Here is a 173,712-nt window from a genome sequence, read left to right on the forward strand (position 1 = left end):
AACCGCGAACGCATCGCCACCACCGTCCTCGAACGCGGCAGCGTCGACCTGCTGAACGAGGAGAACACCGCGGAGAACCTGCTCGCCCCCGGCACCGACCCCGAACTCACCGACGCCGTCCGGCAGATGATCGCCGAGGCCGACCCGGCCGCGATCGCCTGGGCGCAGCGCGCGATGGCCGCCCGCCCCGACTCGCTGGAGGTGCTGGCCGCGCTGGAGGTGCCCGCCGCCGTCATCGTCGGCGAACTCGACACCGTCACCCCGCTCGCCGAGGCCCGGATGATGGCGGACGCCCTGCACGACGCCGAACTGACGGTCATTCCGGCGGTCGGCCACCTGTCCTCGCTGGAGGCCCCCGAGACCTTCAACGCCGCCGTCCGCTCCTTCCTCAAGCGCCTCAAGCTGCACGGCTCCTGACACGCCGAAAGGGCCCGGAGGAGGCAAGCTCCTCCGGGCCCTTTGCGACTGTTCTCAGCGGGCTGCCCCTCGCGGGGCCGCCGTCAGCGCGACTGCTGCGCCGGAACGCCCAGCGAGTCGTCGTTCGGCATCGTGGCCGCGGCGACCGCCGCACCGGTCAGGGTGGCCAGCATCTCGCGGACGTTGGTCAGCTGCGCGTTGATCGAGTCGCGGCGGTTGGTGAGCGCCGCCAGCTCGCGCTCCGACTCGCTGCGGACCCGGTCGGCCTTCGCGTTGGCGTCGGCCACGATGTCCTCGGCCTGGCGCTGCGCCGTCTCGATGGTCTGACGGGAGCGGCGCTCGGCGTCGGTGCGCAGCTTCTCCGCCTCCAGGCGGAGCTGCTCGGCGCGGTGCTCGATCTCGGCGAGGCGCTTCTCCGCCTTGGCCTGACGGGCCGCCAGGTCGCGCTCGGACTGCTCCCGGCGCTTGGCCAGGTTGGTCTCGAACTCCAGGGCGGCCTGCGCGGCCTTGGTGCGGGTCTCCTCGAAGAGGGCGTCCGCCTCCTCGCGCTTGTTCTGCGCGTCCTTGTTGGCCTCGGCGCGCAGCTGCGCCGCGTCCGACTTCGCCTTGTCGACGATGCGCAGGCCCTCGTCCTCCGCCTTGGCCTTGCGGTCCTTGGCGTAGTTCTCGGCCTCGGTGCGGACCTGCTGCGCCGCGGCCTCGGCCAGCTCGCGGTGCTGCTCGGCGGCGCGGTGCGCCTCGTCGCGCAGGTCCTTCGCCTCCTCCTCGGCGAGACGGAGGATCTTCTCGACGCGGGCGCCGAGACCGGCGTAGGAGGGCTCCGCCTCGGTGACCGCGGCCTGCGCGGTCTGGGTCTCCAGGTGGAGTTCCTCGATGCGCTTCTCCAGCGCGCTGATCCGGGAAAGCGCGCTGTCTCGGTCGGCCACCAGCTTGGCGATCCGCTCGTCGACCTGGGCGCGCTCGTACCCACGGCGTACCAGGTCGAAGCCGTGCGGGGAGTGACTGTCGCTCATGGGATTTCTGGGCTTCCTGTCGTCAAACCGCTGAGATGGTTGAGGGAATCCTGACACGGTACCGGAGTGTCAACGACGAAACGCCGTTGGTTCGCGGACAATGTCCGCTCAATCGGGTGGCGCGCCCCCGGAGCGATTGCCTCCCGATCGCGGAGAGCCCACCCCGGCACCGGCCTTGGGTCCTCCGTCCTTCTTGTTGCCCCCGTTGCTGTGGACCACCGGCGCGGGCGCCTCGAACGCCTCCAACGCCGACAGCACGTCCTGGACCCGAGAGATCTCGGTGTTGATGTCCTTCCGGCGGCGCACCAACTCGTCCAACTCCCGCTGGCCCTCGTCGGTCACGCGCTTCGCCTCGGCCTTTGCCTCGGCGAGCAGCCGCTCCGCCTCCTCGGCGGCCAGCCGCAGCTGCTCCTCGGCATCCGAGCCGGCCCGCCGGAGCCGCTTCTCCGACTCGTCGTCGGCGCGCTTGAGCCGGGACGCTGCCGCGTCGGCAGCCGCCTCCAGCTTCTCCTCGGACTCCATCTCGGCGGCCTTCAGCTTGGCCTCGGCCTTGATGATCAGCGCCTCGGCCCGGGTGGTGGAGTCGGCGAGCTTGTTCTCCGCCTCCTTCAGCAGACCCTCGGCCTTGCGCACCGCCGAGATCCGCACCCGGCCGGCCTCCGCCGACGCCTCCGACGTCAGGTCGGACGCCCGCGTCTCGGCCGCGGCGATCAGCTCCGCCGCCCGCTCCTCGGCCTCCGCGACCTGGGCCTGCGCCTGCTCCTCGGCCTCGGTCAGCTGCTCCTGGGCCGCCGTCACCAGCGCGTCCACCCGCTCGCCGGCGGACTTCATCGCCTGCGCGTTCTCCTTGCGGGCCCGCTCGTGCAGTGCCTCGATCTCGGAATCGGTGCGCTCGCGCAGCTCCTCCGCCCGGTTCCGGATCGCGGTGGAGTCCCGGCGGGCCTCCTTCAGCATCGCGTCCGCGTCCGAACGGGCCTTCTCGACCTCGGCCCGGCCCTGCGCCTCGGCGGTCGCGACCAGCCGCTCGGCCTCCTTGCGGGCCGCCGTGACCAGCGCGTCGGCCTGCTCCTCGGCCGCCGCGGCCGCCGCCAGCGCCTCCGCCTGGGCCTGCTCGGCGAGCTGCTCGGCGTCCGTGAACGCCTTCTTCAGCACCGACCTGGCCTGATCGCGGGTCGACTTGTCGTACGACTCCGCGGACTTGCGCAGCTCCGCGTCGAAGGCCTCCGCGCGGGCCCGGGTGTCCGCGTCGAACTCCTCCGCCAGGGTGCGGGTCGCCAGCGCGTACTCCTCGGCCTCCGTGCGCGTCGCCGTCGCCCGCTCCTCGGCGTCCATCAGGGCCGCGGCCGCCAGCTCGTCCGCCTCGGCGAGGGTGCGCTGGGCCGCGGCCTCCGCGGCGGCCCGCTGCTGCTCGGCGAACTCGGCCGCCGAGGTGCTCAGTTCGGCGATCTCGCGGTCGGTGGTGGCTCGCAGCTCGGCGATCTTCTGCGCGGTGGCCTCGCGGAGCTCGGTGGTCTCGAGGTCGGTGAGGGCGCGCAGCTCGGCGGTCTCGCGCTCGGCGACGGCACGGAGTTCGGCCACCTCCTGCTCGGCGGCGGCGCGGAGTTCGGCGACGTCCCGCTCGGCGGCGGCGCGCAGTTCGCGGTCGTAGGTGGCGGCGCTCTCGCGCAGCTCCTGGTCGAACGCGGTTGCGGCTTCGCGGAGTTCGGTGGTCTCGCGTTCGGCGACGGCGCGGAGTTCGGCCACCTCGCGGTCGGCGACGGCGCGCAGCTCGGACGTCTCCTGCTCCGCGACGGCCCGGAGCTCGGCCGCGTCGCGCGCGGCGGTCTCGCGGAGCTCGGTGGTCTCGAGGTCGGTGAGGGCACGCAGCTCGGTGGTCTCGCGTTCGGCGACGGCGCGGAGTTCGGCGACCTCCTGCTCGGCGGCGGCCCGCTTCTCGGTGATCTGCTTGGTCGCGGCCTCGTGCATGCCCGCCACCGACTGCCGGACCTCGGCGGCCTCCTGCTCGGCCTGCGCGACCAGCTCGGCGGCCTGTGCCTCGGCCTGCGCCCGCAGCTCCTCGGCGGCGCGTTCGGCGCTCGCCCGGAGTTCGGCGGTCTCGCGTTCGGCGACGGCGCGGAGCTGGGCGGCGTCCTGTTCGGCGTCGGCGCGGAGTTCGGCGGTCTCGCGGTCGGTGGTGGCGCGCAGCTCGCGGTCGTAGGTGGCGGCGCTCTCGCGCAGCTCCTGGTCGAACGCGGTTGCGGCTTCGCGGAGTTCGGTGGTCTCGCGTTCGGCGACGGCGCGGAGTTCGGCCACCTCGCGCTCGGCGACGGCGCGCAGCTCGGCGGCGTCCTGTTCGGCGTCGGCGCGGAGTTCGGCGGTCTCGCGTTCGGCGACGGCGCGGAGCTGGGCGGCGTCCTGTTCGGCGTCGGCGCGGAGTTCGGCGGTCTCGCGGTCGGTGGTGGCGCGCAGCTCGCGGTCGTAGGTGGCGGCGCTCTCGCGCAGCTCCTGGTCGAACGCGGTTGCGGCTTCGCGGAGTTCGGTGGTCTCGCGGTCCGCCACGGCCCGGAGCTCCGCCACCTCGCGCTCGGCGACGGCGCGCAGCTCGGCGGTCTCCCGGTCGGCGACGGCGCGGAGTTCGGCCGTCTCCTGCTCGGCCGTGGCGCGCAGCTCGCTGTCGTAGGTCTCGGCGTCGGCGCGCAACTGCGCGGCCTCGGACCGGTCGGCGGCGGCTTCGGCGGCCAGCGTCTCGGCCTCGCCGCGGGCGGCGGCGAGCTGCTGGTCGGCTTCGGCACGGACCCGCTGGGCGTCCTGGGCGGCGGCCTTGCGGACGGCGGCGGCCTCACCGTCGGCGGCCTCGCGGATCGCGGTGGCCTCGGCCAGCTTCTCGGCGGTCTGCGCCTGCTCGCTCTCCAGGTCGGCGCGAGCTGCCTCGCGGGCGGCGGTGGCCTCGTCGCGGAGCGCCTGGGCGGCGGCCTCGGCCTGTTCGGCGAGGGTGCGGGCGGCGTCCTCGGCGGCGGCGCGGACGGCCCGGCCGGCCTCCTCGGCCTGCTCGCGGTGCTGCTCGGCCCACTGGGCGGCGTCGGCGCGGGTGGCTTCGGCGATGGCGTCGGCCTCGGCGCGGACGGTCTGGGCGGCGGCCTCGGCCTGCTCGCGGGTCCGGGCGGCGTCGCGTTCGGCGGTGGCCCGCTGCTCCTCGGCGGCGGTGTTCGCGGCGGCGAGCAGTTCGTCGCGGGCCTGCGCGGCGGTGGTGGTGAGCTTCTCGGCCTCGGCGCGGGCCCGGGTGAGGGTCTGCTCGGCGCGGCCCTGGATGGCGGCGGCCTGTTCGCGGGTCTCGGTGCGCAGCCGTTCGACCTCGGCGGCGGCGCCGGCGCGCAGCGCGTCCGCGTCGGTCTTGGCGCCGGTCAGCAGTTCCTCGGCCTGCTTGGCGGACTCCTCGATCTGGACGGCGGCCTGCCGGCGGGCCTCGGCGCGGACCCGGCCGGCCTCGGCCTCGGAGGCGGAGCGGTGTTCCTCGGCCTGCTCGCGGGCCTTGGCCGCGTCGGCCTGCATCCGTTCCAGCTGCTCGCGGATGGAGGCGGCGTCCTCCATGGCGGCGTTCTGCGCCTGCTCGACGGCCTCGCGGGCCTGCTCCAGCAGTGTCGTGGCCTCGGACTTGGCGTGCTGGACCAGCCGTTCGGCCTCGGTGGCGGCCTCGCTGCGGGTGTCCTCGGCGGCGGTGTTCGCGCGGGCGAGCACCTCCTCGGCCTGCTCGGCGGCCTGGGCCAGGCGCAGCGCGGCGTCCTTGGCGCCCTCGGCGCGGCCGGACTCGGCGGCTTCGGCGTGCAGGCGTTCGGCTTCGGCGGCGGCCTGTTCGCGCAGTTCGGAGGCGTTGCGCTCGGCGGTGGCCCAGTGCTCGGCGATCTCCTTCTCGGCGTCGGCGCGCAGCTCGTTGGCGACGGACTCGGCGGCGCCGCGCAGGCGTTCGCTCTCCTCGGAGGCGGCGGCCTTGGCGGCGTCGGCCTCGGCCTGGGCGGTGGAGGCGGCGGCCTTGATCAGTACGGCTTCGCGGGTGGCGGCGGCCACCATCTTGGCGATCTCGGCCTTGGCGGTCTGCGAGCGCTGTTCGCTGGCGGCGTCGCCGTCGGCGACCTTGCGTTCGGCTTCGGCGGCGGCTTCGGCCTGCAGGCGTTCGGCGGCGGCGAGGGCCTCCTCGCGCATCCGGGCGGCCTCGGTGCGGGCCCGTTCGGCCTCGGCGAGGGCCTCGGCGCGCAGCCGCTCTATCTCGGTCTGGGCGCCGACCAGGGCGGCTTCGGCGCGCTCCTGGTCGGCGAGGGCCTGCCGCTTGAGGGCGGTGATCTCGGCTTCGGCGGCGGCGAGCTTCTGTTTGGCGGCGGCGTGCGCCTCGGCCAGCTGCTGCTGGGCGGCGGTGGCGGCGGCGACGCGTTGTTCTTCGGCCTGGGCGCCGGTCTGCTGGGCCTGCTCGGAGGCGGCGCGCAGCAGGCGTTCGGCGTCGGACTGGGCGCGCATCAGGGCGGCTTCGGCGCGGGCCTGGGCCTCGCCGCGGGCGGCGTCGACGTCGGCGGCGGTCTGCGCGCGGGCCTGGTCGGCGAGGGCGGCGGCCTCGGCGCGGACGGCGGCCATCATCCGGTCGGCCTCGGCGCGGGCCTCCTGGAGCAGGCGCTGGGCCTCCTGCTCGGTACCGGCGCGGGTCTGCTCCGCCCAGTTGACGTTTTCGTTGACGTGGCGTTCGGCGGCGGCCCGGAACTCGGCGAGTTCCTCCTCCAGCCGGCGGCGCCGGGCGTTGAACTCGGCCTCCAGCTGGGAGGTGCGTTCGGCGGCCTCGGCCATCATCCGCTGGGTCGCGGCCTGGGATTCGCGGAGCTGGCGTTCGGCGTCCGCGCGCAGCGCCTCGGCCTGCATCTCGGCGTTGCGCAGGAGTTGTTCGGCCTGGCCGGAGACGGAGTCGAAGGCACGCGGCTGGGCGAGCTGCCGGCGGGCCTCGTGGAGCTTGGCCCGGAGCACTTCGACCTGGTAGGCGAGGTCGTCGGCGTGCTCGATCGTCTTGTCCCGCTCCTTGCGGGCCTTCTCCAGCTCGGCCTCGAACTTGGAGAGGTGATCTTCAACGCGGTCGTAGCCCCGCACTCCGCGGTCCCGCCCATCTCCTGGTCGCGTCCTCGACCGCTCCGTTCCGCCCCCTGGCCTTGCCGGGGCCGGACCGGCTCGGTCCTTGCCATCGCTCCGCCGTCCGGGTGGACTCCTGAGCGATCTGTTGCCTCTGGAGAATGGTGACAGATCCGAACGGCGACCGTTCGGCCGTGCCCGCGTCGTGGACTCCCCTGCGGTGCGCGGACCGGAGGTACCTGCGCACCTGGGCATTGTAGTGGGAGCGGTGGCGGGGGGAATGGGGGCGAGGTCCTTTTCGGAAGTTACCGCCCAGTTCGTTACCGCCCCGTCAGGTTCCGTACGGGCGTCGGCCGGGCCCTGTGCCGGCCCCGTTCGGGGTCGTACGGCTCAGAGCCCGTCTGCCCGTTCAGTGCTCGCCCGGCTCCGCACTGGTGACCAGCTCGGTCAGCACGCCGCCGCAGTCCTTGGGGTGCAGGAAGGTGATCCGCGAGCCCATCGAACCGCGCCGGGGCTCGTCGTACAGCACCCGCACGCCCTTGGACTTGATGTCGGCGGCATCCCCGTCGACATCCGCCGTCCCGAAGGCGATGTGGTGCACGCCCTCACCGTTCTTGGCCAGCCACTTGGCGACCGTGGAGTCGTCCCGGGTGGGTTCCAGCAGCTGCAGGTAGGAGGCGCCGCCGTCCCCGGTGTCGTTGATCTTCAGCATGGCCTCGCGGACGCCCTGCTCCTCGTTGACCTCGGAGTGGAACACCTCGAAGCCGTAGGTGTTGCGGTAGAACTCGACGGTCCGGTCCAGGTCGAAGCAGGCGATGCCGATGTGGTCGATGCGGGTCAGCACGGGGGCCTCCGAAGGCGTTGAGGGGTGGCACTCAGTGCAGCGCATGGCGGCGACCGCACGCCAGCAGCACGCCTTGCGAGTCTGCTCACATCGGAGTTTCCCGTGGTGGAACTTCCCGGGCCTGGCACGGTGTTCACTGGAAGGTGCCAGTAGCGCTGATCACATCCTCGCGGCGGTGACGCGGCGGTAACGGATCAGTACATTGACCGCATCCCCATACCCTCTGGTCCGACGCGCGAAGGGGCTCGTCCATGACTACTTCTGTGATCGTCGCAGGTGCGCGCACTCCAATGGGCCGCCTGCTCGGCTCGCTCAAGGGTTTCTCCGGCGCCGAACTGGGCGCCTTCGCGATCAAGGCGGCGCTGGAGCGGGCCGGTGTCTCCGGCGAGCAGGTCCAGTACGTGATCATGGGCCAGGTGCTGCAGGCCGGCGTCGGCCAGATGCCCGCCCGCCAGGCCGCCGTGAAGGCCGGCATTCCGATGAGCGTGCCCGCGCTCAGCATCAACAAGGTCTGTCTGTCCGGCCTGGACGCCATCGCACTGGCCGACCAGCTGATCCGGGCCGGCGAGTTCGACATCGTGGTGGCCGGCGGCCAGGAGTCGATGACCAACGCCCCGCACCTGCTGCCGAAGTCCCGCGAGGGCTTCAAGTACGGCGCCATCGAGATGCTCGACGCGATGGCCCACGACGGCCTGACCGACGCCTACGAGAACATCCCGATGGGCGAGTCCACCGAGAAGCACAACACCCGTCTGGGCATCGGCCGCGAGGTGCAGGACGCCATCGCCGCCGCCTCCCACCAGCGCGCCGCCAAGGCGCAGGCCGACGGCGTGTTCGAGGCCGAGATCGTCCCCGTCGCGATCCCACAGCGCAAGGGCGACCCGGTGCTGTTCAGCCAGGACGAGGGCATCCGCGCCGACACCACCGTCGAGGGCCTGGCCAAGCTGCGCCCGGCGTTCACCAAAGACGGCACGATCACGGCCGGCACCTCCTCGCAGATCTCCGACGGCGCCGCCGCCGTCGTGGTGATGAGCAAGGCCAAGGCCGAGGAGCTGGGCCTGACCTGGATCGCCGAGATCGGCGCGCACGGCAACGTCGCGGGCCCGGACAACTCGCTGCAGTCGCAGCCGTCCAACGCGATCAAGCACGCCCTCGCCAAGGAGGGCCTGGAGGTCGCCGACCTCGACCTGATCGAGATCAACGAGGCGTTCGCCGCCGTCGCCCACCAGTCGATGAAGGACCTGGGCGTCAGCGACGAGATCGTCAACGTCAACGGCGGCGCGATCGCGCTCGGCCACCCGATCGGCATGTCCGGCGCCCGCGTGGTGCTGCACCTGGCGCTGGAGCTGCAGCGCCGCGGCGGCGGCGTCGGCGCGGCCGCGCTGTGCGGCGGCGGCGGCCAGGGCGACGCCCTGATCGTCAAGGTCCCCGCGCAGGGCTGACCGATCCTCAAGTCCCCGTGAGGCGGCGCCTGCCGCTTCACGGGGCTCCCGTCTTTTGTGCTGCGAGGAGCAACCCGATGGCCGATGTGGCGACGCTGGTCGAGCAGGCCCGGCAGGGCCGCCCCCGGGCGGTGGCCCGGCTGATCACCCTGGTGGAGAACGCCGCCCCCGAGCTGCGCGAGGTGATGGCCGCGCTGGCCCCGTACAGCGGGCGGGCGTACACGGTGGGCCTGACCGGCTCGCCCGGCGTGGGCAAGTCCACCTCGACGTCCGCGCTGGTGACCGCCTACCGCAAGCTCGGCAAGCGGGTCGGGGTGCTCGCCGTCGACCCGTCCTCGCCGTTCTCCGGCGGTGCGCTGCTCGGCGACCGGGTGCGGATGCAGGAGCACGCCACCGACCCGGAGGTGTTCATCCGCTCGATGGCCACCCGCGGCCACCTCGGCGGCCTGTCCTGGGCCGCCCCGCAGGCGCTGCGGGTGCTGGACGGGGCGGGCTGCGACGTGATCCTGGTGGAGACCGTCGGCGTCGGCCAGTCCGAGGTGGAGATCGCCGCGCAGGCCGACACCTCGGTGGTGCTGCTGGCGCCCGGGATGGGCGACGGGATCCAGGCCGCCAAGGCGGGCATCCTGGAGATCGGCGACGTGTTCGTGGTCAACAAGGCCGACCGGGACGGCGCGGACGCCACCGCCCGGGAGCTCAACCACATGCTGGGCCTGGGCGAGTCCCGGCAGGCCGGGGACTGGCGGCCGCCGATCGTGAAGACCGTGGCCGCCCGCGGCGAGGGCGTGGACGAGCTGGTCGAGGCGCTGGAGAAGCACCACGGCTGGCTGGCCGAGACCGGTGAGCTGGCGGCCCGTCGCCGGCGCCGGGCCGCCCAGGAGGTCGAGGCGATCACGCTGGCCGCGCTGCGGGCCCGGATCGGCGACCTGCGCGGCGACCGCCACCTGGACGCGCTGGCCGGTCAGGTCGCCGACGGCACGCTCGACCCGTACACCGCCGCCGACCGGCTGGTCGCCGAACTGACCGGCTGAGCGAGGCTGTTCAGCTCCGGCCGCGCAGCGCCCGCAGGTGCTCGGCGATCGGGGCGAGGGCGGCGTACATCGTGTCCAGCTGCTCGTCGGTGAGCCGGTCGACGAAGTGCTCGCGGACGCTGCGCACATGGTCGGGGGCGACCTTGCGCAGCGTCTCCCAGCCGTGCTCGGTCAGGTGTGCGTAAAGACCGCGGCGGTCGCCGGGGCATTCCTGGCGCAGTACCAGGCCGGCCGTCTCCATCCTGGTGATCTGGTGGGAGAGGCGGCTCTTGGACTGCATGGTGGAGGTGGCCAGGTCGGTCATCCGCATCCGGCGCTCGGGGGACTCGGAGAGGACGACGAGGATCTCGTAGTCGTTGATGGCGAGGTTGTGGGCCTGCAGTTCCCGGCTCAGCTGGTGTTCCAGCAGCTTGCCGACCTCCAGGTGGGCGCGCCAGAACCGCTGCTCACGCGCGTCCAGCCAGGGCGCGTCCTCCTCCGTGGGGGAGGCGGGGACCGCCGGCGCTTCGGTCACAGGAGTATTCATGTGATCGAGTATAGCCGACATTGTTCAATGTTGTACAAATTCACCCGTGGCGGAAGCGTGTAAGGACGGTGTGCTGCGGGCGGACTGATACGTACCCGCACCACCGCCCTGCCGCCTGGCCAGGGTTGAAACGAACATGCTCAATTACCGGGGTGCACTCGGCCGGTGACGGCATGTTAGGCATAATCGCGCCCATGACGACGCGGAGCGCGAACTTCCATTCGATAGCCGACGGCGTGTACGCCTGGCAGCCCGAGCAGCGTGGATGGGGCCTGGCCAACTGCGGCCTGGTCGCCTCCGGCCGCACCGCGCTGTGGATCGACACCCCGTACGACCGCAAGCTCGCCGGCCAGTTCCTGGACCGCACCCGCGGCGTCCTGCCCAAGGGTGTCACCGTCGACCGGATCGTCGTCACCCACGCCAACGGCGACCACATGTGGGGCGCCGGCGTCCTGCCCGACGCCGAACTCATCACCACCCACGAGGCGCTGCACCACATCGCCTACGAGCCGAGCCCCGAGCAGCAGCACGCCCTGCTGCAGAGCCTCGACCCGGCCACCGACACCGGCTCCTACCTGCACGAGCACTTCGGGTGCTTCGACTGGGCCGACACCCCGCCGATCCAGCCCGACACCGTCTTCACCGGCGAACTCGAACTGCGCGTCGGCGACATCCCGGTGCAGATCAGCAGCCTCCCGCCGGCCCACACCAGCGGCGACCTGATCGTCCACCTGCCCACCCGCTCCACCGTGTTCACCGGCGACATCGTGTTCGGCTCAACCGCCGACCGCCCCGGCGACCACCCCGTGCACTGGGCCGGCCCGCTCGGCAACGTCATCGACGCCGTCGAACGCGTCCTCGCCACCGGCGCCGAGACCATCGTCCCCGGCCACGGCCCGCTGCTCACCCGCTACGACCTGCGCGCGCACGCCGAATACCTCGGCCACGTCCGCGACCGCGCACACGCCCTGCACGCCGCCGGCATCCCGGCCGGCGAGGCCGCGCGCACCGTCATCGACGAACGCCGCTACCCCGAACTCGGCCTGCCCGAACGGCTGCTGATCACCATCGCCACCGAATACCGGCACCTCGACGGCAGCGAACCGCCCGCCATGATGGAGGTCTTCGGCCGGATGGCCGGCTTCGCCCGGCAGCGCGGCGCCGAAACCGCCGCCAGCACCGCCTGACCCCCGACCCGCGCCGACGACACCCCCCGAGGACCCGATGGTCGTGATCCTGTACGTCCTGGCCGGCGCCGCCCTGGCCGCAGGACCCCTGCTCTGGCTCCTCCGCCGCGCCGCCCAGGACACCCAGGCCGCCGAACGGCGCGCCACCGAAGCCGACACCTCGGCCCGCGCGGCCACCGCCCGCACCGAGACCGCCGAACAGCGCGCCCGCGCCGCGGACAGCACCGCCCGCGCCGCCGACGCCGCCGCCTCGGCCGCCGAGGCCCGCGCCGAGGCGGCCGAGGAACGCGCCCGCGCCGCCGACACCTCGGCCCGCACCGCGGAGGCCCAGCGCACCGTCGCCGAGACCCGGTACGCCGCCGCTCTGCGCGAACTCGGCCACCTCGCGCACGAGCGGCTGCCCGCCGCCACCACCGCGCTCACCCACCCCCGGACGCCCGTCCCCGGGCCGCTCGACACCACCGGCGGCACCGAGGAACTCCACCACGCCCTGGACACCGCGCTCACCGCCGCCGTCCGGGCCGTGCTCGCCGAACGCGACCGCACCGACGCCGCCGCCCGGGCCGCGCTGCGCGGCGCCGCGTCCAAGATCCAGGCCCTGCTGATCCAGGTCCGCTCGCTGCTGGAGGAGATCCAGCTCAGCGTCGACGACCCGCGACTGCTGGCGCTCGACTTCCGCAACGAACTGACGCTGCGCCGGGTCCAGTCCCTCGCGGTGCTCTCCGGCGCCTGGCCCGGCATGACCCGGGAGGCCTCGCCGCTCGCCGAACTCTGCGTCGGCGCGCAGTCCCGGGTGGCCGGCTACGCCCGCATCGAGATCACCAACCACCTGCGCGAACCCCGCCTCGCGGTGGCCGCGCGGGCCGCCGAACCCGTCGCGATCGCGCTCGCCGAGATCCTCGGCAACGCCACCGCCTACTCCCACCCCGAGACCCGGGTGGTGGTCTCCATCGAACAGGGCAGCTCCGGCGCCCTGGTGGTGGTCGACGACATGGGCGTCGGCATGGAACCCGACCAACTGGAGCGGTCCGGCGACCTGCTGGACGGCCAGGCCGAGGTCCTGCTCACCGAACTCGGCGACCCGCCGCAGGCCGGCTTCGCCGTGATCGGCCTGCTCTGCCGACAGTTCGGCTTCGGCTGCCGGGTCGAACCGTCCCCGTACGGCGGCGTGCGCGCCATCCTGCGACTGCCCGCCGACCTGCTCACCCTGACCGACCCGGCCGCCCCGCTCTCCGCGCTCGCCCCCCGCCCGATCACCCAGACCACACCGGTGTTCGACGCGGGCGACGCGCTGCCCACCCGCAAGCGCCGCAGCCCGCGCGTCCCGCAGCAGGACGCGCCGTCCCCCCTCCCGTCCCCGGCGGGCAGCACCCCAGACCGGGCCCGATCCGCGTGGTCGGCCCTGCAGTCCGGCACCCTCGCCGGCCGCAGCGCCGTCCACCACAACCCGGGCCCCGACGGACCCGCCGCACCCGAAGGAGTCGAAGCCCCGTGACCACCCAGCTCCGCCGCCACACCGAGGACCTCTCCTGGGTCCTCACCCCGCTGCTCGACCTGCCCGGCGTGCAGAACGCCGTCATCGCCACCGGGGACGGCCTGGTCACCGGCCACTCCGCCGACCTCGGCCGGGACAGCGCCGACCGGGTCGCCGCGATGACCGCCTCGCTGCACGCCGCCGCCCGCGCCTTCACCGTCGCCTTCACCGAGGCCGACCAGGTCCGGCTCACCCAGACCGTGGTCGAGTCCGACCTCGGCTACGCCGTCGTCACCCCGGCCGGCGCCAACTCCTCGCTCGCGGTGTTCGCCGTCCCCGGCGCCGACCTCGGCACCATCGCCTACCAGATGCAGGTCCAGGTCGCCGCGCTCGCCAGAGCCCTCGCCAGCCCCGCCCGGGAGGCGAGCGGGACATGACCACACCCAGCGGACCGCACCGCCGACTCGTCCCCGCCTACCTCGCCACCCAGGGCCGCGACCTCGCGCCCGGCAAGCACAGCCTGGACCGGCTCAGCATCCTGCACGCCGCCGCCGACCTCCCCGCCGGACTCGGCGGCGAACACCGCCAGTTATGGGAACTGGTCCGCCCCGGCGCGCTGACCGTCGCCGAGGCGGCCGCCCACCTCCGGCTCCCGGTCAGCGCGACCGTCTTCATCGTCGCCGACCTGGCCGAGCGCGGCGCCCTCAAGGTGCGCGCGCCGATTCCCTCCGCCCAGCCGGTCAACCGGGACCTCGCCGAAAGGCTCCTCAGTGGACTTCGCGCCCTCAAGTAGCACGGGCAGCAGCCCCGTGTACCTCCCCGCCACCGACCCGATCCTGATGAAACTCATGGTCACCGGGCCGTTCGGGGTCGGGAAGACCACCTTCGTGCGCTCGCTGTCGGAGATCCCGACGCTGCACACCGAGGAGACCATGACAGCCCAGGGCATCCCGGTCGACGACACCGCCCGGATCCCCGGCAAGACCGCCACCACCGTCGCCGTCGACTTCGGACGGCTCACCCTGCCCGGCGGCGACCTCGTCCTCTACCTGTTCGGCACCCCCGGCCAGCGCCGCTTCCTGCCGCTCTGGGAAGACCTCGCCCGCGGCGCCCTCGGCGCACTGATCCTCGCCGACACCCGCCGCCTCGCCGACGCCTTCGACGCCATGGACCTCATCGAGGAGGCCGGCCTGCCCTACGCGGTCGCCGTCAACCGCTTCCCCGACACCCCACCGATCGAACTCGACAAGATCCGCGCCGCGCTCGACCTCGACCCGGCCACCCCGCTGATCGAATGCGACGCCCGGGAACGCGCAGGCTGCCTGGACGCCCTGATCGCCCTCACCGAGCACGTCCTGGACCGCCTCCCGCAGGAGACCGCCCCATGACCCGCACCGCCCTCTACGGGCCACAGTTCGCCGCCCAGCCGCACGCCCACTACGCCCGGCTGCGCGACCGCGGCCCGCTCGCGCCCGTCGAACTCGCCCCCGGCATCGACGCCTGGCTGGTCACCGACTACCACGTCGCCCTGGAAGTCCTCCGCGACACCGACACCTGGACCCGCGACTCCCGCGTCTGGCAGGCCACCCAGCCCGCCGACTCCCCGATCATGCCGATGCTCGGCTGGCGCCCCACCGCACTGTTCAACGACGGCGCCACCCACGCCCGCTACCGGCAGGTCATCACCGACAGCGTCGGCATCATCGAACCCCACCTGCTGCAACGCGACACCACCGCCGTCGCCGAACAGCTCATCTCCGAATTCGCGCACACCGGCAAGGCCGACATCCTCGCCCAGTACGCCTACCGCCTCCCGCTGCTCATCCTCTGCTCCTGGTACGGCATCCCCGACCAGGACCTCGACCGGATCAGCGCCGCGATGAACGGCTCCTTCGAATCCTCCACCGGCGCCGCCGCCGCGTACGCGGACCTGGTCGCCGTCATCACCGGCCTGGTCGCCGAACGCCGCACCGCACCCCGGCACGACCTGATCTCCGCCTTCATCAACCACCCCGCGCGGCTCGGCGACGACGAGGTCGTCCGGCACATCACCCTCACCCTGATGGCCGGCCACGAACCCACCGCCAACCTCACCGCCAACGCGCTGCTCCGCATGCTCTCCGACGACCGCTACGCCGGTTCCCTGCACAGCGGCGCGCTCAGCGCGCACGACGCGGTCAACGAAGTCCTCTGGACCGACCCCCCGCTCTCGAACTTCGCCCCGCACTACACCCGGCGCAACATCGTCTTCCACGGCACGCCGATCGCCCCCGACCAGCCCGTGCTGATCTCCTACGCCTCCGCGAACGCGCAGGCCGCGCTCCCTCCCTCGGAGAGCGAGTCCCTCGGCGGCTCCTACGCCCACCTCGCCTGGGGCGCCGGCCCGCACCGCTGCCCCGCCCGCCAGCCCGCGGTCCTGATGGCCGTCACCGCGATCGAACACCTCATCAGCCGCCTCACCGACCTCCGGCTCGCCGTCCCCGCCGACCAGATCCTCTGGCGCCAGGGCCCGGTCCACCGCGCACTGGTCTCTTTGCCAGTCGAGTTCACAGCCCTGTAAGAACGCAGACGGGCGCGAAGACAGGGGCGCGGGGAACTGCGCGACAAGCGCACACCACGTCCGCAAGGTCGCGATCAAGTGCAAGTCATTGCCCTGCGTCGCGATCTTGCGGTCGGGTGCCTTCCGCTGCGCGCAGTTCCCCGCGCCCCTGGTGTTGCATCCCTCACAGCCCGAATCGCCGGCCGAGCTCCCCGAGCCCCGGAATCGCCTGCGTCGGTTGCTGGTGCGGGACCGCCGACTGTTCGCCGACGACGCCGACCGGCTTCTCGGCCATCACCGTCTCCGACGATTGCATCAGCACCTGCCCGGCCCCGATGAACTCGAACTGGTGCTCCTCGCCGCTCGCGCCGCCGATCCCGGTCAGGTGCCGGATGCCGCCGAGGACGCCGTGCAGGTAGCTGTGGTCGTAGTGGTGGCAGGGGGCGGGGCAGTCGGCCCAGCCGACCAGGGCCTCGGGGTCGACCCGTAGCGGGGGTTCGACGAAGTGCACGGGGCCGTTGGACGCGGCGACGAACTTGCCGGTGCCGATCAGGGTGAGGAACCCGGGGATGATCGACTGCTTGAGTCGCAACGTCGGCTCGAAAGCCAGCAGGTTGCCGGAGCGGACGGTCAGGTTGCCGTCCTCCAGGTCGTAGGAGTTGAGGTCGTACGCGCGGTCGGCGAGCAGCAGCTTGCCGCGTCCCTCGGCGACGACCCAGTCCGACGCGTGCAGTGGGGAGTTGAAGTTCTGTTCGAGGACCCGGTCGAGGACTCCGCGGCCGATCCCGGAGAAGCGCATCTCGCCGTAGTAGGCGATCATCTTGCCCTTCTGCAGGTAGTACGCGCCGTTCAGGTCCACCGAGAAGCAGTACGGGTTGACGTTGTCGTTGACAGGCAGGGAGTGCGGGTCCCAGACCTGCGGGCCGTCGGCGCCGGGGGGCTGCATCAGCGGGGCGTGGGACGGGGGAGGGGGGTAGGACATCAGAGCTTCACCTCGCTGGCCTGCACGTACACCATGCCGTGTCCGGAGAGTTCGAGCTGGAAGGCCTCGCCGGAGCCGCGGCCGATCATGTCGCGCCAACCGAGCGCGCTGGAGAGCTTGTTGGTGACCTGGCCGCGGTGTGCGACGTAGGCCTGCGGGTCGACGTGGACGGGTGCTCCGGGGGAGATGGGGAGTTCGACGACGCCGCCGTGGGCGAGCATGGCGACCGCGCCCTTGCCGCTGAGCTGGGTGGTGAACAGCCCTTGCCCGGTGACCTGGCCGCGGACCACGCCCATCAGGCCGCCCTGCTGTCCCATGAACATGGTGGACTGCTGGAGGCTGCCCTCGAAGGCGAGCAGCCGGTCGGCCTCGACGTACATGGTGTCGCCGGCCAGGTCGACGACGTGCACGTGGTGGCCGCCGTGGCCGAACATCACGGTGCCGTGGCCCTCGACGGTCATCAGTGGGGTGTCCTCGTTGGCCACCCGGCGTCCGATCATCGACATGACGCCGCCCTGGCCGCCCATCAGGTTGGGCTTGAAGGTGACTTCTCCGGTGTAGCCGAGCATCGCGCCGCGCTGGGAGAGGATCCGCTGGCCCGGGAAGACCTGGGCAGAGACCATCTTGTGGTTGATCAGGGTGAAGGCCATCAGGCGTCGCCTCCGAAGGTCAGGCGCTCGGAGGGCTGGACGTAGACCAGCCCGTCGCCGGTGAACTCGACCTGCATGGCCTCGCCGCCGCCCTCGCCGATCAGCGTGGTCCAGCCGGCGCCGGACTTGAGGGCGCGGTTCAGGTTGCCGGTGTGCGCGACGTACGCGCCGGGGTCGACCCGCAGCGGCAGGCCCTGGGCGACCCGGAGTATCACTGCGGGGCCGTGCGAGGTGACGGCGGCCCAGCCGTGGCCCTCGACCTTGGTGGTGAACAGGCCGTTGCCGCTCGCCATCCCGTTCAGGCCGGTGAAGGAGGTGCCGGTGCGCAGTGACGCCTCGGTGCAGAGCAGGTTGTCGGACTCGACGAACAGCGTCTCGCCGTTCAGCCGGACCAGATTGATCTCGGTGGCCTTGTCGGCGAAGTAGCAGGTGCCCTGCCCCTTCACCTCCATGACCTCCATGCGCTCGCCGGTGAGCCGGCGGGTGACCATGCCGCGCAGGCCGTCGCCGCCGCCGGTGAGCTTCTTGAAGCCCATCTGCCCGGTGTAGGCGACCATCGAGCCGTTGCGTGCCTTGACGGTGTCCCCGGCGAGATCGACGGCGAGGACCTTTGACCCCTGGAGTCGGAACTGTGCCACGTTGGGGAATGTAGCGGCCCCCGCCCCGGTGTGGGGAGAGGGCCGGGCGAGCCGGTACGGAACCGGCACATCGGACGCGCCGTCAGGCGGCCTGCGGCAGCGCCCCGGCGGAGGTCTCGACCTCCAGCAGCGAGGCGGAGTGCCGCTCGGCCTCGAACGCGACGACGCCGCCGCGCAGGCCGAACAGCCGCTTGGAGAGCATGATCCAGAGCACCGCGGCGATGTTCAGCAGCAGCGTGCAGATCTTCAGCACGCTGACGTGCTCGGTGAGTTCGTAGACCTCCAGCGGCAGGAACGCGGCGGTGGCGACCACGGTCAGGTACTCGGCCCAGCGCTGCCCCCACCACAGGCCGAACGCCTCGACGATCTCGACCAGCGCGTAGACCACGAGCGCGGCGGCGACGTAGATCAGGGTGTTGTGCTGGTAGTCGAAGGTCTTGCGGATGGTGTCGACGATCGGCGAGTGGTCGAGGTCGTAGTGGAAGTGGTCGGTGACCGGCTTGAAGACGGTGAGGTTCTCGTCGAAGATCCGGCGCACCGCGTCCTGGCTGTTGGAGAACTTCCACACCGCCCAGGCGGCGACCACGATCAGCACGCCGCGCAGCAGCCGTTCGACGGCCAGGAAGCGCAGGATGAACAGGTCGCGCAGGGCCTTGCCGCGGGGCACCAGCGGCGCCTCGTCGGCGGGGCCGGAGCCGTGCGGCTCGCCGAGCGCGAAGTCACCGCAGCGCAGGCAGCGCCAGGCGGTGCCGAGGGCGGTGGTGGCGTGCAGCCGCTCGCGCAGGTCGGTCTCGTCGGGCGCGTAGGTGATGTGGCCGCGCCGGGCACAGGTGTGCCGGTCCCAGTCTCGTCTCAGCATGGTGTGTGCTTCCCCCGTTGCTCTGCGGGCCTGCTGTTCAGGCCGCGCGCAGCACAGCAGGATAGGGGGTCCGGGGTCGGCCGCGACGGCGGGTCGGTGATAATAGGTCTGGTTTGTGCATCCGTTCACAAACCCAGCCGCCCGACGTGCCTGTGAGGAATCCCCGTGAAGAGCATCGCCGCCGTCCACCGCCTGCGCCTGGTCTCCGGCCCCGAGGGGCTGTCCTTCATCCTGCTGCTGATCTGCTCGGTGCTGAAGCGCACCACCAGCTTCAACGCGGTGCCGGTGATGGGCATGGTGCACGGCGTGCTGTTCGTGCTGTACGTGGTCTTCCTGGTGCAGGCGTACCAGGCCCGCCGCTGGGAGCCGAAGCGCGCGCTGCTGATGTTCGTGCTGTCGGTGCTGCCCACCGGCGGCTTCTTCGCCGAGCGGATGCTCGCCAAGGAGGAGCGCGGCGAGCTGGACGCGGCGAAGCCGGCCACTGCCTGACTCCACAACGTGGTGCGCGGCGGGGGGGGGGGGGGGGGGGGGGGGCCCCCCCCCCCCCCCGGGGGGGGCCGCCGGGGGGGGGGGGGCCCCCCGAGGGCGGGGCGGGGCCCCGCGGCCCCCCCCCCCCTGGGCGCGCCCGGGGGGGCGCGGCGTGGCTCCCGGCCCCGGCCCGGGCGGCCCCCGCCCCCCCCCCCCCCCCCCCCCCCCCCGCCCCCCGCGGGGGGGGCGGGGGGCGCCCCCCCCCCCCCCCCCCCCCCCCCCCCCCGCCGCGAGCTTTTGTGCTACCCGGTGGGGGTCAGTTCACGTTGACGCCGGTCCAGGCCGCCGCCACCGCGTTGTACTGGGTGGAGGTGGCGCCGTACAGGTCCTTCGCCGCGTTCAGGGTCGCGGTGCGCGCGGCCTTGTAGTTGGTGGTGGAGGTCATGTAGACGGTCAGCGCCCGGTACCAGATCTGCGAGGCCTGGTCCCGGCCGATGCCGGTGACGGTGGCGCCGTTGTAGGTGGGCGAGTTGTAGCTGACGCCGTTGATGGTCTTGGCGCCGCTGCCCTCGGCCAGCAGGTAGAAGAAGTGGTTGGCGACGCCCGAGGAGTAGTGGACGTCCTTGCTGCCGACCGTGGAGGACCAGTAGTCGGCGGACGCGCCGTCCTTGGAGGGCTTGTCCATGTAGCGCAGCGGCGTGCCGTTGCCGTTGATGTTGATCAGCTCGCCGATCAGGTAGTCCGGCACGTCCTTCGACAGGTTGGCGTAGAACTCCACCATGGAGCCGAAGATGTCGGAGGTCGCCTCGTTCAGGCCGCCGGACTCGCCCGAGTAGTTCAGGCCGGCGGTGTTGGAGGTGACGCCGTGGCTCATCTCGTGGCCGGAGACGTCCAGTTCGGTCAGCGGGTGGGTGTTGGACGCGCCGTCGCCGTAGGTCATGCAGAAGCAGCTGTCGTCCCAGAAGGCGTTGACGTAGTTGCTGCCGTAGTGGACCCGGCTGTACGCGCCGACACCGTCGTTGCGGATGCCGTTGCGGCCGAAGGTGTTCTTGTAGAAGTCCCAGGTGACGGCCGCGCCGTACTGGGCGTCCACCGCCGCGGACTCCTTGTTGGAGGCCAGGCCGTTGCCCCAGGAGTTGGTGGTCTTCGAGTACAGGGTGCCGCTGCCGGAGGTCTTGCCGGCCAGCGTGGTCGTGTACTGGTTGCCGCGGGTGGCGTCCTTCAGCGTGTAGGTGCTGCCGGTCAGCGTGGTGGTCAGCGAGACGTTGCCGACGAAGACGCCGTTGCCGGTGCCGGTCGCGTTGGCGGTCTGGATCTCCTCGTGGGTGGAGAGGATCTCGCCGGTGTTCGCGTCGGTGACCAGCTTCTGGCGGCTCGGGGTGCCGTCGGCCCGCATGCCCTCGACGGTGGTGCGGTAGGCCAGGCGCGGGGCGCCGTCGGCGGCCCAGACCACCAGCTCGGAGTTGCCGGTGGCGCCGGAGACCGAGGTCAGGGCGGCCTCGTCGGCGTCCTTGGTGATGCCGACGGTGGACTGCACCGCGCCGGTCGCCTTGCCGGCGGCCTGGGCGGCCGTCAGCTTCGGGCTCAGCGAGGCGGGGGCCAGGCTGCCGGAGACGGCCTTGTCGGAGGAACGGACCTGGCCCTTGGCGTCCTGGTGCACGACCAGGTCGCCGCCGAGCACGGGCAGCCCGTTGAAGGTGCGCTCGTAGCGGAGGTGGCGGGTGCCGTCGGCGTCGACGATGGCGTCCTTGACCACCAGCTTCTCCTGGGCGCCGAGGCCGAGGGCCTTGGCGGCGGAGGGGGCCTGCCCGGCGGCCATCGCCAGCAGTTCGGCGCGCTGCTGGCCCGGGGCGTTCTGCGCGGCCGGGTTGGGGGCGGCCTGGGCGATCCCGGCACTCACCTGGATCGCACCGGCCAGCAGGGCAGAGGCAGAGAGAACGGCTCCGACAGCGAGCTTTCGCTTCACGTACGGGTTCCTTCCGGGATGAACCGCATGTGCGGTCGCACCACGTTCCGGGGCACTGGGGGTAGTGCCTGCTGGGGCGGAGGCGGGTGCTGACGTGCAGCTCCGTGCGGTCTGGCGACGTCGCCGGTGGGGTGGGGCCGGCTTGTCGAACGGGGCTGGCCAGAAGCATGACAATCGTTCAAATCCCGGAACAGGACCCCGGCAACAATTGGCAAACTCTCGCCAGACCCCCGGCAATGGAACGGTCAGGAAATCGGAGGTTTCGCCGCGAACCATGCGGTGCGGGCTGGGACTCGGCCCAACTCCCGTGTTTTCACTGAATAGTGACGGATTATCCGGTGTTAATTGCGGGAGTACGGTGGGGGTTGTCTGTTTGGCGTGATCCCGCCAACTGGTGGCCTTGTTCAGCATCGTGGACACCTGCTACCCGCGCCCCGGACCACAGGTACGGTGGGGTCGTGCCCAAGCCCCTCGCTCTCGACTTCGACCCGATCGCCCGCGCCGACGAACTCTGGACCCGCCGCTGGGGCAAGGTGCCGGCGATGGCGGCGATCACCTCGGTGATGCGCGCCCACCAGATCCTGCTGGCCCGGGTCGACGCGGTGGTCAAGCCCTACGGCCTGACCTTCGCCCGCTACGAGGCCCTGGTGCTGCTCACCTTCAGCCGCTCCGGCGAACTCCCGCTGTCCAAGATCGGCGAGCGGCTGATGGTGCACCCCACCAGCGTCACCAACACCGTCGACCGCCTGGAGCGCGCCGGACTCGTCGCCCGCCGCCCCAACCCGCTCGACGGCCGCGGCGTCCTCGCGGCCATCACCGAGCGCGGCCGCCAGGTCGTCGAACGCGCCACCCGCGACCTGATGGCCGTCGAGTTCGGCCTGGAGGGCTACGACGAGGGCGACTGCCGCGAGGTGTTCGAACTGCTCCGCCCGCTGCGGGTGGCGGCCGGCGACTTCGACCTGCCGCAGCCGCAGGGCCACGACCGGGAGCACCCGTAGGGCCGGTTACCCTCGATGGCATGAAGCAGAGTGTGCTCACCCGCTACCGTGCCATGGCCTACATCACCGGCGTCCTCCTGATCCTGCTCACCATCGGCGTGATCGCCAAGTACGCCCTGGACATGTCGGGCGCCGCCGGCTTCACCACCGCCGTCGGCATCGCGCACGGCTGGCTGTACGTGATCTACCTGGTGCTCGCCTTCGACCTCGGCACCAAGGCCAAGTGGCCGATCGGCAAGCTCGCCTGGGTCCTGCTGGCCGGCACCATCCCCACCGCCGTGTTCTTCGTCGAGCGCAAGGTCAGCCGCGAGGTCGCCCCGCTGATCGCCGCGCCGGAGCCCGCCGCCGCCTGACCGCCACCGCGCGCACCAGCTCTGCCGGGCGCCCCTCCCCACACCGGGAGGGGCGCCCTTTCGTGTTTCGGACTGCCGTTCGGAGGACGGGCATCGACAGGTAGTAGGACGTCCGAGTAAATTAGTAGGACATCCAAGTAGTTGTGCCGCCCACCCACCGGGGCGGCCGCACGGAGCGGAGTCGGAGCCGATGGACGCCGAGCAGATCGAAGCCGGCCGGCAGCGCTGGCAGCAGCGGTACGACAAGGCGCGCAAGCGCGACGCCGACTTCACCACGCTGAGCGGCGAGACCGTCGAACCCGTCTACGGCCCGCCCGCCGGTCAGGAGGTCGAGGGCTTCGAGCGGATCGGCTGGCCCGGCGAATACCCCTACACCCGCGGCCTGCACCCCACCGGCTACCGCGGCCGCGCCTGGACCATCCGCCAGTTCGCCGGCTTCGGCAACGCGCAGCAGACCAACGAGCGCTACCGGATGATCCTCGACGCCGGCGGCGGCGGCCTCTCCGTCGCCTTCGACATGCCGACCCTGATGGGCTACGACTCCGACGACGCCAAGTCGCTCGGCGAGGTCGGCCACTGCGGCGTCGCCATCGACAGCGCCGCCGACATGGAGGTGCTGTTCGCCGGCATCCCGCTCGGCGAGGTCACCACCTCGATGACCATCTCCGGCCCCGCCGTCCCGATCTTCTGCATGTACCTGGTCGCCGCCGAACGCCAGGGCGTCGACCCCGCCGTCCTCAACGGCACCCTGCAGACCGACATCTTCAAGGAGTACATCGCGCAGAAGGAGTGGCTCTTCGCCCCCGAGCCCCACCTGCGCCTGATCGGCGACCTGATGGAGCACTGCGCCAAGGGCATCCCCGCCTACAAGCCGCTCTCCGTCTCCGGCTACCACATCCGCGAAGCCGGAGCCACGGCCGCCCAGGAACTCGCCTACACCCTCGCCGACGGCCTCGCCTACGTCGAACTCGGCCTCTCCCGCGGCCTCGACGTGGACGTCTTCGCCCCCGGCCTGTCGTTCTTCTTCGACGCCCACCTCGACTTCTTCGAGGAGATCGCCAAGTTCCGCGCGGCCCGCCGGATCTGGGCCCGCTGGATGCGCGACCACTTCGGCGCCAAGACCGACAAGGCGCAGTGGCTGCGCTTCCACACCCAGACCGCCGGCGTCTCGCTCACCGCCCAGCAGCCGTACAACAACGTGGTCCGCACCGCGGTCGAGGCCCTCTCCGCCGTCCTCGGCGGCACCAACTCGCTGCACACCAACGCCCTCGACGAGACCCTCGCTCTCCCCAGCGAGCAGGCCGCCGAGATCGCGCTGCGCACCCAGCAGGTGATCATGGAGGAGACCGGCGTCACCAACGTCGCCGACCCGCTCGGCGGCTCCTGGTACGTCGAGGCGCTCACCGACAAGATCGAGGCGCAGGTCGAGGAGATCTTCCAGCGCATCCTGGACAAGGGCAGCGCCGAGCACCCGATCGGCCCGATGACCTCCGGCATCCTGCGCGGCATCGAGGAGGGCTGGTTCACCGGCGAGATCGCCGAGGCCGCCTTCCGCTACCAGCAGGGCGTCGAGAAGGGCGACAAGCGCGTGGTCGGCGTCAACTGCCACCCCCGCAGCGTCACCCCCGAACTCGAAATTCTCCGCGTCAGCCACGAGGTCGAACGCGAGCAGGTCCGCGTCCTCGGCGCCCGCAAGTCGCAGCGCGACGAATCCGCCGTCCGGGCCGGCCTCGACGCGATGCTCGACGCTGCCCGCTCCGGCACCAACATGATCGAACCGATGCTCCAGGCCGTCCGCGCCGAAGCCACCCTCGGCGAGATCTGCCACGCCCTGCGCGACGAGTGGGGCACGTACCGCGAGAACGCCTCGTTCTGAGCGAGAGAGCAGACAGGGGCGCTGGGGGTACCCCCAGCGAAGCGAGGGGGCGGAACTGCGCGCAGCGGAAGGCACCCCACCGCAAGATCGCGACGCAGGACAATGACCTGCACTCGATCGCGACCTTGCGGACGTGACTTGCGCTTGTCGCGCAGTTCTCCCCCAGCCCTAGCGGGCCGGGAGGTACCCCCACGCGCCCCTGTTTTTGCACCCATCCGCGGAAGGGATATGGCAGATGGCCGGCGCAGCACTTCTCGCCGCGCGTTTCGAGTCGCACCGGCCCAGGTTGCGGGCCGTCGCGTACCGGATGCTGGGGTCGCTGGGGGAGGCCGAGGACGCCGTGCAGGAGGCGTGGTTGCGGCTGGACCGCCATGCGGAAGAGGTGGAGAACCTCGGCGGCTGGCTGACCACGGTGGTGTCACGGGTGTGCCTGAACGAGCTGCGCAGCCGCTCGCGGCGGCGGGAGGAGGAGCTGGACACCCAGGTGCCGGATCCGGTGCTGGCCGCGCCGGAGCGGGACGATCCGGAGGCGGCGGCGCTGCTGGGGGACCAGGTCGGGTTGGCGTTGCAGGTGGTGCTGGGGACGCTGGGCCCGTCGGAGCGGCTCGCGTTCGTGCTGCACGACCTGTTCGCGGTGCCGTTCGAGGAGATCGCGGCGCTGTTGGAGAAGTCCCCGGCGGCGGTGCGGCAGCTCGCGAGTCGGGCGCGCAAGAAGGTGAAGGAGCAGGCGCCGGAGCCGGACCGCGACCCGGCGGCCCAGCGCGGCGCCGTGGAGGCGTTCCTGGCGGCGGCCCGGGAGGGTGATTTCGACGGCCTGGTGCGGGTGTTGGCGCCGGACGCGGTGCTGCGTTCGGACGGCGGCGCGCTGGCGGAGCTGACCAGGGTGCTGCGCGGTGGCGCGGCGATCGCCGCCTCCGCGGTGGGGTTCCGGAAGCTGGCGCCGTTCGCGCGGCTGGTGCTGGTGAACGGCGCCTACGGCGTGCTGACGGTCCGGGAGGGGCGTCCGGTGTCGGTGATGGCGTTCACCGTGGTGGGCGGCCGGGTGGCGCGGATCGACGTGCTGAACGACCCGGAGCGGCTGGCGTCCCTGGAGCTGCCGGGCTGAGCGGACGTCAACGCAGCAGCCCCGGGAAGGGGTTGAGCAGCAGGGTGGTGAAGCGGCGGATCCAGTCCTCGGTGACGGGTTCGCCGCTGACCAGCAGCCGGTGTTCGACGGTGCCGGCGATGATGTCGAAGACGATGTCGGTCTCCTCGTCGGCGCTGGCCGGGTCCCGGTCGGGATCCATCTCGCCGCGGGCCTGGGCGTTGGCCCGGCCGAGCTGGACGAGGACCTTCTGCGGCTGGACGATCCGTTCCCGGATGCGGCGGCGCAGTTGGAGGTCGCGGGAGCCCTCGGCGAACAGGGCGAGCAGGGCGGCCTGGGTCTCGGGGCGGTTGAGGAGTTCGGCGAACCGGGCGACCACGGCCTCGATGTCGGCCTGCAGGCTGCCGAGGTCGGCGCATTCGAGCTGGTCGAAGAGGCTGGCGATGGCGTCGACGACGAGTTCGCTCTTGGACGGCCAGCGGCGGTAGAGGGTGGTCTTGGCGACGCCGGCGCGCTGGGCGACGTCGCCCATGGTGAGTCCGCCCCAGCCGAGTTCGGCGAGTGCCTCGCGGGTGGCGTCCAGGATGGCCTGGTCGGCGGCGGCGCTGCGGGGGCGGCCCTTGCCGCGGGTGGGCGGCGGGGTGACGGCCGGTGGGTCCGGCTGCTCGGCGGGCTGCCGGGTGGTGGGGGCCACCGCGCCTCCTCAGCGAATTTACTCAGAAGTAACTTGGTGGCCCCACGGTAGCGACCTGCGGCGCTGCCCGATACCCGCCCCGGGCCGGAAAGTGGGGCAGCTCACGCTCCGGGAGGGCGGTTGGGGCTTGCGGGGGGAGCCCGTCCGGCAGATACGCTACGACCAGTAGCGAAAGAGCGACGACCAACGCGCCCTGCCCTCTGGGATCGGGCCGGCGCGGGGCGCGGATGGGGATCCGCGCCCGAACGGACCGGGCTCCGCGGGGAGAGGCGGGCGTCCCGGTTTCGGCATTTCCGGGCGGATGGCGTCCGGTACCGGCTCCGGCGGGGGAGGATAGAGCCATGCAGTCACGGAATTCGCGTCTCAACAGCTCCGCCCTGCGCGGTGCGGTGGACCTCGCCGCGGTGAAGGCGGCCGGAGAGGCCGCCCAGAAGGCGGAGCAGACCCGGGCCGAGCGGGCCCGGCAGGCGGCGGCGGGCGACGGCCCGGCGCTCGCGGACTACCCCCTGGTGCTGGACGTCACCGAGGACACCTTCGAGTCGGAGGTGGTCCAGCGCTCGGCCGAGGTCCCCGTGGTGGTGGACTTCTGGGCCGAGTGGTGCGGCCCGTGCAAGCAGCTCAGCCCGATCCTGGAGCGCCTCGCCGAGGAGTACGCCGGCCGGATCGTGCTCGCCAAGATCGACGTGGACGCCAACCCGCTGATCGCCCAGCAGTTCGGCATCCAGGGCATTCCGGCCGTGATGGCCGTGGTGGCGGGCCAGCTGGTGCCGCTGTTCCAGGGCGCCGAGAACGAGTCGAACGTCCGCAAGGTGATCGACCAGCTGATCGCGGTCGCCGAGCAGCGCTTCGGCATCGTCGGCGGCTCCGGTGCGGGCGCTTCGGACGCCGAAGCCGCCCCGCGGGTGCCGGCCGACCCGGCGCTGGAGGCCGCGCACGACGCGCTGGACCGGGGCGACCTGGGCGGCGCGGTGCAGGCGTACCGGAACGTGCTGAGCGAGCGGCCCGGCCACGTCGAGGCCAAGCTCGGCCTGGCCCAGGCGCAGCTGCTGCAGCGGGTGGAGAAGCTCGACCCGCAGCAGGTGCGCGCGGACGCGGCAGCCGACCCGAAGGACGTGCAGGCCCAACTGCGGGCGGCCGACCTGGACTTGGTCGGCGGGCACGTCGAGGACGCCTTCGGCCGCCTCGTGTCCACCGTCGCGAAGACCTTCGGCGACGACCGGGACGCCGCGCGGCTGCGCCTGCTGGAGCTGTTCGAGGTGATCGGCCCGGACGACCCGCGCACCGTGGCGGCCCGTCAGGCGCTGGCCCGGGTGCTGTTCTGACAGCCGTTCCGACGGCACTGGGTGACACGTTCGGTGACCTGCGGTGTCGTCGGTGATTTGACGACTTTCACGGGTAATCCGGGCAGGTTTACCAAATCTTGATAACACCCCTCCTTCGTCACGGCGAGTGATGAAGGAGGGGTGTTTTGCCTTCGTTTGCCAGGGTCACGGCTCTGGCGGCCTGTGTCTTCCGTCACTCTTCGCAGTCGCGCCTTCGATCCCCTGAGCGAACGCGTTCACTGTTGGATTACCCGTCAGTAACGCACCCCTTGTGCTCCGCCCGGTATTCGAGCACGATCGGCGACGCCCGGTCCCTTCGTCACGAAGGGTCCCCACCGGGTGAGGGCAGGGGGGTAACCGCAGATCCCACGCGGCGGTTCCTGGCCTCGGCGGTCGCGCAGCCCGCGCGTTCGCACGGTTGTCGCTCGGGGGTGATCGCCGACGCCGTCCCCACGGCATCAGGCGCTCTCCGCTACCGAGGACGTAGCTCTCTCCCATTTCGGGCCGAACCATGTGCGGGACGCACCGGACCGGCCGGAGATGTACGTCCTAGAAGGAGGACTCGCATGTCCACGTCTTACGGCAAGACCCGCTGGAAGCGCTTCGCCCTGGTGATGGTGCCGAGTGTCGCGGCCACCGCCGCGATCGGCATCTCCCTGGCCAACTCCGCGCTGGCGGCCTCGTTCGCGGTCTCCGGCCAGCAGTTCAAGGTCACCGTCGACCAGCTGCACGGCGAGAACTTCTCGCAGTTCGGTGGCGTCGACATGGAGGCCAACCACACGCCGCACCCGGTCGCCATCTCGGCGTTCGACCACGCGACCCTGCAGAACCTGTGCCAGTCGGTCGTCACCGACCTCGGCCCGCTCGGCAAGTGGACCCTGGTCCTCAAGGCCGGCGACCAGAAGCCGGTCGACGCCCAGCAGCTGCTGATCGACATGAACCAGCTGAACGCCGACGCCGAGTTCCACAGCATCAACATCGGCCAGGACGCCAGCACCCTGCAGGGTACGGCCATCGACAAGCTGAAGAAGGACGGCGGCTCCCTGCCGTCCGGCGCGCAGGGCTTCGCCCAGTCCGCCAAGTCCGCTGACCTGTCCAAGGTCCAGCAGACCGCCTGGGCCACCTCGGCGGGCACCTTCACGCTGCCGAACCTGCACCTGAACATCAACCAGGGTGTCAACGAGTGCTACTAGTCCGTGACTGACGGCCCGTCAGCCGGGCCGGACGGCGGACCCCCGGTCCGAGGGAGCGGCACCACGCCGCTCCCTCGGGCCGCACCCCGGCATACCCGGGGCCATCCGTATTTCCCCCCTCGGACCCACCATCGAGGAGTCGCACCATGTCCAGCGCAACCGTCGAGGCCTGGCCCGAGGGCCCGGCCGGCTTGGCCAGCCGAGGCCGGCGAGGGTTCCGCGCCTGGCGGCGCACCCGGCCGTTCTGGGGTGGCCTGCTGGCCGTGTTCGCCGGCGTCCCGATCCTGTACTTCCCGTACGCCCACCTCAGCCTGAACGGCCTGACGGTGGCGATGGCCACCACCGCCGGCGCCGGCTCGCTGCTGATCGGCATCCTGATGATGGTGCTCGGCATCACCGTCTGGTTCCAGCCGGTGGTGCGGATCTTCTGCGGGGTGGCGACCACCATCCTGGCGCTGATCTCCATCCCGGTCTCCAACCTGGGCGGCTTCGGCTTCGGCGTGGTGCCCGGCCTGATCGCCGGTGGCCTGCTGGCCTCCTGGGCGCCGCTGCCGGAGCCGGCCGCCGGGCCGGAGACCGCCGAGATGGCGGCCGAGACGACCGCCGGGGACGCCGCACCGACCGCGCAGCTGCCCGCGCAGGCCGTCGCCGAGCAGCCGATGGAGCACGGCGCCACACCGACAGCGAGTCCGGAGGGGGAGCGGCCGTGACCGACTCGGAGAAGCCGGCGGTTCCCGGCCCGCGGCACGCGGTGCCACGGGAGGGCGTGCGGTCCCGGCTGCGCGGGCGGGCGCTGGCGATCGCCGCCGTGCCGACCGCGCTGCTGGTCGGCGCCGCCTACACGCCGACCCTGGCGGTCGCGGCCGACCCGCAGTCCGGCGCCTGCGCGAGCAGCCCGGACACCGTGCTCAAGGAGACGCCCGTCCCGAAGAGCGAGATCAAGGTGCAGCCGGACTCCTCGGTGAGCGAGGCGGCGGCCGTGCAGTCCGGGCAGGCGCCCGCGGGCAGCGCCGCCGCGGTGCCGGCGGTGTTCACCGGCTCGACCGGCGTGCAGTCCGCCGCCTACGTGACGCCCAGCACCGGTAACGCGACCGGCGGCGGGGTGCAGCAGGCCGGCGTGATCGACGACTGGTGGAACAAGCTGACCCACCCGAGCACCGCCCCGTCGGCCACGCCCGGGGCCGCGACCACCGCGCCCGCCACCCCGAGCCCCAGCGCGAAGCCGTCCGCCGAGCCGAGCCCCTCGGCGACCGGGCAGCCGGCCGCCGAGACGCCCGGCACGCCGGAGGCCCCGGCCACCGAAGGTTCGAAGGCGCCGACCAAGACGCCGTCGACCAATGCGCCGTCCACCAAGGCGCCGAAGCCGTCCAGCTCGGCCTCGGCCTCGGACGACCCGAACTGCCTGGTGAGCACCCGCGGCCTGGCCGCGAAGGCCGCGCCCAAGGGCCACGTGGTGCCGGACCAGAACTGGGTGCTGCACTCGACCCGGCTGGCGCTGCACGGCTCGGTGTTCAACGGCGTCTACGACGTCACCACGGAGAGCGGCACCAAGCGGGTGCTGAAGTTCACCACCGACAGCGTCGACATCGAGAACCTGGACATGTCGACCATCCAGATCCCGGGCCTGACCTTCCATGTGAAGAGCCGTCAGGGATCGACCTCCACCATGCGCAACGGCCCGATCACCATGTACGTGGAGAGCCTGTCCGGCCACCTGGCGGAGATCTACGGCCTGCCGATACCGATCGACCTGGGCCAGATCACGCTGACCCCGGACACCCTGCCGAAGTGGCTGTGGGACCTGCTGGGCGCGGTGCCGATCCCGTTGGACCTGACCCTCACCGGCGCCAAGACGGTGCAGGCCGGCCAGTTCGGCGGCGACCTGAAGATTCCGGGCATGCGGCTCTTCAACGACAAGGAGCCGTACGACGGTTGAGCCGTCGTCACAGTTGTCGCGCGGACGCCCGCAGGGGCGGGACCCGGTCTCCCGGGTCCCGCCCCTGCGGGTTTTCCGCGCTGCGGCTCAGCGGCCGCGGGTGCCCAGGTGGTGGACCTGGACCATGTTGGTGGTGCCGGGGACGCCGACCGGCACGCCGGCGGTGACGATCACGGTGTCACCCTCGGCGAGGCGGCCGAGCTTCACCAGCTCGCGGTCGACCTGCTCGACCATCGCGTCGGTGGTGGCCACCTGCTCGGTGACGTACGCCTCGACGCCCCAGCTCAGCGAGAGCTGGTTGCGGGTGGCGACGTCCGGGGTGAACGCGATCACCGGGATCGGCGAGCGGTAGCGGGACAGCCGGCGGGCGGTGTCACCGGACTTGGTGAAGGCGATCAGCGCCTTGCCGTCGAGGAAGTCGCCCAGCTCGGTCGCGGCGCGGGCGACCGAGCCGCCCTGGGTGCGCGGCTTGCGGCCCGGGTTGAGCGGCTGGAGGCCCTGCGAGAGCATTTCCTCCTCGGCCTTCTCGGCGATCTTGCTCATGGTCTTGACGGTCTCGACCGGGTACTTGCCGACGCTGGACTCGGCGGACAGCATCACCGCGTCCGCGCCGTCCAGGATCGCGTTGGCGACGTCGGAGACCTCGGCGCGGGTCGGGCGCGAGGCGTGGATCATCGACTCCATCATCTGGGTGGCGACGATCACCGGCTTGGCGTTCCGGCGGGCCAGGGTGACCAGCTGCTTCTGGACCAGCGGCACCTTCTCCAGCGGGTACTCGACCGCCAGGTCGCCGCGGGCCACCATGATCGCGTCGAAGGCGAGGACGATCTCCTCCATCGCCTCGACGGCCTGCGGCTTCTCGATCTTGGCGATGACCGGCACACGAATGCCGACCTCGTCCATGACCTTGTGGACGTCCTCGATGTCCGCGGCGTTGCGGACGAAGGACAGCGCGATCATGTCGACGCCCAGTCGCAGGGCGAAGCGCAGGTCGTCCTTGTCCTTCTCGGACAGCGCGGGCACGTTGACCGCCGCGCCGGGCAGGTTGATGCCCTTGTTGTTGGAGAGCACGCCGCCCTCGACGACCACGGTCTTCACCCGCGGGCCGTCGACGCTGACGACCTCCAGGGCGATGACGCCGTCGTTGATCAGGATCGGGTCGCCGGGCTTCACGTCGCCGGGCAGGCCCTTGTAGGTGGTGCCGCAGATGTGCTGGTCACCGGGGACGTCCTCGGTGGTGATGGTGAACGTGTCGCCGTTGTCAACGGTCACCGGGCCGTTGGCGAAAGTCGCCAGACGGATCTTGGGGCCCTGCAGGTCGGCCAGCACGCCGATGGTGCGGCCGGTGTCCTCCGACACCTGGCGGACGCGGCGGTACCGGTCCTCGTGCTCGGCGTGGGAGCCGTGGCTCATGTTCAGTCGGGCGACGTTCATGCCCGCTTCGACGATGGCCTTCAGCTGTTCGTAGGAGTCCGTGGCAGGACCCAGGGTGCAGACAATTTTCGCTCGGCGCATATCCGTCAGTCTATCCGTTCGTGTTATCGGTGTATTCGACTCGAATCGTCAGATATCGCCAACGAACATTCCGAGGGATGGGATACTGACGGGTAGTCATCCCGCGTCGGCCCTATACCTCGTGGACCAGCGCGAACGTCTGCTGGGCGATCTCCAGTTCCTCGTCGGTGGGCACCACGGCGACGGTCACCCGGCCGTAGGACGGCGAGATCGTCCGGGCCCGGCGCGAACGCGTCGCGTTCAGCTCCGGCTCCACCGAAATACCGAGTTCCTCCAGATTGGCACAGACCGCCGCCCGGACCTCCGCGGAGTTCTCCCCGACACCCGCCGTGAATGCCACCGCGTCCACCCGGCCCAGTACCGCGTAGTAGCCGCCCAGGTAGCGGCGGATCCGGTGCACGTACGAGTCGAAGGCCAGCTTGGCATCCTCGTCGCCGCCCTGGGCGCGCCGCACCACCTCGCGCATGTCGTTGTCGCCGCACATGCCGAGCAGGCCGCTGCGGCGGTTCAGCAGGTCGTCGATCTGATCGATGCTCAGACCGCCCACCCGGTGCAGGTGGAACACCAGGCCCGGGTCCACGTCGCCGGAGCGGGTGCCCATCACCAGGCCCTCCAGCGGGGTGAGGCCCATGGAGGTCTCCACGCAGACGCCGCCGGCCACCGCCGACACCGACGCGCCGTTGCCCAGGTGCAGCACGATCACGTTCAGCTCGGCCGGGTCGCGGCCCAGCAGCCGGGCGGTGGCCCGGGAGACGTACTGGTGCGAGGTGCCGTGGAAGCCGTAACGGCGCACCCGGTGCTCGTCGGCGGTCCGCCGGTCGATCGCGTACCGGGCCGCGTACTCCGGCAGAGTGGCGTGGAAGGCGGTGTCGAACACCGCGACCTGCGGCAGGTCCGGGCGGATCGAGCGGGCCACCTCGATGCCGGTGATGTTCGCCGGGTTGTGCAGCGGCGCCACCGGGATCAGCCGGCGGATCTCCGCCACCACCGCGTCGTTGATCAGCGTCGGCCGGGTGAAGCGCAGCCCGCCGTGCACCACCCGGTGGCCGATCGCCGCCAGCTCGGGCGAGTCCAGGCCCATCAGGTCCGCGGCCAGCTCGTCGGCGACCGCCCGCAGCGCCCCGTCGTGGTCGGCGAACCGCCGCACCGACTCGCGCGGCTCCCCGGCCGGCGGCAGGTGCAGCAGCCGCCCCTCGGTCTCGCCGATCCGCTCCACCAGGCCGGACGCCAGCCGGGCGCCGTCCAGCATGTCGATCAGCTGGTACTTCACCGAGGACGACCCGGCGTTCAGCACCAGGACACGGGTACCGGTGCTCACTGCGCGTCTCCCTCGGCGGACTGGGTCTGGGACTGGATCGCGGTGATCGCCACGGTGTTGACGATGTCCTCGATCAGGGCGCCCCGGGACAGGTCGTTGACCGGCTTGTTCAGACCCTGGAGCACCGGGCCGACCGCGATCGCGCCGGCCGAGCGCTGTACCGCCTTGTAGGTGTTGTTACCGGTGTTCAGGTCCGGGAAGACCAGCACGGTCGCCCGGCCCGCCACCGGGGAGCCCGGCAGCTTGGTCGCCGCGACGTGCGCGTCCACCGCCGCGTCGTACTGGATCGGCCCCTCCACCAGCAGGTCCGGACGCAGCGCGCGGACCAGCTCGGTGGCCTTGCGGACCTTGTCGACGTCCGCGCCGGAGCCCGAGGTGCCGGTCGAGTACGACAGCATCGCCACCCGCGGCTCCACCCCGAACTGGGCGGCCGTCTCCGCCGACTGGATCGCGATGTCGGCCAGCTGCTGGGCGTCCGGGTCCGGGTTGACCGCGCAGTCGCCGTACACCAGCACCTTGTCGGCCAGGCACATGAAGAACACCGAGGAGACGATCGACGCCCCCGGCGAGGTCTTGATCACCTCGAACGCCGGGCGGATGGTCGCCGCCGTCGAGTGCACCGCGCCGGACACCATGCCGTCCGCGATGCCCTCCTGCACCATCAGGGTGCCGAAGTACGAGACGTCGGTGACCACGTCGAGCGCCCGCTCCACCGTCATGCCCTTGTGCGCCCGGGCCTTCGCGTACAGCTCGGCGAACTGCTGGCGCAGCGGGCTGGCCGCCGGGTCGACGATCCGCAGCTGCGCGCCGGACTCGCCGGCCTGCGGGAACTCGATGCCCAGCGCGGCGGCCCGGCGGTGCACCGCCTCCGGCTCGCCGAGCAGGGTCAGGTCGCAGATGTTGCGGCGCAGCAGCACCTCGGCGGCGCGCAGCACCCGCTCCTCGGTGCCCTCCGGCAGCACGATGTGCCGGCGGTCGGCGCGGGCCCGCTCCAGCAGCGCGTGCTCGAACATCATCGGGGTCACCCGCTCGGAGCGGGTCAGCTCGATCCGGCTGGTCAACTCGGCGGTGTCGACGTGCAGTTCGAACAGGCCGAGGGCGATCTCCGCCTTCCGCGGGCTGTCCGGGCCGATCCGTCCCTCCAGGTGGGTGAGCGCCGCGGCGGTCAGCCAGGAGCCCTCCGTCACCTCCGCCACCGGCGTGCCGGGCGCGAGCCGGGACGCCAGCGCCATCACGTCCGGGCCCGGGTGCTGACCGAGTGTCAGCAGCACGCCCGCGATCGGCGGGGAGCCCGCGGCGTGCGCGGCCAGCGAGCCGATCAGCAGGTCCGCCCGGTCGCCCGGGGTCACCACCAGCGCGCCCTCGGTCAGTGCGTTCAGGAAGGTCGGCAGCATCGCGCCGCCGAACACGAAGCCCCGCACGTCCCGGGCCAGGCCCGCCGCGTCGCCCAGCAGCACCTGCGCGCCGGTCGCCTCCACCAGCTGTGCCACGGTCGGCGCGGCCAGCGCCGGTTCCTCCGGGACGACGTACACCGGCACCGGCAGCTTCTCGGTCAGCGCCCGCTGCACCTGCTGCTTGGCGCCCGGCGCGACCCGGTTGGCGATCATCGCCAGGATCGAGCAGCCCAGGTCCCGGTACGCCCGGTGCGCGTTGCGGACCTCCGCGATCACCGTCTGCGGGTCGTCGTGCTGGCCGCCGACCACCGGCAGCACGGCCGCCCCGAACTCGTTCGCCAGCCGCGCGTTGAAGGCCAGCTCGTCCGGGATGTTGGTGTCCGCGTAGTCGGTGCCCAGCACCAGCACCGCCTGGCAGCGGCGCGCCAGCTGGTGGAACCGGTCGACCAGGACGGAGACCAGCTCGTCCTGGCCGCGGGCCGCCTGCAGGGCCGCCGCCTCGTCGTACGTCAGCCCGTACAGTTCGGCGGTCGGCAGGTCCAGCCGGTACCGGCTGCGCAGCAGTTCCACCATGTGGTCGGTGGCCGGCGCCGCCCCGTCGGGTGCGTGCACCAGCGGGCGGAACACCCCGACCCGGTCCACCTGACGGGTGAGCAGTTCCATGACCCCGAGTTCCACGGCCTGCCGGCCGTCCCCCCGATCGATCCCGGTCACGTACACGCTGCTCGCCACAGTGGAACTCTCCGTCCGTCTTTCTCAGGCTGCGGTCATCTTGACCATACCTTCGTATGACATTCGGACTGGGCTGCGGCACTGCCGTTCGGGCTGCTCGGGGGGCCGGAGGTCCTCGGTTCGATCAGGTGGTGCGGGCCGGGCGCAGCCAGACGGTGGCCAGCGGCGGCAGCACCAGTTCGGCCGAGCGCGGCTGGCCGTTCCACTGCGTGCCCTCCGCCTTCACCGGCCGGGAGTTGGCGATCCCGCTGCCGCCGTACCGCTCGGCGTCGGTGTTCAGCGCCTCCTCCCAGAGCTGCTCGCGGCCCTCCAGCCGGGGCAGACCGACCCGGAACCCGCGCCGGACCACGGGGGAGAAGTTGCTGACCGCGACCAGCGGGCTGCCGTCGGCGGCGAACCGGACGAAGGAGAACGCGTTGTCGTCGGCCGCGCCGCCGTCCAGCCAGCGGAAGCCCGCCGGGACGGTGTCCTGCTCGTACAGCGCGGGGGTGGCGCGGTAGACCCGGTTCAGGTCGCCGACCAGGCGCTGCACGCCGCGGTGGTCGGCGTGCGCCGCCCACGCCTCGTCGAGCACCCACCACTGCGGGCCGCTCTCGTGCTCCCACTCCGCGCCCTGGGCGAACTCCTGCCCCATGAACAGCAGTTGCTTGCCCGGGTGGGCCCACATGAAGCCCAGGTAGGCGCGGTGGTTGGCGCGCTGCTGCCACCAGTCGCCGGGCATCTTGGAGACCAGCGCCTGCTTGCCGTGCACCACCTCGTCGTGCGAGATCGGCAGGATGTAGTTCTCCGACCAGGCGTACACCATCGAGAAGGTCATCTCGTTGTGGTGGTACCTGCGGTGCACCGGCTCCTTGGACATGTAGACCAGCGAGTCGTGCATCCAGCCCATGTTCCACTTCAGGCCGAAGCCCAGGCCCCCGGAGTCGGTGGGCCGGGTGACGCCGTCCCAGGCGGTGGACTCCTCGGCGACCGTCAGCACGCCCGGGCAACGCCGGTAGACGGTGGCGTTCATCTCCTGGAGGAAGGACGCCGCGTCCAGGTTCTCCCGGCCGCCGAACTGGTTGGGCGACCAGTCGCCGCCCTCGCGGGAGTAGTCGAGGTAGAGCATCGAGGCGACCGCGTCCACCCGTAGGCCGTCCACGTGGAACTCCTCGCACCAGTACACCGCGTTGGCGACCAGGAAGTTGCGCACCTCGGTACGGCCGTAGTCGAACTCCAGCGTCCCCCAGTCCGGGTGCTCGGCGCGCTGCGGGTCGGCCGGCTCGTACAGCGGCTCGCCGTCGAACCGGGCCAGCGCGAAGTCGTCCTTCGGGAAGTGCGCGGGCACCCAGTCGACCAGCACGCCGATGCCGTGCCGGTGCAGCGTGTCCACCAGGTACCGGAAGTCGTCGGGGGTGCCGAGGCGGGCCGTCGGGGCGTAGAAACCGGACACCTGGTAGCCCCAGGAACCGCCGAACGGGTGCTCCATCACCGGCATGAACTCGACGTGGGTGAAGCCGAGTTCGCTCAAGTAGCCGGGCAGCACCCCGGCGATCTGCCGGTAGGACGTCAGGTCGGGCCGCCAGGAGGCCAGGTGCAGCTCGTAGACCGACATCGGGGCGCGGTGGTGGACGGTCCGCGCGCGCGCCGCCATCCACTCGGCGTCCTGCCACTCGTGCCGGGAGACCGTCACCACCGAGGCGGTGTCCGGCGGGCACTGCGCGGCCCGGGCCAGCGGGTCGGCCTTCTCCACCACCCGGCCGGAGCGGGTCAGGATCTGGTACTTGTACTGCGCGCCCTCGCCGAGGCCCGGCACGAACAGCTCCCACACGCCGGACGAGCCCAGCGAGCGCATCGGGTGCGCGGTGCCGTTCCAGTGGTTGAACGAGCCGATCAGCCGCACCCCGACCGCGTTCGGCGCCCACACCGCGAACGACGTGCCGGCCACCCCGTCCACGGTGCGCACGTGCGAGCCGAGCGCGTGCCACAGCTGCTCGTGCCGGCCCTCCGAGATCAGGTGCAGGTCCAGCTCGCCGAGCGTCGGGGCGAACCGGTAGCCGTCGTGCTGCTCCAGCGGTGTCCCGCCCGGGTACGTCACCCTCAGTGTGTAGTCCGGGAACCGCTGGCCGGTCAGCAGGCCGGTGAACAGTCCCGCCTGCTGGTGGGTCAGTTCGGCCGGGCCGAGCGCGGTCTCCACCACCACCCGCTCGGCGAACGGGCGCAGCACCCGGATCGCGGTGCCCGTCGGCAGCGCGTGCGCACCCAGCAGGGCGTGCGGGTCGTGGTGCGCGCCGGAGACCAGGCGCTCCACCTCGGCGGGCGGCAGCGGAGCCTCCGGCAGCCGCAGCGCCGCGCCCGGTGCGGGCCGGACGGGCGCGGGGCGGGACTTCGCCGGGCGCCCGGCCTTCCCGGAAGCGGGGGCGTTCGCCGGCTTGGCCGCCGGGTTCTTGGCCACCGGCTTCTTGGCCACCGGGTTCTTGGTCGCCGCCGGACGGGGCGTCGCGCCGGACGGCCGTGCGGGCTTCGCCGGGGGCTGCCAGCCGGCCCCCCTGCCGCGCTCGCCGTTCCGGAAGGTGGCCGGGACGGCCGGTTGGCGGTCGGCCGGAAGGGGCGGGTCGAGCGGACCGAGCGGGGTCACGGCGGAGGCCTCCAGGATTCCTGCGAACGGGTCGGGGTTAGTGCCGGGAGAACGGACCGCCCGGCCGGGGTGCCCGGCCGGGCGGAGGGTCAGACGGAGTCGGCCAGCCGGTTGATCGCGGCCAGCGGGATCGGCAGCCAGCTGGGCCGGTGCCGGGCCTCGTACACCACCTCGTACACGGCCTTGTCGATCTCCAGGGCGCGCATCAGCTCGGGCGACTCGGACGGGTCGCAGCCGCCGCCCGCCGTGTAGCCGGCGCAGTACGCGGCCCGGTTGCGGGCCGCCCAGGCGGAGGCCAGGTGGGCCAGTTCGGGGTCCTGGGCGGGGGCGCCGGCCAGCAGGTGGGCGGCCGCGTAGTCGAAGGAGCGCAGCATCGCGGCGACGTCCCGCAGCGCGGGCTGCGGCAGGCGGCGTTCGGCCAGCGGTTTGGCGGGCTCGCCCTCGAAGTCCAGCAGCACCCAGCCCTGCGGGGTGCGCATCGCCTGGCCGAGGTGCAGGTCGCCGTGGATGCGCTGGACCAGCAGCCCGTCCAGGTGGGCGGCCGTCAGCTGCTGGAAGGCGGAGCGCAGTGCGGAGCGGTAGCGCAGCAGGCCGGGGACGGCGGTGACGGCGGAGTCCAGCCGGTCGGCCATCGCGCCGGCCAGTTCGGCGATCCGCGGCCGGTCCAGCCGGGTGGTGGGCATCGAGCGGGCCAGCACCCGGTGCACCTCGGCGGTGGCCCGGCCCAGCCGGTGCGCCTCGATCGCGAAGTTGCCGGGCGACGGATCGCCCTTCAGCCGGGCGACCTGGTCGAGTGCCAGTTCCCAGCCGTCCTCGGCGTCCGGCAGGTAGCGCTGCAGCAGGCCCAGGGTGGCGGGCTCGGAGCGTTCCAGGCGACATTCGAACCAGGCGGCGACCCGGGGAATGCGGGTCGAGCCGGCCCGGGACAGCGCCAGCGACAGTTCCAGGTCGGGGTTGGTCCCGGGACTGATCCGGCGGAACAGCTTCAGGATGAACGCGGTGTCGTAGATCACCGAGGAGTTGGACTGCTCGGCGGTGGACGCCCGCCCCGGCAGGTTGCCCGGCAGGCCCGGGCCCGGGGTGCGGCGGAAGCACAGCGAGCCGAACCGGTCGCCGGTGGCCAGGTGTTCCAGCAGGCGGCCCGTCAGCTCGGGGTCGTGCACCGCGTCGTAGAGCACCGCGCCGTCGTAGGTGCCACCCGCCAATCGGCCCAGCACCGCCCGCTGCCCGACCGCCGCGGGCCGGTCCGAGCGGATGCCCAGCAGCAGTTGGTACACGTCACCGGGGCCGGTGGCCGCCCCGCCGTGCTCCACCCGCAGCAGCAGGTGCAGCAGCGCGGGGTCGCCGACCTGGAGCGGCGTGCCGATCACGGGGGTGAGGGCGGCGATCGGCCGGCCCTTGCCGGCGTACCAGCGCTGGGTGGGAAGCCATTCGGCGATCAGCGGCAGGGCCGCATGGACCAGCTCGCTGACTCCCGCGGCGGTTCTCCGGACCCCCGGCGTCCGCGTCCCGACCGGCGCTGGGGCGGCGGACGGATCACGGTGCAGGTGGGCTTGAGAACGGGAGGTTTCGGACATGACTCCCTTTCCCCGGAAGCGGGCGACTGCCCGACGGGATCGTGGCCGGGCCCTTCACTCTTCCGGATTTCGACGGCGCGTCGGCGACGGCACGCGAGCCGGGGCCCGGTGTCACGCCTTCGTGTGGATGGCCGTTGGGCTGTTCTCCGTACGCGGTGGTGCGAAGACCTCCGGGGGCGCGCGGAGCAACTCGCGCGCCCGCGGAAGAGGTGTCCCGGATCGGGGCCCGGTGAATCGCTGGTGCGTGGGCGTGTCGGCCCCCGCGTGCTACTTCGCGGACGCCTTCGCCGGGGACTGGCGCAGCTGGAACCAGTAGAAGCCGTGGCCGGCCAGCGTCAGCAGGTACGGCCATTCGCCGATGGTGGGGAAGCGCACGCCGCCGATCAGCTCGACCGGGTACCGCCCCCCGTACTGCCGCAGGTCCAGTTCGGTCGGCTGCGCGAACCGCGAGAAGTTGTTCACGCACATGACCAGGTCGCCCTCGTACTCGCGCACGAAGGCCAGCACCGCGGGATTGCTGGAGGGCAGCTCGGTGTAACTGCCGAGGCCGAACGCGGGATTGAGCTTGCGGATCTCGATCATGCGACGCGTCCAGTGCAGCAGCGAACTCGAACTGCTTTGCTGCGCTTCGACGTTGGTCACCTGAAAGCCGTACACCGGGTCCATGATGGGCGGCAGACTGAGCCTGCCCGGGTCGGCGGAGGAGAAACCCGCATTGCGGTCCGGCGTCCACTGCATGGGGGTGCGTACGCCGTCCCGGTCGCCGAGCCAGATGTTGTCGCCCATGCCGATCTCGTCGCCGTAGTACAGCACCGGGCTGCCCGGCAGCGAGAGCAGCAGCGCGGTGAACAGCTCGACCTGGTTGCGGTCGTTCTCCAGCAGCGGGGAGAGCCGGCGGCGGATGCCCACGTTGGCCCGCATCCGCGGGTCCTTCGCGTACTCCGCGTACATGTAGTCGCGCTCCTCGTCGGTGACCATCTCCAGGGTCAGCTCGTCGTGGTTGCGCAGGAAGATGCCCCACTGACAGCCCGAGGGGATCTCCGGGGTCTTCGCCAGGATCTCGGAGACCGGGTGGCGGGACTCCCGGCGGACCGCCATGAAGATCCGCGGCATCACCGGGAAGTGGAACGCCATGTGGCACTCGTCGCCGCCGGAGCCGAAGTCGCCGAAGTAGTCGACCACGTCCTCCGGCCACTGGTTGGCCTCCGCCAGCAGCACGGTGTCCGGGTAGTTGGCGTCGATCTCCTTGCGGACCCGGCGCAGGAAGTCGTGGGTCTCCGGCAGGTTCTCGCAGTTGGTGCCCTCGCGGGCGTACAGGTACGGCACCGCGTCCAGCCGGAAGCCGTCGATGCCGAGGTCCAGCCAGAACCGGAGCGCCGCCATCACCTCCTCCTGCACCCGCGGATTGTCGTAGTTGAGATCCGGCTGGTGACTGAAGAAGCGGTGCCAGTAGTACTGCTTGCGGACCGGGTCGTACGTCCAGTTGGAGGTCTCGGTGTCGACGAAGATGATCCGGGCGTCCGGGTACTGCTTGTCGTCGTCGGCCCACATGTAGAAGTCGCCGTACGGGCCCTCCGGGTCGCTCCGGGAGGCCTGGAACCACGCGTGCTGGTCGCTGGTGTGGTTCACCACGAAGTCGATGATCACCCGCATGCCGCGGGCGTGCGCCGCGTCGACGAACTCCACGAAGTCGGCCAGGTTGCCGAACTCCGGGAGCACCGACTGGTAGTCCGAGACGTCGTAACCGCCGTCCCGCAGCGGGGAGTTCATGAACGGGGGGAGCCAGAGGCAGTCCACACCCAGCCACTGGAGGTAGTCGAGCCGCGAGGTGAGCCCCTTGAGGTCTCCGACGCCGTCGCCGTTGCTGTCCTGGAACGAACGCACCAGGACCTCGTAGAAGACCGCGCGTTTGAACCACTCGGGGTCGCGGTCCCGGGCGGGGGTGTCGGCGAAGGTGTCGGGGACGGGCTCGTTGACTGTCACTGCGGGTTCCTCCGAACCGTGAGGAGGTGGGCCGGCCCGGAAGAGGGATCGAGCCGGACGTAGTTGTGACGGCCCCAGGCGTACGTCGCGCCGGTCAGCTCGTCGTGCACCGTCAGCGGCCCCGGCACGTCGAGCGTGACGGTGGCCTCCTGGACGTGGTGCGGGTCCAGGTTGACCACGCAGATCACCTGGTCCTCCAGCCCGTCCTCGGTGACGGCGCACTTGGAGAACGCGATGATCCGCTCGTTGTCGACGGGGTGGAAGCGCAGGTCCCGCAGCTGCTGGAGGGCGGGATGCCGGCGGCGCAGCCGGTTCAGGGCGGTCAGCAGCGGCGCGAGGGAGTCCTGCCGGGTCCAGTCGCGCGGCCGCAGCTCGTACTTCTCCGAGTGCAGGTACTCCTCCGAGCCGGGCTTCGCGGGCTCGTTCTCGAACAGCTCGAAGCCCGCGTAGATCCCGAAGGTCGGCGACAGCGCCGCCGCCAGCACCGCTCTCACCGCGAACGCCGCCGGGCCGCCCTGCTGGAGGTACTCGGGCAGGATGTCCGGAGTGTTGGCGAAGAAGTTCGGGCGCATCCAGGCGGCGGCCTCGCCGGTCAGCTCGGTCAGGTACTCCGTCAGCTCGGCCTTGGAGTCGCGCCAGGTGAAGTACGTGTAGGACTGGTGGAAGCCGACCTTGGCCAGGGTGTGCATCATCGCCGGACGGGTGAACGCCTCCGCCAGGAACAGCACGTCCGGGTCGGTGCGGGCGATGTCCGAGAGCACCTTCTCCCAGAAGTTCACCGGCTTGGTGTGCGGGTTGTCGACGCGGAAGATCCGCACCCCGTGGCCCATCCAGAACCGCAGGATCCGCACCGTCTCGCGGACGATCCCGTCGAAGTCCTGGTCGAAGTTGACGGGGTAGATGTCCTGGTACTTCTTCGGCGGGTTCTCGGCGTACGCGATGGTGCCGTCCGCGCGGTGGCTGAACCACTCCGGGTGCTTGTGCACCCACGGGTGGTCCGGCGAGCACTGGAGCGCGAAGTCCAGCGCCACCTCCAGGCCCAGCGCGCCCGCCTCCGCGACGAAGTGGTCGAAGTCCTCCAGGGTGCCCAGGTCCGGATGGACGGCGTCGTGGCCGCCCTCGGGGGAGCCGATCGCCCACGGCGAGCCGACGTCCTGCGGGCCGGCCTCCAGCGAGTTGTCCGGACCCTTGCGGTGGGCCCGGCCGATCGGGTGGATCGGCGGCAGGTACACCACGTCGAAGCCCATCGCGGCCACCGCGGGAAGCCGCTCGGCGGCCGTCCGGAAGGTGCCGGAGACCGGCGCCTCCACACCGTTCGGGTCCACCACCGCGCCCTCCGAGCGCGGGAAGAACTCGTACCAGGAACCGAACAGCGCCCGCTTGCGGTCCACCTGGAGCGGCTGCGGACGGGTCGCCGAGAGCAGCTCGCGCAGCGGGAAACGGGCCAGCAGCGCCGTCACCTCCGGCACCAGCGCCGCCGCGTAGCGGCTCAACGGCGGCAGGCCGGAGTCGCGCAGCGCGTCCACCGCGGCCAGCACCTGGGCCCGGCCCTCCTTCTTCGGCACCCCGGCCGCCGCCCGCTCCAGCAGCTGGGCGCCCTCCTCCAGCACCAGCGCGGTGTCGATCCCGGCCGGGAGCTTCACCGCCGCGCGCTTGCGCCAGGTCGCCACCGGGTCGCCCCACGCCTCCACCAGGTACGACCAGCGGCCCGGCGCGGTCGGCGTCACGTACGCGCCCCAGCGGTCGCTGCCCTCGGACAGCTCGTGCATCGGCGTCCACGGACCGGAACGGCCGCGCGGGTCGCGCAGCACCACATTGGCCCCCACCGCGTCGTGGCCCTCGCGGAACACCGTGGCGGAGACCAGGAAACGTTCGCCCTCCACGGCCTTGGCCGGACGCCGACCGGCGTCGACGAGCGGGGTGACGTCAAGCACGGGGATGCGGCCGATCACGGTGTCGCTCTCTGTCGTGGTGCGGGTGGGGCGGGTCGGTGATTTACGCGGGGACGAGGTGGTGCCGGGGGCAGGCGCAGTGGGTGCGGTGACGGCGGTGGCCGATGGGGCGCCGGAGGGCGGGGCCGCGGCGGACCTGACGGTGGTGGTCCGTTTCGACGCGGCCTTGCGCGGGGTGCCCGCACGTTTCGTCGCCGGTGCGGCCGCCCGCTTGCGGGCCGCCGCGGTGCGCGGGGCCGGCACCGGGGGTTCCCCGGTCGACGGTCCGTCAGGGGTGTGGTCCGTCGGTACCGTGGACTGGTCCCGCGTGTCGCCGTGCATGCCAAGCTCCTGCCCGAGATCGGCGGCAGCTCTGCCCGGCGGGCGACGCCGGGAGAGTACCGGGAGGACTGCTGGGTGAGGAAGGACGCGCGGCCGGAGCCGGCCCCGCGCCGACGGACCCGGCCACCCCGCCCGCCGACCGCCGCAGCGGGACCCGCCGCGGCGAACGCACGTGTCCCGGCGCGCGTCGCTCGGTGCGCGCCCCCGCGTGACCCAGCCCACCGGAAAACGACCGGTCGGGGAACGAGGACACGCAAAGACACGCCTACTGAGGCCGAATGGGCTAAGGGGAAGTGAGGGCACGTCAAAACCGGACCTGCACCAGCCGGAGGCAGCGGGGGGACGACCGTCCGATCGTGCACCAGCGGCACCCACGACCTTGTTGCATCCTCGCACCACGGGCAAGAGGACCGGGCGGGCAAGCGCGTGGTTTCAGCCGGTATGCAAGGGTGAAACAGGCCCCCGCAACACCTCGGATCCCAGGAGTTCACACCCGACGGCGCATGTTTTACCTGCTTGCGCCCTACGTGCGCCGTGATTTGCCACCACGCGCCCGGAACGATCTCAACGCTGCTCCGAACGGGTGTGGCGCCCGCAAGTTGACGCCCAGTCAGGCGAAAGGTCGGGACTACCCTTCAAGCCGTGAAGGCAATCCGCAGGTTCACCGTCCGCACCGTCCTGCCCGAACAACTGCAGCCACTGCACGAGCTCGCGCTGAACCTCCGCTGGTCCTGGCACCCCGAGACCAGAGAGCTGTTCCGCTCCGTCGACCCGGACGTCTGGGCCGCCGTCGGAGAGGACCCGGTCCGACTGCTCGGCGAAGTCCCCGCGGCCCGGCTCGCCGCCCTCGCGGGCGACCGGCGATTCCTGCGCCGGCTCGGCGACCTCGCCGACGACCTGCGCGACTACCTCACCGGCCCGCGCTGGTACCAGTCGGCGAACGACGCCGAGAGCGAGCTCCCCGCCGGCGTCGCCTACTTCTCGCCCGAATACGGCATCGCCGCCGCTCTCCCGCAGTACTCCGGCGGCCTCGGCATCCTGGCCGGAGACCACCTCAAGGCCGCCTCCGACCTCGGCGTCCCGATCATCGGCGTCGGACTCTTCTACCGGCACGGCTACTTCCGGCAGTCGCTCAGCCGGGACGGCTGGCAGCAGGAGCGCTACCCCCTGCTCGACCCCGACGCGCTCGCCGTCACCCTGCTCCGCGAAACCGACGGCACCCCCTGCCGGATCGACCTCGCCCTGCCCGGCGGCCGCACCCTCGCCGCCCAGGTCTGGCGCGCCCAGGTCGGCCGGGTCCCGCTGCTGCTGCTCGACTCCGACATCGAGGCCAACAGCCCCGCCGAACGCAACGTCACCGACCGCCTCTACGGCGGCGGCAGCGAACACCGGCTGCTGCAGGAAATACTGCTCGGCATCGGCGGCGTCCGCGCCGTCCGCACCTACGCCCGGCTCACCGGCCACCCCGCACCCGAGGTGTTCCACACCAACGAGGGCCACGCCGGCTTCCTCGGCCTGGAACGCATCGCCGAACTCACCACCGAACACCCCGGCCTCGGCTTCGCCGACGCGCTGGAAGCCGTCCGGGCCGGCACCGTGTTCACCACCCACACCCCCGTCCCCGCCGGCATCGACCGCTTCGACCGGGACCTGGTCGCCCGCCACTTCGGCGGCGACGCCGCACTGCCCGGCGTCCCCGTCGACCAGGTGCTCGCGCTCGGTGCCGAGAGCTGGGCCGGCGGCGACCCCAAGCTGTTCAACATGGCCGCCATGGGCCTGCGGCTCGCCCAGCGCGCCAACGGCGTCTCCACCCTGCACGGCGCCGTCAGCCGGGAAATGTTCAGCGGCCTGTGGCCCGGCTTCGACGCCCCCGAAGTCCCCATCACCTCGATCACCAACGGCGTCCACGCCCCCACCTGGATCGACCCCGCCGTGGTCCGGCTCGGCGCCACCGAGATCGGCCAGGAACGCGCCGACGAAGCCATGGCCGTCGGCACCACCGGACAGTGGACCGGCCTGGAACGCATCGGCAACGCCGAAGTCTGGGAACTGCGCCGCACCCTGCGCGCCCAACTCGTCGACGAAGCCCGCCGACGGCTGCGCGCCTCCTGGCAACAGCGCGGCGCCGGCGACGCCGAACTCGGCTGGACCGGCACCGTGCTCGACGCAGACGTCCTCACCATCGGCTTCGCCCGGCGCGTCCCCTCCTACAAGCGGCTCACCCTGATGCTCCGCGACCCCGCCCGGCTGCGCGCCATACTGCTGCACCCCGAACGGCCCGTGCAGATCGTCGTCGCCGGCAAGGCGCACCCCGCCGACGACGGGGGCAAGCGGCTCATCCAGCAACTCGTGGCCTTCGCGGACGACCCCGCGGTGCGGCACCGGATCGTCTTCCTGCCGGACTACGACATGGCGATGGCCAAGGCGCTCTACCCCGGCTGCGACGTCTGGCTGAACAATCCGCTGCGCCCGTTGGAGGCTTGCGGCACCTCCGGGATGAAGGCCGCGCTGAACGGCTGCCTCAACCTGTCCATCCTCGACGGCTGGTGGGACGAGTGGTACGACGGCCAGAACGGCTGGGCCATCCCCACCGCCGACGGCGGCACCGGCGAGGGCGTGCTCGACCCGGAGAGCCGGGAGGCCGAACGGCGCGACGACATCGAGGCCGCCGCGCTCTACGACCTGATCGAGCACCAGGTCGCCGCCCGCTTCTACGACCGCGGCGCGGACGGGCTGCCGCACCGGTGGATCTCGATGGTCCGGCACACGCTGGTCACCCTGGGGCCGAAGGTGCTGGCCGGGCGGATGGTCCGGGAGTACGTCGAACGGCTCTATGTTCCGGCTGCGGGCGCGCGACGGCGGCTGGCGGGTTCGGCTTCGGACTATGCCGGGGCGAAGGCGCTTGCGGGCTGGAAAGCGACGGTCCGTGACGCGTGGCCCTCGGTGCGGGTCGAGCACGTCGAGGCGGACGGGGTTGGCGAGGCGCAGGAGCTCGGGGCGACGTTGGCGCTTCGGGTGCAGGTGGCGCTCGGGCGGCTCGGGCCGGAGGACGTCGAGGTGCAGGTGGTTTCCGGGCGGGTGGACGAGAGTGACCGGATCTCTGAGGCGACGACGCTGGCGCTGAAGCCGGCGGTGGGCGGGCCGGACCTGGACGGGCGGCTGCGGTACGAGGGGCACCTCGAGCTGGCACGGACCGGGCCGTTCGGGTACACGGTGCGAGTGCTTCCCGCGCACGCCAGGCTCGCGTCGATCGCGGAGCTGGGGCTGGTGGCGGTGCCGGTGGAGTTGGGGGGACTGGAGGCGGGGGTGCTCAGGTAAGTGCATTGAGGGGCCCGGGGAACGGCGGGCCGAGTTGCGGGTGGTCGGGGACGGCGAGGGGTCGAGTCTGCGGAGGGTCGGAGAAGGGGACCCGAAACTACGGGACCTTCTCGCGCCCTGTTGATCACCCGAAGACTCGGCCCCGCCGTTCCCCGGGCCCCTGGGTGCGCACCTGCGAGTGCTAGCCCTGCCAGGAGTGCCAGAGGCGGGCGTACGGGCCGTCCGTTGTGACGAGCTTCTCGTGGGGGCCGAGGTCGGTGAGGTGGCCCTGGGTGAGGACGGCTACGCGGTCGGCGTCGTGGGCGGTGTGGAGGCGGTGGGCGATGGCTATGACGGTGCGGCCGGTGAGGGTGGCGGCGAGGGCGCGTTCGGTGTTGCGGGCGGCGGTGGGGTCGAGGAGGGCGGTGGCCTCGTCGAGGATCAGGGTGTGGGGGTCGGCCAGGATGACGCGGGCGAGGGCGAGTTGTTGGGCCTGGGCGCCGTCGAGGCGGTGGGTGGGGCCGAGGTCGGTGTCGAGGCCGTGGGGCAGGTCGTGGTGCCAGCCGACGGCGTCGAGTGCGGCGGTGAGGGCGGGGTCGTCGGCGTCGGGGGCGGCGATCCGCAGGTTGTCGCGGAGGGTGCCGAGGAAGACGTGGTGTTCCTGGGTGACCAGGACGACCTGGCGGCGCAGCCTCTCGGGGGAGAGGTCGGCGATCGGGACGCCGCCGACGGTGATGGCGCCGGTGCGGGGCCGGTCGATGCCGGCGAGCAGGCGGCCGAGGGTGGTCTTGCCGGAGCCGGACGGGCCGACCACGGCGAGGCGTTCGCCGGGGCGCAGGTCGAGGTCGAGGCCGTGCAGCACGTCGGGCCCGTCCGGGTACGCGTAGCGGACGTCGGTGACCCGGATGCGGTCGTCGGTGGGTTCGCGGTCGGCGGTCGGGGTGGGCGTGGGGGCGGCGGCGAGGCCTTCGACGCGGGCGTACGCGGCGGTGCTGCTCTGCACGGATTCGAGCAGGACGACGATGGTGTCGAGGGGTTCTTCGACGCGTCGCAGGTACAGGACGGCGGAGATCGCGGCGCCGAGGGTGACGGTGTGGTGGGCGACCAGCAGGGCGCCGAGGGGGAGGACCAGGACGACGGGGACGGTGTACGAGAGGTTGATGACGGCGAAGAAGCGCAGCCGCAGGTTCAGGGTGCGCAGCCGGGCGAGGTTGGCGGTGTCGACGGCGTGGCGGCCGGCGTCGAGGCGCTGCTGCTGGAGGCCGAGGGCGTCGATGGTGCGGGCGCCGTTCGCGGTGGCGGAGAGGGTCTCGGCGAGGCCGGCGTTGGCGGCCCGGTCGGCGAGGTAGGCGGGACGGGCGCGGCGCAGGTACCAGCGGGCGCCGAGGACGACGCCGACGACCCCGAGCAGGCCGCAACTGCCCAGCAGGGGGCTGACGGTGAGGATCGCGACGAGGATGAACAGGGCCTGGGCGGCGGCCACGAAGAGTTCGGGCGCGACGTCCCGGAGGGTTTCGCCGACGGAGGTGGCGTCGGTGGTGCCGCGTGAGGTGAGGTCGCCGGTTCCCGCCCGTTCGGCGGTGGCGGCGGGCAGTGCGAGGACCCGGTCGAGGAGCTGTTCGCGGATGCGGGCGGCGGCCCGTTCGCCGAACCGGTGGGCCAGGTAGCGGGCCTGGCGGTTCATCAGGACCTGCGCGGTGGCGCAGCCGAGCAGCAGCAGGCCGAGGCGGTCGATGTCGGCGGTGGTGGCGCCGTGGGTGACCCGGTCGATGATCCGGCCGAGCAGCCAGGGCCCGGCCAGGCCGAGCAGGGCGGCGAGGCCGTTGAGGGCGAGGACGGTGGCGAATGCCCGGCCGTCCTCGCGGACCAGCCGGGTGGCGGCCTGCCGGACCTGGCGGGCGGTGGCGATCGGCAGGGTGCTCATTCGGCCACCTCGGCGGGGGAGTCGGAGCCTCGGGTGACCAGGGCGCGGTAGCCGGGCTGGGTGCGGAGCAGTTCGCGGTGGGTGCCGCTGGCGGCGACCTTGCCGTCCACCAGGTAGTGGACGGTGTCGGCCTGGTCGAGCAGCAGCGGGGAGGTGCTGGTGAGGGCGGTGGTGCGGCCGGCGCGGGCGGCGCGCAGTCCGGCGGCCATCGCGGCCTCGGTGTGGGCGTCCACCGCGGAGGTCGGTTCGACGGCCAGCAGGACGTCCGGTGCGGCGGTCAACGCGCGGGCGAGGCGCAGGCGTTGGCGCTGCCCGCCGGACAGGTTGCGGCCGTCGGGGGCGATCGGGGCGTCGAGCCTGCCGCCCAGGGAGCCGAGCACGTCGAGGGCGGCGGCGGCCTCCAGCGCGGCCAGCAGGGTGTCGTCGGGGGCGTCGGTGCGGCCGCGGACGGTTTCGCGGAGGGTGCCGGCGAACAGGGTCGCCTCGTTCTCGGCGAGGGTGATCCGGGCCCGGACGTCGGCCAGCGGCAGGTCGGTGAGCGGGGTGTCGCCCCAGTCGGCGGTGGTGGCCGGGGCGAGCCGGGCGAGGCGTTCAGCGACGGCGGCGGTGTCGGCCGGGCGGGCCGCGGCGAGCACCGTGAGTTCGCCGGGGGCTATTCGGACGCCTGACTCGCGGTCGATCAACTCGGCAGCGGAGGCCGGGAGTTGGGAGGAGCCGTGATCCGGGTCGGGGGCCAGGTTGAGGAAGTCGGTGACCCGGCGGGCGCAGACCAGGGCGCGGCCGATGTCCTGGCTGTTCTCGATCAGGAAGTACACCGGGGCGACCAGCACCGCGGCGTACGCGAACACCGCCGTCAGCTGGCCGGGCGTCAGATCGCCCTCGACGGCGAGCCGGGCGCCGAGCCAGGTGACGGCGGCCAGCAGCAGCGTCGGGAGGCCGCCGCCCAGTGCCTGGATCCAGCTGACGGCCGCGCCGACCCGGTAGCCCTCGGCGCGCAGCGCCTGGGAGTCGGACCGGTAGCGGGCCGCGTACACGTCCTTGCCGCCCAGGCCGTTCAGCACCCGCAGGCCGCCCGCCAGGTCCTCGAACCGGGCGGTCAGGCGGCCCTGGTGGTCGCGGAAGCGGCTCTCGGCAAGCTGCTGACGGGACATCAAGGGCCGCAGTGCCAGGGCGAGGGAGGGCAGTCCGAGCAGCACGATCAGGGCCAGCAGCGGGGAGAGGGTGAACAGGATCGCGGCGGTCGTCAGGTAGCAGATCACCGCGCCCACGCCGGGCCCGATGAAGGTGAGCGCCATGGCGATCTTGGACACGTCGGAGATGCCGATGGTGACCACCTCGCCGGCCGTCACCTGGCGGGGCAGCGCCGCGCCGAGCCGCACGCCGTGCCGCAGCACCACGGTGATGGTGCGGAAGGATGCGTCGTTGCGGACCATCGTCATGGTGCGGTGCCGGCACCAGGCCAGCACCAGGTTCAGCAGGCCGAAGCCGAGCATCGCCGCCGACCAGCCGAGCACCGCCGCCGTCCGGCCCGGGCGCAGGCCGTCGTCGACGGCGCGGGAGAGCAGATAGGGCTGGACGGTCAGGCCGAGCATCCAGGCGGTGCCGTAGCAGGTGCCCGCCAGCGAGCGGCGGCGCTGGCTGCGGACCAGCCACCACAGGAAACGGAGCGGGCTGCGGGCGTCAGGGGGGCCGGCTCGGCCGGCGGTCGGGTCGTCCACGGACCGAGGCTAGTGGCGGTGGCCGGAGCGGGTCGATCGGTTTCCGGTGCACCCGGGGGCCGGGCCCCGGTGGTGTGCCGAGGCCCGGAAGGAGTCAGCTGCTGACGCCGAAGAAGTAGTACGAGTCGGCGAGTTCGAGGCCGTCCTTGGTGGTGGCGTGCACCCGCAGGTAGTACCAGCCGCTGTGCTGCGGCGTCCAGGAGAGGTCCAGCTCGCCCTTCTTGCCGGCGGCGACGGTGGTGGGCTGGTCGCCCCAGCCGAAGCTGTACGTGTAGCTGGCGATCTGCGAGCCCTCGGTCTTCGGGGCGAAGTGGAAGGTGCCGGGGACGCCGGCGCTCGCGGTGCCCGCCGGGTACTGGGCGGAGGTCACGGTGACGGTGGTGTCCGTCTCGTCGCGCCACCAATTGCGCTGGCTGGTCCAGCCGTTGGCGCTGGTGGAGGAGACCAGCAGGGTCTCGCGCGGCTCCAGGGCGAGGGTGACGGTGGCAACGCCGCTCGCCTCGGCCGGGACGGTGATCGGCTCCCAGCTGCCGGACCGCCGGATGCTGTAGCCGACCACCGGACTGGCCGCCTGTACGCCCGCGTCGGGGGTGAGCTTGAGGGTGACCGGCTTGCCGTAGGGGGCGTGCGACAGGACGGTGATCTTCGGGGCGTCCGGCTTGATCCGGATCCGGTAGTGGTACGTCGACGACGGGTTCATCGCGCGGTCGACGCTGCGGACGTAGAGGTCCTGGATCCAGTTGGCGCTGTTCGCCGGGGGAATCAGGTCGACGGAGGCGCCGCCGCCGAGGCCGTTGGCGCGAACCGCATAGCGCGGGTCGGCGAACGGGTCACTGGCGTGCGGGATGCCGTGCTCGCCGATCTCGGCGCCGGAGACCGAGAAGGTGCCGTCCCAGGAGAACTGGTAGCCGAGGATGTCGGGGACGCCGTTCGCCCCGAACTCGAAGTGGATCGGCGCCCCGCCCTGACTGGCCTGGTCCTCCGGGTAGTTGGGGGAGACCACGGTCGGCGGCTGGTCCGGGAAGGTGTCGTCGGCGGTGATGTAGCAGGCGGCCGACCAGTCGGACGCCGCGCTGTTCGACGGGTCCACGGTGCGGGCCTGCCAGGCGTACGTCTGCCCGTCGGTGAGGACGGGCAGACGGGTCGACGCCTCGTAGCCGGGCTGGGCCCAGGTGCGCTCGACGGCGCCCACCTGCGCCGGGTCGGCGACCGGCCAGTAGCGGAACTGCTCGGTCAGGTTGGAGACTTCCGGGTCGGTGTGGCTCGGAATGCCCTCGACCACGACGCCGGTGCGGCCGGCCAGCACCAGCGGCGCGCCCGGGTCGGTGGCGCAGGGCCGGTACGCGTTGTACAGGTCGGTCGGCACGTTCGGCGTGCCCGTGGCGGCACCGGCCGTGCCCGGGACGAGCAGCGCCAGAGTGAGTCCGGCGCCGGCGGCCAGGGCGACGCGGGCGTGCGCTCTCGGTGAAGCCTTCATGCGGTGATTCCCCTCCGTAGGACCGCCCGCGTGCCGTATCGGCAGGGCGGGCGCGGGAATCGTACGGCACACGATCAGTTGTTCGGGAGGGATTTATTCCGGTGCCGGGCCCCGGTGGTGTGCCGGGGCCCGACGGGGCGTCAGTTGACGACGAAGGTGTAGTAGCTGCTGGTCAGTCGGATGCCGTCCTTGGTGGTCGCCCAGACCTCCATGTCGGTCCAGCCGCTGTCGGTGGGGGTGTAGGTGAAGTCGGCCTCGCCGTTCGGGCCGGCCGGGACGGTCTGGTCGGTGTTCCAGCCGAAGGAGTAGGTGTAACTGGCGATCAGCGAGCCGTCCACCTTCGGGGCGAGGTGGAAGGTGCCGGCCACGCCGACGCCGCCCGCGGGCTGGAACTCCGGGTAGTCGGTGGAGGTGATGGTCGGGGTGGTGTCGACCCGGGCGCTCCAGTTCGCCTTCGAGCTGATCCAGCCGTTGGCGCTGGTGGAGGTGATGTCGAGCTGCTCACCGTTCGGGTCCTTCAACAGCAGCGTGGTCTCGGCGGTGCCGTCCGGTCCGGCCGGGACGACCGTGTCCTGGTACGTCCTGGCGTTGTGGACGGTGTAGGAGACGATCGGGCTCTTCGCCAGGGTGCCCGCGTCCGGGGTGAGCTTGAGCGTGACGGGCTGGCCGAACTGCGGCGTGGTCAGCGGGGTGACGGTCGGCGAGGTCGACAGCACGAAGATCAGGTGGTTGGTGATCGGCGAGGCGTTCCCGGCCCGGTCCAGACTGCGCACCATGAGCTGGACCGGGCCGCTGTTGAATCCGGCCGGCGGCGTCAGGTACACGGTGGCCGCGGCGCCGAGGCCGGCGGTCGTGGTCGACTTCGTGAAGCCGCCGTTCCAGCCGTACTGGTACCCGGCGACATCGGTCACGCCGTTCGGATCCATGCGGAGCTCGATCGGCGCGCCGCCCGGGTACCACTGCTGGTCGGGGTAGCCGGGGGTGGTGACGGTGGGAGCGGCCGACGGCGGGGTGCTGTCGACGGCGAGGTAGCAGGAGGCTGTCCAGTCGGAGCCTGCGCCGTTCGCCGGGTCGACCGTTCGCATCTGCCAGGCGTACGCGGTGCCGTCGGCCAGCGAGGAGAGCGAGATGCTCGCCCTGTTGCCGGATATCGCGTAAGGCCGGTCCACGGTGGTGACCTGCGTCGGGTCGGCGACCGGCCAATACCGGAACTGCGCGGTCACGCGGGTGACCGACGGGTCGGTGTGATGGGTGATGCCGTCCAGGTCGATGCCGTTGGGGACGAACATCGGGGCGTTCGGGTCGGTCGAGCAGGCCCGATGGTTGTTGTGGAGATCGGTCGGAACGGTCGGAGCGCCGGTGACGGCTCCTGCGGAACCGGGTACCAGCAGCGCCAATGAGACGGCGGCGGCAGCGGTCAGGGCGAGACGGGCGCGCCTGCCCGGAGTGTGCGACATCGGGATTCCCCTCCTGCGACGACCTGCGGAAACGGGTGACCCCGCAGGTGGGGGGAATTGTATGGTGTGCAATCGATCTGACGGAAAGGAATATTCCGACTCTGTGCACCTTCAGGGGCTCTGGGAACTGCAAGGGTGAGTCTGCGGAGGGTCAATGAGGGGCAAAAGGGTTCCCAAGTTTCTGGTTCCTGTCTTCGGCCCGCCGCAACACGATCATTGGCCGTCCCCGACCATCCGCAGTCCCGGCCTCGCCGTTCTCCCCCAGCCCTTGGGGGCTGGGAGGTACCCCCCACGAGCCCCTGGTTTCGCGCTCCCTACACCAGGCTGTCCTTCCAGGTCTGGTGGAGCGTCGCGAAGCGGCCTTCGCCGGCGATGAGGGTGGCGGGGGTGCCGTCTTCGACGATGCGGCCCTGGTCCATGACGAGGACGCGGTCGGCGATCTCGACGGTGGAGAGGCGGTGGGCGATGATCACGGCGGTGCGGCCAGCCAGGACGGTTTGCATGGCGTGCTGGACGGCCTGTTCGCCGGGGACGTCGAGGGAGGAGGTGGCTTCGTCGAGGATGAGGACGGCGGGGTCGGCGAGCAGGGCGCGGGCGAAGGCGACGAGTTGGCGCTGGCCGGCGGAGATGCGGCCGCCGCGCTTGCGGACGTCGGTGTCGTAGCCGTCGGGGAGGGCGGTGATGAACTCGTGGGCGCCGATGGCCCGGGCCGCGGCTTCGATCTCGGCCCGGGTGGCGTCCGGCTTGCCGACCGCGATGTTCTCGGCGACGGTGCCGGAGAACAGGAAGGACTCCTGGGTGACCATCACGACGGCGGCCCGCAGGTCGGTGGTGGTGAGGTCGCGGAGGTCGACGCCGTCGAGGGTGACGGCGCCGGCGGTGGGGTCGTAGAAGCGGGCGAGCAGTTTGGCGAGGGTGGACTTGCCGGCGCCGGTCGCGCCGACCACGGCGGTGGTCTGTCCGGCGGGGAGGACGAGGTCGAACTCGGGGAGGATCTCCTTGCCGTTGGCGTACGCGAACCGGGTGTCGCGGAAGGCGACTTCGCGGCCCTTGCCGGTGGCGGCGGGCAGCGGGGTGGGCTCGGTGGGCTCGGGGACGGAGGGCTCGTGGGCGAGCAGGCCGGCCATCTTCTCCAGGGCGGCGGCGGCCGACTGGTAGCTGTTCAGGAACATCGCCAGCTGGTCGATCGGGTCGTAGAGCCGGCGCAGGTACAGCACGAAGGCGGTGAGGACGCCGAGCTCGAGGCTGCCGTCGCTGACCAGCAGCGCGCCGAGGACGACCACGCCGGTGATCCAGGTGTTGGCGGTGACCCGGGACAGGAAGACGTACCGGGCCATCTCCAGCAGACCGTCCGCGGTGGCGGTGGCGGACTGCTGGTTGACGGTGTCGAAGGCCTTGTTGTTGGCGGACTCGCGGCGGAAGGCCTGGACCGGGCGGATGCCGTTCATGGTCTCGGTGAAGCGGACGATCAGTCCGGCGGTGACGGTGCGGGAGCGGCGGTAGACCTGCTGGGAGCGGCGCCGGAAGGACCGGATGATCAGGTACATCGGCAGGAAGGACACCAGGGCGGCGAGGCCCAGGCGCCAGTCCATCAGGATCAGCACCACGGTGATGTAGCCGACCGACAGGCAGACCATCAGGAGTTCCTGGAGGCCCTCGGCGAGCAGTTCGCGCAGGGTGTCCACGTCGCTGGTGGCGCGGGAGATGATCCGGCCGGAGGTGTAGCGCTCGTGGAAGTCCAGGCTGAGGCGCTGCGCGTGCTTGAAGATCCGGCCGCGCAGGTCGAGCAGGATGTCCTGGTTGATCCGGGCGGCGACCCGGATGAACGCTCGTTGCAGCAGGGTGGCGACCAGCGCGCAGCCCAGGTACGCGGCGGTGACGGCGATCAGCGGGCCGGAGTCGTGGTCGCGCAGCGCGGGGATGCCGCGGTCGATGGCGTAGGCGACCAGGAGCGGCCCGGCCTGCAGGGCGGCCTGCTGGACCAGGACGGCGAGCACGGCGACGGCGATCCGGCGGCGGTGCGGGGCGAGCAGCGAACCGAGCAGGGCGCGCGGGGCGCCGGGCGGGACGGGGATGTCCTGGTCGTCGGTGGCCGCGGGAACCAGGTCGTCCTCTTCGACGGCGGGTTCGGCGACGGCGGTGGTCATCGGGCCAGCGCCCCTTCCAGGTCGGATTCGCCGGACATCAGGGCCCGGTAGGCGGGACAGGACTGCAGGAGTTCCTGGTGGGTGCCGACGGCGGTGATCCGTCCGTCGGCGAGCAGCGCGACTCGGTCGGCCAGCAGCACGGTGGACGGGCGGTGCGCGACGACCAGCGCGGTGGTGTCGGCGAGGACCTGCCGCAGGGCGCGCTCCACCAGTGCCTCGGTGTGCACGTCGAGCGCGGACAGCGGGTCGTCGAGGACCAGGAAGCGGGGTTCGCCGACCACGGCGCGGGCCAGCGCGAGGCGCTGGCGCTGGCCGCCGGACAGGCTCAGGCCCTGCTCGCCGACCTCGGTGTTCAGGCCCTCGGGGAGCCGGTCGACGAAGCCGGCCTGCGCGGTGTCGAGGGCGCGGGCGAGCCGCTGCTGGTCGGCGTTCGGGGCGCCCATCAGCACGTTCTCCCGGACGGTGGCGGAGAACAGGGTGGGCTCCTCGAAGGCGACGGCGACCTCGCGGCGGAGTTCCTCGCGGGACAGGTCGCGGATGTCGGTGCCGTCCAGCGTGATCGAGCCGGCGGTGGGCTCGTACAGGCGGGGGAGCAGTGCGGTGAGGGTGGTCTTGCCGCTGCCGGTGGCGCCGACCAGGGCGAGGGTCTCGCCGGGGCGGATGTGCAGGTCGATGCCGGACAGCAGGTCGGGGGTGCCGGCCGGGGCGTCGGGGTAGCGGAAGCGGACGCCGGTGAAGCGGATGCCGCGGTCGTCGGTGGGGCTTTCGCCGGAGGGCGGGTCGGTGGGCTCCGGCTCGTCCATCACCTCGAAGTAGCGGTTGGTGGCGCTGGCGGCCTCGGCGGCGAAGCCGAGCAGCCAGCCGATCGACTCGACCGGCCAGCGCAGGGCGAGCGCGGTGGACAGGAAGGCGACCAGGGTGCCGGCCGAGAGTTCGTCGTGGGCGACCAGGTAGACGCCGGTGGCGAGGGCGCCGCCGAGGGCGAGTTCGGGCAGGCCGACGATGACCGCCCACAGGTCGCCGAGCAGGCCGGCCTTGCGGAGTTCGGTGTCGCGCAGGTCGGCGCTGTGCCGGCGGAACTCCTCGGCCATGGTGCGGTGCCGGCCGAAGGCCTTGAGGATGCGGATGCCGAGCACCGACTCCTCGACCACGGTCGCGAGGTCGCCGTTCTGGTCCTGGGCGAGCCGGGAGGCGGCCGAGTACCCGGCCTCGAAGCGGCGGGTGAAGATCATCAGCGGGATGGCCGGGATCAGGGTGATCAGGGCGAGCCGCCAGTCCAGCGCGAACATCAGCGCGGTGCCGGTCAGGAAGACGGTGGAGTTGACCACCAGGAAGACCAGCGGGAAGGCCAGGAACAGCCGCATCACGAACAGGTCCGAGGTGGCCCGGGAGAGCAGCTGCCCGGACGGCCAGCGGTCGTGGAAGGAGATCGGCAGCCGCTGGAGCTTGGCGAACAGGTCGCCGCGGAGCTTGGTCTCCACCTTGGCCAGCGGGCGGGCCACGATGATCCGGCGGATGCCGAACAGGCCGGCCTCGGCGAGGCCGAGCAGCAGCAGGGCGACGGCCAGCGGCCACAGCCCGGCCAGGTCGTGGTGGGCGACCGGCCCGTCCACGATCTTGCGCAGCACGATCGGCACGGCCAGCACGCTGAGCGAGGCGAGCCCGGCGGCGGCCATCGAGCCGAAGATCCGCCAACGGGCCTCCCGGGCGTACGGCCACAGGCGCAGCAGGGATCGCACCGGTGATCGGGGTACCGATTCGGGCGAAATTCCGGTGTCGTCCGTTGACGGAGTGTTCGAATCCGCGGGGGTGGGCGGAGCGGGGTTCTGGTTCTCGGCCATCGCCGAGAGGGTAGGCGCTGCCACCGACATTTCTCATCCGGTTTTTTGCCCCTGTCGGCGAGATCCGGCCAGGCCGGACGGGGCGTCAGGCCGGCCGAAGGCGCTCCCCATTGCGCCGTTCGGGTCGCTCGGAACGGTGTGCGCCGCCTCCGGGCGCAGGGGGCGCGCAACCATCGGAGACCGGCGTGAGGGGGCGTGGACCGGCCAACAACACGCAGCGAGCGCCTCCTTGCAGGCCCCCGGGCACCGGGGTGTGTGATCTGGCCCGAGTGATCGCGGTGGATCACCGGAGCAGCCAGGAGACCCGCATGTCGGTCGAGACCGAGCACGCCCCCGAAGTCCAGGCCCCGGCACAGCAGAGCCTGAGCACCGCGGCGGCGCGCAACCTCGCCACCACGACCAAGTCCAAGCCGCAGATGCAGGAGATCAGCTCGCGCTGGCTGCTGCGCAAGCTGCCCTGGGTCCACGTCTCGGCCGGCACCTACCGGGTCAACCGGCGGCTCTCCTACGCGGTCGGCCGCGGCCGGGTGAGCTTCGTGCAGACCGGCCGGGAGGTGAAGGTGCTGGCGCCCAGCCTGCGCGAGGTCCCGGTGCTGCGCGGCTTCGAGGACCACGCGGTACTGAACGAGCTCGCCGGGCGCTTCGTCCAGCGCGGCTTCAGCGCCGGTGAGGTACTGGTCCAGGAGGGCACCCCGATCACCGAGGTCTTCCTGATCGCGCACGGCAAGGTCGAGCGGATCGGCACCGGCAAGTACGGCGACGACACCGTGCTCGCCGTGCACGCCGACGGCGACCACCTCGGCGACGAGGCGCTCAACGTCCCCGGCGGCCACTGGCCGTACACCGTGAAGGCCGCCACCGCGGGCACCGCCATGTCGCTGGCCTGGCCGGCCTTCCAGGAGGTCGTGGACCGCTCCCCGGGCCTCCAGGCACAGATCGCGCTCTTCCTCGCCGGACAGGCCGCCGGGCAGAACGAGCACGGCGAGGCCGAGATCGGCATGTCGGCCGGCCACGAGGGCGAGTACGCCCTGCCCACCGCCTTCGTCGACTACGAACTCGGCCCCCGCGAGTACGAGTTGAGCGTCGCCCAGACGGTGCTGCGGGTGCACAGCCGGGTCAGCGACCTGTACAGCAAGCCGATGGACCAGACCCAGGAACAGCTCCAGCTCACCATCGAGGCGCTGCGCGAGCGCCAGGAGCACGAGATCGTCAACAACCCCGACTTCGGGCTGCTCTCCAACTGCGCCTTCGACCAGCGGATCCAGACCCACAGCGGCGCACCCACCCCCGACGACCTGGACGAACTGCTCGCGATGCGCCGCGACACCGACTACCTGTTCGCCCACCCGAAGGCGATCGCCGCGTTCGGCCGGGAGGCCAACCGGCGCGGCGTCTACTTCTCCACCGCCGAGGTGCACGGCCACCGGGTGCCCGCCTGGCGCGGCGTCCCGCTGCTGCCCTGCGGCAAGATCCCGGTCCGCGGCGGCACCACCTCGATCCTCGCGATGCGCACCGGCGAGCACAACCAGGGCGTGGTCGGCCTCACCCAGGTCGGCATCCCCGACGAGGTCGAACCCGGCCTGAATGTCCGCTTCATGGGCATCGACGAGAAGGCCGTCGTCAACTACCTGGTCTCGACGTACTACTCCGCCGCGATCCTGGTCCCCGACGCGCTGGGCGTGCTGGAGAACGTCGAGGTCGACCACCCCCGGTCCTGACCGCCCCCACGCCGAAAGACGACCGACATGCCCTCACTGCTCACCCGGACGCTCGCCCCGCACGGCACCCACGAGCTGGCGGCGCTGGTCTCCGCCATCCTCACCCACCCCGAGCGTCCCGCCCCCGGCCGGCTCACCTGGCACGCCCCCGGCCCCACCGGACTCGGCACCAGCGGCCTGCTGACCCACCGCCCGACCGTCCCGAACCAGGCCACCGGGGCGACCGACGACATCGTCCGGGACGCCCCCAGGGCCCGGCCGATCACCAACGGCAAGGCGCCCGCGCTGTACTGCCCGCCCGCGGTGCGCGACGACCCCGCGCTCGGCGACCTGGTCAACGAGCGGCTGATCGAATGGGCCGAGGGGATCGGCATCTACCCCGGCCGCACCGACATGCTGCGCAAGGCCAACTTCGGCCGGCTGATGATGCTCGGCCACCCCGAGACCGACGACCCCGACCGGCTGCTCGCCGCCGCCAAGTGCGGCCTGGCCGAATGGTCGGTGGACGACCACATCGTGGACGCCGAGGTCGAGGAACCCCGGCACGAGGTGATCGGCCAGCGCCTGGCGATCTGCCACTCCGTCATCGACCAGGCCCAACTGCCGCTGCGCTACGCCCCCCAGCTGGAGGAGAACGTCCAGCGCGACCCGGTCGCCATGGCACTCCGCTCCTCCCTCGGAGACCTGGCCGCGTACGCCAGCTGGAACCAGGTCCGGCGGCTGCGGCACGAGCTGGCGATCATGTTCGTCGCGTACGGCCAGGAAGGCATGTGGCACACCACCGGGCACCGCCCGCCGGTGTGGGAGTACCTGATGCACCGCCACGAGAACTCCTTCATCCCGTGCATGGTGCTGGTCGACGCGATCGCCGGCTACGAGGTGCCACAGGCCGAGTTCGCCGACCCCGCCGTGCGCCGCACGTTCAACCTGGCCGGCACCGCCACCGTGCTGATGAACGACCTGTACTCGATGGGCAAGGAAGACCCCGGCGACTTCAGCCTGCCGATGCTGATCGCCACCGAGGAGGGCTGCTCGCTGGACGAGGCCGTCCGGCAGAGCGTGGCGATCCACGACGAACTGATGCACACCTTCGAGGCCGAGGCCTCCGCCCTCGCCCTGACCGGCTCGCCCGAGCTGCGCCGCTTCCTGGCCGGCACCTGGGCCTGGGTCGGCGGCAACCGCGAGTGGCATGCGGGCAGCGCCCGCTACCAGACCGACTGATCCCACCGTCCACCGCCAGTTGAGGAGCACGCCGTACATGACCACCACCGCCGTCCCGAGCGCCACCAACGTGCTGCGCACCGCGTTCCAGAAGTCGGTCGCCAACTACTGGAACCTGGAGAAGGACCCGGTCAACATCAAGCTCGGTGAGGTCGACGGCCTCTACCACCACCACTACGGCCTCGGCCCGGTCGACCCCTCGGTGTTCGAGGGCCCGGACGAGACCCGCGACGAGCGCATGATCAAGGAGATGCACCGGCTGGAGACCGCCCAGGCCGACGTGCTGCTCGACCACCTCGGCGACATCGCGCCCACCGACGCGCTGCTGGACGCCGGCTCCGGCCGCGGCGGCACCAGCATCATGGCCAACCAGCGGTTCGGCTGCGAGGTGGACGGCGTCTCCATCTCCGAGCAGCAGGTGGCGTTCGCCAACGGGCAGGCGCACGAGCGCGGCATCGCCGACCGGGTCCGGTTCCACTTCCGCAACATGCTGGACACCGGCTTCGAGACCGCCTCCCGCCGGGCGATCTGGACCAACGAGACCACCATGTACGTGGACCTGTTCGAGGCGTTCGGCGAGTTCTCCCGGCTGCTCGCCCCCGGCGGCCGCTACGTCTGCATCACCGGCTGCTCCAACGACGTGATGGGCCTGCGCTCGAAGGCCGTCAGCCGGATCGACGAGCACTACATCTGCAACATCCACCCGCGCAGCCAGTACTTCAAGGCGCTGGCCGCCAACAACCTGGTGCCGATCAGCGTGGTCGACCTGACCGCCGACACCATCCCGTACTGGGAGCTGCGCGCGCAGTCCTCGGTGGCCACCGGCATCGAGGACCCGTTCCTGACGGCGTACAAGGAAGGCAGCTTCCACTACCTGATGATCGTCGCCGACCGGGTCTGACGGCCGCCTCGGCGGGAGGCCCGGGCCGGTGCCCGGGCCTTCCGTCATGCCGTCAGCAGCACGGCCGAGCGGGCGGCCAGGGTGACCTCGGCGACCGGCCCGGGCGCCGGCGGGCCGGCCAGCGCGGTGTCGACCAGCGGGCGGTGCGGGCCGGGCAGGGTGAAGTGCCGGGGCTCGGGACCGGCGTTCAGCAGCAGCAGGAAGTCGGCGTCGTGCACCGCGCGGCCGTGCTGGTCGCGTTCGGCCATCGCGGTGCCGGACAGCCGCATCGCCAGCGCGTGGCCCGGGGCGAACCAGTCCGCCTCGGTCATCTCCCGCCCGTCCGGGGTGAGCCAGCTCAAGTCCCGCGGGCCGTCGGGCCCGGCCGGGCGGCCGGAGAAGAACGCCCGCTGCCGCAGCACCGGGTGGGCCCGGCGCAGCCGGATCAGCCGGGCCGTCAGCTCGGCCAGCGAGCGCCACTGCGGGTCGTCCAGCAGCGACCAGTCCAGCCAGCCGGTCTCGTTGTCCTGGCAGTAGGCGTTGTTGTTGCCGCGCTGGGTGCGGCCGAGTTCGTCGCCCGCCGTCAGCATCGGCACGCCGCTGGACAGCAGCAGGGTGGTCAGCAGGTTGCGCAGCTGGCGCACACGCAGTTCGCGGATCGCCGGGTCGTCGGTGTCGCCCTCCGCGCCGTGGTTCCAGGACCGGTTGTCGTCGGTGCCGTCCCGGTTGTCCTCGCCGTTGGCCAGGTTGTGCTTGCGGTCGTAGGAGACCAGGTCGCGCAGGGTGAAACCGTCGTGCGAGGTGATGAAGTTGACGGAGGCGTAGGGGCGCCGCCCGCCGCGCTGGTACAGGTCGGAGGAGCCGGCGATCCGGGTGGCCAGCTCGCGCACGTCCGGCCGGACGCCGCGCCAGAAGTCGCGCACGGTGTCCCGGTAGCGGTCGTTCCACTCGCCCCACAGCGGGGGGAAGCCGCCCAGCTGGTAGCCGCCCGGGCCGACGTCCCACGGCTCGGCGATCAGCTTGACCCGGCTGAGCACCGGGTCCTGCGACACCGCGGCCAGGAACGGGTGCTCCATCTCCACCGCGTCGCTGCCGCGGGCCAGCGCCGCCGCCAGGTCGAAGCGGAAGCCGTCCACGCCCATCTCCTGCACCCAGTAGCGCAGCGAGTCGGTGATCAGCCGGATCACCTGCGGGCGGCGGGTGTCCAGGGTGTTGCCGCAGCCGGTGTAGTCGGCGTAGCCGCGGCGGGAGCGGTCGAGCCGGTAGTAGCCGGCGTTGTCGATGCCGCGGAAGGACAGCGCCGGGCCCATCACGCCCGACTCGGCGGTGTGGTTGTACACCACGTCGAGGATCACCTCGATGCCCGCCGCGTGCAGCGCCCGCACCATCCGCTTGAACTCGCCGACCTGCTGGCCCCGGCTGCCGGAGGACGAGTAGCCCGCGTGCGGGGCGAAGAAGCCGAGCGTGTTGTAGCCCCAGTAGTTGACCAGGCCGCGCTCCTGGAGGTGGTTTTCGCTGACGTGGTGGTGGACCGGCAGCAGCTCCACCGCCGTCACGCCCAGCCCCGTCAGGTGGGCGATCGCCGCCGGGTGCGCCAGGCCCGCGTAGGTGCCGCGCAGCTCGGGCGGGATGTCGGGATGGCGCTTGGTGAAGCCGCGCACGTGCAGTTCGTACAGCACCGTCTCGGCCCACGGCGTCTTCGGGCGGTGGTCGTCGTACCAGTCGTCGGCGTCGTGCACCACCACCGCCCGGGGCACGTACGGCGCCGAGTCCCGGTCGTCCCGGACGGTGTCCGCGACGTCCCGCTCCGGCCAGTTGCGGACGGCCGAGCTCACCGCGTCGTGCGTCACGCAGCCGCCGTCGATGGCGCGGGCGTACGGGTCGAGCAGCAGCTTCGCCGGGTTGTGCCGGGCGCCCGTCCACGGGTCCCACCGGCCGTGCACCCGGAAGCCGTAGCGGGTGCCGGGCAGCACTCCCGGCAGGTAGCCGTGCCAGGTCTGGTAGGTCTGCTCGGTCAGCCAGTGCCGGCTCTCCCTGCCGCGGTCGTCGAACAGGCACAGCTCGACCGCCTCCGCGCCCGGTGACCAGAGCGCGAAGTTGGTGCCCCGGCCGCCCTCGCCGTCGGTGCGGAACCGGGCGCCGAGCGGCTGCCAGCTGCCCGGCCAGGGCGGCGCCGGGGCCGGCCGGGGCGCCGAGCCGTTCGGCCCGGCGGCCGGTCGTGCCTCCCGGGACGTGCTCCTGCCCAGCTCCTGCCACGCCGTCATGGCGACCCTCCCAGCCATCCGGGGGCCTGTCCCCGTTCTTCCGGTTGTTCCCTGTGCGACGGCGCTCGTCACCCCGGGTCGGAATGCGTGACGCACCGTGATCAATCCTGTGCCCAGCGCGGCCGGGTGGGGAAACCATCCGGTCGTGTCCGGGGAGTGCGATCGGTCGTTGTCCCCGGCATCGGGTGGTTCGCGCGACAACTGGAGGACGGCATGCACGCCGCGGTACGGCTCTGGGCTCGGTGGGCGGCCGCGGCCGGACTGGTCCTGCTGACCGGCTGCTCGGGCGTGTTCTCGTCGGGTGACGCCGGGCCGCCGGTCTCCCGCGCCCAGCTCACGATCGGCCCCGCCGACGGCGCGCAGGGCGTCGCGGTGGACGGCGCGGTCAGGGTGAACGTCACCCAGGGCCGCCTGCTGGACGTCGAACTGACCGACGACAAGGGCGCCCGGGTGCCCGGCACGTTCACCGGTGACGCCACCGGCTGGACGCCCGACGACCGGCTGGCCGCCGGCACCGCCTACACCCTGGACGTGACCGCCGAGGACGCCGGCGGCCTGCGCGCCGTCCAGCACGCCCGGTTCGCCACGGTGCCGCCCGACCGCACCTTCGTCGCCTTCTTCACCCCCGAGGACGGCTCCACCGTCGGCGTCGGCATGCCCGTCTCGCTGCGCTTCTCCCGCCCCGTCCCGGCCGAGAACCGGGCCGCCGTCGAACGGGCCGTCTCCGTCACCGCCGACCCGCCGGAGGAGATCGCCGGCCACTGGTTCGGCGACCAGCGGCTCGACTTCCGCCCGCACGCGTTCTGGCCGACCGGCACCAAGGTCACCCTGGGGCTGCGGCTCAAGGACGTGGAGGGCGCGCCCGGCTTCCTCGGCACCCAGAACAAGGACATCCACTTCACCGTCGGCCGCTCACTGATCGCCACCGTGGACCTCGACCGGCACACCATGACGGTCCGCCAGGACGGCCGCCTGCTGCGCACCCTGGAGGTCAGCGGCGGCAGCCCCGAGCACTCCACCTACCTCGGCACCATGGTGGTCTCCGAGCGCTACCAGGTGACCAGGATGAACTCGCAGACCGTCGGCCTCGGCGACGAGTACGACATCAAGGACGTCCCGCACGCGCTGCGGCTCACCACCTCCGGCACCTTCGTGCACGGCAACTACTGGACCGACCGCGAGGTGTTCGGGGCCGCCAATACCAGCCACGGCTGCATCGGCCTGGCCGACACCAACGACGGCAGCCCCAACACCCCGGCCGGCTGGCTCTACCAGCACATCCAGGTCGGCGACGTGATGGAGGTGCGCGGCTCGCACGGCGACAGGGTCTCGCCCGACAACGGCCTGAACGGCTGGAACCTCTCCTGGTCGCAGTGGACGGTCGGGCGGTCGGCGCCGGTTCACTGAACGGGCACTCGGCTACCTCGGAAGATTCACTCAGCTTTGACGGTTATTGTTGCCCGCGCGCCCGACACGGTCGGGAGTGCGGTGGCTGTGCATACCGGAGGGGAGCAGCGCGGTGAAGGCGGTTCAGAAGGCCGAGGGCGGAATAGTCGGGGGCGGACGGCGGGCGCGGCAGGCCGCGACAGCCGTGCTGGTGGGCGGTGTCCTGCTGCTCGGCACGGCCTGCAGCAGCGGCGGCGGCGGCTCGAGCGACGCCAAGGGCGGCGGCGGCGGTTCCTCGTCCGCCTCGGACGCGACGCCGAAGGTGTCGACCGCTCAGCTGACGGTCACTCCGGCCGACGGGGCGAACGACGTGGCGCCCAAGGACGGTCTGCAGGTGACGGTGGCCAGCGGCAAGCTGACCACGGTCGCGGTGACCGACAAGAACGGCAAGGCGGTGGCCGGCGAGATCGCCGCCGACGGCCTGAGCTGGAAGCCCACCGAGCAGCTGACGGTCGGCACCACGTACACGGTGAACGCGCAGGCGACGGACTCGGCCGGCCTGGTGGCCGCCTCCACCACCACGTTCACCACGTTGACGCCGGCCAAGAAGGTCGCCACCAACGACAACATCGCCGACAACGGCCAGTACGGCGTCGGCATGATCGTCTCGGTGAACTTCAGCAAGGCCGTCAAGAACAAGGACGCGGTGCTGGCCGGCATCACCGTGGTGGGCTCGGACGGCACGGTGGCCAAGGGCCACTGGTTCGGCACCTCCCGGCTGGACTTCCGGCCGGAGCAGTACTGGAAGCCGGGCACCAAGGTGACGGTGAAGTACCGGCTGAAGAACGTCGAGATCGCGCCCGACGTGTACGGCGACGTCGACAAGGACGAGCCCTTCACCATCGGCCGCTACCAGGTCTCGACGGTGGACGCCGCGACCCACCAGATGACGGTCTCGCGCGGCGGCGGCGACAACCAGACCATTCCGATCACGGCGGGCGACGACCAGAACCCGTCCTGGAACGGCACCATGGTGATCGCCACCAAGGAGAAGGTCACCCGGATGAACTCCGCCACGGTGTCCAACATCAAGGGCAAGGAGTACGACGTCCCGGACGTGCCGCACGCGATGCGTCTGACCACCTCCGGCACCTACGTGCACGGCAACTACTGGGGCGACGCGTTCGGCAAGTCGAACGCCAGCCACGGGTGTGTCGGCATCGCCGACGTCAAGGGCGGCAGCGACGGTTCGAACGCCGGCAAGTTCTTCAACACGTCGATGGTCGGCGACGTGGTCAAGATCGTGAACTCCAAGAACGGCAAGACCGTCTCCGGGGACAACGGTCTGAGCGGCTGGACCATCCCGTGGAGCCAGTGGTAGCCGATCGGTTCAACCGGCAGTGGGACGGCCCGGCGATCGTGCGATCGCCGGGCCGTCGACCGTTCGTGACCGTACCGGGACACTTGGCGCGCAACGTTTCCCGTTGCCGACCCGTCATATCAACCGAAAGACCTGTCAGCCGACAGGCAGGGTGTTGGGGAGAGCGGAACGTGAAGGCTATACGCGGGGGTTACGCGGTGGGGGCACTCGCAGGAGCCCTGGTGCTGATGGCCACGGCCGGCTGCAGCACGAACCCGGCCAAGGCCGACAGCCCGGCGGCGGCCGCGAGTTCGGCCAAGCCGAGCGTGTCGGCCGCGACCATCGCGATCGAGCCCGCCAGCGGCGCCACCGACGTCAAGACCAACGGCACCGTCAAGGTGTCGGCCACCGGCGGCAAGCTGACCTCCGTCAAGGTCACCGGCCCCGACGGCGTCGAGGTGCCCGGCGCGCTCACCTCCGACGGCGCCGGGTGGGCGCCGTCCGGCAACCTCAAGATATCCACCGCCTACACGGTGGACGCGCTCGCCGAGGACTCCCAGGGCGTGGTCGCCAACGCGCGTTCCACCTTCACCACCCTCACCCCGGAGAAGGACGCCGGCGTCAACGACAACGTCGCCGACAACGAGCAGTACGGCGTCGGCATGATCGTCTCGGTCCGGTTCAACCGGGCGGTGAAGAACAAGGACGCCGTGCTGGCCGGCATCACCTTCGAGGCCTCCGACGGCACCGTGGTCAAGGGCCACTGGTTCAACGACAAGCGGCTGGACTTCCGCCCCGAGAAGTACTGGAACCCCAACACCAAGGTCACCATCCACTACAAGCTCAAGGACGTGGAGACCGCCCCCGGCGTGTACGGCGGCGTCGACAAGGACGAGCCGTTCACCATCGGCCGCTCCCAGATCTCCACCGTCGACGTCAAGACCCACCGCATGGCGGTCGTCCGCGACGGCCAGCAGACCGACTCCATCGCGTTCACCGCGGGCAAGCCCGGCTACGACACCTGGAACGGCACCATGGTGGTCGAGGCCATGGAGGGCACCACCCGGATGACCTCCGCCGGCGTCACCAAGGCGGGTTCCGGGGACGAATACGATCTGGTGGTCCCGCACGCCATCCGGTTGACCGACACCGGCACCTACGTGCACGGAAACTCCTGGAGCGACGGCGTCATCGGCTACTCCAACGGCAGCCACGGCTGCATCGGCCTCACCGACACCAAGGCCGGCAGCGCGAGCAGCCCGGCGGGCAAGTTCTACGCCTCCACGCTGGTCGGAGACGTGATCACGGTGGTCAACTCCAAGGGCGCGGTGGTCGACCCGGTCAACGGACTCGGCGGCTGGAACGTCGACTGGGCGAAGTGGTGATCGTCGGGCGCCTGTTCGGTTGCTGACGGCATATGCCAAATGCGCGGTGATCGTTTGCTCATTGTCCGTACGCGGCTGCCCACGTTCCGCAATGATGGGCGCCATGGCGGGATGGGGCGAAGCGGAACAGGCATCACTTCCATTGGTCGACACCCGCGGTGACGGCCCGCCAGGGGCCGGCACCGCGGTCGTGCTCGCCGAACTGGAACGGATGACCGCGGACGAGATGGAGCACGCCTTCCTGGGCGTGCTCCGCGACACCGAGACCGCGGAAGAGGTGCGACTGCCCTCCCGGCCGGAGTCGGCCGGGGTCGCGCGGCGGCTGGTGCTCTCGGTCCTGGACTCCTGGAAACTCCACCACCTGCTGGAAGTCGGGGAGTTGCTCACCGGCGAGCTGGTCGCCAACGCCGTGCGACATGCCGGCGGGCGGATGATCGGACTCAAACTCGTCCGGCGACCAGGGTGGCTACGGATCGAAGTCCGAGACTCCTCGCGGGCGATGCCCTGCCTGATAGTCGCCCCCGAGATCGGCTACCAGAACGGCCACGGCCTCCAAGTGGTCAACGACCTCGCCGACCGCTGGGGAGCGGACCTGCTGCCACGTGGCAAGGGCGTCTGGTTCGAGATGAGGACCCGGGACCGCATGGCCCCCTAGTTTTTTCACCCTCTGCAAAAACGATGCGGGGCCCCTGTCCGCGGTTGTTCGCGGTCCGGGGCCCCTGCGCGTCATCCGGCAGCCAAGGGGGTGCGTGCCGCCGGATGGAAGTGGCCGGGCCGTAACGCCCGACACCCATAACTATCGCACGCCGTGGTGCCAAAAACAAGTCGAAACCAAGGTCTGCATCCCGTTAAACCTTAGGATCTCAGGCCACTCGTAAATCATCTCATAATCCGGACACGCACTAACAGCCCCGAAGGTCCCGCGAACAGGGACCTTCTAGCTATACCCAAACCCCCGCCGGCAGGAGAAGCCCGCGCGGCGGGGTGCAGGCGCTCGGAAGGCGGTGCGTGCTGCTCGCTAGAGTGGAGCTCTGGCTTGCCAGGGGCCTCAGTCGAGTTACTGGCCACGGCGAGGAGTAGGAGGAGTCGATGAGCGCACAGCCCACCGAGGCGTATGGCGCGCGTCCCCGGACGCAGGACGAGATCGGGGCCGCGCTGCCGCCGCACCAGCGGATGGCCTTCTACCGCGACATGGGTTCGGCCGATGAGGACGAGATCGCGGGTGTGTTGCGTCGTTGGCGGCTGCGACTGGAGGTCTACAACGACCCCGCCACGGCTCGAGTCCACACCGCGGTCCAGCAGGGGACGGTCTCAGGGCGGGCCTTGTCGGCAGTCCTGAGGGAGCTCGGGCGCGGTGAGTGACTGGGACGACCCCTACGACGGCGACGAGGAGCACGACCCGATCACCCTGTCGCCGCAGGTCGAGGCAGTGTTCGACTACGCGGTGACGCCGCCGGACGTGGTCTCTGCGATCGCCGCGCTCCTGGTTGGTCTGCGCGAGACGTTGGACGGTGGGCGGCACCCGGAGCATGCTGAGGAGATCCCGGGTCTGCCGGGTGGCTACTTGGCCCCGCTGGTGAGGGATCTCGGGCTGGTTCAGTACCACGCGACCGAGACCCCGGATGGACCAGGGTTCTACGTTGCCAGGGTCGTGCGCACGGACGATTACCCCGAGGGCTTCTGAGCTGGTTGTGTCCTGGGTGGACCTGTAGGCGCAGTACTGGCTCTTGCTCGCTCGCCTTGCGGACTGACCGGAACCAGTTCGGGCCACTGTCAGTCGAGATTGGTCGGATGGCTCGCCCGCCCCCCGCGTTCGGTCAGGATGCCCGCAGGAGACCGAAGGGGGAGCATCCGGTGGAAGGCGTAGGCACACCGATCGAGCGCATGCGGGCGCTGGATCATCTCAGTCCACGTGAAGCGGCGAAGGCATGGGGAGTCCCCAAGGAGGGGCTGACCAACGCCGCTGAGCAGAAGAGGACTACCGTCTTGCCGCACTGATCCTGCCTTCGCCGGACCCGGCCACTCAGGGGCGTCGTGCGCTGGGTCTCCCTGGCCCCAACGACGGCATCGGCGATGCTGCTCGCCTCCGGGGGCTCGGAGTTCTGCTGGCTGCGGCCGACGCTGCTGCGGTCGGCCTGCCGGTGAGGAACCCCGCGACGAAGCAGGCTGATAAGTCGCCGCTGAAGAAGGGGCCACTGCTCTACTCCATCGCTGAGGCGGCGGAGCGCCTGGGAGTAGCGGCGTCGTGGCTGCGCACCGAGTCCTCCGCCGGAAGGGTCCCGTACCGGCTGATCGGTAGCCACCGGATGTTCAGCGAGGAGGACCTCGAGCAGATTGTGAAGGACGCCTACCGACCGAGCAGCGGGAGAACTCGGTACGGCAGGCGTTGATTCCGACCGCCAGCCGCCACATGGACCGGGAGACCAGGCGGAGATGGCCCTGCTGGGTTGTCTCGCCGCTCCACCGCCAGCCCTGGAGTCCCTGGTCAGTGCTCTGCCGACCAGGGATTCGCCAGGGGCTTTTCGGGGACTTTCAGAGCTGTCCGAGGGGCTTTTCAGGGACTTTCTGCTGTGCAAGCTGGGAGGCCTGCGACGGCTCAGAAAGGATCAAACCCACAGGTCAGGGCCAATTTCTCTAGCACTCGATGACGTTGACCGCGAGGCCGCCGCGGGAGGTTTCCTTGTACTTGATCTTCATGTCGGCGCCGGTCTCCTTCATGGTCTTGATGGCCTTGTCGAGGGAGACGTGGTGGCGGCCGTCGCCGCGGAGGGCCATGCGGGCGGCGGTGACGGCCTTGACGGAGGCCATGCCGTTGCGTTCGATGCAGGGGATCTGGACGAGGCCGCCGACGGGGTCGCAGGTGAGGCCGAGGTTGTGTTCGATGCCGATCTCGGCGGCGTTCTCGACCTGTTCGGGGGTGCCGCCGAGGACCTCGGCGAGGCCGCCGGCGGCCATCGAGCAGGCGGAGCCGACCTCGCCCTGGCAGCCGACCTCGGCGCCGGAGATGGAGGCGTTCTCCTTGAAGAGCATGCCGATCGCGCCGGCGGCGAGGAGGAAGCGGACGATGCCGTCTTCGTCCGCGCCCGGGATGAAGTTCAGGTAGTAGTGCAGGACGGCGGGGATGATGCCGGCGGCGCCGTTGGTGGGGGCGGTGACGACGCGGCGGCCGGAGGCGTTCTCCTCGTTGACGGCCATCGCGTAGAGGGTGACCCATTCCATCGCGTTGCCGGGGCCGATGCCTTCCGCGCGCATGGCGCGGGCCGCGGACGCGGCGCGGCGGCGGACCTTGAGGCCGCCCGGGAGGATGCCCTCGCGGGACATGCCGGCGGCGACGCACTCCTTCATGACCTCCCAGATCTCGAGCAGCCCGGCCCGGATCTCGGCCTCGGTGCGCCAGGCCTTCTCGTTCTCCAGCATCAGGCCGGAGATGGACAGGCCGGTCTCCCGGGTGAGGCGGAGCAGTTCCTCGCCGGTGCGGAAGGGGTGGCGCAGCACGGTGTCGTCGGGCTTGACCCGGGCCTCGCCGATCGCGTCCTCGTCGACCACGAATCCGCCGCCGACGGAGTAGTAGGTCTTCTCGAGGAGGACCTCGCCGGCGGCGTCGTAGGCCCAGAGGGCCATGCCGTTGGCGTGGTAGGGCAGGGCCTTGCGGCGGTGCAGGATCAGCTCGGTGTCGGGGTCGAAGGCGATCTCGTGGCGGCCCAGCAGGTTGAGCCGCTTGGCGGCCCGGATCCGTTCGACGTCCACGTCGGCCTGGTCGACGTCGACGGTGCGGGGGGAGTTGTTCTCGAGGCCGAGCAGGACGGCCTTGGGGGTGCCGTGGCCGTGGCCGGTGGCGCCGAGCGAGCCGTACAGCTCGGCGCGGAGCGAGGCGACCTGGTCGAGGAGTCCTTCGGTGGCGAGCCGACGGGCGAACATCCGGGCGGCCCGCATCGGGCCGACGGTGTGCGAGGAGGACGGTCCGATGCCGATGGAGAAGAGGTCGAAGACGCTGATGGCCACGGGGTGACGTCCTTGTCTGGTCTCGTGGAGTGGTTCGTCCGGTGGGACGGGGGCTGCGCATGGAACGGGGCACCGCGCGCACGTTCCAGTGTGCGCGGTGCCCCGGGGGTTCCGGGCGACCGCCAGGTGTCGGCGGTCACAGGGAGGGGTTACAGCTCGGGGTACAGCGGGTGCTTGGCGGCGAGCGCGGCGACCCGGGCCTTCAGCGACTCGGCCTTGGCGGCGTCGAAGCCCGGCTTGAGGGTCTCGCCGATGATGTCGGCGACCTCGCGGAAGTCCTCGGTGTCGAAGCCGCGGGTGGCGAGCGCCGGGGTGCCGATGCGCAGACCCGAGGTGACCATCGGCGGGCGAGGGTCGTTCGGGACGGCGTTGCGGTTGACGGTGATGCCGACCTCGTGCAGGCGGTCCTCGGCGTCCTGGCCGTTGAGCTCGCTGTTGCGCAGGTCGACGAGCACCAGGTGCACGTCGGTGCCGCCGGACAGGACGGAGACGCCGGAGGCGGTCACGTCGTCCTGGAGCAGGCGCTCGGCGAGGATCTTCGCGCCTTCCAGGGTGCGGCGCTGGCGGTCCTTGAACTCGTCGGTGGCCGCGACCTTGAAGGCCACCGCCTTGCCGGCGATCACGTGCTCCAGCGGGCCGCCCTGCTGGCCGGGGAAGACCGCCGAGTTGATCTTCTTGGCGAACTCGGCCTTGGACAGGATGACACCGCCGCGCGGGCCGCCCAGGGTCTTGTGGGTGGTGGTGGTGACCACGTCCGCGTACGGCACCGGGGAGGGGTGCAGTCCGGCGGCGACCAGGCCGGCGAAGTGCGCCATGTCGACCATCAGCAGGGCGCCGACCTCGTCCGCGATGCGGCGGAACTCGGCGAAGTCCAGCTGGCGGGGGTAGGCGGACCAGCCGGCGATGATCAGCTTGGGCTGGTGCTCCTTGGCGAGGCGCTCGACCTCGGCCATGTCGACCCGGCCGGTCTTCTCGTCGACGTGGTACGCGGCCACGTTGTAGAGCTTGCCGGAGAAGTTGATCTTCATGCCGTGGGTCAGGTGACCGCCGTGGGCCAGGTTCAGGCCCAGGATGGTGTCGCCCGGCTGGATCAGCGCGAACATCGCCGCGGCGTTCGCCTGCGCGCCGGAGTGCGGCTGCACGTTGGCGTGCTCGGCGCCGAACAGCTCCTTGACCCGGTCGATGGCGAGCTGCTCGACCACGTCGACGTGCTCGCAGCCGCCGTAGTAGCGGCGGCCGGGGTAGCCCTCGGCGTACTTGTTGGTGAGCACCGAGCCCTGGGCCTCCATGACCGCCACCGGGGCGAAGTTCTCGGAGGCGATCATTTCCAGGGTGGTCTGCTGGCGGTGCAGCTCGGCGTCGACCGCGGCGGCGATCTCCGGGTCGAGCGCGTGGAGGGACTGGTTGAGAACCGTCATGAGGGGGATCTCCCGGTCAGGCGCCGATGAGGGCGTCGTAGCCGTCGGCGTCGAGCAGCTCGTCGGTGGCCTCGACCCGGACCTTGAACAGCCAACCGCCCTCGAAGGGCTCCGAGTTGACCAGGGCCGGGTCGTCGATGACCTCCTGGTTGACCTCGGTGACCTCGCCGGTGGCGGGGGAGAAGAGGTCGCTGACCGACTTGGTGGACTCGAGCTCGCCACAGGTCTCACCGGCGGTGACGGTGTCACCGACATTGGGGAGCTGGACGTAGACGATGTCGCCGAGGGCGTCGGCCGCGTGCGCGGTGATGCCGATCGTCGACACCCCGTCCACGGCGGCGGTCAGCCACTCGTGCTCCTTGGTGTACTGCAGGTGCGTGGGGTTGCTCATGACGTCATTCTCCAGGATCGCAAGAGGGGCGGGCGCGGCCGTCCGCTGGGCGGACGAACCGGAAACGACTGCTGGGACAGCAGGTGAAGGGCTGAGCGAAGGTCAGCGGGCGCGCTTGTAGAACGGCAGCGCGACGACCTGGACCGGCTCGGCCTTGCCGCGCACGTCCACCGCGACGGTGCTGCCCGGCTCGGCGTGCGCGGCGTCCACGTACGCGATGGCGATCGGCTTGCCCAGGGTCGGGGACGGCGAACCGGAGGTGATCCGGCCGATCACGGCGCCCTCGGCGTCCACCACGGAGTACTCGGCGCGCGGGACGCGGCGGCCCTCGGAGACCAGGCCGACCAGCTTGCGGGGCGCCTTGGCCTCGGCCGCGGCGGCGGCCTCCTCCAGCGCCTTGCGGCCGACGAACTCACCGTTGTTGGTGGTCTTGTCGAAGCGCACCACCCGGCCGAGGCCGGCGTCGAACGGGGTCAGCTCGGTGGACAGCTCGTGCCCGTACAGCGGCATGCCGGCCTCCAGGCGCAGCGTGTCGCGGCAGGACAGGCCGCACGGGACCAGGCCCTCGGCGGTGCCGGCCTCGGTCAGCGCCGTCCACAGGTGCTCGGCGTCGGCGGGGGCGCAGAAGACCTCGAAGCCGTCCTCGCCGGTGTAGCCGGTGCGGGCCAGCCAGACCTGACGGTCCGCCACGGTGGCGGGCAGCAGCGCGTAGTACTTGAGGCCGGGCAGGTCGGCGTCGGTGAGCTTGGCCAGGATGCCGTTGGCCTCCGGGCCCTGGACGGCGAGCAGCGCGTAGGCGTCGCGGTCGTCGCGGACGGTGGCGTCGAAGCCGGCCGCGCGCTCGGTCAGGGCGTCCAGCACCACCTGGGCGTTGGAGGCGTTGGCGACGACCAGGTACTCGTTCTCCGCGGTGCGGTAGACGATCAGGTCGTCCAGGATGCCGCCGTCCTCGCGGCAGATCATGGTGTAGCGGGCGCGCAGCACGCCGAGCGCGGAGATGAAGCCGACCAGCGCGTGGTCGAGCAGCTCGCCGGCCTGCGGGCCGGAGACGGTGATCTCGCCCATGTGCGACAGGTCGAACAGGCCGGCCTTGGTGCGGACCGCGAGGTGCTCCTCGCGCTCGCTGCCGTAGCGCAGCGGCATGTCCCAGCCCGCGAAGTCGGTCATGGTGGCGCCGAGCGAGCGGTGCAGCGCGTCGAGTGCGGTGAGGCGGAGGGACACGGCAGGACTCCCGGGATCTGGAAACGGGCAGGCTGGGGCGAACCTCCCCGTCTGTCGTCGAACCTGAGAGCTTCACCGCCATCCGAAAGGATGGCGGTTTGCACCGTGGGTGGGCGCACGGCGCGGCCGTGTCCACTTTCCAGATCTGCCTCGCCCGGGCGGTTAGGGGGCCTGAGAGATTCCGGGGAGGACTTGCTCCTTCGGCGCCGGTCGCGACCTGGTGACGGTCGTTCCGGCTCTCCCGCGCGGGTTCGAGCGGCCGGTATGAAGTTTGGGCGGGCCCATCATGGCATGCCGGGACCCGCTGGTGGGAGTGGGGTTCGGCGGCGGCCGCCGCGGGGGACCCGTGCGCGCCGCTAACCTGATCGCAACCGTGAGTGTGGAGGGGCGAGATGAGCATCCCGCTGGGGCAGGTTCCGGAAGGCGGGAGCTGGCCGGCCAACGAGCTGGAGCAGGTGCTGATGGCGGCCCTGGGCGATCCGGGGGCGACACCCCGGGTGATCGAGGTGCTGGCCCGCAGCCAGGTGTGGATCCCGCTGCCGTCGGGCGCCGATCCGCAGTCCGGCGAACTCGACCTGCCGACCCTCGAACTGGCGGGCGCGCCCTACGTGCCGGTGTACAGCTCGCAGGAGCTGTACCTGCAGCACGTGCCGGGCATCCCGTTCGCGATCGCTCCGATGTGGGAGTTCGCCCGGGGGCTGCCGCTGGGCATCGGCATCGCGGTCAACCCCGAGGCGCCGGTGGGCATCCCGGTGCCGCCGGAGGGCGTGGGTGAGCTGCGGCGCGGGCCGCGCGGCGACCAGTGGGAGGCGCAGGGCGTCACCGAGGGCGCCAGGGTGGCGCTCAAGGAACCCGAGCCGCACCAGGAGCCGCTCGCCTTCCTGGCCGCCGCGACCGGCGAACTCGCCGCGCTGCCGGGCGTGTTGACGGCCCGCCGGGCGCTGGCCCGGGTGGAGGGCGAGTCGACCCTGCTGTACGTCGGCGTCCAGCTGGACCCGGCGGCCCCCGCCGACCCCGGCGACGTCAATCTGGCGCTCGGCCGGGCACTCGGAACCGCGGCGCCGAGCTGGGGCGTCCACCTGGTGCTGCTCGACCTGGTCGCCGACCCGGTGGTGGACTGGATGCTGGGGCGGGTACAGCCCTTCTACGTCAGACCGTGAATCCACCGGATGTCCGGGACGGCGGCATGACGGTTGTCGGGCGCGCCCCATAGGGTTGCCCCGGCACACCGCCGCGCGGTGGACGGGTGGACGAGGGAAGTCGAGAAAGAGGCGACGACGTGACGGGAGCAGCCGACGACCCGGGCGCGATCGAGCGTGCCCTCGCAGCGGTCGCACCGGAGCGCTGGGACGCGTACGAGGGGCTGCTGCGCGCCCTCGCGGGCGGTCAGGTCTGGATGCTGCTGTGGCACGGCAGCCAGGGCAGCCCGGACGCCCAGTACGGGAACATGGACGTCGGCGGGCACGGCTACGCGCCCTGCGTGACCTCCCCGGGGCAGCTGACGGCCAGTGGCTGGGCGCGCGGCCACGAGGTGGTGTCGGGGCCGGAGATCGCCGGCTCGCTGTACCGCTCCCGCTGGGGCCTGTGGCTGGACCCGCACCGCCCGGGCGGCGGCATCGGCGTACCGTGGGCCGACCTGCGGCGGATCGCCGTCGGCCTGGACCGGCTGCCGGCCGGGCCGCTGCGGATCTCCGAACCGGCCGGGCAGGCACCGCAGTTCTTCGCCGTGCTGGAGCAACAGGCCGCCGAGGTGCGCCCGTTGCGCTCGCTGCGCCGGGCCTGGGTGCAACCGGTGCTGGGCGAGCCGTACTTGGCGATCGGTCTGGACCTGTACGACACCTCGCCGCCGGCCGTGGAGGCCGCCCGGGCGCTGGTGCAGCGGGCCGCCGCGCACGCCCCCGAGGGGCCGGCCGTGTCGACCGTGATGATGGCCGACGAGTTCGACCCGGTGGCGATGTGGCTGTGGGCCAACGCCCGCCCGTTCTTCGACCGGCAGGGCCCGCCGCAGTCCTACACCACCGGTTTCGGTTACGCAGCGCAACCGCCGGCCGGGCCCGCGCCGGGCTGGCCGCAGCCCCAGTGGCCGGGATATCCGGGCCGCTGACCGTACCGCGACAGAACGCCGGAAGACCCCCGTACGAACCTTCTTTCGAAGGTCGGCGGGGGTTTTTCGCCGTCCGGCCCTCTACGCGCGCCACCACGGCGTCACCTGGCGTTTCCCCGCCACTGGCGGGGTGTCGTCAGTGTGCCCCTTGACGTGTGAGTGACGGCTGTGTGAAGAGCGATATGCCAGCGCAACGAAAGTGCATGCGAGCAGATCACAGTTAGGCATCCTTCGCCATGGGGGTCTTCCGTACGGCACATCCCATGACAGAGAGTGCTGCCCAATGCGGAGCGCGAGACGATCCTCACGAAGGTGAACGTGCCGCCGCCACAGCATGAACCGCACGATGCGCATCTCCGTGCGGCAGCACCATGCGCGCCGGGGCACTCCGCCCGGCGTCGAACGGCACCACCCCGCAACGCCCTGCTTGCCAAACGCACTTCTGCACCGCCGCAACGGCACCCGGCACCACCGCAACCGCTCTGCCTTCCGCACCAAACGCGACTCCGTGGGCCGGCCACCGTCGGCGAGGGGAACGAACTGACTCATGACCACACCCACCGAGACCTCGGGTCCGCCGGCCGGCGCGCAGCCTGACGGCGCGTCAAACTCCGAGCCGGCCAAGAAGATCGAGGGTCGCTCGCCGGGCCGCATCGCCTGGGACCGCCTCAAGCGCGACAAGATCGCGCTGGCCGGCGGTGTCGTGGTGATCCTGCTGGTGCTCGCGGCGATCTTCGCGCCGGTGCTCACCTCGCTGTTCGGACACCCGCCGAACGAGCCGCACGCCGACCAGATCAACCCCGATCTCGGCCTGCCCAAGGGCGCGTTCGGCGGCATGAGCAGCGACTTCCTGCTGGGCGTCGACCCGGTGTTCGGCCGCGACGTGTTCTCCCGCGTCCTCTACGGCGCGCGGATCTCCATGCTGGTGGCGCTCGGCGCGGCCGTGCTGTCGGTCGGCATCGGCGTGGTCATGGGCGTCACGGCCGGCTACTTCGGCGGCTGGGTGGACGCGTTCATCAGCCGGATCATGGACATCCTGCTGGCCTTCCCGCAGCTGCTGTTCAGCATCGCGCTGGTGTCGGTGATGCCGACCTCGGCGTTCGGCATCCCGGACGAGTGGCTGCGCCCGCTCATCCTGGTCTTCGTCATCGGCTTCTTCGGCTGGCCCTACATCGGACGCATCGTCAGAGGCCAGGCCATGTCGCTGCGCGAGCGGGAGTTCGTGGACGCCGCCCGCAGCCTCGGTGCCGGCCGCACCCACATTCTGTTCCGCGAACTTCTGCCCAACCTGGTGGCGCCGATCCTGGTCTACGCGACCCTGATCATCCCCACCAACATCCTGAACGAGGCGGCGCTCAGCTTCCTCGGGGCCGGCGTCCGCCCGCCCACCGCCTCCTGGGGACAGATGCTCTCCGAGGCGGTCCGGATCTACGAGGCGGATCCCACCTACATGGTGGTCCCCGGCATCGCCATCTTCATCACCGTGCTCGCCTTCAACCTGTTCGGCGACGGCCTGCGCGACGCGCTCGACCCCAAGGGCAACTGAGCCCGCAACCCTGGAGGTTCCCAAACCCATGAAGCGAAACAGGACGCTCGCGGTCGCAGCCCTCGCGGCCACCCTCGCGCTCACCGCCACCGCCTGCGGCGGCAGCAAGGGCGGCGGCAGCGGCGACAACAAGGGCAACGCTGCGGCGGGCTTCAACGCGGCCGTCGACAAGGTGGTGAACGCCTCGGACAAGAAGGGCGGCACCCTCAACATGTGGACCACCACCGACGTGGACTCGCTCGACCCCGGTCGCGCGTACTACGCCTCGGTGTGGAACTTCGAGCGCTTCTACACCCGCACCCTGCTGGCCTTCGACGGCAAGCCGGGCAAGGAAGGCCTGAAGCTGGTCCCCGACCTGGCCGCCGCCCAGCCGGAGATCTCCGCGGACGGCAAGACCTACACCTTCAAGATGAAGCCCGGCCTGAAGTTCGAGGACGGCTCGGTCATCACCTCGAAGGACATCAAGTACGGCGTCGAGCGCATCTTCGCGCAGGACGTCATCTCCGGTGGCCCGACCTACCTGATCAACGAGCTCGACCAGGGCCAGAACTACAAGGGCCCCTACACCGACTCGGACCCGAACAAGCTGGGCCTGAAGTCGGTCACCACCCCGGACGACAACACCATCGTCTTCTCGCTGGCCAAGCCCAACTCGGACTTCCCGTACCTGCTGGCCATGGGCTCCGCAGCCCCGGTCCCGCAGAAGCTGGACACCGGCTCGCAGTACGGCCAGAAGCCGGTCTCCTCCGGCCCCTACAAGTTCAAGTCGGCCGAGGCCGGCAAGAGCTACGAGCTGGTCCGCAACGAGAACTGGGACCCGGCCTCCGACCCGTTCCGCAAGGCGCTGCCGGACGTCGTCAAGCTGACCGTCACCACCAACGCCGACGACATGGACACCCAGCTGCTGGCGAACACCGCCGACCTCGACTGGGCCCAGACCGGCCTGTCGCAGGCCGCGCAGGTCAAGGTCCTGCAGGACCAGGCGCTCAAGGCCAACACGGACGACCCGTACAACGGCTTCATCCGCTACATCAGCCTCGTCCCGGCGGTCGCCCCGTTCGACAACCAGCACTGCCGCAACGCGGTGCTGTACGCGGCCGACACCACCGCCCTGCAGACCGCCCGCGGCGGCTCGGTGGCCGGCTCGATCTACGGCTCGATGCTGCCCCCGAACATCCTCGGCTCGGACGACTACGACCCGTTCAAGCTGACCCAGGGCAAGCCGAATGTCGAGAAGGCCAAGGAAGAGCTGAAGGCCTGCGGCAAGCCGGAAGGCTTCAAGACCAACATCGCGGTCCGTGGCAACAAGCCGAAGGAGGTCAACTCCGCGGTGGCGCTGCAGACCGCCCTCAAGGCCGTCAACATCGACGTCACGGTCCAGCAGTACGACGGCAAGCTGATCGCCTCCGAGATCGGCGCGCCCGACGTCGTCAAGACCAAGGGCTACGGCCTGATCGTGATGGGCTGGGGCGCCGACTTCCCGACCGGCTCCGGCTACCTGCAGCCGCTGATGGACGGTCGCTTCATCCCGAGCAACGGCAACAGCAACTACTCCGAGATCAACGACCCGGAGATCAACAGCTGGTTCGACCAGGCCGCCGCGATGACCGACCCGGCCAAGGCCGCCGAGCTGTACAAGAAGATCAACCACAAGGTTGTCGACGGCGCCTACTACCTGCCGATCGTCGCCGACAAGGCCCTGAACTGGCGCAACCCGCGCCTGACCAACGTCTACATCACCGACGCGTTCGGCGAGGTGGACTTCCAGGCCCTCGGCGTCTCCGACGGCAAGTGACCTGACCTTCCCCCTTTAGTTCGCACCGCTAGTCCGAAGGGCAGGTGAAGGCCCTGCCCGGGCCGGCCGGGGGCACCCCCACAGGGGAACCCCGGCCGGCCCGTGGCAGGGCCGACCGCAGTGCTCGTGTATCTCTTCAGGCGACTGATCAACGTCGTCCTCATGCTGCTGGTGGTCGCTGCGGTGACCTTCGGCATCTTCTTCATGGTGCCCAAGCTCACCGGAACCGACCCCGCGCTGCTCTACGTGGGCAAGATCGCGGACAAGGTGGCCGTCGAGGGTATCCGCCACAAGATGGGCCTCGACAAGTCGATCGTCGAACAGTTCTGGCTCTTCCTGAAGGGCATCGTCGTCGGCCGCGACTACAACGCGGGTACCGACGTGACCCACTGCTACGCCCCCTGCCTGGGCTACTCGTTCAAGACCGAGCGCGAAGTCTGGCCGGTACTGCTCGACCGGGTCGGCGTGGACTTCTCGCTCGCCGCCGGCGCCTCGGTCCTGTGGCTGGTGTTCGGCACGGCCACCGGCGTCGTCTCAGCGCTGCGCCGCGGCACCGCGCTGGACCGCATCTCGATGTCGGTCGCGCTGGCCGGCGTCTCGCTGCCGATGTACTTCACCGGCCTGGTCTCGCTCGCGATCTTCGTCGGCCAACTCGGCTGGTTCCCACGCACGTACACCGACTTCACGGCCGATCCGGTGGCCTGGTTCCAGGGGCTGGTACTGCCCTGGGTCACCCTGGCCTTCCTGTTCGCGGCGACCTACGCGCGACTCAGTCGGGCCACCCTGCTGGACGTGCTCGGCGAGGACTACATCCGCACCGCGCGCGCCAAGGGCCTCAAGGAACCCGTGGTCATCGGCAAGCACGCCATGCGCTCCACGCTGACGCCGATCCTGACCATCTTCGGTATGGACCTCGGCGGCCTGCTCGGTGGCGCCGTGCTCACCGAGAACACCTTCAACCTGCGCGGGCTCGGCTACGAGGCGGTCCAGTCGATCTCCTCCAGCGACCTGCCGGTGATCATGGGCGTGACGCTCTTCGCCGCGTTCTTCATCGTGATGGCCAATCTCCTGGTTGACCTGCTGTACGCCGTCGTCGATCCCCGGGTGAAGCTGGCATGAGCAACATGGACAAGCCCCTCCAGGCAGACAAGCCCTTCCTTTCGGTTCGCGACCTGAAGGTGCACTTCCCGACCGACGACGGACTGGTCAAGTCCGTCAACGGCCTGAGCTTCGACCTGGAGCGCGGGAAGACCCTCGGCATCGTCGGCGAGTCCGGCTCCGGAAAGTCCGTCACCTCGCTGTCGATCATGGGCCTGCACCGCACCGGCACCAAGCGCGGCGCCCCGCAGATCTCCGGCGAGATCTGGCTGGACGGCCAGGAGTTGGTCTCCGCCGACCCGGACGAGGTGCGCAAGCTCCGCGGCCACAAGATGGCGATGATCTTCCAGGACCCGCTGACCGCGATGCACCCGTACTACTCGGTCGGCGCCCAGATCATCGAGGGCTACCGGGCCCACCACCCCGGCACCTCCAAGAAGGTGGCCCGCACCCGGGCGATCGAGATGCTCGACCGGGTCGGCATCCCGCAGCCCGACAAGCGGGTCGACAACTACCCGCACGAGTTCTCCGGCGGTATGCGCCAGCGCGCCATGATCGCCATGGCCCTGGTCAACGACCCCTCGCTGCTGATCGCCGACGAGCCGACCACCGCCCTGGACGTCACCGTCCAGGCGCAGATCCTCGACCTGATCCGGGACCTGCAGAAGGAGTTCGGCTCCGCCGTCATCATCATCACGCACGACCTGGGCGTGGTTGCCGAGATCGCCGACGACATCCTGGTCATGTACGGCGGCAAGCCCGTCGAGCGCGGCCCCGCCGACACCATCTTCGAAGCCCCCGAGCACCCCTACACCTGGGGCCTGCTCGGCTCGATGCCCCGCCTCGACCGGGAGCTCCAGGACCGGCTGATCCCGGTCAAGGGCACCCCGCCGAGCCTGATCAACGTGCCGTCCGGCTGCGCGTTCCACCCGCGCTGCCCGTACGCCGAGCTCACCGGCGGCCGCTCCACCAGCGAGGTGCCCGTGCTGGCCGAGGCCGCCCCCCGGCACTTCGCCGCCTGCCACCTGCCGGTCGCCGAACGCCACCGGATCTTCACCGAAGAGATCGCGCCCCGGCTGTGAGCACGTACCACCCACTTGGAGACAACCGATGACGGACAGCCAGACGGCGGCCCCGCAGGCCGCGAAGGTGCCCGCCCAGGCACCCGGCCAGGACCGTGAACCCCTGCTGCGGGTCACCGGACTGACCCGGCACTTCCCGGTCACCAAGGGCCTGCTGAAGCGTCAGGTCGGCGCGGTGCGCGCGGTCGACGGCATCGACTTCGAGGTCATGCCCGGCGAGACGCTCGGCGTGGTCGGCGAGTCCGGCTGCGGCAAGTCCACCATGGGACGCCTGGTCACCCGACTCGACGAACCCACCGGCGGGAAGATCGAGTTCGAGGGCGCCGACATCACCCACCTGGGAGTCTCGGCGATGCGGCCTTACCGCCGCGACATCCAGATGATCTTCCAGGACCCGTACTCCTCGCTGAACCCCCGGCACACCATCGGCACCATCGTCGGTGCGCCGTTCCGGCTCCAGAACGTCCAGACCGAGCACGGCGTCAAGAAGGCCGTCCAGGACCTGCTGGAACTGTGCGGCCTCAGCCCCGAGCACTACAACCGCTACCCGCACGAATTCTCCGGCGGCCAGCGCCAGCGCATCGGCATCGCCCGCGCGCTCGCCCTCCGCCCGAAGATGATCGTCGCGGACGAGCCGGTCTCGGCGCTGGACGTCTCCATCCAGGCCCAGGTGGTCAACCTGCTGGACGACCTCCAGAAGGAACTCGGCCTGACCTACCTGATCATCGCGCACGACCTCTCGGTGGTCCGGCACGTCTCCGACCGGGTCGCCGTGATGTACCTCGGCAAGGTGGTGGAGATCGCCGACCGCGACTCCCTGTACGCCAAGCCGATGCACCCCTACACCAACGCCCTGATGTCCGCGGTGCCGGTTCCGGACCCGAAGCGCAAGGAGCGGCGCGAGCGGATCCTGCTCACCGGCGACGTCCCGTCGCCGCTCAACCCGCCGTCGGGGTGCCGGTTCCGCACCCGGTGCTGGAAGGCGCAGGACATCTGCGCGAGCCAGGAGCCCCCGCTCAGTGCTGCGCGGGCCGGGCACCAGGTGGCTTGCCACTTCCCGGAGAACGCCGAGTAGTTCGCTGTCCGAGGTCCGCCCGTGGAGGGGAGTTCTCTCCGCGGGCGGACCTTGCCGTTTACGGGGGGCGTTCGCGCAGTTCCGGGGGAACCCCCGGCGCCCCTGGCGGGGCGCGGGAATTGACGGTGCCGGCTGGGAGGATGGCGGGCATGCTTGAGATTGCGGTGCGGGACCGGACGGATGCGGTCCGGGTGCGGGTGTCGGAGGGCGAACTCCTCGACATGGTGCGGGACATGGGGGAATGGCCGGACTCCGTCCTGGTGCTGCAACGGGTGCCCGACCTGCCGCACACGTATGCGCAGGCGTGTCCGGAGTACGGGGCGTGGACGGTGGAGTACCGGGCGGGGAGCCCTGCGCGGCACTACGGGACCCAGGTGGGCGACGTGGAGCAGGTCGCCGCGCTGCTGCTCGGGTGGGCCCGGGAGGACGAAGGCTGGGGGGTCGGGGTCGCATGGGAGCGGATCGAGTTCGAAGTCCCGGAGCCCGCGCCGCTGGAGCTGTCCGCGCAGGACGAGGCGACCGTGGTCGACGAGGTCCGGCGGCTGCTGGTGGCGGGCTATGCGACCCGCGCGCAGGCGACCGAGGTCGCGGAGGAGTGCCTGGTCGACAAGGACTCCCGTCCGGTGACGAAGGAGCAGGCGAAGCAGCTGGTCGACCGGATGTGGCTGGAGCGGGTCGCCGAGCAGCGGTCGTGGGTGGGGGAGACCGACCCGGAGCGGGTGGCCAAGGCGTTCGCCGCGCTGGAAGCGACCGGCATCACGGCGCGGGAGAACTTCACCTGCTGCCGCAATTGCGGCAACGGGGAGATCTGGGCGGAGAACCCGGAGGCGCGCGGCTTCGTGTACTTCCACTCCCAGTGCACCGAGGGCGTGGCGTCCGGTGGGGACCTGTGGCTGCTGTACGGCGGTTTCGACGACTCGGCGGACACCACGGCGGCGGTCGGCCGGGAGGTCGTCGCGGCGCTGGAGGAGTGCGGCCTGGGGGTGAGTTGGGACGGCAGCCCGGACGACGCGATCCGGGTCACCGGCCTGGACTGGCGGCGCCGGCTGGTCGGGTAGTCCGAGTCGGCACGGCTTTCGTTCGTCCGGCGCAGTGCGGGGCGTGAGCTGTTGCCCGGGTGGTGGGGGTGCCTTGAGCTGGACCGGAATGTTCCGGCTCCCGTGCGAGGGGTAGGTCCACCATGCTGTCGGCCCGCAGTCTGTTCCAGGAGATCCACGACGACGACCGGGCGTTCCGGCTGTTCTGCTCGATCGCGGCCAAGGGGGAGGACCAGGGCGGCTGGGAGAACGGCCGGATCGCCCGGCTGGTGCCCGACCAGGAGTTGGCACCGAAGGTGGCCCGGCACGGAGCGGACGAGGACAAGCACGGGCGGATCTTCAAGGCGCTGATGCACAAGCGGGGACTGGATCCGGCCGAAGTCCCGGACGAGACCGACTACACGATGATCCTGGAACGGCAGGGCATCGGCCTGGCGCACGCCCGGCTGCGCCGGGACGAGCCGTTGTCCGAGCAGGACGTGATCACGTACCTGGCGCACAGCCGGGTGACCGAGCAGCGGGCGTCCGAGCAGATGCGGATGCTGAAGCGGATCTTCGGCGAGCACCCCGAGGTGGGCCGGGCGGTGCGGATGATCTCCAACGACGAGGACAACCACCTGGCCTTCTGCCACGAGGAGTTGCTGCGGCTCGCGTACCGCGGGCACGGCCGGTCGATCCTGGACACCCTGCAGGACACCGCGCGGGCGGAGATCCGCACCTACCGGGACGTCAGCCTTGCGGTGATGGCGCACATGGGGGAGCTGCTGCGCTGGCCGCGGGCGAAGTCGGCGGCGCTGGCGGCGGGCATCCACACGGTGTACGGGTACGAACGGGCGGGCGGGTGGCGGCGGATGACCACGCTGCGGATGCCGGCCAAGCTGAACGCGCTGGGCGGGCCGGCGCCGCACGAGTCGTTCGCCTGACCGCCCGGCGAACGGCGCCGGTCGGTCGGCATGGACACTGACCAGGTGAGCTCCGAGATCTTCCCGCACGACGTCCAGCAGGTCCTCGACCTGGTGGGCATCTTCGTCTTCGCACTGTCCGGCGGCCTGATGGCGGTCCGCAAGAACATGGACATCTTCGGCATCTGTGTCCTGGCCGAGGCCACCGCGCTCGGCGGCGGTGTGCTGCGGGACTTGATGATCGGGGCGCTGCCGGTGGCCGCGTTCACCAACGCCGGTTATTTCGCGACCCCGCTGGTGGCGGGGCTGGTGGTGTTCTTCCTGCACCCGGAGGTGGAGCGGATCACCCGGTCGGTGATGGTGCTGGACGCGGCGGGCCTCGGACTGTTCGCCGTCACCGGCACCATCAAGGCGCACGACTACGGGCTGGGCGCGGTCCCCTCGGTGGCCTGCGGGATGCTGACCGCGGCGGGCGGCGGCGTGGTGCGCGACGTGCTGGCGATGGAGCCGCCCTCGCTGCTGCGCTGGGACCGGGAGATCTACGCGGTGCCGGCGCTGGTCGGCGCGGCGATCACGGCGATCCTGATCGCCGTCGGCCAACTCGCCCCGGTGAACGCCGCGCTGGCGGCGGTGGCCGCCTTCACGATGCGGCTGCTGGCGCTCAAGTACGGCTGGCGGGCGCCGCGGGCCTGGCACCGCAACGGTTCGCGGGCCGGTGAGGAGTAAGGCCCTCAGCTGCGTGCGGCGCGCACCTCGTGCTTGGCGCCGCAGCGGTTCTCGCACCAGCGGGGGGTGGGGGAGCCGCCGTAGGCCAGCGAGATCGCCTCGACCGTGCAGAGCAGTTCCGGCAGCAGTTTGCTGAGTTCGACGACCGAGGCGACCTGCACCGGGGCGGAGATCGAGCAGGCGGCGATCGCGGTGCCCTCGGTGCCGGCGATCGGGGCGGCGATGCAGTTCACCGACGGGTGGTACTCGGCCTGGTCGACGGCCCAGCCGCGCCGCCGCACCTCGACCAGCTCGGCCCGCAGTTGCTCCGGGTCGCTGATCGACTGCGGGGTGCGGGCCGGGAATTCGGCCTCGGCGAGGTAGGCGGTGAGCCGGTCGGCGGGCAGGTCGGCCAGCAGCACCTTGCCGGCCGCGGTGGCCGCGGCGGGGGCGCGCCGGCCGATCCGGCTGTCCTCGCCGAGCCAGCTGCGGCCGGGGTCCGGGTACTTGGCGTCCACCTTGTCCAGGTAGAGCACCTCGTCGCCCTCCAGGACCGACAGGTGGACGGTGTGCCCGTAGCGCTCGTTGAGCACCGCCAGGTAGGGGGCGGCGACCTGGCGGATGTCGATGCCCTCGAGGGCCTGGTGGGCGAGCGCGAACAGCCGGCCGCCGAGCCGGTAGCGGTGGTCGGACTGCCGGGTGACGAAGCCGTGTTCCTGCAGGGTGCGCAGCAGCCGCAGGGCGGTGGACTTGTGCACGCCGATCCGGGCGGCGGCCTGCTCCAGCGAGGCCGGGCCCTCGCCGAGCGAGGCCAGGATGGTCAGCGCGCGGTCGACCGTCTGGGACACGGCCCTCCCCCTCTCACAGCGGCGTGGCCGGAACGCTAACGGCGCGTTGCAGAGGGTGCAATGGCCAAATCGTGACCTGCGGGCCGCCTACACTGGACCCGCTATGGCTTACCTCGACCACGCCGCCACCACCCCGATGCTGCCCGAGGCGATCGCCGCGATGACGGCGCAGTTCGGGACCGTCGGCAACGCTTCCTCCCTGCACACCGCCGGGCGGCGGGCCCGCCGGGTGATCGAGGAGTCCCGGGAGTCGCTGGGCGAGTCGCTGGGCGCGCGGCCCAGCGAGATCGTGCTCACCGCGGGCGGCACCGAATCCGACAACCTGGCGGTCAAGGGCCTGTACTGGGCCCGGCTGGCCGCCGACCCGGCCCGCCGCCGGGTGCTGAGCAGCCCGGTCGAGCACCACGCGGTGCTGGACGCGGTGCACTGGCTGGCCGAGCACGAGGGCGCCGAGGTCGAGTACCTGCCGGTGGACGAGGTCGGCCGGGTGCGCCCGGAGGCGCTGCGCGAGGCGATCGAGCGGGCGCCGGAGACGGTCGCGCTGGTCACCGTGATGTGGGCCAACAACGAGGTCGGCACCGTCCAGCCGGTACGCGAACTCGCGGCCGTCGCCGCGGAGTTCGGGATCCCGATGCATGCGGACGCGGTGCAGGCGCTGGGCCAGGTCCCGGTGTCCTTCGCCGACTCCGGGCTGACGGCGCTCACCGTCACCAGCCACAAGATCGGCGGCCCGTACGGGGTCGGCGCGCTGCTGCTGTCCCGCTCCGCGACGCCCGTTCCGCTGCTGCACGGCGGCGGCCAGGAGCGCGACGTCCGCTCCGGGACGCTGGACGTGCCCGGCGCGGCCGGGTTCGCGGTGGCGGCCGAGCTGGCCGTCGAGCGGCAGCCCGAGTACGCGGCGGGTGTCGGCATGCTGCGTGACGACCTGGTCGCGGTGGTCCGGGCGGCCGCGCCCGAGGCGCTGCTGAACGGCGACCCGGACCCGGCGGGCCGGCTGCCCGCGAACGCGCACTTCTCCTTCCCCGGCTGCGAGGGCGACGCGCTGCTGATGCTGCTGGACGCGGCCGGTGTGGAGTGCTCCACCGGTTCGGCCTGTTCGGCGGGCGTCCCGCAGCCCAGCCACGTGCTGCTGGCGATGGGCGTGGCCCCCGAACTCGCCCGCGCCTCGCTGCGGTTCTCGCTCGGCCACACCTCCACCCGGGCGGACGTCGAGGCGCTGGCCGCCGCGCTGCCCGGAGCGGTGGAGCGGGCCCGCCGGGCCGGTCTGGTGCGGGCCGGTCGCTGACCGGATCTGTTCTGTAGCGGAACGATCTGCTGTGGAGCCGACCGTCCGGCGAGCCGCCCGTCCTGGTGTCGAACTGACCGTCCGGCGAGCCGCCCGTCCTGGTGTCGAACTGACCGTCCGGCGAGCCGCCCGGCCACCGTTAGGCTGGACTCCTTATGACTGACTTCCCCGGCGCCCCGACCACCCCGTCCACCGGCCGACTGCGCGTGCTCGCCGCGATGTCCGGCGGCGTCGACTCCGCCGTCGCCGCCGCCCGGGCCGTCGAAGCCGGCCACGAGGTGACCGGCGTCCACCTGGCGCTCGCCAGCAACCCGCAGTCCTTCCGCACCGGCGCGCGCGGCTGCTGCACCCTGGAGGACTCCCGGGACGCCCGCCGCGCCGCCGACGTGATCGGCATCCCGTTCTACGTCTGGGACTTGGCGGAACGCTTCCGCGAGGACGTGATCGAGGACTTCGTCGCCGAGTACGCCGCCGGGCGCACCCCCAACCCGTGCCTGCGCTGCAACGAGAAGATCAAGTTCGCCGCGCTGCTCGACAAGGCGATCGCACTCGGCTTCGACGCCGTCTGCACCGGCCACTACGCCCGGATCGTCGACCTGCCCGACGGCACCCGCGAACTCCACCGGGCCGTCGACGGCGCCAAGGACCAGTCGTACGTGCTCGGCGTGCTCGACGCCGACCAGCTCGCCCACTCGCTGTTCCCGCTCGGCGACACCACCAAGGACGTCATCCGCGAAGAGGCCGACCGGCGCGGCCTCGCCGTCGCCAAGAAGCCCGACAGCCACGACATCTGCTTCATCACCGACGGCGACACCCAGGGCTTCCTCGCCGAACGCCTCGGCACCGCCACCGGCGACATCCTCGACACCGACGGCACCAAGCTCGGCGAACACGACGGCGCCTACGGCTTCACCATCGGCCAGCGCAAGGGCCTCCGCCTCGGCCGCCCCGCCGCCGACGGCAAGCCCCGCTACGTCCTCGACATCTCGCCGGTCAACAACACCGTCACCGTCGGCCCCGCCAGCGGCCTCGACGTGCACGCCCTCACCGCCATCCGCCCCCGCTGGTGCGGCACCCCCGCGAGCGGCGAAGGCCGCTATACCGCGCAGCTCCGCGCCCACGGCGAAGAGGTGCCGGTGACGGCGGTGATGACCGGCGACGAGCTGCACGTCCGCCTCGACACCCCCGCCCGCGGCATCGCGCCCGGGCAGGCCGTGGTGCTGTACGACGGCACCCGGGTGGTCGGCTCGGCGACCATCGCGAGCACCGAACGGGCCGTCGAGGCCTAGCCGGTCGTTAACCGGGTTGACCCGGGCGTGGCGGGCGGTGATAGACCTGGTTGCACTATGAACATCACGGTCTTCTGTTCGGCGAACCTGCTCGATGCCAAGTACACCGCTCCGGCGGCGGAGTTCGCCCGGCTGCTCGGGGCCGGTGGGCACACGCTGGTGTGGGGCGGGTCGCACACCGGGCTGATGGGGCTGCTGGCCGACGAGGTACAGCAGGCCGGGGGTCGGCTGGTCGGGGTGTCGGTGGAGTTCCTGCGGCACAAGGCGTACGAAGGCGCCGACGAGCTGGTGGTGACGCCCGATCTGGCCACGCGGAAGGCCGAGTTGCTGGCGCGCGGGGACGCGGTGGTGGTGCTGGTCGGCGGGCTCGGGACGCTGGACGAGGTCACCGAGGTGCTGGAGCTGAAGAAGCACGGGCGGCACGACAAGCCGATCGTGTTCCTCGACACCGAGGGGTTCTACGCCGGGACGCGGACCCAGCTCGAGCGGATGGACAGCGAAGGGTTCCTGCCGCGTCCGCTCGCCGAGCTGGTGAGTTTCGCGCAGACTCCCGCCGAAGCCCTCGCCCACGCCACCGCCAAGCAGAACTGAGGAATCCCATGGGTGTCCACCTGATCACCGGCGCCGGCTCCGGCATCGGCTCCGCCGTCGCCGACAAGCTCACCGCCCGCGGCGAAGAGGTCTGGCTGCTCGCCCGGGACGCGCGCCGCGCCGCCCAGTTGCGCGAGCGCTACCCCGAGGCGCGGACGCTGGTCGGCGACCTCGACGACCCGGCCAAGCTGTCCTGGGCGTTCGGCCACCAGGCGCTGCCCGTCGAACTCGACTCGCTGCTGCACATCGCCGGCGTGGTCGAACTCGGCACCGTCGGCGAGACCCCCGTCAAGGCGTGGCAGCAGCAGCTGAACGTCAACACCGTCGCGCCCGCCGAGATCACCCGCCTGCTGCTCCCCTCGCTGCGCCTCGCGCGCGGACACGTGGTGTTCGTCAACTCCGGCGCCGGCCTGCGCGCCGACCCCACCTGGGGCTCGTACGCGGCCAGCAAGTTCGCGGTCCGCGCGGTCGCCGACGCGCTGCGGCAGGAGGAGCACGCCAACGGGGTCCGGGTCACCACCGTCTACCCCGGGCGGACGGCCACCGCGATGCAGGTGAAGGTGCACCAGCAGGAGGGCAAGGAGTACGACCCCTCGAAGTGGATCGCGCCGGAGTCGGTCGCCACCGCGATCCTCGCCGCCCTCGACCTGCCGCGCGACGCGGAGATCACCGAGATCACAGTCCGCCCCGGCCAGTAGGGCGGTCACCCCAGGCGGTGGCGGAGCCAGGCCAGGCCGTGGGCACCGAGCGCGTCGGCGCGCAGCGTCCACAGCCCGGTGAGGGTCGCGACGAACGCAGTGACGGCCCCCGGTGAGGCTGCGCGCCACATCGACACGCCGTCGGCCCATCGTTCCGCGTTCTCGGGTGTGTGCCCCGCCTGGATCAGCCGGACGACCAGGTACGCCGTGTCGACCCAGGCCGCGCCGGGTGCGGGGAACGCCCAGTCGACGACCCGGACCGTGTCGCCGTCCACCAGGAGATTGGGGCCGGTGAGGTCGGTGTGGACGAGAGTCCCGCCGTCGATCAGGGCCGGCGCTTCGTGTTCGGCCCCGATCAACGTGCTCAACCGCTCCACGGCCCACGCGTCGAGCCGGTCCCGGTGCCGCTCGTCGAGCGTGTGCCAGAAGTCCTGGCCGGACCACCGGTCGGCGAGCCGCAGAGTTCGTAGCGGCGGAGCCGGGGTCAGCGTCTCGGCGAGGTTCTCCAGTGTTCGGGCGATCAGTGGCAGATCGGCCGATCCGGGGGACAGGTCTGCGTGCCGCCCGGGCGCGCGTTCGAACCCGAGGGCCAGCCACCCGGCGGCCTCGACCGTCCACAGCAGGCGGGGGCCAGTGCCGGGCGGGAGGACGGTGTTGACGGCCGATTCCAGGCGGTGCATCCACGCCTTGGCGTTGTCCTCCCGGACCGCTTTGCAGAACACCGGCCCCCCGGCCGCGTCCAGTAGCGCGGAGAAGTCGGAGACGGTCCCGGCGGTCGGCGGCGTCGCGCGGGCAACCGGGCCGGTCCGTCCCTCGATTCCGCTTCGCAGTTCGGACGGCAGTTGGTGCCAGGCGTAGCCCACGGGAGTCCTCCGGAGTGCGGCCCGCCCCGGTCAAGTCGCGAGCGGAGCGGGCCGGTTGGTCGGTCGCCAACTGCTGTGGCAACCGCGATGGCACTGGCTGCAACTGCCGCTCCCGCTGGTGTCGCTGCCGTCGCCCCCGCTGCCCTCGAAGCAGTCGGCGGACATGGCCCACAGCTCGCCGTCCACGGCGAAGCCGCTGGCCTCGATGACGGCCACCCAAGGTGATCGCTCGCCATGCGTGCGACAGTACGCCGCTGCACGGTGTCCAACCAGAACGGCCAGCAGACGGCGCCTCCGCCGCCCTCGACCTGCCGCGCGACGCGGCGATCACCGAGATCACGGTGCGCCCCGGCCAGTAGCCGGGGGAGCGCGGCTGGGGTCCACTGGAGGGGCGGGGCCGTGGTCGCGGCTCCACCAGGTGAGGAGCGGTCGCATGCCTCTGGCCCGGGTGAACGGTGTCGGCCTGTACTACGAGCTGGCGGGGGACGGCGATCCGCTGGTGCTGGTGCACGGGTCCTGGACCGACCACGGCACCTGGGGTGCTGTGGTGCCCGACCTCGCCGAGCGGTACCGCGTGCTGGCATACGACCGGCGGGGGCACAGCCGGAGCGAACGCCCCGCCGGGCAGGGGACGCGGACCGAGGACGAGCAGGATCTCGCCGCGCTGATCGAGACGTTCGACCTGGCACCGGCGCACGTGGCCGGCAACTCCTTCGGGGCCTCGACGGCGCTGGGCCTGGCGGCGAGGCGTCCTGAGCTGTTCCGGAGCCTGGTGGCGCATGAGCCCCCGCTGATGGGGATCGTGGGGGAGGACCCGGAGCTTGGGCCGCTGATGCGGGCCATGGGGGAGAAGCTGGAATCCGTCCGGGAGCATCTGCGTGCGGGCGAGAACCTCGCGGGCGCCGAGCAGTTCGTCGAGGAGGTCGCTCTCGGCCCCGGGAACTGGGAGCAGCTCCCGGACTGGCTCCGGGACACCCTGGTCACCAACGCCCCCACCTTTCTCGACGAACTGGCCGATCCCGCTTGGCTGTTCCTCGACCTCGCCGGGCTGTCCGGCTACACCGGCCCCGCCCTGCTGACCAACGGCACCGAGAGCCCGCCGTGGTTCCCGGCCATCATCTCCCGGCTCGGCGAGGCGCTGCCCCGGGCCGAGGTCAGGACGCTGGAGGGAACCGGCCACGTCCCGCACGTCTCGCACCCCGAGGACTACCTGCGCAGCCTGACCGGCTTCCTCGATGCCGTCTGAGGGCGAGGCTGCGTAGGCTCTGTCCCGTGACTGACGTGGACGTTTTCGGAGAGCTGGCCGGGGCCGCGACCGGGGTGGGGTCGATGCCCGGCGGGGATGTGCGGGACATGGTCCGGGGGGTGATGGCCGAGCTGGAACAGCTGCCGCACCTGCCGGAGCTGCCCGGGCGCGGGCCCGGGGCCGACATGATCGGGCGCGGGGCGGGCCTGCTGACCGAGCTGTTCGTGCAGACCGAGCCGAGTGGGTGGCGGTTCACCGACCACCCCGGGCGGGACACCAAGCGGGCCCGGTCCTGGCTGGGCGAGGACCTGGACGCGCTGGAGGAGTACACCCAGGGCTATCAGGGGCTGCTGAAGATCCAGGCGGTCGGGCCGTGGACGCTGGCCGGGTCGATCGAGCTGCGGCACGGCGAGAAGGCGCTCAGCGACCCCGGCGCCTGCCGGGACATCGCGGAGTCGCTGACCGAGGGCCTGCGCCGTCACCTGGAGGACGTCCGCCGCCGGGTGCCGGACGCGACGATCGTGCTGCAGCTGGACGAGCCGCTGCTGCCCGCCGTCCTCGCCGGTTCGGTGAAGACCGCCAGCGGCTTCCAGCGGCTGCGCGCGATCGACCGCCAACTCGCCGAGCAGGCGCTGCGCGAGGTGATCCGGGGCGTGGAAACGCCGGTGCTGGTGCACAGTTGCGCGCCGAAGGTGCCGATTCCCTTGCTGCGCCGGGCCGGTGCGGCCGGGATCAGCCTGGACTTCTCGTTCCTGACGGAGCGTGACGACGACGACCTGGGCGAGGCGGTCGAGGGCGGGACGCTGATCCTCGCCGGTGTGGTGCCCTCCACCGACGCCGAATCGTCAGACCCGGCCGGTAGTGTCCAGGGTGTCAGGACGTTGTGGCGCAGGCTCGGGCTGGCCCCGGAGCTGTTGGGCCGCCGGGTGGTGGTGACGCCGACGTGCGGGCTCGCGGGGGCGTCCCCGGTGTACGCGCGGCGGGCGCTGGCCTCGGCGGTGCGGGCGGCACGGAGCCTGGTGGACAACCCGGAGTGACGAGCGAGGAGGACGGCGCGGTGGCGGCTGTGGAGGGCTGGGAGGAGATCCCGGCGGAGGTGCGGACCCGGCACGCCGAACTGGCGACCGAGATCGAGGAGCACCGGGCCCGGTACTACGAGTTGGACGCGCCGACCGTCAGCGACGCCGAATTCGACCGGCTGATGCGCGAGTTGGAGTCGCTGGAGGCCGAGCACCCGGCGCTGGTGACGCCCGACTCGCCGACCCAGAAGGTTGGTGGCGCGCCGGCCGTGCTGTTCGCGCCGGTCGAGCACCGGGAGCGGCTGCTCAGCCTCGACAACGCGATGGACGCCGAGGAGTTGGCGGCCTGGGCCGAGCGGGTCGCCACCGAACTGTCCGGCATCGAGTACCACTACCTGTGCGAACTGAAGGTCGACGGCCTGGCCGTCAACCTGACGTACGAGAACGGGGCGCTGGTGCAGGCCGCGACCCGCGGCGACGGCCGGGTCGGCGAGGACATCACCGCCAACGTCCGCACCATCAAGGAGATCCCGCACCGCCTGCGCGGCGACAACATCCCCGCGCTGGTGGAGATCCGCGGCGAGGTGTACTTCCCCACCGAGGAGTTCGACGCGCTGAACGCCTCCTTCGCCGAGGAGAACGAGCGCCGTCGGCAGGAGAACGAGGAGCGCGCCAAGGAGGGCAAGCGGCCGCGGGCGATGATCCGGCTGTTCATGAACCCGCGCAACGCCGCCGCCGGATCGCTGCGGCAGAAGGACCCGCTGGTCACCGCCGCCCGCCCGCTGCGGATGGTGGTGCACGGCATCGGCGCCCGGGTCGGCTTCGACATCGACAACCAGTCGCACGCCTACCAGCTGCTGCACGACTGGGGCCTGCCGACGGCGAAGCACAACAAGGTGGTCGGCTCGCTCGAGGAAGTGCGGGCGTTCATCAAGTACTTCGGCGAGCAGCGGCACTCCGTCGAGCACGAGATCGACGGCGTGGTGGTCAAGGTCGACGAGATCGCCCTGCAGGGCCGGCTCGGCTCCACCTCCAAGTCGCCGCGCTGGGCGATCGCCTGGAAGTACCCGCCGGAGGAGGTCACCGGCAAGCTCGCCGAGATCAAGATCGGCATCGGCCGCACCGGCCGGGCCACCCCGTACGCGGTGCTGGCCGAGCCGGTGAAGGTGGCCGGCTCGATGGTGCAGTACGCGACGCTGCACAACCAGCAGATCGTCAAGGCCAAGGACGTGCTGCTCGGCGACACCATCGTGCTGCGCAAGGCCGGTGACGTGATCCCGGAGATCCTCGGCCCGGTCTACGACCTGCGCGACGGCAGCGAGCGGGCGTTCGAGATGCCCACGCACTGCCCGGAGTGCGGCGGCGAGCTGCGCCCGATGTCCGAGGGCGACATCGACCTGCGCTGCCCGAACGCGCAGCACTGCCCGGCGCAGATCCGCGAGCGGATCGCGTTCCTCGGCGGCCGCCAGTGCCTGGACATCGAGGGCCTCGGCTACGTCGCGGCCACCGCGCTCACCCAGCCGCTGGAGCCCGCCGACCCGCCGGTCAAGGACGAGGGCGACATCTTCGGCCTGACCGAGGGGCAGCTGCTGCCGATCAAGGTGCTGGTGCGCGACCCGAAGACCGGCATGCCCAAGCCGGACGACAAGACCGGCAAGGAGAAGCGGACGTCCTTCTTCGCCACCACCGCCGGCGCCCCGAAGAAGAACACCGGTGTTCTGCTGGACAACCTGGACAAGGCCAAGGACCGCCCGCTGTGGCGCTTCCTGAACGGACTGTCGATCCGCCACGTCGGCCCGGTGGCCGCGCAGGAACTGGCCCGCGAATTCCGTGACCTGGACCGGATCTTCGCCGCCGACGAGACCGAACTCGCCGCCGTCGAGGGCGTCGGGCCGACCATCGCCAAGGCCATCAAGGAGTGGTACGCGGAGGAGTGGCACCGCGAGATCCTCCGCAAGTGGCGCGACGCCGGCGTGCGGTTCACCGAGGAGGCCGACGAGGAGCAGGGCGAACGCCCGCTGGAGGGGCTGACGTTGGTGGTCACCGGCACTCTCGCCGGGCACACCCGGGACGGCGCGAAGGAGGCGCTGGCCTCGCGCGGCGCGAAGGTGACCGGATCGGTGTCGAAGAAGACCCACTTCGTGGTGGTCGGCGACAACCCCGGCTCCAAGTACGACAAGGCGGTGCAGCTCGGCGTCCCGGTGCTGGACGACGCCGGGTTCGCGGTGCTGCTGGAGCAGGGCGCGGACGCCGCCCGCAAGCACCTCGGGCTGGACGTCGAAGGGGGCGGCGCGGAGGACGAGGCCGGTGGGGAAAATGCCGGAGAAGTACCGGAGGAGCAGGTTTCCTGACAGGTCGTTACCGTCCTGATGCCGCGTCAGCCGGGTGTTCGGGAGCGAAATCGGGCATTGTGTCATCGAGCAGCGCGCGGATATGACGTCGCGCTCGGAGGTGACCGGAAAGTGCGCCCGTACGGCGGACCCCGGCTTACCCTGGGCGCTACGAACTGTCAGCAGGAGTGTGTGGCACCGGTTCTGCCGGAGCCCCGGGGACACGCCCTCGTCTGACGTCCACCGGCATCCCGAGGAGGGGGTGCCTCACCGTGAGGCGGCCCAGCGGGGGCGGGCCCGACGGAGGACTGGGCTTATGGATCGTACGACCGGCGGCGCGCCCACACGCCCGCCGCAGGGGATGGCGGGGGCGGTGCTGCTGCTCGGCGTCCTGCTGGCCGGGGCCGCGCCGCTGATCCCGCTGGCCGTCCTGGTGTACCGCTACGAACCCGAACTGCTCCCGCTGTTCGCGGTTCCGCTGGCCGTACTGGTCGCCGCCTGGCGGATCGCCCGGGACCGGGCCAGGGACCAGCTCACCGACCCGCTGACCGACCTGCCCAACCGGCAGGCCCTGCTGATCGCCACCCAGGAGGCGCTGGCCGCGCACGAGGGCGAGGACGGCTACAGCGTCGGCCTGATCCTGCTCGACCTGGACCGCTTCCGGTCGCTGAACGACGCGCTCGGGCATACCGCCGGCGACCGGCTGCTGGTGCACATCGCCCGCCGCCTGCACCGGGCGCTGCGCTCCGGCCCCAGCTTCGCGCCGGGCCCGGACACCGCCGTGCTGCCCCCGCAGGTGCGCCGCCGCAGCGAACGCCCGGTGGTGGCCCGGATGGGCGGCGACGAGTTCGCGGTGCTGCTCCCCGGCGTCGGCAGTCCCGAACTGCTGGAGCGGATCGCGAAGGGGCTGATCACCGAACTCGCCGCACCGATCCGGCTGGACGGGCTGCTGCTGGTGCTGGAGGCCAGTGCCGGGGTCTGTGTGCACCCGACGCACGCCCAGGACGCAGAATCGCTTCTGCGGCGCGCCGACGTGGCGATGGGCCACGCCCAGCACAGCCGCAGCGGCGTCGAACTGTACGACGAGGCACGGGACTTGGAGACCCCGTACCGGATCGGCCTGCTCGGCGACCTGCGGCGGGCGCTGGAGATGAACGAGGTCGCCCTGCACTACCAGCCGAAGGTCGCCTTCGACGGCCGGGTGGTCGGCCTGGAGGCGCTGGTGCGCTGGGAGCGGCCCGGGCAGGGCCGGGTGCCCCCCGACGAGTTCATCAGCCTCGCCGAGTCCTCCGGCCTGATGCCCCGGCTCACCGACTACGTGCTGGAGAGCGCCGTCGGGCAGATCGCCCGCTGGCGCCACCAGGGCCTGATGGTGCCGGTCGCCGTCAACGTCTCGCCGCGCGACGTCCTCAATCCGGGTTTCGCCGCCCGGGTCGCCGGACACCTCACCCGGCACCAGGTCCCCGCCGAGGCGCTCCAACTGGAGATCACCGAACGGCTGCTGCTCGACGACAGCCGGCGGGCCGCCGACACTCTGGCCGAACTGCGCCGCTACGGCGTGCGGATGTCGCTGGACGACTTCGGCACCGGGCACTCCTCACTGGTGCGGCTGCGCAGCCTCCCGGTCGGCGAACTGAAGATCGACCGCTCGTTCGTCTCCCGGATGGTCGCCGACGACCACGACGCGGCGGTGGTCCGCTGCTCCGTCGAACTCGCCCACTCGCTGGGCCTGACGGTGGTCGCCGAGGGCGTCGAGGACGACGAGACCTGGGAGCGCTTGCACGACCTCGGGGTGGACGCCGTGCAGGGGTGGCTGGTGTCGGCCGCGCTGCCGGTCGACCAGGCGACGGCGTGGCTGCAGGTGCGGCGGACGGGGGCGGTTTCCTCGCTGCCGCGATAGTCGTTCGTTCGCGAGGTCCGTCCGGGGAGGGAGTTCTGCCCCCGGGCGGACCTTGCTGTTGGTCCCCTTCCGCCTCGCGCAGTTCCCCGCGCCCCTGAAGGGGCACATAGGATGGCCCTCAAGACCAAAAAGGACGGGTGTGCCCAGGGCCGCCCGGTCTACCGGAACTCACCCTTGAGGATCGCTGCATGCCTGGCATCACGCGCGAGGAGGTCGCCCACCTCGCCCGGCTGTCGCGTCTGGAGTTGCAGGCGGAGGAGTTGGACCACTTCGCCGAGCAGCTCGACGTGATCATCGGCGCGGTCGCCCGCGTTTCCGAGGTCGCGGGGCAGGACGTCCCGCCGACCTCCCACCCGCTCCCGCTGAGCAACGTCATGCGGGCGGACGAGGTGCGACAGTCGCTGACCCCGGAGCAGGCGCTGTCCGGCGCCCCGGCGAGTGAGGACCAGCGTTTCCGCGTGCCGCAGATCCTCGGGGAGGACTGACCGAGATGACCGACCTGATCAAGTACACGGCGGCCGAGACGGCCTCCGCGATCGCCAAGGGCGAGGTGTCGGCCGTCGAGGTCGCGCAGGCCCACCTGGACCGCATCAACGCCGTCGACAAGAAGGTCAACGCCTTCCTGCACGTCGACAACGAGGGCGCGCTGGCCGCCGCCCGCAAGGTCGACGACAAGCGGGCCAAGGGCGAGCAGCTCAGCCCGCTGGCCGGTGTGCCGCTGGCGCTGAAGGACGTCTTCACCACCAAGGGCATCCCGACCACCTGCGGTTCGAAGATGCTCGAGGGCTGGATCCCGCCCTACGACGCCACGCTGACGCGGCGTCTGAAGGACGCGGACGTCGTCATCCTCGGCAAGACCAACATGGACGAGTTCGCGATGGGCTCCTCCACCGAGAACTCGGCGTACGGCCCGACCGGCAACCCGTGGGACCTGACCCGGATCCCCGGCGGCTCCGGCGGCGGCTCCGCGGCGGCGCTCGCCGCGTTCGAGGCGCCGCTGGCGATCGGCACCGACACCGGCGGCTCGATCCGCCAGCCCGGCGCCGTCACCGGCACCGTCGGCGTCAAGCCGACCTACGGCGCGGTGTCCCGCTACGGCCTGGTCGCCTTCTCGTCCTCGCTGGACCAGGGCGGCCCGTGCGCCCGCACCGTGCTGGACGCGGCGCTGCTGCACGAGGCGATCGCCGGCCACGACCCGCTGGACTCCACCTCGATCGACGCGCCGGTGCCGGCCGTCGTCGAGGCCGCGAAGATGCGTGACATCCGCGGCATGCGGATCGGCATCGTCAAGGAGTTCGCCGGCGAGGGCTACCAGCCCGGCGTCATGCAGCGCTTCAACGAGTCGGTGGAGCTGCTGCGCGAGCTGGGCGCCGAGGTCGTCGAGGTGTCCTGCCCGTCGTTCACGCTGGCGCTGCCCGCGTACTACCTGATCGCCCCGTCCGAGTGCTCCTCGAACCTGGCCCGGTTCGACGCGATGCGCTACGGCCTGCGGGTCGGTGACGACGGCAACCGCTCCGCCGAGCAGGTCACCGCGCTGACCCGTGAGGCCGGCTTCGGTGACGAGGTCAAGCGCCGCATCATCCTCGGCACCTACGCGCTGTCCTCCGGCTACTACGACGCCTACTACGGCTCGGCGCAGAAGGTCCGGACGCTGATCTCCCGGGACTTCGACGCCGCGTTCGCCGGTGTGGACGTGCTGATCTCCCCGACCACGCCGACCACCGCGTTCCCGATCGGCGAGCGGGCGGACGACCCGATGGCGATGTACCTCGCCGACCTGTGCACCATCCCCTCGAACCTGGCGGGCAACGCGGCCATGTCGCTGCCCTGCGGGCTCGCCCCGGAGGACAATCTCCCGGTCGGCCTGCAGATCATCGCCCCCGCGATGGCGGACGACCGCCTCTACCGCGTGGGCGGCGCCGTCGAGGCCGCGCTCAACGACAAGTGGGGTCACACCCTGCTGGAGGAGGCACCGGCACTATGAGCAAGATCGAGAAGGCCAAGGGCTGGAAGCACTCGAAGCCCGGCCTGTGGCTGTCCATCGGCGGAAGCGCGTTCGGGGCGATCTCCATCGTCAAGGACATCCGCCACGCCCGTGAGGACAACGACACCCTCAAGCTGATCAACGCCGTGGTCGGGGCCGCCGCCCTGATCACCGGCACCGCGCTCCTCGTCCGCGAGCTCAAGCGTCTCGGCGACGACGACGTCCTGCTCGGCTGAACCTCCCATGACTGAAGAAGGGACGCTGTGAGCGTCATGAGCCTGGTCTCCTACGAGGAGGCACTCGCCTCGTACGACCCGGTGATGGGCCTTGAGGTCCACGTCGAGCTGGGTACCAAGACCAAGATGTTCTGCGGCTGCTCCACCGAGCTGGGCGCGGAACCGAACTCGCAGACCTGCCCGACCTGCCTCGGCCTGCCCGGCTCGCTGCCGGTGGTCAACGCGGTCGGTGTGGAGTCGGCGATCCGGATCGGTCTCGCGCTGAACTGCGAGATCGCGGAGTGGTGCCGGTTCGCCCGGAAGAACTACTTCTACCCGGACATGCCGAAGAACTTCCAGACCAGCCAGTACGACGAGCCGATCGCCTTCAACGGCTACCTCGACGTGCAGCTGGAGGACGGCGAGGTCTTCCGCGTGGAGATCGAGCGCGCCCACATGGAGGAGGACACCGGCAAGTCCACCCACGTCGGTGGCGCGACCGGCCGCATCCACGGCGCCGAGTACTCGCTGCTCGACTACAACCGGGCCGGCATCCCGCTGATCGAGATCGTCACCAAGCCGATCGAGGGCGCGGGCCACCGGGCCCCCGAGGTCGCGAAGGCGTACGTCGCCGAGCTGCGCGAGCTGATCAAGGCGCTGGGCGTCTCCGAGGCCCGGATGGACAAGGGCCAGATGCGCTGCGACGTCAACCTGTCGCTGCGCCCCAACGGCACCGAGAAGTTCGGCACCCGCAGCGAGACCAAGAACGTCAACTCGCTGCGCAGCGTGGAGCGGGCCGCCCGGTTCGAGATCATGCGCCACGCCACCGTGCTGACCGACGGCGGGACGATCGTCCAGGAGACCCGGCACTTCCACGAGGAGGACGGCTCCACCACGGCCGGCCGGATCAAGGACAACGCCGAGGACTACCGGTACTTCCCGGAGCCCGACCTGGTCCCCGTCGCCCCGGCCCGCGAGTGGGTCGAGGAGCTGCGGGCCGAACTGCCCGAGCTGCCGCGGGTCCGCCGGGCCCGGCTGCAGGCCGAGTGGGGTCTGAACGACCAGGACATGCAGTCGGTGCTGAACGCCGGCGCGGTCGAGCCGATCACCGAGACCATCGCGGCCGGCGCCCCCGCCGACCAGGCCCGCAAGTGGTGGATGGGCGAGCTGGCGCGGCGCGCCAACGAGACCGGCACCGAGCTGTCCGAGCAGCCGATCACCCCGGCGCAGGTGGCCCGGGTCTGCGCGCTGGTCGCCGAGGGCAAGCTGAACGACAAGCTGGCCCGCCAGGTCATCGAGGGCGTCCTCGCCGGCGAGGGCGAGCCGGACCAGGTCGTCGAGAAGCGCGGCCTGGCCGTGGTCTCCGACGACTCGGCGCTCGGCGCGGCCGTCGACCAGGCGATCGCCGACAACCCCGACGTCGCCGCGAAGATCCGCGACGGCAAGGTGCAGGCGGTCGGCGCGCTGGTCGGCGCCGTCATGAAGGCCACCCGCGGGCAGGCCGACGCGGCGAAGGTCAAGGACCTGATCCTGGAGAAGCTGGCCTGAGGCTGCTGCTCCGTACGGTGCCCGTCCCCGAACCGGGGGCGGGCATCGTCGTTTTCCGGCACCGTCGTTTTTCGGCACGGTTCGTTCTCCGGCGCGGTTCGAGCGGCGCTCCAGCCGTCGGCCGGATCCTGCCCACCGCGATACGCCGGAGACGAAGCGAGGTGGAGCAATGGCCGGGGTGACCCGCTCGGGACGGAGGCTGCTGGGGGCGGCCGTGAGACGGCTGCTGTGGGGACTGTCGCTGCTCGGCGACATGTATCTCTGTACGGCGGCGTCCCGGTACGAGGCAATGCTGCTGGGGCGGCCGGTGGAGCGGCCGTGGCCGCTGGAGCCGCCGATCACGCTGCTGCCGCCGCCGCCCGGGCACCCCGAGCAGCTGATCCCGGACGTTCCGCTGAGCGCGGTCGAACTCGAGCTGCGGTCCGAACTGCTGCACCTGAGGCGGCTGCTGCCCGGTGACGGGGTGCGGCGATGACCGTGCGGGAGCGGCCGAGCCGGAGGAGAGCGGGCTTCAAGAGGCGGTTGAGCGGCCCACCGGAGACTGGACGCAGCGCCGCCCGACGAGCGGGCCGGGCGCGGAACCTCCGGAGGTGCGGAATGCGGGAGCCGGCGACTCTGACCGAGGCCCTGGCCGAGCGGTTCGCCCGTGCGGCCGCCGACCCTGCGGTCCTCGAACCGGGCGATCCACACGATCCCGCTCCCGGTGCGCGCGCCGCGAGCTACGGCGAACTCGACCGTCGGGCCCGCGAGTTGGGCCAGTGGCTGACGGAACGCCAGGTGGCCGGCCGGCCGGTGCTGGTGGCGCTGGAGACCGGCGTCGACCTCGCCGTCGCGGTGGTGGCCTGCCTGTACGCGGGCGCCGTCGCGGTGCCCGTCCCGCCGCCGTCGACGTCCGCGGCCGCCGCCGAGCGGACCACCGCGATCGCCCGGGAGACCGGCGCGGCCGTGGTGCTCACCGTCGCCCGGCACGCCGCGGACGTCTCGCGCCGGCTGTCCGACGCGGGGCGCGGCGCGGTGCTCTGCCTGGCCGTCGACACGGCGCTGCCGGCGGCGGACGGGTGGCAGCCGGCCCGGCTCGGCCCGGAGGCGGTCGCGCTGATCCAGTACACCTCCGGCACCACCGCCGCCCCGCGCGGCGTCCAGGTCACCCACGCCAACCTGCTGGCCACCATGCGGGAGATCCAGCAGGCGCTCGGCACCCACGCCGGTTCGCGGATCGGCGGCTGGCTGCCCTGCTACCACGACCTGGGCCTGATCGGGCAGTTGCTGCACCCGCTGTGGCTGGGCGCGACCGCCGTGCTGATGCCGCCCCGGCTGTTCCTGGGCCGTCCGGCGCGCTGGCTGGAGGCGATCGACCGGTACGGCGTGACGGTGGCCGCGGCCCCCGACTCGGCGTACGCCCGGTGCGCCGCCGAGGTCACCGACGCGGAACTCGCCGGGCTCGACCTGTCGCGCTGGGAGACCGCCGTGAACGCCGCCGAGCCGGTGTCCGCCGCCACCGTGGAGGCGTTCGCCGGGCGGTTCGCCGCGGCCGGGCTGCGGCCCGGGGCGATGGTCGCCGGGTACGGGCTGGCCGAGGCCACCCTGCTGGTCAGCACCACCGGCGGCGGCCCGGTCGCGGTCCGGACCGGGCTGCCGGTGGGCGCGGGCGACGGCCGGCGGGTGGTCAGCTGCGGCCGTCCGCGCGGTGGCGAGGTGCGGATCGTCGACCCGGCTTCCCGGGCCGAGTTGCCCGACGGCGCCGAGGGCGAGGTGTGGGTGCGCGGGGCGGCCGTCGCCGCCGGCTACTGGCAGCGGCCGCTGGAGACCGCCGAGGTGTTCGGCGCCGTCACCGCCGACGGCGCCCGCGGCTTCCTGCGCACCGGTGACCTCGGCGTCCTCAGCGACGGCGAGCTGTACCTGACCGGACGGCTCAAGGACACCGTGGTGGTGGCCGGGCAGAGCGTCCACCCCCAGGAGATGGAACGCCGCCTGATCGACTGCGGCGAACGCCTGGCCTCCGCCGTGGTGTTCGGCGCCGACCAGCCCGACCGGCTGGTCGTCGTCCAGGAGGTCCGGCACCCCGGCCGCGACCAGGCCGCGCTGGCGGCGCTGGCCGCGCGGGTGCGCGGCTGCCTGGCCGACGAGTTCGGCGCCCGGCCGGCCGGCGTGCTGCTGGTCCGCCCCGGCTCGGTGCGTCGCACCACCAGCGGCAAGGTCCGGCGCTCGACGATGCGGCAACTGTTCCTGCGCGGAGACCTGCGACCGGTGTACGCCGAACTCGACGAGACGCTGCCCGCGCCGCCCCGGGAGGTGGTCCGGTGAACGTGATCGAGCAGCAGGACGAGTGGGCCGAACTCGCCGTCGCCGCGGGCCCGGTGGGCGTCACCGAGCAACGGGTCCGGGAGCGCGTCGCGGAGTGGGAGCGGCGGCTCGGGGATCCCGACGACCCGGAGAATCCGGCCGGGTTCCGGGCGCTGCTGGCCGCCGACGAGCGGGCCGAGCCCGCCGAGGGTGCGGTGGCCGTGCTGCACGAGGGCGGGTTCGGGGCCGAGCTGGTGCCGGTGGAGCTCGGCGGGCGCTTCGAGCGGGCCGACGTGCTGGCGCGGGTGCTGCGGCCGGTGTTCCGGCGGGACGTCTCGCTGGGATTCGGGCACGGGATCACCTCGCTGTTCGCCGCCGCCCCGGTGTGGGCGGCCGGCAGCCCGGGGCAGCGGCGCCGGCTGGCCCGGCTGCTGCTGGACGGGCGGCCGGTGGCGATCGCGCACCACTCGCTGGCGCACGGCAACGCGATGTGGCAGGGGGAGTTCAGGGCCGTCGCGGACGGCGACGGGTACCTGCTGCGCGGGCGCAAGGACGTGGTGATCAACGCCGACCGGGCCGGTGCGGTGGTGGTGTACGCCCGCACCGGGCAGCAGGGCGGCAGTCACTCGGTGCTGCTGGTGGACCCGGCGGAGGCCGGCGGCGCGCTGACGGTGCTGCCGCGGCGGATCAGTACGGGCCTGCGCGGCTGCCGGTTCGCGGGGCTGGAGTTCACCGACCTCCCGGTGCCCGAGGACGCGCGGGTCGGACCGGACGGCGAAGGCGTCCGGCTGGCGCTGCGCACCTTCCAGCTGAACCGGACGCTGATCCCGGCCGTGGTGGTCGCCGCCGCCGACACGGTGTTGCGGGCCGCCGCCCGGGCGGCCAGCGGGCCGCGCCACCGGGCGCTGCTGGCAGGGGTGTTCGCCGATCTGCTGGTGTGCGACGCGATGGCCACCGCCGTGCTGCGGGCCCTGCACCTGCTGCCGGACAGCGCCCACCTGGGGGCGGCGGCCGTGAAGTACCTGGTACCCGACCTGTTGCAGGAGGACGTGGAGGAGCTGTCCACGGTGCTCGGCGCGGCCGGGTACGACCGGGCGGGCGGGCCCGGCAGCCTGCAGAAGCTGCTGCGGGACCTGCCGGCGGCCAGCCTCGGGCACGTCGGGACGGCCGCCTGCCAGGCCGTGCTGATCCCGCAACTGCCGCTGCTGGCCCGGGAGTCCTGGCTGCGGGCGGACGAGCCGCCGGCCGCGCTGTACGCCTGGGAGGAGCCGCTGCCGCCGCTCGACCTGGGCGGGCTCGGGGTGGCCGGCGGCACCGACTTCCTGGCGGCCACGCTGACGGGCGCGGCGGCCCGGCTGCGCGCCCGCCCGCCCGCGGGGCCGGACGGGGCGGCCCTGGCCGAACTGGCCGGGGTGCTGGCCGAGGAGCTGTCGGCGGTGCGGGAGCGGGCGCTGGCGCTGCCCGCGGACAGCGCCGCCGCCCTGGCCAGCCCGTCCTGGTGCGCGCTGGTGGAGCGGTACGCGCTGCTGGCGGCGGCGGGGGCGGCGCTCGGCGGCTGGGAGGCCCGGCGGGGCGGGGGCGGTTTCCCGGCCGACCCGGCGTGGCCGGCGCTGGCGCTGTCCCGGCTGGCCCGCCGGCTCGGCCTGCCGGTGCCGCCGCCGTCCGCGGACTGCGTGCGGCGGGTGCACGACGAGGTGCTGGAACGGGTGGCCGGCGGGCGCTCCCTGGACCTGTACGACACGCCGCCGGCCGGAGGAGGGGCGAAGTGACGAGCTATCAGGAGGCGGTGAACGCGCCACTGCTGATGCCCGGGCCGGGCGCCAAGTGGCTGCAGGTGCGGCAGGCGATGGCCTGGCACGGGCACGCGGTGGTGTACGCCTACACCGAGCAGTGGCAGGACGCGGTGCTGGCCGAGCCGGACCTGCGGCAGTTCCTCGGCAACCGCGACTGGCAGCGGCTCAGTTCACTGGAGCAGGTCCGCACCCGGGAGCGGTTCGCGGCGTCCCGGCTGCTCGTCAGGTACGCGGCGGGGGCCGCGTTGCAGGTGCCGCCGGACGCGGTGGAGCTGGGCTACAAGCCCGGCGGCCGGCCGTACCTGCGGGGCTGCGACCAGATCGACGTCAGCATCAGCCACACCCGGGACCTGATCGTGGTGGGGCTGAGCCGGCGCGGCCGGATCGGGGTGGACACCGAACTGGCCGACCGCAAGGTCCGCTACCAGGACATGCGGCGCCTGCTGTGCACGCCCGCCGAGCGGGGCTGGCTGGGCGGGCTGCCGGCGCGGCGGCAGGAGAAGCAGCTGCTGCGGCTGTGGACGCTGAAGGAGGCGTACACGAAGGCGCTCGGGCAGGGCATGCGGCTGGGCTTCACCGAGTTCGGGTTCGCCGAGTTCGGTTCCGGCCCGGGGACGGCCCTGCACACCCCGGACGGTGCGGCGGCCGGGTTCGGCGAGTGGACGTTCGGTACGTATGCCCTCAAACGCGGCTACCTGGTGAGCATCGCCTGTCACGACGCCGGGCATCAGGCGGTGGCGGACACCGCGGTCTCCACCATGCTCGACGGCGGTTTCCTCGCGGAGGTGGTGAACCTGTTGAAGGCCGGTGCCCGGTAGCCGCGGACCCTGGAAATCCGTTTGTCCCAGAAGATCACAAGCTGCGCTGAGATCGTTATTGTTCAGCCTGATCGTGTGTCAAGTCTGTGGAAATAACGGGGGCAAGCCAATGATTCGCGTGCTGTTGGCGGAGGACATGCAGGTGCTGCGCAGAGCCCTGGTCGCGCTACTACAGCTGGAACCCGACCTGGACGTGGTGGCGGAGACCGGGTCCGGAGCGGAGGTGGTGGCCAGGGCGAAGGAGAGCGCGCCGGACGTCGCCGTGCTCGACATCGACCTGCCGGGAATGGACGGCATCACCGCGGCCGGAGAACTGGCCAGGGAGGTGCCGGCCTGCCGGACGCTGATCCTCACCAGTCTCGGCCGGCCCGGCAATCTGCGCCGGGCCATGGCCGCGCACGTCGCCGGGTTCCTGCTGAAGGACATCGAACCGGGCCAACTGGCCGCCGCCATCCGGACGGTGGCGGCCGGCGGGCGGGCGATCGACCCGGCGCTGGCGGTCGCCGCGCTCGACTCCGAGCCCTCGCCGCTCACCTGCCGCGAACTGGAGGTGCTCCGGCTCGCCGCGGACGGCATGGAGGCCGGGCAGATCGCCGCCCGGCTGTTCCTGTCCGCCGGGACCGTCCGCAACTATCTGACCACCGTGGTCGGCAAGTTGAACGCCCGCAACCGGGTGGACGCGATCCGGATCGCCCGGGACGCCGGCTGGCTCTGACGGTTCGCCGGAACGCGCCCGCTCAGGCCGCCTGGGCGGGCGCGTTCCGGCGGCCGGTGCCGCCGGAGCCCGACAGCGCCAGCGTCGCCGCGTCCAGGTCGATCGCGGCCTCCACCACGAACCAGCCGGTGCCGTGCGGGCCCGCGGTCAGCGTGCCGCCGAGCTCGCGCGCCCGGGTGGTGAGGTTGCCGATGCCGCTGCCGCCGCCGGTGTCCCGCACCAGCGGCGGCTGCCCGGGCACGGTGCGCCCGACGCCGTCGTTGGCCAGCCGGAACCGGACGATCCGGCCCTCGCGGACCGCCGAGATCTCGCACTGCTCGACCTTGCTGTGCCGCAGCATGTTGGTCAGCCCCTCGCGCAGCACCGTCGCCAGCACCGTCTCCACCTGCTGCGGCAGCAGCCCGAAGTCCAACCGGGCGGTGCAGCGCACCCCGAGCGTGGCCAGCATCGCCTTGGCGCTCTCCACCTCCGCGCTGAGCGACATCTCCCGGTAGCCGCGGGCCACCGCCCGGACGTCCGAGAGGGCTTGACGGGCCGTCTGCAGAATTTCCGTCAACTCCTGCTGTGCCAGCTCGTGCTGGCCGGGCACCAGCCGGTACGCGAGTTCACACTTGAGGGTGATCGCGGAGAGGCTGTAGCCGAGCAGGTCGTGCAGGTCGCGGGCGAACCGCAGACGCTCCTGCGCCACCGCCAGGTTGGCGAGTTCGGCGCGCGAGCGGTGCACCTCGATCACCAGGTCGGTCAGCCGGGACAGCCCGAAGATCACCAGGCCGTTGGTGACCGTGGCGACCGAGATGTAGAAGGTCTCACCGACCGGGTCGCCCATCAGCAGCATCAGCACGTTGCTGCCCACCACCACGCCGACGAACCCGGGCCAGGCCACCACCGGCCGCAACAGCAGCAGCATCGATCCGGCTAGGAAGCTCGGGATGCCGATCCACAGCGGGCCCAGCCAGCAGAACGGCACGTAGGTGATCACCGCCTGCACGGCCAGCGTCACCGGCCAGCGCCTGGCCAGCGAGGGGACCAACCGCGGGAAGGAATGCACCAGTTGGATGCCCAGCAGCAGCGCCAGCAGGACCAGCGTGCCGGACAGCAGCAGGCCGCTGGGGTGCAGTGCGAGGACGTAACTGGTCGCCACTCCGGTGTAGCCGAGGAACACCAGGGCGGTGATCGTCACCGCGGCCTTCGGTGCCAGCTGGTTGCCGCCCGGGTCGGGTTTCGGCCATGAAGCCTCATCGTTCACGATTTCCCCCTCGGACTCGTACGTTTCCCGCTTGCCGCTGCTCCCGGATCGTACGGGACATGACTAGCCCAGGTCTGCTGCCGGCGGGCTCGTACCGACCACGAACTCTCCGACGCTCGACTCGACGGCCCAGTCCAGTCCGAAGGCGCGGGCCGCGGTGTCCGAGTTGCCGGAGGCGAGCGCGCACGGGGCCAGGCCCATCGCGGTCGACACCAGGTAGAGGTTCTGCATCAGCACGCCGACGTCCTTCATCAGGCTGGTGTAGGCGATGCCGCTGAAGGCCTGGGTGGCGCGCCGGAAGCGGGCGGTGATCACCAGCAGCAGCGGCGGCGGCCCGTCGGCGGACAGCGTGGCCTGGGCGGCCTCCCGCAGCTCGGCGGTCTCGGCGGCGGGCGCGTCCAGCGGCTCCAGCAGGTGGCCGAGCGGGTCGTAGTGGTAGACGCCGGGCGGCAGTTCGGTGTCCGGGCCGGCCACCAGGTACAGCTCCAGGGCGTACACCGAGCCCATGCTCGGGTACGGCCGCCCGTCCCGGTCGGCGCCCTCGCGGATCCGGCAGGCCCGGAACAGCAGTTCGCCGATCTGACGGATGCTCAGCGGTGCCGGGCCGTACCGGCGCAGCGAGCGGCGGCGTTCCAGCACCGAGCTGAACGGCTCGTCGGAGGTGCGCAGTTCGCCGAGGTCGGGGCGGGGCAGCGGGACGGCGGTGCGGGCGCCGAGCGGCTTGACGGCCGGCTCGGCGGGCATCCGGCCCAGGTGGGCGAAGGTCGCGCCGAACGGGCCGTCGCTGCGGCCGAGCCGGCTGCGGGCGTGCACCATCATGTCGTCGGCGGACCAGCCGGCCAGCGTCGGGTCGTCGTCCTCGGCGTACCGGGGCGCGTCGGCGCCGACGGCGGGGTGCTCGGCGGCGACCACGATCCGGGAGGCCAGCAGGTAGCCGATCGCGGCCTCGGTCACCTCCTGGTCGAGCTGCAGGCCCACCGGCCGGTCGCCGCCGGACAGCAGGCCCAGCAGCTGCACCATCTCGGGGCGGTGCAGCTGCACCCGGTGGTGGGCGAGCGGCGACTCCATGCGCAGCCCGCCCTCGGCCCAGCGCAGCACCGCGAACCGGGACAGCCGGCACGGCCGGTCCCCGGGCACCGGCTGCGGGACGAACCAGGTGTCGCGGGCCAGCGGGACGACGCTCAGCAGCGGGGTGCCGCCGAGCGCCAGGGTGCGCACCAGGCAGTGGCGGATCCGGCGCAGCCCGCGCAGCAGCGCGGCCACCTCGGGGGAGTGGGCCTCGGGCCGGTCGAGGTCCTCCAGGCCGGGGAAGCCCGGCAGCACGTTGCTCAGCGACACCGGGCCGAGCGTCATCCGCTCCAGCGCGGTCCGCAGCACCGGGTCGGGGTTCTCGAAGTGCACCGGCCCCCAGCGGGTCTGGACGGTCACGGGGCCGTCCGGCCCGTCGTCCGGGTCGACCAGGGTGTCCTCGCGCAGCGACCACAGCTCGTTGAGCTGCGGGGCGGCCAGGCATTCGATACGCATCAGTCATCCAGCACGGTGAGCGGGGGCTGTTCAGACGAACAGCGGTACGGGGTTGAGCAGGTGGTACGGGGTGGGCGCGGTGAGGCGGCCCAGTCGCACCGGCACGTCGAACAGGCGGCCGGGGGCGAACCGGTTCCAGTGCGGGCGCAGGCCCGGCACCACGACCTTGGCGACCGGCAGGCCGGCCTCCGGGCGGGTCTGGTCGAGCACCAGCAGCTCCAGGCCGGCCCGGCGGACCAGCTGCTCGGCGGCCGTGACGTCGTCGCGCAGGTCGTCGTGCGGGCCGAGGGCGGCGGGGGCCGGGCGGCCGGCCGGGCGGGCCGGGTCGGGCAGCAGGTACGGGAGTTCGGCGACCTTCGCGGTGCGCATCCAGTCCATCGCCTGCGGGTCGGTGAAGCCGTAGCCGGTGCCGTCGGCGCGGGCGTCCACCACGTTCGGCAGCAGCTGGTTGACCTCGGCGATGGCGCGGCGCAGGGCGATCGCCGGGTCCAGGTGGGCGCCGAAGCCGGGCATGATGTCCTCGGCCGGCTTGTCGGTGCGGCGGGAGAACGCCGCGACCACCGGGATGCCCAGGTCGGAGGTCAGCTCGATCGCCCACACCTCGCGGTGCAGCGAGGCGTGCAGGTCGCGCAGCTGGGCGACCCACGGGTCGGGGCAGGCGTCCAGGTCGATGCCGGGCTGCGCGGTGCGGTTGTACCACCACAGCGCGATGGCGTCGCGTTCCACCAGTTCCAGGAAGCCCTGCAGGACGGCGTCCTCCAGGGTGCCGCCGGCCGCCGCGCCGTTGGAGTTGGCCAGGCAGTAGCGGCGGCCGCGCTGCTGCGGGGCGTTGTAGTAGAGGAGTGCGGCGGGCATCAGCTTCTGCCGCTGCTCGGTCAGCGACCACACCGGCAGCCAGTCGATCGGGTCGTTCTCGTCGAACGGGTCGGCGATCTGGTGGAAGGCGCCCGCCCGGGCGTTCCACTCCTCGCGGCCGGCGAACTGCCGCGGGTCGAACAGCTGGACGGTGTCGGGGTGGACGGCGTCCGCCGCCAGCTCCCGGTAGCGGCCGCGGACGATCGGCTCGCCGCCCTGCAGGTGGCCGGAGTGCCGCTCCAGCGACTCGGCGAGCGCGCCGACCTCGGCCTGCAGGGCGGTCTGGCCCTTGCCGGAGGCGTTGGCGCGCAGCCCGGCGCGGACCGAGGCCAGGCCGGCGGCGCCGCCCACCGGGTTCAGCCCGGCGTGGAAGCAGTTCAGCTCGGCGGGACCGCGCGGGTCGCGGCGGATCTCCTTGACCAGGCCGGTCAGCGGATCGACGTGGTGGCCGTAGCGCTCCATCATCTGTTCCAGCGTCAGCGCCCGGTGCCCGCCGCCGTCGGTCTGCGCCTTGGGCCGCGAACGCAGCACCACGGGTGCGTTGATGCGTGCGGCGACCAGTCCGGGGTCGCCGCACTGCGGGCACTCCGGGCGGCGGGTGACGGGGTGCCGGCGGCCGTCCAGGGTGAGCGAGTCCAGCGTCCACAGCTGCCGCTGGCCCGGGTGCCGGTGGCCGGCCAGCCACTTGGTGGCCTCCAGCGCGGCCAGTTGCAGCGCCGCGGTGCGGGCCGCGGGCAGCGAGCAGGCGCGGCGCGGGGCCGGGCCGGTGCGCTCAAGGGTGCGCTGGACGTGCGCCTCGACCTGCCGGCCGCACCACAGCCGGTCGGCCAGGCAGCTCCAGCACGCCCCGTCGGGCCCGAAGAACGGGCCGATCCAGGACTCCACGCCGTTCGCCCGGACCGGCAGCCAGGGCCGGCCGGCGGCCCGGTGCGCGGCGTCGATCGCGCCGAGCGCCGGGTCCAGGTAGTCCTCGCAGAGCACCACCGTCAGGTCGGCGCGGGGGCCGTCGGTGACGGTGTGCAGGCCCACCGCGTCCAGCGCGCCGCGCAGCTCGGGCCGGTCGGCGCCGTCCGGGCCGATCGCCCGTACGGTGGCCGCGCCGAGCCGCTCGCCCGCCGCGAGTTCGTCCTGCCCGGCGGCCGACCAGTAGCCGTGCTGGGCGGTGGCCGGCCCCGCCGGGCGTTCGGACACCAGCCCGGCCCCGCGCAGTTTGGCGACCAGCGCGGCGGTCTGCTCCGCGCCGAGCTGACCGGCGGTCTCCCGCTGGAGGTCGTGCAGACTCCTCGTCCCGTCCAACAGCGGTGCCAGCCGGGCGATCTGCGCTCCGTGCAGCGCGGTGACCTGCTGGTCCGAGATCAGGTAGACCGCCTCGCCGGGAACCTGCTGCACGCTCAGGTGCGGCCGGAAGGCGAGGAACGGGCCGGGGCCGGCCGGGTCGAGGAGGTCGCTCACGCCAGGCGTCCGGAGGTGGCCTCGGCCGGGGCGGTCAGGTAGGCGTCGGCGGCGCGGCAGAAGCAGAAGATGCCGGGGCCGGTCGGCCGGGCGGCGGAGGAGTGCTGGCTCAGATCCTCGATGAAGAGGTCGTCGTCCTGACCGATGACACTGGCGTGGGGGCCCATGGTCTCTCCCGTGGTCGAGTTCGAGTCGCTGTTCGCTCGATGTGACCAGAAGTCTCCTGGCGGCGGCCCGATGGCAGCCAGTGCCAGCCTCACGAGCCGGATGTGAAGGATTCACGTTCGCCGGGTGCCGAAACGCATGCCCCGCTCGGGAGCCTGGCACTGGCCGCCGCGGAGCCGGCCGAGGGAGCCTGATGACGGCAGCGGAACCGCTCCGGTCCCGCATCCCCCACGGCGCGTCCCGGCAGTCGCCGGACGGGCCCATCCACGGGAGGAACCCTCATGGACATCAGAGTGCTCGGCCCGCTGAGCGCCGAGACGCGGCGCAGCTCCATCGTGCCGAGCGCCGGCAAGCCCCGGCAGATCCTCGCGCTGCTCGCGCTGTACGCCAACCAGGTCGTCCCGGTGCCGACCCTGCTGGAGGAGCTGTGGGGCATGGACGCCCCGCGCAGCGCCCTCACCACCCTCCAGACGTACATCCTCCACCTGCGCCGGCTGCTCGGTCAGGCGCTCGGCCCGGACGCCCCCTGCGGGGCCAAGGACATCCTGGTCACCCGGCACGGCGGCTACCTGCTGGAGGTCCAGCCCGGCGCCGTCGACGTGCACGAGTACGACCGGCTCGCCGAACTCGGCCGGGACACCACCGACGCCGGCGACGACGAGACCGCCGCCGAGATCTACCGCGAGGCGCTGGCGCTGTGGCGCGGCCCCGCACTGGTGGACGTCAAGGTCGGGCCGATCCTGGACATCGAACTGGCCCGGCTGGAGGAGAGCCGGCTGCGGGTGCTGGAGCGCCGCATCGAGGCCGACCTGCGGCTCGACCGGCACGCCGACCTGGTCGCCGAACTCACCGGACTGACGGTCCGTCACCCCCTGCACGAGGGGCTGCACGCCCAGGCCATGGTCGCGCTGTACCGGTCCGGCCGGCAGTGGCAGGCGCTGGAGGTCTACCAGGGGCTGCGGGGGCGCCTGGTGGAGGAACTCGGCCTGGAACCGTCGCCGCGGGTGCGCAAGCTCCAGCAGGCGATGCTGGCCGCCGACCCCGCCCTCGACGGACGGTCCGGCCGCCGCACCCCGGTCCTCGACCTGTTCGCCGCCTGACGGCCCGGCGGCCCCAGCGCCGCCCTGCCCCGCCTCGAACGAGGTTCGAGGCGGCGACCGCACAGTGCTCCCACGCGTTCCGCCGCCCACCTGGCGCGGAACCCCGCACCCGACCGTGGGGGAGAACTTGCGGATCATCGACCTGTCGTCACCGGTGGACGCGGCCGGCTGGGAGCCGGACCCGATCGTCCACGAGATCATGACGCCCGCCGAGGGCGCCCGTCACATGGCCGACGAGATGCGCCTGCACTTCGGCCTCGACTTCGACCCGGCCGACCTGCCCGGCGGTGAGCTGCTGTCCCTGGACACACTCACCCTCACCAGCCACACCGGCACCCACGTCGACGCGCCGTCGCACTACGGCTCGGTCGGCGACTACGGGACGCCCCGCCACATCGACGCCATGCCGTTGGACTGGTTCCTGCGGCCGGCCCTGGTGCTAGACGTCTCCGACGTCGGGATCGGGGTGATCGGCGTCGAACGGATCGAGAAGGCCTTCGCCGAACTCGGCCACCGGCCCGCGCCGATGGACATCGTGCTGCTGTACACCGGCGCCTCGAGGCACGCCGGTACCCCGCGGTACTTCACCGATTTCGCCGGACTCGACGGCCCGGCCACCGACCACCTGCTCGACCTCGGGGTCCGGGTGATCGGCACCGACGCCTGGAGCCTGGACGCCCCGTTCGGGCACATGATCCGCAGCTACCAGGAGACCGGCGACAAGTCCGTACTGTGGCCCGCCCACTTCGCCGGGCGGCGCCGCGAGTACTGCCAGGTCGAACGGCTCACCAACCTGGACCAGCTGCCCGGACACGGCTTCACCGTCTCCTGCTTCCCGGTCAAGATCGCCGGCGCCGGAGCGGGCTGGACCCGCGCCGTCGCCCTGGTCGAGGAGTGAGCGGCACCCCGCCACCCCGGCTGATCTGCTTCCACCACGCCGGGGCCGGGATCTCCGCCTTCGCCCGCTGGCAGTCCGTCATCGGCCCCTCCGCCGACGTGGTGCCGCTGCTGCTGCCCGGGCGCGGCCCGCGGATCAGGGAACGGCGGATCACCGACCCCGACCGGCTGATCGCCGAACTCGACTCCCTGATCGAACCGTTGCTCGACCGCCCGTTCGCCCTCTACGGCCACAGCCTGGGCGGACTGGTCGCACACGCCTGGGCCGCCGCCCGCCAGCGCTCCGGCGGCCCGCAACCCGAACTGGTCGCGCTCGGCGCCGTCCTGCCCCCGCACCTGCGCTCGCCGGTGCTCGCCGCCGCCGCCCTGCCCGACCCCGAACTGCTGCGCCGGCTGGTCGGATACGGAGTACTGCCGCCCGGCGCCGTCGAGGAGGACGAGGCGACCGGACTGTGGCGGCGCCGGGTGCTGCCCGCGCTCCGCGACGACCTGTACCTGGGCCGGGCGATCTGCGAACGCGGCGGCGAGCCGCTGCACACCCGGGTGCTGGCGGTGGCCGGCGAGGGCGACCCGATCGCCCCGCTGTCCGGGGTCTCGCAGTGGGCCCGGTACGCGCCGGGCGGCTTCGAGCTGCGCACCGTCCCCGGCGGCCACTTCTTCGTCCGGGAACGGGCCGCGCCGCGGCTGCTCGCCGAGCAACTCGACGGCCCGCGGGCCGGGTCGCGAGCGCTGCCCCGCCCGGCGTCGAGCGCGGCTTGAGGACGCCGCCGCAGGCTACCGGCGAACGCGGCGCGACCGCGGACGGCGACGCAGGCGCGGCGCGACCGCGGACGGCGACGCAGGCCACCGGCGAACGCGGCGCGACCGCGGAACCACGAGCGGCGAAACCGCAGAACCACAAGAGGAAGGAACGGCGTTGAACAGGACTAAGGGGAGGCGGCCATGAGCCGGCGAGTGGTCATCACCGGGATCGGCGTGGTCGCCCCCGGCGGGGTCGGCAGCAAGGAATTCTGGTCGCTGCTCACCGACGGCCGGACCGCGACCAGGGCGATCTCGCTCTTCGACGCCTCTTCGTTCCGCTCGCGGATCGCCGCCGAGGCCGACTTCGACCCGGTCGCCGCCGGGCTGAGCCCGCAGGAGATCCGCCGAATGGACCGGGCGGCCCAGTTCGCCGTGGTCAGCGCCCGCGAAGCGGTCGCCGACAGCGGACTCGACCTGGCCGCGCTCGACCCGTTCCGCACCGGCGTCACCGTCGGCAGCGCGGTCGGCGCCACCATGGGCCTGGACACCGAGTACAACGTGGTCAGCGACGGCGGCCGCGGCTGGCTGGTCGACCACCGCTACGCCGTCCCGCACCTGTTCGACTACTTCGTGCCCAGCTCGTTCGCCGCCGAGGTCGCCTGGAGCGTCGGCGCGCAGGGCCCCGCCGGAGTCGTCTCCACCGGCTGCACCTCCGGCCTGGACGCCGTCGGCCACGCCGTCGAACTCATCCGCGAAGGCAGCGCCGACGTGATGATCGCCGGCGCCACCGAGGCCCCCATCTCGCCGATCTCGGTCGCCTGCTTCGACGCCATCAAGGCCACCTCCCCGCGCAACGACGACCCCGAGCACGCCTCCCGGCCGTTCGACCGCACCCGCAACGGCTTCGTGCTCGGCGAAGGCTCCGCGATCTTCGTCCTGGAGGAACTCGGCGCCGCCCGCCGCCGCGGCGCCCACATCTACGCCGAGATCGCCGGATTCGCCACCCGCTCCAACGCGTACCACATGACCGGACTGCGGCCCGACGGCAAGGAGATGGCCGAGTCCATCCGGGTCGCCCTCGACGAGGCCCGGCTGCCCGGCACCGCCGTCGACTACATCAACGCGCACGGCTCCGGCACCAAGCAGAACGACCGCCACGAGACCGCCGCGTTCAAGCGCAGCCTCGGCGACCACGCGTACGCCACCCCCGTCAGCTCCATCAAGTCGATGATCGGTCACTCGCTGGGCGCCATCGGCTCGCTGGAGATCGCCGCCAGCGCCCTCGCCATCGAACACGGCGTCGTGCCCCCCACCGCCAACCTGCACGAACCCGACCCCGAGTGCGACCTCGACTACACCCCCCTCACCGCCCGCGAGCGGAAGATCGACACCGTGCTGAGCGTCGGCAGCGGCTTCGGCGGCTTCCAGAGCGCCATGGTGCTCACCCGACCCGAGCGGAGGACCGCATGAGCAGCGACCTGCTGGAACGTACTGGGACTGCCACCGCCGTGTTCACCGGCATCGGCGTGGCCGCCCCCAACGGCCTCGGCACCGACGCCTGGTGGCAGGCCACCCTCGAAGGCCGCAGCGGCATCCGCCCCGTCCAGCGGTTCGACGCCGCCCAGTACCCGGCCACCCTGGCCGGCGAAGTCCCCGGCTTCGCAGCCGCCGAACACATCCCCGGCCGGTTGCTCCCGCAGACCGACCACATGACCCGGCTCGCCCTGGTCGCCGCCCAGGAAGCCATCGGCCACGCCGGCCTCGACCTCGAACAACTCCCCGAATACGCCGCGGGCGTGGTCACCGCCGCCTCCGCCGGCGGCTTCGAATTCGGCCAGCGCGAACTGGAAGCGCTGTGGAGCAGAGGCGGCAAGCACGTCAGCGCGTACCAGTCCTTCGCCTGGTTCTACGCCGTCAACACCGGCCAGATCTCCATCCGGCACGGACTGCGCGGCCCCAGCGGCGTCCTGGTCAGCGAGCAGGCCGGCGGCATCGACGCCGTCGCCCAGGCCCGCCGCCAGCTCCGCAAGGGCAGCCGGGTCATCGTCACCGGCGGCGTCGACGGCTCCATCTGCCCCTGGGGCTGGGCCGCGCAACTCGCCGGCGGCCGGCTCTCCACCGCGACCGACCCCGCCCGCGCCTACCTGCCGTTCTCGCCCGACGCGGCCGGATACGTGGCCGGGGAGGGCGGGGCGATCCTGATCCTCGAGAACGCCGAATCGGCGCGGGAACGCGGCGCCACCGTCTACGGGCAACTCGCCGGATACGCCGCGACCTTCGACCCGCGGCCCCGCAGCGGGCTCGAACCCGGGCTGCGACGCACGATTCTGCTTGCGCTTGCCGAGGCCGGGGTGACCCCCGACCAGGTGGACGTGGTGTTCGCCGACGCCGCCGGCACGACCGAACCCGACCGGCAGGAGGCCGACGCGCTGCGCGCCGTCTTCGGGCCGCGCGGCGTCCCCGTCACCGCCCCCAAGACCATGACCGGACGCCTCTACGCCGGCGGCGGCTCGCTCGACCTGGCCGCCGCGCTGCTCACCCTCCGGGACCAGGTCATCCCACCCACCGTCAACGTCGAACACGTCGCGGACGGCCTCGACCTCGACCTCGTCCTCGGCACGGCCCGACCCGCGACGGTCCGCACCGCCCTCGTCCTCGCCCGCGGCGCCGGCGGCTTCAACTCCGCCGTCGTCGTGACCGCCTGAACCTCCCCCACATCCCACGCCCCACACCCCGCACCGCACACCAGAAAGGCACCACCAGCCATGGCCGAGATGACCCTGACCGAACTCACCGCCCTGCTCCGCGAATGCGCCGGCGAGGACGAGAGCGTCGACCTCGACGGCGACGTCCTCGACACCCCGCTCGACGACCTCGGCTACGACTCGCTGGCGGTCCTCCAGACCACCGGCCGGATCGAGCGCGAGTACAACATCGAACTCGCCGAGGAGACCGTCGCCGAGGCCCACACGCCGCGCCTGCTGCTCCAGTTCATCAACGCCGGCCTCACCGAGAACGCGGCCGTCGCCGCCTGACACCCACCACCGCGAGGGCCTGCGCCCGGCGGAAGGGGCCCCCTCCCCCTCCGCCGGGCGCAGGCCCTCGCGCCCCTTCGCCGTGCGGGGCCGGGGACACGAGTGCGCTCCGCGCGGGGGCTGTGGGTGACGAGGGGCTTTGCGCTCCGCGCGGTGACTCGCGTCTGGCGACGATCTCGCGCTGCGCGGCGGCTTGGGTCCGGCGGCGGTTCGCGCTGCGCGCGGGGGCTGCGCCGCACCGGGGTGTCGGGCTGCGCCCCTGCGGCGCCGTCGCTCCGCGCGGCCTCACGGTGTGCCCCGGCCAGCGCCTGACCGTAGTCGCCGGCTTCGCGCGGGACGTTGCGCTTCGCGCAGTGACTTGCGTCTGGCGACGATCTCGCGCTGCGCGGCGGCTTGGGTCCGGCGGCTGTTTGCGCTGCGCGCGGGGGCTGCGCCGCACCGGAGTGTCGGGCTGCGCCCCTGCGGGGCCTTCGCTCCGCGCGGCCTCACGGCGTGCCCCGGCCCGCGCCTGACCGCAGTCGCCGGCTTCGCGCGGGACGTTGCGCTGCGCGCGGTGATTCGCGTCTGGCGACGGTCTGCGCTGCGCGCGGCGGCTTGGGCCTGGGGCGGTTCTCGCTCGATGCCCCTTGCGCTTCCAGCCCGGCGCGGGCATCGCGCTTCGCGCGGGTCGCGGGCGTGGCTGTGCCCGCCGGCCGGGGGAGGGGGCGGGCGGGCACAGCGGGGGTGGGGTGGGGTCAGAGGTCGTCGCGGGTGACCTGGCGGTGCTGGACGAGCCAGTGGCCGGATTCGCGGACGAGGAGGTCCTCGCAGAGGGTGCTGACGCGGATGGCGGCCTGGCCGCCCTTGGGGGTTTCGATGACGACGGCGTAGCTGCGGACGGCGGCGGTGTTCTCGTCGCGGGGTTCGACGGTGACCATGCCGAGCCAGTGGCGTCGCTGGATGCCCTTGGCGGCGTACGCGTCGGTCGCGGCCTGGGCGGCGGCGGTGATGGCGGCGCGGCCGGCGGCGGGTTCGGGGTGGGCGTTGGCGGCGAAGACGCCGTCCTCGGTGAAGGTGGCGGCCCATTCGGCGACCCGGCCGCTGTCGAGCAGCTGCATCTGGGACGCGAGGAACTGCTGGACCTGGAAGTACAGCTCGGCGGTGGCGGTGGCGGGCACCTGCTCCGTCGCGGTCATGGGGGAAGTCCTTTCCTGGCCGGTGCGGTCTGTCGCAGCGTCGCCGTCCGGGGTCGTGGGGGCCTCGAACGGAACTGGAGCCGGGGGGTCCGAGCGCGGCTCGATCAGGTGTCGAGACGGCGTCGGCACGCTGTTCGCCGTTGACGAGCGAAGCGAGAGGAGTGCGCCGATGAGCGGCGAGCAGCGGGTGGCTCTGGTGACGGGTGCGACCAGCGGTATCGGTCTGGCGGTGGCCCGCGGTCTGGCGGCGAGCGGTCTGGCGGTGTTCATCTGCGCGCGCAGCGCGGACGCGGTCGAGCTGACCGTGAAGGAGCTGCGGGCGGAGGGCCTGGAGGTGGCCGGCGCGACTGCCGACATCCGTAAGCCCGAGCAGGTGAAGGCGCTGGTGGACGCGGCGCTGGAGCAGTACGGCCGGATCGACGTGCTGGTGAACAACGCCGGGCGCAGCGGCGGCGGGGTGACCGCGCAGATCGCCGACGAGCTCTGGTACGACGTGATCGACACCAACCTGAACAGCGTGTTCCTGACCACCCGTGAGGTGCTGAACCGGGGTGGTCTGCAGGAGCGCGGCTGGGGCCGGGTGATCAACATCGCGTCGACCGGCGGCAAGCAGGGCGTGGTGCTGGGTGCCCCGTACTCGGCGTCGAAGCACGCGGTGGTGGGTTTCACCAAGGCGCTGGGCCTGGAGCTGGCGAAGACCGGTGTCACGGTCAACGCGGTGTGCCCGGGTTATGTGGAGACGCCGATGGCGCAGCGGGTCCGGCAGGGGTACGCGGCCGCGTACGACGCCACCGAGGAGCAGATCCTGGAGCGCTTCCAGGCGAAGATCCCGCTCGGCCGCTACTCGTCGCCGGAGGAGGTGGCCGGCCTGGTCGGCTACCTGGCGACCGACACCGCCGCTTCGATCACCGCGCAGGCGCTGAACGTCTGCGGCGGTCTGGGCAACTACTGAGCCGGTCAGGACAAGGAGACAGAGACATGTCCGAGCAGCACCGCACCGTCCACAGCACCACCGTCGCCGCACCCGCCGAGGCGGTGTACGGGATCGTCGCGGACGTCACCACCTGGCCGCTGTACTTCGCGCCGAACGTGCACGTCGAGCACCTGGAGCAGTCCGAGGGCAGTGAGCGGATCCGGATCTGGGCGACCGCGAACGGCGAGGTGAAGACCTGGGTGTCGCGCCGCGAGCTGGACGCCGAGGGACTGAAGGTGACGTTCCGGCAGGAGATCTCGACGCCGCCGGTGGCGTCGATGGGCGGCACCTGGGCGGTCACCGCGATCGACGAGAGCACCTCGCTGCTTGAGCTGCACCACGACTTCACCGCGGTCGACGACCTGCCGGAGAACGTGGAGTGGATCAACGCGGCGCTGGACCGCAACAGCGCGTCCGAGCTGGCCGGGATCAAGCAGATCGCCGAACTGGGCTCCGAGCTGGACGAGTTGGTGTTCAGCTTCGACGACACGGTGCACGTGGCCGGCGCCGGTGCGGACGTCTTCGAGTTCCTCAACCGGGCCGACCTGTGGCCGGAGCGGCTGCCGCACGTCGCCGCGCTGGACCTCCAGGAGGACGTCCCCGGCATCCAGGTGATGTCGATGGACACCAGCACCGCGGACGGCTCGGTGCACACCACCAAGTCGATCCGGGTGGTGTTCGGCGAGGACCGCATCGTCTACAAGCAGATCGCCGTCCCCGCGCTGATGACCGCGCACACCGGCCGCTGGACCATCGTCCAGGTGGACGGCGGCGTGGACGTCACCTCCCGGCACTCCGTCACCCTGAAGCCGTCGGCGATCGAGAAGATCCTCGGCGAGGGCAAGACCGTCGCCGACGCCCGCGAGTACGTGCACCGGGCGCTGTCCACCAACAGCACCACCACGCTGAAGCACGCGATGGCGTTCGCGGAGGCCCGCCGTGTCTGACCGGGCACTGCCCGGCCCCGGGCGGCTGGACTCGCTGCCGGCGCGGGCCGCCGCCGACCACCCCGGGCGGGTCGCCGTCGCGGGCGTCGAGGGCGCCGAGCTGGACTTCGCCACGCTGGACGCCCGGGCCACCGCGGTGGCCCGGGCGCTGGCCGGGCGGCTGGACGGGCCCGGCACCGTCGCGGTCGCCTCCGCGCTGCACCCGGACTTCGCGGTCGCCTACTACGGCGCCGCCCGCGCCGGGCAGGTGGTCGCGGTGGTCAACCCGCTGATCCCGGAGATCGGGGTGCAGCACGTGCTGGCCACCAGCCGGGCCCGGCTGGCGTTCGTGGACGCCGGCCTGCTGCCCAAGCTGAACGCGGTGCGGGCCAACCTGCCGGAGCTGCGCGAGGTCGTGCTGATCGGCGGCGCGGAGGACGGCGAGGCGGAGACGCTGGCCGCGCTGATCGCGGGCGCGCCGGACGGTGACGGCTGGCAGCCGCCCGCGGTCGAGCTGGACGACACCGCCTGCCTGCAGTTCACCAGCGGCACCACCGGCCTGCCGAAGGCCGTCCGGCTCACCCACCGCAACCTCACGGTGAACGCCGCTCAGATCGCCGCCGCGCACCTGCTGGACGCGGACGCGACCACCCTCAACCACCTGCCCACCTACCACCCGATGCACCTCAACTCGGCGGTCGCCGCGGCCGCCACCCAGGTGCTGTGCGCCGACCCCGAGCCGGTGGACGCGGTGCACGCCGCCAACGCCCACGGCGCGACGCACTTCTACAGCCTGCCGGTGCGCCTGGCCCGGCTGGCCGCCGATCCGGCCCTCGACGGGCTCGCTCTGCGCACCGTCACCCGGATCGCCTCCGGCGGCTCCGCGCTGCCCGTGGAGGCCGCGCGCACGCTGACCGAGCGGTTCGGCATCCCGGTGTTCCAGGGTTACGGCCTGGCCGAGACCTCCCCGCTGACCCACAGCGACGACCCCGAGCACCCCGTGCACGGCTCGGTCGGCCGGACCGTGCCGGGCACCGAGTGCCGGGTGGTGGACCTGGACAGCGGCGCCGAACTGGCCGCCGGGCAGACCGGCGAAGTCCAGCTGCGCGGGCCGCAGGTGATGAAGGGCTACCTCGGCGGGCCCGACCTGGCCCCCGGCGAGTGGTTCACCACCGGCGACATCGGCCGGACCGACGAGCAGGGACGGCTGTTCCTGATCGACCGGCTCGGCGACGTCTTCAAGGTCGACAACTTCCTGGTCGCCCCGTCCGAGGTCGAACAGGTGCTCGCCGCGCACCCGCTGGTGCGGGAGGCGGTCGTGGTCGGCCTGCCCGACGGGCAGGGCTACCGGGTGGCCGGCGCCCTGCTGGTGCTCGACGAGCCCGGGCGGCTCGCCGAGGTGCTCGAGCAGGTGGGCGGCGAACTGCCGTACTACCAGCGGCCGGTGCACGCCGAGGCGGTCGGGTCGATCCCTCGCTCGGGCAACGGAAAGATCCAACGGCGCGTCCTGGCCGGGCAGTTCGCCGCCCGCCTGGGCCTCGCCGACCCAACGACCGAAGGGAGCCAGGAGATGGCCGCCCCGCAGTTCACCGTCATCAACACCTTCACCCTCAAGGACCCGGCCGGCGGCGACGCCTTCGAGGAGCGTTTCCTGGACCACGTCCAGTGGATGCGCGCCCAGTTCGGGTTCCGCGCGCACCAGGCCGTCCGGGCCGCCGACCGGCCCGAGGTGTACGTCAACTTCGGCTGGTGGGCCACCCCCGGTGACTTCCAGCAGGTACTCGGCAGCGACACCTTCAAGGCGCACGCCGAGGAGTTCCACCGGATCGTGGACGTCCAGGCCGAGCCGTCGATGGGCGTGCTGCGGGTGGACGGCGAGGCCACCGGCGACGGCGCGGTGCTGGTCGTGGAGCGCTTCACCGTCACCGAGGACGCCGACAAGTTCGAGGCCGCGTACGGCAGTTGGATCGAGGCGCTGGCCGGCGGCCTCAGGCACGCCGACCTGGCCAAGGCGCTGATGCGGCCCGGCGGCTACACCGCGCTCACCCGCTGGGCGAGCGAGCAGGACTGGCAGGCCGCCCGCGAACTGCCCGAGTACGCCGACCTGGCCGCGCTCGCCACCGTCGAGACGCAGCTCGCCGCGCCGGTGGCCGGCACCCGCACCGCCCCGGCGGCCGACGGTGCCTGAGCCGTCCGACCTCGGGCTGTCCGGGAAGACCGCGGTCGTCACCGGGGCGACCCGCGGCGTGGGGCTGGCGGTCGCCCGCCGGCTCTGCGCCGGGGGCGCCCGGGTGGTGCTCAACTACGCGCACTCCGAGCAGGACGCCGCCCGGGCCGTCGAGGAGCTCGACGGTCTCAAGGGCGGCGCGCACGCCGTCCGCGCCGACATCACCACCGCGGCGGGCCTGGACCTGCTGCTCGGCGAGGTCCGCGACCGGTACGGCCGGCTCGACGTGTTCGTGCACAACGCCGCGCCGTGGCGGCCCACCCCCGCCGTCGGCGGGGACGCCGCCGCCGTCACCGCCGCCGTCGGCGCCGCGCTCGACCCGCTGCTGCGCGGCGGCGCCGCGATCGCCGAACTGATGGGCGGCGGACCGGGCCGGATCGTCGCCGTCTCCAGCTCCGGCGCCCGCTCCGTGGTGCCCCGGTACGTCGCCGCGGGCGTCGCCAAGGCCGCGCTGGAGTCCCTGGTGCGCTACCTGGCGGTCGAACTGGCCGGCCGCGGCATCACCGTCAACGCGGTCTCCACCGCGAAGATCGACAAGGGCCCCGCCACCCCGCAGCCCGAGGTCGCCGCGATGCTCGCCGCCCGCACCCCGGCCGGCCGGCTCACCACCCCCGAGGACCTGGCCGACGTCGTCGCGCTGCTGTGCAGCCCCGAAGCGGCCTGGCTGCACGGCCAGACCGTCACCGCCGACGGCGGCCTCGGACTCCTCTGAAACCCCTGCACCGGAGAGGAACAGCATGAGCGAGGACACCGGCCGGGAGGCCGAGGCGGACGTCTGCGTGGTCGGCGCCGGGCCGGCCGGGCTGGTGCTGGCGCTGCTGCTGCTGAAGTCCGGGCTGCGGGTCGCGGTGGTCGAACGGGCCCGCGCCCACCAGCGGGAGTTCCGCGGCGAGATCCTGCAGCCCGGCGCGATGGCGCTGCTGGACCGGCTGGGCGTGCTGTCCGGCGCCCGCACCCGCGGCGCGCACGAGCACGAGCGGTTCCGGCTGGTCGAGGGCGGCCGCGTGCTGCTCGACATCGACTACCGCCGCCTGCCTGCCCCGTACGACCACCTGCTGAGCCTGCCGCAGGCCCACCTGCTGGACGAACTGCTGCTGCACTGCGAGAAGTTCGAGGGCTTCGCGTACTTCGACGGCCACCGGGTCGGCGAGCTGCTCCAGGACGGCGGCCGCACCACCGGCGTCCGCGCGGGAACACTGACCGTCCGGGCGGCCGTGGTGGTCGGCGCGGACGGCCGGTACTCCAAGGTGCGCCGGCTGGCCGGGATCGAGGCCGGCCGCACCGAGGCGTTCGACCTGGACGTGCTCTGGTTCAAGCTCAAGCTGCCCGGCCGCCGCCCGGGCGAGCGCCGCGACGTACGGGTGTTCCGCGACGGCGGCAACCCGGTGCTGGCGTACGACTCGTACCCGGACAGCGCGCAGATCGGCTGGACCCTGCCGCACAAGGGCTACCAGCAGGTCGCCGTCCACGGCATCGACCACATCCGCGAGCAGCTGGCCGCGGCGATCCCGCCGTACGCCGAACTGATCCGGGAACAGATCCGCTCCACCCGCGACGTCACCCTGCTCGACGTGTTCTCCGGCCGGGCCGACCGCTGGGCCGCCGACGGCCTGGTGCTGATCGGCGACGCCGCGCACACCCACAGCCCGATCGGCGCGCAGGGCATCAACCTGGCCGTCCAGGACGCCGTGGTGCTGCACCCGATCCTGGTGCGGGCACTGGCCGCCGGGGACACCTCGGCGGCCCGGCTGGGCGAGTTCGAGACCCTGCGCGGGCCGGACATCGCCGCGACCATGAAGCTCCAGGGCCTGCAGAGCAAGGCCATGCTGTCCCGGGGCGGGCTGGCCGCGAAGATCCGGCCGAAGCTGGCGGCGGTCGTCCAGCGCACCCCGCTGGGGCGCAAGATCCTCGACCGGATCGCGTTCGGCAACCGCCGGGTGCGGATCGCCGAGGAGTGCTTCACCGACTGAGCCCCGGAACTGAGCCCCGGAACTGAGCCCCGGAACCGGGTCCCGGAACCGGGTCCCGGAACTGGGTCCCGGAGAAGACGAAGAGCGCCTTCCCGCGGGGAGGCGCTCTTCGGCGTTCCGTTCCGTCAGTCCGTCGCCGGGACCAGGAACGGTGTCAGCAGGCCGGGCAGCACCTGGTCGGCGACGCCCGGCAGCTGCTCGACGGGCAGGTCGATCACCTGGTACTTCTTGCGCCCGGCGGCGGTGGTCGCGGTCAGCGTCACCAGGCCGGCCCGGCGCTGGCCCCAGGAGCGGCGCAGGTTCCAGCCGATCACGCCCTCGCCCGACAGCACCGTCCGGCGGCGCACCAGCGAACCGTGCCGGGACACCAGGAAACCGTCCGCCACGGCGTGCCCCAGCGAGCGGTACCGGTCCAGGGCCAGCGGCACGGTGAACGGCAGCAGCGCCGTCCAGCCGAGCGCGCACCAGGCCGGCAGCAGGTCCAGTGCCGCCGCCGCGCCGAGCAGCGCCAGGCCCAGCGCCCAGCCGCCCAGCGCCCTGGTCAGCCGGCGGGTGCGGGCCCGCGGCCCGTGCCCGACCAGCGGCGCGCGCAGCGGCCCGTCGCCCACCACCTCCTCGGCCACCGCCAGCGCGGTCGCCAGCGGCGCGGCCGGGACCAGCGGCGGGCCGCCGCGCTCGCGGTGCGCGACCGTCGCGACGGCCGAGCAGCGCGCGCCGCCGAGTAGCCGCACCGGCAGGCTCTCGGCCAGCTCGACGCCGTACACCCGGCGCTTCTCCAGCGCGATGGCCCGCTTGCTCACCACCCCGTGCCGGATCTCCAGGGACCCGCCGGAGCCGCGCAGCAGGGCGAAGCCGACGGTGCGTTCGGCGAAGGTCAGCAGGTTGATCGCGGTGCCGACGAGCAGGATCACCAGCGGCAGCCGGACGGACTTCGGGCCGAGCGCGTCGATGTGCAGCAGCCATTCCACCGTCGACCCGATCGGGGTCTGCTGGGTGATGCTGGACATCGGGCCGGTCAGCGACAGGCCGATCGCCAGCAGCGGCAGGAAACCGGTCAGCGCGAACGGCGCGTACCGGAGCCAGGTGGGCGAGAACCGCAGCAGTACGGTGGAGGGCTCCTGGGCGGCCACCGGGGTGGCCCGGGCGCCGGCGAGGAGTTCCTCGCGCAGCGCCAGCGCCTCGGTGCGCCGCAGCGCGTCCAGCTTCAGCCGGTCCCCGCGTGCGGTCGCCGCCTGCCCGGTGCCGACGGACACGGTGGCCAGGCCCAGCATCCGGTGGACGGCGCCGGAGTGCAGGTCGACGGTGCGCACCCGGTCGGCGGGCACCGCGATGTGACGCCGTATCAGCAGGCCGTGCCGCAGCTCCACCAGGCCCGGGGCGACCCGGAACCGGGTGGTCCACCAGCGCAGCAGGCCGGCGCCGACCGCCAGCGCCGTCACCAGGTACGCCCAGTTGTTGTGGTGTCCGGAGCTGTGCCCGAACACGAGCGCCGTGATCAGCAGCGGCGCCATCTTGACCACCTCGTGCACCGGGTGGACCAGCAGCATCCGCGGGTCGAGCCGCCGCCAGCCGTCCTGGTCGGCCGGTGCCTCGGCGGGCGGGGCGGGCGGGGCGGGGACGGCGGTCATGTGGCGTCCCCCGTGCCGGACCTGACGGCGGCGGTGAGGTCGGCGGTGAGCCGGCTCGCGGTGTCCTCGGCCAGGCCGCGGATCTTCAGCGGGCCGGCCGAGGACGCGGTGGTGACGGTGATGGTGGTCAGGCCGAGGCGGCGCTCCAGCGGCCCGCGTTCGTGGTCGATGGTCTGCACCCGGGCGAGCGGGGCGATCCGCCGCTCCTCGACCAGCCAGCCGCTCTGGGTGTAGATCGCGCTGTCGGTGGTCTCCCAGCGGTGGACGGCGAAGCGGCGGCGCGGCATCACGGCCAGGTGGACGGCGGCCAGCACCACGGTCAGCGCCAGCGCGGCCAGCCGGGGGACCGTCGCCCAGGACGGCAGCAGCACCAGCAGCGCGATCTGCGCGGCGGCGGCGAGCAGCCAGCGGAGCAGCGCGCTCAGCCGCCACCAGCGCACCGCGCGCGGGTCGACGGAATGCTCGGGCGGCCTCAGCCGCAGTGCGGGGGGCGGGAGTTGGGACCCGGGCGGGGGCGTGGTGGCGGACATGTCGATCAGCATCGCGCAGCCCTGGCGCGCCCCGCCGGTGATTCGCTCGACTTCCGCTGGAGCCGGCCCGCGGCCCGGCCCACCGATCCTGACGGCCGGGTTCGAGGGATTCTCCACCGCGAGCTCCCATCCTCCGGCTGTCCGCGCCATTGACCGTTGAGGAAGAGGACCCCGATGAAGGCTCTGGTGCTGTCGGGCGGGTCGGGAACCCGTCTGCGTCCATTCACCTATTCGATGCCCAAGCAGCTCATCCCGGTCGCCAACCGCCCGGTGCTCGAACACGTCCTGGAGAACATCCGCGAGCTCGGGGTCACCGAGATCGGCGTGATCGTCGGCGAACGGCGCCCGGAGATCGAGGCCGTGCTGGGCGACGGCGCCCGGCTCGGGGTGCGCATCACCTACCTCCACCAGGAGCAGCCGCTCGGCCTGGCGCACACCGTGACCGTCGCCCGGGAGTTCCTCGGCGACGACGACTTCGTGATGTACCTCGGCGACAACATGCTCCCGGACGGGATCGTGGAGATCGCCGAGGAGTTCCGGGCCAACCGGCCGGCCGCCCAGGTGGTGGTCCACAAGGTCGCCGACCCGCGGGCGTTCGGGGTGGCCGAGGTCGCCCCCGACGGCACGGTGCAGCGCCTGGTCGAGAAGCCCCAGCAGCCGCGCAGCGACCTGGCGCTGATCGGCGTCTACTTCTTCACCCCGGCGATCCACCGGGCGGTCGCGGGCATCGCGCCCAGCGCCCGCGGCGAGCTGGAGATCACCGACGCCATCCAGTGGCTGGTCACCGAAGGGGCGCAGGTCAGCGCCAGTGAGTACCGGGGATACTGGAAGGACACCGGCCGGGTCGACGACGTCCTGGACTGCAACCGGCAACTGCTGGACGGCCTGCGCCGCTCGGTCGCCGGCGAGGTCGACGAGAGCAGCGAGCTGATCGGCGAGGTGCTGGTCGAGCCCGGTGCCAAGGTGATCCGCTCGCGGATCGAGGGCCCGGCGGTGGTCGGAGCGGGCAGCGTGATCGAGGACAGCCACATCGGCCCGCACACCTCGATCGGCCGGGACTGCGTCCTGCGCGACACCCACGTGTCCTACTCCATCGCGCTGGACGGCGCGACCGTCCGCGGTGTCAGCGGCGTGCACGGCTCGTTGATCGGCCGTTCCGCCAACGTCACCAGCGTGCAGAGCACCCTGCGTCACCACCGCCTGGTGGTCGGCGATCACACTCAGGTCGAGGTGGCAGCATGAGAATCCTGGTCACCGGCGGTGCCGGTTTCATCGGGTCGCACTACGTCCGGACGCTGCTCGAGGGCGGCTACCCCGGCTTCGAGGACGCGCAGGTCACCGTCCTCGACAAACTCACCTACGCCGGCAACCGGGACAACCTGCCGGCCTCCGGCCCCCGGCTGGACTTCGTCCAGGGCGACATCTGCGACCTGCCGCTGCTGCTCGAACTGATGCCCGGCCACGACGCCGTGGTGCACTTCGCCGCCGAATCGCACGTGGACCGCTCGCTGGAGTCCGCCGCCGAGTTCGTCCGCACCAACGTCGGCGGCACCCAGAACGTCATGGAGGCCGCGCTGCGCTCCGGGGTGCCGCGGGTGGTGCACGTCTCCACCGACGAGGTGTACGGCTCCATCGACGAGGGCTCCTGGACCGAGGAGTGGCCGCTGCTGCCGAACTCCCCGTACGCCGCCTCCAAGGCCGGCTCCGACCTGATCGCCCGCGCCTACTGGCGCACCCACGGGCTGAACGTCTCGGTCACCCGCTGCTCCAACAACTACGGGCCCTACCAGCACCCCGAGAAGCTCATCCCGCTGTTCGTCACCAACCTGCTGGAGGGCAAGCAGGTCCCGCTGTACGGCGAGGGCGCCAACATCCGCGAATGGCTGCACGTGGACGACCACTGCCGGGCCATCCAGCTGGTGCTGACCGGCGGCCGGGCCGGCGAGATCTACAACGTCGGCGGCGGCAACGAGCAGACCAACCTGCAGATCACCGAACAGCTGCTGGAGCACCTCGGCGCCGACTGGAGCGCGGTGCGCAAGGTCGCCGACCGCAAGGGCCACGACCTGCGGTACTCGCTGGACGAGAGCAAGATCCGCGAGGAGCTCGGCTACGAACCGCGGATCCCGTTCGCTCAGGGCCTGGCCGACACCGTCGACTGGTACCGGGACAACCCGGGCTGGTGGAAGACCGTCAAGCACGGCCTGGAGGAGAGCCGGTGACCACCGCACAGGTCCTGGTCGTCGGCGCCGGGCCGGTCGGCCTGACCGCCGCCCACGAACTCGCCCGGCACGGCGTCACCGTCCGCCTGGTCGACGCCGCCGACGGCCCCGCCACCACCAGCAGGGCCCTGGCCACCCACGCCCGCACCCTGGAGGTCTACGACCAGATCGGCATCCTGGACGAGGTACTGCCGCGCGGCCAGCGCGTCGAACACTTCACGCTCCACCAGAACGGCCGCCGGCTGGCCCGCTTCGACACCGACTACAGCCACCTGCCCACCCGCTTCCCGTTCACCCTGATGGTCGACCAGGTGATCACCGAGGAGGTGCTGCGCACCGCCTGCGCCCGCCAGGGCGTCCAGGTCGAGTGGGGCGTGCGGCTCGCCTCGTTCGACGACCGCGGGGACGGCGTCGGGGCCGTGCTCACGCACCCCGACGGCCGCACCGAACACGCCTCGTTCGACTGGATGATCGGCTGCGACGGCGGGCACAGCACCGTCCGCAAGCAGCTCGGCATCCCGCTGATCGGCGAGAGCAGCGAGACCTGGCTGATCGCCGACGCGGTGGTCGACTGCGACCTCCCCCGGGACAGCATCCACTGGATGCGCACCCCCGCCGGCACCGTGATGATGGTGCCCTTCCCCGACCCCGGCAAGTGGCGGCTGCTGGACACCGCCGACGCCTCCTACCCCAGCGACGAGGCGGTCGCCCGGCGCTTCGCCGAGAAGATCTCGATCGGCACCGGACGGCCCGTCGAGGTCGAACTGCCCACCTGGGTCTCGGTGTTCACCATCCAGCAGCGGATGATCGAGCAGATGCGCAGCGGCCGGGTGTTCCTGGCCGGCGACGCCGCGCACGTCCACAGCCCCGCCTCCGGCCAGGGCCTGAACACCGGCATCCAGGACGCCGTCAACCTGGCCTGGAAACTTGCCGCGGTGGTCAACGGCGAGGCCGCCGAAACCCTGCTCGACAGCTACAGCGCCGAACGGGTCCCGGTCGGGGCAACCCTGCTGAAGTCCACCCGGATGGCCACCATGCTGGTGCAGCTCCGCAGCCGGAAGGCCGCCGCCGCACTGCGCACCCTCTTCACCGTGGTCCGCTCGGTACGGCCGCTGAAGTCGAAGATCGAACGCAAGATCATGGGCGGCATGTCGGCCCTGGACCTCTCCTACGCCGACGGCCCGCTCGCCCTGCCCGCCGCACCCGCCACCGGCTCCGGCCCGGCACCCGGACAGCGGGTCGCCAAGGTCACCGACCCGTCGCCCGCCTGGACCGCGCTGCTGGACGAACTGCGCACCCCCGGCTGGACACTGCTGGCCCGCGCCGTCCCCGCCCAGTACCCGGCGCTGCACCGGCTCGCCGAGGAGCACCCGGCCGTCCGGGTCCGCACCCTGGGCGAGGACGGGCCCGGACCGCTCGCCGACCCCGACGGCGCGCTCGCCGCCGACCTCGGCGTCCCGGCCGGCGGCTGGCTGCTGATCCGACCCGACGGCCACCTCGCCGCGTCCGGGCCCGGCCTGGACGCCGCCCCGCCCGCCGAGGCGTTCGCCGCGCTCGGCCTCCGCGCGGGCGCCGCGGACCGGCTCGCCGTCGGCTGACGCGGCGAGGTGGCGGGGCGGCGCACCGCCACCTCGCCACCCCACCGCGCCGGCCACTTCTTTCACCGACCACTTCGCAGACGGAGACATGTGATGGGAAAGCTGACCGGACGTACCGTCCTCATCAGCGGCGCGGCCGGCGGCCAGGGCGCCGTCACCGCACGGCGGTTCGTCGCCGAGGGCGCCCGGGTGGTGCTCGGCGACCTGCGCGAGGACGTGAAGGAACTCGCCGACGAGCTCGGCGAATCGGCCGCGGCGATCCGGCTGGACGTCCGCCGCGAGGAGGACTGGGCGGCCGCCGTCGCACTCGCCGAGCAGACCTTCGGCGGACTCGACGGCCTGGTCAACAACGCCGGCATCCTGCACCAGGGCCTGCTGGAGGCCACCACCCGCGACGACTACCTGAACGTGATCGAGGTCAACCAGCTCGGCGTGTTCCTCGGCATGCGCGCCGTCGTCCCCGCGCTGCGCGCCGCCGGCGGCGGAACGATCGTCAACATCGCGTCCGTCAACGCCCAGCAGGGCGTGCCGATGCTCACCGCCTACTGCGCCAGCAAGTTCGCGGTGCTCGGCATGACCAAGGTCGCCGCGCTGGAACTCGGCCGCGACGGCATCCGGGTCAACGCCGTCTGCCCGGGCGTGATCCGCACCGACATGACCGGCGGCATGCCCGAGCGGATCGAGCAGCGGCTGCTGGAGGGCATCCCGCTCGGCCGGTTCGGCGCCCCCGACGAGATCGCCGCCCTCACCCTGTTCCTCACCAGCGCCGAGTCCGGGTACTGCTCCGGCGGCGAGTTCGTCGCCGACGGCGGCTGGACGGCCGGCTGACACCCCGTTCGAGCGGCCCTCGACCGGCCGCGGCCAGACTCCCCGCACGGACCGAGACCACGACAGGACACCGCACATGACCGACGACCAGACCACCGACCGCCCGATCACCGTGGTCGCCACCTTCACCCTGAAGGGCGACGCCGCCGAGTTCGAGCAGCTGCTCGCCGAGCAGGCCGAACTGATGCGCGCCGGGGACGGCTTCGAACTCGGCGTCCTGGCCCGCTCCACCACCTCGCCCGACACCTACGTCAACCTCGCCTGGTGGCGCGACTCCCAGTCGTACCTGTCGGTGGTGCGCTCCTACGCCTTCGCGGCCAAGGCGATGAGCGAGCTGCCCCGGCTCGCGGACGCCCGGATCGACCGCTTCGTCCCCACCGCCGACCACGGCACGCTGCTGCCCGCCGACGGCGCCGAGCAGGGCGTGCTGGTGCTGGCGGTGCACGCCGCCGACGAGTCCGCCGCCGAACAGGTCGAGGCCGGCTGGGCCGCGCACACCGAGCAACTGGCCGGCCAGGAGGGCTTCCTGGGCGCGGCCCTCGGCCGCTCCGAGGTCCGCCCCGGCGGCCACGGACAGCTCGGCTGGTGGCGCGACGAGGCCGCGGCCGCCGCCGCGCCCGGCTACCGCGCGGAGGGCACCGAGACGCTGGTGCTCCGCCCGGTGCACACGGTCTCCGGTGGGACCGCCTGAACCGCGCCGCAATCGCCATCGCGACCGCCCGCCCGCCGGTACCACGGCCGGGCGGGCGGCCGTCTGCGTTGGACCGGTGGCGGGCAACGAGAAGGCCCCCGCCGGGGCGGGGGCCGTTCGGGCCCGGGGGAGCGGTGAACGCTCAGGCGGCGCCGGCCAGTTCGACCAGCACCGGGACGGTCTCCGCCGGGCTCGGCTGCCCGGCCATTCCCGCGCGCAGCCGGGCCGCGCCCTCCGCGTGGGCCGGGTCGGACACCAGCGCCCGCAGCGCCTTGTGCACGGCCTCCACGTCGTTCTGCTGCGCCGCCTCGTCCAGGCTCAGGCCCGCGCCGCAGGCGACGATCCGGTCGCCGACCACGAAGGTGTCCAGGTGACCGGGCAGCACCAGCTGCGGCAGGCCGAACGCGGTCGCCGTCAACTGGGTGCCGGAGCCGCCGTGGTGGACCACCGCCGTGCAGCCGCCGAGCACCGCGTCCAGCGGCACCGGGTCGACCAGCCGCACCGAGGACGGCACCGGGCCGAGCTGCTCCCGGTACGGGGCGCTGACGGTGACCAGCGCCTCGGTGTCCGGGATGCCGTCGAAGGCGTCGACGATCCGGCGCAGCAGCGGCAGCCCGTTCATCGCCAGCGTCAACTGCCCGAGCGACACGCACACCCGGTGCCCGGCCGGCTCGTCGAACGCCCAGTCGGGCACCGGGCCTGAGCCGTTGCTCGGCACGTACCGGATCGGGGTGCCGGGGGTGACGGACGGGTCCTGGAAACCGGGCGGGCACGGGTCGAGCACCAGGTCCGGCTGCGGCAGGCCGTCCGGCAGGCCGAGGCGGGCGCACACCCCGCTCAGCGAGTGCGCGCCCACCGCGTGCGCGACCTCGCCGACCGGGTCGACGCCCCAGCGGTGCTGCACCACCGGGACGCCCAGCAGGCCGCCGACGATCAGCGCGCCGTACTCCAGCCGGTCGGAGAGCACCAGGTCCGGCTTCCAGGAGCGGGCGATCTCCAGGTACGCGCCCACCGTGTACCGGGTGTGCATGGTCCACGGGCGCACCGCGCCGGCGAACGCGGCCGGCGCCGGACGCCCGCCGGCCTCGATCGGACGCAGCCCGGCCGGCAGCCCCAGCGACATCAACTCGCCCGCGTGGAAGGCCTCGCCGACGCTGTGGCCGCTCAGCCCGGCCGCGTGCGCGGCGGCGATCACGTCCGGCTGGCCGGCCACCAGCACCTCGTGCCCGGCCCCGCGCAGCGCCCAGGCCAGCGGGGCGAGCGGGGCGAAGTGGGTTGCCACCGGGGTGGTGATGATGAGTACCTTCATCGGGGTCCTCGGCTCCTCGAACAGGTGTCAACTGACGGACGCAGACGGTCCGTCGGCGCGCTGGAGCCGCCCTCGGCGGCGGCTGGAGCCGGGTCGTCCGGCCGCTCCGGGCACGTTGTCCGGCCGCTCCAGCGGTCTTCGAGCGGTACCCGAGGTGCGGTCGTTAGCGTCGGCGTCGCCACCGCCCATGACCCCGGAAGGATCATCCGTCATGTCCGAATTCGCCATCCACGCCAGGGGACTGCGCAAGCGGTACGGCGACACGCTCGCGGTCGACTCGGTCGACCTGGACGTCCGGCACGGCGAGATCTTCGCGCTGCTGGGCCCGAACGGCGCGGGCAAGACCACGACCACCGAGATGCTCGAGGGCTTCCGCACCCGCGACGGCGGCGAGCTGAACGTGCTCGGCGAGGACCCCGGCAAGGCCGGCCCGGCCTGGCGCTCGCGGATCGGCATCGTGCTCCAGGGCTCCAAGGACTTCGCGGACCTCACCGTCGCCGAGGTGGTGCACCACTTCACCGCCTACTACCCGCAGCCGCGGGACGCCGACGAGGTGATCGAGGCGGTCGGCCTGACCGAGAAGCGCAAGACCCGCGCCGCCTCGCTCTCCGGCGGCCAGCGCCGCCGCCTGGACGTGGCGCTCGGCATCATCGGCAATCCCGAACTGCTGTTCCTGGACGAGCCCACCACCGGTTTCGACCCCGAGGTGCGGCGCAAGTTCTGGGCGCTGATCGCCGGTCTGCGCAGCACCGGCACCACCATCCTGCTCACCACCCACTACCTGGACGAGGTCGAGTACCTGGCCGACCGGGTCGGCGTGGTCACCTCCGGCCGGGTGGTGGAGGTCTCCACCCCCGAGCGGCTCGGCGACCGGCACCTGGCGCCCGCCACCGTCCGCTGGATCGGCGCGGACGGACCGCAGGAGATCCAGACCGCCACCCCGACCCGCACCGTCTCCGAGCTGGCCGCCCGCTTCGGCGGCGAGGTCCCGGAGCTGACGGTGACCCGCCCGTCGCTGGAAGACGTCTACCTGCAGATGATCGGAGACCGGTGATGGAAGCGACCAGGACGCCCGCGGTGGCCACCGCCACCACCGCCGGCCGGGCCCGCACCGCGGCCGGGCCCGCGCTGCTGAGGATCGCCGCCGCCCGCGCGGTGCTGGAGATCCGCGGCTTCTTCCGCTCCCGCGGCCAGATGATCCTCACCTTCTCGACGCCGATCGTGCTGCTGATCCTGTTCAGCGCGATCTTCGGCGGCAAGGTCGAGGGCACCGACCTGCAGATGTCCCAGCTGTACTCGACCGGCATGCTCGCGGTCGGCGTGATGTCCACCAGCTTCCAGACGCTGGCCCTGCAGGTCGCCGCCGAGCGCCGCAACGGCGCGCTCAAGCGGCTCCGCGGCACCCCCATGCCGCCGGTCGCCTACTTCCTCGGCAAGATCGCCATGGTGCTGGTCTCCAGCCTCGGCCAGGCCATCGTGCTGATGGTCATCGGCTCGCTGTTCTTCGGCCTCAAGCTGCCCACCGACGTGACCAGTTGGCTGACCTTCGGCTGGATCTACCTGCTCGGCATCTCCGCGTGCAGCCTGCTCGGCCTGGCCTTCTCCTCGCTGATCGGCGGCGAGGAGGGCGGCGGCCCGATCGTGATCCTGCCGTTCATGGCGCTGCAGTTCATCTCCGGCGTGTTCGTGCCGTTCCAGACCCTGCCGCACTACCTCCAGCAGATCGCCTCGTTCTTCCCGCTCAAGTGGCTGTGCCAGGGCATGCGTTCGGTGTTCCTGCCGGACACCTACCTGTCCCAGGAGCTGGCCCACTCGTGGGAGCTCGGCCGGGTCGCGCTGGTGCTCGGCGGCTGGGTGGTGGTCGGCCTGGTGATCTGCCTGACCACCTTCCGCTGGAAGACCCGCCACGACGGCTGAGCCGCCCCGTCCCCACACGTACGACACCGTCCCCCACACGTACGACACCGTCCCCCACACGTACGACACCGGCCCGCCGGGGCAGACCGCCCCGGCGGGCCTCGCCGTGCCCGCGCCCGGCCCGGAGCTCCCAGCGGGATTCGAGCAGCCGTCGTCCGGGCGGCAGCAGGCTGATGGCCGAACCGGCATGGGCCGTGCGGCCGGTGTCGACCCGCGGACGAAACAGGAGAGCACGAGATGGCGAACCCGGTGCAGCCGGATCCGGCTCCAAGCCCCTACCGACGGGGCGGGACCATGCACGACCTCTTCCGGTGGAGCGCCGAGCGCACCCCCGACGCGACCGCCCTGGTGGACGGCGAACGGCGGATCGGTTACCGGCAGCTCGACGATGCCTCCGACCACTTCGCCGCCGCCCTGGAGGACGCCGGCGTCGGCCCCGGCCGGATCGTCCCGCTGCTGCTGCCGCGCGGCCCCGAACTGGTGGTCGCCATGCTGGCCGTGCTCAAGCGCGGCGCCGCGTACGCCGCCCTCGACCCGCGCTGGCCCGCCGACCGCACCGCCGGCCTGGTCGCCCAGCTGGACGCGCCGCTGCTGGTCACCGACCTGCCCGGCGACTGGCCGGTCCCGGTGGCCGCTCCGCCCGCCGACCCGGCCGCCCCGCCCGCCGGACCGCAGCGCCGCCCCACCCCCGTCGAGGTGCGCGGCGAGGACGTCAGCACCGTCTTCTTCACCTCCGGCACCACCGGCGCCCCCAAGGCCGTGCTCTCGCCGCACCGCGGCACCGTCCGGCTCTTCGACGACTGCGCCTTCTCCGACTTCGGCCCCGGCAGCGCCATCCTGCAGATCGCCGCCGCCCCGTGGGACGGTTTCACGTGCGACTGCTGGGGCGCGCTGCTGTGCGGCGGCAAGGTGGTGTTCACCGACTCGCTGCTGATGCCCGACACCCTGCGCGCGCTGATCGCCGCCGAGGGCATCACCCACGGCTTCATCACCACCTCGCTGTTCAACATGATCGTCGACGAGGGCGTGGACGCCTTCGCGGGCCTGCGCAAGGTGCTGATCGGCGGCGAGAAGGTCTCGCCCCCGCACGCCCGCCGCTTCCTGGAGCGCCACCCCGGCATCCCGCTCGGCAACGGCTACGGCCCGGTCGAGTGCACCGTGTTCGCCACCGAGTACGAGATCACCGCCGCCGACTGCGACTCCCCGGACGGCATCCCGCTCGGCCACCCGCTGCCGCACACCGAGGTGTTCGTGCTGGACGGCGACCGGCTGTGCGCGACCGACGAGGAGGGCGAGCTCTGCCTGGCCGGCGACGGTCTCGCGCACGGCTACCTCGACCCGGAACTGACGGCCCGCAAGTTCACCGAGGTCACCGTGGAGGGCCGCACCGTGCGGGTCTACCGCACCGGCGACCGCGGCCGGCGGCGCGCCGACGGGCTGCTGCGCTACGGCGGCCGGATGGACCGGCAGGTCAAGATGCGCGGCCTGCGGATCGAGGTCGAGGAGATCGAGGCGCACGCCGCCGCCGTCCCCGGCGTCGCCGACGCCGTGGTCGTCCCGGTGCTCGACCCCGGCGGCGCGTGCACCGCGCTGAACCTGTTCTTCACCGCCCTGGGCACCCCGCCGCTCGACCCCGACGGCCTGCGGGCCGCGCTGTCCGCGGCCCTGCCCGGCTACCTGGTGCCCGCCCGGCTGATCCGGCTGGAGCGGATGCCGCTCACCGCCAACTCCAAGCTCGACCGCAAGGCCCTGGACGCCCTCGCCGCCGCCCCGGACGCCCCCGAGGAGGCCGAGGAGGAGACCGCCGACCCCACCGAACGCGCCGTCGCCGAGGCCTTCGCCGCCGTCCTGCGCCGGCCGCACGTCCCGCTCGCCGCCTCGTTCTTCGACCTCGGCGGCAGCTCGCTGGACGCCGCCCGGCTGTGCGCCCGCCTCGGCGCGCACGGCCACGCCGTGGTGGCCGCCCAGCTGTACCGCACCCCGACCGTGCGCACCCTCGCCGCCTGGCTCGACCGGGCCGACCCCGCCGCGCCCGCCGCCACCGGCCCCGCGCTGCCCGCCGGCGCCGTCGAACTCACCTCCATGCAGGACGTGTTCCTGGTCCTCGACGACATCTCGGTGTCCGCCTGGCGGCTCGACGGCGACCTCGACCCGGCCGCGCTGCGGGCCGCCGCCGGCGACCTGCACCGCCGCCACCAGGCCCTGCACGCCCGCTACCAGGCCCGCGGCCGCTCCGTCGCGGTGCTGCCCGAGCAGCCCGGCGAGGCCGAGTTCGCACAGCTCCCCGACGCGGACGGAGCCACCGCCGCCGCCCGGGCGCTGCGGGCCCACCTGGCGAGCCCGCTGTCGGTCGGCGCCGGCCGGATCTGGCGCACCGCCGCCGTCCGGATCCGGGAGACCGGCAGCTGGCTGATCGGCGTCGCCGTGCACCACATCGCCTTCGACGGCTGGTCCCAGGCGCTGCTCGCCGAGGACCTCTCCACCGCGTACGCCGCCCGGGCGCGCGGCGAGCAGCCGGTCTTCGCCAGCCCCGTCGGCACCCTCGCCGAGGCGGCCGAGGAGCACCGCCGGCACCTCGCCCGGGTCGACCTGGACGCCCAACGGGCGTTCTGGCGCGAGGAATTGACGGGCCTCGCGGCGCTGGAGCTGCCCGGAGCGCAGCCGGTACGCGCCGCGCAGCTCGGCCCGGTGCGCACCGACCGGATCCGGCTGACCGCCGAGCAGCGCGCCCGGCTGGAGGAGGCCGCCCGGGAGTCCGGCAGCACCCCGTTCACGCACTGGTACGGCGCGCTGGTCGGCGTGCTGCGGTCGCTGACCGGGCAGGAGGACGTGACCGTCGGCGTGCCCGTCGCCCGGCGCGGCGGCCCGCGGATGGACGCCACCGTCACCACCCGCGTCGACCTGCTCTGCCTGCGGGCCCGCCCCGGCGGCGGGGACCTCGCGCAGGTCGTCGGCCGGGCCCTCGCCCACCAGGAACTCCCGTTCCGCGACGTGGTGATGGCGCTCGCACTGGCCGGCCAGGACATCGGCCGGCTGCTGGCCGTGCCGCTGTTCGTCCTCCAGGACAACGCGCTGCCCCGGCTCACCCTGCCCGGCCTGCCCGCCACCCCGCTCGACCTGGACGAGGAGCAGTCCGCGCAGGCCCTGGTGATCGAGGTCGGCCCGCTGCCCGACGGCGGCGCCGAGGTGACCGTCCGGACCCGCACCGACCTGCTCCCGGACGGCCTGGGCGACCGGATCGGCCGCGAACTGGTGGCGGCGGCACAGGAATTCGCGCGGCCCGCAGCAGCGGGTCGCGCCGGGACGGGACGCGTGCCGGCCGGCGCGGCGTCCGCGGTGTGAGGAGCGAGTCGTGCGGGTGTTGTTCACGGTGTCGGACTGGTTCGGCCACTGGTCGGCGATGGTGCCGCTCGGCTGGGCGCTTCAGGGCGCCGGCCACGAGGTGCGGGTGCTGTGCGCGCCCTCCCAGGCGGACGCGCTGACCCGGGCCGGACTGACCGCCGTCCCGGTGCTGGACGGCTGGGACATGGCCTTCCAGGGCCGGCTGCAGAACTACTTGAACGCGGGGAAGGGCCTGTGGTCCTACCCCGAGCCGCCGCCGCACCCCGTCACCGGGCAGCCGCTGGCCGATCTCGCCGACTTCGACCTCGGCGGCTGGTTCGGCGCGAACCTGCCCGCCCTGGCCGAGCGCGCCCGGCAGTCCACCGACGCCGCCGTCGCGTACGCCCGCCGCTGGCAGCCCGACGTCCACGTCCACGACCTGGTCAGCATCGAGGGACTGCTGCTCGGCCGGGTGCTGGACGTCCCGTCCGCCATCCACCTGTGGGGGCCGGCCGGGACCGACGAGCAGGAGCCCGGGCTGACCCTGGTGCCCGTCGACATGAGCAAGTCCTTCGAACGGTACGGCGTCGGCGAACCCGGGTTCGAGCAGGTCACCCACGTGATCGACGCCAACCCGGCGAGCCTCGCCCCCGCCGTCCAGGGCGCCGAACGGCTGCCCGTCCGGTTCGTCCCGTACAACGGTCCCGGCGCCGAGCCGGACTGGCTGGCCGGGCTGCCCGAGCGGCCCCGGGTCTGCGTGGTGTGGGGGACCTCGGTGTCCGAGATGTTCGGCGAGGTGTCCTTCACCGTGCCGCAGGTGATCGAGGAACTGGCCGCGCTGGACGTCGAGGTGGTACTCACGCTCACCGGCGCCGACCGCGAACGCCTCGGCGAACTCCCGTCGAACGTCCGCCTGTTGGAGCGGGTGCCGCTGCACCTGCTGCTGCCGCACTGCGACCTGGTGGTGCACCACGGCGGCGCCGGGTGCGTGATGACCGCGCTCGCCGCCGGCACCCCGCAGCTCGCCCTCACCAACGGCGTCGAGCAGCGGCTGAACGCCGACCGGATCGCCGCCGCCGGGGCGGGCCTCGGCCTGCCCAACGCCGGCCTGGAGCCCGGGGCGGTCCGCGCGGCCGCCGCCGCGCTGCTCGGCGACCCCGCCCACCGGGCCGCCGCGAGCAGGCTGCGCGAGGAGAACGACCGGCGGCCCGCCCCGGCCGAACTGGTCGGCGTCCTGGAGGAGTTGGCCGCCGCCCGGCAGCCCGTCACGGTCGGCGGTGGCCGCTGATGCGGGTGCTGTTCACCGTCTCCGACTGGCCCGGCCACTGGTCCGCGATGGTGCCGCTCGGCTGGGCGCTGCAAGGCGCCGGCCACGAGGTGCGGGTGCTGTGCGCGCCCTCGCAGACCGAGCCGCTGACCCGGGCCGGACTGACCGCCGTCCCGCTGCTCGGCGGCTGGGACATGGCCGTCCAGGGCCGGCTGCAGAACTACGTCTCCGCCCGGGACGGCCAGTGGCGGTTCGCCGAACCCCCGCCGCACCCCGTCACCGGGCAGCCGCTGGCCCGGCTCGCCGACTTCGACCTCGGCGGCTGGTTCGCCCAGTACCACCCCACCCTGGTCGCCGACGCCACCCGCTCCACCGACGCCGCCGTCGGCTACGCCCGGCACTGGCAGCCGCAGCTGGTGGTGCACGACCAGCTCAGCATCGAAGGGCCGCTGGTCGGCCGGGTGCTCGACGTCCCCGCCGTGCTCCAGCTCTGGGGCCCGGTCGGGCCCGCCGACGAGGGCGAGGGGCTGATCATGCTGCCGCCCGACTACAGCGGCGCCTTCCGCCGCCACGGCGTCGGCGACCACGGGCCGCAGCACTACGCGTACGCCATCGACCCCTGCCCGCCCGCCGTCGCCCCGCCGCTGCGCGGCGCCGCCCGCCGGCTGCCCGTCAGGTTCCTGCCGTACAACGGGCCCGGCGCCGAGCCCGGCTGGCTGGCCGGGCTGCCCGAGCGGCCCCGGGTCTGCGTGGTGTGGGGGACCTCGGTGTCCGACATGTTCGGCGAGGTGTCCTTCGCCGTCCCCAAGGTGATCGAGGCACTCGCCGCGCTGGACGTCGAAGTGGTGCTCACCCTGACCGGCGCCGACCGCGAACGGACCGAACGCCTCGGCGAACTCCCCCCGAACGTCCGCCTGTTGGAACGGGTGCCGCTGCACCTGCTGCTGCCGCACTGCGACCTGGTGGTGCACCACGGCGGCGCCGGATGCGTGATGACCGCACTCGCCGCCGGCACCCCGCAACTCGCCCTGCCCAACGGCCTCGACCAGCACCGCAACGCCGAACGGATCACCGCCGCGGGCATCGGCCTCGGCCTGCCCAACGCCACCGCCCGGGCCGACGACATCCGGACGGCCGCCACCACCCTGCTCGGCGACCCCGCCCACCGGGCCGCCGCGAGAAGGCTGCGCGAGGAGAACGACCGGCGGCCCGCCCCGGCCGAACTGGTCCGCACCCTCCAGGAGCTGGCCGCCGTCGCCGCCCGCTGAAGGGACACACAGACAATGCACATCGTGGGAACCGGGTTCCTCGCCCGCAGCCTCACCCCGATCGCCGACGCCCACCCCGACACCGTCGTACTCGCCGCCGGCGTCTCCTGGGCCTCCGGCACCTCCGACACCGACTTCACCCGCGAGGCCGACCTGCTGGCCGACACCGCCCGCCGGTGCGCCGCCGACGGACGCCGACTGCTGTTCTTCTCCACCGCCTCCACCGGCATGTACGGCAACGCCCACGGCCCCGGCCGGGAGGACGAACCCGTCGAACCCTGCACCCCCTACGGACGCCACAAGCTGGCGCTGGAACGGCAGTTGCAGGACTCCCGAGCCGAGTACCTGATCCTCCGCCTCGGCCACCTGGTCGGCCCCGGCCAGCCCCCGCACCAGCTGCTGCCCGCCCTGCTCCGGCAGGTCCGCTCCGGCGCCGTGCAGATCCACCGCGGCGCCGCCCGCGACCTGATCAGCGTCGCCGACGTGATCACCGTCATCGACCGGCTGCTCGGCCGCGGCCTGCGCGGCGAGGTCGTCAACGTCGCCTCCGGCTTCGCCGTCCCCGTCGAACGGATCGTCGACCACCTGGAACAGCGGCTCGGCCTGCACGTCGACCGCGGATACGCCGACTCCGGGGCCGCCCAGCACGCCATCGCCACCGACCGGCTGGCCGCCCTGGTGCCCGACGTAGCCCGGCAGTTCGGACCCGAGTACTACCGGCCGGTGCTGGACACCTTCCTGGCAGCCGCCTGACGGAGCGCGCGGCTGCCGTGCGCGGGCGGACGGTCAGGCCCACGGCCGGGCCTGCCGCGAAGGTCTGCCCGGAGGCGTCCGGTGGCCACCGGGCCGGCCGGGCCACCGGGTGCGGGAACCGGCCGGCCCCGCAGGACGCAGGCCGGGACGGGTGCCCGCCGTCCGCCCCGAGCGGCCCAGCCACCCCCATCGGCTGGTCCGGCCCGAACGCGCCCGCGCCGGAGCCGTCGGGCGCCGCTGCGGTGCGACGGCATCGCCATCCGCGCGGCCCGGGTCGGCATCCCGGTCTGCCCGGCCCACTGCGTGTCCGGGTCGTGCAAGCCGCCACCTGCGCCGGTCGTTGCCCGCCGCTGTGGTGTGGCGGCATTGCTTTCCGCGCGGCCCGGGTCGGCGGCCCGGTCTGCCCGGCCCACTGCGTGTCCGGGTCGTGCAAGCCGCCACCTGCGCCGGCCGTTGCCCGCCGCTGTGGTGTGGCGGCATTGCCTTCCGCGCGGCCCGGGTCGGCATCCCGGTCTGCCCGGCCCACTGCGTGTCCGGGTCGTGCAAGCCGCCACCTGCGCCGGTCGTTGCCGCCGCCGTGGTGCGACGGCATTGCCCTCCGCACCGCCCGGTCCGGCGCCCCGGTCTGCCCGGCCCACCGTGCGTCCGCGTTGCGCAAGCCGCCACCTGCGCCGGAGCCCGCCGCCCGCCGAGCTTCGAGCCGGACCCGAGCGGCGGCCCGCACGCTGCACGCCAGCAGCCGTCCGGCGCCTCGCCGCCCGCGCGGGCGAAGCCGCCCGACCGCCCCCGAACGCCGACGAGAGGACACCGCCGTGCGCGTCCTGGTGATGGCCAGCCCCGTGCCCACCCACCTGCTCCCGCTCCTGCCGATCGCCTGGGCCGCTCGCGCCGCCGGCCACGACGTACTGGTCGCCGGACAGCCGGACCTGGTCGAGGCCGCCCGCGGCGGCGGCCTGTCGATCGCCGTGGTCGGCCACGAGCAGCGCGAGATCGAGGAACGCCGCCAACGCCGGGCGCTCGGCCAGGCCGACCCCGGCGGGGACGGCGGCGCGCGCCGCGAACCGCCGTGGAAGTCGCTCGCCGACCGCTGGCGGGCCCGGGTCGAGGACGTGCTGCCGGACCTGCTGCGGATCGCCGAGCGCTGGCGGCCCGACGTGGTGCTCGCCGACCCGCTCGAGTACGCCTCGCTGATCGTCGGCGCGGTGCGCGGCATCCCGGTGGTCCACCACCGGTGGGGCGTCGACTCGTTCACCAGCCGCGACTTCGACCGGATCCAGGAAGCCCTGGCCGGCATCTGCCAGGCCCACGGCCTGCCCGGCCTGCCCACCCCCGACCTGGTGCTCGACCCCTGCCCGCCCAGCCTCCAGCACCCGGACGCGGCACCCGCCCGCCCTGTCCGCTTCGTTCCGAGCAACGGCGTCGGCCTGCGACCCGACTGGGCGCCGAAGCCCGCCGGGACGCGCCGGATCTGCGTCTCGCTCGGCCTGCGCACCCTCGCCCTGGAAGGGCCCGCCGTGATCGCCGCCGCACTGCGCGGCCTCGGCTCGCTGCCCGGCGTGCAGACCGTCGCGACCGTTCCCGCCGAGCACCGGGCCGGCCTCGGCGAACTCCCCGCCTCGGTACGGCTGGTCGACCCCACGCCGCTCGACCTGTTCCTGGACGGCTGCGACGCCGTGGTCCACCACGGCGGCAGCGGCACCGGCCTGGCCGCGATCGCCCGCGGCCTGCCGCAACTCGTCCTGCCGCAGACCCCGTGGACCGCCGAGCACGCCGAACGCGTCACCGCCCTCGGCATCGGCCTGAGCCTCCCCACCGACGAGCGACAGCGCGACCCGCACGCCGTGGCCCACGCCGCCGCCCGCCTCCTCGACGACCCCACCTTCCGCACCGCCACCGCCCACCTGCGCACCGAGATCGCGGCCATGCCCACCCCGGCGGACGTCGTCACCACCCTCGCCGCCCTCGCCGGGTAGGCGTCGGCCTTCCGTCCGGGTTCGATCGTGGGTCGAGTGGGGCGCCGGACGCTGGGCCCGCGTCCGTCGTCGCGGCGGAGTCGAACCGAGCGCATGGAGGAGAACAGTGCGCGTCCTCTTCACCACCTGGGCCTCCCCGTCCCACCTGTTTCCGATGGTCCCGCTGGCCTGGGCGTTCCAGGCGGCGGGTCACGAGGTGCGGGTCGCCGTGCCGCCCAACTGCACCGCTCATGTGTCGGGGGCGGGGCTGACGCCGGTGGCGATCGGTCCGGTGCCCGGGGCGATGGCCGGGAGCGGGCAGGGGCAGGCGAAGGGGCAGTTGAAGGTCTGGCATTCGCAGCGGTCCTGGCCGGCCGACTGGCCGTTGCACCTCGACCGGTTGGACGAGGGTCAGCTTGGCCTGCTCCAGGCGCTGGTGGACCGGCAGGCGGTGACCGCCGAGGCGATGGTGCCCGAACTGCTGGAGTTCGCCCGGCACTTCGGGCCGGACCTGATCGTCCGGGACGCGGGCACGTACGCGGCCGCGGTGGTCGCCGACCTGCTCGGGGTGCCGCTGGCCAGCCACCAGTGGGGCAGCCCGGCGGTGCTCGACGTCGAGCACTCCGCGCCCGGGGGAGAGGCGTGGCCGGGCTACCGGGCGCTGTTCGAGAAGTTCGGCGCGCAGGCCGACGACGGCACCGGCGTGTTCGTCGACCCGTGCCCGCCGTCCCTCCAACTTCCCACCCCGGCAACCCGGTTGAACACCCGGATCGTGTCGTACAACGGCCCGGGCGAGCTGCCCGACTGGCTGCGGAAGGAGCCGGAGGCGCCGCGGGTGTGCATCACCTGGGGAGTCACGGCGGGCAAGCTGGACCCGAAGTCCGCGCTGCCCGCGCCGCTGCTCGGCGCCGCCCACTCGCTGGCGGCGGCCGGCCTGGAGGTGGTGCTCGCCGTCACCGAGGCGCAGCGCGAGCTGCTGGGGGAGCTGCCGAGCGGCATCCGGACGGTGTCGATGCTGCCGTTGCACCTGTTGCTGCCGACCTGCGCGGCGGTGGCGCACCAGGGCGGTGGCGGCACCGCGATGACCGCGGTCGCGGCCGGCACCCCGCAGCTGATCCTCTCGCCGCGCCCGGAGCAGATGCTCACCGGCGACCGGCTGACCGGTGCCGGCGCGGCCCGGCACGTCCCGTACAACGAGCTGATCGAGGACGAGCGGGCCGGGCAGCGGGTGCACGAGGACGTGCTCGCGCTGGTCGAGGACCCGGCCCACCGGGACGCCGCCGCCCGGCTGCGCGAGGAGTCGCAGGCGCAGCCCAGCCCGGCGCGGACCGCGGAGCGGCTGCTCGAACTGGTGCGCTGAGCCGACGAAGGTGGGCCGACGAAGCTGAGCCGACAAAGCTGAGCCGACGAAGGTGGGCCGACGAAGATGAAGGGGCGGCCCCGACCACTGCGGTCGGGGCCGCCCCTTCAGCGACTTCAGGGGACTCAGGCCACCGCGTCCACCAGCACCGCGACCCGCTCGGCGGGCGTCGGCTCGGCGAGCATCTCCTCGCGCAGCGCGGCGGCGGCCTTGCCGTACCGCGGGTCGTCCAGCAGCGCGGCGACCGAGGCGCCGATCACCGCCGGGTCGTGCTGCTCGCCGGGTGCGGGGAGCAGCCCGGCGCCGGCGTGTGCCAGCCGTTCGCCGATCTCGGCGGAGATCGGCACCTGTGGCAGCACGAGTTGCGGTACGCCGTGCGCGGCGGCGGTCAGGCCGGTGCCGGACCCGCCGTGGTGGACGACGGCCGCGCAGGTCGGCAGCAGCGCGGTCATCGGCAGCGATTCGGCGACCCGGACGCCGTCCGGCAGGCCGCCGAGCTTCCCGGCCTGGCCGGCGCCGACGGCCAGCACCACCTCGACGTCGAGTGCGGTGAGCGCGGCCAGTGCGCCGGTGAGGACGTCGGGCAGCCGGTCGGGGGAGACCTTGCCGCCGGACACCCCGGCGGTGACGCAGACCCGGGGGCGGCCGGAGTCGGTGTGCAGCCAGTCGGGCAGCAGGCCGGGGCCGTTGTACGGCACGTAGCGGACGGGGACGCGCCGGCGTGGCGCCGGGTCGGGCAGCCGCAGCGACGGTGGGCACGGGTCGAACCAGCCGATCGGCCCGCGCTCGGGGTCGGCGCCGTGCCGCTCGAACAAGTCGCGGTAGCCGGGCCGGAGTTCACCGTCCAGCCGGTCCGTCTCGATCCTGATCACGGTGGCGGTGCCCCAGGTGTGGCCGAACGCGGGGACGCCGAGGACGGCGGCGGTCAGCGGGCCGGCGAAGGTCAGCGAGTCGTGCACCACGACGTCGGGCCGCCAGGCGCGGGCGAACGCGATCAGGTCGTCGGCCATCGCGTCGGCGACGGTGAGCTGCTTGTCCGCCAGCGCGGCCAGCACGGTGCGGTGCCCGTCGTCCAGCAGTTCGGGGCGGGCGGCCCAGCTCTCGGGCCAGCGGCCGAAGCTGCGCCACGGTGCGAGGTCCGCGCGGTTGCGGATCTGGGCGACCGCGACGTCCTGCCCGACCGCCACCCCGATCAGCCCGGCCCGGGCGACCGCGGGGGCGCTGGCCGGCGGGGTGGCGAACCGTACCTCGTGGCCCGCCGCCTGGCAGGCCCAGGCCAGCTGGACCAGGCTGTACAGGTGCCCGGGCTCCGCCCAGGTGGCGAACAGCACTCGCATGTCATCTCCTCGGTGGGCGCTGCCGCGCGTAGAGCGCGCGGCACTCGTCATAGGTGGACAGGACCCCGCGTTCGGTCAGCTCGGCCAGCGACGGCGCGCACCGGTCCTTCTCGGACAGCAGCGGTTCACCGTCGAGCCAGTTCTTCCACGGGATGTTCAGCTCGGGGTCGAAGGGCTGGATGTCGAACTGCGTCCCGGGGACGAACTGGGTGGAGCACAGGTAGCTGATGCAGGCGTCGTCGGTGAGCGCCACGAAGCCGTGCGCCAGGCCCTCGGCGACGAACACCGCGGTGCCCTCCTTGGCGTCGAGCACGGTGGTGACGTGCGTGCCGAAGGTGGGCGAGCCGAGCCGGACGTCGACCACCACGTCCAGCAGGACGCCGCGCACGCAACTGACGTACTTGGCCTGCCCGGGCGGGATGGTGACCCCGTGGATCCCGCGCAGCGTGTTGCGGGACGAGGTCGAGTAGTTCACCTGCAGTGGCGTGAACAGGTGGCCGGTCGCCTCGGCGAGCGCGTCGCGCTTGTACGACTCGAAGAAGTTGCCCCGGGAGTCGGGGTGTTGACGCGGGGTGATCCGATAGGCGTCGGGCACCGCGGTGGCTTGTATCCCCATGGGTGCGGACTGTAGGGAGCGCCGCTAGAGCACCGGTAGCGGCGGCGGCGAGCAGCGGCCCGGCCGTCCACCAGGATTCGAGCCGACTGCTGCACCATGCGGCGCGACCACGGAGAGGCACGCGGCGATCCGGCCGCGGGCCGATGCAGACGGAGGTGCCGACGGTGTCCCAGTTCGACGTGCGGAGCGCGGATCGACCACCGGCCGCCCAGGGCCGGCGGGTAGCGGTCCTCGGCGCGACCGGATTCGTCGGCCGTCGTGTCTGCCAGGCGCTCGCCGCGGCCGGCGCCCGGGTGTACGGGGTCGCGCGCAGCGCCGCCGGCGCCGCGGACTTCGAGCCGATCCCGCTCGACCTCGCCGCCACCTCGCCCGAGCGGCTCGCCGAGGTGCTGCGCAGCACCGGCGCCGACGTGGTGGTGAACGCGGCGGGCGCGGTGTGGGGTGTGACGGACCAGCAGATGGCGCAGGCCAACGCCGAGTTGCCGGAAAGGCTGGTCACGGCGGTCGGCCTGCTGCCCGGGCGGCCGCGGGTGGTGCACCTCGGTTCGGTGCACGAGTACGGGCCGGGCCCGTGGGGCGTGGCCATCCCGGAGAGCCTGCCGCCCGCGCCGGTCAGCTCGTACGGGCGGACCAAGCTGCTCGGCACCGAGGCGGTGCTGGCCGCCGCCCGGGACCGCGGGCTGGACGGGGTGGTGCTGCGGATCGTCAACGTGTCCGGGCCCGGCACCCCGGCGGGCAGCCTGCTCGGCATGATCGCCGGTCGGCTCGCCGAGGTCGCCCGCGGCGGCCCGGGCGAGCCGCTGCGGCTCACCCCGCTGCGGGCCCGGCGGGACTTCGTGGACGTCCGCGACGTCGCCGACGCGGTGGTGGCGGCCGCCGTCGCGGACGCCCCCGGCGGGCTGGCCGGCCAGGTGATCAACATCGGCCGGGGCGAGGCCGTCGCGGTGCGCCGGCTGGTGGACCGGCTGATCGAGCTGAGCGGCCTGCCGCTGACCGTGGCCGAGGAGCCGGACACCGCCCCGCAGCGCGGCGCGGTGGACTGGCAGCAGGTCGACATCGGCAAGGCCGCCCGGCTGCTCGACTGGCGGCCGCAGCGCGACCTGGACACCTCGCTGCGCGACCTGCTGACCTCGACGCCGGGGCTCGTCCCGGAGCAGGAGGCGGTGGCCGGGTAGTCCGCCTTCAGCGCCAACTGTCGTGCCAGGAGCCGGAGTTGCCGTCCTTCCGCGAGTGCCGCGCCGGCCGGGTCTCGTTCCGAAGCCGGAGGTGGTGGCCGGGTAGTCCGCCTTCGGTGCCGACTGACCTGCCGGGAGCCGAAGTTGTCGCCCGTCCGCGAGTGCCGCGCCGGCCCGGGGCTCGTCCCGGAGTCGGAGGTGGGTGGCCGGGTAGTCCGCCTTCCGCGCCAACTGACCTGCCAGGAGCCGAAGTTGTCGCCCGCCCGCGAGTGCCGCTTCGGCCGGTGCTTGCCCCGCAGCAGGGGGCGGTGGCCGGGTAGTCCCCCTTCGACCTGCCGGGAGCCGGAGTTGTCGCCCGTCCGCGAGCGCCGCGCCGGCCGGTGCTTGCCCCGGAGCAGGAGGCGGTGGCCAGGTAGTCTCCCTTCCGCGCCAACTGACCTGCCAGGAGCCGGAGTTGTCGCCCGTCCGCGAGCGCCGCGCCGGCCGGTGCTCGTCCCGGAGCAGGAGGCGGTGGCCAGGTAGTCTCCCTTCCGCGCCAACTGACCTGCCAGGAGCCGAAATTGTCGCCCGTCCGCGAGCGCCGCGCCGGCCGGGGCTTGCCCAGGAGCCGGAGGCGATGCCCGCGCCAACTGACCTGCCAGAAGCTGAAGTTGCTGCCTATCCGCGAGCGCCGCGCCGCCCCGGGGCTCGTTCCGAAGCCGGAGGCGGTCGCCGGGTAGTCCACCTCCAGCGCCAACTGTCCTGCCAAGGCGCGGAGTTGCGACCCTCCTGCGAGCACCGCGCCGGCCCGGGGTTCGTCCCGGAACCGGGGAGGTCGCCGGATGGCCCTTATTGGGCGCGCCAACTTCCCCGCCAAGACGCCGAGTTGCGACCCGTCCGCGAGCACCGCTCCAGCCCGCGGGCGCAGGCTCGGGGCTGCCGTCGACGGCGGGTCGGCACCCGGCGGCCGGGCCGCTCCGCGTCGGGGCGGGACCCGTCCGGGCCGGCCGCGCACCGAGGAGTGGCATGGACCTGGGACTGCGAGAGCGCGTCGTACTGGTGACCGGGGCGACCGGCGGGATCGGGCGCGCGGTCGCCCGGGCGTACGCCGCCGAAGGGGCCAGGGTGGCCGTCGCCTACCGCTCCGACCGGGCTGCCGCCGAGCAGCTCGCCGACGAACTCGGCGGCCCCGAGCGGGCGTTCGCGCTGCCGTACGACCTGGAGGACCCGAAGTCGCCGCAGCTCGCGGTGGCCGAGGTCGAGCAACGCTGGGGCCGGCTGGACGTGCTGGTGGCGAACGCCGTCCGCTGGGGCGAGCGGCGCATCCCCGGCACCCGGTTCGAGGACGTCCCGGAGCCGGACTGGCTGCCGGTGATCGACGGCAACCTGGCGCCGACCGTCCGCACCGTGCAGGCCGCCGTCGGCGGCATGCGGGCCCGCGGCTGGGGCCGGATCGTGCTGATCTCCTCGCACAACGCGCTCGGCGGCAACCGCGGCCAGGAGTTCTACGGCGCCGCCAAGGCCGGACTGCACGGCCTGACCCGCAGCCTGATGTGGGACCTGACCGGCACCGACGTGCTGGTGAACGTGGTCTGCCCCGGCCTGACCACCACCGAGCGGGTCGCCGCCGGGCTGCCCGCGCCGGTCCGCGAGCGGGAGACCGCCGCCACCCCGAGCGGCCGGCTCAGCTCCCCCGAGGAGGTGGCCCGGGCCGTGCTGTACCTGGGCTCGGCCGCCAACGGCAACGTCACCGGCGAGGCCCTCGCCGTCGCCGGCGGCCGCTGAACCGGCTGCTGAACCGGCCGCTGAACCGGCTGCTGAACCGCCCGCCGAGGCACTGTCGAGTCCGGCTCCAGCAGCCGCCCGCAAGCTGGACCGGACCGACGAGAAGACCCCACCCGATGCCCCATCAGAAGGAGACCGGCGATGAGCGTGCACAAGGAGCTCGTCCTCGACGAGGTTCGCAAGTTCCACCAGGAGCAGGAGGACGACGGCGCGTTCGTGCCCGGGGTCACCGAGATCTGGCCGTCCGGCGCGGTGCTGGACGCGGAGGACCGGGTCGCGCTGGTCGAGGCCGCGCTGGAGATGCGGATCGCGGCCGGCCGCAGCTCCCGCAAGTTCGAGTCGCTGTTCGCCAAGAAGTGCAAGCGGCGCAAGGCGCACCTGACCAACTCCGGCTCGTCCGCCAACCTGCTGGCGATGACCGCGCTGACCTCCGACCACCTGGAGGACCGCAAGCTGGTCCCGGGCGACGAGGTGATCACCGTCGCGGCGGGCTTCCCGACCACCGTCAACCCGATCCTGCAGAACGGGCTGATCCCGGTCTTCGTCGACATCGAGCTCGGCACCTACAACACCACCGCCGACCGGGTGGCCGCCGCGATCGGCCCGCGCACCAAGGCGATCATGATCGCGCACGCGCTGGGCAACCCGTTCCCGGTCGCCGAGATCGCGCAGCTCGCCGAGGAGCACGACCTGTTCCTGATCGAGGACAACTGCGACGCCGTCGGCGCCACCTACAACGGCCAGCTCACCGGCACCTTCGGCGACCTGACCACCGTCAGCTTCTACCCGGCGCACCACCTGACGATGGGCGAGGGCGGCTGCGTGCTGACCTCCAACCTGGCGCTGGCCCGGATCGTCGAGTCGCTGCGCGACTGGGGCCGGGACTGCTGGTGCGAGCCGGGCGAGAGCAACAAGTGCCTCAAGCGCTTCGACTACCAGATGGGCACCCTGCCCGCCGGGTACGACCACAAGTACATTTTCTCGCACGTCGGTTACAACCTGAAGGCCACCGACATCCAGGCCGCCCTCGGCCTCACCCAGCTGGCCAAGCTGGACTCCTTCGTCGATGCCCGCAAGGCCAACTGGCAGCGCCTGCGCGACGGCCTGGCCGACGTGCCGTGGCTGCTGCTCCCGCACGCCACCCCGAACTCCGACCCGAGCTGGTTCGGCTTCGTGCTCACCGTCGACCCCGAGGCCCCGTTCACCCGGGCCGCGCTGGTCGACTTCCTGGAGGCCCGCAAGATCGGCACCCGCCGCCTGTTCGCCGGCAACCTGACCCGTCACCCCGCCTACATCGGCAAGCCGCACCGCGTCGTCGGCGACCTCACCAACAGCGACATCGTCACCGAGCACACCTTCTGGGTCGGCGTGTACCCCGGCCTGAGCGAGGCCCAGCTCGACTACATCATCGAGTCCGTCCGCGAGTTCGTCGCCAAGAACAGCTGAGAGGGAACGCCCGATGCCCGCACCGGACACCGCCGCCGCCCGCCCGCGCGCGACCGCCCGCCCCCGCGGGGACGCAGCCCCGGCCGCCAGGATCGCCCGCTCCGCCGCCGCCACCGAGGGCGCCAGGCTGAGCACCGCCGCCTTCGCCGACTGGCTGGCCGGGCGCGGCCGGGCCAACGACTTCACCGTGCGGAAGATCCCGTTCGCCGAACTGAACGGCTGGTCCTTCGCCGAGGGCACCGGCAACCTGGTCCACCGCAGCGGCCGCTTCTTCTCCGTCGAGGGCCTGCACGTCACCCTCGACGACGGCCCCTACCGGGAGTGGTACCAGCCGATCATCAAGCAGCCCGAGGTCGGCATCCTCGGCATCCTGGTCAAGGAGTTCGACGGCGTCCTGCACTGCCTGATGCAGGCCAAGATGGAACCCGGCAACCGCAACCTGCTCCAGCTCTCGCCGACCGTCCAGGCCACCCGCAGCAACTACACCAAGGTGCACCAGGGCGCCGACGTGAAGTACATCGAGTACTTCACCGGCGGCCGCCCCCGCCGGGTGCTCGCCGACGTGCTGCAGTCCGAGCACGGCTCCTGGTTCTTCCACAAGAGCAACCGCAACGTGATCGTCGAGGCGCTGGACGACGTCCCCGAGGACGACGACTTCTGCTGGCTGACGTTCGGCCAGATCGCCGAACTGCTGCGCCGCGACAACGTGGTGAACATGGACTCCCGCACCGTGCTGGCCTGCGCCCCGGTCGCCGACCCGGACGGCCGCGCCCTGCACACCGACACCGAGCTGCTCTCCTGGTTCACCGGGCAGCGCTCCCGCCACGACATCCACGCCGAACGCGTCCCGCTGGCCGACCTGCCCGGTTGGACGCAGGACGAGGAGACCATCGCGCACGAGCAGGGCCGGTTCTTCAAGGTCGTCGCGGTCAACGTCACCGCCGGGAACCGCGAAGTCACCAGCTGGACCCAGCCGTTGATCGAACCCGTCGGCCGCGGCGTCGCCGCCTTCCTCACCCGCCGGATCGACGGCGTCCGGCACGTCCTGGCGCACGCCAAGGTCGAGGGCGGCTTCCTCGACGCCGTCGAACTCGCCCCCACCGTCCAGTGCACCCCCGGCAACCACGAGGAGCGGCCCCCGTTCCTCGACCGGGTACTGAACGGGCAGGTCGCCTACCGGGCCGTGCACTCCGAGGAGGGCGGGCGCTTCCTGCACGCCGAGGCCGACTACCTCCTGGTCGAGACCGGCGACGACGAACCGCTCGACGAGCCCGAGGGCTACGCCTGGGTGACGCCGGGTCAGCTCTCCGAGCTCGTCCGGCACGGCCACTACGTCAACGTCCAGGCCCGCACCCTGCTGGCCGTACTGAACGGCCTGGACGACCGTGCCTGACCCCCTGCGGATCGGCGTGCTGGGCTGCGCGGAGATCGCCCGGCGGCGGATGCTGCCCGCGATCGCCGCCCAGCCCGGCCTGCGCCTCACCGCGATCGCCAGCCGCGACCCGGAACGTGCGAAACCGCTCGCCGCCCAGTACGGCTGCCGGGCCACCGACTACCGCGCACTGGTCGAATCCCCCGACGTGGACGCGGTGTACGTGCCGCTGCCGATCGCCCTGCACGCCGAGTGGGTGGCCGCAGCCCTCGACGCCGGCAAGCACGTCCTCGCCGAGAAGCCGCTCACCGCCGACCCGGCCGCCACCGCCGCCCTGCAACGCCGGGCCGAGGAGCGCGAGTTGGTGCTCCGGGAGAACGTGATGTTCGTCCACCATCCGGTGCATGAGCAGGTCCGGCGGCTGGTCGCCGACGGCGCGATCGGCGAACTGCGGATGTTCTCCGCCGCGTTCGCCATCCCCGCGCTGCCCGCCGACAACATCCGGCACCGGCCCGAACTCGGCGGCGGCGCCCTGCTGGACGTCGGCTACTACCCCGTCCGGGCCGCCCTGCACTTCCTGGGCCCGGAACTCACGGTGACCGGCGCCGCCCTGCACCGCGGCGCCGGCAGCGCTGTGGAGACCTCCGGCGCGGCCGTGCTGACCACCCCCGGCGGCGTGCTCGCCCAGCTCGCCTTCGGCATGGACCACGCCTACCGCAACAGCTACGAACTGTGGGGGAGCACCGGCCGGATCCGGGTCGAGCGCGCTTTCACCCCGCCCGCCGACCAGCCCCCCACCGTCCTGCTGGAACGCGGCGGCAGCACCGAGCAGCCCTTGTTCGCCGCCGCCGACCAAGTCGCCGAAACACTCGCCGCGTTCACCCGCGCCGTCGCCGAAGGAGCCACCGCCGCAGACGAATTGACCCATCGGCAGTCCGAACTGCTGTACCGGCTCCGCGCCGCCGCCACCCCCACCGCCTGAGCCGAACGGGCGACACCCGCCCGAAGGTCCCCCGCCCCACCTGCCAATCATTACGCTGAGTTGAGACTGCGTGCCGGTGCGTGACCGGATTGGTGTAGGGTCCGAAGCGGGAACACCGGTACGGCCACGGGCCGGAGGGGGAGATGTCGATTGAACTCCACCGAATCGGTGCTGCCTGCCCATCCCGCCCTGCGCAGGCTCACGGCCGTGCTGCTCGCGGTGCTCTGCGCCGGGTACGCGGTGGGTTCCGGACTTGGCTGGGGTTCGTGCGAACTCGCCCTGGTGATGGGCGACTTCGGCCTCGCCGGGGCGGCCCTCGCGGCCGCCCTGTCCTGCCTCGCGCACGGCATCGCGGTGGGCGGCCACACCCGGCCCGCCTGGCTGCTGTTCGGCCTCTCCTCCGCCGTGGTCGCGTTCGGCAACGGCCTGTGGGGCTGGTACGAGGTGGTGCTCGGCCGGCCGCTGCCGCCGGACTCCTCCGCCGAGTACCCGTTCCTGCTGTTCGCCCCGCTCGCCATCACCGGCCTGCTGGTGCTCGCCCAGCGCCCGCGCAACCCGGCCGGCTGGCTCTGCCTGATGCTGGACGGCTGGCTGGTGGCCGGCTCGCTGTTCACCCTCAGCTGGAGCCTGGCACTCGGCCGGGTCGCCGCCGGCGACGGTGACGACCCGCTGAAGCTCGCCATCGGCCTCGGCTACCCCGTACTGGACATCCTGCTGGTCGGCCTGGTGGTCGGCCTCAACGTCCGCGGCCGGGACCGCAATCGGGCCGCCGTGCACACCGCGATGATCGGCCTGGTCGTCACCGTGGTCTGCGACGCCCTGTTCACCACCCCGCAGTTCCACAGCGACTACCACTCCGGCGAACTGCTGGACGCCGGCTGGTTCGCCGGCTCCCTGCTGCTCGCCTGGGCCCCCTGGTCGCACACCCGCCGCCCCAGCCGCCAGCACCCCTCCACCCAGGGCGGGCCGCGCCGCCGGGTCGCCTCCACCTTCAGCGCGCTCACGCCCTACGCCGCCGCCGCGGTGTGCACCGCCGGCATCCTCTACAACGCGCTCGGCGGCCGCCCGCTGGACCGGGTGATGCTCGCCGCCGCCAGCACCGTCGGCCTGGCCCTGATCGTCCGGCAGGGCGTGATGCTGCTCGACAACCTGTCGCTCGCACAGGAACTCGCCACCAAGGAAGCCCACTTCCGCTCCCTGGTGCAGGGCTCCAGCGACGTCATCATGATCGCCGGGCCGTCCGGCGCGCTGTCCTACGTCAGCCCCGCCGCGCTGCGGGTCTACAACCGCGACCCGGAGGACCTGGTCGGCGGCAACCTGCTCAACCTGGTCCACCCCGAGGACGTCGACCGGGTGCTCGCCGAGGTGCGCCGCATCCTGGCCCGCAGCCGGGGCGCCCGGTTCCAGCCCGGCGAACCCTCCGCCCGGGTCGAATGCCGGATCCGCTCGGGCGAGAACGAGGGCGAGGGCGAGGGGGAGTGGCTGCACGTCGAATCCACCGTCAACCCGTACCGCGACGGACTGATCCTGAACAGCCGCGACATCACCGAACGGGTGCGCCTGCAGGCCCAGTTGCAGCACAACGCGTTCCACGACCCGCTCACCGACCTGCCCAACCGCGCCCTGTTCGCCCAGCGCGTCCGGGCCGCGCTCACCGCGCAGGGCCCGGCCGGCACCGCCCTCGCCGTGCTCTTCCTCGACCTGGACGGCTTCAAGGCCGTCAACGACACCGCCGGCCACCAGGTCGGTGACGAACTGCTGGTGCAGGCCGCCCGCCGCCTCCAGGCCGCCGTCCGCACCGAGGACACCGTCGCCCGGTTCGGCGGCGACGAGTTCGCCGTCCTGGTCCGCGGCCGGCTCGGCCACCCGCAGGTCCGCGACCTCGCCGAACGCATCCGCGCCGCCCTCTCCGAGCCGTACTGGATCGGCGGCACCGAACTCGGCGTCGCCGCCTCGATCGGCATCGCCTTCGGCCCCGACGCCCCACTGCCCGTCCCCGACCCCGCCCCCGGCGAGGACGAGGACGCCCGCGCCCGCAGCGCCGACAGCCGGGCCGCGAGCGCCGCCGACGAACTGCTCCGCAACGCCGACCTCGCGATGTACCAGGCCAAGTCCCGCGGCAAGGGCCGGGTGGTGCTCTACACCCCGGCGATGCGCGCCGAACTCGACCGGCGCGGCGAACTGGAGGAGCGGCTGCGCGCCGCCGTCCGCGAAGGCTCCTTCGCGCTGCTCCACCAACCCGTCGTCGAACTGGCCGGCGGCCGGCTCACCGGCGTCGAGGCCCAGGCCCGCTGGCGCTCCGCCGAAGGCCTGCTGCTCACTCCCGCAGAGTTCCTGCGCACCGCCGACACCGGCGACGGCGCCACCCGGTTCGCCCGCTGGCTGGTCACCGAGGCCGTCGCCGCCGCCGCCCGCCGCCGCGCCGACGGCCCCGCCGCCCCGCCCGTCCCCGTCACCGTCCGGCTGGCCGCCGAACGGCTCTGCGCCCCCGGCATGTACGAAACCCTGGCCGGCGCCCTGCGGGACACCGAACTGCCGCCCGACCTGCTCGTCCTGGAAGTCTCCCGGACCGGCCCCGACGCGCTCGCCGACGAACTCGGCCGCCGCCTGGCCGCGTTCCGCCGCCTCGGGGTGTCCACCGCGCTCGCCGGGTTCGGCGCCGGCGGCGGCTCGCTCGGCGCACTCGCCCGGATGCCGTTCGACGCGCTCAAACTGGACCGCAGCCTGGTCCAGGACATCGCCGACTCCACCCTCACCCGGGCACTCGCCGGGCACGCCCTGCGCCTCGGCCGCGACCTCGGCCTGGTCACCGGCGCCGACGGCGTCGACCACCCCCGGCAGCTCGCCGTGCTCCAGGAACTCGGCTGCCGGCGCGGCCAGGGCCTGGCCTTCGACCGCCCGCTCGACGAACTGCGGCTGCGCCGCGCCCTGCTGCGCCGCGGCTACTCCGTCCCGCGCCCCGGCCAGGGCCACCCCGGCCGCCGCCCGCTGCTCACCCCGGAGGCCCGCACGAACGGATTGGCGGAGGCTTCCGCGGCCCGCCCGGGGCACCTGCACAGCGGCCTTGAGCTGCCGCAACGGCACACCGTCGGGGGTCCGAGCGGTGGCCCGCATGGTGAGACGGCGGTCCCACCAGCTTGACACCCACCACTGCGTGGGAGGAAGGTCGGTGCCATGACCACCCGAATTCTCGTACTTGGCGGGCGCGTCGGCTGAAGAACAGCCTGACGCGCCTCCCCCTCGCATGCCCTTGGCACGAGGGGTTTTTTGTTGCACGAATCCGGGTCGGCCACCGCAGGAATCCTGGCCTCAACCCCCCGAAATCCGGACGATCGAGGCACCGCCGGAGACCGCCCAGGGAGCCACCGCCCCCGGGCCGGCGCCACCCCGAGCAGAACCCGAGAAGAGACAGGCAGATGACTGAGCACGCCGCAACCCCCCGTCGTGGGGACCACCCGGCCGCCCACGCTCCGGGTCAGCAGACCATCGAGACCATGACCGGCGCACAGTCGCTCATTCGCTCGCTCGAGGCCGTCGGGGCCGACACGGTCTTCGGCATTCCGGGCGGTGCCATCCTCCCTGCGTACGACCCGCTGATGGACTCCACCAAGGTCCGGCACATCCTGGTCCGCCACGAGCAGGGCGCCGGCCACGCCGCGACCGGCTACGCGCAGGCCACCGGCCGGGTCGGCGTCTGCATGGCCACCTCGGGCCCCGGCGCCACCAACCTGGTCACCCCGATCGCCGACGCCTACATGGACTCCGTCCCGATGGTCGCGATCACCGGCCAGGTCGCCTCCAAGGCGATCGGCACGGACGCCTTCCAGGAGGCGGACATCTGCGGCATCACGATGCCGATCACCAAGCACAACTACCTGGTCACCGACCCCGCCGAGATCCCCCGGGTGATCGCCGAGGCCTTCCACATCGCCGCCACCGGCCGCCCCGGCCCGGTCCTGGTCGACATCGCCAAGGACGCCCTGCAGGCCACCACCACCTTCCGCTGGCCGGTCGAGACCTCGCTGCCCGGCTACCGCCCGGTCACCAAGCCGCACGCCAAGCAGATCCGCGAGGCCGCCAAGCTGCTGGTGAACTCCAAGCGTCCGGTGCTGTACGTCGGCGGCGGCGTGCTGAAGGCCAACGCCGGCGCGGAGCTGCGCATCCTGGCCGAGCTGACCGGCGCCCCGGTGGTCACCACCCTGATGGCGATCGGCGTCTTCCCGGACAGCCACCCGCAGCACCTGGGCATGCCCGGCATGCACGGCTCGGTCCCCGCGGTCACCGCGCTGCAGAAGTCCGACCTGCTGTTCACCCTGGGCGCCCGCTTCGACGACCGGGTCACCGGCAAGCTCGACTCGTTCGCCCCGAACGCCAAGGTCGTGCACGCCGACATCGACCCCGCCGAGATCGGCAAGAACCGCCCGGCGGACGTCCCGATCGTCGGCGACGCCCGCGAGGTGCTGGCCGACCTGATCGTCGCCGTCCAGGCCGAGTTCGACGCCGGCCACCGCGGCGACTACGCGGACTGGTGGACCAAGCTGAACCAGTGGAAGCAGACCTACCCGCTGGGCTACGAGCCCGCCCCCGAGGGCATGCTGTCGCCGCAGCAGGTGATCGAGCGGATCGGCCAACTGGTCGGCCCGGACGCCATCTACGCCGCGGGCGTCGGCCAGCACCAGATGTGGGCCAGCCAGTTCATCAAGTTCGAGAAGCCCGCCACCTGGCTGAACTCCGGCGGCGCCGGCACCATGGGCTACGCCGTCCCGGCCGCGATGGGCGCCAAGGCCGGTCAGCCCGACGTCCCGGTCTGGGCGATCGACGGCGACGGCTGCTTCCAGATGACCAATCAGGAACTGACCACCTGCAGCCTGAACAACCTGCCGATCAAGGTCGCGGTCATCAACAACGGTTCGCTGGGCATGGTCCGCCAGTGGCAGACGCTGTTCTACAACCAGCGCTACTCCAACACCGTCCTGCACTCCGGCCCCGGCCATGACGGCATCGAGCAGCCCGCCCAGGGCACCCGGATCCCGGACTTCGTGAAGCTGTCCGAGGCGATGGGCTGCGTCGGCCTGCGCTGCGAGCGCCCCGAGGACCTGGACGCCGTCATCAAGCAGGCCATGGAGATCAACGACCGCCCGGTGGTCATCGACTTCATCGTCCACCAGGACGCCATGGTCTGGCCGATGGTCGCGGCCGGCACCAGCAACGACGAGATCCAGTTCGCCCGGGGCGTCCGCCCCGACTTCGGCGACGACCAGGACTGACGGACCAGAAAGCGATGACCACCATGTCCAAGCACACCCTGTCCGTCCTGGTCGAGAACAAGCCCGGCGTGCTCGCCCGGATCGCCGCACTGTTCTCCCGCCGCGGCTTCAACATCGACTCGCTGGCGGTCGGCCCGACCGAGCACCCCGACATCTCCCGGATGACCATCGTGGTCAACGTCGAGGAGCTGCCGCTGGAGCAGGTCACCAAGCAGCTCAACAAGCTGGTCAACGTGATCAAGATCGTCGAACTGGACCAGACCCAGGCCGTCCAGCGCGAACTGATCCTGGTGAAGGTCCGCGCCGACGCCGAGACCCGCTCCCAGGTCACCGAGATCGTCCAGCTGTTCCGCGCCAAGACCGTCGACGTGTCGCCCGAGGCGGTGACCATCGAGGCGACCGGCGCATCGGACAAGCTGGAGGCCATGCTGAAGATGCTGGAGCCTTACGGCATCAAGGAGTTGGTGCAGTCCGGCCTGGTCGCGATCGGCCGCGGCGCCCGCTCCATCACCGACCGCTCGCTGCGCGCGCTCGACCGCACCGCCTGACGCGCGCCGTCTCAACACTTAAGCAGCAACACCGAACCCCCGCCGGGTCCGCCTACGGTAGGAACCCCCGGCAACACCACCACGCAAGGAGATGTGCCCCCGTGGCCGAGCTGTTCTACGAAGACGACGCCGACCTGTCCATCATCCAGGCCCGCAAGGTCGCGGTCATCGGCTATGGCAGCCAGGGCCACGCCCACGCGCTGTCGCTGCGCGACTCGGGCGTCGACGTCCGCGTCGGCCTGCTGGAGGGCTCCAAGTCCCGTGCCGCCGCCCAGGAGGCCGGCCTGCGCGTGGTCACCCCGTCCGAGGCCGCGGCCGAGGCCGACGTCATCATGATCCTGGTGCCGGACCCGATCCAGGCCGACGTCTACAAGGAGGCCATCGAGCCGAACCTGAAGGCGGGCGACGCCCTGTTCTTCGGCCACGGCCTGAACATCCGCTTCGGCTTCATCCAGCCGCCGGCCGACGTCGACGTCTGCATGGTCGCCCCGAAGGGCCCGGGCCACCTGGTCCGCCGTCAGTACCAGGAGGGCCGCGGCGTTCCGTGCATCGTGGCCGTCGAGCAGGACGCCACCGGCAAGGGCTTCGACCTGGCGCTGTCGTACGCCAAGGGCATCGGCGGCACCAAGGCCGGCGTCATCAAGACCACCTTCACCGAGGAGACCGAGACCGACCTGTTCGGTGAGCAGGCCGTCCTCTGCGGTGGCACCGCCGCCCTGGTCAAGGCCGGCTTCGAGACCCTGGTCGAGGCGGGCTACCAGCCCGAGATCGCCTACTTCGAGTGCCTGCACGAGCTGAAGCTGATCGTCGACCTGATGTACGAGGGCGGCCTGGAGAAGATGCGCTGGTCGGTCTCCGAGACCGCCGAGTGGGGCGACTACGTCACCGGCCCCCGCATCATCACCGCCGACACCAAGGCCGAGATGAAGAAGGTCCTGACCGAGATCCAGGACGGCACCTTCGCCAACACCTGGATCGCCGAGTACAAGGCCGGTCTGCCGAAGTACAACGAGTACAAGAACGCGGACGCCGACCACCTGCTGGAGACCACCGGCAAGAAGCTCCGCAAGCTGATGAGCTGGGTGGACCAGGAAGCCTGATCCGGCTTGTACAACAAGGCTGTTCCCGTCCGGGTGATTTCGCCGGACGGGAGCAGTCCCCCCGGCGGCCCGCCGATAGACTCCCGAGTACGCGTCAGGCCCACAGCGTCGTGCGTCTAGCTACGCGACATGCCACCTTCCCCCGCCCTGCGCACGCCACCTTCGTGCCCTCCGCGCGGCGGGGTGAACCGGACAGTTAAGGACACTGTCGTGAGCGCTGTGACATCGAAGAACGCCGTAGTCCTCATCGCCGAAGAGCTCTCGCCCGCGACCGTCGACGCCCTCGGGCCCGACTTCGAGATCCGGCACTGCAACGGCGCCGACCGCGCCGAGCTGCTGACCGCGATCGCCGACGTGGACGCCATCCTGATCCGCTCCGCCACCAAGGTGGACGCCGAGGCACTGGCCGCCGCGAAGAAGCTCAAGGTGGTCGCCCGCGCCGGCGTCGGCCTGGACAACGTGGACGTCGCCGCCTCCACCAAGGCCGGCGTGATGGTCGTCAACGCGCCGACCTCCAACATCGTCACCGCCGCCGAGCTCGCCTGCGGCCTGCTGATCTCGGTCGCCCGCAACATCGCGCCCGCCAACGCCGCGCTCAAGGGCGGCGAGTGGAAGCGCAACAAGTACACCGGCGTCGAGCTCAGCGAGAAGACCCTCGGCGTGGTCGGCCTCGGCCGGATCGGCGTGCTGGTCGCGCAGCGGATGTCCGCGTTCGGCATGAAGATCGTCGCCTACGACCCCTACATCCAGGCCGCCCGCGCGGCCCAGATGGGCGTCAAGCTGCTCTCGCTCGAGGAGCTGCTGGAGGTCGCGGACTTCATCACCGTGCACCTGCCGAAGACCCCGGAGACCATCGGCCTGATCGGCGACGAGGCGCTGCACAAGGTCAAGCCGAGCGTGCGGATCGTCAACGCCGCCCGCGGTGGCATCGTCGACGAGGAAGCGCTGCTGCGCGCCCTCCAGGACGGCCGGGTGGCCGGCGCCGGCCTGGACGTGTACGCCAAGGAGCCGTGCACCGACTCGCCGCTGTTCGCCCTCGACAACGTGGTCGCCACCCCGCACCTGGGCGCCTCCACCGACGAGGCCCAGGAGAAGGCCGGCATCGCCGTCGCCAAGTCCGTGCGCCTCGCGCTGGCCGGCGAACTGGTACCGGACGCGGTCAACGTCCAGGGCGGCGTGATCGCCGAGGACGTGCGCCCGGGCCTGCCGCTGGCCGAGAAGCTCGGCCGGATCTTCACCGCGCTGGCCGGCGAGGTCGCCGTCCGCCTCGACGTCGAGGTCCGCGGCGAGATCACCCAGCACGACGTCAAGGTGCTCGAACTCTCCGCGCTGAAGGGCGTGTTCGAGGACGTGGTGGCCGAGACGGTGTCCTACGTCAACGCCCCGCTGTTCGCCCAGGAGCGCGGCGTCGAGGTCCGCCTGACCACCTCCAGCGAGTCGCCCGAGCACCGCAACGTGATCACCGTCCGCGGCACCCTGGCGGACGGCGGCGAGGTGTCGATCTCCGGCACCCTCTCCGGCCCGAAGCTGACCCAGAAGATCGTCGGCGTGGACGGCTTCGACGTGGACGTGGCCCTCACCGACCACATGGCGTTCTTCCACTACGAGGACCGCCCCGGCGTGGTCGGCACCCTCGGCCGGATCCTCGGCGACGCCGGCATCAACATCGCGGGCATGCAGGTCGCCCGCGACGGTGACAACGCGCTCGCCTCGATCACCGTGGACACCGAGGTCTCGCAGGAGGTCCTCGCCGAGATCGCCGGCGCCATCGGCGCCCGCTTCGCCCGCGCGGTGAACCTCGGCTGACGCCCCCTCAGCACTCCAGAACGGCCCTTCCGACCTTGAGGCGGAAGGGCCGTTCGCATACCCGGTGGTCGTCGCCGTCTCAGATAGTAGGAAATCCAAGTAATTCGGCGACACCGCGGCCCGCCCGCCGTACTGTGGAGTAGTCATACGGTGCGCCACCCCCGCAACGCCGGGGAGCGTGGCCCGTGTGCACGTACGCGGTGCGGCAGGCGACCCCTGCCAGGCGTACTTCTTGTAGTCACCACCCTCGCGCGCTGCTGCGCCCCCGTATGCAAGGAGCCCGGTATGCCTTTCGTCGCAGACCGCACCACCGCCCCCACCACCGCCACCGCCGTCGCCACGCTCGTCCAGCGCCGGCGCCGCCGCGCCCAGGCCGACCCCCGCGCCGCCGCCGCCCTGCAGCGCGCCCTCGACCGGCGCGACAACGGCGCCCCCGCCGAGCACTGAGCCGCACGCACGCCACTGCGCCAGCCGGGTGACTTACCGTCACCCATGCGGTGAACGTCCGCACCCGGCCCGGCTGCCCCTCCTAGGTTGGGCGGGGTGCGTACCGCCCTCGGCCTTCTCGTCACCCTCGCCCTGCTCGCCCCGGCCACCCCGGCCCATTCGGTCGGGACGCCCGGGCCCAGCACCGCCGTGCTGCTGGAGTTAGCCACCGAACCCGCCGCCACCGCCTGGCAACGCGCCCAGGACGGCGCCCGGCGCGAGCACCGCACCCCCGACCAGACCCGGCGTGCCGCGGCCGCCGCCGGCAGCGCCCAGCGCGCCGCCGCCGACCGCTCGCTGGACGCCCTCACCGCCACCCTGCGGCACGCCGTCCCCGACGCCCGCCCGCTGTACCGCACCCGCACCCTGGTCAGCGGCCTCGCCCTGCGGCTGCCCGCCGGCCAACTCCCGCGCCTGGCCGGCCTGCCCGGCGTCAAGGCCGTCCACCCCGTGGCGCTCAAACAGCGCACCAACGGGTACGCGGTGCCGCTCACCGGAGCCCCCAAGGTGTGGGACGGCCCGGAGGGCCACACCGGAGAAGGCGTCCGGATCGGCATCGTCGACTCCGGCATCGACTACACCCACGCCGACTTCGGCGGCCCCGGCACCCCCGAGGCCTACGCCGCCCTGGACGCCGCCGAGCCCGCGCCCGCCGGACTCTTCCCCAACGACAAGGTGATCGGCGGCAGGGACCTGGTCGGCGACGGCTACGACCCCGACCCGGCCGCCGAACACCCGCAGCCCGTCCCGCACCCCGACGAAAACCCGCTCGACTGCGCCGCCAACGGCCACGGCACCCACGTCGCCGGCACCGCCGCCGGCCTCGGCGTCACCGCCGACGGCAAGCCCTACCGCGGCCCCTACCGGCCCGGCCTGAACCCCGCCGACTTCAAGGTCGCCCCCGGCGCGGCCCCCGGCGCCCGGCTGTACGCCATCAAGGTGTTCGGCTGCCACGGCTCCACCGACCAGCTCGCCGCCGCCCTCGACCTGGCCGCCGACCCCAACGGCGACGGCGACCTGAGCGACCGCCTCGACGTGGTCAACCTCTCCCTCGGCAGCCCGTTCGGCAGCCCCGACGACGCCGACGCCCTCGCCGCCGACCGGCTCGCCGCACTCGGCACCCTGGTGGTCGCCGCCTCCGGCAACGAGGGCGACGTGTACGGCGTCGGCGGCAGCCCCGGCACAGCGGGCCGAGTGCTCACCGCCGCCGCCTCCGTCGACCCGCACGGCGACGCCGACGGCATCACCGTGCTCGCCCCCGCCGCTCTCGCCGGAACCGTCCCCGCGCACTGGAGCGGCCGGTACACCCAGTGGGACACCGCCACCGTCAGCGGCGAACTCGCCGTTCCCGCCCAGGACTTGGACGGCTGCGCGGCCTTTGGCGCCGACGATCTCGAACGGCTGCGCGGAAAGATCGCCGTCCTGCGCTGGACCACCAAGGACGCCGACCGGGCCTGCGGCTCCGCCCCGCGCGCCGACCACGCCGCCGACGCCGGAGCCATCGGCGCGCTGTACGCCGCCGACGGCGACGACCTCGGCGAGATCGCCGGCGACGAACGGATCCCCGCCGCGATCCTGGCCCGCGCCGACGGCGAACGCCTCCTCGCGGCCACCGGCCCCGTCACCGTCCGGCTCGCCACACCCGGCAATCCGCTGCACGGCGCCGTCCCGCAGGACCAGCCGCAACGCACCGACACCCTGGCCACGTTCACCTCCCGTGGCATCGGCGTCGACGGCATCGTCAAACCCGACCTGGCCGCACCCGGCGAAACCATCTGGTCCGCGAAAGCCGGCTCCGGCAGCGCCGGCATGCGCGAGGACGGCACCTCCATGGCCACCCCGCACCTGGCCGGCCTCGCCGCACTGGTCCGCTCCGCCCACCCCGAACTGGGCGCCGCCGAGATCAAGGCCGCACTGATGAACACCGCCACCGACACCTACCGGCACGACAACCGCACCGGCCCCGTCTACGGCCCCGAACGCACCGGCAGCGGCCGGGCCCGCGCCGACGACGCCGTCCGTACCCCCGTCCTCGCCTACGGCACCCAACTCGACGGCGCGGTCGGCGTCTCGTTCGGCGTGGTCGAAGCCACCGGGGCCCAGACGGCCACCCGCGAGGTCGAAGTCCGCAACCTGGGCGACCGCCAACTCGCCTACGGCGTCGGCTACTCCGGCTCCACCTCCGTCCCCGGCGCATCGTTCGCACTCTCACCCGCCCGGGTCGTCCTCCCGCCACACGGCACCGCGACCGTCACCGTCACACTCCGCCTCACCAGTGGCCTCGGCCGCGCCCCCGACCCCACCCTCGACCTGATCCAGGCCGGCCACCCCCGCACCTACCGCGGCGAACTCTCCGGCCGCCTCACCCTCACCCCCGCCGACCCCACCCTCCCCGCCCTCCGCGTCCCCCTCTTCGCCGCCCCGCGCCCCGCCACGGACGCCACCGCGTTCGGCACCCCCAGCGCCTTCGCCCTGACCGGCGGCATCCGCCCTGACCTGCTCACCGTCCTGCAACCCGGCGGGGAAGGCTCCGGCGAGCTGCGACACGCTGCCGCCGCCGTCGACGACCAGGGCATGCTCTACCTCGCCGCCGTACTCGCCGCCCCCACCGCCACCCCCGTCGGCGCCTCCGCCGTCCGCGCCACCCTCGACCTCGACGGCGACGGCACCCCCGACGCCACCGTCACCGCCGAACGCCTCCCCGGCAGCGACGTCCTCATCGCCCGCACCCGCGACGCCCGCACCGGCACCGAACTCGACGTCCAACCCCTGGGCGGCCGCTGGGGCGACACCGATACCGCCCTCCTCGACTCCGACACCGTCCTCCTCCCCGTCCGCCTCGCCGCCCTCCCCGCCGCCACCAACCTCCACTACACCCTCTCGACCGGCCCCTCCACCCTCGGCCCCTTCGCTGTGGACCTCACCCGCCCCACCCCCGTCCTCCACCCCGCCCACCCCGGCGAGCTCTTCCACACCAAGCTGCGCGACGCCCTGCTGATCCACCACCTGAACCCGGTCGGGCAGCGCGTTCAGCTCCTCACCCCGAAGGGCGACTGATCACATGGACGACCTCACTCCGTACCCCGACTGGATCCGCCCACCTGTGCACGGATACCGGGCGGATGACCTTGACCACCTCCCGGACGCCCCGCCGCGCACCGAGCTGATCGCAGGGTCGCTGATCTTCACCGCCCCGCGCACCAAGTGGGAAACCTGGGTTACGGGCCTGTTGGAGAAGGCATTGGTGGCCGCCGCTCCGGCGATCTGGGAGGTCTGGCGCTCGATGACCGTCACGCTCGATGCGCGCAATCGGTTTGAGCCCGACCTGATGGCGGTCGACTCGCGGCCGGGCTGGGGGCCGGAGACCACCTTCTGCAGGGCGGAGGACGTACTGCTCGCTGTCGAGGCGGTCACGGAGGAGTCGGTGGAACGCGACCGCGAGATCAAGCCCCGCAAGTACGCCGCCGCCGGCATCCGCTACTTCTGGCGGGTGGAGAACGTGGATGACCGACCCGTCGTCTACACCTACGAGTTGGACCCGGCGACCAACCGCTACACCCCCACCGGCATCTTCCACGACCGTCTCAAGGTCGAGCACCCCTTCCCCGTCGACATCGATCTGAGCTGACATCCCGTCCGGATCGTGGACGCCGCGTGCTCAGGGCCTGGGACGGTTGTACTGTCCGAAACATGTCTCGCACCATTCGTCTCGCAGTGATCCCGGGTGACGGCATCGGCCAGGAGGTTGTGGCCGAGGGCCTCAAGGTGCTTCGCGCCGCCCTGCCCTCCGATGTGAAGCTGGAGACCACCGAGTACGACCTCGGTGCCCGGCTGTACCACCGGACCGGGGAGACCCTGCCGGACGCGGTGCTGGAGGAGCTGAAGGGGCAGGACGCCATCCTGCTCGGCGCGATCGGTGACCCGAGCGTGCCGTCGGGCGTGCTGGAGCGCGGGCTGCTGCTGAAGCTGCGGTTCGCCTTCGACCACCACATCAACCTCCGCCCCGGCAAGCTGTTCCCGGGCGTGCAGTCGCCGCTGGCGGGGCAGCCGGAGATCGACTTCGTGGTGGTCCGCGAGGGCACCGAGGGCCCGTACGTCGGCAACGGCGGCACGCTGCGCACCGGCACTCCGCAGGAGGTCGCCACCGAGGTCAGCCTGAACACCGCGTTCGGCATCGAGCGGGTCGTCCGGGACGCGTACCGTCGCGCCCAGGCCCGTCCGCGCAAGAAGCTGACGCTGGTCCACAAGAACAACGTGCTGGTGCACGCCGGCCACCTGTGGACCCGGATCTTCGAGCAGGTCGGCCGGGAGTTCCCCGAGGTCACCACCGACTACCTGCACGTGGACGCGGCGACGATCTTCTTCGTCACGCAGCCCGAGCGGTTCGACGTGATCGTCACCGACAACCTGTTCGGCGACATCCTGACCGACCTCGCCGCGGCCGTCACCGGCGGCATCGGCCTGGCCGCGTCCGGCAACATCAACCCGAGCGGCGACTTCCCGTCGATGTTCGAGCCGGTGCACGGCTCCGCCCCGGACATCGCCGGACAGGGCAAGGCCGACCCGACCGCCACCGTGCTCTCGGTCGCCATGCTGCTGGAGCACCTCGGCTTCGCCGCCGAGGCCGCCCAGGTCGAGGCCGCGGTCGCCGCGGACCTCACCGCGCGCACCGGCCCCCGGTCCACCTCCGCGGTCGGCGACGCGATCGCCGCCCGAGTATCGGGCTGACCGGCCGGATCACAATTCCGGCCGACGGGCCGGTTCACAGACGTACAGCCTCCCGGCTGTTCGGCACGGCCCTCTGGATGCGAGTATCGACAGTGGGCCGTGCCGTCATGCGTTCCTCCGCCCGGCGGTGGCCCAGCCAAACCCCACGGTGAAGGACAGACAGCCATGAGCACGCCCACCCAGGCGCCCATCACGTTCGACCTCAAGCCCTCGGCGCAGCCGCTGTCCGACGCGGAGCGCGAGGCCCGACTGGCCAACCCCGGCTTCGGCCGGATCTTCACCGACCACATGGTGACCATCCGCTGGACCGAGGGCCGCGGCTGGCACGACGCCCAGCTGACGCCGTACGCGCCGCTGGAGATCGACCCGGCCAACATGACGCTGCACTACGGCCAGGCGATCTTCGAGGGCCTGAAGGCCTACCGCCAGGCCGACGGCTCCATCGCGACCTTCCGCCCGGAGGCCAACGCGGAGCGCTTCCAGGCCTCCGCCCGCCGCCTGGCGATGCCCGAACTGCCCGTCGAGGCCTTCGTCGAGGCGGTCGAGCTGCTGGTCCAGCAGGACCAGGCGTGGGTGCCGAACCAGCCGGAGCAGAGCCTCTACCTGCGTCCGTTCATGTTCGCCACCGAGGTCGGGCTGGGCGTGCGCCCCGCCAACTCCTACATCTTCATGATCATCGCCTCGCCGGCCGGCGCGTACTTCCCCGGCGGCGTCAAGCCGGTCTCGGTCTGGCTCTCCGAGGACTACGTGCGCGCCGCGCCGGGCGGCACCGGCGCCGCGAAGTGCGCCGGCAACTACGCGGCCTCCCTGGTCGCCCAGGCCGAGGCCGCCGCCAAGGGCTGCGACCAGGTGGTCTGGCTGGACGCCGCCGAGCACAAGTGGGTCGAGGAGATGGGAGGCATGAACCTCTACTTCGTCGTCGGCGAGGGCGAGAACGCCACCGTCGTCACCCCCGAACTCTCCGGCGCCCTGCTCCCCGGCATCACCCGCGACTCGCTGCTCGCCCTGGCCAATGACCTCGGCTACCGCTCCGAGGAGCGCAAGATCTCCACCGGCGAGTGGAAGCAGGGCAACGCCGACGGCACCATCACCGAGGTCTTCGCCTGCGGCACCGCCGCCGTCATCACCCCCGTCGGCCACGTCAAGTCCGCCACCGCCGACTGGACCATCGGCACCGGCGAGCCCGGCCCCATCACCATGCAGCTCCGCGAGGCCCTCCTCGCCATCCAGGGCGGCCAGCGCCCGGACACCCACCACTGGCTCCACAAGATCGTCTGACGACGCCGGCCCGGGCATTCCATGGCGGAATGCCCGGGCCGACAACCTTTGGCGCGGCGGCACGTTGGGCTCGGTGACAGAAGGAGCCTGCCGTGTGTGCGATCGAACCGGAAGACCCGTACCTGGTGGCCGACTTCCTCGCCATGGAGACCCCGGAGGGCTACCGCGCCGAGCTGGTCGCGGGCGAGATCGTGGTGTCCCCACCGCAGGACGGCGGCCACGACACCGTGATCAGCCGGGTCCTCCGGCAGGTGTTCCGTTCGGGGGGTGACTTCGACGCCGGCCTGCGGAAGGGGCTGATCGTGCCGGGAGGCTACTACATCCCCGACGCGACGTTCACCGAGCGGAACGCGATGAACGGACAACCGCCGTGGTGGGTGCCGTCCGGTGTGGTGCTGGTGCTGGAGGTGACCTCGCGGCTGCCGCTCCGGGAGCGCGCCATCAAGAGGCTGGGATACGCGGCGGCGGGGATCCCGCTCTACCTGCTGGTGGACCGCAGTGTCGACGAAGTGGTGCTGCACAGCATCCCGGCCCACGGTGATTACGCCACCACCGGAACGGTGCCCGTCGGTGCCTCGCTCCCGTTGCCCGAGCCGTTCGGGTTCGAGCTCGACACGGCCGAGCTGTTCGCGTAGGCGTTTCGGATGGCGAGACGGGTCTGTCGTATCGCGGACCGTGTGCAAGACTGCAAAGGTGTCCTCGCTTTCGCTGATTATTAGCAGCAGGCGCGCCGGTCCGCAGTGACCGCTTCCGTGGCAACACCCTGACCGCGGAGCGACCACCAGCGTCCAGACCCGCGCGCAGACCTCTCGCACCCGCGAGGGGTCTTTTGTTTTGTCCCGGACCGGCCCGGGCCCTCACGAGGGGGCCGGAGACACCGGGGGAGCGCGCGGGATGCTGGACAGTGGAGCCGGATCACGATCCCGGCAAAATGCATGAAAATACTCCACCGAACGGAGAACCCAGGGCCATGACCGAGGCCAACGACCGTCCGCACGACGGCTTCCACGTCTTCGACACCACGCTCCGCGACGGCGCCCAGCGTGAGGGGATCAACCTCACGGTGGCGGACAAGCTGGCCATCGCGCGCCACCTGGACGAGTTCGGCGTCGGCTTCATCGAGGGAGGCTGGCCCGGCGCCAACCCCCGGGACACCGAGTTCTTCGCCCGCGCGGAGGCCGAACTGGAGCTGAAGAACGCCCAGTTGGTGGCGTTCGGCGCGACCCGCCGGGCCGGCGGGAAGGCTGCCGAGGACCCGCAGCTCGCGGCGCTGGTCGCGTCCGGCGCGCCGGTGGTGACGCTGGTGGCGAAGTCGCACGACCGGCATGTGGAGCTGGCGCTGCGCACCACGCTGGAGGAGAACCTGGAGATGGTCCGGGACAGCGTGGAGTTCCTGCGCTCCCAGGGCCGCCGGGTGTTCATCGACTGCGAGCACTTCTTCGACGGGTACCGGGCGAACCCGGAGTACGCGCTGGCCGTGGTCAGGGCCGCTCACGAGGCCGGCGCGGACGTGGTCGTGCTGTGCGACACCAACGGCGGGATGCTGCCGTCCGGTGTGCGGGAGATCGTCGCGACGGTGCTGGCGGAGACGGGTGCCCGGCTGGGCATCCACGCGCAGGACGACACCGGCTGCGCGGTCGCCAACACGCTGGCCGCGGTGGACGCGGGCGCCACGCACGTGCAGTGCACCGCGAACGGCTACGGCGAGCGGGTCGGCAACGCCAACCTGTTCCCGGTGGCGGGGGCGCTGGAGCTGAAGTACGACCGTCGGGTGCTGCCGGCCGGCAGTCTCGCCGAGATGACCCGCATCTCGCACGCCATCGCCGAGGTGGTGAACCTGACCCCGTCCACCCACCAGCCGTACGTCGGCTTCTCGGCGTTCGCGCACAAGGCGGGCCTGCACGCCTCGGCGATCAAGGTGGACCCGGACCTGTACCAGCACATCGATCCGGAGCGGGTCGGCAACACCATGCGGATGCTGGTGTCCGACATGGCGGGCCGGGCGTCGATCGAGCTGAAGGGCAAGGAGCTGGGCTACGACCTGTCCAGCGACCGTGACCTGGCGGGCCGGGTGGTGGCCCGGGTGAAGGCGCAGGAGAACCTGGGCTACACCTACGAGGCGGCGGACGCGTCGTTCGAGCTGCTGCTGCGCGACGAGGTGAACGGTGGCGAGCGGCTGCGGTTCTTCGAGCTGGAGTCCTGGCGGACCATCAGCGAGCAGGGCCCGGAGGGCCGGGCGGGCAACGAGGCCACGGTGAAGCTGTGGGCGCGGGGCGAGCGGAAGGTCGCCACCGGCGAGGGCAACGGCCCGGTGGACGCGCTGGACAAGGCGCTGCGGGCGGCGCTGGAGCCGATCTTCCCGCCGCTGGCGAAGCTGGAGCTGGTGGACTACAAGGTCCGCATCCTGGAGGGCCAGCACGGTACGGGCTCGAAGACCCGGGTGCTGATCCAGTCCACCGACGGCACCGGGACGTGGTCCACGGTCGGGGTGGCGGACAACGTGATCGCGGCGTCCTGGGTGGCGCTGGAGGACGCGTACACCTACGGCCTGCTGAGGGCCGATCAGCGGCCGTAACCGCGGTCGGTGCGAGGAAGTGCCCAGGGGGCGTGCGGATGACTCCGCACGCCCCCTGCTGGCGTGGCCATGCCCGTGTCTCGTCAGCGCAGGCGGGCGAGGAGGGCGTGCTCGACGAGGGTGATGAGTGCGCTCTTGGCGCTGTCCCGGCGTCGGGCGTCGAGGGTGATGATCGGGATGTCCGCGTTGAGCTGGAGGGCTTCGCGGACTTCGTCGCCGGTGTGGGGCTGGTGTCCGTCGAAGCCGTTGAGGGCGACGACGAAGGGGAGTCCCGAGTTCTCGAAGTAGTCGAGGGCGGGGAAGCAGTCGGCGAGGCGTCGGGTGTCGACGAGGACGACGGCGCCGATGGCACCGCGGACGAGGTCGTCCCACATGAACCAGAAGCGGTCCTGTCCGGGGGTGCCGAACAGGTAGAGGATGAGGTCCTCGTCGAGGGTGATGCGGCC

The 173,712-nt window shown here is 72.5% G+C and carries 138 protein-coding genes, 1 pseudogene and 1 riboswitch (1 of these 140 running past the window's edge); of the genes and pseudogenes, 97 read left to right on the forward strand and 42 right to left on the reverse strand.

Annotated elements, in window-relative coordinates:
- On the forward strand, positions 1-417 hold the 3' portion of the coding sequence (locus ACGFWJ_RS18740) for an alpha/beta fold hydrolase (RefSeq protein ID WP_392950738.1). Its footprint begins 387 nt before the window's first position; 417 of the gene's 804 nt are visible here — the last part of the coding sequence; the start codon falls outside the window, past its left edge; its stop codon occupies positions 415-417.
- Between the two features lie 83 nt (positions 418-500).
- Here ACGFWJ_RS18740 and ACGFWJ_RS18745 read toward each other — a convergent pair whose 3' ends face one another.
- From ACGFWJ_RS18745 to mce, 3 genes are all read right to left on the reverse strand, one after another.
- Positions 501-1,430, reverse strand: a complete 930-nt coding sequence (locus tag ACGFWJ_RS18745; RefSeq protein WP_387637230.1) for a cellulose-binding protein — start codon at positions 1,428-1,430, stop codon at positions 501-503.
- A gap of 108 nt (positions 1,431-1,538) precedes the next feature.
- Positions 1,539-6,530, reverse strand: coding sequence for a hypothetical protein (locus tag ACGFWJ_RS18750; RefSeq protein ID WP_392950741.1), 4,992 nt, complete (start codon positions 6,528-6,530; stop codon positions 1,539-1,541).
- A gap of 388 nt (positions 6,531-6,918) precedes the next feature.
- Positions 6,919-7,353 (reverse strand): methylmalonyl-CoA epimerase, encoded by a 435-nt coding sequence (gene mce, locus ACGFWJ_RS18755; protein ID WP_392950743.1) that lies wholly within the window; start codon positions 7,351-7,353, stop codon positions 6,919-6,921.
- A gap of 251 nt (positions 7,354-7,604) precedes the next feature.
- Between mce and ACGFWJ_RS18760 the strand changes: the two genes are divergently transcribed.
- Both ACGFWJ_RS18760 and meaB read left to right on the forward strand, forming a co-directional pair.
- On the forward strand, positions 7,605-8,795 hold the full coding sequence (locus ACGFWJ_RS18760) for an acetyl-CoA C-acetyltransferase (RefSeq protein ID WP_392950746.1): 1,191 nt from the start codon (positions 7,605-7,607) through the stop codon (positions 8,793-8,795).
- Between the two features lie 77 nt (positions 8,796-8,872).
- Positions 8,873-9,826 (forward strand): methylmalonyl Co-A mutase-associated GTPase MeaB, encoded by a 954-nt coding sequence (gene meaB, locus ACGFWJ_RS18765; RefSeq protein ID WP_392950748.1) that lies wholly within the window; start codon positions 8,873-8,875, stop codon positions 9,824-9,826.
- 10 nt (positions 9,827-9,836) lie between these two features.
- Here the strand turns inward: meaB and ACGFWJ_RS18770 are convergent, their stop codons facing one another.
- Positions 9,837-10,352 carry a MarR family winged helix-turn-helix transcriptional regulator gene (locus tag ACGFWJ_RS18770; RefSeq protein WP_392950750.1) on the reverse strand — a complete coding sequence of 172 codons (516 nt, stop codon included), beginning with the start codon at positions 10,350-10,352 and terminating at the stop codon, positions 9,837-9,839.
- Between the two features lie 194 nt (positions 10,353-10,546).
- On the opposite strand from ACGFWJ_RS18770, the gene ACGFWJ_RS18775 reads away from it, so the two are divergent.
- The 6 genes from ACGFWJ_RS18775 to ACGFWJ_RS18800 are packed head-to-tail and all read left to right on the forward strand — an operon-like array spanning position 10,547 to position 15,573.
- A complete protein-coding gene (locus ACGFWJ_RS18775; RefSeq protein ID WP_387637217.1) occupies positions 10,547-11,539 on the forward strand; it encodes an MBL fold metallo-hydrolase in 993 nt (330 codons plus the stop codon).
- Positions 11,540-11,582: 43 nt separating this feature from the next.
- A complete protein-coding gene (locus ACGFWJ_RS18780) occupies positions 11,583-13,034 on the forward strand; it encodes an ATP-binding protein (RefSeq protein WP_392950753.1) in 1,452 nt (483 codons plus the stop codon).
- The gene (locus ACGFWJ_RS18785) at positions 13,031-13,450 is read left to right on the forward strand and encodes a roadblock/LC7 domain-containing protein (protein WP_387637212.1); all 420 of its coding nucleotides are present in this window, start codon (positions 13,031-13,033) and stop codon (positions 13,448-13,450) included. Before ACGFWJ_RS18780 ends, ACGFWJ_RS18785 begins: the two co-directional genes overlap by 4 nt.
- A complete protein-coding gene (locus tag ACGFWJ_RS18790) occupies positions 13,447-13,806 on the forward strand; it encodes a DUF742 domain-containing protein (RefSeq protein ID WP_387637210.1) in 360 nt (119 codons plus the stop codon). The genes ACGFWJ_RS18785 and ACGFWJ_RS18790 overlap by 4 nt, the downstream gene beginning before the upstream one ends.
- Positions 13,784-14,401, forward strand: coding sequence for an ATP/GTP-binding protein (locus tag ACGFWJ_RS18795; protein WP_380482162.1), 618 nt, complete (start codon positions 13,784-13,786; stop codon positions 14,399-14,401). Before ACGFWJ_RS18790 ends, ACGFWJ_RS18795 begins: the two co-directional genes overlap by 23 nt.
- Positions 14,398-15,573 (forward strand): cytochrome P450, encoded by a 1,176-nt coding sequence (locus ACGFWJ_RS18800; RefSeq protein WP_392950758.1) that lies wholly within the window; start codon positions 14,398-14,400, stop codon positions 15,571-15,573. The genes ACGFWJ_RS18795 and ACGFWJ_RS18800 overlap by 4 nt, the downstream gene beginning before the upstream one ends.
- A gap of 163 nt (positions 15,574-15,736) precedes the next feature.
- On the opposite strand, the gene ACGFWJ_RS18805 is transcribed toward ACGFWJ_RS18800, so the two are convergent.
- From ACGFWJ_RS18805 to ACGFWJ_RS18820, 4 genes are all read right to left on the reverse strand, one after another.
- The gene (locus tag ACGFWJ_RS18805) at positions 15,737-16,534 is read right to left on the reverse strand and encodes an AIM24 family protein (protein ID WP_392950761.1); all 798 of its coding nucleotides are present in this window, start codon (positions 16,532-16,534) and stop codon (positions 15,737-15,739) included.
- Positions 16,534-17,184 carry an AIM24 family protein gene (locus ACGFWJ_RS18810; protein ID WP_392950763.1) on the reverse strand — a complete coding sequence of 217 codons (651 nt, stop codon included), beginning with the start codon at positions 17,182-17,184 and terminating at the stop codon, positions 16,534-16,536. The genes ACGFWJ_RS18805 and ACGFWJ_RS18810 overlap by 1 nt, the downstream gene beginning before the upstream one ends.
- Entirely contained in the window at positions 17,184-17,822 is a 639-nt protein-coding gene (locus tag ACGFWJ_RS18815) for an AIM24 family protein (RefSeq protein ID WP_387637201.1), read from the reverse strand. Before ACGFWJ_RS18815 ends, ACGFWJ_RS18810 begins: the two co-directional genes overlap by 1 nt.
- 82 nt (positions 17,823-17,904) lie before the next feature.
- On the reverse strand, positions 17,905-18,678 hold the full coding sequence (locus ACGFWJ_RS18820) for a DUF2127 domain-containing protein (protein ID WP_392950973.1): 774 nt from the start codon (positions 18,676-18,678) through the stop codon (positions 17,905-17,907).
- Between the two features lie 162 nt (positions 18,679-18,840).
- Here ACGFWJ_RS18820 and ACGFWJ_RS18825 point away from each other — a divergent pair, with 162 nt between their 5' ends.
- Positions 18,841-19,170, forward strand: coding sequence for a DUF3817 domain-containing protein (locus ACGFWJ_RS18825; RefSeq protein ID WP_387638829.1), 330 nt, complete (start codon positions 18,841-18,843; stop codon positions 19,168-19,170).
- A 295-nt stretch (positions 19,171-19,465) separates the two neighbouring features.
- Here the strand turns inward: ACGFWJ_RS18825 and ACGFWJ_RS18830 are convergent, their stop codons facing one another.
- Complete coding sequence (locus ACGFWJ_RS18830; protein ID WP_392950766.1) at positions 19,466-21,115, reverse strand: M4 family metallopeptidase; 1,650 nt, start codon at positions 21,113-21,115, stop codon at positions 19,466-19,468.
- Between the two features lie 458 nt (positions 21,116-21,573).
- Here ACGFWJ_RS18830 and ACGFWJ_RS18835 point away from each other — a divergent pair, with 458 nt between their 5' ends.
- From ACGFWJ_RS18835 to ACGFWJ_RS18850, 4 genes are all read left to right on the forward strand, one after another.
- Positions 21,574-22,113 (forward strand): MarR family winged helix-turn-helix transcriptional regulator, encoded by a 540-nt coding sequence (locus ACGFWJ_RS18835; protein ID WP_392950769.1) that lies wholly within the window; start codon positions 21,574-21,576, stop codon positions 22,111-22,113.
- A 20-nt stretch (positions 22,114-22,133) separates the two neighbouring features.
- On the forward strand, positions 22,134-22,466 hold the full coding sequence (locus tag ACGFWJ_RS18840) for a DUF3817 domain-containing protein (protein ID WP_392950771.1): 333 nt from the start codon (positions 22,134-22,136) through the stop codon (positions 22,464-22,466).
- 190 nt (positions 22,467-22,656) lie between these two features.
- Entirely contained in the window at positions 22,657-24,342 is a 1,686-nt protein-coding gene (locus ACGFWJ_RS18845; RefSeq protein WP_387637192.1) for a methylmalonyl-CoA mutase, read from the forward strand.
- A gap of 235 nt (positions 24,343-24,577) precedes the next feature.
- Complete coding sequence (locus ACGFWJ_RS18850) at positions 24,578-25,447, forward strand: sigma-70 family RNA polymerase sigma factor (protein ID WP_392950774.1); 870 nt, start codon at positions 24,578-24,580, stop codon at positions 25,445-25,447.
- Between the two features lie 7 nt (positions 25,448-25,454).
- Here the strand turns inward: ACGFWJ_RS18850 and ACGFWJ_RS18855 are convergent, their stop codons facing one another.
- Entirely contained in the window at positions 25,455-26,120 is a 666-nt protein-coding gene (locus ACGFWJ_RS18855) for a TetR/AcrR family transcriptional regulator (protein WP_387637187.1), read from the reverse strand.
- A gap of 341 nt (positions 26,121-26,461) precedes the next feature.
- On the opposite strand from ACGFWJ_RS18855, the gene trxA reads away from it, so the two are divergent.
- From trxA to ACGFWJ_RS18875, 4 genes are all read left to right on the forward strand, one after another.
- Entirely contained in the window at positions 26,462-27,442 is a 981-nt protein-coding gene (gene trxA, locus ACGFWJ_RS18860; protein WP_387637184.1) for a thioredoxin, read from the forward strand.
- A gap of 566 nt (positions 27,443-28,008) precedes the next feature.
- The gene (locus ACGFWJ_RS18865) at positions 28,009-28,635 is read left to right on the forward strand and encodes a DUF6230 family protein (protein WP_387637182.1); all 627 of its coding nucleotides are present in this window, start codon (positions 28,009-28,011) and stop codon (positions 28,633-28,635) included.
- Positions 28,636-28,781: 146 nt separating this feature from the next.
- Positions 28,782-29,345 (forward strand): DUF6114 domain-containing protein, encoded by a 564-nt coding sequence (locus ACGFWJ_RS18870; RefSeq protein WP_392950779.1) that lies wholly within the window; start codon positions 28,782-28,784, stop codon positions 29,343-29,345.
- Positions 29,342-30,571 carry a hypothetical protein gene (locus tag ACGFWJ_RS18875; protein WP_392950781.1) on the forward strand — a complete coding sequence of 410 codons (1,230 nt, stop codon included), beginning with the start codon at positions 29,342-29,344 and terminating at the stop codon, positions 30,569-30,571. The genes ACGFWJ_RS18870 and ACGFWJ_RS18875 overlap by 4 nt, the downstream gene beginning before the upstream one ends.
- A gap of 87 nt (positions 30,572-30,658) precedes the next feature.
- Here ACGFWJ_RS18875 and pyk read toward each other — a convergent pair whose 3' ends face one another.
- From pyk to ACGFWJ_RS18910, 7 genes are all read right to left on the reverse strand, one after another.
- Positions 30,659-32,086 (reverse strand): pyruvate kinase, encoded by a 1,428-nt coding sequence (pyk, locus tag ACGFWJ_RS18880; RefSeq protein WP_392950783.1) that lies wholly within the window; start codon positions 32,084-32,086, stop codon positions 30,659-30,661.
- 112 nt (positions 32,087-32,198) lie between these two features.
- Positions 32,199-33,404: an acetate kinase gene (locus ACGFWJ_RS18885; RefSeq protein ID WP_392950786.1), complete on the reverse strand. Its 1,206-nt coding sequence runs from the start codon at positions 33,402-33,404 to the stop codon at positions 32,199-32,201.
- Entirely contained in the window at positions 33,401-35,530 is a 2,130-nt protein-coding gene (pta, locus tag ACGFWJ_RS18890) for a phosphate acetyltransferase (protein WP_387637169.1), read from the reverse strand. Before pta ends, ACGFWJ_RS18885 begins: the two co-directional genes overlap by 4 nt.
- Positions 35,531-35,654: 124 nt before the next feature.
- Positions 35,655-38,147 (reverse strand): 1,4-alpha-glucan branching enzyme, encoded by a 2,493-nt coding sequence (glgB, locus tag ACGFWJ_RS18895; RefSeq protein ID WP_392950789.1) that lies wholly within the window; start codon positions 38,145-38,147, stop codon positions 35,655-35,657.
- Positions 38,148-38,236: 89 nt separating this feature from the next.
- Positions 38,237-39,724: a maltokinase gene (locus ACGFWJ_RS18900; protein ID WP_387637164.1), complete on the reverse strand. Its 1,488-nt coding sequence runs from the start codon at positions 39,722-39,724 to the stop codon at positions 38,237-38,239.
- Positions 39,725-39,991: 267 nt separating this feature from the next.
- Positions 39,992-41,707 (reverse strand): maltose alpha-D-glucosyltransferase, encoded by a 1,716-nt coding sequence (gene treS / locus ACGFWJ_RS18905; protein ID WP_387637161.1) that lies wholly within the window; start codon positions 41,705-41,707, stop codon positions 39,992-39,994.
- Entirely contained in the window at positions 41,704-43,659 is a 1,956-nt protein-coding gene (locus ACGFWJ_RS18910; protein ID WP_392950975.1) for an alpha-1,4-glucan--maltose-1-phosphate maltosyltransferase, read from the reverse strand. The genes treS and ACGFWJ_RS18910 overlap by 4 nt, the downstream gene beginning before the upstream one ends.
- A gap of 963 nt (positions 43,660-44,622) precedes the next feature.
- Between ACGFWJ_RS18910 and glgP the strand changes: the two genes are divergently transcribed.
- Positions 44,623-47,298 carry an alpha-glucan family phosphorylase gene (gene glgP / locus ACGFWJ_RS18915; protein ID WP_392950793.1) on the forward strand — a complete coding sequence of 892 codons (2,676 nt, stop codon included), beginning with the start codon at positions 44,623-44,625 and terminating at the stop codon, positions 47,296-47,298.
- A gap of 181 nt (positions 47,299-47,479) precedes the next feature.
- Here glgP and ACGFWJ_RS18920 read toward each other — a convergent pair whose 3' ends face one another.
- The 6 genes from ACGFWJ_RS18920 to ACGFWJ_RS18945 form a co-directional block, all read right to left on the reverse strand.
- Positions 47,480-49,201, reverse strand: a complete 1,722-nt coding sequence (locus ACGFWJ_RS18920; protein WP_392950796.1) for an ABC transporter ATP-binding protein — start codon at positions 49,199-49,201, stop codon at positions 47,480-47,482.
- Positions 49,198-50,919 carry an ABC transporter transmembrane domain-containing protein gene (locus ACGFWJ_RS18925; RefSeq protein WP_392950799.1) on the reverse strand — a complete coding sequence of 574 codons (1,722 nt, stop codon included), beginning with the start codon at positions 50,917-50,919 and terminating at the stop codon, positions 49,198-49,200. The genes ACGFWJ_RS18920 and ACGFWJ_RS18925 overlap by 4 nt, the downstream gene beginning before the upstream one ends.
- A 94-nt stretch (positions 50,920-51,013) precedes the next feature.
- A complete protein-coding gene (locus ACGFWJ_RS18930; RefSeq protein WP_392950802.1) occupies positions 51,014-52,396 on the reverse strand; it encodes a hypothetical protein in 1,383 nt (460 codons plus the stop codon).
- 140 nt (positions 52,397-52,536) lie between these two features.
- On the reverse strand, positions 52,537-53,853 hold the full coding sequence (locus tag ACGFWJ_RS18935; protein WP_392950804.1) for a hypothetical protein: 1,317 nt from the start codon (positions 53,851-53,853) through the stop codon (positions 52,537-52,539).
- A 314-nt stretch (positions 53,854-54,167) separates the two neighbouring features.
- Positions 54,168-56,000 carry an ABC transporter ATP-binding protein gene (locus ACGFWJ_RS18940; RefSeq protein ID WP_392950807.1) on the reverse strand — a complete coding sequence of 611 codons (1,833 nt, stop codon included), beginning with the start codon at positions 55,998-56,000 and terminating at the stop codon, positions 54,168-54,170.
- Positions 55,997-57,841, reverse strand: a complete 1,845-nt coding sequence (locus ACGFWJ_RS18945; RefSeq protein WP_387866216.1) for an ABC transporter ATP-binding protein — start codon at positions 57,839-57,841, stop codon at positions 55,997-55,999. The genes ACGFWJ_RS18940 and ACGFWJ_RS18945 overlap by 4 nt, the downstream gene beginning before the upstream one ends.
- Before the next feature lie 308 nt (positions 57,842-58,149).
- Between ACGFWJ_RS18945 and ACGFWJ_RS18950 the strand changes: the two genes are divergently transcribed.
- The 3 genes from ACGFWJ_RS18950 to ACGFWJ_RS18960 are packed head-to-tail and all read left to right on the forward strand — an operon-like array spanning position 58,150 to position 61,681.
- The gene (locus ACGFWJ_RS18950; protein WP_392950811.1) at positions 58,150-59,559 is read left to right on the forward strand and encodes a family 2B encapsulin nanocompartment shell protein; all 1,410 of its coding nucleotides are present in this window, start codon (positions 58,150-58,152) and stop codon (positions 59,557-59,559) included.
- A gap of 27 nt (positions 59,560-59,586) precedes the next feature.
- Entirely contained in the window at positions 59,587-60,780 is a 1,194-nt protein-coding gene (locus tag ACGFWJ_RS18955) for a family 2 encapsulin nanocompartment cargo protein terpene cyclase (protein WP_392950814.1), read from the forward strand.
- Between the two features lie 37 nt (positions 60,781-60,817).
- The gene (locus ACGFWJ_RS18960) at positions 60,818-61,681 is read left to right on the forward strand and encodes a geranyl diphosphate 2-C-methyltransferase (RefSeq protein WP_392950817.1); all 864 of its coding nucleotides are present in this window, start codon (positions 60,818-60,820) and stop codon (positions 61,679-61,681) included.
- A 44-nt stretch (positions 61,682-61,725) separates the two neighbouring features.
- Here ACGFWJ_RS18960 and glgX read toward each other — a convergent pair whose 3' ends face one another.
- Positions 61,726-63,924 (reverse strand): glycogen debranching protein GlgX, encoded by a 2,199-nt coding sequence (gene glgX, locus ACGFWJ_RS18965; protein WP_392950820.1) that lies wholly within the window; start codon positions 63,922-63,924, stop codon positions 61,726-61,728.
- Between the two features lie 213 nt (positions 63,925-64,137).
- Between glgX and ACGFWJ_RS18970 the strand changes: the two genes are divergently transcribed.
- The 7 genes from ACGFWJ_RS18970 to ACGFWJ_RS19000 all read left to right on the forward strand — a co-directional run bounded on the left by ACGFWJ_RS18970 (position 64,138) and on the right by ACGFWJ_RS19000 (position 70,445).
- Positions 64,138-65,331, forward strand: a complete 1,194-nt coding sequence (locus ACGFWJ_RS18970) for an Ig-like domain-containing protein (protein WP_392950823.1) — start codon at positions 64,138-64,140, stop codon at positions 65,329-65,331.
- A 112-nt stretch (positions 65,332-65,443) separates the two neighbouring features.
- Complete coding sequence (locus ACGFWJ_RS18975; protein ID WP_392950825.1) at positions 65,444-66,691, forward strand: Ig-like domain-containing protein; 1,248 nt, start codon at positions 65,444-65,446, stop codon at positions 66,689-66,691.
- Between the two features lie 170 nt (positions 66,692-66,861).
- Positions 66,862-68,055 (forward strand): Ig-like domain-containing protein, encoded by a 1,194-nt coding sequence (locus ACGFWJ_RS18980; protein WP_387637123.1) that lies wholly within the window; start codon positions 66,862-66,864, stop codon positions 68,053-68,055.
- Positions 68,056-68,158: 103 nt separating this feature from the next.
- Positions 68,159-68,710 (forward strand): ATP-binding protein, encoded by a 552-nt coding sequence (locus ACGFWJ_RS18985; RefSeq protein WP_387866205.1) that lies wholly within the window; start codon positions 68,159-68,161, stop codon positions 68,708-68,710.
- A 434-nt stretch (positions 68,711-69,144) separates the two neighbouring features.
- The gene (locus ACGFWJ_RS18990) at positions 69,145-69,417 is read left to right on the forward strand and encodes a hypothetical protein (protein WP_392950829.1); all 273 of its coding nucleotides are present in this window, start codon (positions 69,145-69,147) and stop codon (positions 69,415-69,417) included.
- On the forward strand, positions 69,410-69,739 hold the full coding sequence (locus ACGFWJ_RS18995; RefSeq protein WP_392950831.1) for a hypothetical protein: 330 nt from the start codon (positions 69,410-69,412) through the stop codon (positions 69,737-69,739). The genes ACGFWJ_RS18990 and ACGFWJ_RS18995 overlap by 8 nt, the downstream gene beginning before the upstream one ends.
- Before the next feature lie 457 nt (positions 69,740-70,196).
- Positions 70,197-70,445, forward strand: coding sequence for a helix-turn-helix domain-containing protein (locus tag ACGFWJ_RS19000; RefSeq protein WP_392950833.1), 249 nt, complete (start codon positions 70,197-70,199; stop codon positions 70,443-70,445).
- Positions 70,446-70,689: 244 nt separating this feature from the next.
- Here the strand turns inward: ACGFWJ_RS19000 and ACGFWJ_RS19005 are convergent, their stop codons facing one another.
- The 4 genes from ACGFWJ_RS19005 to gcvT form a co-directional block, all read right to left on the reverse strand.
- Positions 70,690-72,057: an L-serine ammonia-lyase gene (locus tag ACGFWJ_RS19005; protein ID WP_392950835.1), complete on the reverse strand. Its 1,368-nt coding sequence runs from the start codon at positions 72,055-72,057 to the stop codon at positions 70,690-70,692.
- A 149-nt stretch (positions 72,058-72,206) separates the two neighbouring features.
- A complete protein-coding gene (gene glyA / locus ACGFWJ_RS19010; protein WP_387637114.1) occupies positions 72,207-73,475 on the reverse strand; it encodes a serine hydroxymethyltransferase in 1,269 nt (422 codons plus the stop codon).
- A gap of 16 nt (positions 73,476-73,491) precedes the next feature.
- Positions 73,492-73,866 carry a glycine cleavage system protein GcvH gene (gene gcvH / locus ACGFWJ_RS19015; RefSeq protein ID WP_387637113.1) on the reverse strand — a complete coding sequence of 125 codons (375 nt, stop codon included), beginning with the start codon at positions 73,864-73,866 and terminating at the stop codon, positions 73,492-73,494.
- A gap of 102 nt (positions 73,867-73,968) precedes the next feature.
- A complete protein-coding gene (gcvT, locus tag ACGFWJ_RS19020; protein ID WP_387637110.1) occupies positions 73,969-75,087 on the reverse strand; it encodes a glycine cleavage system aminomethyltransferase GcvT in 1,119 nt (372 codons plus the stop codon).
- A gap of 149 nt (positions 75,088-75,236) precedes the next feature.
- A riboswitch (glycine riboswitch) is annotated at positions 75,237-75,341 on the reverse strand.
- A gap of 138 nt (positions 75,342-75,479) precedes the next feature.
- Between gcvT and ACGFWJ_RS19025 the strand changes: the two genes are divergently transcribed.
- The 10 genes from ACGFWJ_RS19025 (at position 75,480) to ACGFWJ_RS19070 (ending at position 86,452) form a co-directional block, all read left to right on the forward strand.
- Complete coding sequence (locus tag ACGFWJ_RS19025; protein ID WP_392950839.1) at positions 75,480-76,247, forward strand: enhanced serine sensitivity protein SseB; 768 nt, start codon at positions 75,480-75,482, stop codon at positions 76,245-76,247.
- A 119-nt stretch (positions 76,248-76,366) separates the two neighbouring features.
- Positions 76,367-77,191, forward strand: a complete 825-nt coding sequence (locus ACGFWJ_RS19030) for an enhanced serine sensitivity protein SseB C-terminal domain-containing protein (protein ID WP_392950842.1) — start codon at positions 76,367-76,369, stop codon at positions 77,189-77,191.
- A gap of 547 nt (positions 77,192-77,738) precedes the next feature.
- The gene (locus ACGFWJ_RS19035; RefSeq protein ID WP_387637102.1) at positions 77,739-78,737 is read left to right on the forward strand and encodes an ABC transporter permease; all 999 of its coding nucleotides are present in this window, start codon (positions 77,739-77,741) and stop codon (positions 78,735-78,737) included.
- A gap of 28 nt (positions 78,738-78,765) precedes the next feature.
- Positions 78,766-80,532: an ABC transporter substrate-binding protein gene (locus ACGFWJ_RS19040; protein WP_392950845.1), complete on the forward strand. Its 1,767-nt coding sequence runs from the start codon at positions 78,766-78,768 to the stop codon at positions 80,530-80,532.
- Positions 80,533-80,652: 120 nt separating this feature from the next.
- Positions 80,653-81,651, forward strand: coding sequence for an ABC transporter permease (locus tag ACGFWJ_RS19045; protein ID WP_387637097.1), 999 nt, complete (start codon positions 80,653-80,655; stop codon positions 81,649-81,651).
- Complete coding sequence (locus ACGFWJ_RS19050) at positions 81,648-82,712, forward strand: ABC transporter ATP-binding protein (protein WP_387637095.1); 1,065 nt, start codon at positions 81,648-81,650, stop codon at positions 82,710-82,712. Before ACGFWJ_RS19045 ends, ACGFWJ_RS19050 begins: the two co-directional genes overlap by 4 nt.
- 28 nt (positions 82,713-82,740) lie before the next feature.
- Entirely contained in the window at positions 82,741-83,787 is a 1,047-nt protein-coding gene (locus ACGFWJ_RS19055) for an ABC transporter ATP-binding protein (RefSeq protein WP_387637093.1), read from the forward strand.
- Between the two features lie 149 nt (positions 83,788-83,936).
- Positions 83,937-84,845, forward strand: coding sequence for a DUF6891 domain-containing protein (locus ACGFWJ_RS19060; RefSeq protein WP_392950848.1), 909 nt, complete (start codon positions 83,937-83,939; stop codon positions 84,843-84,845).
- A 122-nt stretch (positions 84,846-84,967) separates the two neighbouring features.
- Positions 84,968-85,747, forward strand: a complete 780-nt coding sequence (locus ACGFWJ_RS19065; RefSeq protein ID WP_387637089.1) for a ferritin-like domain-containing protein — start codon at positions 84,968-84,970, stop codon at positions 85,745-85,747.
- 45 nt (positions 85,748-85,792) lie between these two features.
- Positions 85,793-86,452, forward strand: a complete 660-nt coding sequence (locus ACGFWJ_RS19070; protein ID WP_392950850.1) for a trimeric intracellular cation channel family protein — start codon at positions 85,793-85,795, stop codon at positions 86,450-86,452.
- A gap of 5 nt (positions 86,453-86,457) precedes the next feature.
- Here ACGFWJ_RS19070 and ACGFWJ_RS19075 read toward each other — a convergent pair whose 3' ends face one another.
- Entirely contained in the window at positions 86,458-87,279 is an 822-nt protein-coding gene (locus tag ACGFWJ_RS19075) for an IclR family transcriptional regulator (protein WP_387637084.1), read from the reverse strand.
- 103 nt (positions 87,280-87,382) lie between these two features.
- Between ACGFWJ_RS19075 and ACGFWJ_RS19080 the strand changes: the two genes are divergently transcribed.
- The 4 genes from ACGFWJ_RS19080 (at position 87,383) to ACGFWJ_RS19095 (ending at position 91,142) form a co-directional block, all read left to right on the forward strand.
- Positions 87,383-88,564, forward strand: a complete 1,182-nt coding sequence (locus tag ACGFWJ_RS19080) for a cysteine desulfurase family protein (RefSeq protein WP_387637082.1) — start codon at positions 87,383-87,385, stop codon at positions 88,562-88,564.
- Positions 88,565-88,719: 155 nt separating this feature from the next.
- Entirely contained in the window at positions 88,720-89,853 is a 1,134-nt protein-coding gene (gene mnmA, locus ACGFWJ_RS19085) for a tRNA 2-thiouridine(34) synthase MnmA (protein WP_387637075.1), read from the forward strand.
- Positions 89,854-89,910: 57 nt separating this feature from the next.
- Positions 89,911-90,444: a TIGR00730 family Rossman fold protein gene (locus tag ACGFWJ_RS19090; protein WP_392950853.1), complete on the forward strand. Its 534-nt coding sequence runs from the start codon at positions 89,911-89,913 to the stop codon at positions 90,442-90,444.
- A gap of 8 nt (positions 90,445-90,452) precedes the next feature.
- Complete coding sequence (locus ACGFWJ_RS19095; protein ID WP_392950856.1) at positions 90,453-91,142, forward strand: SDR family oxidoreductase; 690 nt, start codon at positions 90,453-90,455, stop codon at positions 91,140-91,142.
- 5 nt (positions 91,143-91,147) lie between these two features.
- On the opposite strand, the gene ACGFWJ_RS19100 is transcribed toward ACGFWJ_RS19095, so the two are convergent.
- Positions 91,148-92,005: a phosphotransferase gene (locus ACGFWJ_RS19100; protein ID WP_392950859.1), complete on the reverse strand. Its 858-nt coding sequence runs from the start codon at positions 92,003-92,005 to the stop codon at positions 91,148-91,150.
- A 30-nt stretch (positions 92,006-92,035) separates the two neighbouring features.
- On the reverse strand, positions 92,036-92,221 hold the full coding sequence (locus ACGFWJ_RS19105; protein WP_392950862.1) for a hypothetical protein: 186 nt from the start codon (positions 92,219-92,221) through the stop codon (positions 92,036-92,038).
- A 217-nt stretch (positions 92,222-92,438) separates the two neighbouring features.
- On the opposite strand from ACGFWJ_RS19105, the gene ACGFWJ_RS19110 reads away from it, so the two are divergent.
- From ACGFWJ_RS19110 to ACGFWJ_RS19170, 13 genes and pseudogenes are all read left to right on the forward strand, one after another.
- A complete protein-coding gene (locus ACGFWJ_RS19110; protein WP_392950864.1) occupies positions 92,439-93,251 on the forward strand; it encodes an alpha/beta fold hydrolase in 813 nt (270 codons plus the stop codon).
- Between the two features lie 83 nt (positions 93,252-93,334).
- Complete coding sequence (locus ACGFWJ_RS19115) at positions 93,335-94,288, forward strand: methionine synthase (RefSeq protein WP_392950977.1); 954 nt, start codon at positions 93,335-93,337, stop codon at positions 94,286-94,288.
- The gene (gene ligA, locus ACGFWJ_RS19120) at positions 94,285-96,621 is read left to right on the forward strand and encodes an NAD-dependent DNA ligase LigA (protein ID WP_392950867.1); all 2,337 of its coding nucleotides are present in this window, start codon (positions 94,285-94,287) and stop codon (positions 96,619-96,621) included. Before ACGFWJ_RS19115 ends, ligA begins: the two co-directional genes overlap by 4 nt.
- Positions 96,622-96,979: 358 nt before the next feature.
- Positions 96,980-98,467, forward strand: a pseudogene (locus ACGFWJ_RS19125) (putative bifunctional diguanylate cyclase/phosphodiesterase); the annotation flags it as partial.
- Between the two features lie 221 nt (positions 98,468-98,688).
- Entirely contained in the window at positions 98,689-98,985 is a 297-nt protein-coding gene (gene gatC, locus ACGFWJ_RS19130; protein WP_035866399.1) for an Asp-tRNA(Asn)/Glu-tRNA(Gln) amidotransferase subunit GatC, read from the forward strand.
- Positions 98,986-98,990: 5 nt separating this feature from the next.
- Positions 98,991-100,484, forward strand: coding sequence for an Asp-tRNA(Asn)/Glu-tRNA(Gln) amidotransferase subunit GatA (gatA, locus tag ACGFWJ_RS19135; protein ID WP_387637059.1), 1,494 nt, complete (start codon positions 98,991-98,993; stop codon positions 100,482-100,484).
- A complete protein-coding gene (locus tag ACGFWJ_RS19140; RefSeq protein WP_387637056.1) occupies positions 100,481-100,720 on the forward strand; it encodes a hypothetical protein in 240 nt (79 codons plus the stop codon). The genes gatA and ACGFWJ_RS19140 overlap by 4 nt, the downstream gene beginning before the upstream one ends.
- A 27-nt stretch (positions 100,721-100,747) precedes the next feature.
- Positions 100,748-102,247 (forward strand): Asp-tRNA(Asn)/Glu-tRNA(Gln) amidotransferase subunit GatB, encoded by a 1,500-nt coding sequence (gene gatB / locus ACGFWJ_RS19145; RefSeq protein WP_387637053.1) that lies wholly within the window; start codon positions 100,748-100,750, stop codon positions 102,245-102,247.
- 169 nt (positions 102,248-102,416) lie between these two features.
- Positions 102,417-102,722 (forward strand): DUF6059 family protein, encoded by a 306-nt coding sequence (locus ACGFWJ_RS19150; RefSeq protein WP_387637050.1) that lies wholly within the window; start codon positions 102,417-102,419, stop codon positions 102,720-102,722.
- A 122-nt stretch (positions 102,723-102,844) separates the two neighbouring features.
- Entirely contained in the window at positions 102,845-104,551 is a 1,707-nt protein-coding gene (locus ACGFWJ_RS19155; RefSeq protein WP_392950871.1) for a fatty acyl-AMP ligase, read from the forward strand.
- Positions 104,548-106,299, forward strand: coding sequence for an acyl-CoA dehydrogenase (locus ACGFWJ_RS19160; protein WP_392950874.1), 1,752 nt, complete (start codon positions 104,548-104,550; stop codon positions 106,297-106,299). The genes ACGFWJ_RS19155 and ACGFWJ_RS19160 overlap by 4 nt, the downstream gene beginning before the upstream one ends.
- Positions 106,296-107,141 carry a 4'-phosphopantetheinyl transferase family protein gene (locus ACGFWJ_RS19165; RefSeq protein ID WP_387637042.1) on the forward strand — a complete coding sequence of 282 codons (846 nt, stop codon included), beginning with the start codon at positions 106,296-106,298 and terminating at the stop codon, positions 107,139-107,141. The genes ACGFWJ_RS19160 and ACGFWJ_RS19165 overlap by 4 nt, the downstream gene beginning before the upstream one ends.
- A 109-nt stretch (positions 107,142-107,250) precedes the next feature.
- A complete protein-coding gene (locus tag ACGFWJ_RS19170; protein WP_387637039.1) occupies positions 107,251-107,856 on the forward strand; it encodes a DNA-binding response regulator in 606 nt (201 codons plus the stop codon).
- Positions 107,857-107,878: 22 nt separating this feature from the next.
- On the opposite strand, the gene ACGFWJ_RS19175 is transcribed toward ACGFWJ_RS19170, so the two are convergent.
- The 4 genes from ACGFWJ_RS19175 to ACGFWJ_RS19190 form a co-directional block, all read right to left on the reverse strand.
- Positions 107,879-109,102, reverse strand: a complete 1,224-nt coding sequence (locus ACGFWJ_RS19175) for a sensor histidine kinase (RefSeq protein ID WP_387866164.1) — start codon at positions 109,100-109,102, stop codon at positions 107,879-107,881.
- Positions 109,103-109,165: 63 nt separating this feature from the next.
- Complete coding sequence (locus tag ACGFWJ_RS19180; protein ID WP_392950878.1) at positions 109,166-110,626, reverse strand: SagB family peptide dehydrogenase; 1,461 nt, start codon at positions 110,624-110,626, stop codon at positions 109,166-109,168.
- A gap of 30 nt (positions 110,627-110,656) precedes the next feature.
- The gene (locus ACGFWJ_RS19185) at positions 110,657-112,933 is read right to left on the reverse strand and encodes a TOMM precursor leader peptide-binding protein (protein ID WP_392950881.1); all 2,277 of its coding nucleotides are present in this window, start codon (positions 112,931-112,933) and stop codon (positions 110,657-110,659) included.
- Complete coding sequence (locus ACGFWJ_RS19190; protein ID WP_387637028.1) at positions 112,930-113,100, reverse strand: hypothetical protein; 171 nt, start codon at positions 113,098-113,100, stop codon at positions 112,930-112,932. The genes ACGFWJ_RS19185 and ACGFWJ_RS19190 overlap by 4 nt, the downstream gene beginning before the upstream one ends.
- 279 nt (positions 113,101-113,379) lie before the next feature.
- On the opposite strand from ACGFWJ_RS19190, the gene ACGFWJ_RS19195 reads away from it, so the two are divergent.
- The 6 genes from ACGFWJ_RS19195 to ACGFWJ_RS19220 all read left to right on the forward strand — a co-directional run bounded on the left by ACGFWJ_RS19195 (position 113,380) and on the right by ACGFWJ_RS19220 (position 118,871).
- On the forward strand, positions 113,380-114,198 hold the full coding sequence (locus ACGFWJ_RS19195; protein WP_387637026.1) for a BTAD domain-containing putative transcriptional regulator: 819 nt from the start codon (positions 113,380-113,382) through the stop codon (positions 114,196-114,198).
- 127 nt (positions 114,199-114,325) lie between these two features.
- On the forward strand, positions 114,326-115,096 hold the full coding sequence (locus ACGFWJ_RS19200; RefSeq protein WP_387638824.1) for a cyclase family protein: 771 nt from the start codon (positions 114,326-114,328) through the stop codon (positions 115,094-115,096).
- On the forward strand, positions 115,093-115,854 hold the full coding sequence (locus tag ACGFWJ_RS19205) for a thioesterase II family protein (RefSeq protein ID WP_387637024.1): 762 nt from the start codon (positions 115,093-115,095) through the stop codon (positions 115,852-115,854). The genes ACGFWJ_RS19200 and ACGFWJ_RS19205 overlap by 4 nt, the downstream gene beginning before the upstream one ends.
- Positions 115,855-116,037: 183 nt before the next feature.
- Complete coding sequence (locus tag ACGFWJ_RS19210) at positions 116,038-117,306, forward strand: beta-ketoacyl-[acyl-carrier-protein] synthase family protein (protein WP_387637022.1); 1,269 nt, start codon at positions 116,038-116,040, stop codon at positions 117,304-117,306.
- The gene (locus tag ACGFWJ_RS19215) at positions 117,303-118,541 is read left to right on the forward strand and encodes a ketosynthase chain-length factor (RefSeq protein ID WP_392950885.1); all 1,239 of its coding nucleotides are present in this window, start codon (positions 117,303-117,305) and stop codon (positions 118,539-118,541) included. Before ACGFWJ_RS19210 ends, ACGFWJ_RS19215 begins: the two co-directional genes overlap by 4 nt.
- 60 nt (positions 118,542-118,601) lie before the next feature.
- The gene (locus ACGFWJ_RS19220) at positions 118,602-118,871 is read left to right on the forward strand and encodes an acyl carrier protein (RefSeq protein WP_387637018.1); all 270 of its coding nucleotides are present in this window, start codon (positions 118,602-118,604) and stop codon (positions 118,869-118,871) included.
- Between the two features lie 734 nt (positions 118,872-119,605).
- Here the strand turns inward: ACGFWJ_RS19220 and ACGFWJ_RS19225 are convergent.
- Positions 119,606-120,046, reverse strand: coding sequence for a nuclear transport factor 2 family protein (locus ACGFWJ_RS19225; RefSeq protein ID WP_392950887.1), 441 nt, complete (start codon positions 120,044-120,046; stop codon positions 119,606-119,608).
- Between the two features lie 169 nt (positions 120,047-120,215).
- Here ACGFWJ_RS19225 and ACGFWJ_RS19230 point away from each other — a divergent pair, with 169 nt between their 5' ends.
- Genes ACGFWJ_RS19230 through ACGFWJ_RS19250 form a run of 5 tightly spaced genes read left to right on the forward strand, consistent with a single transcriptional unit; the run spans position 120,216 to position 126,142 of the window.
- The gene (locus tag ACGFWJ_RS19230) at positions 120,216-120,998 is read left to right on the forward strand and encodes an SDR family NAD(P)-dependent oxidoreductase (RefSeq protein WP_387637014.1); all 783 of its coding nucleotides are present in this window, start codon (positions 120,216-120,218) and stop codon (positions 120,996-120,998) included.
- Positions 120,999-121,024: 26 nt separating this feature from the next.
- Entirely contained in the window at positions 121,025-121,966 is a 942-nt protein-coding gene (locus tag ACGFWJ_RS19235; protein ID WP_392950891.1) for an aromatase/cyclase, read from the forward strand.
- Positions 121,959-124,133 (forward strand): AMP-binding protein, encoded by a 2,175-nt coding sequence (locus tag ACGFWJ_RS19240; protein WP_392950893.1) that lies wholly within the window; start codon positions 121,959-121,961, stop codon positions 124,131-124,133. The genes ACGFWJ_RS19235 and ACGFWJ_RS19240 overlap by 8 nt, the downstream gene beginning before the upstream one ends.
- Positions 124,126-124,884 (forward strand): SDR family oxidoreductase, encoded by a 759-nt coding sequence (locus ACGFWJ_RS19245; RefSeq protein WP_392950896.1) that lies wholly within the window; start codon positions 124,126-124,128, stop codon positions 124,882-124,884. The genes ACGFWJ_RS19240 and ACGFWJ_RS19245 overlap by 8 nt, the downstream gene beginning before the upstream one ends.
- 25 nt (positions 124,885-124,909) lie before the next feature.
- The gene (locus ACGFWJ_RS19250; RefSeq protein WP_392950899.1) at positions 124,910-126,142 is read left to right on the forward strand and encodes an FAD-dependent monooxygenase; all 1,233 of its coding nucleotides are present in this window, start codon (positions 124,910-124,912) and stop codon (positions 126,140-126,142) included.
- Positions 126,143-126,267: 125 nt separating this feature from the next.
- On the opposite strand, the gene ACGFWJ_RS19255 is transcribed toward ACGFWJ_RS19250, so the two are convergent.
- Both ACGFWJ_RS19255 and ACGFWJ_RS19260 read right to left on the reverse strand, forming a co-directional pair.
- Complete coding sequence (locus ACGFWJ_RS19255; protein ID WP_392950902.1) at positions 126,268-127,770, reverse strand: PH domain-containing protein; 1,503 nt, start codon at positions 127,768-127,770, stop codon at positions 126,268-126,270.
- Positions 127,767-128,300, reverse strand: coding sequence for a PH domain-containing protein (locus ACGFWJ_RS19260; protein WP_387866144.1), 534 nt, complete (start codon positions 128,298-128,300; stop codon positions 127,767-127,769). Before ACGFWJ_RS19260 ends, ACGFWJ_RS19255 begins: the two co-directional genes overlap by 4 nt.
- Before the next feature lie 174 nt (positions 128,301-128,474).
- On the opposite strand from ACGFWJ_RS19260, the gene ACGFWJ_RS19265 reads away from it, so the two are divergent.
- The 5 genes from ACGFWJ_RS19265 (at position 128,475) to ACGFWJ_RS19285 (ending at position 133,639) form a co-directional block, all read left to right on the forward strand.
- Entirely contained in the window at positions 128,475-129,542 is a 1,068-nt protein-coding gene (locus tag ACGFWJ_RS19265) for a glucose-1-phosphate thymidylyltransferase (RefSeq protein ID WP_392950905.1), read from the forward strand.
- On the forward strand, positions 129,539-130,522 hold the full coding sequence (gene rfbB / locus ACGFWJ_RS19270; protein ID WP_392950908.1) for a dTDP-glucose 4,6-dehydratase: 984 nt from the start codon (positions 129,539-129,541) through the stop codon (positions 130,520-130,522). The genes ACGFWJ_RS19265 and rfbB overlap by 4 nt, the downstream gene beginning before the upstream one ends.
- Positions 130,519-132,120, forward strand: a complete 1,602-nt coding sequence (locus ACGFWJ_RS19275; protein WP_392950911.1) for an FAD-dependent oxidoreductase — start codon at positions 130,519-130,521, stop codon at positions 132,118-132,120. The genes rfbB and ACGFWJ_RS19275 overlap by 4 nt, the downstream gene beginning before the upstream one ends.
- A gap of 93 nt (positions 132,121-132,213) precedes the next feature.
- Positions 132,214-132,948, forward strand: coding sequence for an SDR family NAD(P)-dependent oxidoreductase (locus ACGFWJ_RS19280; RefSeq protein WP_387636990.1), 735 nt, complete (start codon positions 132,214-132,216; stop codon positions 132,946-132,948).
- 76 nt (positions 132,949-133,024) lie between these two features.
- Positions 133,025-133,639, forward strand: a complete 615-nt coding sequence (locus ACGFWJ_RS19285) for an antibiotic biosynthesis monooxygenase family protein (protein WP_392950916.1) — start codon at positions 133,025-133,027, stop codon at positions 133,637-133,639.
- A gap of 142 nt (positions 133,640-133,781) precedes the next feature.
- Here ACGFWJ_RS19285 and ACGFWJ_RS19290 read toward each other — a convergent pair whose 3' ends face one another.
- Positions 133,782-134,948, reverse strand: a complete 1,167-nt coding sequence (locus ACGFWJ_RS19290; RefSeq protein ID WP_392950919.1) for a nucleotide disphospho-sugar-binding domain-containing protein — start codon at positions 134,946-134,948, stop codon at positions 133,782-133,784.
- Positions 134,949-135,159: 211 nt separating this feature from the next.
- On the opposite strand from ACGFWJ_RS19290, the gene ACGFWJ_RS19295 reads away from it, so the two are divergent.
- The 8 genes from ACGFWJ_RS19295 (at position 135,160) to ACGFWJ_RS19330 (ending at position 146,786) form a co-directional block, all read left to right on the forward strand.
- Positions 135,160-136,002, forward strand: a complete 843-nt coding sequence (locus ACGFWJ_RS19295) for an ABC transporter ATP-binding protein (RefSeq protein WP_387636983.1) — start codon at positions 135,160-135,162, stop codon at positions 136,000-136,002.
- Positions 136,002-136,865: an ABC transporter permease gene (locus ACGFWJ_RS19300; RefSeq protein ID WP_387636980.1), complete on the forward strand. Its 864-nt coding sequence runs from the start codon at positions 136,002-136,004 to the stop codon at positions 136,863-136,865. Before ACGFWJ_RS19295 ends, ACGFWJ_RS19300 begins: the two co-directional genes overlap by 1 nt.
- A gap of 294 nt (positions 136,866-137,159) precedes the next feature.
- On the forward strand, positions 137,160-140,207 hold the full coding sequence (locus ACGFWJ_RS19305) for an amino acid adenylation domain-containing protein (protein ID WP_392950923.1): 3,048 nt from the start codon (positions 137,160-137,162) through the stop codon (positions 140,205-140,207).
- 10 nt (positions 140,208-140,217) lie between these two features.
- The gene (locus ACGFWJ_RS19310) at positions 140,218-141,474 is read left to right on the forward strand and encodes a nucleotide disphospho-sugar-binding domain-containing protein (protein WP_392950926.1); all 1,257 of its coding nucleotides are present in this window, start codon (positions 140,218-140,220) and stop codon (positions 141,472-141,474) included.
- A complete protein-coding gene (locus ACGFWJ_RS19315; protein ID WP_387866131.1) occupies positions 141,474-142,721 on the forward strand; it encodes a nucleotide disphospho-sugar-binding domain-containing protein in 1,248 nt (415 codons plus the stop codon). Before ACGFWJ_RS19310 ends, ACGFWJ_RS19315 begins: the two co-directional genes overlap by 1 nt.
- 15 nt (positions 142,722-142,736) lie before the next feature.
- Entirely contained in the window at positions 142,737-143,474 is a 738-nt protein-coding gene (locus ACGFWJ_RS19320; protein WP_387636970.1) for an NAD-dependent epimerase/dehydratase family protein, read from the forward strand.
- An 812-nt stretch (positions 143,475-144,286) separates the two neighbouring features.
- Entirely contained in the window at positions 144,287-145,447 is a 1,161-nt protein-coding gene (locus ACGFWJ_RS19325) for a nucleotide disphospho-sugar-binding domain-containing protein (RefSeq protein ID WP_392950930.1), read from the forward strand.
- Between the two features lie 106 nt (positions 145,448-145,553).
- Positions 145,554-146,786 (forward strand): nucleotide disphospho-sugar-binding domain-containing protein, encoded by a 1,233-nt coding sequence (locus tag ACGFWJ_RS19330; protein ID WP_387636966.1) that lies wholly within the window; start codon positions 145,554-145,556, stop codon positions 146,784-146,786.
- 125 nt (positions 146,787-146,911) lie between these two features.
- Here ACGFWJ_RS19330 and ACGFWJ_RS19335 read toward each other — a convergent pair whose 3' ends face one another.
- Together ACGFWJ_RS19335 and ACGFWJ_RS19340 are read right to left on the reverse strand one after the other, a co-directional pair.
- Positions 146,912-148,123, reverse strand: coding sequence for a nucleotide disphospho-sugar-binding domain-containing protein (locus ACGFWJ_RS19335; RefSeq protein WP_392950932.1), 1,212 nt, complete (start codon positions 148,121-148,123; stop codon positions 146,912-146,914).
- Between the two features lies 1 nt (position 148,124).
- Positions 148,125-148,739 carry a dTDP-4-dehydrorhamnose 3,5-epimerase family protein gene (locus tag ACGFWJ_RS19340; RefSeq protein WP_387636960.1) on the reverse strand — a complete coding sequence of 205 codons (615 nt, stop codon included), beginning with the start codon at positions 148,737-148,739 and terminating at the stop codon, positions 148,125-148,127.
- 164 nt (positions 148,740-148,903) lie between these two features.
- On the opposite strand from ACGFWJ_RS19340, the gene ACGFWJ_RS19345 reads away from it, so the two are divergent.
- The 17 genes from ACGFWJ_RS19345 to cimA all read left to right on the forward strand — a co-directional run bounded on the left by ACGFWJ_RS19345 (position 148,904) and on the right by cimA (position 173,266).
- On the forward strand, positions 148,904-149,914 hold the full coding sequence (locus tag ACGFWJ_RS19345) for an NAD-dependent epimerase/dehydratase family protein (RefSeq protein WP_387636958.1): 1,011 nt from the start codon (positions 148,904-148,906) through the stop codon (positions 149,912-149,914).
- A gap of 1,005 nt (positions 149,915-150,919) precedes the next feature.
- Positions 150,920-151,678: an SDR family NAD(P)-dependent oxidoreductase gene (locus tag ACGFWJ_RS19350; protein WP_387866120.1), complete on the forward strand. Its 759-nt coding sequence runs from the start codon at positions 150,920-150,922 to the stop codon at positions 151,676-151,678.
- Between the two features lie 141 nt (positions 151,679-151,819).
- Positions 151,820-153,124 carry a lipopolysaccharide biosynthesis protein RfbH gene (rfbH, locus tag ACGFWJ_RS19355; RefSeq protein WP_387636954.1) on the forward strand — a complete coding sequence of 435 codons (1,305 nt, stop codon included), beginning with the start codon at positions 151,820-151,822 and terminating at the stop codon, positions 153,122-153,124.
- 13 nt (positions 153,125-153,137) lie between these two features.
- A complete protein-coding gene (locus tag ACGFWJ_RS19360; protein ID WP_392950936.1) occupies positions 153,138-154,517 on the forward strand; it encodes an NDP-hexose 2,3-dehydratase family protein in 1,380 nt (459 codons plus the stop codon).
- Entirely contained in the window at positions 154,510-155,478 is a 969-nt protein-coding gene (locus ACGFWJ_RS19365) for a Gfo/Idh/MocA family protein (RefSeq protein ID WP_387866115.1), read from the forward strand. The genes ACGFWJ_RS19360 and ACGFWJ_RS19365 overlap by 8 nt, the downstream gene beginning before the upstream one ends.
- 150 nt (positions 155,479-155,628) lie before the next feature.
- Positions 155,629-158,619 (forward strand): putative bifunctional diguanylate cyclase/phosphodiesterase, encoded by a 2,991-nt coding sequence (locus ACGFWJ_RS19370; protein WP_392950939.1) that lies wholly within the window; start codon positions 155,629-155,631, stop codon positions 158,617-158,619.
- A gap of 275 nt (positions 158,620-158,894) precedes the next feature.
- Positions 158,895-160,745 carry an acetolactate synthase large subunit gene (locus ACGFWJ_RS19375; protein ID WP_387636944.1) on the forward strand — a complete coding sequence of 617 codons (1,851 nt, stop codon included), beginning with the start codon at positions 158,895-158,897 and terminating at the stop codon, positions 160,743-160,745.
- 23 nt (positions 160,746-160,768) lie between these two features.
- The gene (gene ilvN, locus ACGFWJ_RS19380) at positions 160,769-161,293 is read left to right on the forward strand and encodes an acetolactate synthase small subunit (RefSeq protein WP_392950979.1); all 525 of its coding nucleotides are present in this window, start codon (positions 160,769-160,771) and stop codon (positions 161,291-161,293) included.
- 101 nt (positions 161,294-161,394) lie between these two features.
- Positions 161,395-162,393: a ketol-acid reductoisomerase gene (gene ilvC / locus ACGFWJ_RS19385; RefSeq protein ID WP_392950941.1), complete on the forward strand. Its 999-nt coding sequence runs from the start codon at positions 161,395-161,397 to the stop codon at positions 162,391-162,393.
- Positions 162,394-162,612: 219 nt separating this feature from the next.
- Positions 162,613-164,199 (forward strand): phosphoglycerate dehydrogenase, encoded by a 1,587-nt coding sequence (gene serA, locus ACGFWJ_RS19390; protein ID WP_392950981.1) that lies wholly within the window; start codon positions 162,613-162,615, stop codon positions 164,197-164,199.
- A gap of 285 nt (positions 164,200-164,484) precedes the next feature.
- Complete coding sequence (locus ACGFWJ_RS19395; RefSeq protein WP_387636936.1) at positions 164,485-164,646, forward strand: hypothetical protein; 162 nt, start codon at positions 164,485-164,487, stop codon at positions 164,644-164,646.
- A gap of 96 nt (positions 164,647-164,742) precedes the next feature.
- Positions 164,743-167,742 (forward strand): S8 family serine peptidase, encoded by a 3,000-nt coding sequence (locus ACGFWJ_RS19400; RefSeq protein WP_392950944.1) that lies wholly within the window; start codon positions 164,743-164,745, stop codon positions 167,740-167,742.
- 4 nt (positions 167,743-167,746) lie between these two features.
- Positions 167,747-168,313, forward strand: a complete 567-nt coding sequence (locus ACGFWJ_RS19405) for a Uma2 family endonuclease (protein WP_392950947.1) — start codon at positions 167,747-167,749, stop codon at positions 168,311-168,313.
- Between the two features lie 62 nt (positions 168,314-168,375).
- Positions 168,376-169,413 (forward strand): 3-isopropylmalate dehydrogenase, encoded by a 1,038-nt coding sequence (locus ACGFWJ_RS19410; RefSeq protein ID WP_392950950.1) that lies wholly within the window; start codon positions 168,376-168,378, stop codon positions 169,411-169,413.
- A gap of 165 nt (positions 169,414-169,578) precedes the next feature.
- The gene (locus ACGFWJ_RS19415; RefSeq protein WP_392950952.1) at positions 169,579-170,691 is read left to right on the forward strand and encodes a branched-chain amino acid aminotransferase; all 1,113 of its coding nucleotides are present in this window, start codon (positions 169,579-169,581) and stop codon (positions 170,689-170,691) included.
- A gap of 92 nt (positions 170,692-170,783) precedes the next feature.
- Positions 170,784-171,326: a Uma2 family endonuclease gene (locus ACGFWJ_RS19420; protein WP_392950955.1), complete on the forward strand. Its 543-nt coding sequence runs from the start codon at positions 170,784-170,786 to the stop codon at positions 171,324-171,326.
- 335 nt (positions 171,327-171,661) lie between these two features.
- Positions 171,662-173,266 (forward strand): citramalate synthase, encoded by a 1,605-nt coding sequence (cimA, locus tag ACGFWJ_RS19425; RefSeq protein ID WP_392950958.1) that lies wholly within the window; start codon positions 171,662-171,664, stop codon positions 173,264-173,266.
- Positions 173,267-173,349: 83 nt separating this feature from the next.
- On the opposite strand, the gene ACGFWJ_RS19430 is transcribed toward cimA, so the two are convergent.
- Positions 173,350-173,712: ATP/GTP-binding protein (locus ACGFWJ_RS19430; RefSeq protein ID WP_392950961.1), on the reverse strand; the 363-nt coding region annotated here is incomplete at its 5' end.

The organism is Kitasatospora sp. NPDC048407, assembly GCF_043200475.1.
Classification (GTDB): domain Bacteria; phylum Actinomycetota; class Actinomycetes; order Streptomycetales; family Streptomycetaceae; genus Kitasatospora.

Coding starts and splice junctions, on each gene's coding strand:
- rfbH (WP_387636954.1), top strand. CDS start 151,820: ATGAGCGTGCACAAGGAGCTCGTCCTCGACGAGGTTCGCAAGTTCCAC.
- ACGFWJ_RS18800 (WP_392950758.1), top strand. CDS start 14,398: ATGACCCGCACCGCCCTCTACGGGCCACAGTTCGCCGCCCAGCCGCAC.
- ACGFWJ_RS19320 (WP_387636970.1), top strand. CDS start 142,737: ATGCACATCGTGGGAACCGGGTTCCTCGCCCGCAGCCTCACCCCGATC.
- ACGFWJ_RS19265 (WP_392950905.1), top strand. CDS start 128,475: ATGAAGGCTCTGGTGCTGTCGGGCGGGTCGGGAACCCGTCTGCGTCCA.
- ACGFWJ_RS18940 (WP_392950807.1), bottom strand. CDS start 56,000: ATGACCACCGCCGTCGCCGAACCCGCCGTCGAAGAGGACGACCTGGTT.
- ACGFWJ_RS19110 (WP_392950864.1), top strand. CDS start 92,439: ATGCCTCTGGCCCGGGTGAACGGTGTCGGCCTGTACTACGAGCTGGCG.
- ACGFWJ_RS19340 (WP_387636960.1), bottom strand. CDS start 148,739: ATGGGGATACAAGCCACCGCGGTGCCCGACGCCTATCGGATCACCCCG.
- ACGFWJ_RS18760 (WP_392950746.1), top strand. CDS start 7,605: ATGACTACTTCTGTGATCGTCGCAGGTGCGCGCACTCCAATGGGCCGC.
- ACGFWJ_RS19060 (WP_392950848.1), top strand. CDS start 83,937: ATGCTTGAGATTGCGGTGCGGGACCGGACGGATGCGGTCCGGGTGCGG.
- ACGFWJ_RS19115 (WP_392950977.1), top strand. CDS start 93,335: ATGCCCGGCGGGGATGTGCGGGACATGGTCCGGGGGGTGATGGCCGAG.
- ACGFWJ_RS18745 (WP_387637230.1), bottom strand. CDS start 1,430: ATGAGCGACAGTCACTCCCCGCACGGCTTCGACCTGGTACGCCGTGGG.
- ACGFWJ_RS19410 (WP_392950950.1), top strand. CDS start 168,376: ATGTCTCGCACCATTCGTCTCGCAGTGATCCCGGGTGACGGCATCGGC.
- ACGFWJ_RS19155 (WP_392950871.1), top strand. CDS start 102,845: ATGCGGGAGCCGGCGACTCTGACCGAGGCCCTGGCCGAGCGGTTCGCC.
- ACGFWJ_RS19280 (WP_387636990.1), top strand. CDS start 132,214: ATGGGAAAGCTGACCGGACGTACCGTCCTCATCAGCGGCGCGGCCGGC.
- gatC (WP_035866399.1), top strand. CDS start 98,689: ATGCCTGGCATCACGCGCGAGGAGGTCGCCCACCTCGCCCGGCTGTCG.
- ACGFWJ_RS18870 (WP_392950779.1), top strand. CDS start 28,782: ATGTCCAGCGCAACCGTCGAGGCCTGGCCCGAGGGCCCGGCCGGCTTG.
- ACGFWJ_RS19405 (WP_392950947.1), top strand. CDS start 167,747: ATGGACGACCTCACTCCGTACCCCGACTGGATCCGCCCACCTGTGCAC.
- ACGFWJ_RS19260 (WP_387866144.1), bottom strand. CDS start 128,300: ATGTCCGCCACCACGCCCCCGCCCGGGTCCCAACTCCCGCCCCCCGCA.
- meaB (WP_392950748.1), top strand. CDS start 8,873: ATGGCCGATGTGGCGACGCTGGTCGAGCAGGCCCGGCAGGGCCGCCCC.
- ACGFWJ_RS19150 (WP_387637050.1), top strand. CDS start 102,417: ATGGCCGGGGTGACCCGCTCGGGACGGAGGCTGCTGGGGGCGGCCGTG.
- trxA (WP_387637184.1), top strand. CDS start 26,462: ATGCAGTCACGGAATTCGCGTCTCAACAGCTCCGCCCTGCGCGGTGCG.
- ACGFWJ_RS19230 (WP_387637014.1), top strand. CDS start 120,216: ATGAGCGGCGAGCAGCGGGTGGCTCTGGTGACGGGTGCGACCAGCGGT.
- ACGFWJ_RS19195 (WP_387637026.1), top strand. CDS start 113,380: ATGGACATCAGAGTGCTCGGCCCGCTGAGCGCCGAGACGCGGCGCAGC.
- ACGFWJ_RS19040 (WP_392950845.1), top strand. CDS start 78,766: ATGAAGCGAAACAGGACGCTCGCGGTCGCAGCCCTCGCGGCCACCCTC.
- ACGFWJ_RS18845 (WP_387637192.1), top strand. CDS start 22,657: ATGGACGCCGAGCAGATCGAAGCCGGCCGGCAGCGCTGGCAGCAGCGG.
- ACGFWJ_RS19170 (WP_387637039.1), top strand. CDS start 107,251: ATGATTCGCGTGCTGTTGGCGGAGGACATGCAGGTGCTGCGCAGAGCC.
- ACGFWJ_RS19215 (WP_392950885.1), top strand. CDS start 117,303: ATGAGCAGCGACCTGCTGGAACGTACTGGGACTGCCACCGCCGTGTTC.
- ACGFWJ_RS19220 (WP_387637018.1), top strand. CDS start 118,602: ATGGCCGAGATGACCCTGACCGAACTCACCGCCCTGCTCCGCGAATGC.
- ACGFWJ_RS19055 (WP_387637093.1), top strand. CDS start 82,741: ATGACGGACAGCCAGACGGCGGCCCCGCAGGCCGCGAAGGTGCCCGCC.
- ACGFWJ_RS19225 (WP_392950887.1), bottom strand. CDS start 120,046: ATGACCGCGACGGAGCAGGTGCCCGCCACCGCCACCGCCGAGCTGTAC.
- ACGFWJ_RS19335 (WP_392950932.1), bottom strand. CDS start 148,123: ATGCGAGTGCTGTTCGCCACCTGGGCGGAGCCCGGGCACCTGTACAGC.
- cimA (WP_392950958.1), top strand. CDS start 171,662: ATGACCGAGGCCAACGACCGTCCGCACGACGGCTTCCACGTCTTCGAC.
- ACGFWJ_RS19250 (WP_392950899.1), top strand. CDS start 124,910: ATGAGCGAGGACACCGGCCGGGAGGCCGAGGCGGACGTCTGCGTGGTC.
- ACGFWJ_RS19140 (WP_387637056.1), top strand. CDS start 100,481: ATGAGCAAGATCGAGAAGGCCAAGGGCTGGAAGCACTCGAAGCCCGGC.
- ACGFWJ_RS19300 (WP_387636980.1), top strand. CDS start 136,002: ATGGAAGCGACCAGGACGCCCGCGGTGGCCACCGCCACCACCGCCGGC.
- gatA (WP_387637059.1), top strand. CDS start 98,991: ATGACCGACCTGATCAAGTACACGGCGGCCGAGACGGCCTCCGCGATC.
- ACGFWJ_RS19350 (WP_387866120.1), top strand. CDS start 150,920: ATGGACCTGGGACTGCGAGAGCGCGTCGTACTGGTGACCGGGGCGACC.
- ACGFWJ_RS19360 (WP_392950936.1), top strand. CDS start 153,138: ATGCCCGCACCGGACACCGCCGCCGCCCGCCCGCGCGCGACCGCCCGC.
- ACGFWJ_RS18900 (WP_387637164.1), bottom strand. CDS start 39,724: ATGTCCGAAACCTCCCGTTCTCAAGCCCACCTGCACCGTGATCCGTCC.
- ACGFWJ_RS18865 (WP_387637182.1), top strand. CDS start 28,009: ATGTCCACGTCTTACGGCAAGACCCGCTGGAAGCGCTTCGCCCTGGTG.
- ACGFWJ_RS19180 (WP_392950878.1), bottom strand. CDS start 110,626: ATGCGTATCGAATGCCTGGCCGCCCCGCAGCTCAACGAGCTGTGGTCG.
- ACGFWJ_RS18920 (WP_392950796.1), bottom strand. CDS start 49,201: ATGAGCACCCTGCCGATCGCCACCGCCCGCCAGGTCCGGCAGGCCGCC.
- ACGFWJ_RS18970 (WP_392950823.1), top strand. CDS start 64,138: ATGCACGCCGCGGTACGGCTCTGGGCTCGGTGGGCGGCCGCGGCCGGA.
- ACGFWJ_RS19080 (WP_387637082.1), top strand. CDS start 87,383: ATGGCTTACCTCGACCACGCCGCCACCACCCCGATGCTGCCCGAGGCG.
- ACGFWJ_RS18950 (WP_392950811.1), top strand. CDS start 58,150: ATGTCGGTCGAGACCGAGCACGCCCCCGAAGTCCAGGCCCCGGCACAG.
- ACGFWJ_RS19050 (WP_387637095.1), top strand. CDS start 81,648: ATGAGCAACATGGACAAGCCCCTCCAGGCAGACAAGCCCTTCCTTTCG.
- ACGFWJ_RS18770 (WP_392950750.1), bottom strand. CDS start 10,352: ATGAATACTCCTGTGACCGAAGCGCCGGCGGTCCCCGCCTCCCCCACG.
- ilvN (WP_392950979.1), top strand. CDS start 160,769: ATGTCCAAGCACACCCTGTCCGTCCTGGTCGAGAACAAGCCCGGCGTG.
- ACGFWJ_RS19190 (WP_387637028.1), bottom strand. CDS start 113,100: ATGGGCCCCCACGCCAGTGTCATCGGTCAGGACGACGACCTCTTCATC.
- ACGFWJ_RS19415 (WP_392950952.1), top strand. CDS start 169,579: ATGAGCACGCCCACCCAGGCGCCCATCACGTTCGACCTCAAGCCCTCG.
- ACGFWJ_RS18840 (WP_392950771.1), top strand. CDS start 22,134: ATGAAGCAGAGTGTGCTCACCCGCTACCGTGCCATGGCCTACATCACC.
- mnmA (WP_387637075.1), top strand. CDS start 88,720: ATGACTGACTTCCCCGGCGCCCCGACCACCCCGTCCACCGGCCGACTG.
- ACGFWJ_RS18955 (WP_392950814.1), top strand. CDS start 59,587: ATGCCCTCACTGCTCACCCGGACGCTCGCCCCGCACGGCACCCACGAG.
- ACGFWJ_RS19255 (WP_392950902.1), bottom strand. CDS start 127,770: ATGACCGCCGTCCCCGCCCCGCCCGCCCCGCCCGCCGAGGCACCGGCC.
- ACGFWJ_RS18935 (WP_392950804.1), bottom strand. CDS start 53,853: ATGTCGCACACTCCGGGCAGGCGCGCCCGTCTCGCCCTGACCGCTGCC.
- ACGFWJ_RS18990 (WP_392950829.1), top strand. CDS start 69,145: ATGAGCGCACAGCCCACCGAGGCGTATGGCGCGCGTCCCCGGACGCAG.
- ACGFWJ_RS18945 (WP_387866216.1), bottom strand. CDS start 57,841: ATGGCCGAGAACCAGAACCCCGCTCCGCCCACCCCCGCGGATTCGAAC.
- ACGFWJ_RS19090 (WP_392950853.1), top strand. CDS start 89,911: ATGAACATCACGGTCTTCTGTTCGGCGAACCTGCTCGATGCCAAGTAC.
- ACGFWJ_RS19305 (WP_392950923.1), top strand. CDS start 137,160: ATGCACGACCTCTTCCGGTGGAGCGCCGAGCGCACCCCCGACGCGACC.
- glyA (WP_387637114.1), bottom strand. CDS start 73,475: ATGACGGTTCTCAACCAGTCCCTCCACGCGCTCGACCCGGAGATCGCC.
- ACGFWJ_RS19295 (WP_387636983.1), top strand. CDS start 135,160: ATGTCCGAATTCGCCATCCACGCCAGGGGACTGCGCAAGCGGTACGGC.
- pyk (WP_392950783.1), bottom strand. CDS start 32,086: ATGCGCCGAGCGAAAATTGTCTGCACCCTGGGTCCTGCCACGGACTCC.
- ACGFWJ_RS18985 (WP_387866205.1), top strand. CDS start 68,159: ATGGCGGGATGGGGCGAAGCGGAACAGGCATCACTTCCATTGGTCGAC.
- ACGFWJ_RS18805 (WP_392950761.1), bottom strand. CDS start 16,534: ATGTCCTACCCCCCTCCCCCGTCCCACGCCCCGCTGATGCAGCCCCCC.
- ACGFWJ_RS19285 (WP_392950916.1), top strand. CDS start 133,025: ATGACCGACGACCAGACCACCGACCGCCCGATCACCGTGGTCGCCACC.
- ACGFWJ_RS18775 (WP_387637217.1), top strand. CDS start 10,547: ATGACGACGCGGAGCGCGAACTTCCATTCGATAGCCGACGGCGTGTAC.
- ACGFWJ_RS19025 (WP_392950839.1), top strand. CDS start 75,480: ATGAGCATCCCGCTGGGGCAGGTTCCGGAAGGCGGGAGCTGGCCGGCC.
- ACGFWJ_RS18850 (WP_392950774.1), top strand. CDS start 24,578: ATGGCCGGCGCAGCACTTCTCGCCGCGCGTTTCGAGTCGCACCGGCCC.
- ACGFWJ_RS18960 (WP_392950817.1), top strand. CDS start 60,818: ATGACCACCACCGCCGTCCCGAGCGCCACCAACGTGCTGCGCACCGCG.
- ACGFWJ_RS19235 (WP_392950891.1), top strand. CDS start 121,025: ATGTCCGAGCAGCACCGCACCGTCCACAGCACCACCGTCGCCGCACCC.
- ACGFWJ_RS19315 (WP_387866131.1), top strand. CDS start 141,474: ATGCGGGTGCTGTTCACCGTCTCCGACTGGCCCGGCCACTGGTCCGCG.
- gcvH (WP_387637113.1), bottom strand. CDS start 73,866: ATGAGCAACCCCACGCACCTGCAGTACACCAAGGAGCACGAGTGGCTG.
- ACGFWJ_RS19395 (WP_387636936.1), top strand. CDS start 164,485: ATGCCTTTCGTCGCAGACCGCACCACCGCCCCCACCACCGCCACCGCC.
- ACGFWJ_RS19065 (WP_387637089.1), top strand. CDS start 84,968: ATGCTGTCGGCCCGCAGTCTGTTCCAGGAGATCCACGACGACGACCGG.
- ACGFWJ_RS19210 (WP_387637022.1), top strand. CDS start 116,038: ATGAGCCGGCGAGTGGTCATCACCGGGATCGGCGTGGTCGCCCCCGGC.
- ACGFWJ_RS18930 (WP_392950802.1), bottom strand. CDS start 52,396: ATGAAGGCTTCACCGAGAGCGCACGCCCGCGTCGCCCTGGCCGCCGGC.
- ACGFWJ_RS18810 (WP_392950763.1), bottom strand. CDS start 17,184: ATGGCCTTCACCCTGATCAACCACAAGATGGTCTCTGCCCAGGTCTTC.
- ACGFWJ_RS19375 (WP_387636944.1), top strand. CDS start 158,895: ATGACTGAGCACGCCGCAACCCCCCGTCGTGGGGACCACCCGGCCGCC.
- ACGFWJ_RS19095 (WP_392950856.1), top strand. CDS start 90,453: ATGGGTGTCCACCTGATCACCGGCGCCGGCTCCGGCATCGGCTCCGCC.
- ACGFWJ_RS19290 (WP_392950919.1), bottom strand. CDS start 134,948: ATGAAGGTACTCATCATCACCACCCCGGTGGCAACCCACTTCGCCCCG.
- rfbB (WP_392950908.1), top strand. CDS start 129,539: ATGAGAATCCTGGTCACCGGCGGTGCCGGTTTCATCGGGTCGCACTAC.
- ACGFWJ_RS18790 (WP_387637210.1), top strand. CDS start 13,447: ATGACCACACCCAGCGGACCGCACCGCCGACTCGTCCCCGCCTACCTC.
- ACGFWJ_RS19035 (WP_387637102.1), top strand. CDS start 77,739: ATGACCACACCCACCGAGACCTCGGGTCCGCCGGCCGGCGCGCAGCCT.
- glgX (WP_392950820.1), bottom strand. CDS start 63,924: ATGACGGCGTGGCAGGAGCTGGGCAGGAGCACGTCCCGGGAGGCACGA.